Source organism: Bacillus sp. MT94, from assembly GCF_058792475.1.
Genome location: NZ_JBXAEZ010000003.1, coordinates 120,421 through 351,106, shown reverse-complemented (window position 1 = coordinate 351,106; position 230,686 = coordinate 120,421). Strand labels below are relative to the sequence as shown.

General features: G+C 35.9%; 231 protein-coding genes, 1 tRNA gene, 6 pseudogenes, 1 riboswitch and 3 other annotated features (1 of these 242 cut by a window edge). Of the genes and pseudogenes, 153 read left to right on the top strand and 85 right to left on the bottom strand.

Annotation, left to right across the window (positions count from 1 at the left end; all coding sequences use genetic code 11):
- The 4 genes from AC1Q51_RS13530 to hemY all read left to right on the top strand — a co-directional run.
- Window positions 1–133: the final stretch of a transglycosylase domain-containing protein gene (locus tag AC1Q51_RS13530; protein ID WP_000756302.1), read on the top strand. It extends 1,985 nt beyond the left edge of the window; only the last 133 of its 2,118 coding nucleotides appear in the window; its start codon lies beyond the left edge, outside the window; it ends in the stop codon at window positions 131–133.
- A gap of 177 nt (window positions 134–310) precedes the next feature.
- A complete protein-coding gene (gene hemE / locus AC1Q51_RS13525; RefSeq protein WP_144476334.1) occupies window positions 311–1,357 on the top strand; it encodes a uroporphyrinogen decarboxylase in 1,047 nt (348 codons plus the stop codon).
- Window positions 1,358–1,371: 14 nt separating this feature from the next.
- Window positions 1,372–2,307 (top strand): ferrochelatase, encoded by a 936-nt coding sequence (hemH, locus tag AC1Q51_RS13520; protein WP_000726775.1) that lies wholly within the window; start codon window positions 1,372–1,374, stop codon window positions 2,305–2,307.
- Window positions 2,308–2,326: 19 nt separating this feature from the next.
- On the top strand, window positions 2,327–3,748 hold the full coding sequence (gene hemY, locus AC1Q51_RS13515) for a protoporphyrinogen oxidase (protein WP_492331554.1): 1,422 nt from the start codon (window positions 2,327–2,329) through the stop codon (window positions 3,746–3,748).
- A gap of 56 nt (window positions 3,749–3,804) precedes the next feature.
- Here hemY and AC1Q51_RS13510 read toward each other — a convergent pair whose 3' ends face one another.
- Window positions 3,805–5,157 carry a DUF4026 domain-containing protein gene (locus AC1Q51_RS13510; protein WP_097796474.1) on the bottom strand — a complete coding sequence of 451 codons (1,353 nt, stop codon included), beginning with the start codon at window positions 5,155–5,157 and terminating at the stop codon, window positions 3,805–3,807.
- A gap of 241 nt (window positions 5,158–5,398) precedes the next feature.
- Between AC1Q51_RS13510 and AC1Q51_RS13505 the strand changes: the two genes are divergently transcribed.
- Window positions 5,399–7,765, top strand: a complete 2,367-nt coding sequence (locus AC1Q51_RS13505; protein ID WP_492331553.1) for a DUF6359 domain-containing protein — start codon at window positions 5,399–5,401, stop codon at window positions 7,763–7,765.
- 131 nt (window positions 7,766–7,896) lie between these two features.
- Window positions 7,897–8,196 carry a hypothetical protein gene (locus AC1Q51_RS13500; RefSeq protein WP_065482496.1) on the top strand — a complete coding sequence of 100 codons (300 nt, stop codon included), beginning with the start codon at window positions 7,897–7,899 and terminating at the stop codon, window positions 8,194–8,196.
- An 85-nt stretch (window positions 8,197–8,281) separates the two neighbouring features.
- Here the strand turns inward: AC1Q51_RS13500 and AC1Q51_RS13495 are convergent, their stop codons facing one another.
- On the bottom strand, window positions 8,282–9,136 hold the full coding sequence (locus tag AC1Q51_RS13495) for a hypothetical protein (protein WP_000984164.1): 855 nt from the start codon (window positions 9,134–9,136) through the stop codon (window positions 8,282–8,284).
- 229 nt (window positions 9,137–9,365) lie between these two features.
- On the opposite strand from AC1Q51_RS13495, the gene AC1Q51_RS13490 reads away from it, so the two are divergent.
- The 6 genes from AC1Q51_RS13490 (at window position 9,366) to AC1Q51_RS13465 (ending at window position 15,910) form a co-directional block, all read left to right on the top strand.
- Window positions 9,366–9,767, top strand: a complete 402-nt coding sequence (locus AC1Q51_RS13490) for a BlaI/MecI/CopY family transcriptional regulator (protein WP_492331552.1) — start codon at window positions 9,366–9,368, stop codon at window positions 9,765–9,767.
- A gap of 2 nt (window positions 9,768–9,769) precedes the next feature.
- The gene (locus AC1Q51_RS13485; protein ID WP_492331551.1) at window positions 9,770–11,707 is read left to right on the top strand and encodes a M56 family metallopeptidase; all 1,938 of its coding nucleotides are present in this window, start codon (window positions 9,770–9,772) and stop codon (window positions 11,705–11,707) included.
- A gap of 271 nt (window positions 11,708–11,978) precedes the next feature.
- The gene (locus AC1Q51_RS13480) at window positions 11,979–12,551 is read left to right on the top strand and encodes a TetR/AcrR family transcriptional regulator (protein WP_000963381.1); all 573 of its coding nucleotides are present in this window, start codon (window positions 11,979–11,981) and stop codon (window positions 12,549–12,551) included.
- A 217-nt stretch (window positions 12,552–12,768) separates the two neighbouring features.
- Window positions 12,769–15,246, top strand: coding sequence for a YhgE/Pip family protein (locus tag AC1Q51_RS13475; RefSeq protein ID WP_492331550.1), 2,478 nt, complete (start codon window positions 12,769–12,771; stop codon window positions 15,244–15,246).
- A 142-nt stretch (window positions 15,247–15,388) separates the two neighbouring features.
- Entirely contained in the window at window positions 15,389–15,601 is a 213-nt protein-coding gene (locus tag AC1Q51_RS13470) for a hypothetical protein (protein ID WP_014481972.1), read from the top strand.
- A 3-nt stretch (window positions 15,602–15,604) separates the two neighbouring features.
- Window positions 15,605–15,910 (top strand): DUF2087 domain-containing protein, encoded by a 306-nt coding sequence (locus tag AC1Q51_RS13465; RefSeq protein ID WP_492331549.1) that lies wholly within the window; start codon window positions 15,605–15,607, stop codon window positions 15,908–15,910.
- A 26-nt stretch (window positions 15,911–15,936) separates the two neighbouring features.
- Here the strand turns inward: AC1Q51_RS13465 and AC1Q51_RS13460 are convergent, their stop codons facing one another.
- Window positions 15,937–16,290, bottom strand: a complete 354-nt coding sequence (locus AC1Q51_RS13460) for a PH domain-containing protein (protein WP_001068217.1) — start codon at window positions 16,288–16,290, stop codon at window positions 15,937–15,939.
- Window positions 16,291–16,423: 133 nt separating this feature from the next.
- Here AC1Q51_RS13460 and AC1Q51_RS13455 point away from each other — a divergent pair, with 133 nt between their 5' ends.
- The gene (locus AC1Q51_RS13455; RefSeq protein ID WP_065228438.1) at window positions 16,424–16,933 is read left to right on the top strand and encodes a GNAT family N-acetyltransferase; all 510 of its coding nucleotides are present in this window, start codon (window positions 16,424–16,426) and stop codon (window positions 16,931–16,933) included.
- A 194-nt stretch (window positions 16,934–17,127) separates the two neighbouring features.
- On the top strand, window positions 17,128–18,141 hold the full coding sequence (locus tag AC1Q51_RS13450) for a LacI family DNA-binding transcriptional regulator (protein ID WP_000103711.1): 1,014 nt from the start codon (window positions 17,128–17,130) through the stop codon (window positions 18,139–18,141).
- A gap of 38 nt (window positions 18,142–18,179) precedes the next feature.
- Here the strand turns inward: AC1Q51_RS13450 and yhfH are convergent, their stop codons facing one another.
- The gene (yhfH, locus tag AC1Q51_RS13445) at window positions 18,180–18,308 is read right to left on the bottom strand and encodes a protein YhfH (protein WP_000567010.1); all 129 of its coding nucleotides are present in this window, start codon (window positions 18,306–18,308) and stop codon (window positions 18,180–18,182) included.
- A 203-nt stretch (window positions 18,309–18,511) separates the two neighbouring features.
- Here yhfH and AC1Q51_RS13440 point away from each other — a divergent pair, with 203 nt between their 5' ends.
- The 9 genes from AC1Q51_RS13440 to AC1Q51_RS13400 all read left to right on the top strand — a co-directional run bounded on the left by AC1Q51_RS13440 (window position 18,512) and on the right by AC1Q51_RS13400 (window position 26,895).
- On the top strand, window positions 18,512–19,246 hold the full coding sequence (locus AC1Q51_RS13440; RefSeq protein ID WP_098014900.1) for an MBL fold metallo-hydrolase: 735 nt from the start codon (window positions 18,512–18,514) through the stop codon (window positions 19,244–19,246).
- A 9-nt stretch (window positions 19,247–19,255) separates the two neighbouring features.
- The gene (gene lplA / locus AC1Q51_RS13435) at window positions 19,256–20,245 is read left to right on the top strand and encodes a lipoate--protein ligase (protein ID WP_016513154.1); all 990 of its coding nucleotides are present in this window, start codon (window positions 19,256–19,258) and stop codon (window positions 20,243–20,245) included.
- Between the two features lie 139 nt (window positions 20,246–20,384).
- Complete coding sequence (locus tag AC1Q51_RS13430; protein WP_000832165.1) at window positions 20,385–20,813, top strand: hypothetical protein; 429 nt, start codon at window positions 20,385–20,387, stop codon at window positions 20,811–20,813.
- 161 nt (window positions 20,814–20,974) lie between these two features.
- On the top strand, window positions 20,975–22,507 hold the full coding sequence (locus AC1Q51_RS13425; RefSeq protein WP_053565058.1) for a fatty acid--CoA ligase family protein: 1,533 nt from the start codon (window positions 20,975–20,977) through the stop codon (window positions 22,505–22,507).
- 165 nt (window positions 22,508–22,672) lie between these two features.
- On the top strand, window positions 22,673–22,849 hold the full coding sequence (locus AC1Q51_RS13420; RefSeq protein WP_001986183.1) for a hypothetical protein: 177 nt from the start codon (window positions 22,673–22,675) through the stop codon (window positions 22,847–22,849).
- Window positions 22,850–23,023: 174 nt separating this feature from the next.
- Window positions 23,024–24,079 carry a sulfate ABC transporter substrate-binding protein gene (locus tag AC1Q51_RS13415; RefSeq protein WP_492331548.1) on the top strand — a complete coding sequence of 352 codons (1,056 nt, stop codon included), beginning with the start codon at window positions 23,024–23,026 and terminating at the stop codon, window positions 24,077–24,079.
- A 32-nt stretch (window positions 24,080–24,111) separates the two neighbouring features.
- The gene (gene cysT / locus AC1Q51_RS13410) at window positions 24,112–24,939 is read left to right on the top strand and encodes a sulfate ABC transporter permease subunit CysT (RefSeq protein WP_001227879.1); all 828 of its coding nucleotides are present in this window, start codon (window positions 24,112–24,114) and stop codon (window positions 24,937–24,939) included.
- Window positions 24,940–24,950: 11 nt separating this feature from the next.
- Window positions 24,951–25,808 (top strand): sulfate ABC transporter permease subunit CysW, encoded by an 858-nt coding sequence (gene cysW / locus AC1Q51_RS13405; protein WP_097925339.1) that lies wholly within the window; start codon window positions 24,951–24,953, stop codon window positions 25,806–25,808.
- Between the two features lie 13 nt (window positions 25,809–25,821).
- Window positions 25,822–26,895, top strand: a complete 1,074-nt coding sequence (locus AC1Q51_RS13400; protein ID WP_016513149.1) for a sulfate/molybdate ABC transporter ATP-binding protein — start codon at window positions 25,822–25,824, stop codon at window positions 26,893–26,895.
- Between the two features lie 41 nt (window positions 26,896–26,936).
- Here AC1Q51_RS13400 and cytK2 read toward each other — a convergent pair whose 3' ends face one another.
- Complete coding sequence (gene cytK2 / locus AC1Q51_RS13395) at window positions 26,937–27,947, bottom strand: beta-channel forming cytolysin CytK2 (RefSeq protein ID WP_016513148.1); 1,011 nt, start codon at window positions 27,945–27,947, stop codon at window positions 26,937–26,939.
- Between the two features lie 80 nt (window positions 27,948–28,027).
- Window positions 28,028–28,204, bottom strand: coding sequence for a TetR family transcriptional regulator (locus AC1Q51_RS13390; protein ID WP_071714124.1), 177 nt, complete (start codon window positions 28,202–28,204; stop codon window positions 28,028–28,030).
- A 34-nt stretch (window positions 28,205–28,238) separates the two neighbouring features.
- On the opposite strand from AC1Q51_RS13390, the gene AC1Q51_RS13385 reads away from it, so the two are divergent.
- Window positions 28,239–29,345 (top strand): metallophosphoesterase, encoded by a 1,107-nt coding sequence (locus AC1Q51_RS13385; RefSeq protein WP_000793741.1) that lies wholly within the window; start codon window positions 28,239–28,241, stop codon window positions 29,343–29,345.
- 72 nt (window positions 29,346–29,417) lie between these two features.
- Here the strand turns inward: AC1Q51_RS13385 and AC1Q51_RS13380 are convergent, their stop codons facing one another.
- Window positions 29,418–30,308 (bottom strand): CPBP family intramembrane glutamic endopeptidase, encoded by an 891-nt coding sequence (locus tag AC1Q51_RS13380; protein WP_000378922.1) that lies wholly within the window; start codon window positions 30,306–30,308, stop codon window positions 29,418–29,420.
- A gap of 275 nt (window positions 30,309–30,583) precedes the next feature.
- On the opposite strand from AC1Q51_RS13380, the gene AC1Q51_RS13375 reads away from it, so the two are divergent.
- The gene (locus AC1Q51_RS13375) at window positions 30,584–31,561 is read left to right on the top strand and encodes an HD domain-containing protein (protein WP_000587038.1); all 978 of its coding nucleotides are present in this window, start codon (window positions 30,584–30,586) and stop codon (window positions 31,559–31,561) included.
- Window positions 31,562–31,604: 43 nt separating this feature from the next.
- Here AC1Q51_RS13375 and AC1Q51_RS13370 read toward each other — a convergent pair whose 3' ends face one another.
- Both AC1Q51_RS13370 and AC1Q51_RS13365 read right to left on the bottom strand, forming a co-directional pair.
- Window positions 31,605–32,729, bottom strand: coding sequence for an anti-sigma factor (locus AC1Q51_RS13370; protein ID WP_000501938.1), 1,125 nt, complete (start codon window positions 32,727–32,729; stop codon window positions 31,605–31,607).
- Between the two features lie 5 nt (window positions 32,730–32,734).
- Window positions 32,735–33,220: an RNA polymerase sigma factor gene (locus AC1Q51_RS13365; RefSeq protein ID WP_000824004.1), complete on the bottom strand. Its 486-nt coding sequence runs from the start codon at window positions 33,218–33,220 to the stop codon at window positions 32,735–32,737.
- Window positions 33,221–33,357: 137 nt separating this feature from the next.
- Between AC1Q51_RS13365 and AC1Q51_RS13360 the strand changes: the two genes are divergently transcribed.
- The 3 genes from AC1Q51_RS13360 to AC1Q51_RS13350 all read left to right on the top strand — a co-directional run bounded on the left by AC1Q51_RS13360 (window position 33,358) and on the right by AC1Q51_RS13350 (window position 35,108).
- On the top strand, window positions 33,358–34,260 hold the full coding sequence (locus AC1Q51_RS13360; protein WP_000446842.1) for an AraC family transcriptional regulator: 903 nt from the start codon (window positions 33,358–33,360) through the stop codon (window positions 34,258–34,260).
- 60 nt (window positions 34,261–34,320) lie between these two features.
- Complete coding sequence (locus AC1Q51_RS13355) at window positions 34,321–34,686, top strand: VOC family protein (RefSeq protein WP_000473644.1); 366 nt, start codon at window positions 34,321–34,323, stop codon at window positions 34,684–34,686.
- A 269-nt stretch (window positions 34,687–34,955) separates the two neighbouring features.
- Window positions 34,956–35,108, top strand: coding sequence for a hypothetical protein (locus AC1Q51_RS13350; protein ID WP_000394943.1), 153 nt, complete (start codon window positions 34,956–34,958; stop codon window positions 35,106–35,108).
- A gap of 242 nt (window positions 35,109–35,350) precedes the next feature.
- Here the strand turns inward: AC1Q51_RS13350 and AC1Q51_RS13345 are convergent, their stop codons facing one another.
- Both AC1Q51_RS13345 and AC1Q51_RS13340 read right to left on the bottom strand, forming a co-directional pair.
- On the bottom strand, window positions 35,351–37,093 hold the full coding sequence (locus tag AC1Q51_RS13345) for a sensor histidine kinase (protein WP_061660112.1): 1,743 nt from the start codon (window positions 37,091–37,093) through the stop codon (window positions 35,351–35,353).
- A 9-nt stretch (window positions 37,094–37,102) separates the two neighbouring features.
- A complete protein-coding gene (locus AC1Q51_RS13340; RefSeq protein ID WP_000285439.1) occupies window positions 37,103–37,807 on the bottom strand; it encodes a response regulator transcription factor in 705 nt (234 codons plus the stop codon).
- Window positions 37,808–37,947: 140 nt separating this feature from the next.
- On the opposite strand from AC1Q51_RS13340, the gene AC1Q51_RS13335 reads away from it, so the two are divergent.
- The 11 genes and pseudogenes from AC1Q51_RS13335 (at window position 37,948) to aceA (ending at window position 48,073) form a co-directional block, all read left to right on the top strand.
- The gene (locus AC1Q51_RS13335) at window positions 37,948–38,796 is read left to right on the top strand and encodes a CPBP family intramembrane glutamic endopeptidase (protein WP_001067979.1); all 849 of its coding nucleotides are present in this window, start codon (window positions 37,948–37,950) and stop codon (window positions 38,794–38,796) included.
- Between the two features lies 1 nt (window position 38,797).
- Window positions 38,798–39,154 carry a hypothetical protein gene (locus AC1Q51_RS13330; protein ID WP_000754329.1) on the top strand — a complete coding sequence of 119 codons (357 nt, stop codon included), beginning with the start codon at window positions 38,798–38,800 and terminating at the stop codon, window positions 39,152–39,154.
- A gap of 31 nt (window positions 39,155–39,185) precedes the next feature.
- Window positions 39,186–39,485, top strand: coding sequence for a DUF2101 family protein (locus AC1Q51_RS13325; protein WP_001006050.1), 300 nt, complete (start codon window positions 39,186–39,188; stop codon window positions 39,483–39,485).
- 228 nt (window positions 39,486–39,713) lie between these two features.
- Window positions 39,714–40,982: a M48 family metallopeptidase gene (locus AC1Q51_RS13320; RefSeq protein ID WP_141493338.1), complete on the top strand. Its 1,269-nt coding sequence runs from the start codon at window positions 39,714–39,716 to the stop codon at window positions 40,980–40,982.
- A gap of 134 nt (window positions 40,983–41,116) precedes the next feature.
- Window positions 41,117–41,896: pseudogene (locus tag AC1Q51_RS13315) on the top strand (MCP four helix bundle domain-containing protein); the annotation flags it as partial.
- On the top strand, window positions 41,891–42,844 hold the full coding sequence (locus AC1Q51_RS13310; protein ID WP_411326792.1) for a methyl-accepting chemotaxis protein: 954 nt from the start codon (window positions 41,891–41,893) through the stop codon (window positions 42,842–42,844). The pseudogene AC1Q51_RS13315 and the gene AC1Q51_RS13310, both read left to right, overlap by 6 nt.
- A 62-nt stretch (window positions 42,845–42,906) precedes the next feature.
- Window positions 42,907–43,189, top strand: a pseudogene (locus tag AC1Q51_RS13305) (EamA family transporter); the annotation flags it as partial.
- A 280-nt stretch (window positions 43,190–43,469) separates the two neighbouring features.
- Entirely contained in the window at window positions 43,470–44,126 is a 657-nt protein-coding gene (locus AC1Q51_RS13300) for an S-layer homology domain-containing protein (protein WP_141544084.1), read from the top strand.
- Window positions 44,127–44,328: 202 nt separating this feature from the next.
- Entirely contained in the window at window positions 44,329–44,961 is a 633-nt protein-coding gene (locus AC1Q51_RS13295; RefSeq protein ID WP_098842153.1) for an S-layer homology domain-containing protein, read from the top strand.
- Window positions 44,962–45,182: 221 nt separating this feature from the next.
- Window positions 45,183–46,772, top strand: a complete 1,590-nt coding sequence (gene aceB / locus AC1Q51_RS13290) for a malate synthase A (protein ID WP_000107345.1) — start codon at window positions 45,183–45,185, stop codon at window positions 46,770–46,772.
- Window positions 46,773–46,795: 23 nt separating this feature from the next.
- Complete coding sequence (gene aceA, locus AC1Q51_RS13285; RefSeq protein WP_000787346.1) at window positions 46,796–48,073, top strand: isocitrate lyase; 1,278 nt, start codon at window positions 46,796–46,798, stop codon at window positions 48,071–48,073.
- A gap of 109 nt (window positions 48,074–48,182) precedes the next feature.
- Here the strand turns inward: aceA and AC1Q51_RS13280 are convergent, their stop codons facing one another.
- Window positions 48,183–48,974: a phosphotransferase gene (locus AC1Q51_RS13280; protein WP_000073785.1), complete on the bottom strand. Its 792-nt coding sequence runs from the start codon at window positions 48,972–48,974 to the stop codon at window positions 48,183–48,185.
- Between the two features lie 19 nt (window positions 48,975–48,993).
- Window positions 48,994–49,488: a DUF6584 family protein gene (locus AC1Q51_RS13275; RefSeq protein ID WP_000182389.1), complete on the bottom strand. Its 495-nt coding sequence runs from the start codon at window positions 49,486–49,488 to the stop codon at window positions 48,994–48,996.
- A gap of 282 nt (window positions 49,489–49,770) precedes the next feature.
- On the opposite strand from AC1Q51_RS13275, the gene cspA reads away from it, so the two are divergent.
- A complete protein-coding gene (gene cspA, locus AC1Q51_RS13270) occupies window positions 49,771–49,974 on the top strand; it encodes an RNA chaperone/antiterminator CspA (protein WP_000301522.1) in 204 nt (67 codons plus the stop codon).
- Window positions 49,975–50,222: 248 nt separating this feature from the next.
- Here the strand turns inward: cspA and AC1Q51_RS13265 are convergent, their stop codons facing one another.
- Both AC1Q51_RS13265 and AC1Q51_RS13260 read right to left on the bottom strand, forming a co-directional pair.
- A complete protein-coding gene (locus tag AC1Q51_RS13265) occupies window positions 50,223–50,375 on the bottom strand; it encodes a hypothetical protein (RefSeq protein WP_050427353.1) in 153 nt (50 codons plus the stop codon).
- A gap of 348 nt (window positions 50,376–50,723) precedes the next feature.
- Window positions 50,724–50,909, bottom strand: coding sequence for a hypothetical protein (locus AC1Q51_RS13260; protein ID WP_000391373.1), 186 nt, complete (start codon window positions 50,907–50,909; stop codon window positions 50,724–50,726).
- 282 nt (window positions 50,910–51,191) lie between these two features.
- Between AC1Q51_RS13260 and AC1Q51_RS13255 the strand changes: the two genes are divergently transcribed.
- The gene (locus AC1Q51_RS13255; protein WP_071714131.1) at window positions 51,192–51,773 is read left to right on the top strand and encodes a competence protein ComK; all 582 of its coding nucleotides are present in this window, start codon (window positions 51,192–51,194) and stop codon (window positions 51,771–51,773) included.
- A 71-nt stretch (window positions 51,774–51,844) separates the two neighbouring features.
- On the opposite strand, the gene AC1Q51_RS13250 is transcribed toward AC1Q51_RS13255, so the two are convergent.
- Window positions 51,845–52,144, bottom strand: a complete 300-nt coding sequence (locus tag AC1Q51_RS13250) for a hypothetical protein (protein WP_080476084.1) — start codon at window positions 52,142–52,144, stop codon at window positions 51,845–51,847.
- A gap of 352 nt (window positions 52,145–52,496) precedes the next feature.
- Between AC1Q51_RS13250 and AC1Q51_RS13245 the strand changes: the two genes are divergently transcribed.
- The 5 genes from AC1Q51_RS13245 (at window position 52,497) to AC1Q51_RS13225 (ending at window position 61,366) form a co-directional block, all read left to right on the top strand.
- The gene (locus tag AC1Q51_RS13245) at window positions 52,497–53,090 is read left to right on the top strand and encodes a TVP38/TMEM64 family protein (RefSeq protein WP_071714132.1); all 594 of its coding nucleotides are present in this window, start codon (window positions 52,497–52,499) and stop codon (window positions 53,088–53,090) included.
- Window positions 53,091–53,146: 56 nt separating this feature from the next.
- Window positions 53,147–53,710 carry a signal peptidase I gene (gene lepB, locus AC1Q51_RS13240; RefSeq protein ID WP_000751897.1) on the top strand — a complete coding sequence of 188 codons (564 nt, stop codon included), beginning with the start codon at window positions 53,147–53,149 and terminating at the stop codon, window positions 53,708–53,710.
- Window positions 53,711–53,826: 116 nt separating this feature from the next.
- Window positions 53,827–57,342, top strand: coding sequence for a helicase-exonuclease AddAB subunit AddB (gene addB, locus AC1Q51_RS13235; RefSeq protein ID WP_090975797.1), 3,516 nt, complete (start codon window positions 53,827–53,829; stop codon window positions 57,340–57,342).
- A complete protein-coding gene (addA, locus tag AC1Q51_RS13230; protein WP_090975799.1) occupies window positions 57,339–61,064 on the top strand; it encodes a helicase-exonuclease AddAB subunit AddA in 3,726 nt (1,241 codons plus the stop codon). The genes addB and addA overlap by 4 nt, the downstream gene beginning before the upstream one ends.
- Window positions 61,065–61,087: 23 nt before the next feature.
- Window positions 61,088–61,366 carry an RNA polymerase alpha subunit C-terminal domain-containing protein gene (locus tag AC1Q51_RS13225; protein WP_090975801.1) on the top strand — a complete coding sequence of 93 codons (279 nt, stop codon included), beginning with the start codon at window positions 61,088–61,090 and terminating at the stop codon, window positions 61,364–61,366.
- Window positions 61,367–61,502: 136 nt separating this feature from the next.
- Here the strand turns inward: AC1Q51_RS13225 and gerPF are convergent, their stop codons facing one another.
- The 7 genes from gerPF to AC1Q51_RS13190 all read right to left on the bottom strand — a co-directional run bounded on the left by gerPF (window position 61,503) and on the right by AC1Q51_RS13190 (window position 63,764).
- Window positions 61,503–61,718, bottom strand: coding sequence for a spore germination protein GerPF (gerPF, locus tag AC1Q51_RS13220; protein ID WP_001141566.1), 216 nt, complete (start codon window positions 61,716–61,718; stop codon window positions 61,503–61,505).
- A 42-nt stretch (window positions 61,719–61,760) separates the two neighbouring features.
- Entirely contained in the window at window positions 61,761–62,147 is a 387-nt protein-coding gene (locus AC1Q51_RS13215) for a spore germination protein GerPE (RefSeq protein ID WP_090975802.1), read from the bottom strand.
- Window positions 62,148–62,162: 15 nt separating this feature from the next.
- A complete protein-coding gene (gene gerPD, locus AC1Q51_RS13210; RefSeq protein ID WP_001052807.1) occupies window positions 62,163–62,357 on the bottom strand; it encodes a spore germination protein GerPD in 195 nt (64 codons plus the stop codon).
- Between the two features lie 6 nt (window positions 62,358–62,363).
- On the bottom strand, window positions 62,364–62,978 hold the full coding sequence (gerPC, locus tag AC1Q51_RS13205) for a spore germination protein GerPC (protein ID WP_001070763.1): 615 nt from the start codon (window positions 62,976–62,978) through the stop codon (window positions 62,364–62,366).
- A 67-nt stretch (window positions 62,979–63,045) separates the two neighbouring features.
- The gene (gene gerPB / locus AC1Q51_RS13200; RefSeq protein WP_001012508.1) at window positions 63,046–63,252 is read right to left on the bottom strand and encodes a spore germination protein GerPB; all 207 of its coding nucleotides are present in this window, start codon (window positions 63,250–63,252) and stop codon (window positions 63,046–63,048) included.
- 14 nt (window positions 63,253–63,266) lie between these two features.
- On the bottom strand, window positions 63,267–63,488 hold the full coding sequence (gene gerPA / locus AC1Q51_RS13195) for a spore germination protein GerPA (protein WP_001111187.1): 222 nt from the start codon (window positions 63,486–63,488) through the stop codon (window positions 63,267–63,269).
- Between the two features lie 96 nt (window positions 63,489–63,584).
- Window positions 63,585–63,764 carry an aspartyl-phosphate phosphatase Spo0E family protein gene (locus tag AC1Q51_RS13190; RefSeq protein ID WP_000462857.1) on the bottom strand — a complete coding sequence of 60 codons (180 nt, stop codon included), beginning with the start codon at window positions 63,762–63,764 and terminating at the stop codon, window positions 63,585–63,587.
- 246 nt (window positions 63,765–64,010) lie between these two features.
- Here AC1Q51_RS13190 and AC1Q51_RS13185 point away from each other — a divergent pair, with 246 nt between their 5' ends.
- A complete protein-coding gene (locus AC1Q51_RS13185; protein WP_064532885.1) occupies window positions 64,011–64,910 on the top strand; it encodes a fumarylacetoacetate hydrolase family protein in 900 nt (299 codons plus the stop codon).
- A 34-nt stretch (window positions 64,911–64,944) separates the two neighbouring features.
- On the opposite strand, the gene AC1Q51_RS13180 is transcribed toward AC1Q51_RS13185, so the two are convergent.
- Both AC1Q51_RS13180 and rocD read right to left on the bottom strand, forming a co-directional pair.
- A complete protein-coding gene (locus tag AC1Q51_RS13180) occupies window positions 64,945–65,226 on the bottom strand; it encodes a hypothetical protein (RefSeq protein WP_000926859.1) in 282 nt (93 codons plus the stop codon).
- A 110-nt stretch (window positions 65,227–65,336) separates the two neighbouring features.
- A complete protein-coding gene (rocD, locus tag AC1Q51_RS13175; protein WP_000616660.1) occupies window positions 65,337–66,527 on the bottom strand; it encodes an ornithine aminotransferase in 1,191 nt (396 codons plus the stop codon).
- Between the two features lie 150 nt (window positions 66,528–66,677).
- On the opposite strand from rocD, the gene AC1Q51_RS13170 reads away from it, so the two are divergent.
- The gene (locus tag AC1Q51_RS13170; RefSeq protein ID WP_000233490.1) at window positions 66,678–67,043 is read left to right on the top strand and encodes a YisL family protein; all 366 of its coding nucleotides are present in this window, start codon (window positions 66,678–66,680) and stop codon (window positions 67,041–67,043) included.
- 61 nt (window positions 67,044–67,104) lie between these two features.
- Here AC1Q51_RS13170 and AC1Q51_RS13165 read toward each other — a convergent pair whose 3' ends face one another.
- Complete coding sequence (locus AC1Q51_RS13165; protein ID WP_000616066.1) at window positions 67,105–67,659, bottom strand: DUF2777 domain-containing protein; 555 nt, start codon at window positions 67,657–67,659, stop codon at window positions 67,105–67,107.
- A 238-nt stretch (window positions 67,660–67,897) separates the two neighbouring features.
- On the opposite strand from AC1Q51_RS13165, the gene asnB reads away from it, so the two are divergent.
- From asnB to katB, 3 genes are all read left to right on the top strand, one after another.
- Entirely contained in the window at window positions 67,898–69,745 is a 1,848-nt protein-coding gene (gene asnB, locus AC1Q51_RS13160; protein WP_000333991.1) for an asparagine synthase (glutamine-hydrolyzing), read from the top strand.
- A gap of 186 nt (window positions 69,746–69,931) precedes the next feature.
- Window positions 69,932–70,891 (top strand): ferrochelatase, encoded by a 960-nt coding sequence (gene hemH, locus AC1Q51_RS13155; RefSeq protein ID WP_492331547.1) that lies wholly within the window; start codon window positions 69,932–69,934, stop codon window positions 70,889–70,891.
- A 59-nt stretch (window positions 70,892–70,950) separates the two neighbouring features.
- Window positions 70,951–72,417: a catalase KatB gene (gene katB, locus AC1Q51_RS13150; protein WP_098329498.1), complete on the top strand. Its 1,467-nt coding sequence runs from the start codon at window positions 70,951–70,953 to the stop codon at window positions 72,415–72,417.
- A gap of 264 nt (window positions 72,418–72,681) precedes the next feature.
- On the opposite strand, the gene AC1Q51_RS13145 is transcribed toward katB, so the two are convergent.
- Window positions 72,682–73,914, bottom strand: coding sequence for an ammonium transporter (locus AC1Q51_RS13145; RefSeq protein WP_327641972.1), 1,233 nt, complete (start codon window positions 73,912–73,914; stop codon window positions 72,682–72,684).
- Between the two features lie 213 nt (window positions 73,915–74,127).
- Here AC1Q51_RS13145 and AC1Q51_RS13140 point away from each other — a divergent pair, with 213 nt between their 5' ends.
- Window positions 74,128–75,429 carry an alpha-amylase family glycosyl hydrolase gene (locus AC1Q51_RS13140; RefSeq protein WP_492331546.1) on the top strand — a complete coding sequence of 434 codons (1,302 nt, stop codon included), beginning with the start codon at window positions 74,128–74,130 and terminating at the stop codon, window positions 75,427–75,429.
- A gap of 226 nt (window positions 75,430–75,655) precedes the next feature.
- Window positions 75,656–76,552, top strand: coding sequence for a helix-turn-helix domain-containing protein (locus tag AC1Q51_RS13135; protein WP_000397875.1), 897 nt, complete (start codon window positions 75,656–75,658; stop codon window positions 76,550–76,552).
- 767 nt (window positions 76,553–77,319) lie between these two features.
- On the opposite strand, the gene AC1Q51_RS13130 is transcribed toward AC1Q51_RS13135, so the two are convergent.
- On the bottom strand, window positions 77,320–77,811 hold the full coding sequence (locus tag AC1Q51_RS13130) for a YajQ family cyclic di-GMP-binding protein (protein WP_001040146.1): 492 nt from the start codon (window positions 77,809–77,811) through the stop codon (window positions 77,320–77,322).
- A gap of 230 nt (window positions 77,812–78,041) precedes the next feature.
- Between AC1Q51_RS13130 and AC1Q51_RS13125 the strand changes: the two genes are divergently transcribed.
- From AC1Q51_RS13125 to AC1Q51_RS13115, 3 genes and pseudogenes are all read left to right on the top strand, one after another.
- Window positions 78,042–78,896 (top strand): CvfB family protein, encoded by an 855-nt coding sequence (locus AC1Q51_RS13125; protein ID WP_000281259.1) that lies wholly within the window; start codon window positions 78,042–78,044, stop codon window positions 78,894–78,896.
- 285 nt (window positions 78,897–79,181) lie between these two features.
- Window positions 79,182–85,853: pseudogene (locus tag AC1Q51_RS13120) on the top strand (DNRLRE domain-containing protein).
- A 383-nt stretch (window positions 85,854–86,236) separates the two neighbouring features.
- Complete coding sequence (locus AC1Q51_RS13115) at window positions 86,237–86,500, top strand: hypothetical protein (RefSeq protein WP_141548262.1); 264 nt, start codon at window positions 86,237–86,239, stop codon at window positions 86,498–86,500.
- Between the two features lie 39 nt (window positions 86,501–86,539).
- On the opposite strand, the gene prsA is transcribed toward AC1Q51_RS13115, so the two are convergent.
- On the bottom strand, window positions 86,540–87,397 hold the full coding sequence (gene prsA, locus AC1Q51_RS13110; protein ID WP_001214215.1) for a peptidylprolyl isomerase PrsA: 858 nt from the start codon (window positions 87,395–87,397) through the stop codon (window positions 86,540–86,542).
- Window positions 87,398–87,526: 129 nt separating this feature from the next.
- Window positions 87,527–87,658 carry a DUF3941 domain-containing protein gene (locus tag AC1Q51_RS13105; protein WP_001120851.1) on the bottom strand — a complete coding sequence of 44 codons (132 nt, stop codon included), beginning with the start codon at window positions 87,656–87,658 and terminating at the stop codon, window positions 87,527–87,529.
- A gap of 100 nt (window positions 87,659–87,758) precedes the next feature.
- On the opposite strand from AC1Q51_RS13105, the gene AC1Q51_RS13100 reads away from it, so the two are divergent.
- Entirely contained in the window at window positions 87,759–88,616 is an 858-nt protein-coding gene (locus AC1Q51_RS13100; protein ID WP_000364432.1) for a YitT family protein, read from the top strand.
- A gap of 25 nt (window positions 88,617–88,641) precedes the next feature.
- On the opposite strand, the gene AC1Q51_RS13095 is transcribed toward AC1Q51_RS13100, so the two are convergent.
- From AC1Q51_RS13095 to AC1Q51_RS13085, 3 genes are all read right to left on the bottom strand, one after another.
- Window positions 88,642–88,839: a DUF3813 domain-containing protein gene (locus AC1Q51_RS13095; protein ID WP_000527407.1), complete on the bottom strand. Its 198-nt coding sequence runs from the start codon at window positions 88,837–88,839 to the stop codon at window positions 88,642–88,644.
- Window positions 88,840–88,980: a hypothetical protein gene (locus AC1Q51_RS13090; protein ID WP_000516816.1), complete on the bottom strand. Its 141-nt coding sequence runs from the start codon at window positions 88,978–88,980 to the stop codon at window positions 88,840–88,842.
- A 105-nt stretch (window positions 88,981–89,085) separates the two neighbouring features.
- A complete protein-coding gene (locus tag AC1Q51_RS13085) occupies window positions 89,086–89,895 on the bottom strand; it encodes a Cof-type HAD-IIB family hydrolase (protein WP_001041232.1) in 810 nt (269 codons plus the stop codon).
- Window positions 89,896–90,386: 491 nt separating this feature from the next.
- Between AC1Q51_RS13085 and AC1Q51_RS13080 the strand changes: the two genes are divergently transcribed.
- Window positions 90,387–90,566, top strand: a complete 180-nt coding sequence (locus AC1Q51_RS13080; RefSeq protein ID WP_016082481.1) for a YjzC family protein — start codon at window positions 90,387–90,389, stop codon at window positions 90,564–90,566.
- Window positions 90,567–90,777: 211 nt separating this feature from the next.
- On the top strand, window positions 90,778–93,378 hold the full coding sequence (clpB, locus tag AC1Q51_RS13075; protein ID WP_492331545.1) for an ATP-dependent chaperone ClpB: 2,601 nt from the start codon (window positions 90,778–90,780) through the stop codon (window positions 93,376–93,378).
- Between the two features lie 38 nt (window positions 93,379–93,416).
- Here the strand turns inward: clpB and AC1Q51_RS13070 are convergent, their stop codons facing one another.
- Window positions 93,417–93,599, bottom strand: coding sequence for a YjzD family protein (locus tag AC1Q51_RS13070; protein WP_001211116.1), 183 nt, complete (start codon window positions 93,597–93,599; stop codon window positions 93,417–93,419).
- A gap of 156 nt (window positions 93,600–93,755) precedes the next feature.
- On the opposite strand from AC1Q51_RS13070, the gene AC1Q51_RS13065 reads away from it, so the two are divergent.
- The 7 genes from AC1Q51_RS13065 to AC1Q51_RS13035 all read left to right on the top strand — a co-directional run bounded on the left by AC1Q51_RS13065 (window position 93,756) and on the right by AC1Q51_RS13035 (window position 100,002).
- On the top strand, window positions 93,756–94,490 hold the full coding sequence (locus AC1Q51_RS13065) for a lipase family protein (protein ID WP_000028690.1): 735 nt from the start codon (window positions 93,756–93,758) through the stop codon (window positions 94,488–94,490).
- 29 nt (window positions 94,491–94,519) lie between these two features.
- Window positions 94,520–95,392, top strand: a complete 873-nt coding sequence (locus tag AC1Q51_RS13060) for an NAD-dependent epimerase/dehydratase family protein (RefSeq protein WP_000487723.1) — start codon at window positions 94,520–94,522, stop codon at window positions 95,390–95,392.
- 54 nt (window positions 95,393–95,446) lie between these two features.
- Entirely contained in the window at window positions 95,447–95,623 is a 177-nt protein-coding gene (locus tag AC1Q51_RS13055; RefSeq protein ID WP_001986215.1) for a ComZ family protein, read from the top strand.
- A 390-nt stretch (window positions 95,624–96,013) separates the two neighbouring features.
- Window positions 96,014–96,946: a beta-ketoacyl-ACP synthase III gene (gene fabH, locus AC1Q51_RS13050; RefSeq protein ID WP_001100533.1), complete on the top strand. Its 933-nt coding sequence runs from the start codon at window positions 96,014–96,016 to the stop codon at window positions 96,944–96,946.
- A 31-nt stretch (window positions 96,947–96,977) separates the two neighbouring features.
- Window positions 96,978–98,216 (top strand): beta-ketoacyl-ACP synthase II, encoded by a 1,239-nt coding sequence (fabF, locus tag AC1Q51_RS13045; protein WP_000412656.1) that lies wholly within the window; start codon window positions 96,978–96,980, stop codon window positions 98,214–98,216.
- Window positions 98,217–98,322: 106 nt separating this feature from the next.
- Window positions 98,323–99,111 (top strand): DUF2268 domain-containing putative Zn-dependent protease, encoded by a 789-nt coding sequence (locus AC1Q51_RS13040; protein WP_053565023.1) that lies wholly within the window; start codon window positions 98,323–98,325, stop codon window positions 99,109–99,111.
- A 144-nt stretch (window positions 99,112–99,255) separates the two neighbouring features.
- Entirely contained in the window at window positions 99,256–100,002 is a 747-nt protein-coding gene (locus AC1Q51_RS13035; protein WP_000966129.1) for a YjbA family protein, read from the top strand.
- Window positions 100,003–100,158: 156 nt separating this feature from the next.
- Here the strand turns inward: AC1Q51_RS13035 and trpS are convergent, their stop codons facing one another.
- Both trpS and AC1Q51_RS13025 read right to left on the bottom strand, forming a co-directional pair.
- Window positions 100,159–101,148 carry a tryptophan--tRNA ligase gene (trpS, locus tag AC1Q51_RS13030; RefSeq protein WP_492331544.1) on the bottom strand — a complete coding sequence of 330 codons (990 nt, stop codon included), beginning with the start codon at window positions 101,146–101,148 and terminating at the stop codon, window positions 100,159–100,161.
- A 75-nt stretch (window positions 101,149–101,223) separates the two neighbouring features.
- Window positions 101,224–101,440: a binding site (T-box leader), on the bottom strand.
- A 105-nt stretch (window positions 101,441–101,545) separates the two neighbouring features.
- Window positions 101,546–101,926 carry a DUF3899 domain-containing protein gene (locus tag AC1Q51_RS13025; protein WP_001044985.1) on the bottom strand — a complete coding sequence of 127 codons (381 nt, stop codon included), beginning with the start codon at window positions 101,924–101,926 and terminating at the stop codon, window positions 101,546–101,548.
- Between the two features lie 319 nt (window positions 101,927–102,245).
- Here AC1Q51_RS13025 and AC1Q51_RS13020 point away from each other — a divergent pair, with 319 nt between their 5' ends.
- The 5 genes from AC1Q51_RS13020 (at window position 102,246) to AC1Q51_RS13000 (ending at window position 107,937) form a co-directional block, all read left to right on the top strand.
- The gene (locus tag AC1Q51_RS13020; RefSeq protein ID WP_053565022.1) at window positions 102,246–103,877 is read left to right on the top strand and encodes a peptide ABC transporter substrate-binding protein; all 1,632 of its coding nucleotides are present in this window, start codon (window positions 102,246–102,248) and stop codon (window positions 103,875–103,877) included.
- 127 nt (window positions 103,878–104,004) lie between these two features.
- Window positions 104,005–104,934 (top strand): oligopeptide ABC transporter permease, encoded by a 930-nt coding sequence (gene opp3b, locus AC1Q51_RS13015; RefSeq protein WP_000534165.1) that lies wholly within the window; start codon window positions 104,005–104,007, stop codon window positions 104,932–104,934.
- Window positions 104,931–105,947, top strand: coding sequence for an oligopeptide ABC transporter permease (gene opp3C / locus AC1Q51_RS13010; RefSeq protein ID WP_000974098.1), 1,017 nt, complete (start codon window positions 104,931–104,933; stop codon window positions 105,945–105,947). The genes opp3b and opp3C overlap by 4 nt, the downstream gene beginning before the upstream one ends.
- A gap of 18 nt (window positions 105,948–105,965) precedes the next feature.
- On the top strand, window positions 105,966–107,009 hold the full coding sequence (locus AC1Q51_RS13005; protein ID WP_000854346.1) for an ABC transporter ATP-binding protein: 1,044 nt from the start codon (window positions 105,966–105,968) through the stop codon (window positions 107,007–107,009).
- A complete protein-coding gene (locus AC1Q51_RS13000; RefSeq protein WP_016082471.1) occupies window positions 107,002–107,937 on the top strand; it encodes an ABC transporter ATP-binding protein in 936 nt (311 codons plus the stop codon). Before AC1Q51_RS13005 ends, AC1Q51_RS13000 begins: the two co-directional genes overlap by 8 nt.
- 118 nt (window positions 107,938–108,055) lie before the next feature.
- Here AC1Q51_RS13000 and AC1Q51_RS12995 read toward each other — a convergent pair whose 3' ends face one another.
- Complete coding sequence (locus tag AC1Q51_RS12995) at window positions 108,056–109,501, bottom strand: MATE family efflux transporter (protein WP_053565021.1); 1,446 nt, start codon at window positions 109,499–109,501, stop codon at window positions 108,056–108,058.
- 352 nt (window positions 109,502–109,853) lie between these two features.
- On the opposite strand from AC1Q51_RS12995, the gene AC1Q51_RS12990 reads away from it, so the two are divergent.
- Window positions 109,854–111,500, top strand: coding sequence for a peptide ABC transporter substrate-binding protein (locus AC1Q51_RS12990; protein ID WP_071731611.1), 1,647 nt, complete (start codon window positions 109,854–109,856; stop codon window positions 111,498–111,500).
- A gap of 27 nt (window positions 111,501–111,527) precedes the next feature.
- On the opposite strand, the gene AC1Q51_RS12985 is transcribed toward AC1Q51_RS12990, so the two are convergent.
- Window positions 111,528–111,731, bottom strand: a complete 204-nt coding sequence (locus tag AC1Q51_RS12985; RefSeq protein ID WP_000559971.1) for a hypothetical protein — start codon at window positions 111,729–111,731, stop codon at window positions 111,528–111,530.
- A 593-nt stretch (window positions 111,732–112,324) separates the two neighbouring features.
- Here AC1Q51_RS12985 and spx point away from each other — a divergent pair.
- Window positions 112,325–112,720: a transcriptional regulator Spx gene (gene spx / locus AC1Q51_RS12980; protein ID WP_000258267.1), complete on the top strand. Its 396-nt coding sequence runs from the start codon at window positions 112,325–112,327 to the stop codon at window positions 112,718–112,720.
- Between the two features lie 49 nt (window positions 112,721–112,769).
- Here the strand turns inward: spx and AC1Q51_RS12975 are convergent, their stop codons facing one another.
- Complete coding sequence (locus tag AC1Q51_RS12975) at window positions 112,770–113,444, bottom strand: TerC family protein (RefSeq protein ID WP_053565018.1); 675 nt, start codon at window positions 113,442–113,444, stop codon at window positions 112,770–112,772.
- Window positions 113,445–113,789: 345 nt separating this feature from the next.
- On the opposite strand from AC1Q51_RS12975, the gene mecA reads away from it, so the two are divergent.
- The 4 genes from mecA to pepF all read left to right on the top strand — a co-directional run bounded on the left by mecA (window position 113,790) and on the right by pepF (window position 119,292).
- Window positions 113,790–114,473: an adaptor protein MecA gene (mecA, locus tag AC1Q51_RS12970; RefSeq protein ID WP_000350715.1), complete on the top strand. Its 684-nt coding sequence runs from the start codon at window positions 113,790–113,792 to the stop codon at window positions 114,471–114,473.
- Between the two features lie 72 nt (window positions 114,474–114,545).
- A complete protein-coding gene (locus AC1Q51_RS12965; protein WP_000799191.1) occupies window positions 114,546–116,090 on the top strand; it encodes a cardiolipin synthase in 1,545 nt (514 codons plus the stop codon).
- Window positions 116,091–116,170: 80 nt separating this feature from the next.
- The gene (locus AC1Q51_RS12960) at window positions 116,171–117,415 is read left to right on the top strand and encodes a competence protein CoiA (RefSeq protein WP_090975813.1); all 1,245 of its coding nucleotides are present in this window, start codon (window positions 116,171–116,173) and stop codon (window positions 117,413–117,415) included.
- A 50-nt stretch (window positions 117,416–117,465) separates the two neighbouring features.
- Complete coding sequence (gene pepF / locus AC1Q51_RS12955; protein ID WP_089170608.1) at window positions 117,466–119,292, top strand: oligoendopeptidase F; 1,827 nt, start codon at window positions 117,466–117,468, stop codon at window positions 119,290–119,292.
- Window positions 119,293–119,421: 129 nt separating this feature from the next.
- On the opposite strand, the gene AC1Q51_RS12950 is transcribed toward pepF, so the two are convergent.
- The 4 genes from AC1Q51_RS12950 to AC1Q51_RS12935 all read right to left on the bottom strand — a co-directional run bounded on the left by AC1Q51_RS12950 (window position 119,422) and on the right by AC1Q51_RS12935 (window position 121,862).
- Entirely contained in the window at window positions 119,422–119,595 is a 174-nt protein-coding gene (locus AC1Q51_RS12950; protein WP_081366397.1) for a hypothetical protein, read from the bottom strand.
- 229 nt (window positions 119,596–119,824) lie between these two features.
- Window positions 119,825–120,718: a ClpXP adapter SpxH family protein gene (locus AC1Q51_RS12945; protein WP_053565015.1), complete on the bottom strand. Its 894-nt coding sequence runs from the start codon at window positions 120,716–120,718 to the stop codon at window positions 119,825–119,827.
- Window positions 120,718–121,116 (bottom strand): globin domain-containing protein, encoded by a 399-nt coding sequence (locus AC1Q51_RS12940; RefSeq protein WP_000043386.1) that lies wholly within the window; start codon window positions 121,114–121,116, stop codon window positions 120,718–120,720. Before AC1Q51_RS12940 ends, AC1Q51_RS12945 begins: the two co-directional genes overlap by 1 nt.
- 167 nt (window positions 121,117–121,283) lie before the next feature.
- Complete coding sequence (locus AC1Q51_RS12935) at window positions 121,284–121,862, bottom strand: CYTH domain-containing protein (protein ID WP_065228463.1); 579 nt, start codon at window positions 121,860–121,862, stop codon at window positions 121,284–121,286.
- A gap of 144 nt (window positions 121,863–122,006) precedes the next feature.
- Between AC1Q51_RS12935 and AC1Q51_RS12930 the strand changes: the two genes are divergently transcribed.
- From AC1Q51_RS12930 to AC1Q51_RS12915, 4 genes are read left to right on the top strand one after another with little or no spacing between them, the layout of a single operon-like run.
- Entirely contained in the window at window positions 122,007–122,378 is a 372-nt protein-coding gene (locus tag AC1Q51_RS12930; RefSeq protein WP_001180005.1) for a UPF0738 family protein, read from the top strand.
- A 30-nt stretch (window positions 122,379–122,408) separates the two neighbouring features.
- Window positions 122,409–123,047, top strand: coding sequence for a GTP diphosphokinase (yjbM, locus tag AC1Q51_RS12925; protein WP_001081482.1), 639 nt, complete (start codon window positions 122,409–122,411; stop codon window positions 123,045–123,047).
- An 18-nt stretch (window positions 123,048–123,065) separates the two neighbouring features.
- Window positions 123,066–123,863: an NAD kinase gene (locus tag AC1Q51_RS12920; protein WP_000673192.1), complete on the top strand. Its 798-nt coding sequence runs from the start codon at window positions 123,066–123,068 to the stop codon at window positions 123,861–123,863.
- Between the two features lie 14 nt (window positions 123,864–123,877).
- Complete coding sequence (locus AC1Q51_RS12915; protein WP_001079097.1) at window positions 123,878–124,771, top strand: RluA family pseudouridine synthase; 894 nt, start codon at window positions 123,878–123,880, stop codon at window positions 124,769–124,771.
- A 48-nt stretch (window positions 124,772–124,819) separates the two neighbouring features.
- Here the strand turns inward: AC1Q51_RS12915 and AC1Q51_RS12910 are convergent, their stop codons facing one another.
- The 7 genes from AC1Q51_RS12910 to AC1Q51_RS12880 all read right to left on the bottom strand — a co-directional run bounded on the left by AC1Q51_RS12910 (window position 124,820) and on the right by AC1Q51_RS12880 (window position 132,178).
- The gene (locus tag AC1Q51_RS12910; RefSeq protein WP_090975815.1) at window positions 124,820–126,208 is read right to left on the bottom strand and encodes a peptidase G2 autoproteolytic cleavage domain-containing protein; all 1,389 of its coding nucleotides are present in this window, start codon (window positions 126,206–126,208) and stop codon (window positions 124,820–124,822) included.
- Between the two features lie 123 nt (window positions 126,209–126,331).
- The gene (gene prpE / locus AC1Q51_RS12905; protein ID WP_000872702.1) at window positions 126,332–127,072 is read right to left on the bottom strand and encodes a bis(5'-nucleosyl)-tetraphosphatase PrpE; all 741 of its coding nucleotides are present in this window, start codon (window positions 127,070–127,072) and stop codon (window positions 126,332–126,334) included.
- 76 nt (window positions 127,073–127,148) lie between these two features.
- Window positions 127,149–128,309, bottom strand: coding sequence for an FtsW/RodA/SpoVE family cell cycle protein (locus AC1Q51_RS12900; protein ID WP_000654698.1), 1,161 nt, complete (start codon window positions 128,307–128,309; stop codon window positions 127,149–127,151).
- A 118-nt stretch (window positions 128,310–128,427) separates the two neighbouring features.
- Entirely contained in the window at window positions 128,428–129,354 is a 927-nt protein-coding gene (locus AC1Q51_RS12895) for a glycosyltransferase family 2 protein (protein ID WP_065228475.1), read from the bottom strand.
- Between the two features lie 13 nt (window positions 129,355–129,367).
- Complete coding sequence (locus tag AC1Q51_RS12890; RefSeq protein WP_065228468.1) at window positions 129,368–130,120, bottom strand: class I SAM-dependent methyltransferase; 753 nt, start codon at window positions 130,118–130,120, stop codon at window positions 129,368–129,370.
- A 184-nt stretch (window positions 130,121–130,304) separates the two neighbouring features.
- A complete protein-coding gene (locus AC1Q51_RS12885) occupies window positions 130,305–131,150 on the bottom strand; it encodes a TylF/MycF family methyltransferase (protein ID WP_000444386.1) in 846 nt (281 codons plus the stop codon).
- A 122-nt stretch (window positions 131,151–131,272) separates the two neighbouring features.
- Window positions 131,273–132,178 carry a BclA C-terminal domain-containing protein gene (locus tag AC1Q51_RS12880; RefSeq protein WP_458895032.1) on the bottom strand — a complete coding sequence of 302 codons (906 nt, stop codon included), beginning with the start codon at window positions 132,176–132,178 and terminating at the stop codon, window positions 131,273–131,275.
- A 165-nt stretch (window positions 132,179–132,343) separates the two neighbouring features.
- Here AC1Q51_RS12880 and AC1Q51_RS12875 point away from each other — a divergent pair, with 165 nt between their 5' ends.
- The 10 genes from AC1Q51_RS12875 (at window position 132,344) to AC1Q51_RS12830 (ending at window position 140,473) form a co-directional block, all read left to right on the top strand.
- The gene (locus tag AC1Q51_RS12875; protein ID WP_090975820.1) at window positions 132,344–133,441 is read left to right on the top strand and encodes a glycosyltransferase; all 1,098 of its coding nucleotides are present in this window, start codon (window positions 132,344–132,346) and stop codon (window positions 133,439–133,441) included.
- Between the two features lie 211 nt (window positions 133,442–133,652).
- Window positions 133,653–134,342: a class I SAM-dependent methyltransferase gene (locus tag AC1Q51_RS12870; protein WP_001078430.1), complete on the top strand. Its 690-nt coding sequence runs from the start codon at window positions 133,653–133,655 to the stop codon at window positions 134,340–134,342.
- The gene (locus tag AC1Q51_RS12865) at window positions 134,339–135,025 is read left to right on the top strand and encodes a glycosyltransferase family protein (RefSeq protein ID WP_001271186.1); all 687 of its coding nucleotides are present in this window, start codon (window positions 134,339–134,341) and stop codon (window positions 135,023–135,025) included. The genes AC1Q51_RS12870 and AC1Q51_RS12865 overlap by 4 nt, the downstream gene beginning before the upstream one ends.
- Before the next feature lie 14 nt (window positions 135,026–135,039).
- Complete coding sequence (locus tag AC1Q51_RS12860; RefSeq protein ID WP_492331543.1) at window positions 135,040–135,720, top strand: glycosyltransferase family protein; 681 nt, start codon at window positions 135,040–135,042, stop codon at window positions 135,718–135,720.
- 14 nt (window positions 135,721–135,734) lie between these two features.
- Window positions 135,735–136,472: a sugar phosphate nucleotidyltransferase gene (locus tag AC1Q51_RS12855; protein ID WP_492331542.1), complete on the top strand. Its 738-nt coding sequence runs from the start codon at window positions 135,735–135,737 to the stop codon at window positions 136,470–136,472.
- An 8-nt stretch (window positions 136,473–136,480) separates the two neighbouring features.
- Window positions 136,481–137,026 (top strand): dTDP-4-dehydrorhamnose 3,5-epimerase, encoded by a 546-nt coding sequence (rfbC, locus tag AC1Q51_RS12850; protein WP_000864165.1) that lies wholly within the window; start codon window positions 136,481–136,483, stop codon window positions 137,024–137,026.
- A gap of 15 nt (window positions 137,027–137,041) precedes the next feature.
- Window positions 137,042–138,013, top strand: coding sequence for a dTDP-glucose 4,6-dehydratase (rfbB, locus tag AC1Q51_RS12845; protein ID WP_001024177.1), 972 nt, complete (start codon window positions 137,042–137,044; stop codon window positions 138,011–138,013).
- A gap of 12 nt (window positions 138,014–138,025) precedes the next feature.
- Entirely contained in the window at window positions 138,026–138,880 is an 855-nt protein-coding gene (rfbD, locus tag AC1Q51_RS12840) for a dTDP-4-dehydrorhamnose reductase (protein WP_098235198.1), read from the top strand.
- A gap of 108 nt (window positions 138,881–138,988) precedes the next feature.
- Window positions 138,989–139,759 carry an enoyl-ACP reductase FabI gene (fabI, locus tag AC1Q51_RS12835; protein WP_000421885.1) on the top strand — a complete coding sequence of 257 codons (771 nt, stop codon included), beginning with the start codon at window positions 138,989–138,991 and terminating at the stop codon, window positions 139,757–139,759.
- A gap of 141 nt (window positions 139,760–139,900) precedes the next feature.
- A complete protein-coding gene (locus tag AC1Q51_RS12830; protein WP_492331584.1) occupies window positions 139,901–140,473 on the top strand; it encodes a spore coat CotO family protein in 573 nt (190 codons plus the stop codon).
- 48 nt (window positions 140,474–140,521) lie between these two features.
- Here the strand turns inward: AC1Q51_RS12830 and exsY are convergent, their stop codons facing one another.
- Window positions 140,522–140,986, bottom strand: a complete 465-nt coding sequence (gene exsY / locus AC1Q51_RS12825) for an exosporium assembly protein ExsY (RefSeq protein ID WP_001277740.1) — start codon at window positions 140,984–140,986, stop codon at window positions 140,522–140,524.
- Between the two features lie 125 nt (window positions 140,987–141,111).
- Here exsY and AC1Q51_RS12820 point away from each other — a divergent pair, with 125 nt between their 5' ends.
- Window positions 141,112–141,471 (top strand): DUF1360 domain-containing protein, encoded by a 360-nt coding sequence (locus tag AC1Q51_RS12820; protein ID WP_000899660.1) that lies wholly within the window; start codon window positions 141,112–141,114, stop codon window positions 141,469–141,471.
- Window positions 141,472–141,572: 101 nt separating this feature from the next.
- Window positions 141,573–141,758 carry a hypothetical protein gene (locus AC1Q51_RS12815; RefSeq protein ID WP_023521433.1) on the top strand — a complete coding sequence of 62 codons (186 nt, stop codon included), beginning with the start codon at window positions 141,573–141,575 and terminating at the stop codon, window positions 141,756–141,758.
- A gap of 73 nt (window positions 141,759–141,831) precedes the next feature.
- Here AC1Q51_RS12815 and exsF read toward each other — a convergent pair whose 3' ends face one another.
- From exsF to AC1Q51_RS12785, 6 genes are all read right to left on the bottom strand, one after another.
- Entirely contained in the window at window positions 141,832–142,335 is a 504-nt protein-coding gene (gene exsF / locus AC1Q51_RS12810; RefSeq protein WP_000492939.1) for an exosporium protein ExsF, read from the bottom strand.
- Window positions 142,336–142,502: 167 nt separating this feature from the next.
- Window positions 142,503–142,970 carry a spore coat protein CotY gene (gene cotY / locus AC1Q51_RS12805; RefSeq protein ID WP_001277719.1) on the bottom strand — a complete coding sequence of 156 codons (468 nt, stop codon included), beginning with the start codon at window positions 142,968–142,970 and terminating at the stop codon, window positions 142,503–142,505.
- Window positions 142,971–143,112: 142 nt separating this feature from the next.
- Window positions 143,113–145,179, bottom strand: coding sequence for an ATP-dependent helicase (locus tag AC1Q51_RS12800; protein ID WP_000191194.1), 2,067 nt, complete (start codon window positions 145,177–145,179; stop codon window positions 143,113–143,115).
- A gap of 99 nt (window positions 145,180–145,278) precedes the next feature.
- The gene (locus AC1Q51_RS12795; protein WP_000543305.1) at window positions 145,279–145,701 is read right to left on the bottom strand and encodes a GNAT family N-acetyltransferase; all 423 of its coding nucleotides are present in this window, start codon (window positions 145,699–145,701) and stop codon (window positions 145,279–145,281) included.
- Window position 145,702: 1 nt separating this feature from the next.
- A complete protein-coding gene (locus tag AC1Q51_RS12790) occupies window positions 145,703–146,221 on the bottom strand; it encodes a YjcG family protein (protein WP_000765871.1) in 519 nt (172 codons plus the stop codon).
- A gap of 93 nt (window positions 146,222–146,314) precedes the next feature.
- Complete coding sequence (locus AC1Q51_RS12785) at window positions 146,315–147,046, bottom strand: alpha/beta hydrolase (protein WP_000084015.1); 732 nt, start codon at window positions 147,044–147,046, stop codon at window positions 146,315–146,317.
- Between the two features lie 204 nt (window positions 147,047–147,250).
- Here AC1Q51_RS12785 and AC1Q51_RS12780 point away from each other — a divergent pair, with 204 nt between their 5' ends.
- Both AC1Q51_RS12780 and AC1Q51_RS12775 read left to right on the top strand, forming a co-directional pair.
- Window positions 147,251–148,162, top strand: a complete 912-nt coding sequence (locus AC1Q51_RS12780; RefSeq protein WP_016082441.1) for a DMT family transporter — start codon at window positions 147,251–147,253, stop codon at window positions 148,160–148,162.
- 75 nt (window positions 148,163–148,237) lie between these two features.
- A pseudogene (locus tag AC1Q51_RS12775) lies at window positions 148,238–148,632 on the top strand (PH domain-containing protein).
- A 24-nt stretch (window positions 148,633–148,656) separates the two neighbouring features.
- On the opposite strand, the gene AC1Q51_RS12770 reads toward AC1Q51_RS12775, so the two are convergent.
- Window positions 148,657–149,055: an Ig-like domain-containing protein gene (locus AC1Q51_RS12770; protein WP_075718265.1), complete on the bottom strand. Its 399-nt coding sequence runs from the start codon at window positions 149,053–149,055 to the stop codon at window positions 148,657–148,659.
- 156 nt (window positions 149,056–149,211) lie between these two features.
- Window positions 149,212–150,690, bottom strand: a complete 1,479-nt coding sequence (putP, locus tag AC1Q51_RS12765; RefSeq protein WP_053564997.1) for a sodium/proline symporter PutP — start codon at window positions 150,688–150,690, stop codon at window positions 149,212–149,214.
- A 456-nt stretch (window positions 150,691–151,146) separates the two neighbouring features.
- Window positions 151,147–151,384 (top strand) — a binding site (T-box leader).
- Between the two features lie 42 nt (window positions 151,385–151,426).
- Window positions 151,427–151,671, top strand: a binding site (T-box leader).
- A 52-nt stretch (window positions 151,672–151,723) separates the two neighbouring features.
- Here putP and trpE point away from each other — a divergent pair.
- From trpE to AC1Q51_RS12715, 10 genes are all read left to right on the top strand, one after another.
- Window positions 151,724–153,142, top strand: a complete 1,419-nt coding sequence (gene trpE / locus AC1Q51_RS12760) for an anthranilate synthase component I (protein WP_141549191.1) — start codon at window positions 151,724–151,726, stop codon at window positions 153,140–153,142.
- Window positions 153,139–153,726, top strand: a complete 588-nt coding sequence (locus AC1Q51_RS12755; RefSeq protein WP_098235203.1) for an aminodeoxychorismate/anthranilate synthase component II — start codon at window positions 153,139–153,141, stop codon at window positions 153,724–153,726. Before trpE ends, AC1Q51_RS12755 begins: the two co-directional genes overlap by 4 nt.
- Window positions 153,723–154,748 carry an anthranilate phosphoribosyltransferase gene (trpD, locus tag AC1Q51_RS12750; protein ID WP_151527529.1) on the top strand — a complete coding sequence of 342 codons (1,026 nt, stop codon included), beginning with the start codon at window positions 153,723–153,725 and terminating at the stop codon, window positions 154,746–154,748. Before AC1Q51_RS12755 ends, trpD begins: the two co-directional genes overlap by 4 nt.
- A gap of 1 nt (window position 154,749) precedes the next feature.
- Entirely contained in the window at window positions 154,750–155,511 is a 762-nt protein-coding gene (gene trpC, locus AC1Q51_RS12745; RefSeq protein ID WP_151527528.1) for an indole-3-glycerol phosphate synthase TrpC, read from the top strand.
- A complete protein-coding gene (locus AC1Q51_RS12740; protein ID WP_000865141.1) occupies window positions 155,508–156,122 on the top strand; it encodes a phosphoribosylanthranilate isomerase in 615 nt (204 codons plus the stop codon). The genes trpC and AC1Q51_RS12740 overlap by 4 nt, the downstream gene beginning before the upstream one ends.
- Window positions 156,119–157,312, top strand: a complete 1,194-nt coding sequence (gene trpB, locus AC1Q51_RS12735; protein ID WP_001105035.1) for a tryptophan synthase subunit beta — start codon at window positions 156,119–156,121, stop codon at window positions 157,310–157,312. Before AC1Q51_RS12740 ends, trpB begins: the two co-directional genes overlap by 4 nt.
- A 3-nt stretch (window positions 157,313–157,315) precedes the next feature.
- Window positions 157,316–158,092, top strand: a complete 777-nt coding sequence (trpA, locus tag AC1Q51_RS12730; protein WP_098235207.1) for a tryptophan synthase subunit alpha — start codon at window positions 157,316–157,318, stop codon at window positions 158,090–158,092.
- Between the two features lie 73 nt (window positions 158,093–158,165).
- Window positions 158,166–158,525 carry a DUF4029 domain-containing protein gene (locus AC1Q51_RS12725; RefSeq protein ID WP_000946150.1) on the top strand — a complete coding sequence of 120 codons (360 nt, stop codon included), beginning with the start codon at window positions 158,166–158,168 and terminating at the stop codon, window positions 158,523–158,525.
- Between the two features lie 114 nt (window positions 158,526–158,639).
- A complete protein-coding gene (locus tag AC1Q51_RS12720) occupies window positions 158,640–160,139 on the top strand; it encodes an L-lactate permease (protein ID WP_327642780.1) in 1,500 nt (499 codons plus the stop codon).
- 90 nt (window positions 160,140–160,229) lie between these two features.
- On the top strand, window positions 160,230–160,913 hold the full coding sequence (locus AC1Q51_RS12715) for a DUF2278 family protein (RefSeq protein ID WP_098329502.1): 684 nt from the start codon (window positions 160,230–160,232) through the stop codon (window positions 160,911–160,913).
- 14 nt (window positions 160,914–160,927) lie between these two features.
- Here the strand turns inward: AC1Q51_RS12715 and AC1Q51_RS12710 are convergent, their stop codons facing one another.
- Window positions 160,928–161,761: a hypothetical protein gene (locus AC1Q51_RS12710; protein ID WP_098329503.1), complete on the bottom strand. Its 834-nt coding sequence runs from the start codon at window positions 161,759–161,761 to the stop codon at window positions 160,928–160,930.
- Between the two features lie 196 nt (window positions 161,762–161,957).
- Here AC1Q51_RS12710 and AC1Q51_RS12705 point away from each other — a divergent pair, with 196 nt between their 5' ends.
- A complete protein-coding gene (locus AC1Q51_RS12705) occupies window positions 161,958–162,743 on the top strand; it encodes a zinc ribbon domain-containing protein (RefSeq protein ID WP_098329504.1) in 786 nt (261 codons plus the stop codon).
- Window positions 162,744–162,762: 19 nt separating this feature from the next.
- Window positions 162,763–163,998, top strand: coding sequence for a TcaA 3rd/4th domain-containing protein (locus AC1Q51_RS12700; RefSeq protein ID WP_098284178.1), 1,236 nt, complete (start codon window positions 162,763–162,765; stop codon window positions 163,996–163,998).
- Between the two features lie 45 nt (window positions 163,999–164,043).
- Here AC1Q51_RS12700 and AC1Q51_RS12695 read toward each other — a convergent pair whose 3' ends face one another.
- The gene (locus AC1Q51_RS12695; protein ID WP_098256697.1) at window positions 164,044–164,466 is read right to left on the bottom strand and encodes a hypothetical protein; all 423 of its coding nucleotides are present in this window, start codon (window positions 164,464–164,466) and stop codon (window positions 164,044–164,046) included.
- A 199-nt stretch (window positions 164,467–164,665) separates the two neighbouring features.
- On the opposite strand from AC1Q51_RS12695, the gene AC1Q51_RS12690 reads away from it, so the two are divergent.
- The 3 genes from AC1Q51_RS12690 to AC1Q51_RS12680 all read left to right on the top strand — a co-directional run bounded on the left by AC1Q51_RS12690 (window position 164,666) and on the right by AC1Q51_RS12680 (window position 167,296).
- Window positions 164,666–166,000 (top strand): CoA-disulfide reductase, encoded by a 1,335-nt coding sequence (locus AC1Q51_RS12690; RefSeq protein WP_001110229.1) that lies wholly within the window; start codon window positions 164,666–164,668, stop codon window positions 165,998–166,000.
- Window positions 166,001–166,100: 100 nt separating this feature from the next.
- Window positions 166,101–166,589, top strand: a complete 489-nt coding sequence (locus AC1Q51_RS12685) for a GNAT family N-acetyltransferase (protein WP_075718285.1) — start codon at window positions 166,101–166,103, stop codon at window positions 166,587–166,589.
- Between the two features lie 296 nt (window positions 166,590–166,885).
- Window positions 166,886–167,296, top strand: coding sequence for a DUF3908 family protein (locus tag AC1Q51_RS12680; RefSeq protein ID WP_000996806.1), 411 nt, complete (start codon window positions 166,886–166,888; stop codon window positions 167,294–167,296).
- A 29-nt stretch (window positions 167,297–167,325) separates the two neighbouring features.
- On the opposite strand, the gene AC1Q51_RS12675 is transcribed toward AC1Q51_RS12680, so the two are convergent.
- The 6 genes from AC1Q51_RS12675 to odhA all read right to left on the bottom strand — a co-directional run bounded on the left by AC1Q51_RS12675 (window position 167,326) and on the right by odhA (window position 177,814).
- Window positions 167,326–167,916: a class I SAM-dependent methyltransferase gene (locus AC1Q51_RS12675; protein WP_063546875.1), complete on the bottom strand. Its 591-nt coding sequence runs from the start codon at window positions 167,914–167,916 to the stop codon at window positions 167,326–167,328.
- 92 nt (window positions 167,917–168,008) lie between these two features.
- The gene (locus AC1Q51_RS12670; protein WP_090975843.1) at window positions 168,009–169,550 is read right to left on the bottom strand and encodes a SagB family peptide dehydrogenase; all 1,542 of its coding nucleotides are present in this window, start codon (window positions 169,548–169,550) and stop codon (window positions 168,009–168,011) included.
- A gap of 15 nt (window positions 169,551–169,565) precedes the next feature.
- Window positions 169,566–171,515 carry a TOMM precursor leader peptide-binding protein gene (locus AC1Q51_RS12665; RefSeq protein WP_492331541.1) on the bottom strand — a complete coding sequence of 650 codons (1,950 nt, stop codon included), beginning with the start codon at window positions 171,513–171,515 and terminating at the stop codon, window positions 169,566–169,568.
- Window positions 171,512–173,431, bottom strand: a complete 1,920-nt coding sequence (locus AC1Q51_RS12660; protein ID WP_089170637.1) for a putative thiazole-containing bacteriocin maturation protein — start codon at window positions 173,429–173,431, stop codon at window positions 171,512–171,514. Before AC1Q51_RS12660 ends, AC1Q51_RS12665 begins: the two co-directional genes overlap by 4 nt.
- Window positions 173,432–173,554: 123 nt before the next feature.
- Window positions 173,555–174,814 carry a 2-oxoglutarate dehydrogenase complex dihydrolipoyllysine-residue succinyltransferase gene (odhB, locus tag AC1Q51_RS12655; protein WP_000569893.1) on the bottom strand — a complete coding sequence of 420 codons (1,260 nt, stop codon included), beginning with the start codon at window positions 174,812–174,814 and terminating at the stop codon, window positions 173,555–173,557.
- Window positions 174,815–174,946: 132 nt separating this feature from the next.
- Window positions 174,947–177,814 carry a 2-oxoglutarate dehydrogenase E1 component gene (odhA, locus tag AC1Q51_RS12650; RefSeq protein WP_090975847.1) on the bottom strand — a complete coding sequence of 956 codons (2,868 nt, stop codon included), beginning with the start codon at window positions 177,812–177,814 and terminating at the stop codon, window positions 174,947–174,949.
- A gap of 823 nt (window positions 177,815–178,637) precedes the next feature.
- On the opposite strand from odhA, the gene AC1Q51_RS12645 reads away from it, so the two are divergent.
- From AC1Q51_RS12645 to AC1Q51_RS12595, 11 genes and pseudogenes are all read left to right on the top strand, one after another.
- The gene (locus AC1Q51_RS12645) at window positions 178,638–178,847 is read left to right on the top strand and encodes a helix-turn-helix transcriptional regulator (RefSeq protein ID WP_000428506.1); all 210 of its coding nucleotides are present in this window, start codon (window positions 178,638–178,640) and stop codon (window positions 178,845–178,847) included.
- 2 nt (window positions 178,848–178,849) lie between these two features.
- Window positions 178,850–179,227, top strand: coding sequence for a hypothetical protein (locus AC1Q51_RS12640; protein WP_001109901.1), 378 nt, complete (start codon window positions 178,850–178,852; stop codon window positions 179,225–179,227).
- A 28-nt stretch (window positions 179,228–179,255) separates the two neighbouring features.
- Window positions 179,256–179,438: a DUF3976 domain-containing protein gene (locus tag AC1Q51_RS12635; RefSeq protein WP_001178303.1), complete on the top strand. Its 183-nt coding sequence runs from the start codon at window positions 179,256–179,258 to the stop codon at window positions 179,436–179,438.
- Between the two features lie 130 nt (window positions 179,439–179,568).
- Window positions 179,569–179,932, top strand: a pseudogene (locus AC1Q51_RS12630) (hypothetical protein).
- Window positions 179,933–179,948: 16 nt separating this feature from the next.
- Window positions 179,949–180,197: pseudogene (locus AC1Q51_RS12625) on the top strand (hypothetical protein).
- 87 nt (window positions 180,198–180,284) lie between these two features.
- Window positions 180,285–180,431: a WXG100 family type VII secretion target gene (locus tag AC1Q51_RS12620; protein WP_080546092.1), complete on the top strand. Its 147-nt coding sequence runs from the start codon at window positions 180,285–180,287 to the stop codon at window positions 180,429–180,431.
- Window positions 180,432–180,502: 71 nt separating this feature from the next.
- Window positions 180,503–180,748 (top strand): hypothetical protein, encoded by a 246-nt coding sequence (locus AC1Q51_RS12615; protein WP_423114384.1) that lies wholly within the window; start codon window positions 180,503–180,505, stop codon window positions 180,746–180,748.
- A 139-nt stretch (window positions 180,749–180,887) separates the two neighbouring features.
- A complete protein-coding gene (locus tag AC1Q51_RS12610; protein ID WP_000502309.1) occupies window positions 180,888–181,775 on the top strand; it encodes a WXG100 family type VII secretion target in 888 nt (295 codons plus the stop codon).
- 4 nt (window positions 181,776–181,779) lie between these two features.
- Window positions 181,780–181,968 carry a hypothetical protein gene (locus AC1Q51_RS12605; protein ID WP_000589990.1) on the top strand — a complete coding sequence of 63 codons (189 nt, stop codon included), beginning with the start codon at window positions 181,780–181,782 and terminating at the stop codon, window positions 181,966–181,968.
- A gap of 2 nt (window positions 181,969–181,970) precedes the next feature.
- Window positions 181,971–182,219 (top strand): DUF4176 domain-containing protein, encoded by a 249-nt coding sequence (locus tag AC1Q51_RS12600; RefSeq protein WP_097997098.1) that lies wholly within the window; start codon window positions 181,971–181,973, stop codon window positions 182,217–182,219.
- 50 nt (window positions 182,220–182,269) lie between these two features.
- Window positions 182,270–182,458, top strand: coding sequence for a hypothetical protein (locus tag AC1Q51_RS12595; RefSeq protein ID WP_000516409.1), 189 nt, complete (start codon window positions 182,270–182,272; stop codon window positions 182,456–182,458).
- A gap of 496 nt (window positions 182,459–182,954) precedes the next feature.
- On the opposite strand, the gene AC1Q51_RS12590 is transcribed toward AC1Q51_RS12595, so the two are convergent.
- The 4 genes from AC1Q51_RS12590 to AC1Q51_RS12575 form a co-directional block, all read right to left on the bottom strand.
- Window positions 182,955–183,027, bottom strand: a tRNA-Val gene (locus tag AC1Q51_RS12590).
- A gap of 272 nt (window positions 183,028–183,299) precedes the next feature.
- Window positions 183,300–183,764 (bottom strand): hypothetical protein, encoded by a 465-nt coding sequence (locus tag AC1Q51_RS12585; protein WP_090975860.1) that lies wholly within the window; start codon window positions 183,762–183,764, stop codon window positions 183,300–183,302.
- 608 nt (window positions 183,765–184,372) lie between these two features.
- Window positions 184,373–184,594 carry a hypothetical protein gene (locus AC1Q51_RS12580; protein ID WP_098836228.1) on the bottom strand — a complete coding sequence of 74 codons (222 nt, stop codon included), beginning with the start codon at window positions 184,592–184,594 and terminating at the stop codon, window positions 184,373–184,375.
- Window positions 184,595–184,761: 167 nt separating this feature from the next.
- Window positions 184,762–185,517: a class I SAM-dependent methyltransferase gene (locus AC1Q51_RS12575; protein WP_492331540.1), complete on the bottom strand. Its 756-nt coding sequence runs from the start codon at window positions 185,515–185,517 to the stop codon at window positions 184,762–184,764.
- Window positions 185,518–186,038: 521 nt separating this feature from the next.
- Here AC1Q51_RS12575 and AC1Q51_RS12570 point away from each other — a divergent pair.
- The 6 genes from AC1Q51_RS12570 to calY all read left to right on the top strand — a co-directional run bounded on the left by AC1Q51_RS12570 (window position 186,039) and on the right by calY (window position 191,074).
- On the top strand, window positions 186,039–186,266 hold the full coding sequence (locus AC1Q51_RS12570) for a hypothetical protein (protein WP_000251856.1): 228 nt from the start codon (window positions 186,039–186,041) through the stop codon (window positions 186,264–186,266).
- A 152-nt stretch (window positions 186,267–186,418) separates the two neighbouring features.
- Window positions 186,419–187,705, top strand: coding sequence for a D-alanyl-D-alanine carboxypeptidase family protein (locus AC1Q51_RS12565; protein ID WP_016513126.1), 1,287 nt, complete (start codon window positions 186,419–186,421; stop codon window positions 187,703–187,705).
- A 190-nt stretch (window positions 187,706–187,895) separates the two neighbouring features.
- The gene (gene sipW / locus AC1Q51_RS12560) at window positions 187,896–188,465 is read left to right on the top strand and encodes a signal peptidase I SipW (RefSeq protein ID WP_000767802.1); all 570 of its coding nucleotides are present in this window, start codon (window positions 187,896–187,898) and stop codon (window positions 188,463–188,465) included.
- Window positions 188,466–188,529: 64 nt separating this feature from the next.
- Entirely contained in the window at window positions 188,530–189,117 is a 588-nt protein-coding gene (locus AC1Q51_RS12555; RefSeq protein WP_000172852.1) for a CalY family protein, read from the top strand.
- A 134-nt stretch (window positions 189,118–189,251) separates the two neighbouring features.
- Entirely contained in the window at window positions 189,252–190,094 is an 843-nt protein-coding gene (locus AC1Q51_RS12550) for a DUF4047 domain-containing protein (RefSeq protein ID WP_492331539.1), read from the top strand.
- Between the two features lie 386 nt (window positions 190,095–190,480).
- Entirely contained in the window at window positions 190,481–191,074 is a 594-nt protein-coding gene (gene calY, locus AC1Q51_RS12545; RefSeq protein ID WP_000053715.1) for a biofilm matrix protein CalY, read from the top strand.
- Window positions 191,075–191,146: 72 nt separating this feature from the next.
- On the opposite strand, the gene AC1Q51_RS12540 is transcribed toward calY, so the two are convergent.
- Entirely contained in the window at window positions 191,147–191,470 is a 324-nt protein-coding gene (locus tag AC1Q51_RS12540) for a helix-turn-helix domain-containing protein (protein WP_000578885.1), read from the bottom strand.
- Between the two features lie 79 nt (window positions 191,471–191,549).
- A complete protein-coding gene (locus tag AC1Q51_RS12535; protein WP_000276219.1) occupies window positions 191,550–191,684 on the bottom strand; it encodes an anti-repressor SinI family protein in 135 nt (44 codons plus the stop codon).
- 342 nt (window positions 191,685–192,026) lie between these two features.
- Between AC1Q51_RS12535 and inhA1 the strand changes: the two genes are divergently transcribed.
- From inhA1 to AC1Q51_RS12480, 11 genes are all read left to right on the top strand, one after another.
- On the top strand, window positions 192,027–194,414 hold the full coding sequence (inhA1, locus tag AC1Q51_RS12530) for a M6 family metalloprotease immune inhibitor InhA1 (RefSeq protein ID WP_061660516.1): 2,388 nt from the start codon (window positions 192,027–192,029) through the stop codon (window positions 194,412–194,414).
- A gap of 171 nt (window positions 194,415–194,585) precedes the next feature.
- Window positions 194,586–195,953: an aldehyde dehydrogenase gene (locus AC1Q51_RS12525; RefSeq protein WP_090975866.1), complete on the top strand. Its 1,368-nt coding sequence runs from the start codon at window positions 194,586–194,588 to the stop codon at window positions 195,951–195,953.
- A 239-nt stretch (window positions 195,954–196,192) separates the two neighbouring features.
- Entirely contained in the window at window positions 196,193–197,176 is a 984-nt protein-coding gene (potA, locus tag AC1Q51_RS12520; protein ID WP_000720333.1) for a spermidine/putrescine ABC transporter ATP-binding protein PotA, read from the top strand.
- Complete coding sequence (potB, locus tag AC1Q51_RS12515; RefSeq protein ID WP_000715500.1) at window positions 197,173–198,021, top strand: spermidine/putrescine ABC transporter permease PotB; 849 nt, start codon at window positions 197,173–197,175, stop codon at window positions 198,019–198,021. Before potA ends, potB begins: the two co-directional genes overlap by 4 nt.
- 6 nt (window positions 198,022–198,027) lie before the next feature.
- Complete coding sequence (potC, locus tag AC1Q51_RS12510) at window positions 198,028–198,828, top strand: spermidine/putrescine ABC transporter permease PotC (protein ID WP_000714190.1); 801 nt, start codon at window positions 198,028–198,030, stop codon at window positions 198,826–198,828.
- Between the two features lie 38 nt (window positions 198,829–198,866).
- Complete coding sequence (potD, locus tag AC1Q51_RS12505; RefSeq protein WP_000772490.1) at window positions 198,867–199,916, top strand: spermidine/putrescine ABC transporter substrate-binding protein PotD; 1,050 nt, start codon at window positions 198,867–198,869, stop codon at window positions 199,914–199,916.
- 59 nt (window positions 199,917–199,975) lie between these two features.
- The gene (locus AC1Q51_RS12500; RefSeq protein ID WP_053564950.1) at window positions 199,976–200,623 is read left to right on the top strand and encodes a phosphatase PAP2 family protein; all 648 of its coding nucleotides are present in this window, start codon (window positions 199,976–199,978) and stop codon (window positions 200,621–200,623) included.
- A gap of 111 nt (window positions 200,624–200,734) precedes the next feature.
- Window positions 200,735–202,927: an MMPL family transporter gene (locus tag AC1Q51_RS12495; RefSeq protein WP_097925277.1), complete on the top strand. Its 2,193-nt coding sequence runs from the start codon at window positions 200,735–200,737 to the stop codon at window positions 202,925–202,927.
- Between the two features lie 102 nt (window positions 202,928–203,029).
- Window positions 203,030–203,446, top strand: a complete 417-nt coding sequence (locus AC1Q51_RS12490) for a YodN-related protein (protein ID WP_098235223.1) — start codon at window positions 203,030–203,032, stop codon at window positions 203,444–203,446.
- A 100-nt stretch (window positions 203,447–203,546) separates the two neighbouring features.
- Window positions 203,547–204,470, top strand: a complete 924-nt coding sequence (locus tag AC1Q51_RS12485) for an RluA family pseudouridine synthase (protein WP_000448347.1) — start codon at window positions 203,547–203,549, stop codon at window positions 204,468–204,470.
- A 91-nt stretch (window positions 204,471–204,561) separates the two neighbouring features.
- On the top strand, window positions 204,562–205,167 hold the full coding sequence (locus AC1Q51_RS12480; protein ID WP_097822211.1) for a DUF1648 domain-containing protein: 606 nt from the start codon (window positions 204,562–204,564) through the stop codon (window positions 205,165–205,167).
- Between the two features lie 40 nt (window positions 205,168–205,207).
- Here the strand turns inward: AC1Q51_RS12480 and AC1Q51_RS12475 are convergent, their stop codons facing one another.
- The 4 genes from AC1Q51_RS12475 to AC1Q51_RS12460 form a co-directional block, all read right to left on the bottom strand.
- Entirely contained in the window at window positions 205,208–206,020 is an 813-nt protein-coding gene (locus tag AC1Q51_RS12475) for a CAP domain-containing protein (RefSeq protein ID WP_492331538.1), read from the bottom strand.
- A gap of 465 nt (window positions 206,021–206,485) precedes the next feature.
- The gene (locus tag AC1Q51_RS12470) at window positions 206,486–207,814 is read right to left on the bottom strand and encodes a (Fe-S)-binding protein (protein WP_492331537.1); all 1,329 of its coding nucleotides are present in this window, start codon (window positions 207,812–207,814) and stop codon (window positions 206,486–206,488) included.
- Window positions 207,811–209,223: a glycolate oxidase subunit GlcD gene (glcD, locus tag AC1Q51_RS12465; RefSeq protein ID WP_000890756.1), complete on the bottom strand. Its 1,413-nt coding sequence runs from the start codon at window positions 209,221–209,223 to the stop codon at window positions 207,811–207,813. The genes AC1Q51_RS12470 and glcD overlap by 4 nt, the downstream gene beginning before the upstream one ends.
- Before the next feature lie 117 nt (window positions 209,224–209,340).
- Window positions 209,341–210,456, bottom strand: coding sequence for a PucR family transcriptional regulator (locus tag AC1Q51_RS12460; RefSeq protein WP_069355262.1), 1,116 nt, complete (start codon window positions 210,454–210,456; stop codon window positions 209,341–209,343).
- A gap of 136 nt (window positions 210,457–210,592) precedes the next feature.
- Here AC1Q51_RS12460 and AC1Q51_RS12455 point away from each other — a divergent pair, with 136 nt between their 5' ends.
- From AC1Q51_RS12455 to AC1Q51_RS12415, 9 genes are all read left to right on the top strand, one after another.
- The gene (locus AC1Q51_RS12455; RefSeq protein ID WP_492331536.1) at window positions 210,593–211,567 is read left to right on the top strand and encodes a YncE family protein; all 975 of its coding nucleotides are present in this window, start codon (window positions 210,593–210,595) and stop codon (window positions 211,565–211,567) included.
- Window positions 211,560–212,231, top strand: coding sequence for a response regulator transcription factor (locus AC1Q51_RS12450; protein WP_001046397.1), 672 nt, complete (start codon window positions 211,560–211,562; stop codon window positions 212,229–212,231). Before AC1Q51_RS12455 ends, AC1Q51_RS12450 begins: the two co-directional genes overlap by 8 nt.
- A 3-nt stretch (window positions 212,232–212,234) precedes the next feature.
- Window positions 212,235–213,635, top strand: a complete 1,401-nt coding sequence (locus AC1Q51_RS12445) for a sensor histidine kinase (RefSeq protein ID WP_053564942.1) — start codon at window positions 212,235–212,237, stop codon at window positions 213,633–213,635.
- Between the two features lie 382 nt (window positions 213,636–214,017).
- On the top strand, window positions 214,018–214,707 hold the full coding sequence (locus AC1Q51_RS12440; protein WP_254904515.1) for a FadR/GntR family transcriptional regulator: 690 nt from the start codon (window positions 214,018–214,020) through the stop codon (window positions 214,705–214,707).
- A 168-nt stretch (window positions 214,708–214,875) separates the two neighbouring features.
- Complete coding sequence (locus AC1Q51_RS12435; protein ID WP_492331535.1) at window positions 214,876–215,595, top strand: (Fe-S)-binding protein; 720 nt, start codon at window positions 214,876–214,878, stop codon at window positions 215,593–215,595.
- 16 nt (window positions 215,596–215,611) lie between these two features.
- Window positions 215,612–217,033 carry a LutB/LldF family L-lactate oxidation iron-sulfur protein gene (locus AC1Q51_RS12430; protein ID WP_000061930.1) on the top strand — a complete coding sequence of 474 codons (1,422 nt, stop codon included), beginning with the start codon at window positions 215,612–215,614 and terminating at the stop codon, window positions 217,031–217,033.
- A complete protein-coding gene (locus tag AC1Q51_RS12425) occupies window positions 217,033–217,743 on the top strand; it encodes a LutC/YkgG family protein (RefSeq protein ID WP_016513120.1) in 711 nt (236 codons plus the stop codon). Before AC1Q51_RS12430 ends, AC1Q51_RS12425 begins: the two co-directional genes overlap by 1 nt.
- 112 nt (window positions 217,744–217,855) lie before the next feature.
- Window positions 217,856–218,578, top strand: a complete 723-nt coding sequence (locus AC1Q51_RS12420; RefSeq protein WP_090975878.1) for a prepilin peptidase — start codon at window positions 217,856–217,858, stop codon at window positions 218,576–218,578.
- 14 nt (window positions 218,579–218,592) lie between these two features.
- Complete coding sequence (locus tag AC1Q51_RS12415) at window positions 218,593–218,904, top strand: cyclic-phosphate processing receiver domain-containing protein (RefSeq protein ID WP_001103762.1); 312 nt, start codon at window positions 218,593–218,595, stop codon at window positions 218,902–218,904.
- A gap of 27 nt (window positions 218,905–218,931) precedes the next feature.
- Here AC1Q51_RS12415 and AC1Q51_RS12410 read toward each other — a convergent pair whose 3' ends face one another.
- The 7 genes from AC1Q51_RS12410 to phaQ form a co-directional block, all read right to left on the bottom strand.
- Complete coding sequence (locus AC1Q51_RS12410) at window positions 218,932–219,783, bottom strand: formate/nitrite transporter family protein (protein ID WP_000893034.1); 852 nt, start codon at window positions 219,781–219,783, stop codon at window positions 218,932–218,934.
- Window positions 219,784–219,985: 202 nt separating this feature from the next.
- Entirely contained in the window at window positions 219,986–220,780 is a 795-nt protein-coding gene (locus tag AC1Q51_RS12405) for a TerC family protein (RefSeq protein ID WP_000383326.1), read from the bottom strand.
- A 90-nt stretch (window positions 220,781–220,870) separates the two neighbouring features.
- Window positions 220,871–221,036, bottom strand: a riboswitch (yybP-ykoY riboswitch).
- Between the two features lie 38 nt (window positions 221,037–221,074).
- Complete coding sequence (locus AC1Q51_RS12400) at window positions 221,075–222,394, bottom strand: TrkH family potassium uptake protein (protein WP_000822356.1); 1,320 nt, start codon at window positions 222,392–222,394, stop codon at window positions 221,075–221,077.
- Window positions 222,395–222,508: 114 nt separating this feature from the next.
- On the bottom strand, window positions 222,509–222,694 hold the full coding sequence (locus tag AC1Q51_RS12395; protein WP_000241212.1) for an alpha/beta-type small acid-soluble spore protein: 186 nt from the start codon (window positions 222,692–222,694) through the stop codon (window positions 222,509–222,511).
- Between the two features lie 148 nt (window positions 222,695–222,842).
- Window positions 222,843–223,286 carry a MaoC family dehydratase gene (locus AC1Q51_RS12390; protein WP_001067916.1) on the bottom strand — a complete coding sequence of 148 codons (444 nt, stop codon included), beginning with the start codon at window positions 223,284–223,286 and terminating at the stop codon, window positions 222,843–222,845.
- Window positions 223,287–223,387: 101 nt separating this feature from the next.
- Window positions 223,388–223,912, bottom strand: a complete 525-nt coding sequence (gene phaP / locus AC1Q51_RS12385) for a polyhydroxyalkanoic acid inclusion protein PhaP (protein ID WP_000448592.1) — start codon at window positions 223,910–223,912, stop codon at window positions 223,388–223,390.
- Window positions 223,913–223,954: 42 nt separating this feature from the next.
- Window positions 223,955–224,407: a poly-beta-hydroxybutyrate-responsive repressor gene (gene phaQ, locus AC1Q51_RS12380; RefSeq protein WP_000939954.1), complete on the bottom strand. Its 453-nt coding sequence runs from the start codon at window positions 224,405–224,407 to the stop codon at window positions 223,955–223,957.
- A 198-nt stretch (window positions 224,408–224,605) separates the two neighbouring features.
- Between phaQ and phaR the strand changes: the two genes are divergently transcribed.
- The 5 genes from phaR (at window position 224,606) to AC1Q51_RS12355 (ending at window position 229,812) form a co-directional block, all read left to right on the top strand.
- Window positions 224,606–225,088: a polyhydroxyalkanoic acid synthase subunit PhaR gene (gene phaR, locus AC1Q51_RS12375; RefSeq protein ID WP_000566941.1), complete on the top strand. Its 483-nt coding sequence runs from the start codon at window positions 224,606–224,608 to the stop codon at window positions 225,086–225,088.
- A gap of 150 nt (window positions 225,089–225,238) precedes the next feature.
- On the top strand, window positions 225,239–225,982 hold the full coding sequence (locus tag AC1Q51_RS12370; protein WP_000250407.1) for an acetoacetyl-CoA reductase: 744 nt from the start codon (window positions 225,239–225,241) through the stop codon (window positions 225,980–225,982).
- Between the two features lie 83 nt (window positions 225,983–226,065).
- Complete coding sequence (gene phaC / locus AC1Q51_RS12365; protein ID WP_000206336.1) at window positions 226,066–227,151, top strand: class III poly(R)-hydroxyalkanoic acid synthase subunit PhaC; 1,086 nt, start codon at window positions 226,066–226,068, stop codon at window positions 227,149–227,151.
- Between the two features lie 94 nt (window positions 227,152–227,245).
- Window positions 227,246–228,439: an NAD(P)/FAD-dependent oxidoreductase gene (locus tag AC1Q51_RS12360; protein ID WP_000772526.1), complete on the top strand. Its 1,194-nt coding sequence runs from the start codon at window positions 227,246–227,248 to the stop codon at window positions 228,437–228,439.
- Window positions 228,440–228,462: 23 nt separating this feature from the next.
- Entirely contained in the window at window positions 228,463–229,812 is a 1,350-nt protein-coding gene (locus tag AC1Q51_RS12355) for a TrkH family potassium uptake protein (RefSeq protein ID WP_001204706.1), read from the top strand.
- Window positions 229,813–229,850: 38 nt separating this feature from the next.
- Here the strand turns inward: AC1Q51_RS12355 and AC1Q51_RS12350 are convergent, their stop codons facing one another.
- Complete coding sequence (locus AC1Q51_RS12350) at window positions 229,851–230,186, bottom strand: DUF3905 domain-containing protein (protein ID WP_000726028.1); 336 nt, start codon at window positions 230,184–230,186, stop codon at window positions 229,851–229,853.
- Between the two features lie 148 nt (window positions 230,187–230,334).
- Here AC1Q51_RS12350 and ykzP point away from each other — a divergent pair, with 148 nt between their 5' ends.
- A complete protein-coding gene (ykzP, locus tag AC1Q51_RS12345) occupies window positions 230,335–230,487 on the top strand; it encodes a protein YkzP (RefSeq protein ID WP_000240799.1) in 153 nt (50 codons plus the stop codon).
- Window positions 230,488–230,686 lie beyond the last annotated feature (199 nt).

Genomic DNA, 230,686 nt, shown 5'->3' with positions numbered 1-230,686 from the left:
TAGCACTGTAAACGGTGCTGGAGAATATGAGGAAAAGTTCGTTAACATATTTTCAAAACCGAGCTTTTACGTTGTACCATATAATACACAAACGAATCGCGAAGGAGAAAAGTCGAAAGTAGCTAAACCATAGTTTTTCTCTGTGTTATAATAAGAATGTTGTGAAAATAGTAAGCGTTTTTAAGAGTGTTTGTGTCAATTTAATGAACAACGTACATAATATTATGCATTTTGTTTTTACAAGCTGTATAGTAAAAAAAGATAAATATCGAACGTATTCGAAGCATTGGTAAGGAAGGGAGCAAGGGTCTTGGTAAGAACTATAAATGAGACATTTTTAAAAGCATGTAGGGGGGAACGTACCGATTATGTACCAGCATGGTATATGCGTCAAGCAGGTCGTTCACAGCCGGAATATAGAAAGATTAAAGAAAAGTATTCTTTATTTGAAATTACACACAATCCAGAGTTATGTGCTTACGTTACAAAATTGCCGGTTGATCAATATAACGTAGACGCAGCAATTCTTTATAAAGATATTATGTCACCACTACCTGCAATTGGTGTGGATGTAGAAATTAAATCAGGTATTGGCCCAGTTATTGATAATCCAATCCGTTCTTTACAAGACGTAGAAAAACTAGGGGAAATCAATCCAGAAGATGACGTACCGTACATACTAGATACAATTCGTTTATTAACGACAGAAATGTTAGACGTACCGTTAATCGGTTTTTCAGGAGCTCCATTTACATTAGCGAGCTATATGATTGAAGGCGGTCCATCTCGTAACTACCATAATACGAAAGCGTTCATGTATGCAGAGCCAAAAGCTTGGTTCGCTTTAATGGATAAACTAGCAGATATGGTTATTACATATTTAAAGGCGCAAATTAATGCAGGAGCAAAAGCAGTTCAAATTTTTGATTCTTGGGTTGGAACAGTAAATGTAGCAGATTATCGCGTATTTATTAAACCAGCAATGGAGCGTATTTTTGCAGAAGTTCGTAAGATGGGTGTACCGATGATTATGCACGGCGTAGGAGCTGCACACTTAGTGAATGAGTGGCACGACTTACCGCTTGATGTAGTCGGCTTAGACTGGCGCTTACCGATTGAAGAAGCACGTGCACGTGGCGTTCATAAGGCGGTACAAGGTAATATGGACCCTTCATTCTTACTTGCGCCATGGTCTGTTATTGAAGAACATGTAAAAGGTATTTTAGATCAAGGGATGGAACAGCCGGGTTATATCTTTAACTTAGGTCACGGTGTATTCCCAGAAGTAAATCCAGATACATTAAAATGTTTAACTACATTTATTCATGAATACTCTAAAGGGCAGTTAGCGAAGTAAAGGAGAATTGCTGTATGAAAAAGAAAATTGGTTTGCTTGTAATGGCATACGGAACGCCATATAAAGAAGAAGATATTGAACGTTACTATACACATATTCGTAGAGGAAGAAAGCCAAGTCCTGAAATGCTGGAAGATTTAACAGAGCGTTACCGTGCAATTGGTGGTATTTCTCCTTTAGCTACTATTACATTAGAGCAAGCTAAGAAGTTAGAGAAGCGTTTAAATGAAGTACAAGATGAAGTAGAGTACCATATGTATCTTGGCTTAAAACATATTGAACCGTTTATTGAAGATGCGGTGAAAGATATGCATAACGACGGAATACAAGATGCAATCGCACTTGTTCTTGCACCTCACTATTCTACTTTTAGCGTGAAATCATACGTTGGACGAGCACAAGAAGAAGCTGAGAAACTTGGAAACTTAACAATTCACGGTATTGATAGCTGGTATAAAGAGCCGAAATTCATCCAGTACTGGGTCGATGCAGTGAAAGGTATATATAACGGCATGTCAGACGCAGAGCGTGAAAAAGCAGTACTAATCGTATCTGCACACAGCCTACCAGAGAAAATTATTGCAATGGGCGATCCATATCCAGATCAATTAAATGAAACAGCTGATTACATCGCGCGTGGCGCTGAAGTAGCAAACTATGCGGTAGGCTGGCAAAGTGCAGGAAACACACCAGATCCTTGGATTGGTCCAGATGTACAAGATTTAACGAGAGAACTAAATGAAAAGCACGGTTATACTTCATTCGTATATGCACCAGTTGGATTTGTTGCGGAACATTTAGAAGTTTTATATGACAACGACTTTGAGTGTAAAGTTGTAACGGATGAAATTGGCGCGAAATATTATCGTCCAGAAATGCCAAATGCATCGGACGCATTTATTGATTGCTTAACAGATGTTGTATTAAAGAAAAAAGAATCTGTACTGTAAGAAGAAAGGGGGAGCCTGCTTGAGGAAAAAAGTTGTGATCGTCGGCGGAGGCATCACTGGATTAACAACAATGTATAATTTACAAAAAAATATTCATGAAAAAAACTTGCCGATTGATACATTACTTATAGAAGCATCGGGTAAACTTGGCGGAAAAATTCAAACCGTTCGAAAAGATGGATTTACAATTGAACGCGGACCGGATTCTTTCTTAGCACGAAAAGAAAGTGCAGCTAGATTAGTGAAAGAATTAGGTCTTGGCGATGAACTTGTAAATAATCAAGCTGGTCAATCATTTATCCTTGTAAACAATCGGTTACATAAAATGCCGAGCGGATCAATGATGGGAATTCCAACGCAAATTACGCCGTTTCTATTTTCCGGGCTGTTCTCCCCAATTGGTAAATTAAGAGCTGGTTTTGATCTATTAATGCCGAGGTCAAAGCCAGTATCTGACCAATCACTCGGACAATTTTTCAGACATCGCCTCGGAAACGAAGTGGTTGAAAACTTAATAGAACCGTTACTATCAGGTATTTATGCAGGGGATATTGATGAAATGAGCTTAATGTCAACATTCCCGCAAATGTATCAAATTGAGCAGAAACATCGCAGTATTTCACTCGGTATGCGTACGCTCGCTCCGAAAGAAGAGAAAGCTGAACCGAAAAAAGGAATCTTCCAAACAGTGAAAACAGGTTTAGAATCTATCGTAGAATCTCTCGAAGCAAAGATGCATGAAGGTACGATAATAAAGGGAACTCGCATTGAAAAAGTTGCAAAACAGGGTGATGGTTATACGATTACTCTTAGTAACGGAAAAGAAATAGAAGCGGACGCCATCGTAGTGGCAACTTCGCATAAAGTATTGCCGTCCATGTTTGCTCAGTACAAGCAGTTTCGTTTCTTCCGTAACATTCCAGCCACATCCGTTGCCAATGTCGCACTTGCTTTCCCAAAGTCCGCAATCCAGCGCGATATTAATGGTACAGGATTTGTCGTATCACGAAATAGTGATTACACGATTACAGCATGTACGTGGACGCATAAAAAATGGCCACATACAACGCCAGAAGGAAAGACACTCCTTCGTTGCTATGTCGGGCGTGCTGGTGATGAAGCGGTTGTAGAACAAACTGAAGAAGAACTCGTTCAGCTCGTACTAGAAGATTTACGAAAGACGATGGATATTACAGAGGATCCAGAGTTTACAATCGTAAGTCGCTGGAAAGAAGCGATGCCTCAATATACAGTAGGCCATAACGAGCGAATGAAACAGCTCACAACATTTATGGAGAAAGAGTTGCCAGGTATATACTTGGCAGGTAGCTCCTATGCTGGCGCTGGACTTCCAGACTGTATTAATCAAGGTGAGGAAGTTGCAAAGCGTGTATTATCTCATTTGGAGAAAGTAATAGATGCTGAATTAATCGCACAATAAATTATAAGAAACGCCTTCAATCATATTGAAGGCGTTTCGTTTATTATATAAAATACTTATTCGCCAATAAACATATATAAGTTATTTGGCTTTATAACAGCATCTCCTGCATAAATAACCCACTCTGTTAAGTTATCAAAATCTAAATGATAACTATTTCCTTCACTCATATCTTCTATGAAATATGGTTCATTAATGAGTATTCCTTGAATGAAATCTTCCGTAATGTTTTGCATTTCAAACCACATATGTTCACTTTTTCCTTCTTCGTAGGAGACACCAAACTTAGCAAGGAAACGAAAATCTTCATTTGATTGTTCAATGTGAAAAATGTTGCTGAAATACCCAAAAGTATTTTTCGCATTGTAAGCCATACGATCGGTTTCACTATTTGTTTTATAGAACATGAGCCCTGTAGCTTCCTCGTGTTCTTTGAAAAAACTTTCAATATATTCTTCTGAAGTATTAAATTTGAATAAGAGAACGGATGGAGATTGATGGTATTCATCTCGGGCATCCATTCCGCCTAAGAATGTATTTTGTGCATCTATTGGTTGTAGTTTCACTTCCTCATCTTCAATTGAAGATAATTGGTCCATACTCGTTTTATGCCCTATATAAGATAATCCTTTTTCCCACGGAACAGCGACTGTATGTATAGAACCTTGCTGACTATGCGCGATAACGATAGGCTCATTCATAGGGACTTGTCCATTCTCAACGGCATTATTAGCAAATGTTTGAAAGAGATCGCTAATGCCGTAGTAGGAAGAAATGCGATTTGGAATAATTAACTCTATTTCAGTTACGCCTGCTCTTAAAAGACCATGTGTATGAAACCAATATTGCGTAGGCTCACCGTCTTTATCGTCTTCATAAACGGAATGAATAACGTATAAGTCAGGAATGTCAGGTAATAATTCATTTTCAACGTGATATTCAATATAGCTTCTAGATATCACTTTCATTGCTGCACTTGAATCGATTACAAATAACAAATCTGGGGAGAGATTCCATAAGAACTGTAACTGCTGGAAAAAGCAGTCCAGTACATCGCCTACAAATAGCGTACGAGTGAAAATTTCAGTGCCGAAAGCTGCATCTTCAAAATTACGATCTACGATTGTAGCATCTTGTCTATTGTACATTTTATATCCTTCTGGATCGTTCGGTTCATCAATATGCAGTTCATACGGTATGACTGTTTCACCCATATGTAATTCAACAATAAGGCTTGTCTCATCACTATAAACAATTTTTAAATCATCAACTTTAGTAGCGATCGTTTCTAGTCGCTGTTTTAACTGCTCAATTGTAATTCTAGTTGGTATAACGGCAATCATATCTGAAAAATGACGTTCTAATGTTCCATTCATAGCTGCGCGGTATGTTTCTGTTTGCACTTCCATCCAATCACTCCTATTCAAATGAATCCATTTTACATGCCAATTAAATGTCGATATTTTCTGTTTTCTCTCTCTAACATTATAGAGTGTATTTGTAGAAGGTGTAAAATTATTATTTTGTATTATAGTTTGAAAGCTTGTAAATTAAATAAATCTTTTGTAAAATTTGTCGAAATATAGTTCTATATAACGAATCATTTGTTATGATAGAAATGCTGAGAAAATATGAAATAGAGAGAGGAAAATGGCTGTGAAGAAATTGTTAAGTGTCTTTTTATCATTCTTGCTATTGCTTTCATTTACTGGAACTTTAGCGCAAGCAGAAGAAACTGCTTCTATGTCAGTAGAAAAAGCAATTCAAGTATTTAAGCAGCAAGGGAAAACGAAGGGGATAGTAGAAGGATATATTGTTGGATATACGCAAAGTTCTTCTAAATATACGAAGGATCCAGCTAAGTTTGATGATACAAACGTAGCAATTGCAGATTCGCCAAACGAAACGAATCCAGACAAAATCATGCCCGTTCAGTTACCGAAAGGTGATGTGAGAACGGCAGTGAATGTAAAAGATCACCCTGAAAATATCGGGAAGAAAGTTAGTTTGACTGGGACCCTTGAATTATATTTTAGTAACCCAGGTCTAAAATCAGTAACAGCTTATAAGTTTCAAGGTGAAGGACAAAACCGTGTTAGCGATGTAGTAGCTTCACCGAACGGTGGAGAAGTTGCTAAAGGAACAGCGGTAACATTAACGACGAATACAGAAGGCGCAACAATCTACTATACGTTAGATGGCTCTAATCCTACTAATAAAAGTGTTCGTTATAATGGACAAATTATAGTGAATGAAAATAGTGTAGTGAAAGCAATCGCAGAAAAAGAAGGACTTACTCCTTCAGCAATTTCGACATTTTCATTTATTATCGTAAATAATGAACAGGTTCGTATTCATGACATTCAAGGGAAATCACATATATCTCCTTACAACGGGAAGAAAGTAAACAATGTGGAAGGCGTTGTCACAGCGCTTGATAAAAACGGCTTTTATATAGAAGATAATCAGCCAGATAATGATCCAGCTACTTCAGAAGGTATGTACGTATATAAAAAAGATGCGAATGTAGCAGTAGGAGATCTTATTCAAGTTGATGGAGTAGTAGAAGAATATGTTGGACCAGGATATGCAGAGCGATTTGAAACAGACTTAACGACGACTGAAATTAAAGCGAGCCGCGTTGCTGTAATCGCAAAAGATCAATCTTTGCCAGCACCGATTGTACTTGGGGAAAACGGTGTGAAAATCCCGGACCAGATTATTGATAATGATGCATTTGGTTTATTTGATCCAAATGAAGATGCAATCGACTTCTATGAAAGTATAGAAGGTATGCGTGTTACGATGCCAACACCAAAAATTATTACACCTCAGAAAAACGGAAATTTATATGTAACAGTAAAAAATGGTGGAGATAAAATAGTAACACAATATGGCACACCTCTATTAGATGAAAATCAATTAAACCCAGAGCGCCTTTCTGTAAAAGTACCTCGCGATTATGTAGCAAAAGTAGGAGATACTTTCACTGGAGATATAACAGGGGTAGTAGGATATGATTACGGTTCTTTCCGTATTTCGCCAATAACAGAACTGCCAGCTGTAGTGGATGGCGGATTTAAGCAAGTAGGCGCAAATATTCAGCCTCGTCTTGATAAGTTAACGGTTGCTACATATAACATTGAAAACTTCTCGGCGAATAAAAAAGAAACAACAGATGAAAAAGTAAAAGCGTTAGCGTATTCTATTAAATACAATTTAAAAATGCCAGATATTATCGGTGTAGAGGAAATGCAAGATAATAACGGATCAATTAATGACGGTACAACAGATGCGTCATTAAGCGCAAAACGTATCATTGATGCAGTTCTAGAAATTCGTGGACCGAAGTATGAGTATGTAGAAATCGCTCCAAACAATAATCAAGATGGAGGAGCACCAGGAGCGAATATTCGCGTCGGCTTCTTCTATAATCCATCACGCGTGAAATTAGCGACGGTACCGAAGTTACTTGATAAGAATGTTGTTCGTATTGGAGACGAAAATCCATTGTTTGAAAGTACACGTAAACCGCTAGCGGCAGAATTTACGTTCCAAGGACAAAACATTGTTGTCGTTGCAAATCACTTAAACTCAAAACTAGGAGATGCAACGCCATTTGGAAAAGTGCAGCCGCTCGTATTAAAGAGTGAAGACAAACGAATTCAGTTAGCACAAGAAGTAAATTATTTCGTGCAAGGAATTCAGAAAAAGAATACGAATGCACCAGTTGTTGTGTTAGGTGATATGAACGATTTCGAATTCTCTAAACCACTAAAAACACTAGAGGGAACAATCTTAAAAGATATGTTAAACACAGTGCCGAAAGAGAATCGTTACACGTACATTCACGAAGGAAATGCACAAGTGTTAGATCATATTTTAGTAACAAACAATATCGCACCACACACAATTGTAGACCCAGTACACTTAAACTCAAACATTATGAAAGAACACGGACGTGTAAGTGACCACGACCCAGTACTTGCTCAAATTGATTTGAAGAAGGCTTCTTAAAGTGGGGAACGCTTAGGTGACTAAGCGTTCTTTTTTTGCATTGTTATAGAATAGTATAAAGAGATGATTCCTTTTTTTGTAATCTAATGATAAAATTGATTGAATATTTAGTTTTTTAAAGGGGGACATCAATGCAGTTACAAATAAATGGAAAGTTAATGAATCAGCTTGCAATTTTTTTTAGTACGATCGTCATGCTTCAGTTTGTAGCTGATGTAACAGGACTTACAAGCAATCTAGATATTACGTATAACTTAATTAATATAACAGCTTCTTATATAACATTTAGTTTGGCGGTTATTTTCACTTTAATAGGTGCAAGAAGAGAATTAAGTAAATATGCAATTATTTTATTATGTTCAGTGGTAGGTATTAAAGCAATTTATTTTGCGGTGTTCGTTATCTTATGGGGATTGGCAGGTACACCGTAAAGGGGAGGATGATTATATGTAATGATAATAAGAGCGTAATTCTCTATGTTAACTTAGGGAATTACGCTCTTATTCGTTCAATGATTTAGTCTGAAATTACTTGAAACGCCTTTCTACACCGCTCTCTTTTTTGCAACCTTCTTCTATATTTTTTTCTATCACGTTTTACTCCTTGTATATACATGATTAAGCTAACGAGGAGGAAGAAAGTGCATTGCATCGTTAAAATATACGGAGACATGCCATGCAACGGTTGTTTTGGGTCATATAAATGAAAAGGCGCTCCGCCTATTGTAGGGAATATCGTATTTAGCAGGACGTATGGAATGGAGGCAACTGCAAATGGGAAAAGAATCGCCATATAGTCCTTTTGTGACCACGCAGATGCTGCAAGTCCTAAAAGGGCCATTAAACCTGCAAATAAAAAATTAATTCCGATATATACAGCAATGTAAGTGAGGGGAGATTCGTAATATAAGTTTGCAAACATCCCATTATCATTTATAATGCCTGAACCAGCAGTCGGTTCTCCGTCTGGAATGGTTAATTTGCAAAATAATAACGATAAGATGAATGGAAATGTATAAAGAAATCCGCCACAAAAGAATGTAACGATATATTTCGTTACTGAATAAGGGAACAAAGAAATCCCTTTACTTACAAACGGTTTAAAACCATCTGATTTATCCGAATTGTAACTTGTACTAAAGGGGAAACTAGCAATAACGGGCATTAATAATAAATAAACATCCATTTCATTGTCGCGAAATCCAATCCATTTAACAGCTGTTGTTACAAAGGCATCCGTTCCATCCCCAATGTAACGAATTACATAATAATAATGGTAAATAAAAATAAGAGCTAGTCCACTAAACATAATAATTAAAGAAACACGATTACAAAAAGCTTGCTTTATATTTAAACGAAGCGCACGCATCATGACTGAAAAAGCCTCCACTATTTTGATAAACTTGTCTATTTTCTATATTACTATTAATTGTAAAGATTTTCTTGTTTTTTTATTTGATTATTTGAAAAAGAGGAATTTTGTTGTTGTGAAGTAAGGTTTAGCTGAAAGGGATTTTTCTAAAATATGGTTGACAATTGAGTATTACATTTGTAATCTTAATTATAGATTACAAATGTAATACTCAGGAGTGAAACATACGATGACAAATCAATTACCTAAAATATCTGAAGCGGAATTAGAAATTATGAAAGTACTTTGGTCGAGTTCTCCACAAACAGCGAATGAAATTATAGAAGAACTGGAAGATGCAATGGACTGGAAACCGAAAACAATCCGCACATTAATTAATCGATTAGTACAAAAGGAAGCCGTTTCTTACCATCAAGATAAAGGGCGTATGTACGCTTATTATCCGTTAGTAACACAAGATAATTATTTACAAGTGGAAACGAAATCTTTACTAAAGCGTTTTTGCGGTGCAGCGTTTAAACCGTTACTTATTAATTTTTTAAAAGAGGAAAAATTGTCTTCAGAAGATATTAATGAACTGAAACGCATTTTAGATGAGAAGACAGAGGAGAATAAGAGGAAGGATCGATAAAAATGATAAACACGCTTATAAATGTATACCTTCCTCATTTTTTTGATTGGCTTATAGAAACGTCACTTATGGCCAGCATATTAGTTGGATTTATTTTATGTATAAAAGTTCTATTTAGAAATAAATTACCCCCCCGATGGCAATATATGCTGTGGATCGTATTAATGATAAGACTCCTTTTACCGTGGTCGCCAGATAGCTCTTATAGCATTTACTCATTACTTTCTTATAGTTCTAGCGTATCGGAAGTTATTCCAAAAAATATGCCGTCTACTGAGAATATAGTGAACATAGAAAGCGACCGTAAAGTGGAATTGGAATCAAATCCTAAAATGGTGACAAAAACTAGCGAACCGGAAGTAGAAGTCAGTTCGGAAAAACAGACTACATTTTCTTTATACAAACTTGCTTTGTATGTGTGGCTAGCTGGGGTAATCATATTAGCAGCCATCACGTTTCTTACAAATAGACGGTTATATTCGTACATAAAGAAACAACCGGATATTACGGATGAACAGGTCATTACAGTGTTTGATCGCTGTAAGCAGTCTATGAAAGTGAAGAAGGCAGTTTCCTTACGTTTAGCAGGAAAAATTGCAAGTCCAACTGTGTTTAGTTTCTTCCGCCCAAAAGTATTACTATCAAAAAAACATATGAAAATATTAAATGAGCAACAATTACAATATGTTTTTTACCATGAGTTAGCTCATATTAAGAGAAATGATGTAGCTGTAAATTGGATTATGTACAGTTTAATCCTATTAAATTGGTTCAATCCGATTCTTTGGTACGCCTATTTTTGTATGCGAGAAGATCAAGAATTAGCCTGTGATGCATATGCACTTACTTTTATTGATAAAGAGGAGCAAATTGCATACGGTCATACAATTATTACCCTCTTAGAACACTATTCCTATCAAGTACCAAGCCTAGCAAATTTAAGTAGAAATAAACGAACACTAAAAAGGAGAATCATTATGATTAAAAAATTCCAAAAGAAATCGTATCGTCTTTCTTTACTTGGAGTGATTGCTATAGCAGCTATAGCGGGCGGATTTTTATTAAATGCAAGGATAACTGAGGGAGATGAAAGACAGAAAGAAAAAGTTGTAGAAAAAAAGCAATCTAAAGCGGCATTTGAAAAAGCTATAGAAACAGTATTAGGTACACCGGAGAATGCAAGTAGAGAATGGGGGATGTCAATAAAGTCATATAAAAGGGATACAGATTTTTTGTATTTGGCAGAAAAGAATTTTACAAAAGAAGAATTTGAGCAGTATGTTCAATTATTTAAAGAAGCTAAAGAAATTCATAAAAAAGCAATGGTTAATAAAAAAGTACCTGAGAATTATGATAGAGATACAAAGGAATTTAAACGTGAACGTTTGAATAAAGCTGATCAAGAAAGATTAGCTAGTATTGAGAAGAAATTAGTTCCACTTTCGGAAAGGGTGGAGAAGTCTTTAACATATACTATAGAAGAAGCGAAAGAACATGTACCGTATCAAATTAAGCAGCCGACTTATATACCTGAAGGTTATGAATTAAAGAGAGAATGGGCTGACTCATATTTTGGAAGAGATGTAGAATTAGTTGTTAAATCAGAATATACAAATGGAGAATATGGTTTTACAATTTACCAATCAAGGATTTATGCAGGTGGTAATAAGGATCCACTTCACTACATGATGCCTGGAGAAGAGAGTCTAGAAAGTTATAATTTAGACGGGAAAGGAATGGTCTATAATAAATCTTCTCATGGAGAGGGTAAGTTAAAAGGGCTCAAAATGTTTGTACCAGAACAAGGAAAGAATAGTGAGTATCAGATTGTCATAGTGAATGATATTTTTACAAGAGATACAAAGATATACGAAGAAATAATCGATGATGAGCTAACTAAGAAAGAAATGGAGAAAATATTACTTTCTATGTCAAAATAATAGACAGTGTTCTTAAACCTTTGGTTTTAAGAACACTGTCTATTTTATTAAATTTCTAGTGGGATCTAGCCAGCAATTATTATGAATATATTCTAGCTTTCCATACAAGTATACTTTTTGATACACTATGGACAGTATGATATAACTTGACTGAAATCTTTTATACTGGAAATAATAAAAAGAGAACTTGTATAGAATGTAAGCGTGTGGTAATATCAAAGATGTACTGATTGACTATATTATCCAATCGGTCATTTTTGGAGGTGATGATGTGGCAATAGATCGAAAACGTTCTATTATTGAGGCTGCAACAAAGTCTTTTTCAGCGTTCGGTTATAAAGCAACAACGATGGATCAAGTAGCGAAGTTAGCGAATGTAGGAAAAGGAACGATTTATACTTTTTTCAAAAATAAAGAAGAGCTATTTGGTGAAATTATTTCTAATTTAATTACAGAAATGAAGCAAGTTGCAGAAAGTGCAATTCGTTCAGATGTTTCATTTTTTGAAAATGTACATAGAGCATTATATAGCATCTTGGAATTTAGAAAAGAACATCAGCTCATGATTAAATTAATTCAAGAAGAGCGCGATATGGGAACGAAAGAAGTACAAGAAGTTATGCAACAAGTTGATGTGGAAATCGTTTCTGTTATTCAATCGTATTTAAAGATTGCGATTGAAAAAGGTGAAATTAGCAAATGTGATCCAGAAATTACAGCATTTATTATGCTTCGTCTATATGTATCGCTTATTTTTGATTGGGAAAAAAATCATGAACCGCTAGAAAAAGAAAAAATTGCAGAGTTATTTGAACTTTATTTATTAAAAGGATTGTCAAACTAAGATAATCCTTTTAATTTTATAAAAAATGACCGAATGAACAATGTGGTCATATATTTAAGTTAAGGGGGGGATATAGAAAAATTATAATCATAATGAGAAAAAGTTGCATAGTAATAAATTCGGGGATAAGGCATATGTATGAACAAGTATAGCCTTTTTGTTTGGGTAAAAATGACTATATGAACATTTTGGTCATTTTATAAAAGGGGGAGAAATTATGAAAGGGAATCAGTTACTTCGGAAAGAGTTCACGGAAATTATAAAAAGTAAAAAAATATTAATTCCAATTATTGCGGTCTTATTCGTACCGATTTTATATGCAGGGATGTTTTTGTGGGCCTTTTGGGATCCGTATAAACAGTTAGATGACTTACCAGTTGCAGTAGTCAATTTAGATAAAGGCGCAGTATTTGATGGGAAACCAATTGAGGTCGGAAAAGGGCTCGTTGATAATTTAAAAGATAATAAAAATTTTAAATGGGAGTTCGTAAGTGAAAAAGAAGCAAAGAAAGGAATGGAAGGTAGAAAGTATTACATGTTAGTGCGCATTCCAGATGACTTCTCCAGTAATGCTACAACGTTACTAAAAGACAATCCAAAGCCATTAAAATTAGAGTACATTCCAAACGAAAGTTTAAACTTCTTATCTTCACAAATTGGCGGAACAGCCATTGAAAAAATTAAAGGTGAAGTAGCAAGTACGTTAACGAAAACATATGCAGAGAAAATGTTTGATTCCATTCAAGACGTCTCAAAAGGATTAGCAGATGGGGCGGAAGGGGCAAATAAACTACACGACGGATCAAGTGAATTGCATGATGGTTCAAGTAAAGTGACGGATGGCTTTCATACACTGCAAGGGAAGTCTGGGGAGATGAAGGATGGAGTTCAGAAATTAGCAGATGGATCTAATAAATTAGTAGATGGATCAGGCAAAGTAACAAATGGTTTAAATACGTTAAATAGCAAAACAGGTGAAATGCAGACGGGTATAGGGAAATTGCAAGATGGATCTCAGAAAGTAACAGCGGGTTTGAATACGTTAGTAAATAAATCAGGTGAATTAAAAACAGGAACGAATGAATTAGCAGCTGGTATGGAACAGCTTGTTGGAGGACAAAGTCAATTAGAGGGGGTTTCTCAAAAAATTGAAAAGGGTTTGCAAGAATTAGATAGTAAAGTGAAAAGTTCCGCTGCAGGTTTAGAAGAAATGCAGGCGAAAGTTCCTACAATATTAAATAAAGTAAATGAGAAAATAGACGGAGCTGAAAAAAACGTAAATCAGTTAAATGGATTCACTCAATCAACAGCAGGAGATGCCAAAAATGCAGCGCAAGATGTAGCTAATTTACAAAAGCAAATTGAGAGTTTACCAAAAGAATATCAAGAGCAGTTACAACCGTATATAACAAATGCGGCAAAAAGTACAGCGACAGTTCAACAAAAAGTTGCTGTAGTATCGGGTGGAACAAAGAAACTAAACGAAGAAGTAAATCAACTAAAAGGTGAAATAAATCAAAAGGCAAGTGAAATGCAAAACAAACTACCGAATTCAGGTGGGATTAATACTTTAACGGATGGTATTACGAAATTAATGAATGCGCAAAACCAATTTGTAAGTAAGTTTCACGGATTTGGTGAAGGATTAAATAATGCCAAAGTAGGTGTAAATAAATTAAATAAGGGGTCAGATCAATTAATTGATGGAGTAACTCAATTAGCGGACGGTTCAAGCAAAGTAACAGGTGGTTTAGGTACATTATCCGCAGGAGCAAATCAAATGTCAGGAGGAATAACACAATTAGTAGACGGTTCAAGCCAAGTAACAACTGGCTTAGGTACTCTAAATGGTGGTCTAAACCAAATGTCAACTGGCTCAACCCAGCTAATTGACGGCGTAAATAAACTAGCAGACGGCTCAGGAAAAGTAACAGATGGTCTCGTAAAAGTAAATGACGGCTCAGGTGAACTTGCAGAGAAACTTGGGGAAGGAGCAGAGAAAACTGGTGAAGTAAAAGGAACGGATAAAACGTATGATATGTTTGCAAGTCCTGTAAAAGTGAAGACGGAAAAAATAGCGGAAGTTCCTAACTACGGAACCGGATTTACGCCGTATTTCTTATCACTCGGTTTATTTGTTGGGGCATTATTATTATCTATCGTATACCCATTACGCGATACAGTTGGCGTTCCGAAATCAGGATTTAGTTGGTTTATTAGTAAGTTCGGCGTGTTACTATCAGTCGGTATTATTCAAGCGATAGTAGCAGATGTTATATTACTGTTCGGATTGGGTGTAGAAGTACAAAGCATTCCATACTTCATACTCTTTAGTATCATTACAAGTTTAGCGTTTATCGCATTAATTCAATGTTTAGTAACAGCTTTTGGTGATGCAGGTCGTTTTATCGCCATCATTACATTAATTATGCAGCTTACAACAAGTGCTGGAACATTCCCACTAGAGTTGATTCCGAAGTTTTTACAACCATTCAATGCTTGGTTACCGATGACATACTCTGTATCAGGATTGAAAGCAGTCGTATCGAGTGGAGACTTTAACTTCATGTGGCAAAACATAGGAATGCTCATGATCTTTATCGTTGTATTATCACTTGGAACAATCGCCTCCTTAACTTTGATGCACAAACGACAATTTAAAAATGTTGCTGAAAATCAATCGGTTGAAGCGTAAAAAAAGCACCTTTTTGGTGCTTTTTTATTTTAATAGAGGGCATTTTTTCCTTAGTTCATCTATAAATCTTTCTAAAAGCTATAGAAACGAAAGAAAAGGAATTACAACAATTTACAGAGAAACATAGGGTAGAGGAGTTGATATGATGAGAGGCAATCTTACTTATTATTTTATCGTAAATCCGCTAATCATCTTTCTTGTTTATGCCCTTTCACCTATATTGTTTGATAAAGAAGTATATACAAGTATGAAAGATGCATTTGGAATACTTACGTTCTACTATGTGTTAATGGGTGGATATTACTTTATTGATATTTTAAGTGAAAAGATAAAGAAAAAAAGTGATGGAGGATAAAAAATGACTGAAAGTGAAATGAAATTCCGCGATACGACCATTCGTAACTTTTTCGATAAAGAGGATCGTTTAAAATCGATTCCAGGTCAAAAGAAGAAAAAACTAGTATTGTTAGAGCATTTAGTTAGCAAGTTAGATGCTGGAAATCAATATACAGAAAAAGAAATTAATACATTTATAAAACAATATCATGATGATTTTTGTACAATTAGACGTGAATTTATTGTACAGGGGTTTATGGATAGAGAGGATAATATGTACCGTATAAACGGGAGAGAAGTTTGGACGAAGTGGGAGGAGTTAAAATAATGAATCAGCGAGGGGATCCCCGCTGATTATAAGCCTGTGCTAGTCTTGCTGTTTCTTTGTAGCAAGTCTATGAACGCTTCAACATTCGAACTTGTAATGTATCCAAGCGTTATATATTCATCTTCATAGTAAAATATTATTTTTTTGTCAAAGATTCTTCTCTTCGTTTCTATGGATAGAATTTTTTCATAATCAAATTCGGCAATGAATGTGTTTTTATATTGGCTAAAAAAGAGAAGTCTTTTATTAGTAGCAAGTAACATGCCAGGATATGGGACTTTATGCGTAATCATATAGCCAGTAAGTGAACATTTTAAAGTAGATAAAATCTTTTCTTCTTTATGTAATAGTTGTTTTGCAGCTGTTAATATTGGATTCATTGCATACATTCCTTTTATTTTGATGTATGAATATTGTATCAAGAGTAAAAAGATTCTCAATATGCAATATTGCATATTGGACGTTTTATAGTTTTAATATTATTTTTTAAAAGAAAAAGTACGAGGTGATTCAATGATACGATTAGCAAAAGAGGCTGATGCAGAAGCAATAATGAACATTAGAAAAGAAATTATATTATCGGAAAATACTACAAAGTTTTTCATAGTATCTCCAAAGAAATTACCGAATGATATTGATGCAGAAAGAGAAAAGATACGGAAAAGTAATGAGAGAGGTAATCTTTATATTGTGTATGAAGTAGATTATAAGGTGGTAGGCTTTTTACTTTTCAACCGATATGAACTAGAACGGTTACAACACGCAGGCACAATGGGAATGGGGATTAAAGAGGCGTATTGTAATCAAGGCATCGGTACGAAATTAATTGAATTTCTTATTAGTTGGACTAAAGGGCAGAAAGGTTTAGAGAAAATTTGCTTAGGTGTAGTTTCTGTTAATGATCGGGCAATTAAAGTGTACAAACGTATGGGTTTTGTAGAAGAAGGAAGACAACGAAAGCAAATTAAATATGAAGATGGATCATATGGAGATGATGTATTGATGGGCTTTTATATTGAATAAAGAATATATGGTATTAAGAAAAGGAATGTACATAACGTAAATTTCTAAAAGCAGTATATTGCCCCTGCATTAACAGACTTTTACCTATGTATAATATTAATATAGTAAAATCATAACAACCGATATTGCAGTTTCCAATAATATACTATATAATCAATTTAAGAAAACGTTTTCATGCAAAGGGGGAGAATTTCGTGTCGACTATAGAGGACGTGGCGAAATTAGCAGGGTTATCAAGGACAACGGTTTCTAGGGTGATTAATAATCATCCATATGTTTCAGATGAGAAGAAAAAAAGGGTTCAATTAGCAATGAAGCATTTAGGCTTCGTTCCTAATTCTGCGGCGAGAAGGCTTCGTAAACAAAAAACGGAAACAATTGCGGTGCTAGTTCCAAGGATTACAAATCCTTTCTTCAGTAGATTTATTGAAGCAATCGAGATTGCTGCTTCTGAACATAAATATAAACTGATTATTTGTCAAACAAGATATTTACCGGAAAAAGAGATGGAGTATTTACAATTATTATCTACGAAACAAGTAGATGGGATTATTCTATGTTCACTAGAAAATCCGTGGGAAGATGTAGAACCATACTTACAGCACGGTCCAATCGTGTTGTGTAATGAATATATTGAGGAAGCAAATATTCCAACAGTGAAGTTTGATCATGCGCAAGGAGCATACATAGCTGCGAAGCATGTGTTAGATCAAGGATATCGTAATCTTATTTTTTGCCGTGGTAACGAAACCAAATTAGTTAGCCAGCAGCGAAAAATGGGCTTTTTACGTGCAATAACTGAGAAGAGCCGCCAAGTAGAAGCGATTGACTTTCTTGAAAACGCTTTCTCTTGGGAAGATGGAAAACGAATATTCCATGAAGTATTAAAGGACAAAAAAAATCCTACCGCGATTTTGGCAGGAGGCGATGAGGTAGCAGCTGGAATTATCTCAGAGGCGAAGCACCATAACTGGAGCATTCCAGAGGATCTCGCTGTTATCGGTTTTGATAATCAAATATTATCGCAGATTACAGAACCAGGTATTACGACAATTGAACAGCCAATTGATGAAATGGCCCGAAAAGTTGTCGATCTGATGATGGATAAAATCCATACGAAAAATTATCGAAAAAAAGAATTGTATGAGTTTGAACTGGAGCTCTTGGTGAAAGGTTCAACGATGAAGGATAAGATGTTATTAGCCTAGTAGACTATGTCTGCTAGGTTTTTTATGTTCACAAACTACTATTCTTCGTGAACGCAATCGTCACATTTGTTATGGTATGCTTCGTGTTGCTCATCAATTTCTTTCCCACAGTGCGCACAAGTTTTCGTCGGTAAATTTCTGAAAAACTCCATTGGTTGATCGATCATGTCAATCCCTCCATTTCCATTTCTTACTATCATTGTATTAGTACAAAAAATAAAAGTCAACAACTGTTTTATAACAAAATTGAAAATTAATGAAAAAGTTTAGGAAATGGATTATAGTTAACAATGTAGGATGTAAGTAAAAAACTTTCTCAAGTACGGAGAAAAACTGCATTCCTACTCGGTTTTAGAAAGGATGGATACATATGAAAATGACTGTTGTCGGCTTTTGGGGCGGCTTTCCAGAAGCGGGAGAAGCAACGTCGGGGTATTTGTTTGAACACGATGGTTTTCGTTTACTTGTAGACTGTGGTAGTGGTGTACTAGCACAGATTCAAAAATATATAACACCATCTGATATAGATGCAGTTGTACTGTCACACTATCATCACGATCATGTTGCGGACATTGGGGTATTGCAATATGCGAGATTAATTACGAGTGCGACAACAAGGCAACTACCGGAATTACCAATATACGGTCATATGTTTGACGAGAATGGATTCCATTCTTTAACACATGAACCACATACGAAAGGAATCGCGTACAATCCAGAAGAAACACTTCAAGTTGGACCGTTCTCGATTTCGTTCTTAAAAACTGTTCATCCTGTTACATGCTTTGCGATGCGTATTACAGCTGGAGATGATGCTGTAGTATACAGCGCTGATTCAAGTTATATTCCTGAATTCATTCCATTCACAAAAGATGCTGATCTTTTCATTTGTGAGTGTAATATGTATGCACATCAAGAGGCTGCAAAAGCAGGGCATATGAATAGTACAGAAGTAGCAAGTATTGCAAAAGATGCGAATGTAAAAGAACTTTTATTAACGCACTTACCGCATACAGGCAACCCATCTGATTTAGTAACAGAAGCAAAACAAATTTTCAGTGGCCATATTACGCTAGCGCATAGTGGCTACGTATGGAACTCATGAGGTGATACGATGTTATTTATTGATAATAAAGGAATTACAGATCCTAGAATAAACTTAGCGATCGAAGAATATTGTGTGAAGAATTTAGATATTAACGAAACATATTTACTGTTCTACATTAATGAGCCTTCGATTATCATTGGTAAAAATCAAAACACAGTAGAAGAAATTAATGCAGATTACGTAAAAGAAAAAGGTATTCATGTCGTTCGTCGTCTATCAGGCGGAGGCGCAGTATATCATGATTTAGGAAACTTAAACTTCAGTTTTATTACGAAAGATGATGGAGACAGTTTCAGCAACTTCAAAAAATTCACAGAGCCTGTAACGAAAGCGCTTAGTAAATTAGGTGTAAAGGCAGAACTAAGTGGTCGTAACGACATTTTAGCTGAAGGTAGAAAAATTTCAGGTAACGCGCAGTTCTCAACGAAAGGTCGTATGTTCAGCCACGGTACGTTACTATTTGACTCTGAAATCGATCACGTCGTATCAGCGTTAAAAGTAAAAATGGATAAGATTCAATCAAAAGGTATTAAATCAATCCGTAGCCGCGTTGCGAACATTACAGAGTTCCTAAACGAAGAAATGACGACAGAAGAGTTTAGACAACTTCTTCTAGAAACAATTTTCGAAGGAGAAACAAAAATCCCAACGTACGAATTAACAGAAAATGATTGGAAAGAGATCCATAAACTTTCTGAAGAACGTTACCAAAATTGGGATTGGAACTATGGAAAATCACCGAAGTTCAACTTACAACATTCACACCGCTTCCCAGTTGGACAAGTTGATGTTCGTCTTGAAGTGAAAAAAGGAACAGTAACAGAATGTAAAATTTACGGCGACTTCTTCGGTTCACTAGATGTTCATGATATTGAAGAGCGTCTAACAGGCGTTCAGTTCGATAAAGATGCATTCACTGCAGCTTTAGAAGGCGTAGATATCGCACGCTACTTCGGTAACATTACAACAGAAGATTTCTTACATTTATTCTTCTAAAAATGAGGGAGGCTGCCATAAAGGCAGCCTCTTTCTTTTTGTAGTTTTGTCGATATAATTCCATTTACCACAAAATGTATACTTACAGGACATCTGCCTCTTATAAAGGAATATATATATGAAAAGGAGGCGGATCGATATGAAAAGGGTCATACACATTGTAATATTGCTCGGATTCGTCATTGGGATTGCAGCGTGTAACAGTGAAACTTCCTCAAGTCGTACCCTTTTATCTATCGGAAAGCCAGCGCGGGATAATGTTATATATTTTACGCATACAGATAACAAACGAAAGATACAGGATATACAGGACAGGTTTCAAAATAAGGAATGGAAAAGAAATGAAACATTCAGCACTGTTAATAAAACGCCAGATGTCGTCTTATCAATAGATGAAAACAATAAAGGGTTACCGACGTTATATGTTACCGTGTATTTTCATGAAAATGGAGCGGACGTTTTGAATTTGTATGGAGAGTATACGAACTTAAATAAAGAGGAACTTGAAAAGCTTAAAGAAAAGATGAGTGCATATTATCCTAAAATGATTTTTGGTCTAGTGTTATAAATTACTTGCAAATAAAATCCCCTTATTTTTCCAAAGTAAACTAAGAGAAGGTGATCTGTCTATATGCAGTTAATAGAATATCACTTGCTACTTTAATTTTCTTTTAATATAATTAATTTAGAATTTTTAAATATTCTAAATTTTATAAAGGTGGGGTTTTTGTGAATCTCGTTCAATCTTTGGCTGAAACGGCAAAAAAGAAGGGGGATAAACCGGCTTATATATTTATGGATCAGTCGGTCTCATATGACCAATTAAACAAAATGGTCACAAGGTTTTCTAGCAATTTAGCAGAAATGGGCATTGGAAAAGGGGACAATGTCGCATTAGTTGTTGGGAACTCACCACATTTTTTGGTCGGTTTATACGGAACAATGAAAGCTGGAGCAACTGTTATTCCAGTTAATCCAATTTATACAGCAGACGAAATGCATTACATTTTACAAAATGGAGATGTAAAAACAATCATCGTACTCGACGTCCTTCTACCTGTTATACAATCTCTTACAACAAGACTTCCTTCATTAGAAAACATCATCATATGCGAAACCTCATCAGATTTTAACCATACAGAAACCGAAAAAATGAAAACGTTTACTAGTTTTGTGGGGGCTGGAGACTTACAATACGAAGGCCCTGAACTAGATGAAGAAGATGTAGCGGTTATCCTATACACTTCAGGTACAACTGGAAAACCGAAAGGCGCTATGCTCACACATAAAAATTTATATAGTAATGCGAATGATGTAGCGTCTTATTTACAATTTACTGCTGACGATCGCGTCGTTGCGGCACTGCCAATGTTCCATGTATTCTGTTTAACAGTTGCGGTAAATGCACCGATTGTGAACGGGGCAACGATTTTAATGTTACCGAAATTTAGTCCGAAAGAAGTATTCCGTATTTGTCGCACGTACGAACCAACGATTTTTGCTGGCGTACCGACGATGTACAATTATTTATATTTATTTGAAGAAGCAAGCGCAGAAGATGTGAAGACGCTTCGTCTTTGTATTTCCGGTGGTGCATCGATGCCTGTTGCTCTTCTGCAAAACTTTGAAAAACGTTTTAACGTTATTGTTTCAGAAGGATACGGTTTATCAGAGGCATCACCAGTTACTTGTTTCAACCCGCTAGATCGTCCTCGTAAACCAGGATCAATTGGCACAAATATTTGGCATGTAGAAAATAAAATTGTAAATGAACTTGGGGAAGAAGTACCTGTCGGCGCAGTCGGCGAATTAATCGTTCGCGGACCTAACGTTATGAAAGGATACTATAATGCACCAGAAGATACAGCTGCGACATTGAAAGACGGCTGGCTATATACAGGTGACTTGGCGAAAATGGATGAAGAAGGTTACTTCTATATCGTGGATCGTAAAAAAGATATCGTCTTAGTTGGCGGTTATAACGTATACCCTCGTGAAGTAGAAGAAGTATTATATACGCACGAATCAGTAGCGGAAGTTGTTGTAATCGGTGTTCCTGATGAAAACTTAGGAGAAGCAGTGCGAGCTTACGTCGTTCTGAAACAAACGAACGTAACAGAAGAAGAACTAATGCATTACTGTACGTTACATTTAGCGAAATATAAAGTGCCGAAAAGCATTGAGTTTTTAATAGAATTACCGAAGAATACGACTGGTAAGTTGTTAAGAAGAGCATTGAGAGAGAAAGCGATGCAAGTGTAAAAATGAGGCAACCATCTTTGAAGGTGGTTGCCTCATTTTTTGTGCATTGATTAAGCTGTGGTGCCATATATTTAAAGCTTCATATGACCAACAAGGAGGAGATATACATAGAACAGAAGGGATTACGCTTACGGCGAGTGCAATATCTTATTTGTGAAATTATGGATGAACTCTGAAAATGATAAGAACGGTAATTTTAATCAAAATGGAGTAATGAACCGTGAATCAATGGCTACGGTGTTAGTAAATGCATATAAATTAGAATGGAATGAAAATAGTAAGTTACCAAAAGAATTTGCTGATCTGAAAAATCACTGGGCTCGAAGTATGCCAATATTTTAGTTTAGTAAGAAAATTCAAATTCCAAGTTGACACATATGAATTACAGAATTAAAATGAAAAGAAATCGAATACAATACATTAGAAGCTAATCAGATAAACTGAAGGCGCACAATGTTCACATTTGTGAATATATTGTGTGCCTTTTTCTATTGTATAAAATAAGGGGGCTTAACGATGAAAAAGTGGGGTAAGACAGCGTTTATGAAAAGTACAGGTGTTTTATTATCAGCAGTTGTACTTTTATCAGGGTGTGGTTCGGCAACATCCACTAGTAATTCTGAAGGAAGTGGAGATAAAAAAACAGTTGAGCTTTTAAATGTTTCTTATGATCCAACGAGGGAGTTATATCAAGATTTCAATAAAGATTTTGCGAAGTATTGGAAAGAGAAGCATGGGCAAACAGTAAATGTAAAACAATCACACGGGGGATCTGGAAGTCAAGCACGCTCTGTTATTGATGGCTTAGAAGCAGACGTTGTTACACTAGCACTTGCTTATGATATTGATGCGATTAGTAAGAAAAAACAACTAGCAGAAGATTGGCAGAAGCGACTTGCGAATAATTCCACTCCATACACGTCAACAATTGTATTTCTTGTTCGAAAAGGAAACCCGAAAGGAATTAAAGACTGGGATGATTTAACGAAAAAAGGTGTGTCTGTCATTACACCAAATCCAAAAACATCAGGCGGAGCACGTTGGAACTACTTAGCGGCGTGGGGATACGCATTGAAAAAATATAATAATAGTGAAGATAAGGCGAAAGAGTTTGTTAGCCAAATTTATAAAAACGTAGAAGTATTAGATTCAGGAGCGCGCGGAGCAACGACAACATTTGTTGAAAAAGGAATTGGTGACGTATTAATCGCATGGGAAAATGAAGCGTTATTATCTCAAAAAGAGCTTGGAAAAGATAAATTTGAAATTGTAACCCCTTCTATTAGTGTACTTGCAGAACCACCAGTAGCGGTTGTAGATAAAGTCGTTGATAAAAAAGGAACGAAAAAAGTAGCAGAAGGGTATCTTGAATATTTGTACTCAGAAAAAGGACAGGAAATTGCGGCGAAAAACTTTTATCGTCCGCGCAATAAAAAAGTAGTAGAAAAATACGCATCCCAATTTCCGAAAGTTCAATTATTTACAGTAGATGAACTATTTGGTGGCTGGAAAAAAGCACAAGAAAAACACTTTAATGACGGCGGCGTATTCGATAAAATTTATCAAAAATAATGCACTGCTAAAGGGGGATGAGGTGAAAGAGGATGAGGAAGAAGCGTGTTTTACCAGGGTTTGGATTATCGCTTGGATTTACAATGTTGTACATGAGTTTATTCGTACTTATACCACTTTCTATCGTATTTATTCAAACTTCACAGTTAGGTTGGAAGAAGTTCGCTGGGGTTATAACGAACGAGCGTGTGTTGCATTCCTATCAAGTTAGTTTTACAACTTCATTTGCAGCTGCTATTGTAAATGCCATTTTCGGTTTATTAATAGCTTGGGTGCTCGTACGCTACAAATTTCCAGGGAAACGACTATTAGACGGACTCATTGATTTACCGTTTGCACTTCCGACAGCTGTAGCTGGTATTACACTTACAACGCTTTATGCGGAAAATGGATGGATTGGAAAAATATTTAGTCTGTTTCACATAAAAGTAGCTTTTACACCACTCGGAATTATCGTTGCGCTTACTTTTATCGGTTTACCATTTGTCGTTCGAATGGTGCAACCAGTGCTGCAAAATATTGATAAAGAAGTAGAAGAGGCAGCTTCGAGTTTAGGTGCATCCCGCTTGCAAATATTTGTGAAAATCATTTTACCAGAGATCTTTCCCGCTCTTCTTGCAGGTTTTTCACTCGCATTTGCAAGAGCATTAGGAGAATACGGATCTGTCGTTTTCATCGCAGGTAATATGCCGATGAAAACAGAAATTGCACCACTGATGATTATGACGAAACTAGAACAATATGATTATGCGGGGGCAACAGCTGTAGCGACCGTGATGCTTATTATTTCTCTCCTTTTCCTTCTTCTTATTAATATGATTCAAAGCTGGAGTAGAAGGCATGAACTAAAAAGTGAATAGGAGGAGAGAAAATGGAACCAACATTATTAGAAAAGAAAATAGTAAAAAGCGTATCAGCTAAAAAAGAATCTAAGCTCGTACCAGGCGTATTAATTACGATTACAGTTTTATTTTTATCTCTCTTTCTATTACTGCCACTCATAACTATTTTTCTAAAAGCCTTTGAAAGAGGGATGGATGTATACATTGCCGCTATTACAGATCAAGAAGCATTTTCAGCAATTAGATTAACGCTTCTCGTTGCGTTAATCGTTGTGCCGCTTAATACGATATTTGGGATAGCGGCCGCATGGCTTATTACAAAGTTTCAGTTTAAAGGAAAACAAGTATTACTCTCTCTTATTGAACTGCCGTTTGCTGTGTCACCAGTTATCGCAGGATTAGTATTCGTTTTACTTTTCACACCGAGGGGTGCTCTTGGCGAATGGTTACTTGAACATGGAGTGAAACTCATTTTCTCTGTACCAGGCATTATTATCGCAACAATCTTTGTAACCTTCCCGTTCGTTGCACGTGAATTAATTCCCATTATGCAGGTGCAAGGGAAAAGTGAAGAAGAGGCAGCTTTATCACTTGGCGCAAGTGGCTGGAAAATGTTTTGGCGCGTTACGCTTCCAAATATAAAATGGGGTCTTTTATACGGCATGATTCTATGTAATGCCCGTGCTATCGGTGAGTTTGGAGCCGTTTCTGTCGTATCAGGTCACGTGCGTGGTATTACGAATACGATGCCGCTTCATATTGAAATTTTGTACAATGAATATCAATTTTCAGCAGCATTTGCAGTAGCGACGTTAATGTCATTAATTGCAGTGTTTACACTCGTTATAAAAAACGGGATTGAATGGCGAATGGAAAAACGACAATAAGAGGGGGATTACGGTGAGTATTCAAATTCAAGGTGTATCAAAGCAATATGGTACATTTCAAGCACTAACAGACATTCATTTGGATATTCCAAAAGGTGAACTTGTTGCCTTATTAGGCCCGTCAGGTTCTGGGAAAACGACGTTATTACGCATTATTGCAGGATTAGAAGAAGCGGATGGGGGTTCTATTTCATTTGATGGGGAAGATTTAACAGACATTCACGTAAAAAACAGGCAAGTCGGTTTCGTCTTTCAGCACTATGCGCTCTTTAAGCATATGAATGTATTTGAGAATGTCGCTTTCGGTTTAAAAGTAAGAAAGAAAAGCTTAAGACCGTCAGCAGAAGCGATAGAAGAAAAGGTAACAGAATTATTAAAGCTCGTAAAAATGGATGGCTTTGCTAAACGTTATCCAGCGCAATTATCTGGTGGACAACGTCAACGTATTGCACTAGCCCGGGCACTTGCAGTCGAACCGAAAATTTTATTACTTGATGAACCGTTCGGTGCACTCGATGCAAAGGTGAGAAAAGAATTACGAAGATGGCTCCGAAAATTACATGACGAATTTCAAATTACGAGCGTATTCGTAACGCATGATCAAGAAGAAGCGTTAGACGTTGCAGACCGCATCGTTGTAATGAATGAAGGCTGCATTGAACAAATGGGAACACCGGAAGAAGTATATGAAAACCCAGCAAGTCCGTTTGTATATGACTTTTTAGGAAATGTAAATTTATTTCACGGCCGCGTTCATAAAGGAAAGCTAAATGTAGGATCGGTCGAACTAGAAGCACCAGAGCATAAGCACGTTTCCAACGTAGACGGAATAGCCTACGTAAGACCGCATGACTTATCAATCTCTCGTACGAAACAAAGCGTAGATGCAATCCCGGCAAAAGTATCTTATTCTCACGCAGTCGGACCTGTCGTATATGTAGAATTAAAACGAGACGAAACAGATGAATATTTAGAAGCAGAAATTACGAAAGAACAGTTCAAACAGCTGAACATTCAAGCGGGTGATTTCGTATACGTACAGCCGAAAGAAGTGAAAGTGTTTATTCCGGAGGATTTTGTAATTTAAATAAAAACCGAACCGTCATCTAAGTGGCGGTTCGGTTTTCTTTATTTTTTCTCTACCAATTTTTTATTCTTCCAATCTAGTGTAAACGATTTGTTAAATGTTTTTTGATCAACGTCTTTTACGTTGTTTCCAACCCAGTTTGCAGTTCCGAATGTGAAGCCTGGACGAAGTTGGTAGTCGTCGGTGTGTTTTGTATAAGCGACTTGTAAGTTAGATTGATCTGTATTTTTTTCAGAGATAACAACAGCAATCATACCAGGAGAGAAACCGCTATTTGTTAGTGCTGGAAGTTGATCCATCGGTATTAAATTACCTTTTGCATCAGATTCATATAAGTATGTGCGAGAGTACATGAACAGTTGGTTTCCATATAAAGAATGATAGGAGTCACGTGTGTAAATACCCCAGTTTTGATTGTTATATCCGTTAAAGAATACGTTCCACTTTACGTTTTTGTTTGTTTGGTCAATTAAATTTGTTTTATAACTAGTTTGTTTATAGCTTACAGAGTCAGACCAAGTGACTTGACCAGTTGCACCAGCTTCACCGCTAGGGCCATTAGGCGTTACAGAAGCTTTAACAGAGCCACCAAGTTGATAAGATACGCTAGATGTTACAGTCGTTTCTTCTACAGCATTTGTAGGTGCTACGTTAAAGAAACGAGCGCTGTTATCTTGAAGGTTAAATGCAACATCATATTGTGAAGGATAACGTAATGTTGCACTAGCGCCAGGGATTGGGTAGTTATCAATAGGTGCATCACTTATAGTAGGATTTGCTTTTAGAAAACTACCAGTTGTATTAATAACGGCAATCTGTTTATCAGCGCTTGGGTCATCGATAAAAGTTACCTTTAAAGACATTGTCATATTATCAGCTTGATCATTATTAAATGTATTATAGCTCGTATGTGTTTTTGCATTTTGCCCGATATCTGTTACAACTTGTGACGTCGTTTGAGCGTAAGCAGCAGGTGTTGAAAGAGTTACAGCGCTACTAGCAAAAACAGCGGATAATGCTAAACATTTTAAATATGTTTTAGAACGTTTCATACAATCACTTCCTTTTATTTTTGTCGATATATGTCGTATTACATTTATATCGTAACATGAAAATAAAACGGAATTGATGGTTATGCATAATTGCATAGATGAGTTTTGAAGGATAAAGATAATAGAATTTTATCCAACACGTAAGACTCAAAAATGTCCATTACAGCCGTTCTTAAAAATTTTAAGACAATATGTTTATCAATGTTCTTATTCTGAAGATTGAAGCGCTTAATATTTACGTTATAAGTGCATAACAAGTTATAATAAAAGAAATCAATAAGGAGGCTGGCTGTGAAGAATCTTCGTTATCTCAATATATTTACCATATTAATTATATACACACTACTTATGTTTTACATCGGCTGGAACGGATGGGTTTGGCTTCATGCGGTATTTGGCTGGGAATCTTGGGGATATTATGCTTTCATAGTCGCATTTATTTCATATGCGTACATTCTCGTGCAAGTGTTTAAGTCTCTGCCATTTCTGCGAACGATAGGTTCGATTTGGTTTGCGGTTATACAATATGCGCTTATGTTGTTGCCATTAGCTGATATTATGGTCTTTCTTTTACAGTTTTCAGTAGAGAAAGAAGCGGCAATTATTTGGATAGGGACGGCTGTGATAGCTGCATTTATCTTTATCTTTGCGTATGGAGTATTTAATGCGTATAGTCCAGTAGTAAGAAAATACGAAGTGCACATACCGAAAAAGGTAGAGGGGCGTAAAAGTTTACGTATTGCGATGGCTTCTGATATGCATTTCGGTAAACTGTCTGGCGTTTCGCATTTGAAAAGACTTGTTCGTCATGTAAATGAAATGGAACCTGATATTATTTTACTGCCAGGTGATATTATCGATGATCATCCAGGAGTATTCATTCAAAAAAACATGGGTCATATTATGAAACAAATGAAAGCTCCATTAGGCGTATATGGTGTTTTAGGAAACCATGAATACTACGGCAGAGCGGTTCCAGAGTTTTTACAAGAGATGGATAAGATTGATATTCGTATTCTTTTAGATGAAGTGCTTACAATTGAAGATGACTTTTATCTCGTTGGAAGAAGAGATAAAACAGAGCGAGATCGCCAAAGCTTTGAAAAACTTATGAGTACAGTGGATAAATCCATGCCAGTTATCGCAATGGATCATCAGCCATTTGAGTTGAAACAGGCAGCGGATGCTGGTGTAGACTTATTATTATCCGGTCATACGCACCGCGGACAAATGGCGCCCAATCATATTGTAACGAGAAGAATGTACGAGCTAGACTGGGGATACGCACAAAAAGGCGCGTTCCACGCAATTGTTTCTTCTGGATTTGGATTTTGGGGACCACCGCTTAGACTTGGTAGTAGGTCGGAGATTGTGCAGGTAGAAGTTACGTTTGAATAAGGTTAAATAAAAGGGATTATACATATTAATCATGTATAATCCCTTTTATTTTTTATTTCTCAATCGCGCTCTTTACTTAAATATAATCTCAATTAGTTGTTGTGGATGTGCATTAATTAATCCATGAACAATAATAATTACCCATACCTTACGATAACGCGCCCACAAATATCCAAGGAATAGACCTACGATACCAAGGTTCACAATGACCGTAGCTGTATCAATATCCCAATGACCAGAGCCATGTAATGCGATATGCCAGCTTGCCCATAACAATGATGTAAGAAGAATAGCCGGCCAAGTACCTAGTAATAATTCCAAACGTGTTTGCAACCAAACTCTATAAAAAATCTCTTCAAGTACACTATTTATAAGAAACCCTACAAGTAAAATGGAGATTAAAATCGTCGGTTCCATTTTCATTGAAACAAATGGTGTAGAGAATATAGAAAAGAAGTTGAAGTAACCCCAGATTATAATGACAATAAGTGGTGTAAACCGATACCATCTATTATCCCCTGTTAATTTTACTGACTTTGGTCGTTCTTTTTCGGGGTTATTTTTATAAAAAAAAAGCAGCATTAATGGAGTGAATAATAATAAAATAATTTTAAATATCATAAACCACAATTGTAATGCCATTCCTTCAAAGTTCGTGGTGAGAAGACAAATCGTGAAGAGGGAGCCACTTAAGAAGAAGATAGCAGTTTGAATTATGATGCGCCTTGGTTCAAATTGTTGAAGGGGATTATAGTTTTTATGATGAAATGGTAGGAAACGGACAAGGAGTATACCGACAATAACAGGGAGCCACTTGTACCAAAAGGGCATCGTGCCCTTATGATCTCCACTGTAACGAATGTTCGTTTCTCCAATCCATATAAGCCAAAAAGATGAAAGCAAAATAATAAGCATAATGATACCGCCAATTAACTTCCCCGCTTTTGGAAAATAACTGTCCATAGTTATCCGACCTTTCATATTATAATTGTAAGTCAGTTTCTAATTGACTTCATTCGCTGCTTTTTTCTTTAGTAAATATGTATTTATAAATCTATTAAAACAAAAAAAGAGGGGTCGTGGAAATATTTTCTTTTTTTGATTAAATTTGATAAGAACAAGAGGACCTGTTTTTTATAAAAACAGAACGTTTATATTCAAATTACAGAATAGTATATTTACGCTTCTTCAAAAAAGAGATAATATAAAAAGACTTTGCTTGAAAAGGGGGATTGTAAGTGATCATATCAGATGTACTATACGGAGAATTTGAAGTGGATGCAGTGCTAGAAGAATTAATTTTAAGTAAGCCTATGCAAAGACTAAAGGGAATTCATCAAGCAGGCGCAAGTTACTTAATGAACGAGAAATGGAATGTAACTCGTTTTGAGCATTCAGTGGGTGTTATGTTATTGGTGAAAAAACTAGGTGGTTCAGTAGAAGAACAGATTGCTGGTTTACTACATGACGTATCACATACTGCTTTTTCCCACGTGATTGATTACGTTTTTGATAATGAAGATGAAAGTTATCATGAAGAGATATTTAGTTCTGTTGTGAAAAACTCAGAAATTCCAGCGATCCTTGTGAGGCATGGTTATAACTATGAAGATATTTTATTAGATGATTCGAAGTGGACGTTACTGGAAAGGTCAGCGCCCGAATTATGCGCAGATCGAGTGGATTATACGTTACGAGATATGTATACATATGGGTATATTTCTTTAGAAGAAGTTCATAGTTTTTTAGAGGATGTCATCGAAGTAGAGGGGAAAATGGTTCTTCAAAATATTGAAATAGCGGAATGGTTTACAGAAACGTATTACAAAGAAGTAATCGATTTCTTTATGGAACCAATGAATATTTACGGAAATGATATGTTAGCGAAAACGTTAAAGGTAGCTCTTCATAAAAGAATTATTCATGCAGATGATTTTCTTCTTGAAGATGAGGAGCTTATTTCGAAATTGCAGCAATGTAATGACCCCGAAGTAGAAGCTTTATTAAGCAAAATTCATCCAAATATAAAAGGAAAAGAAGATAGAAACGATTATGATTTACATCAGAAAAATAAAATGCGTCTTATTGATCCGCCGTTACTTCGTGAAGGGAAAATTGTTCAGTCATCTGTTGTATCAGAAAAAATAAGACAGATGAGTGATATCGCTTATGAAAAAGCGGTGAGAGGGATGTATGTGAAAGTGATTTCGAATTAAAAAAGAAGTAGCGCATCGTTTTTAGAGCGCTACTTCTTTTTTATTAATTATCAAACCAATTCCAAATCTCAATATCTCCAAGAGTCGCATAACGTACGTGCGGGGAGTTTTGTAATTTTAATAACTCTTTCGACGGGCCAGTAATAACAATTCCGTATACTTTTACACCGTTATCCTTTACATATTGATAACGTTTATCTAAGTTTAATTCTTTCTCAGAAAGCGCTGCTATTTTGCTTACCGTTTTTTTATGGATAGAAAGGACGCGCATCATTTCGGTTACTTTGTCTTCTTGCGTTTTCTGCCCGTCAGTTTCATTATCGAGGAATCTTACATGTTCTGGAAACCCTATAGCTTCTCCGCCATGTAGGATATAGTCATCTACATTTTTTCTTTCTTGTCCTGTATCTAAAGCGTACCATAAAGGAGTTGGAGGGAGTTCTTGTGCCTCGAATATGCTATATAAAAGCGGTTCTAATTCTTTTAAAGTGTAAGATTTATCAAAAGAAATTGCTACTTCTGCAACGGTTCCATCATGTACTTTTGCAAGTGTATCCCATACTTTTTTTGATGAATCCTTTAAATAATCACCCTGCTCTGTTTTTGGATGAACAAAGAAGAGTTTTGGTTGATAGAACGGATTCATCCAAGTTCGCTTCGTAACATCTACAGATGATAAGAAGCTTTTTGTTTCTATTGTACCGAGGGGCATTTCTTTTTTACCGACGGTTCGTACTAAATCAAATTGGCTATTCGTACGGAAAAAAGCTTCTACACTTGTTCCGCCCCCCATAACACGGCTATTTGGGATCGTTGCTTCAAGTGCAAGCGAAGGAACCTCTCTAATTTCTTCTAGCCTTTTATCATTATTAGCTTGAAAATAAAAGGCTGATAATACCCCGCCGATTATATAGATAACGATGCAAATTGATAATATAAAACCAAATGTTTGTAAACGATGTTTCCACTTAATCCTCCAAAAAGGAACTTTAAGATCTTTTGGAGGTAACTTTTTCTTAATTGGTTCTGTTTTTGTTAACAGCTCATCTAAGTAAGCTTCACACTCTTCACATGACTCAATATGACTTTCTAACAGTTCTTGTTCATCATGCGTGAGCGTTCCATTTTCATACTTCTTCCATAGTTTTTTAAATTCTGTACACCCCATCCGTATCACTCCTTTATGCTTTTCATTTCTTTTCGTCCCCTGTGTAATTCAATTTTCACTTTCGCTAATGAGAGACCAGTCATTTCTGCTATTTCCTTATAGGAGAATCCATAGTAATCTCGTAGTAGCAGGGCATTTCGTCTTTCGAGCGGAAGAGAAGATAAACTGTCTAACCAACTAGCAATCTCATGTTTTACGAAATATGCATGTTCTGTACTTGGCACGTTTGGTAAATGGAATTCTGCAACTTCTGTTGTTTTATATTTCTTTTCTTTACGATACCAATCGATAAAGGCATTGTAGGCAATTGTAAATAACCACGGCCTAATTTCTTCTCCTTTATAATAGTCAATATGGACGAGCATTCGGTAAAATGTTTCTTGCATGAGATCTTCCGCATAGTGGGAATCTCCGGTTAGGGAGAGAAGATAGCGAAATAAATCTTGCATATGCTCTGAGTAAATTTCTTCTAATGATTGTTTGCGTTTCACTACATTTCCCTCCCTTCATATATAACAACGAAATACATATAAAAAAGTTACAATTTTTTATGGAATTATAGTAAAAAACGTCAAGAATTGGATTGCGTTCTCTTTTATCATAATACATATAAGGCGGGTGAACAGAGATGGAAAGCTATGAAACACAAATTCAAAGGTCAATTGATTATATTGAGGAAGATGTAATGGAAAAACAGACGCTGCGTAATTTAGCACGTATTGCAGGTTTTTCTGAGTCGCATTTTCATCGTGTATTTCAGGCATTAGTAGGTGATACAGTAATGGAGTATGTTCGAAAGCGGAGATTAGCCCGGGCAGCTTATCAACTTTCTCATACGGATGAAAAAGTTATTGATATCGCGTTTGAACATGGCTTTCAATCTCACGAAACGTTCACGAGAGCCTTTAAAAAATTATTTCAAATGACACCGAGTGAATATCGAAAACAAGAAATCGAAACACCGATGTATTACAGAGTGAATGTAAAGCAAAGAAAATTAAATCCGTATTTAGGGGGCATACAAATGGAATATCGTATTGTAAATAAACCAGAATTTTTAGTGGCGGGTTATGAATTGAAGACGACAAGTAAAGAAGGGAAAAACCATCAAGACATTCCAGTATTTTGGCAAGAATATTTACAAAAAGATCTTGGAACGACGATTCCGAATCGTAAAGATACGAGTCAATGGGTAGAGCTTGGATTATGTACTGATTTTAATTTAGAAACAGGAGACTTCACTTACATTATCGGAATGGAAGTTACAGACTTTGAAAATGTACCAAATGAAATTGCGAAGCGTACTTTCCCGGCAGCAACATATGCAGTATTTACAACGCCGAAAGTTCCTCATGAAGAAATGGTATCGTCTATTCACCAAACTTGGAATGCAGTATTCTCAGAATGGTTCCCGCATTCAGGATATGAACATTGCGGTGTTACGGAGTTTGAACTGTACGATGAGCGTTGCCACGAAGATAAGAGTGAGTTTGCACAAGTAGAGCTTTGGATACCGGTGAAGAAAAAATAATAGGGTAAGAGCGAATCGTTGGGAGATGGTTCGCTTTTTCATAAAGGGGGAAATGGGAAAATGTTCAAAAAACTAGAATGTGTATCTATACATACGAAAGATATAGAAAGATCAGTTTCTTTCTATAAAGAAATGGGAATGAAGCAAAACTGGATGATAGAAAGAGAACTAGAAGAAGGGGTTATTTGGACGTTAATAGGATTGAAGTTTCCAGATGAGAAAAGTTCAGAGTTAGTAATAAGCAATCATCCGGATATTAATTTTACGGAAGTCGAAGTATTAGTAGAAGATGTACAACAAACGTATGAAAGTTTAAAAGATAATAAAGATGTAAAATGGATTCGCGAACCATTTCCAACAGAATCAGGACATGTTGCAGTAATGGAAGCACCTGATGAGAATGTGTTTGTGTTAGTAGGGAAATAGCTGAAATATGGAGTGACCTTTCATAGTGAGTTATGAAGGGTTATTTTTATCCCGCTATTTGCCGGGCAGCGCGATTGGTGAGGGCTAATAATCAGTGGGGGATGAACAAAACCTCCACTGATTAAAGTTTCACTTTATAAGTGGATTGTTAAATTTGTATTGTTTTATCTGTAATACATATGAAAATGGTAAAATAAAATAGCAATTAAATATTGCGGGTGGAAGGTTATGCCCTTTCTTCATTTTGTGAAGAAAGGAGGTGTAATCGTATGGAATTTCTTTTGCAAATTTTGTTGGAAATTACAAAAACTATAGCTAGAGAAGGTATAGTTTTTGGATTTAAGAAATTAACGGCAAAAAAGCGCAAAAAGAAGACCACCCGTCTGCCTGCGAAGCGTGGGAAGTCTTCTAAGCGCAAATAAGCTTTAGTTGCAACCTTCCACCTTGCGGTAATTAGTTGCAGTGACGGGGTGTTGGAAGCACCTCGTCTACTTCATTTTATGCAAAACTTAGTTAGTTTATACTTCTATTTATAGTATAACAGTTTAGAAATGTATTTGTTAATAGTTTTATTTTTACTTTGTCTCGAAAAAACGATTCACATAATTTCAATTACCGCAAAATTCTCCCAGAAAAGAAAAAAAGACGCCACATAGCATCTTTCCTACGAACGAAACGGAAATACAAGAATAATCGTCGTTCCATTTCCGAGTGCACTATCAACGGAAATTGTCCCGTTATGAGCATGAACGAGCTGTTTTGTAATGGCTAGGCCAAGTCCAGTTCCGATGTTGCTTTCTTCTGTGTTTGTTCCGCGGTAATATCGTTCAAATAGAAGTTCTTTCGTTTTTTCATCCATTCCTTTTCCGTCATCTGAAATGGAGAGTGTAAAGGAATTAGCGTTTTGTGATAGTTTTACGATGACAGTAGTTGTTTCGTTATTATGTTTTACCGCGTTTACGAGTAAGTTTTCGATAATACGCTGAAACCATTTTTCTTCAATGAAATATTGAATTTTATTTGAGCTCGGTACGAATTCAATATTTTGATTTTGGAGTGTTGGATTGTTAATAAATTGCAATAATACTTTTTGAACGAACTGATTGATTTCAACGTTTACGTGTTGGGCAGGAAGGCTGTTATTTTTTAATTGATACGTTAAGCTTAAATCATCAATTAATGTCGTCATATATTGAGATTTCTCTTTCATAACACTACCAAATTGCTGAATATCACGATCAGTCCAGTTATATTGATTCGATTCGAGTAATAATGCGTAGCCATATATAGAGCTAAGTGGTGTTTTTAAATCATGCGTTAGACCGGTAATCCATTCTTCTCGTGTTTGCTGGAGTACTTGCCTCATCGCATCATTTTTTTTGAGTGTAATAGAAAGGTGTTCTAGTGAACTTGTTACATCTCTAAACAAACGGAATGACCATTTTTCTTTACCAGATCGCCGGAACCTGACAGGTTTTCCTTTTTTACTAATAGGTTCTTCATACTTTCCACCAGCGATATTTTTTAGCCAGCGCATCGCATGTAATAACGGTTTCCCGAATTTATTACCGTACCAAATAGAAAGAATGACTAAATAAACAAACACGATAAGAAGGATTAATCCGCATCCGATGAGAAACTTCTTAGTAAATACATCTTCAATTTCGTCATCTGGATAGTAGTGATCATTTTTCGCAGTCACAACGAGAAGGTTGCCACTATTTGCATCGTAAAAGCTAGACGTGTTTTCTTTATGATTCCACGGTTCTTTTTCATTAAGGGCGATTTGTATGGCTGAAAATGTTTTTTTCTTTCCAGCTGGATAGGCAAAAACCTCTTCGCCATTTTGATTAAATATTTGAAGTGCTGCTTTTTCTTTAGACAGTAACTGTTTTTCTTGATCTGTTAATGTGAACGAATCCATCGTTAAAGAGGAGTGATCCTTTTGAATTGCTGTCAGTAACGCATTGCTTTTTAACATACCACCATAAATAACAAGTACTTTCTTTTCTTCTAATTCAATTTCCCAATATGTAAATTTATAATTACTTTCGATATGATGTTGTATATATGCGACTAAAGATGTCTTCGTATAAGCATTCGGAACATCATTTGGTGTATTAAAGTGGTAGAGGATTTTTCCGTTTTCATCTACAACTTGGAGCCAATCATTTTTCTCCTTTATTAAATCTTGCACTTCAGATTGTAACGAAATATGCCCATCTTCTGAAGAGATGTATCTTGAAATTGTAAAACTATCAGAATCTGGAATATTAGGTTCGTATAAAGTACTAGTAAGAAGAAAAATTAAATAAGTAAAAGCAGCAACTACAGCGATAAGTAATGTAACTAAAACAAAAACGTGTTGCATGATAAATTGAATAATAAGTCGTTTATTAAAATTCATATCGTCACCCTACTTTGTAACGAACTTATAACCAAGCCCGCGAACGGTTTTTATATATTCTGGTTTACTTGGATCGTGTTCAATTTTTTCACGTAGTTTTCGAATGTGGACCATAACAGTGTTGTCATCGCCATTATAGGCAGGTGCTCCCCAAACTTTTTCGTATATTTCCTCTTTCGAAAATACGTAATTTGGATTCTCGCAAAAGAAGAGTAGTAGTTGAAAGAGTTGAGCGGAACATTCGACAATGTGACCATCCACTGTCAGTTCTGCAGAGTGCTGATCAATTTCAAATCTGCCAAATGAAATCGAGTGTGATTTTTGTTCGTGTGGTACGGTTTGTTTCATATGTCTCCGAAGCTGTGCTTTCATACGTGCTACTACTTCTAATGGATTAAAGGGCTTCGTAATATAATCATCCGCACCGTATGAAAATCCGGATATTTTATCTAAATCAGATGCTTTTGCTGATAGGAAGAAAATTGGACAATCTGTTTGTTGGCGAATGATTGGACAAATATCAAAACCGGATTGTCCAGGAAGCATTACATCTAAAATAATTAAATCGTAATTGTTTTGCTTAGTTAGAGATAAAGCTATTTCAGCTGATGTTGCAGTTGTAATATGAGAAAAACCTTCTTTTTCAAGAATGGTAGTTAGTAATTGTAAAATTGCTGTTTCATCATCAACAAGTAAAATATTTGCTCGGTACATAAAAATCCCTCCTAATTTTCTCGAATATCATATCATCATTTTGTAACTTATGGAATTTTTAAGGAAATTTTAAGGTTTTCTTTCGCAAAAAATTAAGAATCAAATGATATGATAAAAGTAACATAGGGGAGGAGATGAGTGTGAATCCGTTTCAAGTGATGCGAGCTAGATATTTTTTAATTGTATTTGCACTATTAATTTTAATAGCGAGAAGTAGTGGCGATTTGCTAACAAGTATATTTCATATACAAAATTCTTCTTTTATAAATATCCTTATATTCTATATCCTTCCGATCATATGGATTTTTTATGAGTATAGAAAGCATCGCATTTCATTTTCATTGTTTGTTAATAAAAATGAAACATTTAACTTGGTGCAAGTTTTATACATTACGGTTATGTTGTGCATGTTTAGTTACGGGTATCTTATTTTGTATATGTATAGTTTTGCATGGATTACACCGGACTTTATTATGAATGCATTGCATGAACCGATTATAGATAGTACTGGGGGATATGTATATCAAGTCATTAGGGTCGTATTCATCGCACCAATTATCGGGGAGTTTGTTTTTCGCGGATTTTTACTTCAACGTTTTGCAACAAAATGGGGAACGAGCATAGCGACCATCGTTGTAGCAATATTGTTTGCGTTGTTACATGTTGATTTCCTCGGTGCAGCCATATTCAGCATCGTATTATCAATCGTATATATTCGTACGAAAAGTTTACTCATGCCAATTGCAATACATATGTTAAACAATGCATTTGTAATGGGTGCGTCTTTTTTAATAAGTAGAGAAAAAATTATGAGTTTTGCCGATTTCTCAAATTACACGACATTCTTTCCTGGACTTATTATTTTTATAACAGGATTAAATTTAGTACTTATCTTTTTATTTGTTAATCGTAAATATTGGAGTAAAGAAGTGCCAGTTATATATGCAGAGCAGGAAAAGAGCTTTTCAGATGTAGTGGGGAGTAAATGAGATGAAGAAGACGGTTGAAAAAATATTAAAAGATATTATAGATGCTACGTCTATTACAGATATGTGTGATAAAAGCGTTTGTCATTGGCTTCAACCTGTAGTAGATACGATTGTGTTTCCAGAGTATTACTTATTTTCTAGTACTCATTTAAAAGAAAATATTATTTCTCTTCTTATTGTGTTCGGGGTTTTACTAATATTTGGTCTAATTGTAGAAGAAATGATGAAGTGCATCTTCAGAAAGAATGAAGAGAAGTATATGTGGATTCATAAAGTATTCGAGAAAGTAATGGTGGCTTTCCTTTTGTTTTATGGTATAAAAACAATCATTTACTTTATAGCTTTGAAACATCATTAATTCGAAATTTGAAAGGGATGTATAAAATTATATGAATGAAACGATATCATCAAATAAGTTTTTTTATTTGATTTTACTTAGTCTAGTGTTAATAACGACAGTGAATGTTATTTTGCGCTGGGAGGAAGCTTATTTTTTCATGTATTTAGCGCTCCATTTGTTGGGGATTTTATGTATAAGTGGTGGAGTGGTTACTGAAAAAAAGAATGAAGAAAGCGTTAACTATATGTGTGTGATCGGTCTTGTTTTACTTTTAGCTGTACAAGGTATTATGAAATATAGTTCTTTCTCTTTACAAGATTTTAGTTTATTAATAGATGTACTTCCTTAAAGAGGCTTTTTATTTTATCTAAAAAGCAAGTAGGGTACGTGTTGGTTTGTAAGTGTACGGATTGTGAACCGAAGAAAGTGTTTAAAGATAGGTAAAACTCTTCTTATGTAGAAGAGTTTTTTTATGTAAATAAAAAGATCCAGAGCAATTCACATAATAAGCTTGTTCTAATTTAGCGTGTACGAACTTACAATAATAATAGACAGGCAGCATAGAGGAGGGAATAGCGTGAGGAAGGTTATTGGTTGGTCGCTTTTTTTGTACGTTGGATTTGCGTTACTTATATATTGGTATTTATTTGGATGGAATCATGAACTTATTCCGGACATGTATAAGGGAACGAGTGCAGATCCAGAAACGTTTATGAGTGCTAGAGAGCTTACGCTAAGCCAAGATTATTCGCGCGTGAAAAATTTACTATACTTTTTAGCGACGCCTCTTGAATGGATTATTTTATTATTTGTACTTGTGCTAGGTATTTCAAGAAAGTTTGAGAAATGGTCGAAGGAAACGACTAAAATAAGTGTCTTGCAAGTTGCGATTTATTTCTTTTATTTATCATTACTGACAACAGTGCTTGCCTTACCGATGCAATGGATTGGCCGGAAAGTGTCCGTTGATTACGGCATTTCAACGCAAAGTACACAAAGCTGGATTAAAGATCATGTTATCGGTTTTTGGGAAAGTTATGCGACTATGTTAATCGTAGTTACCGTTCTATTATGGCTTATCCGTAAATTTCCGAAGAGATGGTGGCTAGCAGGGTGGGCGCTCTCTGTTCCATTTACAATCTTTTTAACATTCATACAGCCTGTCGTTATTGATCCACTGTATAATGACTTCTCGACGCTGAAAAATAAAAATTTAGAAACGAAAATTTTAGCGATAGCAGACAAAGCGGACATTCCTGCTAAACACGTATATGAAGTAAATATGTCAGAAAAAACGAATGCATTAAATGCTTACGTAACAGGAATTGGCCCTAACGCCCGTATTGTAATGTGGGATACAACGCTTAAGCAGTTAAAAGATAAAGAGATTTTATTTATCATGGCTCATGAAATGGGACATTATGTTATGAAGCATATATATTTTGGAGTTGCAAGTTATGTATTGCTATCGTTTATAGGTATGTTTTTAATTAGTCGTATTATAAATATGTGTATTCGCAAATGGGGAGATACATTGCAAATTTCAAAAGTAGCATGTTTCTCCATTTTACCTTTATTTTTCTTAATTTCTTCTGTACTCTCTTTTGCAGCACAACCAGCAACAAACTATGTTTCACGTATAGAAGAAAGAGCGGCAGATCAATATGCTTTAAATATGACGAAGGACGGAAAATCTGGTGTGAAAACTTTTCAATATTTATCAAAAACAAGTTTAAGCCAAGTAAATCCGCCTGCGTTAGTGAAATTTTTCTTATACACGCACCCACCAATTTTTGAAAGAATTCATGCGTTTGAACAATATGAGAAACAAAGAAAAAAGGAGTAGCTATTATGCTACTTTTTTTTATAGAGATATAAGTTTCATATTGGGAATATTTATCATTGCTTTTTATTGCGATTTTGTAAATAATAAGCTATAAAATTCTAAAAATCTATATATAAAGGAATAAAGGTGAAAAAATGTATTTTTTACAAAATTTAAAAGTGAAATATAAATTATTAGCGCTTATTTCATTAGCAGTTTTAGGTATGGTAATTATAAGCAGTGTAGCAATTAGTTCTATTAATAAGATTAAGCATGATACAGAGGTTGTAGTAGATGATTATCAATATTCTGCAATTTTATTAGAAGGAATGCTTCGCACACAAAATTCACTAGAATATAATTTATTAGAATTAATTACGGTATCACAAAATGAAGTGGCAAATAAAGAGGGAATAATTGATAATATTGAAAAGGATCTTAAAAAATATGATTCTTTATTAAAAGAATATGATGATGGTTTTAATTTAAGTAAGCAAGAGGATGAACTGTTTCAGAAGATGAAGAAATCTTTGCCAAGTTATAAAGATACATATAAAAAATTATTTGAAAAGGCAAAGGCAACAAACGAGCCACAAATGGTAAATGAATTTCAGAAGGAATTAAAACCGAAGGGAATAGAGTTAGCTGGTTATGCAGTGGATCTAGAATCGTATGTTTCAAATTTAGCTGACCAAGTATTTAAAGATTCTCAAAAAATGATTGATCGTTCCGTTATTACCTTTATCATTCTTGTAGTAGTTACTACAATCGTTATATGTATAGTAAGTTATATTATTAGCAAGCTCATAGTTGCTCCTTTACAAACGGTTAGTCGTATGATGGAAAGAGCGAAAGAAGGAGATTTAACCGTACATGGTGATTATACTGCTAAGGATGAATTAGGTGTATTAGTAAGTAATTTTAACGAGATGATTGCAGGGCTAAGAACAAATATGGAAGAAGTAGAGAATAATATTCAGCTTTTATTCCAACATGCAGACGGAGTAGTATCTGCATCAGAAGTATCTAGTAGTGCAGCGAAGAAAATCACTATGGATATTGAAGAAGTTGCAAATGGTGCAGAGAGTCAAATGCAAGCAATGGAACAAACTGCGGGTGCGATGGAAGAGTTGACGCAAGGAATGCAGAGTATAGTCAATACATCATCCTCTGTAAATGAATTATCTGCTCAATCAGCATTAGATGCAGAGAGTGGTAACAAATTAATGAAACAAATGATTCAACAGATGGATACAATCCAAAATTCGGTACATAGCGGTGTGAAACAAGTAGAGACTATGAAAGAACAATCAGAAGAAATTGTTAAAATCATTGATGTTATGCAAGGTATTACCTCTCAGATTAACTTATTAGCATTAAACGCCGCAATTGAGGCTGCACGTGCTGGTGAAAGTGGTAGAGGATTTGCAATTGTGGCAGATGAAGTGCGGAAATTAGCAGAACAATCTAGTGATTCTGCAAAACAAATTGAGAATCTTATTACTCAAGTTATGGGAACAACGAACCATACGGTACATATGATGGGGAAAGTAGATAATGAGGTACAGGCAGGTACACAAGTAGTAATGCATACAGAAAAAGTATTTGGAACAATTACAGAAAAAGTACAGCAGGTATCTGAGCAAATTCAAACGGTATCTATGTCTACAGATGAAATTGCAGCGAGTAGTGAGGAAATCTCGGCTTCTGCAGAAGACATGGCTCAAATTTCCCAAAGATCATCTGACCGAACTGATAGGGTAAAAGAGTCTATTCAACAGCAAGAAAAATCTGTTCAAGAGATTTCGGTTTCAATTGAACATATGCATAACGCGGCAGGAAAATTAAAACAAATAGTTGCCCAATTTACTCTTCAAAAGTAGTAGCATATTTGAGTGTTAATAAATATAAAAAAAAGCATCCTCTTTTAATAAAAAAGGATGCTTTTTTATTATTACTATTCGTAGATTTCGGGCATTTTCAAGGCGATGATCACAGCTACAGGACTTATACATACTAGATTTATATATTACTTGTTTTTTGACAGTTTAAGAGATTTATCGACGAGAATTATTTCTGTATTAGTGTCTGCTGTTGTCAAACTATTAGACCGGATTTAGATGCAAGTAATAGGGATTGTCCTTATATTTGTAGGGATGGCACTAACTTTTCGCAAGGGAAGAGAAGGCGAGTTATCATTGAAGGGGAATGCTACCTCTGAAATATAAATCATGAATATAGTAATCGCCATTAGGTATCTCCTTTTCGCGCCAATAAAGGGAAGTTGTAAAGTGAAAAGGAGTTTATAAAGAGATTGTAGAATGTTTTAGTACATAACACCTTAGAGGTGACAACTTCCTTTTTGAAAAAGAAAGAAGGAGGCATAAAGCAGAAAGGTAGTGGAAATATTTCTTCTAGAAGATTTGCATTTTATCTTACATTCACCAAAAAGAGTACTCCTGAAACAATGAAATTCATTTTATTTGAATGAAATAGGGAGAGAGGATAATGAAGAAAAAAATATTGGGTGTAATGATGATTGCGACAATGGCAGGAGGTATATTTGCAGGGACGAATGTGACGCCTGTAAAAGCGGAAGAGTATCCACAAATGATTGTGTTTGAAGATGTTCCATACGGATTTTGGGCATATGATGCTATTATGGATTTAGCATATCATAAAATTATATTAGGGTATGGAAACGGGAAGTATGGTGTTGGTGATCTTATAACACGTGAACAAGTAGCTGGGACTATTTACAGAACACTTGAGATAAAAGAAGAAGGGCCAGTAGCGAATCCGTATAAAGATGTTTCTGATAGTACAACAACTTTTAAAAAGGAAATTTTGGCGTTAACAAAACGTGGTGTTTTTACAGGGGATGGGCAAGGGAGCTTTAGACCAAAAGCACCAGTATCTAGAGCGGAAATGGCTGTCATTTTAAAACGAGCATTTACTTTTGAAACGAAACAAAAACATACATTTAAAGATATTCCAAAAGGCCACTGGGCAGAAGATGCAATTAGTGCGCTACAATCTAATAATGTTGTAAGAGGAACTGGGAATGGCATGTATGAATTAAATCGCCCTGTACCTAGAGAACAATATGCTCAGTTTATTAATAATGCGATTATTAATTATCATTTGAAAGAGGATTGGAGATAGAGTGAAATATGAAAGCACAAATAGAAATATTTGTGCTTTTTTGTTTGTTTAAAAAAGAATTATTATTCGTTTTTTTGTATTTTTAATGTTATACATAAGCTTTATAATCAACCCCATAAAAAAGACATGATGTGTAATATGATTCACAAAAACGTCACGAAATGTGTCGGAAAAAATATATACATATTGGGGAGGAAATGCAATGAGCAAAAAAATATTAAAAACAGCTACAGCATTAACAATTATGGGTGGGGTGTTATTCTCAGCAGAGAGTAACAATGTAAAAGCGGAAAGTGCACCGTTGCAAAAAACAAATACAATTGTATTTAAAGATGTACCAAAAGGACATTGGGCATATGAGGCGATTCATAATTTAGCGGAACAAGAAATTATTTTGGGATATGGCGATGGGATATTCGGTTTTGGGGATAATGTAACACGTAAGCAAGTTGCAGCTTTAGTTTACCGTGTGTTTGATATGGAAGAACAATATGAAAATTCAACAAGCTTTATCGAGGATATATTGGATTTAACGGAAATGGGAATTTTCCAGGGAGACGAGAATGGAAACTTTATGCCGAAGGCGACGTTAACGCGTGCGGAAATGGCACAAGTTCTTACGAATGCTTTTGACTTACAGGCAAAGGGATCTCATAACTTTAATGATGTTTCAGCAAATTCATGGGCAACGAATGCAATTAGTGCAGTACAAACAAATGGTATTACAATGGGAATCGGAGAAGGTAAATTCGGTCCGTCTATGAAGGTAACGAGAGAACAATACGCACAGTTTTTACATAGAGCAATATTGCATGATATGGAACAAGGGCAGTAATAAAGTTTAACTAGTCAAAGTGAAATTTAAAAATAATACAAAAAGGTCGTTGTTGTATAACAGCGGCCTTTTTTTGTATGAAATAAAGCGCGAAAGAATGACGTTTTGAAAAAAAAATGAAGTGAATTTTCAAAAAAAACTTCCTTTTCTGAAGATTTGTTATATAATATAAAACATAAAATCAAATCTGTTATAAAACAGTTTAAGAAGGGGATGCTAATATGTCGACGCAAACTTCACGGGTTACACTCGTTGGAGAAATGTTACCAGCGTACAACGAAATATTGACACCTGAGGTGCTTAGTTTTTTGAAGGAACTACATGAGAATTTTAATGAGCGCCGAATAGAACTTTTACAAAAACGTGTAGAAAAACAAAAGAGAATTGATGCAGGGGAGTTTCCGAAGTTTCTAGAAGAAACAAAACACATACGTGAAGCAGATTGGACAATTGCCAAGCTGCCAAAAGACTTAGAGGATCGCCGCGTAGAGATTACTGGACCGGTAGATAGAAAGATGGTCATTAACGCTTTAAATTCAGGAGCGCATCTTTTTATGGCGGATTTTGAAGATTCGAATTCACCAACTTGGGAAAATGCAGTTGAAGGTCAAATCAACTTACGAGATGCAGTAAAGGGAACGATTTCACATGAAAATGATAAAGGGAAAGAATATAGATTAAATGAGAAAACAGCTGTACTGATTGTACGTCCAAGAGGATGGCATTTAGAGGAAAAGCATATGCAAGTTGATGGGAAAAATATGTCGGGTAGCTTAGTAGATTTCGGCTTGTACTTTTTCCATAATGCGAAAGCTCTTTTAGCAAAAGGGAGCGGTCCATACTTTTACTTACCGAAAATGGAAAGTTATTTAGAAGCGAGATTATGGAATGATGTATTCGTATTTGCTCAAAAATATATCGGCATTCCAAATGGAACGATTAAAGCAACTGTGTTACTGGAAACGATTCACGCTTCGTTTGAAATGGATGAAATTTTGTATGAGCTAAAAGATCATTCTGCTGGCTTAAACTGCGGAAGATGGGATTATATTTTTAGCTTTTTAAAGAGTTTCCGTAATCATAATAAATTCTTACTACCAGATAGAGCACAAGTCACGATGACGGCACCATTTATGCGTTCCTATTCTTTGAAAGTAATTCAAACATGTCACCGCCGTAATGCACCAGCAATTGGAGGAATGGCGGCACAAATTCCGATTAAAAATAATCCAGAAGCAAATGAAGCAGCTTTTGAAAAAGTGCGTGCTGATAAGGAGCGCGAAGCTTTAGACGGTCATGACGGGACCTGGGTTGCCCACCCTGGACTTGTACCGGTTGCAATGGAAGTATTTAATCACATTATGAAAACACCGAATCAAATTTTTAGAAAACGTGAAGAAATATGTGTAACAGAAAACGATTTACTAGAGGTACCGGTGGGAACGATTACAGAAGAGGGCCTTCGCATGAATATTAGTGTAGGTATTCAATATATTGCATCTTGGTTAAGCGGACGGGGAGCAGCACCCATTTATAACTTAATGGAAGATGCGGCAACTGCTGAAATTTCAAGAGCACAAGTATGGCAATGGATTCGTCATGAAGGTGGAAAACTAAATGATGGTCGTAATATTACGCTTGAATTAATGGAAGAGCTAAAAGAAGAAGAATTAGCAAAAATAGAAAGAGAGATTGGTAAGGAAGCCTTTAAGAAAGGGAGATTCCAAGAGGCGACAACTTTGTTTACAAATCTCGTTCGAAATGATGAATTCGTACCATTTTTAACATTACCGGGTTATGAAATTTTATAAAAAATGAAAAGGGGATGGAACAAATGAAAAACGAAAGAATCGAGAAGTTACAAGAAAGCTGGGAATTAGATGAGCGTTGGAAAGGGATCACACGTCCATATTCGGCAGAAGATGTAATTCGCCTGCGCGGGTCAATTGATATTGAACATACGTTAGCGCGTCGCGGTGCTGAGAAGCTTTGGACATCGCTTCATACAGAAGACTATATTAACGCACTTGGCGCATTAACAGGAAACCAAGCGATGCAACAAGTAAAAGCTGGGTTAAAAGCGATTTACTTAAGTGGTTGGCAAGTAGCAGCTGATGCAAACCTTTCTGGACATATGTATCCAGATCAAAGTTTATATCCAGCGAACAGCGTACCTGCTGTAGTGAAACGAATTAATCAAACGCTTCAACGTGCGGATCAAATTCAGCATATGGAAGGAAGCGATGATACAGACTATTTCGTACCGATTGTAGCAGATGCAGAAGCTGGATTTGGCGGACAATTAAACGTATTTGAACTGATGAAAGGTATGATTGAAGCAGGTGCATCAGGTGTGCATTTTGAAGATCAATTATCTTCAGAGAAAAAATGTGGCCATTTAGGCGGAAAAGTACTACTACCAACGCAAACAGCAGTACGCAATTTAATTTCTGCACGTCTTGCAGCAGATGTAATGGGAGTGCCGACAATTATCGTTGCAAGAACAGATGCGGATGCAGCTGATTTAATTACGAGCGATATCGATCCTGTTGATAAAGCATTTATTACAGGAGAAAGAACACCAGAAGGATTTTACCGTACAAATGCAGGTCTTGATCAAGCAATTGCGCGCGGTTTAGCGTATGCACCGTATGCAGACCTCGTTTGGTGTGAAACGTCGGAACCAAATTTAGAAGATGCAAAACGATTTGCGGACGCAATTCATAAGGAGCATCCAGGAAAGCTACTTGCATATAACTGTTCACCTTCATTCAACTGGAAACAAAAACTAGATGAAAAAACAATTGCAAGCTTCCAAAAGGAAATCGCATCTTACGGTTACAAGTTCCAATTTGTAACACTTGCTGGATTCCATTCATTAAATTACGGTATGTTTGAACTAGCACGTGGCTATAAAGAGCGCGGCATGGCAGCATACTCTGAACTACAACAAGCAGAATTCGCAGCTGAAAAACATGGCTACTCTGCAACACGTCATCAACGCGAAGTAGGAACAGGTTACTTTGATGAAGTTGCACAAGTGATTACAGGCGGAACTTCATCAACGACAGCGTTAAAAGGATCTACGGAAGAAGCACAGTTTACGAAATAAAAGGAAGGGGCACCTTTTTGAAGGGTGCCCCTTGTTATTTTCTAAACGATTCGAAAAGAGAGATTGAGTTGTCGGAAAAAAACGATACTTCCTTTTCTTTATTACTAAATCAACTCCACTCAGCCCTATGATCACGAATAAACTTCATATCTTTCTCATAATGCTCTAGATGTCCTTCATCAATCATTCTTTGGAAATTCAAGTCGCCTTCTTGCGCTTTTCGTTTCATATATGTACATAACCCTTCTAATCGAAGCAACACCATTCCTAAGTAATCTTCATCCATATTTTTATCATAGGACTGAACGAACAAATTCATTCTCTCTTTAATGCGATCTGCATGTTGCGATGAGTCATAATGAACGGCTTCACCGGATTCTGTATAATACACTCTACTTAAAGGCACACAAGTATAGAGTGTATAAGCGATATCCCATAGTCTTGGACCAGGAGCAGCAACATCGAAATCAATAATCCCTACTGGCTTCTCATTATTAAAAATAATGTTATATATGGCAAAATCATTGTGACATAAAACCTCAATGTTATTTGGAGTGTGATCCATCGGTTTCCAATCATTTAATAATGGAAAATCACTTACAGCATCATGGTAAAGGCGAAGCATCTTTGCGATTTCTTTTAATACATCATTAGATCGCATATATTCTTTTAAAGGATAATTGCCAGCTTCTCCTTCAATAAAGGATAAAATCTCTCTATCTTTTTCATCTACACCTAAAAACTTTGGAGCATAATGAAATCCTTTGTTTTCTAAATGTTGCAATAGCTTATGAATCTTTTCACTGCCCGGCTTTAACTCTCGCCGAACAGTATTTTCAGAACGATATACGTTTGAGACGTTTCCCCCTGTTAGCCTTTCTTCTTTAGCGTAGTTTGACATGTGAAAATTCCCCCTGTGATTAAAAAATCCAATTCCAAATAGTAAATAGACCAATAATGGCAGAAAAGAGAAGGCAAGCAAGGAATGCTAGACAGCCAAAAGGAACTAGCTTATCTTGCCATGTTTCTTTATACTCATAAATTAACTCCTCTGCTACTTTCTTCTGCACTGAAGATAAAGGTTGATCTTTATACAAACCTTTTATATGGTTAGAATCGCCTTTAAACTTTAAAGCACGTGCAATATGATGAGGATTATTTCCCATTGATTTTTCAAATAATAAACATGATTCATGCATAATATCTGTTTTATGCTCCTCTAGATACCAGTAACGTCCAGCCATTTCTGGATATTGTAATGTATAATAAATATCTCCGAGTTTTTTTCGAAGATGTAATTCATTTGGGTATGTAAAGATGAGGCCATGCAATCTATCTCTTGCTTTTCCAAGATTATTATTTTCAATATCCTCTTCAATTCTTTTTAATGTTTTTCTAGGAATTTTATTGGTCATAAACTCCTCCTTATTTGGAATAGAGATAATTATATTTTATAAGAAATACTAAAAATTAGAAATTCTATTTTCGAAAAAGATTGTACATTTTATTTTAATGTGCTATGATGATGTCAGTTGAATAGTTAAATTAAGCAATCCATATGTTATCAAGTGCTGAAAACGAACGAGAAAAAGTATGTGAGAACTAGTTTATGTTTCGTATTTGATAATGTGTGGATTCTTTTTTTAGACAGGAAGACTAAAAAAATTAAATTTGTATTTTCTTAGGAGGAAATAATCATGGCAGTAACAGGACAAGTAAAATGGTTTAACAACGAAAAAGGCTTCGGTTTCATCGAAGTTCCAGGCGAAAACGACGTATTCGTACATTTCTCTGCAATCGAAACTGAAGGTTTCAAATCTCTAGAAGAAGGCCAAAAAGTTAGCTTCGAAATCGAAGAAGGTAACCGTGGACCTCAAGCTAAAAACGTAATCAAACTATAATTTTATAGTTGATGATGGAAAAAAGGATGGCTAATGCCATCCTTTTTTTGTTGTGGGGAAAGTTTTTTCAGAGCCTGTTTTTATATCTAAATCTCTTTTTCTATGTTACAACGGGTGAAAAATTATCTGGAATGCGTATTAGTTTCTGTAGAAGAATTAGTTCAGCAAGAGCATTTACTGCGTATGATAGTAAATAACTATAAATTTGTATTCTCTGTTGAAATGGGGAAATCTTTTCCAGATGGACCTTAAGTAACATCTTTTTTGTTAGTGTTGTTGTTGGAATTTTGTACGTTTTGAGATGATGTTTCTAACAGTTGTTCTTGTTCCTTACTAGGGGTATTCAGAGCATCTGAGGGGATGCTATTAACCTGCTGGCTTAATAGATTTTTTTTATCCATAGTATACAGCTCCTTTTTGGAATTCGATAAAAAGCAATGTAATTATAAATAGCCACTTATATATATTGTGTTTTTGAATGACATTATATACAAAACTTATATTATAAAGTTAACTAATTAACGAATTGTTAGTGATGGATAAAGGTGTACAAATTTGAAGTGTTTAATAAAAATTAAAAGCGAGTAACAAGTACAAATACTATTTCTCATGTTTTAGATAAGGATCATATACAAATCAAAAAAGATGTAGAGAACCTTGGAAGAAAATATAGTTGTTTTTTAGGGTGAAGAAGAATAAATAAAATGATACTACAAATGTAAAAAGGCATTCCATAAAGGAAGGCCTTTTTATTGTTCTTGCCCTGATTTTTTCTTCTCACGTTTTTTACATTCTGGACATTTTGATTTACGAAACGGTTTAGCAAAGAATAGCAGAATGAAAAATAAACCGAATATAATGCTAGCTGAGTTTTTCACGATAATGACGCTGCTATTTTTCATTTGAATCGATGGTTGGATTTCTTTTTCTTCCATAGTGGCCCTCCATATATTGGATTTATATTTTAATTATAGCAAAGTTAGTTGTTGTAATGATGTGAAATGAGGAAGTGATTTCAAATATTTATAGTAGTATAAATGTTTTTTGTGTACATTATTATCTTTTTATTATTATATAGTTAATTTTAAATTTAAAGAATGGTTGATAAATAATAAATCTATGTAAAATAGTGGAATATGCAATCCGTTTTCTTTTCATAGGTGCTAAAATTATATATGCAGCTGCTAATATAAATGGAAAAAAGGAGATAATAGAGCATGGAAAGTAAAGTGGAACGCTATGTCGAAAATTATGTTGTAACGAAAAATACGATGGCCTTACTTCCTGTTATTCTAAGTGAAAAGAAAATTGTTACTCGAGTCGTTGAAATGAATGATTCTTTTTTCGTATTTCAAAAACCTCTAGATATTATAGAAAGAAGTTGCCGCAAGCATGGCTCGAGTTTCTTAGGCAGAAAAGAAGGAACGAAAGAGTTAACTCATATTACACATAAAGCACCAATTGCGATTAGTCCTACAGATCAACTTTATTTTTTCCCTACCTATTCTTACTCTAGAAAAGAGTGCGCTTGGTTGTCTCATTTTTATATTGAAAGTAATAAAGAATTAAAAGATGGAAATCTTATTATTAGATTTATAAATGGCTTTGCTGTGAAATTAGAAATATCAAAAACTAGTTTTGAAAATCAACAAAATCGTACAGCGAAATTACGTACTGAATATGAAGATCGTAGGAAAAAACAAGGGAATCCGTGTTTTAAAGAAATTGATAAAAGTGAAGAATCAACATTAAGACCAGCTTATGAGAAAGTGTATGTTGTTAGAGAAGAAGAAGTGTAATATAGAAAAAGCTGCCTCTAGAATGTTGCCTTAAGTGGCATTCTAGGACAGCTTTTTTTGCTATTTAAATATTAATAAGTTTCTTCCTTACGGGCAGCATCCATCATAATGAAGATAGCTGATAAAATATGCAAAATCATTCCTACAAACGGAATCCATGCAAGGCAAGAAGTTACAATTCCTAGCACATTACCGTTAGCACTCATATTAACTTTTTTAGCCAATACTAAAGTAACGATATGTAATACTAGCATGAAAAGAAGTGGTAACCAAAGTAAAGAAACAACAATAGTTCCTCCGAGTACAGGTATTCCCAGTAAAGCCTCTAAGGCACCAGTAACCCATTTTAATAATTTTACTGTGTCTTTCAAAGTATTTCCTCCTAAAAACATAAAATAAATATATTGCGATATTTAGTATAACGGATTTACGTTGTTATTTTAATAAAAAATGTAAAAAATACTATTTTTTTATATTTAAATAAATTATTTGTAATATACTATTTTTGAAGAGATATAAGGATATTGTTGGATAGGGTGTTATTAATATGTAATATATTGTCAAATATTGATAGATTATCATAGCTAAATAATGAAGGAATTCTTATGAAAGATATGGAAACTTTAATAAATACATCTCCATATGTCGTATCTACCATTTCCTCTTTCATATAAGCAATGATACAGTAGGGATAGTATTTAGAGTAAAGGGGTAAAGTGTAGAATGGATTTTCAGACAATCAAAGAGTATTTTTCACCAGAAAATATGGATCATATTGTTGAGAGTTATAAAGCGTTCGGACCACTTCTTGGTATTGGTTTACCGATGATAGAGGCGTTGATTCCAGCATTACCGCTTATTGTATTTGTACTGGCGAATGCTGTTGCATTTGGCTTTTGGCTCGGTTTTCTTTATTCATGGATTGGATCAGTAATGGGTGCATTACTTGTCTTTTTCATCATCCGCCATTTTGGCCGCAGCCGTTTCTTTTCGTTTGTAAATAAGCATGAGAGAGTACGAAAAGCAATGGGGTGGATTGAAAGGAAAGGATTCGCACCGATTTTTGTTATATTTTGTTTTCCGTTTACACCGTCAGCGCTAATAAATGTTGTCGCTGGTTTATCCCGAATTAGTGTAAAACAGTTTGGACTAGCGTTAGCATTCGGAAAACTTGTGATGATTTTTATTTTAACGTATATCGGTCATGATTTAATGTCATTTATTCATAATCCGGTGAAATCAGTCATTGTAGCGATTGGTATTTTTATTCTATGGTATGTCGGTAAGAAAATTGAAGTAAAATTAGAACTACATTAAGAATAGTCTTCTTTGTAAAGGAAAGCTTCAGTATTAAAGGATAAGGGGAGAAGCAGATGAAGAAAACTTTGAAAAAAGAAGGCATAGAGTGGATACGAACAATTTTAATTGGTGTATTATTAGCTGTATTTTTTCGAACGTTTTTCTTTTCAACGTATGTTGTAGAGGGGAAGTCAATGATGCCGACATTGCAAGATGGCAATATGCTCGTTGTAAATAAGGTGAGTTATCAAGTTGGGGACTTGAACAGATTTGACGTTGTGGTGTTTCATGCGAATAAAAAAGAGGACTATGTAAAGCGAATTATCGGTTTACCTGGAGATCATATTGAATATAAGCATGATAAGTTATATATAAATGGACAATTTATTGATGAGCCGTATCTAGAGAAGTATAAGAAAGAGATAAATGGAAGGCAACTAACAGGCGACTTTACATTAGAAGAGTTAACGAAAGAAAAGCTGGTGCCACCCGGGTTTATTTTTGTAGTAGGTGATAACCGGCTCGGGAGCTGGGATAGTAGACACTTTGGCTTTGTAAAAGCTGATACAGTCGTCGGTAAAGTTGATTTGCGATATTGGCCAATTCAAGAGGTGCAAACGAATTTTTCAAAAGGTTGATATAATGAAGTAGAAGTATAGAAAAGACAAACAACTCAGTTTGTCTTTTTTCGTGTACTATAATACAATTATAGTAGCAAACTAACGTTCGTTATGTAAGTGAAAGGTGGGGTTACATGTCACTTCGATTTGTGATTGGTAGAGCGGGAAGTGGAAAAAGTACACTTTGTTTACGCGAAGTGCAAGAAGAGTTAAAACAGCGCCCGAGAGGGAAAACAATATTATATCTTGTGCCAGAACAGATGACATTCCAGACGCAGCAGGCGTTAATTGGAAGTGAGGATGTAAGAGGTTCTATTCGGGCACAAGTTTTTAGTTTTTCACGATTAGCGTGGAAGGTGCTGCAAGAAGTTGGCGGAGCGAGTCGTCTTCATATTGATGAAGCTGGTGTACATATGTTACTCCGTAAAATTGTAGAGTCTCGTAAAGATGGATTATCGGTGTTCCAAAAAGCAGCGGAGCAAAACGGTTTCTTTGAACATCTTGGCAGTATGATCGCGGAGTTTAAACGTTACAATGTAACGCCATCTAACGTATATGAAATGTGGCAACAATTAGATGCGCATAGTAGCAGTGCCGAACAAAAGTTACTAGCGAATAAAGTGTATGATTTACAGTTACTATACGATGATTTTGAACGTGCTTTAATTGGAAAATACTTAGATTCAGAAGACTACCTGCAATTGCTAGTGGAAAAGCTTCCGCAGTCTGAATATGTAAATGGTGCGGAAATTTATATAGATGGATTTCATTCATTCTCCCCGCAAGAGTTAGAGATTGTAAGACAGCTTATGATTTGCGGAGCGAAAGTTACGATCACGTTAACGATAGATGAAAAAACGTTAGCACAGCCAGTAAATGAACTCGATTTATTTTATGAAACGACGTTAACGTATGAAAAAATAAAACAAGTAGCGCGTGAAGAGAAAATAGAAATTGAAAAAACAATTCCACTTATGGAACAGCCGCGTTTTCATTCTCCAGCATTAGCGCATTTAGAAGCTCATTATGAAGCGCGTCCGAATGAAAAATTTAACGGTGAAGCGAGTGTAACGATTAGTACAGCTGCGAATTTACGAGCGGAGGTAGAAGGTGTTGCTCGTGAAATTCGTAAACTTGTTGCGGACGAAAAATATCGTTACCGAGATATTGCAGTGCTTCTTCGTAATGGGGAAAGTTATTACGATGTGATGCGAACGTTATTTACAGATTACAATATCCCGCACTTCATCGATGAAAAGCGCCCGATGTCACACCACCCATTGGTAGAATGTATTCGTTCTGCACTCGAGATTATTAGTGGGAATTGGCGTTATGATGCGGTGTTCCGTTGCGTGAAAACAGAGCTTTTATATCCATTAGACGTAAGAAAAGAAGCGATGCGTGAAGAAATGGATGAATTTGAAAATTACTGTTTAGCGTACGGTGTACAAGGAAAGAGATGGACTGCTGAAGATCCATGGATGTATCGCCGTTATCGTTCTCTTGATGATACGAACGGGATGATTACAGACAGTGAACGTGAAATGGAAGAGAAAATAAATAGGCTACGTGACGTTGTAAGAACACCTGTTATTCGCATGCAAAAAAGGTTAAAGCGTGCAGGAACAGTTATGCAAATGTGTGAAGCAGTTTACTTGTTTTTAGAAGAACTGGATGTTCCGAAGAAACTAGAAGAATTACGTATACGTGCAGAAGAAAGTGGAGATTTCTTATTTGCGACAGATCATGAACAAGTATGGGAAGAAGTAATGAGCCTTCTTGATACATTTGTAGAGATTCTTGGGGAAGAGAAAATGTCTCTTTCTATGTTTACTGACGTTATGTCGACAGGTCTTGAGGCACTTCAATTTGCTAACATTCCGCCGTCATTAGACCAAGTGTTAATTGCTAATATTGATCACTCCAGGTTATCTGATGTGAGAGCAACGTTTATTATAGGTGTAAATGAGGGTGTCATTCCAGCAGCACCTATGGATGAAGGTATGCTTTCTGATGAGGAAAGAGAAGTTCTTGGTGCAGCAGGGATTGAATTAGCGCCAACGACGAGACAAACTTTGTTAGAAGAACAGTTCGTTATGTATCAAATGGTAACGAGAGCATCTGAGAAGTTATACATTTCATGCCCGCTTGCAGATGAAGAAGGAAAGACGTTACTTGCGTCTAGCTTTATTAAGAAAATAAAAAGAATGTTCCCTAATGTGAAAGATTCGTTTATTACGAATGATGTAAACGACTTATCACGCTCAGAACAAATTTCATATGTAGCAACGCCAGAAGTGACGTTATCTTACGTTATGCAGCAACTACAAACGTGGAAACGATACGGATTTGAAGGGAATTTAGATTTTTGGTGGGATGTATATAATTTCTACGTAACGTCAGATGAATGGAAACAAAAAAGTAGTCGCGTGCTATCAAGTTTATTTTACCGAAATCGTGCGCAGAAACTAAGTACAGCAGTAAGTAGAGATTTATACGGAGATACAATTAAAGGAAGCGTCTCTCGTATGGAACTATTTAATCGTTGTGCATACGCTCATTTCGCGCAGCATGGTTTGTCGCTTAGAGAGCGTGATATTTTCAAACTTGATGCGCCAGATATCGGCGAATTATTCCATGCGGCATTAAAGAAAATTGCGGACAAGTTATTGCGTGAAAACCGCACTTGGGCGGATTTATCAATAAAAGAATGTGAACATCTTTCTGTTTTAGTAATAGAAGAAATTGCACCGTTATTACAACGACAAATTTTATTAAGTTCAAATCGTCATTTCTATTTAAAACAAAAACTACAACAAATTATTTTCCGCACGTCAATCATTCTTCGTGAACATGCGAAGTCGAGCGGATTCGTACCAGTTGATTTAGAGGTGCCGTTCGGTATGGGTGGTACAGGGTCACTTCCGCCAATGGAATTCTCATTACCAAATGGTGTAAAGATGGAAGTAGTCGGTCGTATTGACCGTGTTGATAAGGCAGAAGATGAAAACGGGACGTTCTTACGTATTATTGATTATAAATCAAGTTCAAAAGCGTTAGATTTAACGGAAGTGTATTACGGATTAGCACTTCAAATGTTAACGTATTTAGATGTTGTTACTTCGAATGCACAGACGTGGATGAAAAAAGGCCACGCAGCATCACCAGCTGGTGTATTGTATTTCCATATTCATAACCCAATCGTTGAGATGAAAGGTGACGCATCTGAAGCTGAAATTGAAAAAGAAATTTTAAAGAAATTTAAAATGAAAGGACTCGTATTAGGAGATGCTGACGTTGTTCGTTTAATGGATAACAAACTTTCAACAGGAAGCTCAGATATTATTTCTGCTGGCCTGAAAAAAGACGGTAGCTTTAGTGCGCGTTCAAGTATTGCAAGTGAGCAAGAGTTTAACGTACTGCAAAAATATGTACACCATACGTTTGAAAATATTGGAAAAGATATTACAGAAGGTGTTATCGATATTGCTCCTTATAAAATGGGAAATAAAGCAGCATGTACGTTCTGTAACTTCAAATCTGTTTGTCAATTTGATGAGTCACTTGAAGATAATCAGTTCCGATCGTTAAAAGATATGAAAGATAGCGAAGCGATGGAGAAAATAAGAGAGGAGGTTGGCGGAGAATGATAGAAAATTGGCCTAAAAAACCAGAAGGTAGTCAATGGACAGATGACCAGTGGAAAGCTGTTGTAGCGAACGGACGTGATATTTTAGTTGCGGCTGCAGCTGGATCAGGTAAAACAGCAGTATTAGTTGAACGTATTATTAAAAAGATTATTAATGAAGAGAACCCAGTCGATGTCGACCGCCTGCTCGTTGTAACATTTACGAATGCAGCAGCGCAAGAGATGAAAAACCGAATCGGGGAAGCGTTAGAAAAGGTATTAATTGATGAACCAGGCTCTCAACACGTAAGAAAGCAGCTGAGCCTATTAAATAAAGCTTCCATTTCAACAATTCACTCATTCTGTTTACAAGTAATTAGAGGATATTACTACATGCTTGATGTTGATCCTCGTTTCCGTATTGCGAATCAAACAGAAAATGAATTGTTAAAAGAAGAAGTGCTAGATGACATATTAGAAGAAGAGTATGGCATCGAAGATAATACGATATTCTTTGAACTCGTTGATCGTTATACGAGTGACCGTAGTGATGATGACTTACAACGTATGATTTTAGCGCTTCATACAGAATCAAGAGCGCATCCAAATCCGGAAAAATGGCTTGATAAATTAGTAGAAGCATATGACGTAGAAGGAAAGACAATTGAGGATTTAGTATATGCTTCTTATTTATTAGAAGATGTGAAATTCCAGCTTGAAACAGCGGAACAGCATATTCGTAAGGCAACTGAACTCGCAATGCTTCCTGACGGTCCAGCGCCTCGCATTGAAACCCTGCAAGCAGATGTAGCTTTACTTGGAACGCTATCATCAGCTGCTCGTGAGTCGTGGACAAGATTGTATGAAGCGATGCAAAACGTATCGTGGCAAACGTTAAAGCGTATTAAGAAAAGTGATTACAATGAAGATGTTGTAAAACAAGTAGACTCTCTTCGTAATAAAGCGAAAGATGAAGTGAAGAAATTACAGGAAGAGTTATTTAGCCGCAAACCGGAAAGTTTCTTACGAGATTTTCAAGATATGCACCCAGTATTAGAAAAGCTTGTTCAACTTGTAAAAGTATTTACAGAGCGTTTCCAAGCGATGAAGCGAGATAAAGGAATGGTCGATTTTACAGATTTAGAGCATTTCTGTTTACAAATTTTAAGTGAACAAAGTGAAAATGGTGAAATGAATCCGTCAGCAGTGGCGCTCCAATATCGTAATAAATTTGCTGAAGTATTAGTCGATGAATATCAAGACACGAACTTTGTACAGGAATCCATTATTAAATTCGTAACGAAAGATTCTGAGAGTGAAGGAAACTTGTTCATGGTTGGTGACGTAAAGCAGTCGATTTATCGTTTCCGACTAGCCGAGCCAGGACTATTCCTAGGAAAATATAAACGCTTCACACAAGAAGGATTGGGCGGCGGAATGAAGATTGACTTAGCGAAAAACTTCCGTAGTCGTCATGAAGTACTAGCAGGTACGAACTTTATTTTTAAACAAATTATGGGCGAAGAAGTTGGGGAAATTGACTACGATGCTGACGCTGAACTAAAGCTAGGTGCTACCTATCCAGAAGGTGAAGATGTAGCAGCAGAATTACTATGTATTCAGCAAACGGAAGAAGAAGTAATGGATGGAGAAGAAGGTGCAGAAGTCGAAAAAGCACAGCTAGAAGCTCGTCTTATGGCGCAGCGTATTAAAGCGATGGTTGATTCAGGTTATGAAGTGTATGATCGTAAAACGGATAGTATGCGCCCTGTACAATACCGTGATTTCGTTATTTTACTCCGCTCGATGCCGTGGGCGCCGCAAATTATGGAAGAGTTAAAATTGCAAGGAATTCCAGTATATGCTGACCTTGCGACTGGTTATTTTGAAGCGACAGAAGTAAATATTATGATGAACGTATTCCGCGTTATTGATAATCCGATGCAAGATATTCCGCTTGCAGCTGTACTTCGTTCACCGATTGTGGGACTAAATGATGAAGACCTTGCGACGCTTCGTGCTCATGGGAAGAAAGGGTCATTTTATGAAGTAATGAGCTCGTTCTTAAAAGGAGCACCGCTTGAAGAAGAGCAAGAACTTCATGATAAATTAGAGTGGTTTTATAATTTACTTCAAGGATGGCGTGAATTTGCCCGTCAACAATCCCTTTCTGATTTAATTTGGAAAGTGTACGGTGAGACAGGTTATTACGACTTCGTTGGCGGTTTACCAGCAGGAAAGCAAAGGCAGGCAAACTTGCGCGTGCTATATGACCGTGCAAGACAATATGAAGCAACATCATTTAGAGGGTTATTCCGCTTCTTGCGTTTTATTGAACGTATTTTAGAACGCGGTGATGATATGGGTACGGCAAGAGCTCTTGGTGAACAAGAAGACGTCGTTCGCATTATGACGATTCATAAAAGTAAAGGGCTAGAGTTCCCGGTCGTATTTGTAGCTGGACTCGGTCGTCGTTTTAATACACAAGACTTAATGAAGCGTTTCTTACTGCATAAAGATTTCGGTTTCGGTTCACAATTTATCGATCCGCGTAAACGAATTAAATATACGACATTATCACAGCTTGCGATTAAGCGTAAAATGAAAATGGAATTAATTGCAGAAGAAATGCGCGTATTATACGTAGCGTTAACGCGTGCGAAAGAGAAGCTAATTTTAATCGGAACAGTTAAGGATGCAACTAAGGAAATGGAAAAATGGCTTGATGCGAGGGAACATAATGAATGGTTATTACCAGATCACATACGTGCCGGAGCGTCTTGTTATTTAGACTGGATTGCACCTTCATTATATAGACATCGTGATAGTGAAATGCTTCTTGAATTAGGACAAGGAAGCATTCCGGATGAAATTTACGGGTATGACACTAGCTGGAAAGTAGAAGTTGTGGACGGTAACACGCTACTTGCACCAGAGCCAGTTCAAGAAGAGAAACAAGAATTGTTAGAAGCGCTTCGTGAGAAAAAGGCTGTTCCCCTGCAAAGTAAACGGAAAGAAGAAGTGTACGACAGATTAATGTGGAAGTACGGATATGAGGATGCGACATCTCATCGTGCGAAGCAATCTGTTACAGAAATAAAGAGAAATTATCAATCTGAAGAAGGTAGCGATAACGCCTTTATTAAAAAACTACGTGCACCAATTAAAACACGTCCGCGCTTTATGGAGAAAAAAGGGTTAACGTACGCAGAGCGTGGAACAGCAGTCCATGCCGTTATGCAGCATGTAGATTTGAAGAAACCGATTACGGCCGAAACGCTACAAGAACAAATCGCAGGAATGGTAAATAAGGAATTATTAACATTCGAGCAGGCGGAAGAAATAGCAATTGAAAAAGTAATTTCATTCTTTGACAGTGACTTAGGTAAAAGGGTATTAGCGGCGAAAAGTGTTGAGCGTGAAGTACCATTTACGATGATGCTTGCAGCAGAAGAAGCATATCAAGATTGGCAAGGGAAGAGTGAAGAAACGATTCTTGTCCAAGGGGTTATCGACTGCATGATTGAAGAGGAAGATGGCATTACGTTAATCGACTTCAAAACAGATACGATTGAAGGGAAATTCCCAGGCGGATTCCAACAAGCAAAACCAATTTTAGAAGATCGATATAAAGTGCAACTTTCGTTATATGCAAAAGCACTCGAGAAAAGCTTACAACATCCTGTCAAAGAGAAATGTTTATATTTCTTTGATGGGAATCACGTTGTAAATATTGAAGGATAGACAACAGAAGGGGGCTATAAAAAATGACAACGTTAAAAACTTGTGAACAGGGACACGAGTACTATAAAAGTAGCGATTGTCCAACTTGCCCAACCTGTGAGAAAGAGAGAAAACCAAAAGAAGGTTTTCTCTCTCTTCTTTCAGCGCCAGCAAGAAGGGCATTAGAACACCATGGAATTCAAACTGTAGAAGAACTCTCAAAATATAGTGACAAAGAAATTTTAAAACTGCATGGTATGGGACCTGCGTCTTTGCCGAAGCTTAGACAAGCTTTGGAGGAGAGCGGATTATCATTTAAATAAAATGAAATAGTGCCTCTTCACTACTTACTTGTTTATACCACTATTTGTGAACAGTAAAGCTCTTGCTGATTAAAATTTCATTTTAATAATTTGAATTAGATAAAAGAAAAAAGTAGGAGAATATCTCCTACTTTTTTTACGCTGTTCCAATCTGATCTTGATCCGCCACATCAGAATCAAACGTATTTGTTGCACTAACACCGTTAAAAGTATTCACGACAAATCCAACATTAGAAGCTCCGGATCCATTATAAGCTTTCGTGTTTTCTTTCGGAGATACGTTATAAAAATCTCCTAAGTTGAAAGAGCCGTTACTGTTTTGAACCACGAGATTTCCTACAACCGAAGGCATACCATCCACCTACTTTACTAAGCTTTTTAATTACTATATGAATTATTGTGCGGAAGGTTCATCTGTAATATATTGGCGAATTTGCATAATACGAGAGTTATTAAAAACATAATCAACATTTCCAATTTGAAAGCAACCAGAATTTAAAAGTGTCCGTAATTCAACGTTATTAACTTCAATAAAAGGGCATTCATTTACAATATTTAAATTTACATCTGTCGTTCGTTTTGGAATTGTAATGTGTTCATCTGTAAAGATTTCAAAAGCATCAAAACGACCTTCTCCCCTTATATAACAAGGAATTTCACGGTGGACGGCAAGAGCTCTACTTTTTAATTCCATTTGGTTTGCATCTCCAACTTGCAATACGGCAGTAATTCCTAAAGAAATAATAGAAACATTTTGGACAATGGACACATGATGCAACATAATTTCTCAGTCTCCTTAACCTGGAGTAGGAGGGACATCTGTTACTAATGGTACAAATGGACCCTCTGTAACTGTTTCAAATGGTGTATCGAGAATAGAAGATAGAATGAGGAGATTTGCATCTCCAATTAAAAAGAGTGCGGACGACGATACACCGTTCATTTTAATCTGTCCGACTTTTAACTCACGGTTTACAACGTTAAGGTTCATACATACTTACTCCTTTCGGAAATTTCCCGGTATGTGCTGAATAAAGGAGAGAAAGGCTTTGTCAATATCTTGTTTCATTGCCTGAATAATGATATCTCGTAAATAATCTGGATCTGTTGAAATACCTTCATATGATTGCGCTTGTGATAAATAATAAGGGAGTCGATGCTCCATCTGTTTTTTTATGTCATCTACCATCATTTGTCGATACATTTCATCAAGCGGTGTTCTCTCTTCTTGTTCAAAATGGAGAATACGATTATATGCTTCTTCATCTAAGTATCGATGCATTTCTTGGAGGATACCTTGATAAAAGTCTGGGTTTGTTTCGGTTTCAGGGTTTACCTTCAATGTTTCTGTATCCACTTGAAAATCTTCAATTTGTTGTCCTTTTGCTGAAAATGGGTTTAAACCAATATTTAAAGTACCATTTAAATTTTCGACTTTTAATTGATCGAATTTGTATTCCACTTTTCCTACAGAAGAGGAGGGGCGATTTTTTAATTCGTTAAGCTCTTCTTGGAGTTGGCGCACTTGTTCTTCTAAATTTAGGATGGCTGCTTGTTGTGTTTGAAGAGCTTGTTGAAGTTGGTGTAAGTAAGTATATATATCTTGATTCATTTGTGAAACCTCCTTTTCAATAGGGAGGGTAAAAATATTCCTGCTATATATTTATGACAAGGATGTCTTAAGAAGAACTAGTTGATGGTTTGATAGAAATAATTTGTCCTTTTGCCTGTAATGGGCGAAGCGGCTCCGTAAATCCGCCCGTATTTGAAAATTTAGATAGGGCTTTAATACTTCCGGCAGTACCAATTTGGAACACAGAAGAGGTTGTAATACTATCAATTTTAATACTGTTGATGATGATACTTTGGTTTACATAAAAATTCAATGCAATTGCCTCCTTTAAGTTGAGCCAATTATCGCTTGATCGATTACATCTGAATCGTTGACAGTCGTTGCACTTTGATAATTGTAGACAGAAACATTATCTCCAACGTTGAAAGAGCCGGCCCCGGCGAAAGCACGTGAGTAACTAATAGGCCTAATCGCAAATACATCTCCAATATGAAAAATACCACTTGATCCAATATTGACGATACGAATATGTCCGACCATAGCTGGCATACAAAACACCCTTCGTTTTTAAAATTTTCTTTTCTACTATTGTATGGGCGTTTCCAATAAAATGTGTGTTTTTTTGAAATAAAAGAAACACACGCGTTATTGCGTGTGTGTGTTGAACGTTTGAGTAGGGTGTAAATCCGTATGTACATGACAAATTACATTTAAGAGCCTGTCCAGTTCTTGGCTACAATCCACTGTTCTTTGAGAAGTCATTCCATAGCGTTCAGCAAAATAGATCATTTTTTCACGTTTTTTTTCAATAGCTTGCTCAAACATTGAAATCGGCTCCATCTCTAAATGAAATTTTTAGTATATATGTAGTACATATTATACAAAAACTCCATAAAAAAGAAATACCTTCGCTAAAAAAAGTAAAATTTCTACATTTTATGCTAAATAATGAATAAGTAACGAATAAGTGCGAGAAGAATATTGTAAAAATTAGCGTGCATGAGAAGGTTTTTTTCTTGCGGATGCGAATACAATTAAAAGGTATGAGTTTTAGGATGGAGAGTGGAAATATTGCGTTTTGTAACGGCGAAGAAAGAAGAAAAGGTATTTGTAGGTATTGTGGATGAAGAAGAAGAAAAGGTATTACACTTAAGAGAAGCGCAAAGACAAAAAGGGGAAAAGGTTACAATCCCTATTACAATGTTAGAGTGTATTGAAAGAGGGACTGAATGCTTTGAGAAAGTATGTGAAATTGTAAATTGGGCAAAAGAGAACGGGGAAGCGGCGTATTATCCGTTAACAGAGGTGAAAATATTAGCGCCGATTCCAAGGCCAAGAAAGAATATTTTGTGCGTTGGAAAAAACTATCGTGAGCATGCGGTAGAAATGGGCGGAGTAGAGTCTATTCCAGAAAATATAATGATCTTTACGAAAGCACCAACAACAGTTATTGGCATAAATGAGCAAATTAATGGTCACCCTCACGCAACGGACGAACTAGATTACGAAGGAGAACTAGCTATCATTATTGGTAAGCGAGGGAAGCAAATTAAAAAAGAAAAAGCGCTTGAGCATGTTTTTGGTTATACGATTATAAATGATGTAACAGCTCGAGACATTCAAAGAAAACATAAACAGTTTTTCCTTGGGAAAAGCTTCGATACATTTTGTCCGATGGGACCGTATTTAATTCATAAATCGGTGGTTGAAACGCCGAATGCATTACACATTGAAACGGTAGTAAATGGAGAAGTAAGGCAAACTTCCAACACAAATAAAATGATTTTTTCAATAGAAGAAATTATTTCAACGATAAGCAAAGGAATGACTTTAGAACCAGGCGATATTATCGCAACAGGAACGCCGGCTGGTGTCGGAAAAGGTTTTACACCACCGAGGTTTTTACATGCTGGTGATGAAGTGGTCATTACAGTGGAAAGAATTGGTACTTTGCGAAATGTAGTGAAATGAGAAAAGAGCTATCTTGTATAAAGATAGCTCTTTTCTATGGTCTCGGATTATAGAGATAATCTATAACGGCAAAAGTGTAAAGACCAATTAATGCAAGTGTACAAATGCCAAATAATATAACCGCAAGTGCGCTTTTTTCTCGTCCAAATCCAATAATAGTAAGAATAACAGCAGTCCAAAATGATGCTTTCAGTAGTGTGAGTGTAGTAGGAGTTGAGTAATGAAGCCATGTTGTGGAAAGTAGGAAACTAAAGAATGTAACTAAAATAAACGCTGTAGCTAAATAGTTAATATGTTTACCATATCTTAGTAGCATATCGCACCTCCTTTATGAATTTAAAATACAGAAAATTACAATTTTATCTTAATATAATTGAATATAAAAAGAAAGAGGTTGTCCCAACATGTTGGACAACCTCTCTATTATTACGATAATACAGCTTTAATTTTTTGGAATGCCCACTCTAAATCTTCTTCAGAGATTACTAGAGGTGGTGCGATACGAATTACGTTTTCGTGTGTTTCTTTACATAGTAGACCAGCTGCTTTTAGTTGTTCACAGTAAGGACGAGCTGGCTCGTTTAATTCGATACCGATGAATAAACCTTTACCGCGAACTTCAGTAATCATTGGGTTATCAATTTCTTTTAATTGCCCAACTAATTTTTCTCCTAATTGAAGAGAACGCTCTGTTAATTTTTCTTCTTCTAAAACTTCAAGAGCTGCGATAGAAACAGCACATGCAAGTGGGTTACCGCCGAATGTAGAACCATGAGAACCTGGCTCAAATACACCTAAAATGTCGCGGTTTGCTGCAACACAAGAGATCGGGAACACACCGCCACCAAGGGCTTTACCAAGTATGTACATGTCAGGAGTTACATCGTCCCAGTCACAAGCGAATACTTTACCAGTACGGCCTAAGCCTGTTTGGATTTCATCTGCTACGAATAAAACGTTTTCTTTTTTACATACTTCAAGAGCTTCTTTTAAGTAACCAGCTGGTGGGATGTTAATTCCTGCTTCACCTTGAATTGGCTCTAAAATGAATGCTGCTGTGTTTGGTGTAATTGCGGCTTTTAATGCTTCTAAATCACCGTAAGGAATTACAACGATGCCAGGAAGCATTGGACCAAATCCACGCTTGTACTCTTCATTTGAAGACATAGAAACAGAACCCATTGTACGTCCGTGGAAGTTATCTTCACAAACGATGATTTCAGCACGGTTTGCTTCTACTTTCTTCACATCATAAGCCCAGCGACGAACTGTTTTAATTGCAGTTTCAACAGCTTCAGCACCTGTATTCATTGGAAGTACCATTTCTTTATTAGTTAGTTTCGCAACTTTTTCGTACCAAGGACCTAATTGATCGCTATGGAAAGCACGAGAAGTTAACGTAACACGATTAGCTTGGTCAATTAAAGCGTTAATAATTTTCGGGTGACGATGACCTTGGTTTACTGCAGAATATGCACTTAATAAGTCCATATAGCGGTTTCCTTCAGGATCTTCTACCCAAACACCTTCTGCTTTAGAAATAACGATTGGAAGTGGGTGATAGTTATTTGCTCCATATGTGTCTGTAAGTTCGATAATATCCTTAGTTTGAATCATGATTGTTCCCCCTTTTGTTATTACAAGAAGTTTGTAAATACTCTAAATATTATAGCATTTAAATGTAAAAAAGCGAAACATTTCCTGAAAATAAATGAACATGTTATCATATAGAGTGAAAAAGTGTGAAAAGAGGAGGTAAGGGATACGATGGTACATATGCATATTACAGCATGGGCGTTAGGTTTAATTTTATTCTTCGTTGCGTATTCACTTTATTCAGCAGGAAGAAAAGGTAAAGGTGTACATATGGGGCTTCGTCTTATGTACATTATCATTATTGTGACAGGTTTCATGTTGTACATGGGGATTATGAAGACTGCAACAAGTAACATGCACATGTGGTATGGTTTAAAAATGATAGCTGGTATTTTAGTTATCGGTGGAATGGAAATGGTTCTTGTGAAAATGAGCAAGAACAAAGCAACAGGGGCAGTTTGGGGGCTATTTATTGTTGCATTAGTAGCAGTATTTTACCTTGGACTGAAATTACCGATTGGTTGGCAAGTATTCTAATAAAGAAAATAAAACCACCTTATAATCTCAAAGACTTGGGAGCTAAGGTGGTTTTTACTTTTTATGTCGCATCGATATGTAACTCTTCTCCATTTACTTTCGTAAAACGGAACATGTTTTTATTGGATGTAGTGTGACGGACGAAATGATGCTGTAGTGTACAGATCATCTCTTCGTTATCAAACAAAAGAATATTTACTCCTTCGCGTGACTCCTCTTTCGGTAAGAAAGATAAATAATTATGACAATACATGCAATCATATAAAGAGTAGTGAAGTGATTGCAATGATTCGGTTAATAATGTGAACACAGAGTCAGGTAATTCCTCGAGCCATTCATTATAGCTAAGAAGTAATTTTTTTCGAATACGTATCATTTCCCCGTTTTGCAGGTGGTGCTGTTCGTTGGCGATTTGTAATATATCTTGTTCATAGAAACGAGCTGGTAGCCAGTTGTTGTTATATAAAATCTCAAAACCATCTTCGGCAATATCTTCTAATAAAAATGCTTCATCATTTTCATCATCAAAGAATACCCATTCATTGTTTATATATTCTACATTACCGACTGTATGAGCGCGGGGCTGGTTATATAAAATATGGTTACGTTGTATCATACATGATTTCTCCTTTATAAAAAGTAGTTATTCCTGTTATAGACAGTTCGTGCATTCTTTATAACTAGACACATCTAGACATAGGTGGGCATACAATAAAACACGTTTTACTGAGTGAGAATGCTATTCCATATGTGGATAGTAGGTTATCGTCAAGTTTTCCATTTTTTGATCCGCACTCTTAGGGTGGGGATTACTGCACGTTCAAGAAAAGAAATAAGATGGAAGGATGATTTATATGTGCGGGATTACAGGATGGGTGGATTATAAACGCTCATTAGAAGGAGAAAGAGATGTCGTTACGAAGATGGCTGAGACGTTAGCCAAACGTGGGCCGGATGATAATAAAGTTTGGATTAAAGGCAATGTCGCATTTGGGCATAAACGTTTAATCGTTGTGGACCCTGAGGGCGGGAAACAACCGATGACTTGTTTAAAAGATGAAACGAATTACGCCATTTGCTATAACGGTGAACTTTATAACACAGAAGACATTCGAAAGGAATTATTAAGAAGAGGATATACGTTCAAAGGTCATTCTGATACAGAAGTATTATTAGCTTCTTATATTGAATGGAAAGAAGAATGTGTCGATCATTTAAACGGTATATATGCGTTTGCTGTATGGGATGAACAGAAAGAACAAGTATTTATTGCGCGAGATCGACTAGGTGTAAAACCGCTATTTTATAAATATGATAGTGGGCGATTACTATTTGGTTCAGAGTTAAAAGCGATACTGGCTCATCCAGATGTGAAGGCGGAAGTAACGTTAGAAGGGTTATCCGAAATATTCGGCCTCGGACCGTCAAGAACGCCTGGCCATGGTATTTATGCTGGTATAAAAGAATTACGTCCAGGTCATGCGATGACATTTTCAAAGAACGGTTTATGTATATGGAGATATTGGAATGTAGAAAGTAAAAAACATGAAGACTCTTTTGAAGAAACCGTAGAGAAAACGCGCTTTTTATTACAAGATGCCATTACAAGACAGCTTGTTTCTGATGTACCACTATGTACTTTTTTATCAGGTGGTGTAGATTCGAGCGCTATTACAGCTATCGCAGCGAAAGAATACGAGAGATCAGGAAAAGGGCAATTACACACGTATTCTATTGATTACGAAGATAATGACAAATACTTTAAAGCGAATGCGTTCCAGCCAAATTCAGATGCTCCGTTTATTAATTTAATGACTGAGACATTTCAAACAACCCATCATCGCTGCGTCATTTCGAATGAAAAATTAGCAGAGTATTTAACTGAAGCAGTACTCGTTCGTGATTTGCCTGGTATGGCAGATATCGATTCGTCATTATTATGGTTTTGTCGTGAAATTAAACAAGATTTTGTCGTCGGTTTATCTGGGGAATGTGCAGATGAAATATTTGGTGGATATCCGTGGTTTTATAGAGAAGATGATTTACAATCGAGTGCCTTTCCGTGGATGCGCTCTACAGAAGCACGTGAACAACTGCTAAAGAAAGAATGGAGAAATAAATTAAATTTACAACAATATGTACAAAGGCGCTATGAAGAGTCGATTCAAGAAGTTCCTATTTTAGAGGGAGAAAGTCCGCTAGAAGCAAAAAGACGCCAATTATTTTATTTAAATATGGTATGGTTTATGACAACATTATTAGACAGAAAAGACCGCATGAGTATGGGGGCAAGTTTAGAAGTACGTGTTCCATTTGCAGATCATCGTCTTGTCGAATATGCGTGGAATATTCCTTGGGAAATGAAAATGTATAAAAACCGCGAAAAAGGTCTATTACGTAAAGCGTTAGAAGATGTACTTCCACATGACATCTTATATAGAAAGAAGAGTCCTTATCCGAAAACGCACAATCCACACTATACAAAAGCAGTAACAGTATGGCTTCAAAATCTATTAACGGATAAAGGTTCAATTTTACACGAATTGTTTGATAAAGAGCAGTTGAACGGATTAATTCAGTCTGGTGGCAGTGCATTTCAAACACCATGGTTTGGTCAATTGATGACTGGGCCACAGCTTTTAGCTCATTTAGCACAAATTCACGTTTGGTTTAAAGAATATGGGGTAAATATTAAGGAATAAGGGAAAAGCGGCTTACAATTATGTAAGTCGCTTTTTATTAAAGAAATTGTCATATAAAATTCAAAATCACCTTATAAATAATACTTAATTAGAATTATTATTTTGATGTACTTATTATTGCTTGTTATAATTGGAAACAAACGTTCTGAAAAGGATTCTCATTTATAAAATTGAGGTGTTATATAGATGACAAAGAAAAAAATAGGTTTACTCGTAATGGCGTATGGAACACCAGAATCATTAGACGATGTAGAGGCATATTATACACATATCCGTCACGGGCGTAAGCCGTCAGAAGAAGCGCTTGAAGATTTAATTAAGCGCTATAAAGCGATTGGTGGAATTTCGCCGCTTGCAAAAATTACGAAAGAGCAGGCGCATAAATTAACAGATTCAATGAATAACATATTTACAGAGTATGAATTTACTAGTTACTTAGGTTTAAAACATACTGCGCCATTTATAGAAGATGCTGTAGAGGAAATGAAGCGAGATGGAATTGAGCAGGCGATTAGTATCGTATTAGCACCGCACTATTCTACATTTAGCATTAAAGCGTATAATGATCGTGCTATTCGTCTTTCGAAAGAAATCGGTGGTCCTGTTATTGAACCAATTGAACAATGGCATGATGAACCGAAATTTATTTCGTATTGGGCAGACCAAATAAAAGAAACGTTTACAGAAATTGATGATAAAGAGAAAGCAGTCGTAATTTTCTCAGCGCATAGTTTGCCAGAAAAGATTATTGCAGCAGGAGACCCATATGTAGAACAACTAAAGCATACGGCAGATTTAATTGCAGAAGCTGCAAATATTCAAAACTATACAATCGGTTGGCAAAGTGCTGGGAATACTCCTGATCCATGGATTGGTCCAGATGTGCAAGATTTAACGAAAGATTTATATGCAGAGCATGGGTACGAATCTTTCGTATATTGCCCAGTTGGTTTTGTAGCGGAGCATTTAGAAGTTTTATATGACAACGATTATGAATGTAAAGTTGTAACTGATGAATTAAATGCCAAATATTTTAGACCAAGTATGCCGAATACACAATCTGCATTTATCGACTGTTTGGCTGAAATTGTTTCAAAAAAAGTGAAGGAAATAGTTGACAAAGGTTTAGTTTTGAATAATAATTAGTTTATAATAATTTTAAATAAATAATAATTACTATGAAAGAAAGAGGAGGATCCCCCTAGATGAATCCAAATAATCGCTTAACAACAAACCAAGGTGCTCCAGTTGGAGATAACCAAAATTCTCGTACAGCTGGTCGTCGTGGACCAGTATTATTAGAAGACTATCATTTAGTAGAAAAACTTGCGCACTTTGATCGTGAACGTATTCCGGAGCGTGTTGTGCATGCACGTGGTGCAGGTGCTCACGGTGTATTCGTAACGAAAAATAGTATGAAGCAATATACGAAAGCGGCATTTTTACAAAATGAAGGAACTGAAACGCCTGTATTTGTTCGTTTTTCAACGGTTATTCATGGTCAAGGTTCTCCTGAAACAGCACGTGACCCACGTGGGTTCGCTGTTAAACTTTATACAGAAGAAGGAAACTACGATATCGTAGGTAATCATTTACCGGTTTTCTTCATTCGTGATGCAATTAAATTCCCTGATATGGTACATTCTTTAAAACCAGCACCTGATACGAATATTCAAACGCCAGATCGTTACTGGGATTTCATGACGTTAACTCCAGAATCTACACACATGATGACATGGGTATTTTCTGATTACGGTACACCAGCAAGTTATCGTGAAATGGAAGGTTTCGGCGTCCATTCATTTAAATGGATTAATGAAGAAGGTAAAATTGTTTATATTAAATACCACTGGAAACCACAGCAAGGTGTACGTAACTTAAATGCGAAAGAAGTGCAAGAAGTACAAGGGAAAGACTTCAATCATGCAACTCGTGACTTGTTCGACGCAATCGAAAAAGGAAATCACCCGAAATGGGATTTACACGTACAAGTTATGCAATTAGATGAAATGGACTCTTTAGACTTTGATCCATTAGATCCAACGAAAGTATGGCCAGAAGATCGCTTCCCATTAATGGAAGTAGGGACGATGACGTTAAATCGTAATCCGAAAAATTTCTTTGCAGAAGTAGAACAAGTAGCGTTCTCTCCAAGTGCAACTGTAAATGGTATTGAGCCATCGGAAGATAAATTATTACAAGGTCGTTTATTCTCTTACCCAGATACACAGCGTTATCGTCTTGGTGCAAATTACTTACAAATTCCTGTAAACTGCCCATACGCAGCTGTTCATAATCAACAACGTGATGGTGCGATGCAAGTAAATCAAAACCCATCTACAATCAACTACGAACCGAGCCGTCATGCAGAGAATCCGGTTGAAGACAAAGCTTACCGCGATTCAACTATGAAAGTAGAAGGCTATGTATCTCGTGAAAAAATCGAGAAACCAAATGACTTCAAACAAGCAGGTGAGCGTTACCGTTCATTCTCTAAAGAAGAGCAAGATAACTTAATTGCAAACTTAACAAATGATCTAAAAGACGTAAATGAACGCACAAAATTATTAGCTGTTTGTAACTTCTTCCGTGCAGATCAAGAATACGGTATGCGTTTAGCGCAGGCATTAAATGTTGATATTACGCAATATGTAGGAAATGCTCCGAAATAAATAGGAAAAGACGACCGGGTTTCGGTCGTCTTTTTTCTATAACGTTATGTGGGGTATTTTGCTTGTAAATTATGTCGGAATTTGTTTGTAAATCGATATGTTGTGTCGAAACGTTGATATATTGAAAGAAACAATCGATATATTTGAAAAATCGTTGATATATCCAAAAAACCGTTAATATATTTCCAGTTATACTAGGTGGGGTATTTTGCCCAGTGCGCAAAAAAGAGATGCAATCTATTACTAATAGATTGCATCTCTTTTTTAGTTTGCTCGCTCTGCATGTTCATAAGCTTTCTCACCATGCATCGAAATATCAAGTCCCATGTGTTCCTCGTGCTCATCTACTCGAACGGGGAGGAAAAAGCTAATAACTTTAATAATGGTGTACGTCATTATGATTGTAAAGGCATAGGTTGCCCCGATTGCTACAAGTTGTTTAAACAGTAAAGCGGCGTTTCCGTAAAACAATCCGTTCGCACCATCCCCGTTTACGGCAGTAGTTGCAAATAGTCCTGTTGCAATACCGCCCCAAGTTCCTCCGATGCCGTGGCATCCAAAGGCATCAAGTGTATCGTCATAACCGAATTTTGTTTTTAAGAAGAAAACGGCGCCAAAGCATAATATACCACCAATTGCTCCGATAAGAAGAGCGGAGAAAGGTGTAACGAACCCGCAAGCTGGTGTAATAGCGACTAGACCAGAAACAACTCCGCAAGCAGCTCCCATCGCAGTCGGTTTTGATTGGAAGAACCATTCAGAAAGCATCCAAGTTAGAGCGGAGGCAGCAGCGGCTATATTTGTATTAATAAATGCAGTTAAAGCTACGTCGTTTAAGGATAATGCGCTGCCGACGTTAAAACCGAACCAGCCAAACCATAATAAGCCTGCGCCTAACATTGTAAATGGCAAATGGTGAGGAGAAGAACCATTTATGTTTTTTCGTTTTCCAAGGAAAATAGCTAATACAAGACCAGCAACTCCGGAAGTGATGTGAACGACGTTTCCGCCAGCGAAGTCTAGTGCCCCAAGTTCCCTTAGCCACCCGCCGACGCCCCATACCCAATGAGCGACAGGATTGTAAACGATCGTTGTCCATAGAAGGATAAAAATAAGAAAGGCAGAAAATCGCATTCTTTCAGCGAATGCACCTGAAATTAAAGCTGGAGTTAAAATGGCGAACATGAGTTGAAACATCATGAATAAATTGTGAGGAATAGTAGATGAGTAGTCTGGATTTGGTGCGTAGGTAACTCCGTTTAGACCGAACCAATCAAGTGTACCGATAATCCCGTGCCAATCTGGTCCGAATGATAAAGAATAGCCGATAACAATCCATTGAATCGAAACGATAGCCATTGCGCTATAACTATGCATCGTTGTACTGAGTACATTTTTGCTGCGAACCATACCTCCATAAAAAAGTGCCAATCCTGGTGTCATTAACATGACCATTACTGTCGTTACAAACATAAAAACCGTATCTCCCATATTCATGAGCTCTCCTCCTATAATGTTAGAAAAAATAACATAGTTTTGTTATGTTTCATATCATATTCGAAATTAAACTAAAAATCAACTAAAAATTCAGAAAATTATATAAATGATGTTAGGAAATCTAACATGTATTATTTTGTGAGGGTTGAAATCGACATATGCGTTTCATTCGGAAAATTGGTATAATATTCTTACAATTAAAAAACTTGGGGGATGCGTGTGGGAAAAATACGGACTAGGAAACTATTCATTTGTTTTTGCTTAGCTGTTGTTTTGTTTGTACCAATACATACTTTTGCAGACGAAAAAAGAGAGTGGCGAGACGAAGTTATCTATTCCATTATGATTGATCGCTTCAATAATGGAGAACCGAAAAATGACAAACAGTTAGAAGTTGGTAATTTAGAAGGGTATCAAGGCGGGGATATAAGAGGAATTATAAAAAGGTTGGATTACATAAAAGAAATGGGTTTTACTACCGTTATGCTTTCGCCACTTTTTGAAAGTGGAAAGTACGATGGATTAGACGTGCGAAATTTTAAAAAGGTAAATGAACATTTCGGGACAGAAAATGATGTGAAAGAACTTGTAAAAGAAGCTCAGGCAAAAGGAATGAAAGTTGTATTTCAATTTCCGCTTGGAGAAAACGAACAACAGGTAATTGACGCAATGAAATGGTGGATAAAAGAAGTTGATTTAGACGGAAGCTATGTTATACATAGTGAAAAAAATCCGCGTTCCTTTTGGGATAACGCGCAAAAAGACATGCAAGTGATAAAGAAAGATTTTCGTATTATGACAAAGGAGGATAGCGAATACAACGAAAAAATAGTAGAATCGTTTTCCAAAGCGGATGTATCGGTGAAATCGTTATACGATGTGAGTAAAAAAGAAGGGGAATTTGTTACGTTTTTAGATGATCAAGAAACAAAAAGATATGCGCGTATTGCAAAAGAAAATATGTATTATCCGCCATCACGTTTAAAACTGGCGCTTACATATTTGTTAACATCACCTGGGATTCCGAATTTTTATTACGGAACTGAAATTGCATTAGATGGAGGAAGTGTACCCGATAATAGACGATTAATGGATTTTAAGTCAGACGAAAAATTTATGCAGCACATAACAAAACTAGGTGAACTTAGGCAGGCGAGACCGTCTTTACGACGCGGTACGTTTGAGCTTCTGTATGATAAGAGCGGGATGAGCATACTAAAACGAAAATATAAAGATGAAGTAACTTTAGTAGCAATTAATAATACGAAAGAAACACAAAAAGTCTCCTTACCTGCAAGTGCAATTGGTGAAAAACAAGAGTTAAGAGGATTGTTGCAGGATGAAATTATAAGAGAGGAAAACGGAAAATTTTATCTCGTTTTAAAGCGTGAAGAATCAAACGTGTATAAAGTTAACAGAGAAACAGGTGTGAATTGGTTATTTATCTCCTTAATCGTTGGTGTGAATGTATTATTTATTGCGTTTTTAATTGCAGTTAAAAGGAAGCGTAGATGAGATGAGAAGTTACGCACTCTATGTTCATGTCTTCTTATTGGATTTGTAAGTTTGTTCGGTGGGGCCAGGTTAGGGAGAAAGTCTTCTTCCTAGCCTGTTTTTGTGTCAATACGGATAGAGAAAGACCTTTGAAACAAACAATAATTGCAACTATATTAATTTTACATTACATTAAAAGTTAGAGAATACTCTTATACTAATATAGTACTAAATAGTAGGTGGGAAAATGGAATTTTACGATTTGGGTATTACCATTAAAGAGCTTAGAATTAAAAAAAATATATCACAATCCGAATTATGTCATGGAATATGTTCGCAAAGTCAAATTAGCAAAATAGAAAAAGGTATGATTTATCCATCTAGTATATTGTTATATCAATTATCAGAAAGACTTGGTATTGACCCAAATAATATATTTGCATTAACTCAAAACAAAAAGTTAAAATATGTAGAAAATGTAAAATGTGTAATAAAAGATTGCTTAAAGCAAAAACAATATAAAGAACTTTATGAAATCGTGAAAAAAGAGAAAGATGAAAAAAATTTCCAGGCAAAAGAAGATAAACAATTTCTCCTATGGCATGAAGCAATTGCTGTATTTGAGGTGAACAGATCCATAAAAACTGCTTTAAAGCTTTTAAATAATGCATTAAAACTAACTTTAACCAATGTTGATTTTTTATCAGAAAGAGAAATAGATATTATGCAGACAATGTCTATATTTTATGCGGAAAATAAAGAATATGATAAAAGTATTACTATATTAGGAAGATGTTTAACTAATTTTAATAAGTTAGATTTTCCGAGAGATAAAGCGATTAAATTAAAAATCATTTTTAATTTAGCGAAATGTTTAGGTATGACCTATCAATATGAAGAAGCGGTAAAATACATTGATAAGGGCATCAAATTAGCTATTAATCTAAATACTCTATACTTATTAGGTGAACTTTACTATTTAAAAGGATGGAATTTATTAAGATTTAAACAACAGAATGAAGAAGATATTGCAAATAACATGAAAAAAGCATTATTTATATTTGAACTAACAGAAAAAGAAAATCTGATAAAAATGGTTAAAGAAAAATATTTTGAAAACCAAACTGAAAAAAGCCACTCATAATACATTTGGAAATCACTTGAAATATAATAAAACCTACAGGGGAAATCCCTGTAGGTTTTACACTTATAAACTTGCTTCTAAAATATTAGTGTTTAATATAAATTTTTGAATAAGAGTTTACTTAGTGTACTTTTTATTTTGAAGTCTGCATCTTTATTAACAATTTATGCTTCTTTTTAATTACAACCAAATATTGTTAAAATTGAGATGATTCAAGTCGGAGGAAGGCACTTTGAGGTGTCTTTTTTTATGACCTTTATCATTAACTATTTAATGTTTTTTTAAATGATTACATGACATATTTTTTTTGTACCAAGCTTTGTTGATACAGTTAGACTTATCCGTTAGTGTATTCGTATTATTAGAACATCCTACAGTATTTAGGGAGAATGTGGCCAATAAAAACCATAATATTAATTTCTTCAAATAACCACTTCTAACTCTTTTTTAATTAACATTTTTTAAAATACTTATTAATTTTACATTACATTAAAGGTTGGAAAATATTCTTATACTCATAAATTGTTACGTTTTGGCGAGGAGAGGAATTATGAGTTATAGCAATTTTTAAGATGACTTTGGCCTAGGATGTAATTACTAAGAAAAGTAATTCAAATCGAAGGGAAAACGTCTTAAGGTGTCTTTTCCTTATTTTCAATTTACTTAGCGATTTTTACCGCACATACCCTTTTTTCTATGGTTTGTTCTTGTAATATTGTCTCTACAAGACAAAAAGAAAACTCCTCTAATTAAGAGGAGTTTTCTTTTTAGCGGTAGTTAATGAACTGTACGTCGATTGGTAAATCAGCGCTACGAACAGCTGCGATTACGGCTTGTAAGTCATCACGGCTTTTCGCTGTAACACGTACTTGATCGTCTTGTACTTGTGTTTTTACTTTTAATTTCATTTCTTTAATGATGTTGTTAATTTTTTTAGCGTTATCTTTATCGATACCTTGTTGAAGTGTTGCACGTTGGCGAACAGTGTTGCCAGTTGCAGCTTCAACTTTTCCGTAATCTAAGTTCTTAATTGGAACGTTACGTTTTACAAGTTTAGAAATTAAAACGTCTTTTACTTGGTCTAATTTGAACTCGTCGTCAGAAGTTAAAACTAGTACTTCTTTTTCTAATTTAATATCACTTTTACTTCCTTTAAAGTCATATCGGTTTTGGATTTCTTTTAATGCGATATTAATTGCGTTTGTTACTTCAGGTAATTCTACTTTCGAAACGATGTCAAAAGAACTATCTTTTGCCATAGTTAGCACCTCCAAATAAATTTCTAATCTTGTTATGTACTGTACATACTAAAGTATAGCTGAAAACGAGTCTAGACTTAAGTGTTTTCGTACTTATATTCATGGAACCTCATTTTATTATAGTGAATTTTGGGCAGTTGGACAAATACAGGAAAAATCATGTTATAATTAACTTTTGTTTGGAATGATAAAAAAGATAATTTTATATATATAGAAGGGAATTAAAAAATATGTATTTGCAAATAGGATCGATTGAACAGGTAACTGTTTTACGCGAAACGGAAATCGGATATATGGTTGGGAATGAAGAAGAAGAAATTTTCCTACATAAAAACGAAGTAGCTGGAGAAATTGAAGAAGGCGATACGATTGATGTATTCTTATACCTTGATCACCAAAATCGTATTTCAGCAACAATGAAGGAACCGATTATTACAACTTATGATTGGAACTGGGTAAAGGTTGTAGAAGTCATTCCTAGTTTAGGTGTGTTTGTTGATATTGGTGTGTCAAAAGATATACTAATTCCAGCTGATGAGTTCCCGATTTATATGCCAGTATGGCCAGAAGTAGGCGACGAATTATATTGTACGTTAAAATTAACGAATCGTGATCGTTTAATTGCTCTTCCGGCAAGAGACAGTGATATGCAAGAAATTATCGTAGATGCAACGCCATCTATGCGTAATAAAAACGTAAATGGACGTGTATATCGTTCGCTTCAAGTTGGTTCATTCATACTAACTGATGAGCATTTCCGTGCTTTCTTACACCATACAGAAAGAAAAGAACAAGTTCGCATCGGTGAGCGTGTAACGGGCCGTATTATTGACGTGAAAGATGATGGTACAATTAACATTTCACTTCTTCCTCGTAAAGAAGAAGGAATGGAAGACGATGCGGCAGTAATTTATGCATATATGGAAGAACGAGGCGGAGCAATGCCGTTTTGGGATAAGAGCCATCCGGAAGATATTAAAGAACGCTTTAACATGAGTAAAGCTGCATTTAAGCGCGCACTTGGTAAATTGATGAAAGAAGAAAAAGTTTACCAAGAAGAAGGTTGGACTTACTTTAAGAAATAAAGTAAATGAAAAAAGAACTATTCTTTCTCTGAATTTTTAAGAGAAGAGATAGTTCTTTTTTATTATAAAGTAGATAAAAAGTAAATAAAGTGTAATAAAACGTTTAATCTACAAATATTTTACTGTATTTATAAGGAAAAAGGAATATAAAATGGTAAATCGCCGGAAAATATACATTTTTAGAAAAAATGTCACAATATTGTCGTTTTTATGTTGAAGCCCCTCGGAAAATTCTTTAAATTGTTAATTGTAAGAATAAAACCGATGCGAATTAGGGGTGAATGTATGGAAAAGAAGCAAGTTAAGAAAAAGTGGTATAGGTACTTCATACAGCTTATGGTAGTTGCATTAATTGTTACTTCTATACCGATGAATGGACCGCCGTTTACACCGTCGCCAAATTCAGAACCAAGTCCACAAGTAGAACAGAAAGACGAGAAGGAATTACCAGCTCCACATCCAGATCAGATAAAACAAAAAAATGCCAATGCAAAAGCTAAGCCGACTGAAGTTGTAGAAGAACGGACGGAGACAGAAAAGGTTTTTGATAATCAAGATGGTACGTTTACTAAAAAAATATATACTGAACCAATTCATGCAGAAAAGAATGGGAAATTAGAAGAGGTTTCTACTAATTTAGTAGAATCACCAGATAAAAAAATCGTAACAGAAAATACAGCATTAAAGCCGAAGTTTGAGAAAGTAGTAAAGGATGGAAAGTATGTTCAATTCGAAGTGGATGGACATACGATTCAGTATGAATTGACAGGCGCACGTGGTGAAAAGGGTGAATTAAAACCGACAGCTGTTACAGCGTCGCATGAAGAGAATACAGTATGGTATAAAGGGATTTTTCCAAGTATTGATTTAAAAAGTACAACATTTAATGAAAATGTAAAGGAAGACTTTGTACTCCATCAATATACAGGGCATCACATTTTTTCATTCGAATTACAGACAGATTTACAGCCGAGTTTAAAAGAAGATGGTTCTATTATTTTTCAAAATGAAAAAAAGGAGAATGTATTTGTACTACCAAAGCCTTATATGGCTGACTCAAATATTAATCAAGAATCCGGAGAAGCTGTTACATCTCAAGATGTGAAATATGAGATAACTCCTGCTGGGGGGAAGAAATACAATTTAACAGTTACTGCAGATCCAAAATGGTTAGAATCAGCCGAACGTAAGTATCCTGTTTTTATAGATCCTTCGGTTACGGTAAGGGGATTTGAAAATGCGTATGCATCAAGTGCAGATCCTAATATTAATTATTCAGGCGGTAGTTTATGGGATGAAGGACAAAAGGCATATACGTTAAAAGTCGGTTATTTTAATGCAGGAACAGGCACAAATGATGCTTTTATTAAATCTGATATTTCTAATTTAAAAGGTGCAACAATTCAAAGTGCAACATTTCATACGTATGCTATATGGCATTATTACGGAGATAGCCCAAATGGTGTATGGCTTGATGAAGTAACGGGAAATTGGAATGTTTCTAATATTAATTGGAGTAATAAGCCAGGATCAAATAATATTGCTCAAGCAAATGTAGGTCGCGGGAAGTGGGCGCAATTTAATGTAACAAATACAGTAAAAGCGTGGGTAGATGGAACGAGACCGAATTACGGCTTCAAATTACATGCTAACGGAAATGGACAGACGCATTGGAAGAAGTTTGTCGCAGCTCAAAATGGTTCGAATGCGCTATATTTAGCGGTTAATTATTCATATGAAAAATTGAATAAACCGAGGGTACAAGCGTATTCGAATGGAACTGGAAGTGAAGCAGGGCATTTCAATATACAATGGGACGCAGTTCAAGGTGCAAAAGGATATAAAGTTGCCATTTTTAATGGATATGACTATGAATATATTCCTGTCGGAAATGTAACAAGTTGGAGTACGAAAGATAAGAAAATCTTCCCTACACAAGATGAAATAAATGCAGGGAAATTTGAGTTTCATAAAGATGGAAAGGGGACGGATTTTTCCGTAAGCCCTGGCCCAATGTACAAAAATGCTTATTTGGCAGGTAGCCCATATGGGGATTATAGTTCAGCTCGTGGGTACTGAATTCGAATCGTAGCGGAATATCCATACGGTGATAGTCCGTTGTCTGATGAAACAGTTTCCTATGTTCCGCTAGAACAAGTAAAGAGGCCAGCTGGATCAGCTTATACAAATGGGCCAGGTAGTAATACAGGATATGTATCAGTAAAGTGGGATCCTGTTCCAGAGGCAAGTGGTTATAAAGTATGGATTTATAACGGGAAAGACTATGAAGCATTTGATGTTGGTAATACAACAACATGGACAACGCAAGGACAAAATATTTGGCCGACAGAAGCGGAAATTTCTAGTGGGAAATATCAACTTCATCATGACCAAAAAGGAAATGAGCTTTCGCTAGATCCATCTCCAGTCTACCGCAATTCTGGTGGTATATATGGTGGTTCCAAAAACTATTGGTTCCGAGTAACAGCGTATAGTAAAGCGGGTCATGCAGAAAGTGAAATTTCACAAGAGTTTACACCAACTTTTTCGAATGACGTTTCTTGGCTTGGCACGAAAGATTATTGGGCAGCAGTGAATGTAATTGGTGGAAAGGTTACTGCTATTAATGGGAATTTTGTTATGGATGAGACGGATTTTAATCTGTCTGGAAAAGGCCCGAATGTATCTATTGATCGAACGTATAATAGTCAAGATACCGGAACTGGTTTATTCGGGAAAGGCTGGCATAGTTTATTAGAAGAAGTGATGAAAGAAGAATCTTCTGGAAATATTTTATATACAACGAGAGACAAATCCACATTACTATTTACTAAAACAGGTGATAATCAATATCAAGCACCTAATGGTGTTCATTTAGAAGTAAAGAAAATAGCTGATGGATTTGAATTAAAAGATAAAGATCAATCCGTTATAACATTTTCAAAGCAAGGAAAAGTACAACAAGAGAAAGATAGCTTTGGAAATGTTGTGAAGTATGAATATGATACAAATCAAAGGCCGATTAAGATTACAGATGCATCAGGACGTACTATTACTATTACGTATACAGGGAAATTTGTTTCTCAATTTATAGGGCCAGAAAATAGCACTGTAACGTTCGAATACGAAAATGATCAGTTAGTAGGATCTACGACACCAGAAGGAAAGAAGTATCGTTATGGCTATGAGAATGGAAAACTACGTTATACGTTTGATCCGAAACATACGGAAACAAAACCATATAAAACGACATATACGTATGAAAATAATAAATTAGTAAAGGTAACAGACCCGCTAGGAAAGGAATCTGTATTATCTTATAACGATGCAGCTAAAGAGGTAACGTTGAAGGATGCTAAAGCTCGTAAAACGGTGCATAGCTATAATCAAGCTGGTAATCCAGCAAAAATAGTTGTAGATGCAGAGCATTTAAAGTTAACGACAACATATGAATATAAAGCGAATCACTTGGAGAAAACGACAACGTCTAAAAATCAAGTGGAAACAGTCACATATGATAACAATGGTAATGTGACTTCTGTAACAGATCCAACAGGGACTGAAAAGTTTGAATATAATAAAAATAATGATGTTATTAAAGCGACAGATGTAGAAGATCGGAAAACTACTATAGCGTATCAACAAGCAAATGCAGCTGTTTCAGAAACAAATCATGCCTCCGAAACAGCTGAAGTAAAACAGTATGATAAATTTGGGAATGTCATTCAAACGAGTAAAAATATTGGTGTAGGAGGAAACCTTCTAAAAAATCCAAGCTTTGAAATGGACACATTACAAAATTGGACAATGGTGAATAAAGATAGTAAGGGCTCTATGACAAAGGATGCGGAAGGAGCACCGGGAGGGCTTGGTGGCTCAGGTTCATTGAAGTTAACTGCGCAAATAACTGGTGCTAGTTCTTGGGGATATACAGCAATAGCACAGGAAGTAGAAGTAGAACCTAGTACGAACTATACATTAACGGGTATGGTGAAAACTACACTGAAAAATGCAGATGCCTATTTTAATGTCATGTTCTTAGATGAAAATGGAAATCCGACTGGTGGAACGGATTGGTCCGACAATCGCTCAAATAATTTAAAATCAGAAAATGGATGGTCGAATCGTCAATTGACGTTTAAAACGACAGATAAGGCAAGTAAAGCAAAAATACATTTAGTCATTGAACATGAAAGAGAATCTGTAAGTGGAGCAGCTTGGTTTGATAAGTTGCAGCTTGAAAAAGGAGATGTATCATCTAGTTTTAATCCAATTGTAAATAGTAGTTTTGAAGAGTATTCGGAAACTGGATCTGTTCCGAATTGGACTAGAAATTGTCCAGAAAATTGTAATCGAAAAGATATAGCAACAGAAGGATTTCATGGTGGTTCTTCTATTGTATTAGAAAACTTACAATATAATCAGAAGGACATTAGTTACCAAAGTCTTATTGTACTAAATCAAAAACAAGCACAAAACTTAACTTTAACTGCTATGTCAAAATCCGAGAAAGTAGAGAATAGTGCAGGAGAAAAATTATCGAAAGATTATGCAGTACGAGCAGATGTAACGTATCAAGATGGTAGTACTGCCAATTTTACAGCTATGTTTCCGAATGGAACGAATGATTGGAATCGTAGTGCGGTATTCATTCCAGCGACAAAGCCGATTAAACATATCGATACTTATTTGTTATTTAGAAATGAAAACAAAGAAAAAGTATGGTTTGATGATATTCGGTTATTAGAAGGGAATGTGCTTGTCAAAAATGAATATGACAACGATGGAAATGTAACAGCTTCGTATGATGAAGAAGGAAATAAAATAGCCTTTTCTTATGATGGAGTCGGAAATAAAAAGTCAGAAACCGATGAGAGAGGGAATACAAAATCTTTCGATTACAATAAAGATAATCAACTTAAAAAAGTGACATTAAAAAATGGAACTTCTGTTGGTTATAATTATGATCATAATGGCAATACAACTGAAAAATCTATAATGTTTGGTGGGAAAACACAAACACACAAATATGAGTATGATGTAGATAATAAAATTACAACGTATATCGATGCGTTAAATCGTCGCATTGAATATGATGCAAATGCAAATAAGACAAAAACGAAAATGCCAAATGGCTCACTGATTGAATGGAGTTATGATACAGCGGATCGCATTATGGGTGAAAAGCGAAATGGAAAAGATGCCTTTACATTCGAACGCGATGTTAATGGACAAGAAACGAAAGTGAAAGATCATGTAAATGGGGTTGAAAAAAGCAAAACATATGATACAGCAGATCGGATCACGAGTGTAACGGATAGCCGAGGTGGGAAAATTGATTGGGCATATCATGATAAAGCAAATAGCAAAACCGAAAAGTTAAAAGAACAGTCAATTACACACGGTGGGTATAACAGTAAAATAAAATATGAATATAATGCTTTAGATCAAAACACATCTGTTTGGGATGAAATGTGGGCACATTATAATTTCCATTATGATGAGAACGGCCACGTACGTACGTATATCGCACCGAATGATGCTAGTGCAACGTATAATTATGACCAAACAGGGAAACTATCGGATTTAGCTATTGCAACACCAAAGCAAATGCTACTATTAGAGAAATATGAGTATGACAAAACAGGAAACCGTACGAAGATTAAACATGAAAGTCTTGATGGGAAAATAACGGAAACAAATTATGTTTATGATCCAATTAATCAATTATTAAAAGAATCTACACCAAATGGAACAGTTAGAGACTACATGTATGATGGATTTGGCAATCGTACGAGTGTGAAAGTAACAGAGAATGGAAAAGAAACGAAATCAGTAATCGCAACATTTAACGAAGGAAATCAACTTCTAAAATTCGGAAACGAATCGTTAACGTATGACGCAAATGGTAACCGTACATCTGATGGGAAATACACATACACATGGAACGAAGCAGACCAACTTGTTGCTGTAACGAAAAAAGGGGAAGGCAAACCGTTCGCAATATATAAATACGACAACGAAAACCGTCGTATTGAAAAAAACGTAAACGGACAAGTAACCCGTTACTTCTACGATGGTGACAGCATTAACCCGCTATACGAAACAGACGGGAACGGAAAAGTCCTCCGTCAATACGTTTACAACAAAGACGGCGTCCGCCTAGCAATGAAAATCCAAGATCAATCGGTATACTACCACTACAACCCGCGCGGTGACGTAATAGCAATGACCGACAAAGATGGACAAATAGTCGCAAGCTATGAATATGATGCATGGGGTAACGTCTTAAAGAGCGAAGCAAAAGGAATCGCAGCAGACAACCCATTCGGATATGCGGGATACATGTATGATAAAGAGATTGGTATGTATTACTTGATCGCGAGATACTATAACCCAGACCATGGTGTGTTCTTATCGGTGGATCCAGATCCGGGTGATAGTGATGATCCAGTGACGCAGAATGGGTATACGTATGGTGATAATAATCCGGTGATGATGGTGGATCCGGATGGGCATTGGGCATATCGCTTTTGGGGTACGACGCCGATGCCGTATCATAATAATCGGACAGCATATGCACATGTTAAGGGAGTTAAGTCTGGGTTGATTGCGGTAAGAGATAGTTATGCAGGATTTGTTGGGTTTGGAAATGTAATGAATAAGTTGCTAACTTTTGGTGTGGGGGCAAATTATGGATGGAAAACATCTAAAAATAACTCGAAAAAGAAAATTGCAAACTTATCTCCTGGACAGCGTGTTGCAAAACAGCAAATCATAAAAAATACAGTGAAATCAGCGGTTAAAGGAGCATTTTTTGTTGGCAGTAAAGCTGTTGGGGGAATAGGGCTGATCCCGGACTTGGTAGTTTATGTAGATGGATATTATAAAGGATATAAAAAAGGGTATACGGAGTATAGACCGAAAAAAACTAATTCTAAGAAAAGAAGGAGATAGATTAGTAAAATGGAGACGACACATATAATAATTGGTATATATAATGTTGTTTTTATTATAGTTGCATCGGTGTTTATGTTAAAAAGGAAAAACTATCGAGCTGTAATAGTGTTAGTAGTATGTCTCATATATACAATTCTGGTAAGTTTTACTTCATATATGTCGTTCTTTGGTTACACAATTAACACGTTAATTGTAATTTTTCTGGGTATTATTTTCTTCTTAGCTAGTATTTTTGAAAAAGAAAAATAAAGTAAAGTTGATTCAGTGTATCTCAAAATTTAAACAGTTAGTTTGATTTTGGGATACACTTTTTATTTAAAATTACTTATTCTTCTATGACGGTAATAGAAGCAATCCATGAGGAAAAGGGAGTTATGATAATGCAAGATAATGTACTAGAAAAATTAATAAAACGACTTTCCGTATTATCCACTGAAAAAGAACGTGAAATATTAGCGGTGGATTTAAATGATATATATGAGAGTAGTAAAAGTTTTGAAAAATTGCTTGAAAATATTATGAACTCACAACAGTCTAAAGAAGACTTAATAGATGCGTTAATTGAAGTGGAGATAGAATTAGATCACATCAATTGGCATTATAAAAGCTTGAAGAAACAGTTAAAAATATTGATGAAAGATTAAAAAGCACAACCTTATGTAAAAAGATAAGGTTGTGCTTTTTTAATTTCCTTGCGGTGAAACAAGAGTAAACGTATCTTTCAAATCACTATCATTTATTTTAATATTTGCCTTTTTTAATTCCTCTTGTAACAATTTTTTGCTGAATACAGGATCAGCAGTACGTTCTTCCTCTAAGTTTTTGCGAATAGAGTTTTTTACCTCATCGTAAGGTTTTAAATCTTTTTTATCAGTTAATTTAATAACGTGATAACCGTTTGATGATTTTACGGGATTGCTAATTTGTCCAACATTTAGTTTGTAGGCAGCCCTTTCGAATTCAGGAGCCATTGTACCTGAATTGAAGTATCCAAGGTCTCCGCCTTTATCTTTTGATAGTAGATCTTGTGATTCTTGTTTTGCTAATTCTTCAAATGAAGCACCAGCATCTAGTTTACTCTTTATTTCTTTCGCTTCATTTTCGTCACTTACTAAAATGTGACTCGCTTTAATTTCTGGCTTATAGTGGTCTTTTACGTCTTTCTCTGTAATGCTTTTCTTAATCGCTTCATTCATAGCAAGTTTGAACTTAATTTGATTTTTGAAATCCTCTTCATCTTTTAAACCATTATTTTCTAATACTTTTTTGAATTGATCTCCATATTGTTTTTTTACTTTTTCTACTTCTTTATTTACCTCTTCATCAGATACTTTATATTTTTTTGTGATGACGTCTTGTGCCATCATTTCGTATAGCATGTCTTTTCCGTAACGATCTTTCAATTGTTTTTCGAAGTTATCCTTTGTAATGGTCGAGTCTGTTGCTGTAGCGACTGTAGCTGAGCCGTTTTTTTGTCCGCAAGCAGATAACATCAATATACTTATTAGTGCAGTAATAATGAAAATATGTTTCCCTCTCATGCCAACACCTCATCCGAATATGTTATCGCTATTGTAGAATATAGAAGTGAACATGAAGTGAATTTTTAATGTTTTTTTCCTTTAAAATGTAAAAAAGTACATCAACATAATTGTTGATGTACGATGGAATCAAAGGTGATCGGTCTTTTTAGAGTATGCACGTTTACCTTGCTGAATATTTTTTTGCTCTTGCTCATTTTTTTGTGTGCGTTTTGCGTTATTATCGCGTGCTTTTTTGTCGTTATCACTCGTATGTGGCATATGTATCAACTCCATTTCTAAACGTTGTACGTTTATCATTTCCTTTTTCGTAAAGACTATGTATAGCGGTGCATTTATGAAGGGTAAAGGTGGATTCGAAATGGATTTGAAGTTGAATTATACTGAACTTATAAAGAAGTTAATCGTTGTAATCATCGCAGGTTTATTAAACGCGATTGGGATGAATTTATTTTTAACGCCAGCAAAAGTGTATGCGAGCGGCTTTGCTGGATTGTCTCAATTATTATCACAAATATTAGGTGATTTTTTATCGATTCACATATCTACGGGAGTATTGTTTAGCTTATTTAATATTCCTGTCGTTATTTTAGCGTGGAAAAAGGTTGGAAAGGCCTTCACCTTTTTTAGTTTTCTTTGTGTTATATTTATGACTCTGTTTCTAGAAATCATCCCTGTTAGAGCGGTTTCGAATGATATCATATTAAATGCGATTTTTGGCGGGATTATTTCGGCAATTGGAGTAGGGATTGCTTTAAAGTGGGGTGCTTCTACAGGTGGATTAGATATTATCGCCATGATTTTATCAAAAATAAAAGATAAGCCTGTCGGTACATACTTTTTCTTTTTTAATGCAATTATCATTATCGCTGCTGGCTATGTATATGGATGGGAAAAAGCGTTGTATACGCTAGTGACTTTATATGTATCAACGAGAATTATTGATGCAATTCATACTCGTCATGTAAAGATTACAGCATTAATTGTTACGAAGAATGGGGCAGACGTAAGAAAGGCGATTCACTCGCGATTAGTAAGAGGGATTACAACGATACCAGCAACAGGTGCTTATACGAATGAAAATAAAGAAATGTTAATGATGGTTATTACCCGTTACGAGTTATACGAATTAGAGAGGATTATTAGACAAGTGGACCCAGGTGCATTTACAAATATATTGCAAACAGTTGGGGTGTTCGGATTGTTTCGGAAAGATTAAAGAGGACCAAAGTTGGTCCTCTTTTTTAATGTAAATTCGTAATGTTTTGCAATTGCTCTTGCATTTCACGGAGCTGAACTTTTTCAGCAGTTGAAGAGTTTGCGTAAGCGGATTGCAAAGCATTTTTTGCTCTATACACGAGATCTTGTTGCTCAGTACCGCTTGAACAAGATACGGCATTTTCAACAGCATCTCTAGCTTGTTGGAATAGTAAGTTCCCCATTTAAACCCCTCCAAAAGAAGAGTTACTTCTTGCTTTTTCTGCCTCAGCTAATGTACCTCTGTACGGGAATCTTGCATCATGCTTCATAACAGCATCGGCTCCTTGTTGGATAAAACGTTTTGATTTGTTCTTTTTACCCATTCGAAAAACCCCCTTTATTTAGCTGAAAACAATCGACGCAATGTCTCATGCGTCTACTTATAGTATGGACATTTGGCAGGAAACTATAAGTAGGGAATTTTTAGATTACAACCCAAGAACCTCTTCTAAATATAAAGCAATACCATCTTCTTCGTTCGTTAACGTCGTATGGTTTGCGAGTGATTTTAATTCAGGGATGGCATTTCCCATTGCGATGCCATGACCAGCAAATTCAATCATTTCAAAATCATTATCTTCATCACCGAAAGCGATAATGCGCTCTTGTGGAATGTTGTAATGACTAGAAATTTTTTGTAATCCAACTGCTTTATTTAATCCGCTTTTCACAATTTCAATAATCGGCCAAGGTGCGCCCCATTTTCTATGGTCGATTACTTCCGCATGCATATCCGTTAAATGTTGACGAATTGCAGTAGAATGCTCGTCATGTGCGTCAATTAATAAGCAAGTTGGATGATCGTTTAAAATATTTAATAAGTCTCCGGTAAAAATCTTAGGAGAGCCGAATTCGAAAATATGTTTTTTATCTTCATCAATTTCACGAACATACACATCGTCCATTACTTCCGCGTATATATTTTTTACGCCAAAATCAAAGCAAGCTCGGACAATTTCTTGCGCTGTTGCTAGCTCAAGAGGAGAGTGATGTGTTCCCCAGTTTGAATCAAGAGGATGATGTACGTAAGCGCCGTTAAAGTTTACGATAGGTGTGTTAAGATCAAGTTCTTTATAGTAATCGTAACTAGCACGGAATGGACGTCCGGTTGAAATAACAACAATATGTCCCTGTTCCTTTGCTTTTGCAATTGTATGTTTCGTTCGAGTGGAAATTATTTTGTTGTCTGTTAATAAAGTGCCGTCTAAGTCTAATGCGATTAAATGTTGTTTGTTCATAATTTCACCTCTTATAATAATTTTTTTGTATCTATCTGTATTTCCGTTTTTAATATGCAGAAATAAGAGGTTAGGCTCGGTGAAATCACCATAGATGGAAATTTCACTATATATCCATCTTACGTCTCAAAGTGCTGTGGTGTCTACTATTTATCGTTGGAAATTAAGAAAAGTCAACATCTTTTTAGAAAGTTCAAACAATGTTTCTTTCATTATGTATAAATTGTGAAAAGGGTTACAATGCCCGTGTGATGAGACTTATAATGAACATGTAATCTTCTCGTATATGTTTGACTCTCCTTTGAAACTAGCCTAGAGTAGGTTGGTTTCTTTTTTTTCTACAAGTAGGAAAGAAATCCCTGCTTACGCTTGTGTCATTCATATATATGTACAAGAACGAGATGTAGTACTGTTTCCTAAACATGACAGAAAAGCTTTCTTTTAAAATGGATATACTAATGAGGCAAAGACGTCATGGAAGGAGAATGAAAATGGGACAAAATCGCAGGTTTCGTTCTGGACAAAAAGCGCCAAATGATGGGGTTTATGTAGAAATTGGTGAAACGGGAAGTATGGTGAAAAATCCGCAAATGGTACAATTAACTGCCGGTGAAAAGTTTCCAGATAATACGAATCATAACCGTCAGTGGACATATAAAAGAAAACCGTAACAGAAGCCGCAATCTTTATTGCGGCTTTTTTGTCATGACACATTATAATTTCATTTACCGTACTATTTTGAGCAGCGTAATGAATGTTCCTGTTTTCTTTTTCCAATAATAAGTTTGAAAATACATAGGCAAAATTATTGTATAAAAAAGTCAGTTGGCGTATAATCAAATCAAAGGTCAAAGAAAGTCAAACTTTTGGAGGGCTGTAAAGATGGACTTAAATCAAATGACAACAAAAACACAAGAGGCGATTATGAGTGCCCAATCTTTAGCGGTATCTCATCATCACCAAGAGGTGGATACTGTTCATCTATTACTTGCGTTATTAGAAGAGCAAGATGGATTAGCGGTACGTATATTTCAAAAAATGAATGTTGATATAGAAGCGTTAAAGCAAGGCGCTGAAAGCTTAATTAAAAAGAAACCTTCTGTAACAGGGAGCGGTGCAGAGGTTGGAAAATTGTATGTAACGAGCGCTCTGCAACAATTGCTTGTAAGAGCAGGGAAAGAAGCAGAAAAACTGCAGGATGATTACATTTCAGTCGAACATGTATTGCTTGCTTTTTCCGAAGAAAAAGGCGATATAAATCAATTATTTGCAAGATTGCATATTACGAAAGATAACTTATTACAGTCTTTAATGACAGTTCGGGGGAATCAAAGAGTGACTAGTCAAAATCCAGAAGCAACTTATGAAGCGTTAGAAAAATATGGCCGTGATTTAGTGGCAGAAGTGAGAGCCGGGAAAATTGATCCTGTTATCGGCCGAGATAGTGAAATTCGACGCGTTATCCGCATTCTTTCACGTAAAACGAAAAACAATCCTGTTTTAATTGGTGAGCCAGGTGTTGGTAAAACAGCAATCGTTGAAGGATTAGCACAGCGTATTGTGAAAAAGGATGTACCTGAAGGATTGAAAGATAGAACGATTTTTGCGTTAGATATGAGTGCGCTCGTAGCAGGTGCGAAATTCCGTGGTGAGTTCGAAGAGCGTCTGCAAGCTGTATTAAATGAAATTAAAAAGAGTGAAGGACGCATTTTATTATTCATTGATGAACTTCATACAATCGTTGGAGCTGGTAAAACAGAAGGTGCGATGGATGCAGGAAATATGTTAAAACCGATGCTTGCTCGTGGTGAACTGCATTGTATCGGGGCGACAACATTAGATGAATATCGTAAATATATTGAAAAAGATCCAGCACTAGAAAGACGTTTCCAACAAGTATTAGCAGAAGAACCAACTGTTGAAGATACAATCTCAATTTTACGTGGATTAAAAGAACGCTTTGAAATTTATCACGGTGTAAATATTCATGACCGTGCGATTGTAGCAGCGTCAGTTTTATCAGATCGATATATTTCAGATCGCTTCTTACCTGATAAAGCAATTGACCTTGTTGACGAAGCATGTGCAACAATTCGTACAGAAATTGATTCTATGCCGACAGAATTAGATGAAGTAACGCGCCGCATTATGCAGCTGGAAATTGAAGAAGCGGCTCTTGGAAAAGAAACGGATCGTGGTAGCCAAGAGCGTCTAAAAACATTGCAACGTGAATTATCGGATTTAAAAGAAGTTGCAAGTGGTATGAGAGCGAAATGGGAGAAAGAAAAAGAAGAAATTCACAAAGTTCGTGACTTACGTGAACATTTAGAACGTCTGCGCCGTGAATTAGAAGAAGCAGAAGGTAATTACGATTTAAATAAAGCAGCCGAACTTCGTCACGGGAAAATTCCTGCAATCGAAAAAGAATTAAAAGAAGCGGAAGAAATGGGCGCGCATAATAAAGAAGAAAATCGTTTATTACGTGAGGAAGTAAGTGAAGAAGAAATTGCAGATATTGTTTCACGCTGGACTGGTATTCCTGTTGCTAAACTTGTTGAAGGCGAACGTGAGAAATTACTACGCTTAGAGCAAATCTTATCAGAGCGTGTCATCGGACAAGAGGAAGCAGTAAGCCTAGTATCAGACGCGGTTCTTCGTGCACGCGCTGGTATTAAAGACCCGAATCGTCCAATTGGTTCCTTCATTTTCTTAGGCCCTACGGGTGTTGGTAAAACAGAACTTGCAAAAACGTTAGCGCAGTCTTTATTCGATAGTGAAGAGCAAATGATTCGTATTGACATGTCTGAGTATATGGAGAAACACGCTGTGTCACGCTTAATTGGTGCGCCTCCTGGATATGTAGGATATGAAGAGGGCGGTCAATTAACAGAAGCGGTAAGACGTAAACCATATTCAGTTATTTTGTTAGACGAAATCGAAAAAGCACATCCAGAAGTATTCAACATTTTATTACAAATGTTAGATGATGGACGCATTACAGATTCACAAGGAAGAACAGTAGACTTTAAAAACACAGTTATTATTATGACTTCAAATATTGGATCTGCTCATTTACTAGAGGGATTAGAAGAAGATGGTTCGATTAAAGAGGAATCAAGAGACCTTGTAATGGGGCAATTAAGAGGACATTTCCGCCCTGAATTTTTAAACCGTGTTGATGAAATTATTTTATTCAAACCTCTTACAACGAATGAAATTAAAGGCATTGTTGATAAAATTGTAAAAGAACTACAAGGCCGTCTAGCTGACCGTCACATTACAGTAGAATTAACAGATGCAGCAAAAGAATTTGTTGTAGAAGCTGGTTTCGACCCAATGTACGGAGCTCGTCCATTAAAACGATACGTACAACGTCAAGTGGAAACGAAATTAGCAAGAGAATTAATTGCAGGAACAATTACAGACAATAGTCACGTAGTTGTTGATGTAGAAAATAACGAATTAGTCGTTCATGTGAAATGAAAATAAAAAAGAGTTCGGATAAAATCCGGACTCTTTTTTTAGTGTTGTTCTACTGGCTCGTTTGGAATTGCAGCTGAAATTGCTAGTACTAACACAGCAAGAACAACTGAGAAAATAGACGCTTGGTTAAAGTCGTATGTACCGCCAGTCATAGAGCCGATTACATAGCTCATCATATGTACAAGTAAGAACGACCAAATTAATGCCCAAATGAAACGCATATTTTACACCTCTATTCGTTCAATCTGTCCTTATTGTAACACAATTGAAAAAAGAATATAGAAAAATATTTGTAGATTTTTCAACGCAAATTTGCATTCCGTTCATACATTATAAAAGAGTACTTTTATATGTTTAGAAAATAAGGCGGGGGAAAAATGAGTATTACGGAACGTTTTTTTTACTTAGAAAAAGAACCATGTGTCATTTATTTACCGGAGAAGCCAAATGGATTTTCTGTTATGCTCCTCGGTGATTATAACTACTTTATTGAGAATGGTACAAGTTTATGGACACAACATGCGGGTAAATCTTATTTCTTACATGGTCTTATTGAGCAAGGCTACACGGTCTTTTCCTCTAATTTATACGGAAGACATTGGGGGAACGATCAATCTGTTCGTCTGGCAAAACGTTTATATGATGTTGTTTTGAGAAAAGAGACGTTAAATGCGAAGATGCACATTATGGCAGATGGTATGGGAGCGCTTGTGGCACTTGAAATGATGAACAAATATCCTGAATGTATTCGTTCTGTTGTTATGTTAAATCCGTGTTTAGATTTACCAGAATATGTGGGTTTTGAGAAAGAGCATAAGTTTTTTTACAAGAGACTCGTGAAGGAATTAAGTTTGGCGTATGATTCCAAAGAAGAAGAATTAGATTTAAAAATAAATAAGAAATCATTTACGCTTCTTCCATCTTGTGTACCTGTTAAAATTTTCGTATCAACACAAGAAAAAAGAGGAAGAAAACAGCAGTTGCGGAGATATGAGAAAATGAGGCAATTAAATCAATGTGATACTTCTGTCTTATTCCATCTGCAAGATGTGAAATATAAAATGGTTAGGCAAACGACCGATTTCTTTAAAAAATATGAAGAAGAATTGTGAAGCTCCCATATACATAAATGAGGAGCTATTTGTTTCAAAGGGAAAGGGTTGGTGGTATGGAACGCGTGCTGATAATAGGTGCACTTACGTTTGTAGGTTATCACCTTGTGAATAAAATGATCGCAGAAGAAGTAGAAGTGTATGGTCTTGATTTTGATGAATTCGATAGTATGACCAAAATTAATGAAGAGAAGTTATTGTTAATTGGGCGAAATGCGTTATTTACGTATTATTCGATAAGAGATGAAGATGGATGGAGATCGGTAGAGGAAGAGAGATTCGATACTGTCTACTTTTGCTTATATGAGCCAAATCAGCAATGTGGATTTCGGAATGAAAGAGTCATATTACAATATTTAAAGCGAATTATAAGAATGTGTGAAGAACAAAAGGTGAAGTTAAATTTAATTTCTTCTATTGAAGTAAGTAGTACAGGTGAATCCGAAAATAAGCGCCTATTTTTGAAAGTAGAAGAAGGATTGAAAAAAGGGAATTTAAAATATAGTGTATTTCGAGTTCCTACATTATATGGACCGTGGCAACCATCCTTTATGATGTATCATCAGCTCATTTTATCAGAATTAGACGAGAAAGAGTGCCGTTGTACGAGTGAGGAAAAAGGAAGTGATTTGCTTTACATTGAAGATGTATGTGAATACTTATGGGAAAATGGAACGAACGGGGCGCATCTTGGTATATACAATTTACTTAGTGGTAAACAGTCATTATGGGAAAAAGGTATGAATCTTTTACGCGCGGATGATAAAGTAAATAAAAATAATAATGAAATAAGAGATGAGGCTATTGAAGTCATTTCGATAAAAAGAAATACTCCGTTAGAATACGGTTTAAATAAGCAACTGGCACACATGAAAAAATATAAAGAGTTATACGAAGAGTAGCACGCGTGTTACACTATTGTATGTGAAAGTTTTAATGGAGAGGAAGAGTATAATATGAACGAAAAAAGCATGCAGTTTTTACAAATCGCAATGAAGCATTTACCGGAAGCGAAGGCAATTTTAGATGATAACGGAATTGCACTTGATATGGAGAAGGCACAGCCGGTGTTAGAGTTGTTAATGAAAGTTATGAACGAAGCTTATGAGCTTGGGAAAGCAGATAAAGAATAAAAAGCATCTTTTTAAGATGGAAGAGAGGCCCGAACCGTGGATAGAAGCGGTCAGGGCCTTTTTTATTCTCGCCTGGGGGAAAACCAGAGATATGAATAGGATAAAGGAAAAGTAGTGAAGAGAACTCTCTAGTTTAGAAGAAAAGCAGATCAAGAATAAAATCCTTCTTTTTTGATGGAGGGGAGGCTCGAATCGTGAGTAGAAGCGGTTCGGGCCTTTTTATTTGGAATGAAACACGAAAAGGTATGATTCTGTTTCTTTTAATGAAAAATAAAGTGGATAATGCGTTAGCTTTCTGTTTTATGCGAAATATATTCTAGACAAAAATACATTTATGTTTTAAAATTAGTACCAAGTCATAATAATTGATATAAAACGGAGGGCTGCGATGTGAACGTGGGCATTTTAGGGATCGGAAGATATGTGCCAGAAAAAGTAGTCACAAATCACGATTTAGAGAAAATAATGGATACATCCGATGAATGGATTCGTACGAGAACGGGAATTGCAGAAAGACGCATTGCCGATGATACAATAGATACTTCATATATGGCCGTAGAGGCTGCGAAAAAAGCACTTGAAGATGCAGGGGTTAGCGGAGAAGATATCGATCTTATTTTAGTGGCGACAGTAACACCAGATCGTGCGTTTCCAGCAGTAGCTTGTGTCATTCAAGAAGCGATTGGAGCGAAACATGCAGCTGCAATGGATGTAGGTGCAGCATGCGCTGGTTTTATGTACGGAATGATTACAGCGCAGCAATTTATTCAAACGGGGACTTATAAAAACGTATTAGTAGTTGGTAGTGATAAGCTATCTAAAATTGTAGACTGGAATGATCGAAATACAGCGGTATTATTTGGAGACGGAGCCGGTGCTATCGTAATGGGAGCAGTTTCAGAAGGAAGAGGCGTTCTATCTTTCGAATTAGGAGCAGACGGAAGCGGCGGTAAGCATCTATATCAAGACGAGTATGTTATGATGAATGGCAGAGAAGTCTTTAAATTTGCCGTTCGTCAACTTGGTGAATCTTGTCTTCGCGTGCTGGATAAGGCTGGTCTTACAAAAGAGGATGTAGATTTCTTAGTACCGCATCAAGCGAATATTCGTATTATGGAATCTGCAAGAGAGAGATTAAATTTACCACAAGAAAAAATGAGTATGACAATTGAAAAGTTTGGTAATACATCAGCTTCTTCAATTCCGATTGCAATGGTAGAGGAATTGCAAAATGGACGTATTCAAGATGGTGATTTAATTATACTTGTTGGTTTTGGCGGCGGATTAACATGGGGAGCAGTCGCTCTTCGTTGGGGTAAATAAGGACTGAGAGAAAAAAAGGAGTGTATTTTGTATGGAAAAAAAGAGGGTCGTAATTACAGGACTAGGAGCTGTTACACCGGTCGGAACAGATGTTGAAACAGCATGGGAAAACATTAAAAAGGGTGTATCTGGAATCGGGCGACTTACAAGAATTGATCCAGAACTATTTCCAGCAAAAGTAGCAGCGGAAATTAACGACTTTGAAGTCGAGAAATATATTGATAAAAAAGAAGCGCGCCGTATGGACCGCTTTACACAATATGCAGTAGCAGCAGCGAAAATGGCAGTTGCAGATGCAAAGCTTGAAATTACAGAAGAAAATGGACCTCGAATTGGTGTATGGATTGGATCTGGTATTGGTGGTATGGAAACATACGAAGAACAATTTAAGATTTTTACTGAGAAAGGCCCGCGCCGCGTGAGTCCATTCTTCGTACCGATGATGATTCCAGATATGGCAGCAGGCCAAGTATCAATTGCAACAGGAGCAAAAGGAATTAACACTTGTTCTGTAACGGCTTGTGCATCTGGTGCAAACTCAATTGGTGATGCATTTAAAGCAATTCAGCGTGGTGATGCTGATGCAATGATTACAGGTGGAGCAGAAGCGCCGCTAACAAGTATGGCATTCGCAGGATTTAGCTCAGCGAAAGCATTAACATTTAATGAAGACCCAGCAACGGCTTGCCGTCCGTTTGATAAAAACCGTAGCGGTTTCGTAATGGGTGAAGGTTCAGGTATTTTAATTCTTGAAGAATTAGAGCACGCATTAGCTCGTGGTGCTCACATTTACGCGGAAATCGCTGGTTACGGTGCAACTGGTGATGCATTCCATATTACAATGCCTGCTCCTGGTGGTGAAGGCGGAGTGCGTGCAATGCGTCAAGCTTTAGCTGATGCAGGCCTACAGCCAGAAGATATTGATTACATTAATGCGCATGGTACAAGTACGGATGCGAATGAAAAATATGAAACGATGGCAATTAAAGAAACTTTCGGTGAGCATGCGTATAAAGTAGCAATTAGCTCAACGAAATCAATGACAGGTCACTTATTAGGAGCAGCTGGTGCTGTTGAAGCGATTTTCTCTATTAAATCAATTACAGACGGAGTAATTCCTCCAACAATTAACTATGAGACACCAGATCCAGAATGTGACTTAGATTACGTACCGAATCAAGCGAGACACCAAGAAGTAAATGCAGTATTAAGTAACTCATTAGGATTCGGTGGTCATAACGCAGTGTTAGTATTTAAATCGTATAAATAATAGATAAAATAAGGAGTTTTTCCGCATTATATTGCGAAAAAACTCCTTATTTATTTTTACGTCTTTTTCTCCTGTAGCATATACATAAGAAAAAGGAGGGATAAAGATGGGGATTGTTGAAACAGCTGAATGGCTACATTTATATTATGGACGGCCAGAGAAACTTTGTGAGAAATTTACGAAGTATATTCCGTTGCCAAAAGAAAGGTTGTATCGCTTTTTAATTTCAAAAGGGATGTATCGCCCGATCATGCGCGGGGAAAAGGAAATTAAAGAATTAGAGGAAAAGGAAATTTGGAAAGAGTTGAGCCTGGAGTATGATAAATTGAAAAATTGGTTGAAAGGTCCGGATGTCCCTGTCTTTATTTTATTATCAGATTCCTATAATCGAACTGTGCAAGAAGAGTATAACGGTAGGGCTGGATTATCTATGCGTCATGTTATTTTCTTATTCGTATGTGGACGGAATTCGGTAGAAGAATTAAAAGTGTTATTGGCGCATGAATACCATCACATATGCAGGTTACATCAAATTGAGACGAAAGAAACAGAATATACATTACTTGATACAATGATTATGGAAGGGCTAGCTGAGCAAGCAGTGACGGAAAGATATTCAGAAAAAAACAATGCACCGTGGACGGCGTATCTTTCAAAAGAAGAGGCTATTTATTATTGGAAAAATGTTGTACATGAAAGAATAAGTATAAAACGAGGAACAAGGGAACATGACATCTTATTAAATGGCTTTCACTCTTATCCGAAGATGCTTGGCTATGCGCTTGGATTTCATATTGTCAAAGATTGTGTAACTTTGGAAGGAGAAGATACACTTTCTTTATTATCTATAGATGCAAAAGAAATATTGAATAAAGCAAATACATTTCATATATAAAAAAACAGGGGCTCTATTTCCTGTTTTTTTTAGTATTAATAGAAGAAAAAATAATAATTAGAATATATTTCCTCAAGTGGAATAAAGTTAAGCAAAAATGAACATAATGATTGGTACAAACAGTAGTGAAGTGAGGGGTAGTGAATGTTATATCTACATGATGTATGGGTAAATTGGTTTGAAGGTGAAGAGAATGGGTATAACGTTTGTCATTTTTACGAATGGCGGAAAGATGATACGATTGAGCTATTAGATCAAGTGCCATTATTAAAAGTAGATGCCACATTATATCATTACATCGAGAACGAATTGTTAGAGCTTCCGCAAAAAATGCTGGAAGACGTACATCATAAGGCTTATATTCGTAAAAATCATGAACGTTTGCAGCAAGAGTATTGCTTTGTTGTTACAGATGGAAAAGGAATTATTGCGATTGACACAATTGGTTACAATGTACCAATTCGCAAAAGCAGACTTATACCACGCCAAGAGCAGATGGTATATGAGATGGTAGAAAACGTACAAGCAGAAAAGTATGAGTTCCAAGTAGAAGAAACAGAAAAAGAACATCACATTTTATCACCATCGCCTTTCATTATGAATGGCTTGACTCGTAAAGAAAGACAGCTAAAACAATTATTATTTATGGCGTTAGATCAATTACATACAACGAAAAATACAGCAGAGATTCGCTATTGGTACACAGAGTGGGATCCATCAGCATATGGAACGGTTCAACATATGGAGTTCGAGGATATTTGGGCTAGACTGTATGATGAAGCGAAAGCTGGCTGGTCTGAGAAACATGAACAATTATGCGAGCGTCTCGTAAAAGGACAGCCATTTTTTGAAAAGTTATGGGAAATGGAAAATGAGCAAAAGGTAAATTAAAAAACCGCCAATTGGCGGTTTTTTAATTTTGTAGTAATCTAGTTCCGGCGGCAAGAATGTTCGGTGGCTTCGCGCCTTCCTGCGAGGCAAAAAGCGCCTCTACGTCAGGAGCTTCATCCCCCTCACATTCTAAACTAGCCGCCTCCGCTTTATATGTTACCTACGTTTTCTGCTTAGTCCCATTGCGTTTTCTACTTTGCGTAGTTGTTTGAATGCAACGCGGTTTGCTTTTTCTGCACCTTTGTCTAGAATTTCGTCTAGTTCTGGTGAGTTGATTAGTTCGTTATATTTGTCTTGGATTGGACGAATTGCTTCTACGACTACTTGCCCTAGGTCGCCTTTGAAGTCGCCGTATCCTTTTCCTTCGTACATTGCTTCAATTTCTTCAACTGTTTTTCCAGAGAATGAAGAGTAGATTGTTAATAAGTTAGAGATACCAGGTTTGTTTTCTTTATCAAATTTCACAATACCTTCAGAGTCAGTAACAGCACTCTTAATTTTCTTTTCAATTGTTTTTGGCTCATCAAGCATACTAATCATTGATTTTGGATTCGGATCAGATTTGCTCATTTTTTTCGTAGGTTCTGTTAATGACATAACGCGAGCTCCTACTTTTGGAATACGAATTTCAGGCATTGTAAAGATTTCACGGTAACGTTTGTTGAAACGCTCTGCTAGGTCACGTGTTAATTCGATATGTTGCTTTTGATCATCACCAACCGGCACGATTTCAGTATTGTAAAGTAAAATATCAGCAGCCATTAATGGTGGATACGTAAGTAATCCAGCTGGAACTGAATCTCTACCAGAAGCTTTATCTTTATATTGCGTCATACGCTCTAATTCTCCAACGTAAGCAACAGATTGCATGATCCAACCTAGTTGAGCATGTGCTGGTACTTCTGATTGTACAAATAAAGTAGCTTTTTCAGGGTCAATGCCACATGCCACATAAAGTGCAGCAAGACTGCGGATGTTTTTACGAAGCCCGACGGGATCTTGAGGTACTGTAATCGCATGTTGGTTTACAATACAGAAATAACAGTCGTGTTCATTTTGAAGCTCTGTAAACTGCTTCATGGCTCCTAAATAGTTTCCAAGTGTAATCGTTCCACTTGGCTGAATACCAGAAAAGATAACTGACATAAGTAATTCCTCCTAAAATTGAATGCGTGATGGGGGAAGAGAAGGCAAACAAAAAAGCCCATTCATCCCAAAAACTATAGGGACGAATGGACCGCGGTACCACCCTAATTATTTCACTACTGTGAAATCTCTCTAATCCATAATAACGTTTGGATATAACGCCAAAGCCTACTACTTTCGGTTCGGTTTGGTGCTCAAAAGCCCATTCCATACTGTACAATTACTTGTTCACACCGACCACAAGCTCTCTGAAATTGCCTCAATATGTACTCTTCTTTATCATCGCATACATATAAATTTATTTATTGTTACTTGAGCTCTTTTAATATGAAAGAACTAAAGTTTTATAACAAAATGTTTTGCTGATTATTATATCATATGGGATAGTGTTTGCAAACTACATCAAAATAGTAAAGCTAATAAGGGTCGAGAACAACCCAAGAACGATACCTGTAATACAAATTGGATATGTCCATTTGAATGAATATGTTTTATAAATACGTTCTTTCTTATCTGTAGGTTCCTCGACTTCTTCAATTAAAGAGTCAATCTTTTTATTCGTACCAAATACTCTTTGGAATGCGTAAATGGTTACATTGAAAAAACCATTTTGAAATATGTATAAAAAACCGCCGATAAGAATAAAAAACAGTGCAATATAAAACAAGATGTTGACAAAATTCAACAAAAATTGCGATGAAATGAGGAATGCGCCAATACTAGAAGCGATTATCGCTATGAAAATTAGTATACAAGTATGAAAAAAAACTTTATTCAAAATGTTCCCCTCCCTCAAAATATTACTAGAATTATTATACTATAAAAGCTATAATATGTACTAGAATTAATTTTTTGAAAATTATACGCAATTAAAGGTCTGATTTCAAGATGATGGTATCAATGTTAACGTATCCCTTTACAAAAAAATAAAAATATAAACATTTTATTAAAAATTTTAACAAAAAAACAAAAAACTATATTCACAATTGTTATATTATATGTATAATGAAAATTGTAGAAACTTGGAGATTATTCTTTCAATTCTACTTTTTAACAAGTGAGGGTACAGGAAGTGCAAGTAGGGGAGGCAACACAACATGAAGAAAAAGATACCGTTATTAGTTGCATCGACGTTGACAGTCAGTATGCTAGGGGCTTGTAGTTACCAAAAAGAGGACAATAAAGCAGGCGCAAAAGAAAAATCCTCAAACAAACAAGTGTTAAATTTAACCGAAACAGCTGAAATTCCAACTATGGATACGACGTTATCAACAGATGCAACATCTTCTAACATCATGAATAATACAATGGAGGGATTATATCGTCTGGGGAAAGATGATAAACTTGTTCCAGGTGTCGCAAAATCTTATGAGAAATCAGAGGATGGCAAAAAGTATGTATTTAAATTACGTGAAGATGCGAAATGGTCTAATGGTGAACCTGTAACAGCGAAAGACTTCGTTTATTCTTGGAGAAGAGCTGTAGATTCAAATACGGGTGCCAAGTTTGCTTACATACTATTTGATGTTAAAAATGCGGAGAAAGTTAACAAAAAAGAATTACCAATTGAAGAACTTGGTGTAAAGGCAATTGATGATCATACACTTGAAGTGGAATTAGATAACCCTGTTCCTTATTTTGTAAGTTTAACAGTCTATCCAACATTGTATCCTTTGAATGAGAAGTTTGTAACAGAACAAGGAGCAAAATTTGGATTAGAATCCAATACGACACTTTATAATGGTCCATTTGTATTAAATGAATGGAAGCATGAACAAAGCTTCCAACTTAAGAAAAATCCAACGTATTGGGAAAATAAAGAAGTAAAACTTGAAGAAATAAACTTCAATATTGTTAAGGATCGTTCAACTGCTATAAATTTATATGAAACGAAAGCAATTGATCGTGTAGTGTTAACATCAGAGTTTGTAGATAAATACAAATCAGATGCTGATTTCAAAACGATTAAGAGGCCATCTACACAATTTATTCGCTTAAATGAAAAGAATAAATTTTTAGCAAATAAAAATATCCGAAAAGCAATTGCAATGTCCTTTGAACGTGAAAATATCGGAAAAGTTATCTTAAACGATGGTTCAGAGGGGATATATGGTTTTGTTCCGAAAGGCTTAGCAAAAGGTCCGAATGGAAAAGACTTCCGTGAAGAGAACGGAAAGCTTATAAAAGAGGATATTAAAGAAGCTCAAAAATATTGGGAAGCTGGTAAAAAAGAACTTGGTGTAGAGAAAGTAGAGTTAGAGCTATTAAACTTTGATACTGATGATGCTAAAAAAATCGGAGAGTATTTAAAAGGCCAATTTGAAAAGAACTTACCAGGTCTAACAGTTCCGACAAAAATGCAGCCATTTGCACAAAAATTAAAACTTGAAGCAAGTGGAGATTATGCGATGTCGTATGCAGGATGGAGTCCAGATTATATGGATCCAATGTCATTCCTTGAAATGTATACAACAGGTAATGCGCAAAACAAAGTAAATTACGCAAATTCAGCGTATGATGATTTAATTAAAAAAGCAAAAACAGAAGTTGATGTACAAGCTCGCTGGGATGCACTATTAAAAGCGGAAAAACAACTGCTTGAAGATGCTGCGATTGCTCCAGTATATCAACCTGGAAAAGCATATTTACAACGTGGCTCAATTACTGGCCTATTAGAACATAAATATGGCGGAGAATTTAGCTATAAGTGGGTTGAACTCAAAAATTAAAAATGGTTTCCATCATGAATAAGGGTATATGCCTATGATGGGCATATGCTCTTATTTTAAAAAAATAAAAGTAAGAATATTTTAAACTATCTTATTGCTTTTGAGAAAAACGGGGAGGTGCTTGACTATGGGACGTTATGTATTAAAACGTTTCGTGTACATGGCTTTGACATTATTTTTAATTACTACGCTGACTTTCTTTTTGATGAAATTACTTCCGGGTTCTCCGCTTAAAAATCAGGAGAAGCTATCACCGGCACAAAAAGAAATCATTCTTGAAAAATATGGTTTAAATGATCCAGTACCAGTTCAATATGCACGTTACTTAGGTAACTTAGCAAAAGGTGATTTAGGGGTATCATTCCAATATGATAACCGTCCAGTAACAGATATGATTGTGGATCGCATTGGACCATCAGCACAGCTTGGTTTACAAGCGATTATATTAGGAACATTTATCGGTTTAATTTTAGGAATCGTTGCGGCACTTCGTAACAATACATGGGTCGATTATGGAGCGACAATTATTTCCGTACTCGGGATGTCGGTACCATCATTCGTATTCGCCGCTTTACTACAATATTTCGTAGGGGTAAAACTTGGTTGGTTCCCAGTAGCGTTCTGGAAAGGACCAGAGTTTACAGTAATGCCTACAATTGCTTTATCGATGGCAGTTATTGCAACAATCGCACGTTTCGCTCGTGCCGAGTTAATTGAAGTTATGCAAGCCGATTACATTTTAACAGCAAAGGCGAAAGGGATTAGCCAAGGCGTTATCATTATCAAACACGCACTTCGTAACGCGTTAATTCCAGTAGTAACAATTTTAGGACCAATGGTTGCAGGTTTAATCACAGGTACATTAGTTATTGAGCAAATTTATGCTGTACCAGGACTAGGGGAACAGTTCGTTAAATCTATTACAGTGAATGACTATACAGTTATTATGGGAACTACAATTTTCTATAGTGCAATCTTCATTTTAGTTATTTTCATTGTTGATATTTTATACGGAATTATTGATCCTCGAATTCGTTTAGCGGGAGGGAAAAAGTGATGAAAGATGTACAAAAATTATCTCCAGATTTATTTCAACAAGCCAATCAAAATAATGTGGATAATGAAGTCATTGCCCGTCCAAGCTTAACGTTTTGGCAAGATGTAAGAAGACGTTTGTTCCAACATAAAGGCGCGATGTTTGGTTTCGTATTATTAAGCCTTATTATATTACTAGCAATTTTTGGACCGATGGTAAGTAAACACTCGTATAAAGAGCAAGATTTAGGTCGTGCGAAAATGCCACCGAAAATTCCTGTTATTGAAAATGTTCATTGGTTACCATTTGACGGTACAGATCAATATGGTGTTGACCAATATGAAAAACGTGATATTAAAGAGTATTTCTGGTTTGGTACAGATGATCTTGGTCGTGATTTATGGACAAGAACATGGGAAGGTACACGAGTATCATTATATATCGCTCTTTTAGCAGCAGCAATTGACTTAGTAATTGGGGTTGCATACGGAGGTATTTCAGCGTTTTATGGCGGCAGAGTAGATAATATTATGCAACGTATTATGGAGATTATTAACGGTATTCCATACTTAATCATCGTTATCTTAATGGTAATCATCATGGGATCTGGTATATGGTCAATTACACTCGCAATGGCAATTACAGGTTGGATAGGGATGTCGCGTATCGTTCGTGGACAAATCCTGAAATTAAAAAACCAAGAATATGTGTTAGCATCTCGTACATTAGGTGCAACAAATACACAATTAATTGTAAAACACTTAATCCCGAACGTAATGGGACCAATTATCGTAATGACAATGTTTACAATTCCAACGGCGGTGTTTGGTGAGGCGTTCTTAAGCTTCATCGGTTTAGGTATTCAGCCACCATTCGCGTCACTTGGTTCTCTTGTAAATGACGGTTATAAATCTATTCAAACGTATCCGCATATGATGTTCATCCCTGCGGTTGTCATCAGTATATTAATTTTAGCGTTTAACTTAATGGCAGACGGATTACGCGATGCGTTAGATCCAAAAATGCGTAAGTAAAAGAGGGGAGAGGCAAAGATGAAAACATTGTTAGAGGTAAAAGATTTACAAGTCTCCTTTGATACACATGCAGGTGAAGTACAAGCTGTACGCGGCGTTACTTTTGATTTGAAAAAAGGAGAGACATTGGCGATTGTAGGAGAATCTGGTTCAGGGAAATCAGTTACTTCTAAAGCGTTAATGGGATTAATTCCGAATCCTCCTGGACGCATTAAAAATGGTGAGATCGTATTTGAAGGTCGTGACTTAACGAAATTAACAGAAAAAGAAATGCAGCAAGTACGTGGTAAAGATATCGCGATGATTTTCCAGGATCCAATGACATCATTAAACCCAACGATGACAATTGGAAATCAAATTATGGAAGGCCTTATTAAACACCAAGGGATGAGTAAAGCAGACGCACGTAAAGTTGCTTTAGAATTAATCGACCTTGTAGGTATTCCAAATCCAGAAGCTCGTTTAAAACAATATCCTCACCAATTCTCAGGTGGTATGAGACAGCGTGTAGTTATTGCGATGGCGTTAGCTTGTAACCCGAAATTATTAATTGCCGATGAGCCGACAACAGCGCTAGACGTTACGATTCAGGCACAAATTTTAGAACTTATGAAAGACATTCAGCAAAAAACAGAAGCGGCAATTATTTTCATTACGCATGACTTAGGTGTAGTAGCAAACGTTGCTGACCGAGTGGCAGTTATGTATGCTGGTAAAGTTGTTGAAATTGGAACTGTAGATGAAATTTTCTATAATCCGAAACATCCATATACTTGGGGCTTAATCGCATCTATGCCAAGCTTAGATGGCTCAGAGGAAGAGTTATATGCAATTCCTGGAACGCCTCCGGATTTATTAAAGCCGCCAAAGGGTGATGCTTTTGCACCACGTAACCCACAGGCACTAAAAATTGATTTTGAAATGGACCCACCTTTATTTAAAGTAAGTGATACACACTATGCGGCAACTTGGTTACTTCACGAGCAAGCTCCAGAGGTAAAACCGCCGGCAGTCGTTGAAAAACGTATTCTTCAAATGAAAGCAGGTGAACAACATGACTAAACAACGTGAGAAATTAATTGAAGTAAAAAATGTAAAGCAGCACTTCGACGTGAGTGGTGGTGTTGTCAAAGCGGTTAATGATATTTCATTTGATATTTACCGCGGAGAAACATTTGGTCTTGTAGGAGAATCAGGTTGTGGTAAATCAACTACTGGAAGAACGATTATTCGTTTATATGATGCAACTGCTGGTGAAGTATTGTTCGATGGTGAAAACGTACATGGTAAGAAATCACGCGCAGAATTGAAGAAATTCAACCGTAAAATGCAAATGATTTTCCAAGATCCATACGCATCATTAAATCCTCGTATGACAGTAGGGGATATTATCGCAGAAGGTATTGATATTCACGGATTAGCGAAAAGTAAAAAAGAGCGCATGGACCGTGTTCATGAACTATTAAACACAGTTGGTTTAAATAAAGAGCACGCGAACCGTTTCCCGCACGAATTCTCAGGTGGACAACGTCAGCGTATCGGTATCGCTCGAGCGCTTGCTGTAGAACCAGAATTTATCATTGCGGATGAGCCGATCTCAGCACTTGACGTATCGATTCAGGCGCAAGTTGTAAACTTACTGAAAAAGCTACAAAAAGAAAAAGGTCTAACATACTTATTCATTGCCCATGATTTATCAATGGTAAAATACATTAGTGACCGCATCGGTGTAATGTACCGTGGTCAAATCGTTGAGCTAACAACAAGTGAAGAGTTATATGCGAATCCAGTTCATCCATATACGAAATCACTATTATCAGCAATTCCGCTACCAGATCCAGATTATGAGCGCAATCGTAAACGTATCGTATACGATCCATCGCAGCATGATTACGGTAGCGAAGTGCCAACAATGCGTGAAATTCGCCCAGGACATTTCGTACTATGTTCTGAAGCAGAGTATAAGAAATATAAAGAGATTTATCAATAATAAAAAAAGCCATTCTTCCATTAAGGAAGGATGGCTTTTTTCTATACTATATAAATGAGTTGTCGGTAAGTCGATATAAATTGCATTTATTAATAAATACATCATGATCAAACAAGTACTACTGTGCCTGAACAGAACCAATCTCGTCTTGCTCTTCTGGTTTCACAAGTGCGTAACGTTCCCACGCCCTGCTTTTCCAGCGGAAGAACATAATAATGGCACGCGTCCATTCGTCGATGGCGATCGCTAGCCAAATACCAACGAGCCCCATATCTAAATGAAAGGCGAAAAAGTAACCTAGTGGTAAACTCATTAACACCATAGAGAATGCACCGATTAAAACAGGATATTTTGCATCACCAGCTGCACGAAGCGAATTAATGATGACGATATTCATCGTACGTCCCGTTTCAAGTAGTACACTTAGTAAAAGAACACTTGCGCCTAACCCGATAATGTGCGGATTATCTGTAAACAGTCCCATTAATTGTGTACGGAATGTAATAACGAGAGCGACCATACATAGAGTTACACCAATCGCCCATTTTACACTTTTCCATAAGCGTTCGTATGCTTCATCCTTTTCGCCACCACCAACAAGGCGGCCAATAATAATGGCTGTTCCCATACCAATCGCAATTGCAAATAAATAAGTGAACATGGAAATGTTAGTAGCGTATTGTCTAGCAGCTAATGATTCCGTTCCTAAGTACGTTGCGTAATAAAGGAAGACGATTTGACAAGCTTGATACATCACTTGTTCAAATGCAGATGGAATACCGATTTTTAAAATTTTCCCAATGTATTCTTTGGATAAAGTGAAGTAATATTGTAATTTCACGCGATATTCCATAACGCGGTATAGTAACCAGAAGAAAACAATAAGTGCGATCAATCGACTGATAGCGGAAGAAATTGCAGCCCCTTGTACACCGAGCTCAGGGAAACCAAATTTCCCGAAAATGAGTACGTAGTTTCCAGCGATATGAATAATATTCATTCCGAGTGAAATAAACATCGCTTGCTTTGTGAAACCGTGTACACGGATAATTGCGGCTAATGAGTTAATAATAGCTTGTAGGAAGATGGCTCCTCCGACGATAGATAAGTAGTTTTGCGCATACGTTAGTACATCGCCTTGTAAGTTCATTGCGAGCATCATATGTTTCGAAAATAAAAGAAAACCAGCGCTTATAACGAGCCCAACTATTAAATTTAATGTGACGGCTAATGCTGATATTTTAGATGCTTCCATAAAGCGTTTGGAACCGAGGTATTGAGATACGACGATAGCTGCGCCGTTCCCGATGACTTCTAATACCAAAATAGCGATATGGAGGTATTGATTCGCTGCACCAACCCCAGATACAGCATCGTCTGATAATGCACTTAACATGAAAGTATCAGCGATCCCCATCAACATAAAAAGAAAAACTTCTAGAAAAATAGGCCATGTTAATAAGAATAAACTTAATTTCTCTGTCGGCCCATTTTTTTCCTGAATTGCTGTCATGTCCGTCCCCTCTTTACCGATATCTATTTTTAGCAAAATGTATCGTAACATACTTTCTTATCCTTTGCACTCATTTTAGCCTACATATTTTTAATATGAAGGGACTGCTATTTTATGTTAAAAAGGTTGGGATAATTATACATAAAGTATTATAAAATATAAAATTTATTTTTCTCTGATAATTTAGAAAAATATAAAAATAATTATTTTTGGTACTTTAGTAAAGATAATCAGCAATATAAAACGTTTACAAAGATATATTTTTTTACATAAAATTTTAATGAAATAGAAATATAAATATACAAAAAATATATTTGTGTGTATAATATGAATTATTAGAACATATATATATTTCTTTCTGTTTGAAAATGAAAGGGCTAACATTTTTTTGGAGGGTGGAAGTATGAAAAAAAAGATACCAGTTTTTGTAGCATCAACAGTAGCGATGAGCATGATGTTAGGGGCATGTAGCTATCAAAAAGATGAACCGCAAGCAAACGCAAAAGGGGATAGCGGGAAAAGCGGTGCGAAGCAAGTTATTAATCTAACAGAAGTGTCTGAAATTCCGACAATGGATACAACACTTGCCTCGGATGCTGCTTCTTCAAAAGTTATGAATAATACAATGGAAGGGCTGTATCGACTTGGAAAAGGCGATAAGTTAGTTCCAGGTGTGGCAAAATCTCATACAAAATCAGAAGATGGTAAAAAATATACGTTTAAATTGCGGGAAGACGCTAAATGGTCGAATGGTGACCCTGTAACAGCAAAAGATTTTGTCTATGCATGGCAAAGAGCTGTTAATCCTGATACGGCAGCAAAATCAGGATATATTATGTTAGATGTAAAAAATGCAGAAAAAATTAATAAAAGAGAGCTATCACCGGATCAATTAGGTGTTAAAGCAATAGATGATTATACATTAGAAGTTGAATTGGATAATCCAGTTCCATACTTTCTCGATTTAACTGTGTATCCACTATTTTTCCCATTAAATGAGAAATATATGAAAGAACAGGGAGAAAAATTTGGTTTGGAAGCAAATACAACTCTGTATAACGGTCCATTTGTATTAAATGAATGGAAACATGAACAAAGTTTCAAATTAAAGAAAAATCCAAATTATTGGGATCAAAAAGAAGTGAAGTTAGAAGAAGTTAACTTTAATGTTGTAAAAGATACAGGAGCAGCTGTTAATTTGTATAATACGAATGCGATTGACAGAGTTGGTTTATCAGCGGAGTTAGTTGATAAATATAAAGGACAAAAAGACTTTAAAACAATTAATGATCCAACTGTATTCTTCTTGCGTTTTAACCAAAAAAATCCATCATTAGCTAACAAAAATATTCGTAAGGCTATTTCTAGTGCATACGATCGAGATGGTATTGGAGAGGTTATTTTAAACAACGGTTCTAAGGGAGCTTATGGTTTAGTACCATCTGATTTTGTTAAGGGACCAGATAAGCAAGATTTCAGAAAAGAAAATGGAAAGCTTTCGAAAGTCGATGTGAAGGAAGCTAAAAAATTCTGGGAAGCAGGCAAGAAAGAATTAGGTAAGGATAAAATAGAACTAGAATTTTTAAACTTTGATAATGAAGAATCTAAGAAAATTGGTGAGTATGTAAAGGGAGAATTAGAAAAGAACTTACCAGGTCTAACAGTAACAATTAAGATGCAACCATTTGCGCAAAAATTAAAACTTGAAGATAGTGGACAGTTTGATATTTCATTTACTGGATGGGGACCTGATTTTCCTGATGCAATCACATTCCTTGATATGTTTATAACAGATGGTTCACAAAATAAAATGGCTTATTCTAATGCTCAGTATGATGACATTATTAAAAAGGCAAAGCAAGAAGGCTCAGATGTAAAAGGACGTTGGAATGAACTGTTAAAAGCAGAGAAAATTTTATTTGAGGATGCAGCAATTGCGCCAGTATTCCAACGCGGCAGATCTATATTAGAAAGAGAAACGATTAAAGATGTGTATATCCACAAATATGGCGGTGAATTAAGCTTTAAGTGGGCATCCGTAGGAAAATAAAAAAAGCAGGCTAACCACCTGCTTTTTTTAATACGTGCGTTTTTTATAAATGCCTTTTCCGCCAACTTGGTTCCAGCCAGATTGTACATCCAAACTTTTGTTAACAAACTTCATTTTTTCTTTTCCACCAAAGAGCTTTTCGCCGATGCTATTTGTAATGACACCAATCAATGCTGTTATTCCGATGATGAGGGCAGCAACCGTAATAAAATCAATAAAAAAAGCAATCATTTGAAAACTCCCCCTTTGCTTGTCTGTATGTTTATTGTATGAGATAAAAAATGAAAAAGAAAGAAATGTCAGAAAAATATTTAATTTACTTTAGAAATCGTGTAGACAGGAGGGAGAATGTTTGTTAAAATGAGAACAAACGTTCCCTTTTATTCTCATTTATATAGTCTTACATTTCTTAATTGATTTATCAGGAAAAAGTAAGAAAACGTTCTCTTTTTCATAGGGAAGATTATAGATAAATAACTATATATTATATGAAAAATCTATGAGAAGTGAGTAGTAAAAGGATTGAAAGTTATTGTTCAAGTACAGCTAAATTGAGCGTAATCATGTTACATAGCAGTGGAATACACGGAAGAGTTTTCTCAACTAGCAGGAAATTTACTGTATATTTCTTGCAAAATCTATTGTATAATGATTATAGAAGTTACTTATTAAAAGTAATTGTTGTTTATTATAAGTTGTTGCTTACATGAAATGCGATTTTTGTACTTTTCAATAAGACAAGTTATCGCGAAAAATTGCTGAAGTTAGAAATTAAAACTGTATTTAGTACAGAATTTGTACTCTTTAAGGAGAGTGAGCTTTGTATGGTAACATTATATAGTTCTCCAAGCTGTACGTCTTGTAGAAAGGCGAAATTATGGCTAGAGGAAAATCATATTCCCTATACAGAACGTAATATCTTCTCAGATCCATTAACGATTGAGGAAATTAAAGAGATTTTACGTATGACAGAAAGCGGAACGGATGAGATTATTTCTACTCGTTCGAAAGTTTTCCAAGAATTGAATGTAAACTTAGAGTCTTTACCACTTCAAGATTTATATAAGATGATTCGTGACTATCCAGGGATTTTACGTCGTCCAATTATGATTGACGAGAAACGCCTTCAAGTTGGTTACAACGAAGACGAAATTCGTCGTTTCTTACCACGTACAGTAAGAACGTTCCAATTACGTGAAGCACAACGTCTTGTAAATTAATTATAATAATATGAAAACCTTCTACCTATTATATAGTAGAAGGTTTTTTTTAATGTTTCACATTGCGTAATCGAACTTGTTTTACGATAAAGCCGATGCATAAAATAGTGAAAATGAACAAATAAGGAATGCTTGCGGTGAAACTTGGGTTGTTATGAAAAAAGATTGCAAGTCTGTCTTCATGTGTAACCATTTTCCCTGCAGTATAGGCAAGAATTGCTGCACCGCAATAAATGAGGAATGGAAATCGTTCCATAAGTATTAAAATAAGTTTACTGCCCCAAATAATAATAGGGATAGAAATGAGTAAGCCGATTATGACGAGTAAAAATCTCCCGTGAGCTGCACCTGCAATGGCAATAACATTATCAAACCCCATAACGAGATCCGCGAAAACAATTGTCCGCACAGCTTGAAATAAAGTTGTTTTTCCTTGAATGGCAGAAAGGTCATTGCTATCATCAGTTAATAAATTGATTGCAATTAATGTAAGTAAAACCCCGCCAATCAATTGTAGAAATGGAATGTCGAGTAAATAGACAGCTAGTATAGTAAGGACAATTCTTAGTACGATTGCTAAAAGAGTACCGATCAAAATAGCTTTATTTCGTTTCGATTCAGGTAAATTTCGGCTAGCTAGTGCGATGACGATTGCATTGTCACCACCTAATACAACATCGATACCGACAATCATTAGTACGGATGTTAAAAACTCTAAGTCCATTCGTCTGCCTCCATTTATGATGTTTTAATAAGCGAACTGTATGTATGTGATGAAGAAAGTTGTTGTTAAATAATCTCTTCTAATAGAAGTTTCACCTTATTACAGTGTACGGGGGAATGTGGAAATGTATGTCCAAATTTTTTGTAAGTAAGAAATCGTTATAATAATATATTTATGTAGTTGATCGAGTAAAGATAGGCATATAACTATTTTTGTAAAATAAATCGATTTTATTTCCATTCTGGAGAATCTTATCATAAAATGAGAGTACAAGAATCTATTGATTTGTCATATGAGTGGGGAATCCCTTCATAACAATTCTAAGCAGGAAGGGAGAGTTGTATTTTGGATATTGAAAGAATTAATGATCATACGATGAAATTTTTTATTACGTACATTGATATAGAGGATAGAGGATTTAATCGTGAAGAAATTTGGTATGATCGCGAACGAAGTGAAGAGCTCTTTTGGGAGATGATGGACGAAGCTCGTGATCATGACGATTTCTTTATTGATGGGCCGTTATGGATCCAAGTGCAAGCAGTCGATAAAGGGATTGAAGTACTTGTCACGAAAGCAGAGCTTTCAAAGGATGGGCAAAAGCTGGAACTACCGATAGGGGTAGACAAAATTATAGATATTCCTCTAGATGAAGGCATTGAATCATTATTCCAACAAGAGTTAGTCGAAGAGGTAGAAGAACAAACAGGAACAAACTTTAATGAAGATGGGACGTTTGGCTTTTTGATTAAATTTAATGATTTTGAAGATGTCATTTCATTAAGTCATCGTCTTATCTTTGAAGATATAAAAGATGAGCTGTATTCATTTGAGGACCGCTATTATGTATATGTGGAATTCGATGAAGTGCTACATGATGAAGAAGAAATCGATCGTATTTTAAGTATTGTTTTAGAATATGGGGAAGAATCAACTTTAACAATTCATCGTGTAAGTGAGTATGGAAAACAAATTGTGAAAGAGCATGCGCTTGAAACGATTCGCAATAATTTTCCTGCTAAAACGTAGGCCGATTTCTGTAGTATGAAATCGGCTTTTTATATGAAGAATAGGAAAGCTTTCTTAGTTAGGAGGTAAGAGATGAAAAATACGTTAAAGCTGATTTTCTTTATCTTGCTATTGTTCGCATTATTTGTTTCGTTACGTATGTTTATTGATGTAGCATTTTATTCAGATGTGATTGGGATAAAAGATGTTTCGATTTTAGGTATTATTAGTATTTTATTTACAGTATCTGCGTTTTTAATTGGTTGCGTTATTTTCTTAGAAAATCGCCACCCATCTAAAACACTTACATGGTTAATTGTGTTAGGGATTTTTCCTGTGTTTGGCTTCTTTGCTTATTTATTATTTGGACAAAATTTTCGGAGAAAAAGAATGTTTCAAAAGAAGGCGTTACTTGATGAACAGGCGTTTTTACAATATAAAGGGCATGAAGATTACGAAGAACGAATTTTACGCAATCATAAGCATCAAGAACTGTTATTTCGTTTAGCGGATCGATTAGGTGCTTTAAATATTTCATTTCAAACTGAAACGAGGACATTAACAAATGGAGATGAAACGTTTCAGGCCATTTTAAATGGGTTAAAACGAGCGAAACATCACATTCATATGGAATATTACATTGTGCGTGATGATAAATTAGGAACAGAAATTAAAGATATTTTAATACAAAAATCAAAAGAGGGCGTTGTTGTTCGCTTTTTATATGATGCGGTTGGAAGTTTTAAGTTATCGAAATCGTATATTGAAGAATTAAACGATGCAGGTGTAGAAATGATTCCGTTCTTTCCTGTGCGCTTTCCGATTTTAAACGATAAGATTAATTATCGAAATCATAGGAAAATTGTTGTGATTGATGGGAACGAAGGGTTTGTGGGCGGATTAAATATTGGTGATGAGTATTTAGGAAAAAGTAAATATTTTGGCTTTTGGCGAGACACTCATTTGTATTTACGTGGTGAAGCGGTTCAAAGTTTACAGCTTATTTTCCTTCAAGATTGGTTTTATATGACTGGAGAGGCTGTGCTAGCTCCTGAATATTTACAAGCAAAAGCAGTTGAGGGTGATCATTGGGGAGGAGTGCAGCTAGTTGCAGGCGGCCCCGATAATAAGTGGGAAACGATTAAGCATTTATATTTCGCAATGATCGCTTCTGCTCGGAAATCTATTTGGATTGCAACGCCGTATTTTATTCCGGATGATGATATTTTATCCGCATTAAAGGTTGCTGCACTTGCTGGTATTGATGTCCGTTTGTTGATGCCGAGTAAACCTGATAAGCGCACTGTCTTTTACGCATCGAGATCGTACTTCCCAGAGCTTTTAGACGCAGGAGTAAAGATATATGAATACGAAAAAGGTTTTCTTCATAGTAAAATTGTCATCGTTGATTCTGATTTAGCTTCAATTGGGACAGCTAATATGGATATGAGAAGTTTTCATTTGAATTTTGAAGTAAATGCCTTTTTATATGATACAGATAGCATTAAAAGACTTGTTCAAGACTTTAAAGACGATTTAGAAGAATCCAGTGAAATTCACGTCGATCGTTTTCATAAAAGGCGTCTGCATAGACGAATTGTTGAATCAACGTACCGGTTATTATCGCCATTATTATAAAAAGAGATGTCCGAAATTGGGACATCTCTTTTTTAAAAGGAATTTGTAATAAATTGTAGAATATAAGGAGCTGAAAGGGTGTGATTCCGATATTTATAGCTAAAAGAGAAAACGGAGAAAAAATTCATTTACTCTATAATTGTAATGAAGAGCTTTTGCGCCGTATGCGCCAACAGGAACGATTCTTTTGTGTAGCTTGTGGAAAGGAAGTGCAAATGAAATTAGGGAAACAAAAAAGTTGGCATTTTGCTCATAAAAAAGTGGATTCATGTCTTGCCTTTTATGAAGCGGAATCAACGTATCATATGCACGGTAAAGAATTGTTATATAGATGGTTCAAACGTCAAAACTTTCAGGTGGATATTGAGTACTACCTTCCGGAAATTAAGCAACGACCAGATATTTTTGTAGAGAGGGCGGGCAGAAAAATTGCAATTGAATACCAATGTGCAAACCTTGCTATAGAGCAGCTGTACAAAAGAACCTATTCATATTGGCGAGCTGGTATACAGGTCATTTGGATCGTTGGTGGAAATCAATTGAAAAAGCAATCGGCATATTGGATGAAATTCTCCTCACTTATGGCTTTCTCCTTACAATCTTATCCTCAACCATTTCTTATTTTCTTCTGTTCGAAAGAAAAATCATTTATGAAATGTGCATTTATCACTTCATTTTCTACAAGCGTCTCTTTCTCACATATTATATATTTACCAATTGAAACGACTACTTTTGAAATGCTTTTTTCTCCTATTCCTTTCAAAAAGGAAATATTAGAACGAGAATGGAAGAAGCGAAAGGATTATTTTCGGCAAAACGCTCTGCCTATTTGGAATTATAACTATAAGTCATTATTACGCCTCTTATATCAATTTAAATGTACCCCAGCGAGCTTTCCTTCTGAAATTGGTGTTCCACTCCCTTCTGGATTTGCTTTTCAAACAAACCCATTTATATGGCAAGCTTTTCTATATATGAAGTGTATAGGGGGGCTTGCAGTAGGAGAGTGTATTTCTCTTCAATATGTGTGTAGTTATGTAAAAAGGTATACGAAAAGGCGGATACTTCCGTACTTTTCACAGCACACATGGAAAGTGGCAGTTACTGAATATATGACATTTTTATGCTATATAGGTGTATTGCATAAAGCGGGAAGTTATACGTACCGAAAAATAAGGGATGTAGTGATGTTAAAAACAGAGGAGGAAATTATGAAACATGATGAGATTTGCTTAATACATGCGCTATCTTTATTTGAGGCAAATTTTAACATGAGAGGAGGAAAAGGGGATATAATAAAGAATGATTGTGAAGGAATTACATAAGAAAAAACGAATTGTACTTAAGTAGAGATATTTAAAGGAGGGCTTAAAGAATGTCTGAACAAAACAAAGCGAAAGCATTACCAGATCGCAACGAGATTGAAGAAGCAAGTACGTGGCGATTAGAAGATATTTTCCAAACAGATGCAGAATGGGAAAAAGAATTCCAGGCTATTAAAGAGCTATTACCGAAGTTAACTGAATTTAAAGGGAAACTTGGTGACTCTGCGGACAATTTACTTGAGGCATTGCAATATGAAGATGAAATTTCAATGCGATTAGGTAAGCTATATACATATGCTCATATGCGTTACGATCAAGATACAACAAACTCTGTATATCAAGCATTAAATGATCGCGCAACAAATTTATATTCACAAGTATCTAGTAGCACAGCGTATATTGTGCCTGAAATTTTATCGATTTCAGAAGATACAATGCAAACATTCTTGAAGGAAAATAGAGATTTAAGTGTATATGAACATGCATTAGAAGAAATTACACGTCAACGCCCGCACGTATTATCAGAAGCTGAGGAGGCTTTATTAGCGGAAGCATCTGAAGTAATGAGTTCATCAAGCAATACATTCGGTATGTTGAATAACGCGGATTTAAAATTCCCATCTATTAAAGGTGAAGACGGAGAAGAAATAGAAATTACACATGGCCGTTACATTCAGTTTTTAGAAAGTGATGATCCTCGTGTTCGCGAAGATGCATTTAAAGCTGTATATGAAACGTATGGGAAATTTAAAAATACATTCGCAAGTACGTTAAGTGGAGCAGTAAAACGTAATAATTTCAATGCGCGTGTTCGTAAATATGATTCTGCTCGCCAAGCTGCACTGAGCAATAATAATATTCCGGAAGCAGTATACGATCAACTCGTTGAAACGGTAAATGACAACTTACATTTATTACACCGTTACATCGATATTCGTAAGCGTGCATTAGGACTTGATGAGCTTCATATGTATGATTTATATACACCACTTGTACCAGAAGTGAAAATGAATGTGAAATACGAAGAAGCACAAGACCTTTTATTAAAATCTTTAAACGTACTTGGTGATGAATATGTTGATATTTTGAAAGAGGCATATGAAAATCGCTGGGTAGATGTGTATGAGAATAAAGGAAAACGAAGCGGGGCATACTCATCTGGTGCATATGGAACAAATCCGTATATTTTAATGAACTGGCATGATAATGTAAATAACTTATTTACACTTGCTCATGAGTTTGGTCATTCGGTGCATAGTTACTATACAAGAAAAACACAACCGCACGTATATGGTGATTATTCCATCTTTGTAGCAGAAGTGGCATCTACTTGTAATGAAGCGCTTCTAAATGATTATTTATTAAAAACGACAGAAGATAAGAAAGAGCGTCTATATTTATTAAATCATTATTTAGAAGGGTTCCGTGGTACTGTATTCCGTCAAACGATGTTTGCAGAGTTTGAACATATTATTCATAAGAAAGTACAAGAAGGACATGCTGTTACGCCAGATATGCTAACGGAAATCTACTATGATTTAAATAAGAAATATTTCGGTGACGCTTTAGTAATCGACGAAGAGATTGGTTTAGAATGGTCTCGTATTCCACACTTCTACTACAACTATTACGTATATCAATACGCAACAGGATTTAGTGCAGCGACTGCTCTATCTAAACAGATTTTAGAAGAAGGACAACCAGCAGTAGAACGTTATATTAACGAGTTCTTAAAAGCAGGAAGCTCTGATTATCCAATTGAAGTGCTGAAAAAAGCAGGAGTAGATATGGCATCTCCTGAACCAGTAAAAGAGGCACTACAAGTATTTGAAGAGAAATTAAATGAATTAGAAGCATTATTATTTGAAGAAAAGTAATGAAAAAAGACGAGGGATTGTATCCTCGTCTTTTTTTGAATAGATTAAATGTCGATATATGTCGAAAAACAAGGTGAATTTCTTTGTTTTTTCTAACTGAAAGGATAGTTTTACGGCTGATTTTTGAAATTAAAACCCTTTGAATCGTTTTTTATGATTGAAATAAGAGAGAGTGATAACAATGATTACGAATAAAAGAGGTAAGGCAATAATTTTAGGAAAAGCTTGTAATAGAGAGAGGATGTACAAGAAAAAAGAAACGATGACAGCTAGAAAGAGAAGAGCAATATAAGATTTTTTCATAAATAAACCCCCTAAATGACCTTTTTTATAGCTTATTCAAAAATGAAAACGTTTAGAATGTGACAAAAGTGTGAAATTCGACAAAAGGGGTTGTCATCTGACGTCGAATCTTGTAATATAATAAGCGTGAACGAATTCACATACAAACATATACCCCTTTGTTTGAACGTGAAAATTTCTCCCATCCCCTTTAATATTTTTATAAGCCGTAAAGAAGAAGACCTGGTGTTTACACCAGGTCTTTTTCTTTTGCTATCCATTTCCAATAACGTTCGCATTTTACTTCTATCATTTGTACTTTTCGTTTCAGTTGTAATTTTTTAAGTTCGCGCTCAATTTCTTGTTGCGGACAGTCATAAATAAATGCTACTTCTTTTGAAGATATAAATTGTGTTGCTTCTAGTAGCACTTCTAAAGGTGGTAATGGTTCTGGCTCAATTTCACATTTTACAAGTTCTTTCAATAATTGTACGTATACATCGTAGGAATAATTTCCAGCGATTTTAATACCTTCTTCATCTGAGTTCGCATGAAAAAAGACGAGGGAGGGTATTTCTGTAATATGCATTTCATTCGTGAATTTCAAGTCACATTGGAAAGCTTTTTTTGCACTAGCAGAATGTAGATCTTTTTTAAATTCTTCTACATCAATATTGCTATCTTTCGCACATGCAAGTAATAGTTCGCAGTCAGGGCTTGATACATTTTCAAGGAAAATGTATTCTTGGAGTTTTCGCAAAAACTTCGAACCTGCTTTTCGGCCTTGCAACTCCGCTGCCTTAATTGCCATCGAAACTAAATATGGTGTTGACGATGCTTCTTGCATATGTACCTTTCCATCGCATGAAAAACCTTGTAAACTTGTTGTCTTTTCCCACACAAATCGAATATTAGCAGGTTTATTCCATTTGTGTGAGGAAGCGTTCGTTCCATCCACTTTTCCTGTTACGATATGACGAATAGAGAAGTATTTCCCGTATTCAAGCCATAGTTTAATAATAAAAGGCTCAATTTCCCAGCAATCTTTACAAAGTGGATCAATAAATAAATATGCTTCTACAGACTTATGCTCACATGCGGAAGGAGATGGCATATTTATATGCTTTGCTTCCTGCTTATCCATTACACTTCACCTGTTTCGTTTGGAGTATTAACCATATGCTGAGCGGTTAATGCTAAACGTTCAAAGACAAACTCTCTTATATGACCATGCACTCCAGTATCATCCATTGCTTGCTCCATACATGATAGCCAAGCCTCTGCTCGTTTTGGAGTAATCTCAAACGGAAGATGGCGTGCTCTTAACATAGGATGACCATGTTCTTCAGTGTACAAATTAGGACCACCTAAATATTGTGTTAAAAATTGCTTCTGCTTCCTAGCGGTTTCTGTTAAATCTTCCGGGAAGATGGGAGATAAGTCAGGGTGTTTACTGACATAGGAATAAAATGTATCTACTAATATTGCAATGCATTGTTCACCGCCAATTGCTTCAAATGGTGTCATCGGTTGCTTGCTCATCCTTTATAAACTCCTTTTTCCATGAAATGTATATCTATTGTAGCAATGGAATGTTCGAGAGGGCAAATAAACAGCCTCCTCAAAGATTCTTTGCCTATTCTACGGATGTAAATTTTTTAGTGAGGTATATCCACTAGCGAAACATATTCACTAGTGGAATTTTCACTTTAGCGTGCTTTGTTTTGTTTGGCAAGGAAAAAGCGTTTTACTTTGTTATTTGTATGACGAACAGGTATGTTATGTTGCGTTAATAAATGAATAAATGCAGCTTTTCCTGTTTCTTCATCTTGCACTTCAAATTCAATTTCATAATCATCGTGATTGTAATAGAAACTATGATCAAAGACAAGCGTTCCGCCTTTAAATAATGTTTCTGCTCTTTCTGTTGTTAAACTACCCATATATGTTAAAGCAGAAACAGGAATTTGTAATTTGTGTAATTGATCTACTACTGCTCCTTGAATGATTGTGTTTGTTTCCATCATCATTTTTGCTTCGTCTTCTGTTACGATTTGATGTGTTTCTAATAAACCGATTTCTGCAGGTTGTTTCAACGTTAACGTATAAGTTTCTCCTTTATGACGAATACGAAGTGCAGAGCCAGCTTCTTTTAACGAGAAGTCAGGTGTTTCAAAGTAGTGATTCACTTGTTTCGTAAATGCTTCAATAGAAAACGATTTGCATAATGTATCGAATTCTTCTTTTGTAACGATATTTTTGAATTCAATTTCAATTTCTTGTGTCATTGTATAATCTCCTTTTGAAAAATAATTCTTTACACATTATCGCTTTTTCATAAATTTGGTTCAATGTTTTATTTGTTTGCGTCCATGTTATGATACAATAATACTGTTAAGTAAGACAGGAAGTTGAGATGGAGGAGTTAGAGCATGCAAAATAAAATCCAAGTTAAGAGCGTAGAAAAGAGAGAGAATGCTCTTATTTTTTGTGCGGAAAATAGTGAAATAGAGGTAAAGGAGTTAAGTGCACGTAATCACGTACTTGTAGACTCAGACAATTTATCATTTTTATATATCTTAGAAAATGAATCATCTTTTATTTATGTAAGTATTCCGCACACATGCTGGGAAGCAATGCATGAAGCGATGAATAACGATGTGGTTATGTTCGTTAGCGTGAATGACATTGAAATGGAATTAGAAGGATTAAAAGAAGAAGTAGAATATTTAGTTGAAAATATTGAAGGTAATGCAAATTACGGAGAAGAATTAGTAACTGCTGTAGAAAAAGTATTTCTATAAGCAAATGGATTGATTTTGGTGGTGGTTGAAATGAATCGAAATTGGGAAGAATTTTTAGCACCTTACCACCAAGCGGTGGCAGAGCTGAAAGTGAAACTAAAAGGAATGCGTACTCAATTTGCAATGTTAACAGAGCATTCTCCAATTGAGTTTGTAACAGGAAGGGTAAAGTCGGTTGCAAGTATTATTGATAAAGCGGAGAAGAGAAATGTACCGCTAGACCGATTGAGAGAAGATATGCAGGATATTGCTGGGCTTAGAATGATGTGTCAATTTGTTGATGAGATTAAGCCTGTTGTAGAATATCTTCGAAAACGAAATGACTTTGAAATCGTGGAAGAACGTGATTATGTCACGCAAAAGAAAGATAGCGGTTATCGTTCTTATCATGTTGTCATTAGTTATCCTGTTCAAACGATTCAGGGTGAACAAAAAGTATTGGTAGAAATCCAAATACGCACGCTAGCAATGAACTTTTGGGCAACAATTGAGCATTCTTTAAATTATAAATATAGTGGACGTTTTCCTGAAGATATTAAAATACGCTTGCAACGTGCAGCTGAAGCGGCGTTTTTATTAGATGAAGAAATGTCTTCTATTCGTCTTGAGATTCAAGAAGCGCAAAAGGCTTTTTCAAGAAAGCAAGAAACGAAAGATTCCGAATCATAAACTAAAGGGTGTTGGGCGATGAAATTTACAATTATGTCAAAGGGAGATCAATCATCAGATACACTGGCAAGCACGATGAAAGAGTACTTGCTAGATTTTGGATTTATAATGGATGAAAAGGAACCCGATATTGTAATTTCTGTTGGGGGAGATGGAACGCTTTTGTATGCGTTTCATCGTTATTATAATCGATTGGATGAAACAGCATTTGTTGGTGTACATACAGGACATTTAGGTTTCTATGCAGATTGGTTACCGACAGAAGTAGAGAAATTAGTAATTGCGATTGCAAAAACACCATTCCAAGTGGTGGAATATCCGCTTTTAGAAGTTATTATTCGCTATGTGAATGGAAGTAAAGAGTCACAGTATTTAGCGATGAATGAGGCGACTGTAAAAAGTGCAGAAGGTACATTAGTAACAGAAGTAGAAATACGCGGAGAATATTTTGAAACATTCCGCGGGGACGGTCTTTGTATTTCTACTCCTTCAGGAAGTACTGCGTATAATAAAGCGCTTGGCGGAGCAATTATTCACCCATCTATTGAAGCAATTCAAATTGCAGAAATGGCGTCCATTAACAATCGTGTGTTTCGTACTGTAGGATCGCCACTCGTATTGCCGAAGCATCATACATGTGTGTTAAAGCCGGCTACAGGAATGAACTTACAAATTACAGTGGATCATTTAACAATGGTCCATCAAGATGTGAAATCAATCCAGTATCGCGTCGCAAACGAGAAAGTACGATTTGTTCGTTTCCGCCCGTTCCCGTTCTGGAAGCGAGTTCGTGACTCGTTTGTTGCAGATAAATAGAAAGGGTTATATATTTGAACAGATTTACATTGAAATGGGATATAGAGCTGGCTGAAGAGGGAACTTTAGTTAGGGAATTTTTGAAAACGAAAGGTATTTCTAAAGCCGCTTTAACGGATATAAAGTTTCACGGCGGGGCAATTGAAGTAAATAGTCAACATGCGAGTGTTCGTCATCAGTTGCGCGCTGGTGAAGAATTAAGTGTCTTTTTTCCAGTCGAGGAAAGAAGTGAAGGGATGATGGCAGAAGATATCCCTTTATGCATTGTATATGAAGATGATGCGGTTCTTATCATTGATAAAGAGGCGAACATGTCAACGATTCCGTCTAGAGAACATCCGACAGGGAGTGTTGCCAATGCGATTTTATCTCATTATGATAAGCAGCATCTTGCAAGTACAGTGCACATTGTAACACGGTTAGATCGTGATACTTCAGGGCTTATGCTTATTGCAAAAAATCGTTTCGTGCATCATCTTTTATCGAAGCAGCATCAACAAAAAGCTGTGAAACGAACGTATGAAGCAATTGTTCACGGAAAGATTGTAGAACGAGAAGGAATGATTGATGCACCAATTGGTCGAAAATCTGATAGCATTATTGAGCGAACGGTTTGTGAAGATGGACAAAGGGCAGTTACTCATTTTAAAGTAATTGATAGTACATATGATAAGACACATGTAGGGCTTGAGCTTGAGACAGGAAGAACGCATCAAATTCGTGTGCATATGGCTCATATAGGACATCCATTACTTGGTGATAGCTTATATGGAGGGAGAAGGGATGAAATGAAACGGCAAGCACTTCATAGTAAATCTTTGACGTTTTATCATCCTATTTTAGAGAAAGAGATGTCTTTCACTATAAAGCTTCCAAGCGATATGCAAGAAGTGTTGCGGCATACTTAAAAAGGGAACAAAATTCTTATATTATAAAGAATTTTGTTCCCTTTTTTCTTAGCGGAATAATATTAAAATTTGGTTTTCACCCGTACGCTTTATAACGAAAAATCCACTTTCGGCTTTTGTAGCAATGCCATTGTCATTTGGACGACAATATCCATGTGCTTCGCAAGTGCCGTCATCACGTACTAACATTTGTCCAATTAATCCGACAGGAAGCCACTCGGCGCGATCTTTTCTTGCTACATATTTGCAAGCTGGATCCCATTCTGTATTTAAAAGAGGTTGTATTTCTTCTGTTTCCGTCCATACATATTGGCGTTTTCCAAAGTTATCTGTTTTATAGCGTTTTTGCCAACTTAAAGCCCCGCTATTTCCTATAAGTGCAGGGGTTGCACTAGATATTCCTAAAATGAAAGAATCGTGTGAAGTAGCTATCCGAATTTTTTCTTCGCTACTAAATGCAACGAAATAACCGACATCAATAGGTTTATGACCTTCTGTTTCAAACATTTGTGCAAAATCCGTTCCGCTTGCATTGTAAGACGCGCCCTCAATGTACATTTCTCCATTATGGGCGAGCCATTTAGCCCCGATATTATGGTCGGTGTCGTTTACACCATTTGCAATAAACCAAGAATAAGCTTCTTCTGCAGTGCCGAAGCGCCCCATAATATGGCTACCTGCAAAATGAGCTGTTGATGTATGATGACCTTCCGCATGAGAAGAGGATCCGTTAGCGATAGTTGCGGTTCCTTCTGCGTGTGCTGCTTCGCCTAAAGCAATCGTCTGTTTACCCTCCGCATGAGAATAAGCACCGCTTGCTGTCGTTTCACTTCCCTCACTATGCGAACTATGTCCGGTTGCTTTTGAGTTTGATCCTTCTGCATGAGAGAAAGAACCTTTTGCGTGTGTTAATAAGCCTTCCGCATGTGCTGCCATGCCCTCCGCATGAGAGTGAAGCCCCTCCGCATATGCATATCGGCCGCCCCTTTTAACTTTTGTATTTTCAGGTGTAGGTGTCTCAATTATGAGTGGTTTTTCAGTTTGTATATCATTCGATGAAGCCAATGCCTCTTTTATTTTTTTTACTTTGTTTATAATAGCAGCTGGAATTTCTGGTTCCACTTTTTTATTTATTGCTACAGAAATATTTTCTTCGGCCTTTTCTTCTGTTTGGTTAGAATGTAGTACCTGTTCATCTTGATTTGAGAGCTGTTTATTTTTTTGTTTCATCTTTATTTTTTTACGATCGATTATGCGGCTCATCACAGCATTTTCTAAAGAGACATATGTTGGTTTTACTTTGCTTTTTTTTGATGACTCTTGTTCTTCCAGTTCTTCTATCGCTGCAGCCCGAATACTACACCAGTTGTTAATTCCGTACATGGGCAGATATAAAGGGGGAAATTTTCTTTTTTGTTTAGAAGATTTTTTCTTCATTCTGTCACCTCCTGCGACATTATATGTAGGGTAATTAAAAAAAGATGCACTTTATTGCATCTTTTTTTAATTACTTTACCTAGTTTTATATGAAATCTGCCTAAATAATGCTAAGTAAGGTAGTTATGAAATTGGACGGAATTTCTCAGCGACAAAAGGTAACGAAGAAGGGACAGAGATAGTCTCCATTTCAGGATAACGTAATCCGGTTAATTTGCCACCAAATACAGCACCAGTATCAATATTGACTGTCTGATTGACGAATCGAGGTTCTGCTACTGGTGTATGTCCATATACAATCCAAGCTTGCCCCTTGTACTCTTGCGCCCAATCGCGACGGACAGGTGAGCCATCGGCATGCTTTTCTCCTGTAATATCGCCATATAATACAAAGGTTTGTACTTTTTTATCTCGTCTTCCTATGTAATCTTGCCGAATCCCAGCGTGACATACGATTACTCTTTTTTCATCTAGTATGTGGTAGAGCGGTGATTGTTCATAAAGAGTGATAAACTTTTCTTTTATAATGTTTTGCTTATGAGAAGGAAGTGCCTCATATTCAGCAACAGTTGTTTCAAGTCCGTGAGCGACTGTTACATTACGCCCAAGGAAAAATCGATATAGTTTATTACAGTGATTTCCAGGAGCGTAATAAGCTTCTTTTCTATGTATGACAAGTTCCCATACAATTTCAATCATACGTAATGAATGAGGACCACGGTCTGTAATATCGCCAACGAATGCAAGTTTACGTTGGTCAGGGTGAACCGGTAGACCGCTACTCCAGTTATATCCTAGCTTCTCTGTTAAATTTTGAAACTCTTGGAAGCATCCATGAATATCTCCTATAATGTCATATTTCATATTTAAACCTCCATCGTATTTTTCATTAGTATATCTAAAAAAGGATAGAGATAAAAATATAGCGTTTTTGTGTTGTTCATTTAAACATAAAGATTTTCGTTCTTGAGCGAACATTTAAAATGAATCCAATCGCAATCATGTATGTAAGCAGTGAACTTCCTCCGTAACTCATAAGAGGTAATGTTATCCCTGTAATGGGAAGTAATCCGATTGTCATCCCGATATTTTGGAATACTTGGAAAGTAAACATTCCGATTGTACCAGCGCAAATGTAACTACCGAAGGGGTCATTACTTTCTAAAGCAATATGAATCATTCGAAAAATGAGTAAGAAAAAAAGAGAAATAATGACACTTGCGCCTAGAAATCCAAATTGTTCAGCGACATTAGTGAAAATAAAATCTGTATGTGGTTCTGGAAAATATACTTGTCCATTTTCCCACCCTTTTCCTTGCATTTCTCCGGATCCAGTCGCTAAGAATGCTTGTCTTAATTGATAGCCTTGTGCATCATATTTGTAAGGTGCTAACCATCCGTAGAAGCGATTTAATTGATATTCTTTTAAAATGTGTGCTTTAAAGAAATCTGTGTGAGTAAAAAAAATATATATTAATGTAGATCCAGCAACGAAAGTACCTGAAACTAATCCGAAAATAAAACGCCATCGTATGCCAGAAACTAGTATCATTGCTGCAAGCATCGCTGAAATGACCATTGTGTTTCCTAAATCTGGTTCTTTTGCAATAAGTAGTAGTGGTGGCAAGCTTGTCGCAAATATTTTTCCAAGTAATAAAAAATCATCACGCATTGTTCGGGGAAAATATTTCTCATTATGATTTGCTATAATTCTTCCAATGACGATAATTAAAAACAATTTCATAATTTCAGAAGGCTGAAAATTCCCGATGCCTGGGAGCCTGTACCAAGCGGTAGCGCCTTTAATTGTAACGGCACCTGGTACTTGAAGTTCTAGTCCAATAAGTAGTACCATTGCAAAGCTATACAAATACCAAGCAATTTTTTGATAACGATCGAAATCGATAATCATAATAACACCAATGGCTATAAATCCAATGAAATACCATTGGATTTGCTTTAGTACAAAATTGACGTTTTGTAAAAATGGCGGTAAAGAGGCTTGCGCACTTGCAATAGCACAACAACTAACAATCCCAATGGCAAATAAAATAAATAGTAATACGTAGTCTATTTGATATTGAGAATTTGGATCTTTCAATGTAGGTATTCCTTTCTAATGCTCTTTATAGTAATGGATTTTATAGTATGAGAAAGAATGTATGAACTATACGAATGATTCGCATATAGCCCATACACTTTTAATTTTGCAGAGTAATTTAATTGTTTAACTCTTTAATAATTATATCCAAACAATGGGAAAGACGTACATGTGCGTCAGGAAAAATATCTAGTTGATGAAGATAGTATTTTAAGGAACTTTTACACCATTGGTAAGCACTAAGTAGAGCTGCTCTATAGTCCGTAGTATTTTGTAAAAAGCCATATTCTTTTGCTGTTATAACGAGGTGTGTGAAATCTTCACAACCTTGAAGGAGCTTATTGTGTATTTGTTGTCCAGCATGGTAGCGAAATTGACTTAAAGGCTCAGAAATGTATATTGCATTTCCTTTAGAAAGTAAAGAAATCCATGAGGCCATATCAACACTACAAGAATATTGTCGCTCTTTAAGAGTACCAAAAGGATCAGTGAGCAATTCTTTTCGGAACAAAGTAGTTGTAGGCTCACCGATAATATTGTGCCCGCCCTTTAACATCCAATTACCTAAAAATATCCCGTTTAATGGAGTGTCTTCACTATATAACCTTTGTGTTGGATGGGAATCACCTATTAGATTTCCATGATCATCAATACGTACTCGATAAGAAGTAACAAGAGCAAGATTTTTATTGGGATCTTGCTCAAAATAGGTCATCATTTTTTGTATTTTATGCTTATAAAACACGTCATCGTCCATTAAAAAATTTATATACTCACCATTTGATTTTTCTATGAGCATAAGGTCATTGTGAAATTGTCCTAGAGTAGGGATATTTCGAATGTATGTTATATTTTTATAATTTGGTAAGTATTGTTCGCGTATTAAAGTTGCTGTTTCATCATTTGTACTATCATCTCCGATAATGATTTCAATATTTGAATAAGTTTGTGCCAATGCACTTTCTAGAGCAATTTTAAAATAATGAGGCCGATTATAAGTGGGAATAAGGATGGAAACGAGAGGTAGATTTTTTTCATTCATCATACATAACTTCCTTTCAGAAGTTTTTTTTTGTAAGAACAATATCTTGGTAACTTGTATATTCATGTCTGCCGCACCATAAACCGTAATGCGGCTTATTGATTATTTCTAGGCCGTACTTATTCAATAGATTGCAAATATCTGTCTCAGGATAAGCAACTGCAAAATTTGGAATATCTTTATTCACAACGTAGCAATTTTCAATTCGATGATAAAAACCTAATGTACTTTGTCCTGCATTTAAATAATAGGACGATTCAGGATTTATTAGAAAGAATGTAATGAAACATCTCCCGTCTTTTTTTAATACACGTACAATTTCAGATACGTAATGTTCTAATTCTTTTGGGAGAAGATGTGTAAATACAGAAGTTAAAAAGATAAAATCGAATGTCCCATCTTCATAGGGAAAACGATATTGAGAGGCATCTTCTGTTCCTTCTGGATTATAGAATTGATTGTATATGTCAACATGTTCAAAGTGAAAATTATTACGCATAGTTGAAATGTTATTTTGACACCAAATAATTCCATCTTTAAACAAATCAAATCCATAATACGCTCCATCATCATTTAAGTAATTCAATAATGGTACAGCCATTCGGCCGACGCCGCAGCCTACATCTAATACTTTTTCATTTGATTTTAAAGCGCCAATTTGAATAAAATGCTTTAGGAACTCTTTTCCAACTTTTTTGAAGTCGCCACCTACATACTGGACGAGTTCAGGAGGGGGGAGTAAAGTCATTTCTTTGTTAAGTTCGCTCATGAGTATACCCCTTTCTTGTATGAGAAGATGCAGTAAATCTATTAATAAAATTTTCAATTTGTAGTGAGAGAACACAGGAAAACCATTGTTATATGTAAGGAGATTCCGAAAAAGAATACTTAATTGGATTAGAAGTGAGAGAAGGATGAGTAGAAATGGAATCTCCTATAGATTAAATCTTTTTTTATTCTTTTCTCCAATAAACGCCAAATACATCAATTTTAGTAATAGGGGCTTTTAAATTCCGTTGATTTCTAAAGTCTGTCACAGCCTCAGCGCATGGCGGTAGCCCGTAGTCATCGATAATTATATAGCCACCTTTAGAAACTTTATCATATAAGTTCACGAGACCATCCATTGTAGATTCGTACATATCACCATCAAGCCGTGCAATTGCTATTTTTTCAATTGGTGCTGTTGGTAAAGTATCTTTAAACCAGCCTTTTAAAAATTTCACTTGATCATTTAGTAAATCATATTTTTTGAAATTCTCTTGTACTTGTTCTAAAGAGACGCGTAAGTAATCGAATGTGTGTAAATAATCACCGTAATCTTTTGGATATTGTTCTAGATTCGGTGCTGGCAAACCTTCAAATGAATCTGCGACCCACACATTACGATTCGTAATGTTGTTTGCTTGTAAAAAACCATTCATAAAAATGCATGATCCTCCGCGCCATACACCTGTTTCAATAAAATCTCCTTCTATATTTTCACGAACAACGGTTTCCATTGCCTCTTGTAATTGGTTCATACGTTCTCGACCAATCATGCTATGTGCTGCTCTTGGCCAATCCATTCCATCATGACGTTCACTTTTTGAAACATTTGGTTTTACAATTTTTAAGTTATGGTTTTCAGCATATTGCTTAATGAATAAAGGGAGGGGGACTGTAACTGGTTCGAATTCTAGTTCTTTCGAAATATGTAGAGATGCGGGTAAGTATGCCTCATATTCCAACCATATTTCAAATAAAATTGTCTTCTTTAGCAATTCGAGATAAAGCTGAACCGCAGATTTACTTTCCATATTTGTGCCTCCTGCAAAATGTCATACAACAATATGATTATGTAGATAGCGAATGTTTCATGATTGAATTTAAAATTGAAAAAGCAGTAAAACTGATAACAGTTTTACTGCTAAGTAAAAAATTAAGCAACTTTTTCAATAATAATAGATGCATTTGTACCAAGAGCTAATGATAGCCCAAGTCCTGTAACGATTACTTCAACTAATGATGGAGTTGTCGTAATTTGCGTAATTGCTTGAACAACGATAGGTGCTCCAACTGAGATTAAAGTAGCCCCAGTACCTGGTACAGATACCCCATTTACTTGGATTGTAAGCCCCCCTAATACACTTATTGCCGCAGTATATACGATAACAGTGATTTTATAGAATCCAGTTTCAGCAATAACGAAAGTATCAGCATCTAATTGAGAAATTGCTGTACCAAACTGAGATCCAACAGTATTAAATGGTACTGGAGCATTAAGTCCAAGATCTAAAGAAATTCCAGCGGAGTTAAATGCATACAATCCTGCTGGAAGTCCTAGTCCGGATGGGCCAGTCGGTCCAGTCGGTCCAGTAGCCCCAGTAGGCCCCGTAGGTCCAGTAGCTCCAGTGTCACCAGTAGGCCCCGTAGGTCCAGTAGCCCCAGTGTCACCAGTAGGCCCCGTAGGTCCAGTAGCCCCAGTGTCACCAGTAGGCCCCGTAGGTCCAGTCGTCCCAGTGTCACCAGTAGGCCCCGTAGGTCCAGTAGCCCCAGTGTCACCAGTAGGCCCCGTAGGTCCAGTAGTCCCAGTGACACCAGTAGGTCCAGTAGGTCCAGTAGGCCCCGTAGGTCCAGTAGGCCCCGTAGGTCCAGTAGGTCCAGTAGGCCCGGTAGGTACAGTAGGCCCCGTAGGTCCAGTCGGTCCAGTCGGCCCGGTTGGCCCAGTCGGAAGGGTAAACGGTGGTATCGGTGGTAATGTAGGTCCTACAAGATTAGGGTCAAATGCACTAGCTGATAAAGATTCATCGGGATTTAATCCATTTGAATAATTATTATTTGACATAAATTCACCTCCATAAAGCGTTCATTATATAGTAGATGCAAAACCGAAAGAAAATGACACGGACATTTGAATTATTGAAAAGAAATCTTAAACTACTTGAACAATTTAAAAAAATGGAAAGTTTAGTATATGTATAACATATGATTGATTTGGAAGAGGGTGATTATGTTGAACAAGCAAGGAATTACAATTAGTTTATGTATGATTGTTCGAGATGAGGAGGAGACAATAGCCCGTTGTTTAGAAACAGTTGAAAAAATTGTGGATGAAATTATAGTAGTTGATACAGGTTCCGTCGATCGAACGAAAGAAATCGTAGAGAAATACACTTCTAACATATATGATTTCCAGTGGATTGATGATTTTGCAGCAGCAAGAAATTTTTCTTTTTCAAAAGCGACGCAAGAGTATATATTGTGGCTAGATGCAGATGACGTATTATTAGAAGATGCTCAAGAAGCATTGAAACTTTTAAAAAGAGAATTAGATCCTAAAATTGATGCTGTTTCGATGCCTTATCACCTTGCAATGGATTCTAACGGGAAACCTTTATATTGTACAAAAAGAAATCGACTTGTAAAGCGTGAAAAACAATTTCAATGGTTTGGAAAGGTTCATGAGTATTTGGCTATTTCTGGTGAGGTTTTTAGTAGTAATGTTGCTATTACACATAAAAAAGAAAAAAAAGTAACAGATCGTAATTTGAAAATTTTTCAAAATACTGTAGCTGCAGGTGAAGAATTGAGTCCGAGAGATTTATTTTATTACGCAAATGAATCTACGGATAACCAAAAATATGATGATGCAGTTCTTCTATATGAAACATTTCTTAATCAAGACGAAGGATGGTATGAAGAAAAAATTTATGCATGTGGTAAGCTAGGAGATTGCTATGCGAAGCTCGGAATGTGGGAGAAGGCAATCGAATCTTGTGTGAAGTCGTTTCGGTATGACGTCCCTAGAGGAGAGAATTGTACAAGAATAGGATATATATATATGGAACAAGAAAAATATAATGAAGCGATATTTTGGTTTAAACTTGCAACGGAAGTACCAATGGCAACGGAAAGCCCTTTCCATAGTCCAGCTAGCTACACATGGCTACCCTATTTACAAATGTGTATTTGTTATAGCAGGTTAGGGGAGCAGGATAAAGCGTATTATTACAATGAATTAGCAGCTTCTTATGTTCCGAATAATGCTGCAATTGAATATAACCGTAAATATTTTCGGGGAGTTTTTGATAAACCATATAAAGTGTAATAGGTTTCGTTTTTTAGAAATGATTTATCGCTATTCTAACTCTAATAGATTGGTTATATATTAGAGTATCAGTAACGTAACCAATATAAATAAAAGATTTTATACTGCTATTTGCGGGCTAATAATCATTGGGGGATGAAAAAAATCTGCACTTTATAGAATTCATATGAGATTTATATTTCTAATTCAATTTGCATAAGGAGTGTGTGAAATGAATCGCGAAAAAAGTTCTTTATATGAAGAAAAATCCGAGCATTATTATAATGCAGCGAATCCGAATTTATTAAAGCATATAAAAAAGGAATGGAAAGAAGTTCTTGATATTGGTTGCTCGAGCGGTGCATTGGGAGCGGCTATTAAAGAAAATGGTACACGTGTATCAGGAATTGAGGCATTTCCAGAGGCGGCAGAAAAAGCGAAAGAAAGACTAGATCATGTTATTTTAGGGGATATAGAAAAAATAGATCTTCCTTATGAGGAGGGGCAATTTGATTGCGTCATATTTGGGGATGTATTAGAGCATTTATTTGATCCGTGGGCTGTAATAGAAAAAGTAAAGCCATATATAAAGCAAAATGGTGTGATTTTAGCAAGTATACCAAACGTTGCTCATATTTCAGTATTAGCTCCCTTACTTGCTGGAAATTGGACGTATACAGAATATGGTTTATTAGATAAAACACATATTCGTTTCTTTACATTCAATGAAATGCTAAGAATGTTTTTAAAAGCAGGATATTCAATTAGTAAAGTAGATCGTGTATATGTTGATCATAAAATGTATGAACCACTTATTGAGGAGTTATATGGAATTTGTAAAAAATATCGTCTTGGAAGTGGCTTCATGGCTGAGACAGTTGTATTTCAGTATATTATTGAAGCTGAAAAATCACAATTATGAGTGCTGCAGACAAAACAATATTATTTGTTACATGTATAAATGATCGGAAATTGTATGCAAACTGCGTGCGACATATATTGCAATTGTTAGTACCGCCAGGATATATTGTCCAATTTATGCCGATTCGAAATGCGAAAAGTATGACGAGTGGATACAATCAAGCCATTTCGCATCCTGCGAAGTATAAAGTTTATTTACATCAAGATGTTTTTATTATAAATAGGGCTTTTTTATACGGATTACTTCAATTATTTGAGGAACATGAACACCTTGGGATGATTGGGATGGTTGGAGCGCAATATGTTCCTCCGACTGGTGTATGGAACGAAGGGCGTGGAATTGTAGGGAAGGTCATTGGTTATATGAATGATTTGTTTTATATGGCAAGTTTAGAACAACCGTATCATGAATCAAAAACATTTATTCCTGTAGAATGTATTGACGGTTTATTAATGGCGACACAATATGATGTTCCGTGGCGAGAAGACGTATTTGACGGATTTGATTTTTATGATGTATCTCAATCGTTTGAATTTAAAAAAGCAGGATATACAGTCGGTGTGCCTGTACAGCGCGATGCTTGGTGTATCCATTATCATTTTGATGTGAATATGACGAACTATGAAAAGTATCGAAAAATATTTGTGGAACACTATATGTCAGATGTAAATAAGGAAGAATAAAAGGGGGGACAAAAATGAAAGATCATACAATATTAGTCGTTGTTTGTGTAAATAATGAGGAGCTTTTCAAACAATGTGAGAGCCAAATAAGAAACATTTTTGTTCCCCCTGGTTATGTCGTGCAAATTTTTCCGATACGAGATGCGCAAAGTATGGCAAGTGCATACAACCGAGCCCTTTCATATCCAGCGAAATACAAAGTGTATATACATCAAGATACATATCTTATTAATCAAGACATGTTTTCTACACTTATATCTCTTTTTAAAGAAAATGAAAAGCTTGGTTTAATAGGAGTCGCTGGGGCTCAGTTTTTACCGAATAACGGGATATGGTGGGAAGGAAAAAATTTAGTAGGGAAAGTGATTGAATATAGAAGACAGAATTATCAATTATTAAATTTAGATCAGGTTTTTTATGGTAATCAACCATTTTTGTCAGTTCAGGCAATTGATGGTTTATTTATGGCAACGCAGTATGATATTCCGTGGCGAGAAGATTTGTTTCAAGGGTTTCACTTTTATGATATATCACAGTCTTTAGAGTTTCAAAGGGCTGGTTATTTAATCGGTATCCCAAATCAAGCAAATTTATGTTGTATTCATTACAACGGGGATGAGTTTGATGCGGATACATATGAGAAGTACCGGAAAGTGTTTGTAGAACATTACAAAGATATATTATCTCCATCATAAAGGAGAGATGCAAAGTGAAAGGAATTATTTTAGCAGGTGGTACTGGATCGAGATTATATCCAATAACGAAAGTAACGAATAAACATTTACTTCCTGTTGGTCGGTATCCGATGATTTATCATGCGGTATATAAGCTAAAACAATGCGATATTACAGATATTATGATTATTACAGGTAAAGAGCATATGGGGGATGTTGTTAGCTTTTTAGGGAGTGGTCATGAATTTGGAGTGTCCTTTACGTATCGTGTGCAAGATAAAGCGGGCGGGATCGCACAGGCGTTAGGGCTTTGTGAAGATTTCGTCGGGAATGATCGTATGGTAGTTATATTAGGGGATAATATTTTTTCAGATGATATTCTTCCGTATGTTGAAGAGTTTGCAAATCAAAAAGAAGGTGCGAAAGTGCTATTACAATCTGTAGAAGATCCCGAAAGATTTGGCGTAGCACATATTCAAAATGGAAAAATAGTTGAAATTGAAGAAAAGCCGAAAGAGCCGAAAAGTTCTTATGCGGTTACGGGAATTTATTTGTATGATTCGAAAGTCTTTTCTTATATTAAAGAATTAAAACCTTCTGCACGGGGAGAACTTGAAATTACAGATATAAATAATTGGTATTTAAAACGAGGGGTACTTACTTATAATGAAATGAGCGGCTGGTGGACTGATGCGGGAACTCATGCTTCGCTTCAAAAGGCGAATACGTTAGCGCGGGATATTAACTTTGGGAAACAGTTTAACGGAGAATAGGTGAGAATATGAAAGTTATAGAAACAAATTTTACCGATGCAAAATTGTTAGAACCGAGGTTATTTGGAGACGAGCGTGGTTTTTTTTCAGAGAGTTATAATAAGCAGGTGCTAGAAACATTAGGGATTACGTATTCATTTGTACAGGATAACGTATCTTATTCGGCTAAGGCTGGAACGATTCGAGGACTACACTTTCAAAAAAAACCGAAAGCACAAACGAAACTCATTCAAGTTATGCAAGGGGCAATTTATGATGTTATCGTTGATTTACGAAAAAAATCACCAACATTTAAACAATGGAAAGGGTATATTTTAAGTGCAGATAACCATCGGCAATTACTAGTGCCAAGAGGGTTTGCACATGGATTTTGCACGCTTGTCCCGCATACTATCGTTATGTATAAAGTAGATGAATATTATAGCGCAGAGCATGACTCTGGATTACTTTGGGAAGATAAAGATTTAGCAATTCCTTGGCCAGTAACCGATCCTATATTGTCCGATAAGGATCAGATATTACCATTATTAGAGGAATATGAAGATAGTTTTTAAGTAGGAGCGTTGTTTATGAATATATTAGTAACAGGTGGGGCTGGATTTATTGGAAGTAATTTCGTTCATTACATGCTACAAAGTTATGAAACATATAAAATTATTAATTACGATGCATTAACATATAGCGGGAATTTAAATAATGTAAAATCTCTTCAGAATCACCCGAATTACTTTTTTGTAAAGGGAGAAATTCAAAATGGAGAGCTATTAGAACACGTTATAAAAGAGCGGGACGTACAAGTGATTGTAAATTTTGCAGCTGAATCACATGTGGACCGTAGTATTGAAAATCCGATTCCTTTTTATGATACAAATGTAATTGGGACGGTCACTTTATTAGAACTAGTTAAAAAATATTCGCATATAAAATTTGTGCAAGTATCAACGGATGAAGTGTATGGCTCTTTAGGAAAAACAGGGAAGTTCACAGAGAAAACGCCGTTAGCTCCAAATAGTCCATATTCTTCAAGTAAGGCGAGCGCGGACATGATAGCTCTATCTTACTATAAAACATATCAATTACCGGTTATAGTAACGCGTTGTTCTAACAATTATGGACCGTACCAGTATCCTGAAAAATTAATTCCATTAATGGTTACGAATGCACTAGAAGGAAAAAAACTACCGTTATATGGTGATGGTTTAAATGTAAGAGATTGGTTACATGTAACGGATCATTGCAGTGCGATTGACGTTGTTTTGCATAAGGGACGTGTAGGAGAAGTATATAATATAGGTGGAAATAATGAAAAAACAAATGTAGAAGTTGTGGAACAAATTATTACTCTTTTAGGAAAAACAAAAAAAGACATTGAATATGTTACAGATCGTTTAGGGCACGATCGTCGTTATGCGATTGATGCAGAGAAAATGAAGAATGAATTTGATTGGGAACCGAAATATACGTTTGAACAAGGATTACAAGAGACGGTGAAATGGTATGAAAAGAATAAGGAATGGTGGAAACCACTAAAAGACCAGTAAGGGGCATGTTACATGAAAGAGAGGGTTATCATAACAGGAGCAAACGGTCAATTAGGAAAGCAACTATTTGAAGAGTTAAACTCTGAAGAATATGATATATATCCATTTGATAAAAAGTTATTAGATGTGACAAATATATCCCGAATACAACAAGTGGTACAAGAAATAAAACCACATATAATTATTCATTGTGCTGCCTATACGAAAGTAGATCATGCGGAGAAAGAACAGGATCTTGCATATAGAATAAATGCAATCGGAGCTAGAAATGTAGCGGTTGCTTCACAATTAGTAGGGGCGAAGCTAGTTTATATTAGTACTGATTATGTATTTCAAGGCGCTAGACCAGATGGATACGACGAATTTCATAGTCCAGCGCCGATAAATATATATGGAGCCTCTAAGTATGCGGGGGAGCAGTTCGTCAAAGAGTTACATAATAAATATTTTATCGTTCGCACATCGTGGCTATATGGTAAATATGGAAATAATTTCGTGAAAACGATGATGCGATTAGGAAAAGAAAGAGATGAAATATCTGTTGTAGCGGATCAAGTTGGCTCGCCTACGTATGTGGCGGATTTAAATATGGTTATTAATAAGCTCATTCATACTTCTTTATACGGTACATACCACGTATCAAACAGAGGCTCATGCTCTTGGTTTGAATTTGCACAAAAGATATTTTCGTATGCAAATATGAAAGTGCATGTATTACCTGTTTCAACGGAAGAATTCGGGGCTGCAGCTGCGAGGCCCAAATATTCTATTTTTCAACACAACATGCTACGATTAAATGGTTTTTCACAAATGCCTTCTTGGGAAGAAGGATTAGAGCGGTTTTTTATAGAAACCAAAAGTCATTAACAAATTTCTGTTAATGACTTTTTTGTTTGCCTTTAAGCGGTTTTATGGTACTATAATTATAGTATCAGGTACTAATAACAAGTATAAGTATTTCTGGGAGGATATATCATGGAACTATTACAAGGGAAAACATTTGTTGTTATGGGCGTTGCGAACCAAAGAAGTATTGCATGGGGAATTGCTCGCTCTTTGCATAATGCAGGTGCAAAATTAATATTCACATATGCAGGAGAACGTTTAGAAAGAAACGTTCGTGAATTAGCGGACACATTAGAAGGACAAGAATCACTTGTATTACCTTGTGATGTAACGAATGATGAGGAACTTACAGCTTGCTTTGAAACAATTAAACAAGAAGTAGGTACTATTCACGGTGTAGCACATTGTATTGCTTTTGCAAATCGCGATGACTTAAAAGGTGAATTTGTAGATACTTCTCGCGATGGATTTTTACTTGCACAAAATATTAGTGCATTCTCTTTAACAGCTGTAGCAAGAGAAGCGAAGAAAGTAATGACAGAAGGCGGAAATATTTTAACGTTAACATACCTTGGCGGCGAGCGCGTTGTGAAAAATTATAACGTTATGGGTGTTGCGAAAGCTTCATTAGAAGCGAGCGTGAAATATTTAGCGAACGATTTAGGTCAACATGGTATTCGTGTCAACGCTATTTCTGCAGGACCAATTCGTACGTTGTCTGCAAAAGGTGTAGGCGATTTCAACTCAATCTTAAGAGAAATTGAGGAGCGCGCACCACTTCGTCGTACAACAACTCCAGAAGAAGTTGGCGATACAGCAGTATTCCTATTCAGTGATTTAGCACGTGGAGTAACAGGAGAAAACATTCACGTTGATTCAGGGTATCATATCCTAGGATAAATAGAATATTAATTTTTAAAGGACAATCTCTAAATGCTGAGATTGTCCTTTTTATTTGTTCTGAGAAAGAACGATTTTTAACGAAAGTTCTTGCCACGTGATGAATATAACTATAATAGTACACGATTTATTCAGCTACGTATGGAAGTGGGAGGGACGAGTGTGAAGAATAAAAATAAAAGTTCAACAGTTGGAAAACCGTTGTTATATATTGCGCAAGTAAGTTTAGAACTTGCTGCACCGAAAATAAAAAGGATTATCCTGACAAACTTTGAAAATGAAGATCAAAAAGAGCAAAGTAATAGACATGAAAATATTGTAAGCGGTGCTGTGGAAGAGGTAACAGAACAAGAACAACAAGAAGAGCAGCAAGGGGAAGAAAAAATAGAAGAAGAAAAAGAAGAACACGCAGAACAAGAAGAGCAAGAAGAGCAAGAACAACAAGAAGAGCAAGAACAACAAGAACCAGTAAGAACTGTCCCGTATAATAAATCATTTAAGGATATGAATAATGATGAAAAAATTCATTTTTTATTAAACCGCCCTCATTATATTCCGAAAGTAAGGTGCAGAATAAAAACAACTACAGTTTCTTATGTTGGATCGATCATATCGTATCGTAATGGCATTGTATCTATTATGCCGCAAAATAGTATGAGAGATATTAGGTTGTCTATAGATGATATCCAATCGATTAGTATGGCTGGCTTTTAAATATGTAAAGGTGGTAGAAAGCTTCTACCACCCCAATAGTTTTTTAGTTTACTTAACGATAGAAACGTCGCGTAAGCATTGAATCGCACAGAAACAGCTTAAATCAACAGTAATACAAGTAGTTGTAGATATTAATCTTGCATTTGGTACAGCTAAAAACGTACAAATTGGATCGTCACCAGGTGGTACCGGAGAACTGTCACCTAAAACTACAGTTAATACACGTAGTACAGCACAGCTATCGTCATCTACACTTTCCACACGGAAAATTGGAGATCGGCAGCTAGTAAGGCTTGCAGATGGTGCGAATGCTTCAAAAGGTTCTCCAGTTTTTGTGTATAAAATAAAAGGGCGTGTATTAGCTACTGATGCAGTATTGTGTGCACCTAAGAATGGGATTTCACAACCAGATCCACATGTTGTTGTAGAACAATCTTGTAATTCATTGATGAATTTTACAACGTCAACTACACAATGAGAAGAGCCATGGTGTTTATTTTCGTTACAACTCATTAATGTCACTCCTTATCTTCTTGTTTGTATTTACATTAATAAGATATTGGAGTCGAGGAGATTTGGTCACAATCTCAAGACCTTTTTTTTTAAATAGGCGAAAGAGGATAAGGGAAGGTGGAATTATGCTGTTTACAAGCTGGCTTTTATTTTTTATTTTTGCGTTAGCTGCTTTTAGGCTCACTCGTTTAATTGTATATGATAAAATAACAGCCTTTTTGCGAAGACCATTTATTGATGAATTAGAGATTACGGAGCCGGATGGAAGTGTATCAACATTTACAAAAGTAAAAGGTAAAGGATTAAGAAAGTGGATTGGTGAATTGTTAAGCTGTTATTGGTGTACAGGTGTATGGGTTAGTGCTTTTTTATTAGTTTTATATAATTGGATTCCTATCATTGCGGAGCCGTTACTTGCATTATTAGCCATTGCAGGTGCAGCAGCAATCATTGAAACGGTTACAGGATATTTTATGGGAGAATAATATTTTTTCATAATAAGAGAAAAAGCGGAGTTTAAAAGAATGAGGGAACGGAAATAAAGAGTTGTTCATATAGTAAATAGACAGAATTGACAGTAGAGGAGATGTTTGCTGTGAGCAATAATCCAAGGCAAAATTCATATGACCTGCAGCAGTGGTATCATATACAGCAACAACACCAAGCACAACAACAGGCATATCAAGAACAATTACAACAACAAGGATTTGTGAAGAAAAAGGGATGCAATTGTGGGAAAAAGAAGAACGCAATAAAACAATATGAAGAATGAAACACTCATGCTACTGTGAGTGTTTTTTATTATATAAAAAGCGGTATTTCTGTATTAGAAATACCGCTTTTTACTAACTAATTTGTGCAACTGTTAATGCTGCTGCGCGGATGTCTACAGTTCCAATTAACTGAACTGGCACAATTTGAATTAAGTCACCAGGATTTAAGTTAATAAGAATAACACCACTGGATACATCTACTTCACCAGTACCAATAACGTTAGAACGAACTGCTGTACCTGATCCAGGAATAATGTTAGCTGGCGTATTTAATGATAAGAAGAAACGACCAGCTTCTGGTGCAACAGGTGAGTTATCAAGACTAATTGTTAATGTATAACTGATTTGATAAATACCAGCTCGTAGAATTCGAATGCCATCTCCGACACTTACTGTATCGTTGATTACAGGAACAGTAATATTTGGATTTGGACTTACGCTAGGTAATAATAGTGGTGTAAATAGTGAAGCAAACTGAGGTGCAGAAGCATTGAAAGCAAAACCAAAGGCAGGTAGTGTACTAGCTGGCTTCGCCTCACAATCGATTTTAGTAAATTCGCAATCAGAAGAGAACATGTTTTTCACTCCTTTATCTGTTTCTACTTTCAGTTAATGAAAAGGACAGGTTCTATGTTCTAGACAAGTTCCCAATTTTAAGAAATTTACATAAGAATACTCTTTAAGCATGGATTGGGTGGCAGAATTATCTGCCACCCAATCCATGCTTAACTCATTATTTAGTTTTAAATAGAAACATCGCGTAAGCATTGAATAGCGCAGAAGCAACTTAAATCAACAGTAATGCAAGTGGAGGTTGATATTAGTCTTGCATTTGGTACAGCTAAAAACGTACAGATTGGGTCGTCACCAGGTGGTACAGCGGTACCATCACCTAAAACTACAGTTAGTACACGCAATACAGCACAGTCATCATCATCTATACTTTCTACGCGGAAAATAGGAGATCGGCAACTAGTAAGGCTTGAAGATGGTGCGAATGCTTCAAAAGGTTCTCCAGTTTTTGTGTATAAAATAAAAGGACGTGTATTAGCTACTGATGCATTGTTATGTGCACCTAAAAATGGAACTTCGCAACCAGATCCACATGTTGTCGTTGCACATTCTTGTAGTTCATGTATAAAACGAACAACATTCGATACACAGTTGAAATCACACTCATGTTGATGATCTTCATTACAATTGCAGCTCATTATGTTCACTCCTTCTCGTGAGTTCTGACATACACTATTACAATATGAGTGGGATATGGTTGATATTACGTTAATTCTTATGATAAAAACAAGGAATTTATATAGGAGGGATGTACATAACGCATTATAAAAAAAGACATCCTTATTTAGTGGATGTCTTTTCAGGTAAATCTTTTCGCACAGTATATAAAAAACGAGATATATCTAATTTCTTTCCTCTGAAAAATTGCGGAGAAGAAATGTAAAGTTCTTCTTTCGCACGTGTAATGGCGACATAAAGTAATCGGCGTTCTTCTTCTAATGCTTCAGAAGTTTCCGTAACACGATCATTTGCATCTTTTAAAGAAGAAGTATGCGGCAGGATCCCATCACTCGCTCCAAGTAAAAAGACACATGGAAATTCAAGGCCTTTTGCGTTATGAATTGACATAAGTGAAACGGCATCTTTTTGCGGCATTGTTTTTAATGCTTCCATTTCTTTTTGACCTTGAATCGCTTCGTCAATAAATTGTAAATAAGCTGGAATATCGGTGAAACGAGTTGCAGACTCCATTAATTCTTCCAACATTTCTTCTTGTATGTCTTTATGCATCGTAAAGGAAGAACGATCGTTACTTTGTAAGTACTCTAAATATTTTCCTTTACCATGAATGATTTCTTTTAATGCTTTTTTCGGTTCTAATTCTTTAATAAACTTAATAAAATCGATGCGCTCATTTACCTTTTTCACTTGAAAAGGTTTTAAGCTTGGATTTAATAGTAAGAAATGAAGAAGAGAAGGGAAGCGCCCCTCACCATATTTCCATTGTTCACGTTCAATAAATGAAATACAATCATCACGTCCGATATACATCGTCGGCAATATGTTTGAAAGTGATTCTAGTCGAAACGGCTCAATCACGAGTCTTAAATGATCTAATACAGGCTTAATTAAAGAATGTTCATAAAATGATTGGCTCGCCCCGTGTTTAATAAACGGGATTTTATGAATGGTAAGCTGATCAAGTAACGAACGGCTTACAGAATGTGTGCGATACAGTAAACAAAAATCTTTATAGTTTCGTTCACCGCTATCCACTTTTTCTTGAATGAGCTGTAAAATTTGATTTGCTTCATCAAGAGTCGTAGCAGGTCTTGCATAAAAAGGTTGTACACCTTCCTCACGAACGGAGTATAGCTCTTTATCAAAACGTTCTTGATTTAATTTTATAACTTCATTTCCAAGCCCGACGATAAAGGGATTGGATCGATAATTCGTATTTAGTGCAATAATTGTTGTGTTATCAAATTCTTTTGGAAAAGATAAAATAATTTGGTGACTTGCCCCTCGCCAGCCATAGATAGCTTGATCATCATCACCTGCGATGAACAAATTATTTCTTGGTGTGGCTAACAATTTTACAATTTCATATTGTGCATACGATGTATCTTGAAACTCATCTACTTCAATGTAGTGAAAACGTTGTTGTAATTGAGTTAGTAAAGGAGCATTATTTTCTAACATATAATATGTTTCCAATAAGATGTCATCGAAATCAATATAATTGTATCGTTGTTTTACTTCTTCAAAACGTTCATATACTTCTTTAAATTCTTGTTCCACTGGTGTTTTCGCTTTTACATCTTTCGGACGATTTAATTTGTTTTTCTCAAGTGAAATCATCGCGAGTATCGTTTCCGCATCATAATCGTCTTTTAAACGCAATTCTTTTAAGATTTTCTTTATCATAATTTGTTTATGTTTTTCATTTGCTAAAATTTGCTGATTATACCCTTGACTACGAAGCAATTTTAAGAAAACAGAGTGGAATGTACCAGCAACAACATAGCTACTTGCTGCATGATTCATACCTGGTAACTTCGCAACACGACTTCGGATTTCTTCAGCTGCTTTTTGTGTAAATGTAAGTAATAAAATATTTCGTGGATGAACTTGTTTTACATTTACTAAATAACCAACGCGAGTTGTTAAAACAGATGTTTTCCCGCTTCCAGCACCAGCTAGTGTGAGAACAGGACCTTCTGTTGTGCGCACGGCTTCTAATTGTTTTTCATTTAAAAAAACATTTTGTTGTTCGAGAGCGCGGAAATAAGCCGCATCTACATCTTCTTCCATAATTAAATGGGTAGATGTTTTCGGAATATGATATGTCGCACGCGGAATATCGGCGTGTGTTAACGATTTTTGTGAAAATTTTTCTTGTGTCATATGTTCACCTTCAAAACTATAGCATCAACATTTAACTTTAGCGGAAGAAAAAGAAAATAGCAATGTAAAAAACAGGAGGGGTCACCTCCTGCTTTCAAATTACAATTCTTTTATCATTACGACGTGCGGGATATTTGCTTCCATAAATACATCAGAACTCGTTACATAGCCAAGTTTTTTATAGAAATCTTCAGCATGTGTTTGAGCATGAAGTTTCAATTTTGGTAGCGAATTTTCTTTTGCATACGCTTCAAGCGCATCCATAACAATTTTTCCGATACCTTTTTTACGATGGGAACCTAGCACGCAAATGCGTTCCATTTTCCCTATACCATCAAGGGTGCGAAAACGTCCAGCACCAACTGGAACATCATTGTCATATATAACAACGTGTGTTGAAGTTTCTTCAAACTCATCGTACTCTTCTTCAGCAGAGACACGTTGTTCATTTACAAACACTTGTTTACGTACAGAGAATGCATCTCTTAGTTGTTCGTCCGTTTGTACAATCTGTGCGTGCAAATTAGTTGTTCCCCTTTCCAAGGTGGAATGTTTCGTGTACAGTCCATGTTCCATTTTCTAATTGATATAGAAGATGGAAACGATCAATTGGTTGTTCATAATAGAAATCTTTCATACGTAATCGACCCAATACATCAGCATGCTCTGCATCTGATAAGCCTTGTCCGATTGTTAAGTGAGGTACGAAAGCATATTCGCGTTCTTGTGTGAATAACCCGCCATGCATTTCTTCATTTAAGAAAGTAAGTTCAGGTGTTTTTTCTACTTTAAAATAAAGGACGTTATTAACAGGTGCGAATGAACCAACTTTCCCAACATGAAGGGTGAAAGGATTCGTTTTACCTGCGATTGTATGTAGCTCGTTTACAATCGATTCTAATTGTTCATCTTGCGTCTCAAAGGGTGTTTTCAATGTAATATGTGGCGGAACTAATGCGTAGTGCGGGTCATAACGCTTACGCAATCCGTTCGCTTTATCTTGAATCATTTTAGATGGAAAAATTACAATGCCTAATTTCATGTTCCAATTCCTCCCTTTGTAAGTCTAGTTAGATTTTGAGATAAATAAATCTCTTTATCTATTATATCAAATTATTCTGAATACTGCTCTCTATTATTTCATTGATAGAATATGAGAGAAGGCTTTCGGTAAATCAGTTTGCCAATATTTCCAAGTATGATTACCTTCAAACTCCTCGTAATGCGTAATGAAATTTCTATCTGTGAGAAGTGTATTTAACTCACGGTTTGGTTCTACGAAATCAGATACTTGTCCATCAGTACGCTTTACAGCCGTTTCTTCTGTACCAATGACGTGATACAGTTCTAATGCTTGTGGATCTTTGAAGTCTTTTGCTAAGTTCATCACTGTCTCATCCACAAATGGTGATTGCATAACGACTTTACCGAATGTATGCGGATACATAAGTGCAGTCATAAAGGAAACTGTTCCGCCAAGAGAATCACCAATTAAAACACGACCTTTTCCCATTTGGTACGTTGGATAATTTTCATCAATATATGGTGCAAGTTCATGAGCAAGGAAACGAATATATGCAGCATTTTTCACTTCACTTGGGAAATATTTTTCTTTACGATCCTGTACATTTTTATATGGAATACCGACAATAATTGTACGGTCAATTTCTTCAGTTTCACGAAGGCGCTCAATTACACGGTGCGCTTTACCAAGCTGAAAATAATCTCTACCATCTTGTGCAATTACAACTGTATGTTTGTGCAGTGGTGTGTAATTTACTGGCAAATAAACGAGAAGCGTAACGTCTTCTTGAAGTGATGCGCTATAAAATGAAATTTCTTCAATTCTCCCTATTGTTTGACTCATGTAGATCCCCCTAAATAAAAATTTACTGTAACGATTGTAAGAGCGACGCTTGTAGTGAAAAAGGAAATAAATATTCACTAATTGGTGCCTTAATTTCTATTTTACCATAATGGTACGAAGAATCTAAAAAATTAGTATTTAAGTTACGAAAGAAAACGGATATAATGAAGTGGGATTTTTGACAGGTGAGAGGGGAGACAGGATTTGAAACAAGAAAAATCAATCGCACTACCATTGGCTATTTCTATAATTGCTATTTCCTTTGCAGCAGTTTTTGTAAAGATGTCCTCAGCACCATCTTCAATATTAAGTATGTACCGCTTATGGATTATCGTACTTATTATGCTGCCTATCGTATGGAAAAAAAGAGAGGAATTTAATAGGATTCAAATGAAAGATTGGGGCTTTTTAATTGGATCTGGTTTCTTTTTAGCACTTCATTTTCTTTTATGGTTTGAATCTTTAAAGCATACAACAGTTGCTAGTTCAACAATTATTTTGGCACTTCAACCGATCGTATCTTTAGTTGGAGGTTTTTTTCTGTTCAAAGAAAGAACAACATATTCAGCCATTGCAACGATGGGAATCGCTATTCTAGGCGTAATGTGCATTGGTTGGGGAGATTTAGGTTTAAGTAAGCAAGCAATTTATGGAGACATATTATCCTTTCTAAGTGTAATAGCAGTTGTCGGTTATTTATTTATCGGGCAAACGACAGTAAAGAAAGTATCACACTGGATTTATAGCTTTACAGTCTTTGCATTCGCAGGTCTTTTTATGGGGATTTATAATGTCATATTGCAAGTCCCCTTTACAGGTTATACGAAGTGGGATTGGACCGTTTTTCTTTTACTTGCGGTTGTGCCGACAGTGTCACATGTAATTAATAACTGGCTATTAAATTATGTAAATGCAACGACAATTTCAATGAGTATTTTAGGAGAACCTGTTGGAGCATCTATACTTGCGTTCTTCTTACTTGGAGAAAAATTAAATGCAATGCAAATTATCGGTAGCATGCTCGTATTGTTTGGTGTATCTGTTTTCTTACTGCAGCAACAAAAGCGAACATCAAAAAATGTCGTAAACGAGCCGGTGTACACACAGGAATTATAGTGTTAGGGGAGAAAAGAGAAGTTGTGATACTTCTCTTTTTTTTTTTAGAAATACGGGCGTAGAAGGGGGAGGGAAATGGAGTTTCCATCAAAAAAAGATACATGGTTATATCCAATTTTTTTATTGTTTTGGGTGCTTGTTTTGCACCAATTTTTGTAGGGAGAGAATATTTTCTTTTGCTTTTTACAATTCCATTAGCAATGTTGTTTAGCTGGAGTTGTTTTTTGGCAAAATATATTGCCCGGGAAGAAATAATTACGATTAGATCGGGTCACGTTACAAAACGTATTTTTATACGAGATATAAAACAAATTTCAAATACGAAAAATCCAATAGCAGCCCATGCATTATCATTTGACCGACTTGAAATTGTTTACGATACATATAAAGCAGAAATTATTTCTCCAAGAAATAAAGAACAATTTATTAATCTTGTAAAAAGTAAAAACTCAAATATTGAAATCAAGTAAAAGAGTGGCTACAAAGCCACTCTTTTACTTTGGATTTGTCATATAAGGTTGTACATGAATGACACATAGGTCACGGAATTTGCCTTCAGCAGTTGTGACAATTACGACTGCTCTACCTGCGCTTTTTCCAGTAATTGTCACGGTGTCGCCTTTTGGATATATGGTGATGATATCAGAATTCATATTTGACCAAATAAGCTCTTTATGCGTTGCTTGTATTGGCAAAATGGAAGCTGATAACACAATGTTTTGTCCCGTTTTTATTTTTAATTTATGTTTTTCCATATGAACACCGATGACTGAAATAACAGAAGGAGCAATTGAAATTTTAGGCGGGTTAGGTTGCATGTTTAAACAAGACGCAGAAGTATTTGTGATAGGTGAAAATTTTCGTGTTTGTTGTTGCTGGAAAGCTGCTAACATGTTGGAGTCCCCTTTCTGTATAAGTGCTGATACTCATACTATAAAGGAGTAGTGTTATGTTAAATTTAACGAAACATAAAGAATTTGTTAAATTTGATAAGAAGATTGTCGAACTGTAAAAAATCTCTGCTGTTACGATAACAGCAGAGATTTTTTTTATAAATTATGACGATGTTGTTTTTCGAAATCCTCAAATTGCTCTTCAACTTCTTTTGAAGGTTGTGTTAGTAAACTAACAATTACGATGGCTAGTAAACTAATAGCGAAACCTGGAATCATTTCATATAAGAAATCTTTTAAGAATTTGAATTGAGTCCATATAATAACAGTAGCGGCACCAGAAATCATACCAGCAAGCGCGCCCCATTTCGTCATACGTTTCCAATATAAGCTTAATAAAATAGCAGGTCCAAATGAAGAACCAAAACCAGCCCAAGCGTACCCAACAAGAGCTAAAATCGTATCATTTTGTTTAAACGCTAAAGCGCACCCAACTAAGGCAATAACAAGCACAGCCATACGACCGACAAATACAAGTTCTTTATCAGATGCAGAACGTTTGAAGAATGTACGATATAAGTCTTCCGTTACGGCACTAGAAGTAACGAGTAACTGAGATGAGATTGTACTCATGATCGCTGCTAAAATAGCGGCTAATAAAAATCCAGTAATAAGTGGGTGGAATAAAATTTTTCCAAGTTCAAGGAAAATTGTTTCTGGGTTAGATAATGTTAACTCTTGTTGTGAATAGTAAGCAATACCAATAAGACCAGTAAACATAGCTCCAACAACAGAGAAAATCATCCAGCTCATACCAATTCTTCGTGCACTTTTAAGTTCTTTTACAGAAGAAATTGCCATAAAGCGTACGATAATATGAGGTTGTCCGACATAACCAAGGCCCCATGCGAATAGAGAAATCATTCCTAAAGTAGAGGCACCTTTAAAAATATCTAGACGTGTTGGATCTACAGATCGAATTGTATCAAATGCAGGTCCAAGTCCGTTCGAATTCATAATTGTTACGATAGGAACAAGAATAAGAGCGACTACCATAATGATTCCTTGTACGAAGTCTGTCCAACTTACTGCTAAGAAACCACCAAATAATGTGTAAGCGACAACAACGCCTGCAACAATGAATAATCCAACATGATAGTTCATGCCAAATGAATTTTCAAATAATACAGCGCCTGAAACTAATCCTGAAGCTACATAAAAAGTAAAGAAAATCATAATAACAAGTCCGGATACTAAGCGTAGCATATGAGATTTGTCGTGGAAACGGTGTTCCAAAAATTCTGGAATAGTAATAGAGTTGCTTGCAATTTCTGAGTAGGTACGTAAGCGAGGAGCGACATAAAGCCAGTTTGCATATGCGCCTAGTGTTAGGCCGATCGCAATCCAACTACTACTTAATCCAACGCTAAACATTGCACCGGGTAATCCCATTAAAAGCCAACCACTCATATCGGATGCTCCAGCACTTAATGCTGTTACTGCGGGGCCTAGTGTACGCCCGCCAAGCATATAATCTGTTAAGTTGGACGTTCGTTTGTAGGCGAAATAGCCGATTACTAACATCCCGAGCATGTAAATAGAGATAGAAGTTAAAGTTAACATCTGCGTACTCATGTAGTTCCCCTTTCTTTTGTCAGGTCTTTTGATGGGTTATGCATATTTTTATCCCGCATTAACGGGCAGCAAAACTCCCACCTTAAAATTGGCTGGGCAAGGAAGTTAGGTGGGAGATCAACTGTCCGTTAATGCCCGATTGGTTCAACTAATAATCAGTGGGGATGAACACCCTCTACTGATTAAAGTTTCACTTTATAATCTATCATGATTATTCTGAAAAATCCATATAGAAATACGAATTTTCAGAAATGTAAGCGTTTTTTTGATGTTATTTTACTTTTTTAATATATAATATTCATACAAAAAACCTTATTTTTAATAGAGTATTTATTATATTTACATAAAAAGAGGTTGTTTTGTCAATATAATATTGAAAGGAAAGAAAAATAAAATTTTTAAAAAAGTATTGACTTGTGAAAAAAGTCAGGTCTATAATGAGTGCAACTTAAAAAAATGCAAGCGTTGATGAAGAAGAGTACACATGATGAACATGTCAGAGAGCTGATGGTTGGTGCGAATCAGTATGGAATTGATGTGGAATGGGCTTCGGAGCTTCCAAACCGAAACGAAAGAAGTAGGCTTTGGCGACATGATCTCATCGATACAAGAGACACGTATTGTTTTTGATACGGTAAAGTGCGTTACATTTGTAACGAATTAAGGTGGCACCACGGGAGTACCCGTCCTTTCTATAGGATGAGTACTCCCTTTTTGTGTATAAAAAATTAAATAAATGAAATCGTTTAAGTAAGAAGAGTACGTATATTGGAGACGTTACAGAGAGCCGGGAATAGGTGGGAGCCCGGTACGGTGCCATATACGGAATGGGCTTACGAGAGGTATGCTGAACAATTATTTTTAGTAGGCAACCCGGGTTCCGCCGTTACAAGGATAAGGTATAAAATTTGTACCTGAACAAAGCGGGATGCTTTTGCATCCAACACGAGGTGGTACCGCGGTATATTTATCGTCCTCTACATATTTTCGATATGTAGGGGACTTTTTTATTTTTCAGAGTGAGGTGAAGGACATGATGACGAAAGAAGAATTTATAAAACAAAAAAGAGAGAGAAAGACATTTTTAGTAATTACTGAAGAAGAAGGAGATAGCATTACGCCAATTTCTTTATATAGACGTATGAAAGGAAAGAAGAAATTTTTATTAGAAAGTTCACAGCTTCATCAAGATAAAGGGCGTTATTCTTACTTAGGATGTAATCCTTATGGAGAAGTAAAAAGCGTTGGTACGGAAGTAGAACGAACGATTTTCGGCCGGGCAGAAAAGTTACAAGGTAACGTACTACAAGTGTTAGAAGAAATAATCGCACCATCACAAGTAGACAGCCCATTTCCATTTTGCGGAGGAGCAGTTGGTTATATTGGATATGATGTCATTCGGCAGTATGAAAACATTGGAGCGGATTTACACGACCCATTAAATATTCCGGAAGTACACCTCTTACTATATCGTGAGTTTATCGTTTACGATCATTTACGCCAAAGATTGTCGTTTGTATATGTATGCAGGGAAGATGATTCAGCAGATTATGAGGAAGTATACGAAAGGCTACGAGTATACAAAGAGGAAGTGCTACAAGGAGAAGAAACTGAAGTAAATGCAATACAATCCACATTATCATTCACTTCTTCTATAACGGAAAAAGAGTTTTGTGAGATGGTAGAAATGGCGAAAGAACATATAAGAGCCGGAGACATATTCCAAGTCGTACTGTCACAGCGTTTACAAAGTGAATGTATTGGTGATCCATTCGCGTTATACCGAAAACTTCGAATTGCAAATCCATCACCATATATGTTCTATATCGATTTTCAAGATTATGTTGTACTCGGTTCTTCACCGGAAAGTTTGCTATCAGTAAGGGAGGATAAAGTAATGACGAATCCAATTGCTGGTACAAGACCGAGAGGGAAAACGAAGAGGGAAGATGAGGAAATCGCAAAAGAACTGTTAGACAATGAGAAAGAGCGAGCAGAGCATATGATGCTTGTAGATCTTGGGCGAAACGATATTGGTAGAGTGAGCGAAATCGGCTCGGTTACGATAGATAAATATATGAAAGTAGAAAAATACTCTCACGTTATGCACATTGTATCTGAAGTTTACGGAACATTGCGAAAACAAATGAGTGGATTTGATGCATTAGCGTATTGTCTACCAGCAGGAACAGTGTCGGGAGCTCCGAAAATTAGAGCGATGGAAATTATAAATGAGCTAGAGAATGAAAAAAGAAATGTATACGCGGGTGCAGTTGGATACGTTAGTTTTTCAGGGAATCTTGATATGGCGCTCGCTATTCGAACGATGGTCGTAAAGGGTGAAAAAGCATACGTTCAGGCAGGAGCGGGAATTGTTTATGATTCAGACCCAGTAGCTGAATATGAAGAAACGTTAAATAAAGCGAGAGCACTATTGGAGGTAATGAAATGATTGTACTAATTGATAATTATGATTCATTTACTTATAACTTGTATCAACTGTTAGGTGAATACGAAGAAGATATTGTAGTCGTAAGAAATGATCAAATAACGATAGAACAGCTAGAAGAGATGAATCCAAGAGGAATTGTACTTTCACCAGGACCAGGAAAACCAGAGGATGCTGGCATTTGTATCGATGTCATCCGCCATTTTTATAAGAACGTTCCCATATTAGGGATTTGTCTAGGCCACCAAGCGATCATAGCTGCATTTGGAGGAGACATTGTTAGAGCAGAACGTATTAAACACGGAAAAACATCGCGTGTGAAACATAACGGAACGTCAATCTTTTCATACGCTACACAGCCGCTAACGGCGATGCGCTATCATTCCCTTGTTGCAGAGCACACGAGCTTGCCAAAGTGTTTTGACATACTAGCGACAGCGATGGACGATGGAGAAATTATGGCAGTTCGTCACAATTATTATCCGCTCTTCGGATTACAGTTTCATCCGGAATCAATCGCAACAGAAGAAGGCGGAAAGTTAATACTTGCCTTTTTAACAGAAGTAAAAGAGGAGGAAAGAGTATGAATAACTATCTTCGTAAATTAGTGGAGGGTCAACATTTAACAGAAGAGGAAATGTATAAAGCAGGACTACTTTTATTAAGTGAAAACATATTAGAAAGTGAAATTGCAGCTTTCTTAGTCTTACTGAAAGTGAAAGGTGAAACTGCAGAAGAAATATACGGCCTTGTTCGAGCTCTTCGCGAAAAGGCATTGCCGTTTTCGAACCATATACAAGGAGCAATGGACAATTGCGGGACGGGTGGTGACGGTGCTCAAACGTTTAATATTAGCACAACTTCAGCATTCGTACTGGCAGGAGCAGGTGTAAAGGTTGCAAAACATGGTAATCGTGCTGTTTCTAGTAAAACAGGAAGTGCGGACTTATTAGAAGAATTAGGTGTAAATATTAGCAGTACGCCAAGCGAAATTGATTATTTACTAGAGCATGTGGGCATTGCATTTTTATTTGCACCAGCGATGCATCCAGCACTAAGGCGCATTATGAAAATAAGAAAAGAGTTAAACGTGCCGACGATCTTTAATTTAATTGGCCCTTTAACAAATCCAGTGAATTTAGAAACACAATTTGTCGGTATTTATAAACGAGATATGTTATTACCAGTTGCGCAAGTATTACAAAAGTTAGGCCGGAAACAAGCACTTGTCGTAAATGGAAGTGGTTTTTTAGATGAAGCATCATTACAAGGGGAAAATCACGTAGTCCTTTTAAAAGATAATGAAATAGTGGAAATGAGTATTGATCCAGAAAAGTATGGTTTTTCAAGAGTGAAAAATGAAGAAATTAGAGGGGGGAATTCAAAAGAAAATGCAAAGATTACAGTCGGCGTATTGAGCGGAGAAAAGAGTGTTTATCGCGATACCGTTTTATTAAATGCAGGTCTAGCTCTTTTCGCAAATGGAAAAACGGAAACGATTGAAGAAGGAATTAAACTCGCGGCACATAGCATTGACTCTGGAAAAGCATTAGCCAAATTAAACTTATTAATTGTAGCAAGCAACGAAAAATTAGAAAGGGTGAACTAAAGTGGGGACGATTTTAGATGAAATTTTAGAACAGAAGAAAAAGGAAGTTGCGGAGTTATATGAAATATATACACCAGTAAAAACAAAAAGAAAGACACATTCACTTGTAGAAGCGTTACAGCAGTTTACTGTCATTGCAGAAGTAAAGCGAGCATCACCATCAAAAGGAGATATCAATTTACACGTTGACGTACGAAAACAAGTGGGAACATATGAGAAATGTGGTGCAGGAGCAGTATCTGTTTTAACAGATGGTCAATTTTTTAAAGGATCGTTTCACGATTTACAAACAGCAAGAGAAGAAAGTAACATTCCGCTTTTATGTAAAGATTTCATAATCGATAAGATTCAAATCGATAGAGCGTATGAAGCGGGAGCAGATATTATTTTACTAATCGTAGCAGCGTTAACGAAAGAGAAGTTAAAAGAGCTGTATAGCCACGTGTTAGAAAAAGGATTAGAAGCGATTGTTGAAGTTCATGATGAACAGGAATTAGAAACTGCGATTGTATTAAATCCGCACGTTATTGGCATTAATAATCGTAATTTAAAAACGTTCGAAGTAGATTTAAGCCAAACTGAAAAGCTTGGAAAAAGATTGAATGAGGAGAAACTACTTTGGATTAGTGAAAGTGGCATTCATTCAAAAGAAGATATTATTCGTGTTAAAAGAGCTGGAGCCGAAGGTGTATTAGTTGGAGAGGCGCTTATGACATCATCTTCTATTAGTAGTTTTTTTGAAGATTGTAAGGTGAATATATGAAAGTGAAAATTTGCGGCATCACTGATGTGGAAACAGCGAAAAGTGCGTGCGAATATGGCGCAGATGCACTCGGATTTGTTTTTGCAGAAAGTAAGCGGGAAATCACTCCAAAGAGAGCGGAAGAAATCATTCAGGAGCTTCCAGCCAACGTGTTAAAAATCGGTGTTTTCGTAAATGAATCAGTAGAAGTGATCCAGAAAATTGCAGATGAGTGCGGGTTAACACATGTACAACTACATGGGGATGAAGACAATTATCAAATTAGAAGATTGAATATTCCGTCTATAAAGTCACTAGGAGTAACTTCAGAGAGTGATATGAAAAACGCCCAAGGGTATGAAGCGGATTATATATTATTTGATAGCCCGAAAGAAAAGTTTCATGGAGGAAATGGAAAGACATTTTCATGGGAACTACTTAGAGATATGCCAAAAGAATTGCGAAAGAAAATGATATTAGCTGGTGGATTAAACGCTCTTAATATAGAAGAAGCAATTCGAACTGTTCGGCCGTATATGGTCGATGTGAGCAGCGGAGTAGAGACAGAAGGAAAGAAAGATGTAGAGAAAATAAAACAATTTATTATAAAAGCGAAGGAGTGTTCCAAATGAACTACGCATATCCAGATGAAAAAGGACATTACGGTATATACGGAGGACGATACGTTCCAGAAACGTTAATGCAATCTGTACTAGAACTAGAAGAAGCATATAAAGAAGCGATGCAAGATGAAGCATTTCAAAAGGAATTAAATCATTATTTAAAAACGTACGTCGGAAGAGAAACACCGCTATATTATGCTGAAAATATGACGAAGTATTGCGGTGGGGCAAAGATTTATTTAAAACGTGAAGATTTGAATCATACAGGAGCTCATAAAATTAACAATACAATCGGTCAGGCACTACTTGCAGTGCGAATGGGCAAGAAAAAAGTTGTCGCTGAAACAGGAGCTGGACAACACGGAGTTGCAACAGCTACTGTATGTGCTCTTCTCGGATTAGAATGCGTCATTTTTATGGGAGAAGAAGATGTAAGACGTCAAAAATTAAATGTGTTCCGAATGGAATTACTCGGAGCGAAAGTAGAAAGTGTAGCGGCAGGTAGCGGTACATTAAAAGATGCGGTAAACGAGGCGCTTCGTTACTGGGTTTCACATGTGCATGATACGCACTACATTATGGGATCTGTTCTCGGACCACATCCATTCCCGCAAATTGTCCGTGATTTCCAAAGTGTAATTGGAAATGAAACGAAAAAACAATATGAGGCGTTAGAAGGAAAGTTACCAGAAGCAGTCGTTGCTTGTATTGGCGGTGGTAGTAATGCGATGGGGATGTTTTATCCGTTCGTACACGATGAAGAAGTTGCTCTTTACGGCGTAGAAGCAGCTGGAAAAGGCGTTCATACAGAAAAGCATGCAGCAACTTTAACGAAAGGAAGCGTTGGCGTTCTCCACGGATCAATGATGTATCTTCTGCAAAACGAAGAAGGACAAATTCAAGAAGCACACTCTATTTCAGCAGGACTTGATTATCCAGGTGTTGGTCCAGAACATAGCTTGCTAAAAGATATTGGCCGCGTTTCTTATCATTCGATAACAGACGAAGAAGCATTAGAAGCATTTCAATTATTAACGAAAAAAGAAGGCATTATCCCGGCGTTAGAAAGCTCGCATGCTGTCGCATACGCATTAAAATTAGCTCCGAAAATGAAGGAAGATGAAGGACTTGTTATTTGTTTATCTGGCCGTGGTGATAAAGATGTAGAGAGTATAAAACGTTATATGGAAGAGGTGTAAAAAATGGGAGTAGAAAAAATTAAAGCAGCGTTTGAAAATGGTAAGAAAGCATTTATTCCGTACGTAATGGGCGGAGATGGTGGCTTTGAAAAATTAAAAGAAAGAATTCGTTTTTTAGATGAAGCAGGAGCGAGCATCGTTGAAATCGGCATTCCGTTTTCGGATCCAGTCGCAGACGGTCCAACGATTCAAAGAGCAGGGAAACGAGCGCTAGATAGCGGTGTAACAGTAAAAGGTATTTTTCAAGCATTAATAGAGGTAAGGAAAGAAGTGCAAATTCCGTTTGTACTCATGACATATTTAAATCCAGTACTCGCATTCGGAAAAGAACGATTTGTAGAGAAGTGCTTAGAGGCCGGTGTGGATGGTATTATCGTTCCAGACTTACCGTATGAAGAACAAAATATTATTGCGCCGTTACTTCGAGAGGCAAACATTGCGCTTATTCCACTCGTTACCGTAACGAGCCCTATTGAAAGAATTGGAAAAATCACGAGTGAATCAGAAGGGTTCGTTTATGCTGTTACAGTAGCGGGCGTAACGGGAGTACGTCAAAACTTTAAAGAGGAGATTCATAGTTACTTAGAAAAAGTAAAATTACACGTCAACTTACCAGTAGTCGCTGGATTTGGCATTTCAACAAAAGAACATGTAGAAGAAATGGTTACAATATGTGACGGTGTTGTCGTTGGAAGTAAAGTGATTGAGTTATTAGAAAATGAAAAACGAGAAGAAATATGTGAATTAATACAGGCAACAAAACAAAAAGAAGAGGCGTAGTCTCTTCTTTTTGTTTTGCGTAATAAATGTTAAAATATACAGAAAATACATATAATCTAGAGGGTGAGAAGGCATGCTAAGACGTAAACTACTATATCTTCTTTTAACTGTACCGCTATACGCTTGGCTCATTAGCATGACGAAAATAGAGTTGATGGCTCTATTTTTAGGATATGTATTTATCTTTTCCAACTTAAATCGCATTCAAGAACAGTCTATTTTAGAAATATGTCTATTTTCGATTAGTATAGAATTATTTAGTATCGTTTCGATTGTATTATTAAACGAATTATTTCTACGGATTCATTCATTTACATTAATGAAATTTTGGAATATTGCATTGCAAGCAATATGTACTTACATTGTGTTTGTTGTGTTGAAAAAAATAATCGGACAGCAGACAGTTTTTCAGGATAATAGAAAATGGGAGTGAATGAAAAGGGGCCGTTTGGCTCCTTTTTTAAATCTGTCTTAAAAACAATTGAAAATTACAACATCTGTTATATAATAGTTAAAAATTGTATTTTAAACGAAATGAGATGATAACATGGCCATATTGTTGGCACTTATCCCAATTATGATGATTTTCATTTGTTTATTTTTATTTAAACAAACGTCATTAAGGTCTTCGTTAATTTCTTATGCTGTGTCTGTTGGAATCGTTTTACTCTCGCCAATGTTTCAATTAGGGATAAGTGAAACTGTGCACGCAACGATTAAAGGATGGTTAATTTGTTTTATTGTCGGGTACGTTTTATTTTTCGGTATTTTTTTATTTCACCTCATGAACAAAATGGGGTACATCGACCAAGTAGCGCGTTTTTTAGAAGAAGTGACGCAAGATCGTTTATTACAAATGCTTCTTATGTGCTTTGGTATTTGCCCACTAATTGAATCGGTAAGTGGATTCGGAATTGGCTTCATGGTTGCAGCACCTATTTTTCTTTCACTAGGATATAAACCATTTCAAGCTGTACTGCTCTCATTTATCGGCTTACTAGCTAGTTCATGGGGCGCAATGGCAACTGGTACGATTATCGGTTCGCAGCTAATAAATATGCCTCTTACAACACTTGGTACAAATACAGCGCTATTAAGTATTCCGATGTTTGCTTACTTTGTTATTCTTTCTTTACACGTTGTTGGCGGCTGGCAAGCGGTTATAGAAAAGTGGAAAGAAGGCGTAGGATTCTTTCTATTATTTTCTCTCGGAATCTATCTTTCTAATGCGTACGTAAGTGTTGAACTAGCCGGGATATTAAGTTCTATCGTAACGATTACATTTGGCTTTCTTATCATTAAATTAAAAGGAAAAAGTGGGCAAAATCTTATAACAGAACATGCGGCTGCAACGGAGAGAGAAGTATCCATTATAAAAATTATTAGCCCTTATATATTTCTAACAGTTTGTATTTTACTTTCTCGCCTCGTTCCAGCATTACATGATTTGTTCAGATCATATGCGGTTCTTGATTTGAAATCATACTCTTACAAACTAGAGTTACTATATTCACCAGGATTTTGGCTCGGTATGACTTGCTTATTTACTATTATTTTCTTCCGCATCCCGTCTAATATTATTAAACAATCACTCTCGCAAACGATCAAACAATGGATTCCTTTTGCTATTACTACGACAATGTTTATCGCCATTTCAGAACTAATGGGTGCATCAGGCATGCATTCATTACTCGCAAAGACAGCTGGTGATACATTTGGAACCTTTTTCGTTTTCGTTGCTCCGTTTATTGGCGCTATTGGTGGATTTTTAACAGGTAGTAACGCAGGATCAAATGCAATGTTTATAAAACTACAAATGCAAACCGCACAAAACGTAGCACTCCCGTGGCAATACGTCACAACACTGCAAAACACCGCATCATCAGTAGCGACAATCGCTTGCCCGTCACGGATTACACTAGGTGCTTACTTATGTAATATTCCTTACCGTGAAAATGAACTGTTAAAGAAGACGACGTTAATGATCTTTGGTGCGGTTTTGCTTGTAATGGTAGAAGTTATTGTTTGGTATATGTTGAGAAATTAAAAATCCTCCTAACATAGGAGGATTTTTTTTATGAGTGGATAATGATTTAAATATGAATAGCTTCTACTAGATGAATAGGAGATGAAATGTATGCCCCTAAAAAACTACGGTGTGTTAAAAGGTACAGTTATACAATCAAAGATTGGAAAAGGGAAGACACCTCATTATCAAGTTCATTTACAGGGCGAGACTGGAGTAGATTATCGTATTGCTATTAACGTAAAGTCGCAAAGTTATCCGTCAGAAGTTTTATATTTTGCGAATAACAATATTAGGTCAGAGGCGATTCATATTTTACCGACATTACCATTTGGTTTTACGGAAGTAAAAAATAATGAACCGAAAGTAGCTTTAGATTATGTAAGAGGAAATCTATTTGACTCAAAACAAATGATTCCTTTGCCTCCCGAAAAAGCAGGAGCAGATAATGATTTAAACGAAAAAATAGAACGTTATATAAAGCGAGCGATGGAAGAAAAAGCAATTATTTACGCGTTTGGCGAAAGATGGGGACCAGAAGAAAACACATCAGATTCTTATTTTCATTTCAAACCAGGAAACGGTATACATGATATTCACATGAATCAAGGGAATGTAGAAAAATGGCAAGGTGATGATGGCATCTGGCAAGATGGAGGAATACTTATTCACTTTGAAAAGGAAGAAGAATGGATTGGTATCTTTCTTGCATTCCAATCACAGTCATGGTGTACCGATGAAGAGGGGCATGCTCGTGTGCCTGTTGAGCATTGTGATTATAAGGGGAATAATTAATAAGAAGAGGGCGTTCAAAAAGAACGCCCTCTTCTTATTTTATAAAACGAAAAACTAACGAGTGTAGAAAGACAAGAGAACAGCAGTGCCACACTAGAAAATGCAATGAGATACATATTATATTTCATAACCTGTCCAATTATCTGATTACTGTCGTATTGAAACAGTCCTGCTATTATGTTGAATAAAAATAACACGATAAACATGACGACAACACCGTCTATTGATCCTTTAATGTCTGGTTTACTTAAAGCGATATGTGCGGAAATGCAAATGGCGATAAATAAAAATAACCAAAAGGAAGGATTCAATAAATTGCCGATTGTAAATAAGCTTTTCAATAATACAAACGTCGACAAGAGCATGTTTTGAATCATTTCTACATTAATAGAAGTAGAAGCAATCGTTTTTTCGAGAGTTGTATTAAATAAAAAATATGATTCTGGTACGAAATAGCGCATTAAAAGGATTAATGCAGTAATACCAGAAATAATAGGCCCAATGCCGATAAAGAAATTCCCAATTCGTTGATACACACTTTTTTGATTGTATTGATGTTGTATATAACCTAAAGCCCCTTGACTTGTATCTGTTGGGAAGAACTGAGTCGCCACAATTTTATGACGGAACAGTACGCACATAATGGCATGTCCAAGTTCGTGAATCGGAACACCGACCCAAGCCGTTAATAGGAATCCTTTTCTTCCAAAAGCTCTCGACCAATACATGCGTGTGAGAGATTCTAAATAGCCTAATAGAAATCCAATTACAATGATAACGCCAATTAAAGATAATAATTGGATTACGCTTGTAAGGAGTATTTGAAAAATTGAGTTTACCAATTCCATTGCCAGTCATCCAATCTGTTAAAAATATTATTTATTCTGTTTCATAATAGCATTTTTTTTCAAGATTACTAGCACATATATTTTCTTTCGGAAGAAGGATTTCAGAATCTTTTTCTTGTAGTCATGTTTTATGTACAAATTCATATATTGAATTTGTAACACCCTATACGGTATATCCTTAAGGAGGGATAAGAGAATGAAATGTCCGTCATGTCATACAGAAAATGCAGCGGAGGCAAAATTTTGCGGGAATTGTGGACATTCGTTAACGGAAGAAGTAGTGGCAAGTAGTGGCCAAGAAGAAGGGCCGGAACAAGCACGTGCGGCACAAGCAAAGGAAGCTCGGCAAAATGAAACGGTAGAGCAAGCGAAGCGGTTTGCGAGCGGCTATTTTCAATTTTTTAAACATGCATTACAAGCACCGACAGCGATTATGCAAAGCGGCGCTATTGAAGTACGAAATGGAATTGTAAGTCTTGTTCTTATTTGTTTTTTAGGAGCATGTATTTTTTATAGAATGATGAGTGCAGCATCAGCAGTTACGAGAACATTTGCACCAGATATATCTACTCCCACGTTTTTTGGAGAATCTATAACGGTCTTTTTCTTTTTATTAATTTTAACTTTATTTGTCGGATTTATTATTTTTGTAAGTGGTAAGATGATGAAATCATCTTTTTCGTTTCTTGAAGTATTTGGTATATGGGGAACGATAGCGACGCCGGCTATTGTCATATTAGTTCTTTCTTTTCTTTTTAGTTTTTTATTAATCTTTTTCTTACCGATATTATTATCGGTAGTTGCAACTTATATAGGGATTAGTATAACTGTAGCCGTATTAAAACTAGACAATGGTGGATTAGATCTCGTTTACACACTTATTATTGCAAATGTTTTAATTGGAATTGCAACGTTCATTGTACTTTGGTCTTACATTAGCACGATAATTCAAGCCTTAACACAGGGAATAACTGGCTTCTAATGAAAAGGTGGTTGACTGAATGAATGTATGTACAAAGTGCGGAGTTCAGTTTGAAGATGGTGTGCAATTTTGTCAAAACTGCGGGATGAAGAGGGGAAGTCCTGTAGTAAAGAAGAACATGAGCAGTGGTACAAAAGTTGGTATTACACTGTTAGCACTATTTGTTATAGCGATTATTGGATTGTATTTGTACGGATCATCGTATTATACGCAGGTGGCACAAGTAGACCGGATGATTACGATTTTACAAGAGCGGGACGGAGAGAAATTAGCTGAGATCGTTACGGCAGATGATCCATCAGTTATGATAACGAGAGAGAGTTTAACGCCTCTATTTTCATATATAAAAGAAAATCCATCTTACGTAAATGAATTAAAAGAATATTTGAGACAAGGTGAAAAACAACGGGACGGAATAGAAAGAGCTGATTTTTCATTAACGAAAGACGGAAAGTATTTCTTTATATTTGATCGGTATAAATTGAAAGCGAAGACGTACTATACAACTTTGCTTACAAATGAAAAAGACGTATCGTTAAAAATGAACGGAAAAGAAATTGATAAGACAGATGACAAAAAGTTTGAGAAGCAATATGGGCCATTTCTTCCGGGAAATCAAGTGTTTCAATCAGAATATAAAAATGACTATGTAAAACTATCTCGTGAGGAAAAGGTTGTACTTATGAAACAAAGTCAAAATAACGTAACGATAGATTTAACGTTGCAAGGTCAATATATTACAGTTCAAACGAACGCGCCTGGTGCAACATTGTACGTAAATCAAAAACCAGTTACAGCGCTTGCAGGAGAAGAAATTACATGGGGGCCTGTAGCGACTGATGGAAGTGCGAAGATTTATTTAGAACGAAATGGAGAAAATGGACGAGAAACGACAAAAGTAGAGACGGTAACAGCACTTTCGTCTTATAATCTTCCATTCCAAACGAAAAGTGCAGAAAAAACAGTTGTTTATAATGTTACTCCAACGCCCGCGACTGGATATGTATATAATGGTTTCATCTTTCCAGATAGTGATATTCGAAAATTAACGAGCGCAGATTTAACCTATTTATCGAAAGAACAGTTGAAAATTGCTAGAAATGAAATATATGCAAGGCATGGACATATTTTTCAAACGAAAGATATGCAAGCGTATTTTGCAAAACAGTCTTGGTATAGAGAAAATCCTTATTTTACAGGAAAGTTAACAGATATCGAAACTTATAATATTGAACTAATTAAATCAAGAGAATAGAGCGCGGGAAAAAGGTACAGTGTATATTACTGTACCTTTTTATGATTATTTAGCTGGACCAGGATCCCTAGAGAAAAAGATATGAAAGAGAAATGTGACTTTACTTGCTCCCCCTGATGTACTGGCTTGCACATCAGATAAAGAACTAGACGTTAAGGCAGCTTCAGAATGAGGAGGAACGATTATTTTAAGCGCATCGTCTGATTCTGATGATATAGTAACCGTTATAGTATCATCAGAAACATTTACAATTTTAACAGTACCTACGGGGAAGATGGACTTACCAGCGTGTGATGCAGAAGCGAAGCGAGTGGCTTTCCAAATAGTTTGAGAGAAAGTGTCATTGTCTGATAACCAAGCGCGAGCACTGTATAATGTTGCATTAACAGTAAATTCTTGTTCAAGCGGGAGGGCGGCTTTCGGTTCTTTCGGTTCCTCTGGAAACTGAGCGAGAAGACCAGCGCACATGTATATTTCACCTACTTTCAATACTAACTGTTATAGCATATTAAACATGTTGTTTATAAGACACGACAGTTACCTATTCATACATAAGTTTGTGCACCAAATTTGAAGATGAAATTCTCTTTCTTTACAATGGAAGTAGGTGTTATTTCTATAAAATATGGAAAACGTAAAGAGTATGTAAAAAAGAAGGAGTGGTAAAGTGAACTATGTCATTATTGGCGGAGATGCAGCTGGTATGAGTGCAGCTATGCAAATTGTTAGAAACGATGAAAATGCAAATGTTGTAACTTTAGAAAAAGGTGAAATTTATTCATACGCTCAGTGTGGATTACCGTATGTCATTAGTGGTGCTATCGCTTCAACTGAAAAGTTAATCGCGCGCAACGTAAAGACGTTTCGTGAGAAATATGGAATTGATGCGAAAGTGCGTCATGAAGTAACGAAAGTAGATACGGAAAAGAAAATGGTGTACGCAGAGCATACGAAGACGAAGGATGTCTTTGAATTTCCATATGATCGATTATTAATTGCGACTGGAGTGCGTCCTGTTATGCCAGAATGGGAAGGACGGGAATTACAAGGCGTTCATCTTTTAAAAACAATTCCTGATGCTGAGCGCATATTAAAAACGCTAGAAACGAATAAAGTTGAAGATGTAACGATTATTGGCGGTGGTGCCATTGGACTTGAGATGGCAGAAACATTCGTCGAACTTGGTAAGAAAGTAAGAATGATTGAGCGAAATGATCATATCGGTACGATTTATGATGCAGATATGGCAGAGTACATACATAAAGAAGCAGATAAGCATCATATTGAAATTTTAACGAATGAAAATGTAAAAGCATTTAAAGGAAATGAACGAGTAGAAGCAATCGAAACGGATAAAGGTACGTATAAAGCAGATCTTGTTTTAGTGTCGGTTGGAGTGAAGCCAAATACTGATTTTCTTGAAGGGACAAATATACGTAAGAATCATAAAGGAGCAATCGAAGTAAATGCATATATGCAAACAAATGTGCAAGACGTATATGCAGCCGGTGATTGCGCAACACATTACCACGTTATAAAGGAAATTCATGATCATATCCCGCTCGGAACGACTGCCAATAAGCAAGGGCGACTTGCTGGACTGAATATGCTTGATAAACGAAGAGCTTTTAAAGGTACGTTAGGCACAGGCATTATTAAATTTATGGATTTGACACTCGCAAGAACAGGGTTAAATGAAAAAGAAGCAAAAGGGCTACACATTCCGTATAAAACGGTCAAAGTAGATTCTACAAATATGGCGGGCTATTATCCAAATGCAAAACCACTTTACTTGAAATTACTATATCGCTCCGATACGAAACAATTATTGGGCGGGCAAGTAATTGGAGAAGAAGGCGTAGATAAACGTATTGATGTGATCGCGATGGCACTTTTCAATAAAATGAGCATTCATGATTTAGAAGATGTCGATTTAAGTTATGCACCACCATATAACAGCGTTTGGGATCCAATTCAGCAAGCGGCAAGGAGAGCAGAATAGCACTTTTTAAAGTGCTATTTTTTTGTTAAAGGGGAATTATCATTTTTGTCGAATGAAGAGGATTGGGAAATAGTTACATATGAGGAAGGGGAGTTTTTTTATGATTGTAGCACTTCAAAAAGTTCAAGAATCAGAAAAAGAAATATTACGTAATTTGTACGCTTTATATCTTCATGACCTTTCTAAGTTCACTATGAATATAACTATCGGAGCGAACGGATTTTTTGAATACGAAGATTTGCATATATTTTGGAAAAATGACGGAATCACGCCGTATTTTATAAAAGTTGATCATAGTATTGTAGGATTCTTATTACTACTGGAACGTCCGTTTTTGAAGAAGGAAAATGATTTTGGTATTAATGATATTTTCATATTGAATCAATATAAAGGAAAAGGAATAGGTAAACAAGCTGTTGAGAATTTACTAGAAGAGAAAAGAGGACAATATTTCGTTATCGAACTTGTAAAAAATGTACCAGCAGTGTCGTTTTGGAAGAAAGTATATAAAAAACTGAACATTGAATTTGATGAGAGAGAGCAGTTAATTGATGATGAAGAATGTCTCGTTCAAACGTTTAAAATTTAATGAAATTGGTTTTCCTTTTATATTACTTTGAAATTTAACTTTATCCCGCTATTTGCGGACAGTAAGACCCCCACCTCAAAATCCAGCGAAAGCAAAGAAGTTAGGTGGGGGATCAACTGCCCGTAAAAGCCCGATTGGTTCAACTAATAATCAGTGGGGATGAAGACCCCTATTGATTAAAGTTTCGCTTTATTTTGAATATACCGTTCCCCCTTGAAAACATATTACTAATCGCTTATATTTTCATATAGTATTTATTTTTTTAACGAAGCAATGAACGAACCAGGGGGCGCAGTATGGCAATTAATATGAAAACAATCGAAGAATGGATTGTTGAATCAAATACAAGACATGAAGAAGACTTTGGACACGTTGTGGAAGAAATGAAAGAAGTATGTGTCGGACTTGATAACGCGACATTAATTTATACGAAAAATGTATTTTGTTTCGGTAAAAAAGTAGAAGTATTTTTCTTCTTCCAAGACCATGTCGTGATCGGACAAGAAAAAGACGAATATATTGAGATTGAAAAATTAAAGTATGATGCCATTACAAATAGTAATTTAAAAACAAATGACAAAAATACAACGTTAGAATTAAAGTTTGCTAACGGACAATCTATTAATTTAGATAGTTTAAATGATAACTACGGTACGAAAAATTGGTTATTTGCTAGACAAATTAAGAGTATTTTTAAGTTAATCTAGTAAAAAGCAGACCTCAAAGGGTCTGCTTTTTACTTAATTCCTATTACACAAAGGCAACCTCTTTCTTCATAGCATTTCACACTTGTAAATCCTGTTTTATAAAATAGGTTTATTAATTCTTCATTCGTTTTCCATTTCTCCATATGATATTGAATTTTGAAAGTTTCAGCTACTAATAAAAAAGATCCATTCGGTTGTAAGACGCGAAATATTTCTTTTATATCTTGTTCCACATCGGGCCAAAAGTAGTGTGTTTGAAAAGCGGTTATGAGATCGAAGAAGTTTGTATTGTAAGGAATAGAGGAGACACTTGCCTGATGAATGATTACTTTTCCTTTTTTTACGTCCTGTATATTGGCTTTCTTTGAGTTTTCAACAGCTTGATCTGAATAATCAATTCCATATATTTTCCCAAATGGAATTCGTTTTGAAAGAGTATGTATTGTTTTGCCGCCGCCACAACCAATATCTAAAGTAATTGCATCTTTACGTATATGTATTTTTTGTAATCCCCAATTTGTTAGTCTCATATGTGCAGCGTTCATAATACAAAGCATGGAAGAACCAATTGTCCCGCGAGGGTTTTTTGCTTGCTGAATTAATCGTTGTAAAATGTTCAAGTTACATTCTCCTTTTATGTAAGAATATATACTCATTTCGCTTTTTATAAATTAAGTCCTTTAAAAAAAGCACGCCGTCTACCGGCGTGCTTCTAATTATGCAAAGCCCCTTTTAACCAATTCCGCGCCCGATATGCCCCAACTGGAACTTGAATAAGAGACGTTTCATTCCCAGCATCAATTCCGTACAATTGATCACATGAATTTGTATCAAAACTTAGTAAAGGATGCCCGCCCATCCCCATAGCAGTTGCAGCAAAAACGAGTTTATGAACGAGGATACCAGCTTCCATTTGGTGAATACGGTATCCTCTATAGCCTAATGCATTTGTATAGTAATCTTTCTTTCCGACTACATGTAAGCAAAGTGGTACTTGAAAAAGGTTTACGTTATCCATCGTCATACTAGATTGAAGGAGATAACGAAGGTCCCCATACCGAATTGGTTGTATGGAATGTGTTTTCCTGTTATAAGTGTAAGCACCGTTTTCTATATCTTTTACGTTATAGAAACATCCATATAATGAGACGCGTGCATTTTCATTTACATACTTACCATCAAGGTCGCTGTAATAGGGGAAGGAGAGGCTCGCTTCTTGTAGTAAAGTAGCGAGCTCAGCTGCATCCCATTTCGTTAAAATAAAGTCCGCATCAGGAGAATATCGTTTTTTACAAAGTTGTAGGAAATCATACGATAACCGTTCTACTTTCGGTAGCTGTACAGCGTACGTATTATGTTGATAGTGCTCTTCATGATGTAGTGTTTGGAAGTGTTCTGTCGATTCAATCATAGAAGCTTCATTTATTTTTGTTATCATCGGATGTTCATTTACATGTTTTGAGCGAACGAAATGTTCATGTGCGAGTGGCGGAATTTGTTGCAACAACTCATGAGAAGTAACTGTTTTATTTTCACGGTAATCATTGTGAAACCAATTAGTTTCTGGCTCTGTACTTAAAGGAATAACGGCATACACACTTTCTTCACCTTCTGACAATCCGAGTAAATGGTTCAGTGCACGGTCTAGAAATTGAAAGTATACGCCGTTCGTATAACCGAACTGTTTTGCACATTCTAGTAATTGTCCAATGAGAACCCCGCTATCTAATCCTTGAAGGCGATATGAAAAGTTATTGTATTTAAAGAAGTTTTTCCAAAACATAGTGGATACGAATGCGGCACCGAAACAATCATGTATATTACAGCGATTACCGAGTGCGTCTGCTAAATAAGAATCGAAATTTCCTTCGCGAAGTAAAATAAGTCGGTGATGCGCGGCGTCATAATGGTAAATGCCGTCTGGATAATCGTCAATCTTTAAATAGATATACAATTCATTCGGATATAAAGCACCGCCTGAAGGAATGGATCTGCGTAATACATTTCTCTCGCTATTTAGCTGACATAATTGTGTTACACCAAATGAATACCAAAGGTAGTGACCAATCTCATTTAGAGTAGGTGTAGTAGAAGAGTTCGATAAAGATAACGGGATTTCTAAGGAGAGCGGGATGGTAGGTACATTTCGATATAATTTATAAGGAAGCGGTGCGTCTTTCCAGTCCACCTCATGATTCGGCATAATTTCATCAATAGAGAAATGGAGATGATGTAAAAAAGTATCTAGCTGCATGAAATCCCTCCTTTACTATGGAAACGGGTGCGGATTTGGATTTAATTGTTCATTTGTTAACGGTTCAGTGCTATATCCAAGTGTCATCGGTACGGTATAGACTCTATCTAATCCTGTAACACGAGTAAGGTGATGGCCGAATGTCATCGGTAACATGCCTGGAATAATGACTTTTACACAGTGTAGTCCGTTCTTTTCTATAAGGGGAACGGTTTGATCTACAACGATTATTTCAAGATTAGATTGATGCAAACGATTTAAAAGTTGGTGGAGATCGGAAGTTAAATCCATATCAAATGATTGTGATACATTCATTTCTTGGAACGTTTGCACCGGTGCATCTTCTCGTAAAAGGAAGTGAAGACGTTCTTCCGTTTCTTTCAATCCATACAGCATACTATGGTCTTCCATTTTATTAACGAAATAAGGATCTTGTAAGCATTTTTCATAGTATTCTCTTTTGTGCTCGAGCTCATCGTCTGTTATAAGTAACATGCCTGCTATTTCTTGAATGGCACTTTTTAAAGCTCGAATAGGATCTAAATGAGCGCCTCCCGCACAAACAACGTTCATTCCATTTTTACGTGTATTTTTTGCAATTACCCATAAGCTCGGGATGCCGTGTTCCATCGTCGCATTAAAAGCGTGTAATTCATATCCGGTAATCGTACGTAACCGCTGAATCATTAATTGTAATTCTGTATCATTTGCTGAACTCAGATCAAGGCGGGGAAGAGGTAATTCGGCATACCAAGTGAGTAAGAAGGCATCACGCTCTACAATTTCTAAAATGCCGTGAAAAATCGCTTCTTCTAAACTACCGCCAATTGCACATCCATTTGATGTTTCATACACGAAAGCATCTCGATGACCGAGGCTATAATAAGCAATTGATTCAGGAACTAAAAGCGGTCTGTTTTGTGATAAAGAATATCCCCATACCCAGTTTTGCTCATAATCAGGATCAAACGGCTTAAATGGAAAATTATCACGATTGTAATGTTCATTTGTATGTACACCGAGTGTGAGGGGATTTAGTGCATGTTCCTCTAAATCATGAAAACTACCATGCACATTTGTCTTTTTCCCGCGAGGCGACATACCGCAATATCGTTCTAAACCTTCTAAAATAGCAGTTGCTTCACTCACTGCAAATGAATGAGTTCGGCCTGCAACACCTTCATTTCCAAACATTAATGGCATGTTTATAATGACGTCAGCAAATGGCAATAAAGAATGCTGCATTTTGCCGTTCAACATACCGATCCGATAATCTAAATAGTCTTTCGTTAAAAATGTGTTTAATTCATGAATGGAACGGCAGCGATACGTTTCGGTGCTTACTTTTAAACTCGGTTGTAAAGAAACTTCCGCCGCATCCGCAGTATCATCAGGTAAATTGCTACATACAGGACAGAGAGGATCTGGAAGAAAAGAATGCCGCGTACATTGTAATGTTTGTAAGTTTAGTAAAATAAGTTCATTTTCTAAAGAAGAATGGTTATGAGTTAATATTTTTTCTATTTCTGCGCAAATAAGATGGCACATTTGTAACATTCCATTTTGGGTGGCACGTACATCACGCCTCGTTCCATTTTCGGCTTTAAAGGCATATTTCCGCTGTAGTTCCCACATTTCTTTTTGATCAAAGCCAGCGATAAAACGGCGTCCATCAGAACAATGGGAACATCCGGGCGTAAGAGGATGAATGTAAGGACCGATAATACCTTCTCCAAATGAAGTGAAACCACGAAGCCACGGAATATGATTTGAGCGAAAAATAAGTTCGGCATCATGATGAATAGTAGAAGGAGATCCGTCATGTAATACGAGAGCGAGATGAATATTTTCAGGGAGTTCTTCTGTAAGGGTATGTTGACGAATGATGGAATATTGTTCGCATAATTGATCATGTACATAGTCTGCAAGTAGGCCATCTCCTATAAGCAATATATTTTGAATCATAAACCGTCCTCCTTTGCAATTAATACTCCGTACACACCGTCTAAGTTTTCTTTCAAAAATGGTTCAATCGCTAAATCAAATACGAATGGATAAAAATTATGTTCTTCTAAATGTTGTAAGGCGAGTTGCAAAGATTGTACGCTTGGAATTTCTTCTTCCGCTTGTATTTCCACCCTAAAAGAATCAGTGTCATATAAAATAATAGATGAGTCATACAAAATATTAGCTCTGTAAGGAATTTCTTCATTTTGAACGTGAAAGAGTGATAGTTGTAGTGCGTTTCGTAACGCTAACGTCATATTAATATTAGATGCACCGTACCATCTATCATTTATACCAACCCAAACGGCTGGAAAACTGAGAATCTCTTCACTCATTGCGATTTTAGGTGTTTCATGAATTGTAGAGAGAGCTTCGTAATAAAATCTACAATGTTTATCGTGAATATCAGTTAAATCAATCGTTGTAAGTTCTTCTAGCATATGTGACTGCCGCTCATACAATTTATTGTTTAAATGTTGCTGTAGTGCCCGGTAAAATCCTTCTGTCATCGTTTCTCCAGCACCGATACCGATATCGTTATGTTCAGGAATAAGGCGGTGAATGATTTCTGCTACATATGTTTCAATTCCTGTTAAACCGGCTTCTCGGCGTGCTTCATTATGAGTCAATCCACTGCAAGTCATAAGAGGCAGAAGGTGAGCTGGGCCATCTGATAGTGGAGTGGCTACTTGAATATAGCACTGTGATAACGGTAATTGATATGAATCTTGTTCATCCCATACATGGAATATACCGGCTTCTTTAGAAGTTAATGAGTCAAAAAATCGGAATACATCAGTTGAAGTATGTTGGTTCGACCGATGCTCAAGTTTTTCAGAAAGATTTTCTATCGTATCAATTGTAAAACTTTCATCAGTTGCAAGAGGATGTTTTATAAAAGAATGCCACGTTCCTTCAAGTGTTTCATAGTTTAATAAAAAGAATTGTGCTTCTTTTTCCCGATGTGAATCATCTGCGACATGCTTAAATAATTCAAAAACGATTACATTTGTTAACATTGCAGATGTAATTGGTGAGAAGGAATCAGATGAATTTTCATTTTGTAAATTCGTTTCATGTAGTCGATGCCATGCGGATTCCCAGCATTCATCACGATTTTCCGTTACGACAGGCCCAGCTATACCGAGTGTAGATAAACAAATAGCTGGTATGAAATTCTTTTTCGTTTCTCTACAAATAGTGTGAACTGTTTGTAAACCATCAATGTCTCCATTTTGGGAAACATATAAAATCCAATCAAAAGGTTCGAACACTTCATGCAAGGGACGGTCAATTGTAGTATCGATTTCTTGAAGGAGTACACTGTTATCAACTTCATATGCACGTTCTATTAGCTCATGTATTCTGTCATAGTTTGTTTCATCCCGATCTGTAACGAGGTAATGAAATGTAGGTAAACCAGATTCTAATAAAGAAGAAACTAAAGAAGTAAGCATATCCCCAGAACCAAGTACAAGTACATTTGCCCCGCGGTACGTTTCGAATTTTAAAGCACCTGAATGAGAATCAGCTTCTAAAAATTCAATTTGTGAAGCATATCTGTCGAGTAATGTACTGTTTAATTCATGAGGTGCATCTTGATTTGCATCACGAACGAAACCATTTTCATATAAAACCTCTCCAATTTCAAATACACGATTTTGATAGGGGAGAGGGAGTCCATCAGTTATTTCTGCTAAAGAATAATTACCGTTAAACATGGGCATTAATTTTTCAATCCAGTCATAAATTCCATCACCGTCCATGCGAAATGAACTGGCGTTATTTCGAAAATAGACACCCCCGTTTGAATCGGGGAGGAAGAAAGTGTCCTTATTTACTTTAAGTTTTGCATGAATTGGAAGGTTATTCATTTTAATCCTCCTTACGTTTAGGCATACATTATTACTTTATGTCATGAAATTTGTCCCGTATGAACACAATAAAAAAAGGCTGTAGAATGATTCATTCTACAGCCTTTAATAGATTTTAATCTATCAACCTTCTAATAATAATGACTTTGGATCTTCAAGCATATCTTTAACAGCAACAAGGAAGCTAACTGCTTCTTTACCATCAACAATACGGTGATCGTAAGATAAAGCAATGTACATCATTGGGCGGTTTTCCATACGCTCGTTATCAATTGCAACTGGGCGTACTTGGATTTTATGCATTCCTAAAATACCAACTTGAGGGCTATTTAGGATTGGTGTTGACATTAGAGAACCGAATACACCACCGTTTGTAATTGTAAATGTACCACCTTGTAGTTCTTTTAATGAAAGTTTGTTATCGCGTGCTTTCATACCTAAATTACGAATTTCGCTTTCGATTTCAGCGAAGTTTAATTGGTTAGCATCACGTACAACTGGAACAACTAATCCATCTGGAGCTGCTACTGCAATACCGATATCATAGAATTTTTTGATGATAAGCTCGTCACCTTGAATTTCAGCATTTAATAATGGGAATTGTTTTAATGCTGCAACAACTGCTTTTGTGAAGAATGACATGAAGCCAAGACGTACATCATGTTTTTTCTCGAAAGCATCTTTGCGTTCTTTACGTAATTCCATGATCGCGCTCATATCAACTTCGTTAAATGTTGTTAACATTGCAGATGTTTGTTGAACTTCTACAAGACGTTTTGCAATTGTTTGACGGCGGCGGGACATTTTCACGCGCTCAACTGGTTTTTCGAATTCAGTTTTTGCAACTGGAGCAGGAGCTGGGCTCTTTGGAGCAGCTGGTGCTTCTTTTGGTGCTGCAGCATGAGCTTGTACATCATGTGGTCTCACGCGTCCAAGTGGATCTGTGCTACGTACGTCGTTTAAGTCGATTCCTAATTCACGAGCCATTTTTCTAGCAGCTGGTGATGCGATAGGACGGTTCGTATTTGGTAAGCCTTGTAGACCCGTAGTTTGTTCAGCATTTGGAGCTGCAGCTTTCGGTGCTTCAGCTGTTTCTTGTTTTGGTTGCTCAGCAGCTGGAGCAGGTGTACTTACTGCAACTGGTGCTCCATTAGCATCTAAAATTGCGATAGTTGCGCCAACTTCAACTGTATCCCCAGGTTCGCCTAGTAACTTCGATACAATACCTGAATCTTCTGCAATGATTTCTACATTGACTTTATCAGTTTCAAGCTCAACAACGCTGCCACCTTTCTCAACTTTGTCGCCTACGTTGATAAGCCATTGTGAAATAGTTCCTTCGGTAATAGATTCTGCAAGCTCAGGTACTTTAATTTCGATCATTTTAAATGTCCTCCCCTTATTTGCCTAACGGTGTGTTTTTTCTTCTTTTGTCTTCGGTAATCTCCATTTGTTAGCCGGGCCTTGGGCAGAATATCTGCCCAAGATCAAGCTAGAAACCTTCATTGTTACTTTTTAGTTGCTGTAAACTTCAATTTCTTGTTTATCTTGACGGAAGTTATACTTCACATCTAAAGCATGTGCAACAATTAGTTCTTGCTCAGCTTTGTGAGCGAATGGATCGCCTCCAGATGGACTAGAGCGATCAGGACGTCCAATGTAACCTGTTTTCACTTTATCTCCAGCAAGTTCGAACAGAATTGGAGCCATGTAATGCCATGCGCCCATATTACGAGGTTCTTCTTGAACCCAAATGATTTCTTCTAAGTTTTTAAAGCGTTTAATAATAGATTGAACTTTCTCAGCAGGGAATGGGTACAATTGCTCAATACGAACGACATGAACTTCGTCTAAGTTGTACTCATGTTTACCAGACTCGATTTCTGCTGCTAAGTCAATCGCCATTTTACCTGTACTTAAAACAAGACGTTTTACTTTATTTGGTTTCATACCAAGGTTTTCTTGTTCTAAAGCAGGTTGGAATCGTCCTTCGCTTAACTGACTAGCAGTTGAAAGCGTAAGTGGGTGACGTAATAAACTCTTCGGCGTCATCAGTACTAATGGTCGAACAGCTTCTGTTCCTAAGATAGATGCTTGACGACGCAGGATATGGAAGTATTGTGCCGCGCTCGTTAAGTTTGCAACTGTCCAGTTATTCTCAGCAGCTAACTGTAAGAAACGCTCTGGACGTGCACTAGAGTGCTCTGGTCCTTGACCTTCATAACCGTGTGGTAATAGAAGAACTAAACCAGATTTTTGACCCCATTTTGCTCTTCCAGCTGAAACATATTGATCAAATAATGCTTGCGCAGTATTTGAGAAGTCACCATATTGCGCTTCCCACATAACAAGAGTTTCTGGAGCGAATACGTTATAACCATATTCGTAACCAACAACAGCAGCCTCTGATAACGGACTGTTATGAACAGAGAACGAAGCATTAATGTTTGGTAAACGGTGTAATGGTGAATATGTTTCGTTTGTATCAGTATCGTGTAATACGATATGACGGTGTGCGAATGTACCACGCTGTGAATCTTGACCAGTTAAACGAATTGGCGTACCTTCTTGTAAAATAGAAGCGAATGCTAACGACTCAGCAAGTGCCCATTCAATTTTACCGTTCTCTTCAAGAGCATCTTTACGGCGCTCAAGAATTTTCTTCACTTTTGGATATACGTTAAATCCTTCTGGCCAAGATAGTAGACCTTCATTAATTGCACGAAGTGAGTCAATCTCAACACCAGTATCGATTGGTTGAATACCTTTTGCAACAACATCTGGCACTTTAACGTGAATTGTTGCATCACCCGTATCAGCTGGTGGTACTTGTGCATAGTCGGATTTTAATTGCTCTTGTATAAACTGCGTAATTGTTTCAACTTCATCTGCATTTAGAACATCAGCAGCTTGTAATTGATCTGCATAAATTGCTCTTACAGTTGGGTGATTTTTAATTTTTTTGTACACTTGTGGTTGCGTAACTGCTGGGTCATCCATTTCGTTATGACCGTAGCGGCGGTAACCGATTAAATCGATTAAGAAGTCTTTTTTGAACAACATGCGATATTGAATCGCAAGGTTAGCAGCAGCAAGACAAGCTTCCGGATCATCAGCGTTCACGTGAACAATAGGAATATCGAAACCTTTTGCAAGGTCACTTGAATATTTCGTAGAACGAGAATCATAACTATCAGTCGTAAAACCAACTGCATTGTTTGCGATAACATGAATCGTTCCGCCTGTTTGATACGCGTTCAATCTGCTTAAGTTGAGTGTCTCAGATACAATACCTTGACCAGGGAATGCAGCATCACCATGAACTAAAATTACGAATGATTTTGAAGTATCTTGATCTGGAAGACCAGATTTTTTACGATTCTCTTGAGCAGCACGTGCGAAACCTTCTACTACAGGATTCACGAACTCAAGATGACTCGGGTTATTTGCTAATGTCACGCGAGTGCTAACTTCTTCGTTACTAACGACTTGTTCTCTACCTAGGTGGTATTTTACGTCGCCAGTCCAGCCAGAATTGGCTACTGCGCCTTCTATTTTTGCATGTTTGAACTCAGCAAACATGTGACTATATGGTTTTTCTAATACGTGAGCAAGTACGCTTAGACGACCGCGGTGAGCCATACCAATCATGACATCCTCTACGCCGTTCTTAGCACCTTCTAGAACAATTTCATCTAAAACAGGTACAAGCATATCAACGCCCTCGATAGAGAAACGTTTTTGCCCAACGAATGTTTTATGCAAGAATTGCTCGAAACCTTCAACAGCTGTTAAACGTTTTAAAAGAGCAGTTCGTTTTTTATTTGATAGTGGTTGACGCAATGAATTTGATTCCACCATTTGATGCAACCACGCGCGTTCTTCACTATCTTGTATATGAGAAAATTCATAAGCTAAAGATTTTGTATAAACGTCTTTTAATCTATGAATCACATCAAGTGCAGTGTGAATACCTTCTGGTGCATCTTGCCATACTGTTTTCGCTGGAATCGCTTTCAAGTCAGCATCGCTCAGTTCACTCATTGCTTTCTCAAGAAGTGATTGTCCATTTGCAGCATCTTCCATCGGGTTAATGTGAGCCAACGTGTGCCCGAAAGAACGAATTTGCTCAACAAGTTGAACGACTTTAAGAATTTTTTCAATGTTACCTGTGTTTTGAGGAGAAAAATGTGTTGCTGTGTTGTCCCCTGTTACGACATCATCTTGAAACGAAGGAGCTCCAAAAATTTCAAAAAGCTCTTGTAATTCCGGATCAACAGAACCTGCTCCAGTTACGTAAAGATCATACTGCTCAATAACATAACCAAGGTTCGGACCGTGGAACTTGGCCCAAGGGTTTGTCGTTGTATTCTTCCTCGTCATTTGTTTAAACCTCCCAATGCATATAATCCTTTTCCATACAAAGGTGCATTTTGCTCTTTTTCAATAAGTAATGAATCAATAATCAATGTAAATGTTTTCTTTACTCTTATGTTATTACAATAATTTACATAATACCAAACACTATTACTTATCTGTTTTGTAAAAAAACATTCACAATAACTTATCACCCAAGTTAATCTTTCACTTTATAAAGTAATTTTACAGAAAAATGGGGTGGATATATTTGGTATGCCTATACTAATAGCTATAATTGTTGCATTTAAATATAGGTATAATAGTTAGAATGTTTTGATGAAATTTAGTTTGAATTATGTATATTGAAATAATAAGCGCTTTCATAGATATTATACAACAATATAACGGAATATAGTATAAAAAATAAAAAATTATGAATTTATCGTAAACTTTATTTCGATAGTGTTAAATATCGAAAGGAAAATGAAGGATTTCTACAAAAAAAGTTGCTAAACATAAAAAATGGTTCATAACCCGTTAGTTTCTATAAATATGCCAAAAAACACCGTAAAACCAATAACACATTTCATCTAATAAAGAAGAGAATGAAATATTTTAAAAGGATAAAACAAATATGAAGATATTAAATTTTAAAAAAGGTGAGGAGGAAATATAGTAACGATTACATACAGTGTTCCATGTTTTATTACAAAATAGACGTGCTCAAATCGAACAAGTTTCTTCTATATAAATAGAGTGAAAAATGATTGGAATAAATGTAAAGGAACCTTGACGTAAAGTTTACTTTACATATATACTCGATATATGGAAGGAGGGAGAAATTTCCTTGGAAAATAAAATGGTCGAATACCGAAAAAAATTTGGACTATCTCAAGAAAAGTTGGCTGAGAAACTTGGAGTTTCCAGACAAACCATCATTTCAATTGAAAAGGGGAAATACGATCCATCACTTCCGCTAGCATTTGAAATAGCGAAAACATTTCAGACAACGATAGAACATGTATTTATTTATGAAGGAAAAGAAGAGGGGGAATAGGGATGAATTATTCACAAAAGTACTTTGTAATTATGGGGATTATTTTTCTATTTATGAGTGGATTTATGATATTAACAGGTATAATGACGCATTCTGCACCGCCAGCTATAACGTATCCATTGCTTGGGATGATGATTATGAGTTTCTGTCTAAGCTACTTGCACCCGCAATTTAAAGAAAAAGACGAGCGAATGAAACTTATTCGTTATAAAGGAATGTTTGTAACCTTTTTTGCATTAACAGCATATTATCTTCTTTTCTCTATCGGCTTAAACTTAAAAATACTTACACTATCTGCTACTGAATTATTGAATATACTTATGGCACTTACGATGAGTACCGTTTTTATCTCATTTGTTGTTTTGGCAAAAAGATATTAAGATGGAAGAGAGAGAGGAAGATTAACATATGCAAATGATGTATGCTTTTGGCATTGGGCTTGTATTATTTTTAGCAGTATTCTTATTTATTCGTAAAGACGTTCAAGGCGGGACGTTAACGAAAAGAGGCTTTTATAAAATGATCGGCTGTTTAGTTGTTATGTTTATTGCGATTATTGTAATGATTGTTTTAATAAGTCGGTCACTATAGAATGTAAAAACGGAACCTTACTGCGGTAAGGTTTTTTTATTGTTAAACCTAAAAATTACCACTAAATCCATTTACTATAAATAACTTATATTATATAATCCAATGAAATGATAGATAAGGAGTGTAGTATATGAATAAAAAAACTATCTTCTATTTATTAACTTGTCTACTACTTGTAGCTAGTACTGCTTATTATAATATGTAACAAACGAGAACAAGTGCCACCTATATTAGTATGGGACGAACAAGAATACTATGTTACGAATGAACCTGCCAAAGTAGAAGAAGTTGGGCAAAAACTTGGCGAAGTAACAAAGAAAATTAAAACAAGTAAAAAACCTACTAAAAATAAAGAATCTAATACATTACAAGAGAAAACAGAAGTATTCACAATGATTGAGGAAGAAAAAAGTGATTACCCGCCTTTAATCATAAAGGAAGCTTATAGTGATAAATATAGGGTAGTGAGGCCGATGTTGAAGCAAGTATTATGATGAAAAGGAGATTCATATGCAGACAGTAATTTCGTATCCGTGGGTGTTAAGAAAAATATTTGTCTTTTTCCTCCTATCGGTGCTGTTTACATTTTGATGAATAGAGGAGCGATACAAAAGAGAGATTTTATATTTATTATTTGCTGCTATGAATATATCACTTTGGTTATTGCTTATGATTTTTGATTGGAGTATGTGGATGGTAGTAGGGCATTATTTGTTTGGAGCAGTTGTTATTGTTTTTTCGAATATGAATAAGAGCTAAGCCAGCAACCTTAAAGTTGCTGGTTTTTATTTTGCTATTTATAATGAAGAAACATATAAATCAATATGTAAAGAAGGAATGGTATAGATAAAAGTAACGCCTGAACGGTTAGAACAGACTGCAAAGACAGTAAATAACATCAGGCACTTCTTAGAATACTTACATAATGACTTATACAATCAAATTAAGAATATCGCTATACAATGGAATGGAGCGAGTAGAGAACAATTTTAACAGAGATTTAACGAAGTAAAACCAAAAATGTTTAATGTTTTAATAGAAGTTAAAAACTACAATGTTTATTAATGAAATCTAGTGGTAGACTTTCATTAATAAACATTGTAGTAAAACAGTTTGAAGATAGATTGAAATATTTGCCCGAAGGTTCACATCAGACTGTCGTGATAGATGTGAGAGGACCAGATGGAACGAGAGAAACATTGAAGCAAATAAGAGAAGAAATAAATCAAAGAACATTTGGACAGGCAGAAATTATCATTAAAAAGATACAAAAAAGTAGGTTATATTACAGAGTTAGCACAAATGCATAAGTTATAATTTCAAGTGCCATAAGGATAACCCTGAGGAGAAAAAAGACTTCTGATTTTTAAGATTATATAAAATATTCATAGTTGCAAAAACTCTATTGTGGTAAAATATTCTATATAAATATTTAAAAGGGGAATGGCTATGGGGGATATAAAAGTTACTCCTGAACAGTTGCGAAAAGTGGCAGGGACTATTAGATCAACTATCACGAATGCAACTGCAACACAGGAGCGACTAAAACGAGATATTGATATGATTTCTAGTAATTGGTTGGGCTCAACCTATATGAAATTTAATACGGATTTCCGTGATTCATCCTTTAAGATGGCACAATTTATAATCATATTGGAGCCACTTGAGAAGTTTCTTCTTGATTCTGCTAATAAATTTGAACAAGTAGATAACATGGATGTTGCTATTGCGTTGGCTTCCAGTATTTTAACTGGGAAACCTTTTAAAGGGGATTACGAAACTTTAACAGGTGATTTTAAATTAGCAGAAGGAAATCGAGTGGGAATGAAAGCAGAAGGTTCATTGATAAAAGGTGAATATGAGATTTCGAAAGGAACAAAGCTTACTTTTAAAGGGGGAAATGGCTCCTTAGAGACCAGTGTTCCAATGGATGAAAAGACATTTATTAGTGATGTTGCAGGAGGGGGGTTAGTAGGGTTTAAAGTTGGTGCTTCTCTTTTTGAGGACTCAATAGAAAAAGAAATAAATAGCGGTTTTGCAGAAAAAGCAACAGTTACACAAAAGTTTGCAGATGCATCTGCTGTTGTTGGAATAGATGAGTATACTTTTCAGTTAGGAGCGGAAGTTACAGCACAGAAATATGAAGTTTTATTTGAAAAAATTGATATTCCAGACTTTATCCCATTTTTTAAGGATCATGATTTAACAGTTCGTTTAGAATATGGGTTTGGTACTGGAGGGGCTAAAATACACCTCGGTCAAGAGATGGGTGCATACTTTGGTAAAGCTCATGGCGGAGGTTTTTTTGCTAAATTTGAGAAGAATACAAAGGAGTAGTATGATGATAAAAATTGCGAGAATCGTAATGATGATAGCAATTGTAATTGTAATCATTGCAGGGCTAATAGCTCCATTTTCATTAAAAGAAAAGATGGTACATACATTCGGCATGCTTGTTTATGGTGCAATCGGGTTAGGTGGACTTACTTTAATAGACTACATCATTAAAAAGAAAAGAAAAGGAGAATAACTATGAAACTTTTACCAATCGGAACAGTAGTTAAGCTAGAAGATATAGAACAAATTTTAATGATTATTGGAAGAATGGTTGTATCAGCAGATAAACGTGATTTTGATTACGTAGGTGTTCCTTACCCAGTTGGCTATCTTGGGGATGAAAAAGTATTATGTTTTAATCACGATAAGATTGTAGAGGAAATGCATAGAGGGTATATGACTGAGAGTGAATTGATTCTACGTGAGAAATTAGTAGAATTATAGGTTAGTTGGAAAATACATATAGATTTTAAAAATACGATAGGGGAAACAAAATGGGAAAGATAATGAGAGCTATTGTAATCATTGGCATACTTGTTCCTCCAGTGCTGCTGTGGAGTGCACCTGATATTCCGCTAAATGATAAGTTGCTATTTACAAGCATACAACTAACTGTTGGATTCATCACAGTAGTAGCGTTAGAGATTATATTTAGAAATCGAAAAAAGAAGAGGGCAAAATAGATATAAATTGTATAGAATGGCAGATAAGAATATTGGTGGCTAATCTTCTCAATAAAAGAAATTAACAGAAGCAGGGAGAAATCCTTGCTTTATTTTTGTATAGAAGTACTAATTAGGGTATCATTAAATTAGGATGTTCGAGTCGGCTCGGCAGGTATTATCTATTAAACGTATCGTTGTTTACCTCCTCAGTTAATTCGTCTAGATTAAAACTAAGAGTTTCAGAGATTTTTCCAGCTCGTATGCTAACTACAATTGTACGAGGGGGACAGATTAGCGAACTCTTTTTCCTCCTTGAAATCCTTCATAGCAAACTTAAGTAGCATTTTCTTTTCATTCCTTTCTCCGTTTTATGGAAACCAAAAGAGGACTACCCCTGAGTCAGCTGGTTTGCTGATTAGAAGTAGTCCTCTTTTAACTTGTGGTGTCTGATGGAGACCTCCACAGTTTTAGCTTTTGAGAATACTCTCTCAAGCCTTGATACTATTAGGTTTTATGACCCCGGAGAGGCTCGAACTCACGACCTCCACCCTGTCAAGGTGGCGCTCTCCCTGCTGAGCTACGGGATCCCAACTATAAATGTTACCATCAGCAATGTGTTTTCATTTCATTCGTGTAATTGGAGGATTTGTATAATTTATTGAATATTGTAACATTTGATGTATTCCTATAATAGCAACAAACTTTAATAGTGTAAAGATGTAATTTTCTGAATGTTATCATTCCAATTTGTATATAAAAAATAAGCCCCGAAGAGCTTATTTCAATAATAATAATATCACTGCAATTATCAATGATATCATCAAAAATACAAGTATAAATAATGGAGCTCGTTCATGAGCTATCTTCCTGTAAGTGTCATTGAAGCTGTATAAATTGTATCTACAGAACCGTCAGCATTTGTAATTTTAACTTTGTAACGATATTCCCCGTTTTCTGGAAGTTGTCCACCCCAACCAGTTGTATTGTAAAATTCTTCGTTTGTTCCAGCTGGTAATTCGGAGCCGAAATTGAAGTCAGTTTCATAGTAACCCCAGCCACTTGCCCATTTCTTTTCAATAGTTACACGATAGCGCACATCTTCAGCTCTATCATTTGTGATTTTTGCAATCATATTTTGGCCGTAGCTGTACTCTGTAGCGTGTAATTGAATTGTGAAACCATTCAACGTTTCGCTAGGACCACAAATATAACGACAGAACTCGCTTGCTCCGTCAGCATTTGCCTTCGGTGTATCAATGTTCATAGCTGTTAAACCGCCTAAAGTTAAAGCTCCTGTTAATAATACTTTACCAAATGCTTTCACTTAAAATTCCCCCTAAGTATATTTTCAATTCGTTCGATAGATATCACATTAAGTAGTTTTATAACATTAATCTAATCGAACACTTTTTTCCTCGAGTGCATTCGCTATGAATCTTTCATCTTGTAGTAATCTAATCTCTACATAAAATTTCATAGTTTTGATTCCATATATGTATCATGATTTACATAGAACAAATCTGTTAATACGTTTTGGTTAATTGCTTATCCCACTACTTTTTATTACCTTTTATTGGTAAAACATTGGTTTTATTATATACCATTATTATCTATTTACAAGAGAAAATAATCCTGTATGCAAAAATGCATAATAAAAACCACTACTTGTATTCTGAATTACAGAATACAAGTAGTGTTGGGTTTCAATTAATATTTAATTGGAACCTAATGCTAATTTTTTATGTTTAACAGTATACATATATCACTGTTTTTTTTAGTCATAATTGATAAAATTTGTTCAGGGGACGCTCTTCCTGTTGAGCTATGGGATCTTTAAAAGGGAAAGTATAAGCGATTATGAGAGTAATGTATGAAGGGATAATGATGAGAAGCGAATTTAGTAGAAAGTAGTCTTTGGATGTAGAGGTTATATTATTTCCGATACCAATCGAAAGGACCTTCATCACTCAAATCAACAAGAAAAGGTAACAAGAAGTGTAAAGGTAAGCTTATAAGTTCTGGCATAGCGTTCACTGTTTTCTTTGATAGATATTGCCTCCCAAAACAATACGGACAATCTTTTTCAAATGCCAAGAGTATCGACCATACGTCTTTTACTTTCCATTTCGTTTTACAATACGTACAACGCGCCATTGAGTTCCTCCTCAGTTTAAGGTGTTTTCTAATATATTCTACTTTATTGTACGAAAGTCATTTGAATTTGATGTGGTAAAATGCAAAACAAGCCTAACCTCGTTCTACATTCAGGAAGGGGCTAGGCTTGTTTTAATTCCGTTCAAAGTCTCTTTGTATCAGGCTGTTTATACATTGCCTAGATAGCTTCGTGTTAAATTCGGGAGAATAATTTTTCCGTTTTTACTGTATTTTTCGAATAGCTCTGATAGGAGAAAAATAAAATTTTTATACTGTTCGTCATTTTCTTTCGGAGCATAAGATGCTGATAAATTCCTTCCCAAAAACCCTTCATAATCAAAAAGTAAATCATTTTGATATTCTTTAAAATCATACTTTCCATCTTTAAAAAAGTTGTTAAATACTTCTGGAGTTTCATCTATTCCACCGCTAAAGCCTTTAAAGTTTGGACAGGTTTTCTGGCAAATTTCTGCATTCTCTTTAATAAGTGGACTAGTTAAACCTCTACTATTCCAAACAAGTGCAACATTTGCTTTTTGTTTTAAAATTCGTTGGCATTCGATTTTGAAAGCCTCTTTATCAAACCAATGAAATGCTTGGACAACAGTTACTAAATCTACACTATTTTCTTTTAAAGTGGTATTTTCAGCAGTTGCTTTTATGGATTGAAAACGAGAATATAGTTTTAACGATTGCTCAGCCATCTTTCTCATATCATCATTTGGCTCAACTCCAATAACATGTAAACCACTTTCAAGCAGCTGGTGGCTAAATATCCCCGTACCTGAACCAATATCAGCCACAATCCGATTTCCTTTCAGTTGGTTAGCTGAAAGCAAGTAATCAATATATTCATTAGGATAACTAGGGCGATATTTTGCATATATATCGGCCCTGTCAGTAAAATTTTCTGTTGTTTTCACAGTACTACCTTCTTTCTTACGATATTATGTACAGAAATAGAAATTAAATATGAATTCCGGCATCAGTCTCTAAGTCTACAACTTAAGAGTCCAGCTAAATAGAAAGCCTCAGTTTCTTTATTCAAATATCCTTTATCCGTTTAGTATACTATTTTAGATAATATCTTCCAAAAGACTAGAATGGCTTACTCAATTATGTTTTAAAGTGTATATTTTTATGGATTTATTTAATAATTTATGAGCGATTGTATGTCGTATTACGTTTACGTAGGTAAGAGATTTTCATTTTTGCTATTTAAATTGGCCAATATATCCTTTTTACAATTTACTGAAAATCATGTATAACAGAGATACATGATTATTTTATCTCGCTATTTGCGGGCAGTAAGATCCCTTACCTCGAAATTTAGCAAAAGTAAAGAAGTTAGGTTGGGGTCGGGATGGCCGTAAAAGTCCGATTGGTGAGGGTTGATGAAAGTTTCACTTTATAAATATTCAGAAGTAGAGGGAGAAAAGTTGTAATGGTAAGAAAAACGTTCAAGATGCGCGTGTCTAAAAATAGAACGATTTCGATTAATGGCTCGATTCTTGATGTGGATGTTACACATGATGAATTTTTACAAGAGTTTGTTGAGTGGGTTGATTCTAAAGGTTGGTCGTTTATGGGGATAACCGATGAGATTACGCCCGAGGAAGCTAGTCAAAAGTTAATAGATTCGTTGATAGATGAGAAGGATAAGAAAGAGTAATTCCTTCTTATTTTTATTGTATATTTATGTTCTTTATCGTAAAAATATGATATAGTAAAAAATAGTGAAAATTCTTCCAGTTTAATACAAATTACATATGATTGGTAGATTTCTTATTTTGTTAGAGGAGTAAATGGAAAAGGGAGAGTCATATGGTAAATTTTAAGAAAATTTTGGTTTTTATTACAGTTATTTGTTTGTTTTTGTTGACACCTATGACATTGCGTGCTGAGACGAATATTGGAGTAAATCCAGAACAAGTTGCACCACCACCTGCAGAAGGACCGAATGTTTTTAGTCAGTTTGCAACGACAATTGATGCGAAAACAGGAGATGTTATGTATGACAAAAACGCATATCACCGAGCATATCCTGCTAGTACGACGAAGGTGTTAACAGCGATTTTACTCATGGAGCATACAAAGCCAGAGGATCAATTTACATTTTCACAATTAGCATTAGATCAAGAGAAGAGTAATTATCAAATTGAGTTTCAACCTGGAGAGACAATTAATAGAAATACTGCGCTTATGATTTTAATGGTGCTGAGTGCGAATGATGTGTCGTATGCGATTGCGGAGCGGATTGGCGGGAGTGTTGAGAATTTCGCTAATATGATGAATGAGAAAGCGAAGCAATTAGGGGCGAAAGATAGCCACTTTGTAACACCGAATGGACTGCATGATCCGAACCATTATACGACGCCGTATGATATGGCTATGATTACGAAGGGTGTGCAAAAGTATCCTGAAATTTTACAAGCGATGAATACGAAAAGAACGACAGTTACGACGTCTAGGCAGACGGTGTCTATTTTTAATAAATCTAATTTTTTTGAAAATCCATATAGCATTGGCGGTAAGACAGGGTTTACGAATGAAGCGCGTAATACGCTTGTTTTATTAAATGAGAAAGATGGAAACCGTATTATAAGCGTAGTAATGGCTTCTCAAAGACCTGAAATTTATGAAGATTTGAAGCAGATGGCGGAATATTCTTTCGGTCAATTTACGAAGCAAATGGTGCTGGATAAACATAATTGGCATCAAAAAACAACATATTTAAATAAAGATGTTAATTCTGAGTTGGAACAAAGTGCGGAGCTTATGCTTAAGAAAGATGAAGGAAAAAATGTGAAAACTATTTTCCGGGCGGCTTCATTAGATAAAGAATCTTTATATCATAAAGGAATACATCGTGGTGAGGTAGTTGGTGCAGTTGATATTACGAAAAATAATCAAACAATTGCGACGGTAAATGTTCTTTCAACAGAAGATGTCACTTTTGCGATGCCTAAAAAAGATACAACTATGCCTGAAGTAAAAGACTCAAATGTTAAAGTAATAAGTGTTGGGATAGGTGCGATTGTATTATTTGGAGCAATTTTATATGTAGTGTTGCGCCGAAATACAAAAGGAATGAAATCAGAAGGTAAATAAATTACTAATAAAAAGATTGTGTGAAATTTTGGCACAGTCTTTTTTTTATACTTTAAATAACTAATAATTGTAAATTTTCTTATTGCAATAACTTAAAGTTCGTTATATCATTTACTTGTGTTCTTGTTAAAGAACATAATAGATATTGCATACTTCAAATAATATAAAACAACGGAGAGGGAGAGAGACGATGAAATTAATTTGGAAGGTAATTAGCAACGCGATCTCATTTGTTTTATTTGCATTGATGGTTTTTTTAGCTTTTGTAGTTATTTCTTCAAAAGCGAGCGGTGGTGATCCGACAGTGATGGGATATCAATTTAAGAGCGTTCTTTCAGGATCAATGGAGCCGACGTTTTTAACAGGATCAATCATTGCAATAGAACCAAACAAAGATGGTTCTAAATATCAAAAAGGTGATGTTATTACCTTTAAAGAGAAAGATCAAAAAATTATCACTCACCGTATTATCGGTGTGAAAGATACAAATGGAAAAGTAATGTATGAAACAAAAGGGGATAACAACAACGGACCAGATTTAGAGCCAGTACTTGCAGAAAATGTAGTTGGAAAGTATGCAGATATTACAGTTCCGTACGTTGGTTATTTACTGAATTATGCGAATTCAAAAGCGGGAGCAGCATTACTTCTTATTATTCCAGGAGTCTTTTTACTTGGATATTCCGCGATTTCTATTTTTGGGGCTATTCGTAGCATTGACGGAGAAAAGAAAGATAAAAAAGTAGAACAATCCGTCTAGTTCGTTTGGTTATACTTTCCGTTTAGGAAGTTAACAAATATATATATATTAAGGGGATATGGACATGACTTTAAAGAAAAAATTAGGAATGGGTATTACATCAGCAGTACTAGGAGCAGCGTTAGTTGGTGGAGGAACATTTGCATTTTTCAGTGATAAAGAAGTGTCAAACAATACATTTGCGGCTGGGACACTGGATTTAGCATTAAATCCATCAACAGTTGTTAACGTATCGAATTTAAAACCTGGGGATACAATTGAAAAAGAATTTAAACTAGAAAATAAAGGCTCTTTAGATATTAAAAAGGTTTTACTGAAAACAGATTATAATGTAGAAGATGTAAAGAAAGATAATAAAGATGATTTTGGTAAACATATTAAAGTAACATTCTTAAAAAATGTAGATAAGCATGAGACAATTGTGAAACAAACCACTTTAGATAAATTAAAAGGTGACACACTTACAGCTGTAGATAATGATTTATCGGCTTGGTTCTGGGATGAAAAAGGTATTTCAGCAGGTAAATCTGATAAATTCAAAGTGAAATTTGAGTTCGTTGATAATGGAAAAGATCAAAATCAATTCCAAGGCGATAAGTTACAATTAAATTGGACGTTTGATGCACAACAAACAGCAGGTGAAGAAAGATAATAACAAAAAGGGCTATCACATGGATAGCCCTTTTTCTATTTTTCTAGTATTTGTCTATCAATTTTAATAGTTCTTTACTATAATATAGATAATGTTCTGTATAAAGAACGTAATGTTCGATGGGAGAGATTAAGATGCTGAAAAGACCGCGTAATTTTAAAAAGATGCTTATATTGCCGTGTATGTGTTCTATTACGTTTTATTTAGGATCTCAAATTATGACGCATACAGAAGCGGCGTTCATTCATGAAACGAAAGTAGAAGCGACGTTTTCTACAGCAATTATATTTCCGAAAACAGTTAATACGTTAAAAGAGCAATCTGAGAAACATAAACAGTTTATTGAGCGTGAGTATGGAACGATGAAGGGAAAATCGAAAGCAACTTCTATTGAAGAAATAAAACAGGCGATTTCTGTATGGCAACAAGGGCGTGAGAAAATTGTTGCTGAGAAGGAAGCCCTGCAAAATGTATATACTGAAATAGAAGCTCCTTACAATCAAATACAAGAAGAATTAAAGGTAAATAAAGATGAGTCGATGCAGCAAGTGTCCATATATGTAAATGAAGGCTTCCGCAGTATCAAAGAGAAGCGTGACTATATTGAGAAAGAAATTAGCTTGAAAGCTATTGATGAGCAAATTCAGGCTCTTCAGCAACAATTAAACATTGCAATTGAAGCGGAAGGACAAAAGAAAGCCGAAGAACAAAAGAAAGTAGAAGAACAAAAGAAAGTAGAAGAACAGAAGAAAGTAGAAGAACAAAAGAAAGTAGAAGAACAGAAGAAAGTAGAAGAACAGAAGAAAGTAGAAGAACAAAAGAAAGCCGAAGAACAGAAGAAAGTAGAAGAACAGAAGAAAGTAGAAGAACAAAAGAAAGCCGAAGAACAGAAGAAAGTAGAAGAACAGAAAAAAGTAGAAGAGCAAAAGAAAGCGGAAGAACAGAAAAAGCTAGAAGAGCAGAAGAAAGCGGAGTAACTGCTTTAGTGAAACAGTCAGAAAACAAGAATGTGGTGTAAGAGAGAGTGAACGAATAAGTAAGACTAGTAATATTTATACGAGTGTGAGGGAACGTTAGCCCTCACTTCTTTATTTTTCTTTTTTCTTATAGTATTAAATGATTTGAGTGTGAAAAAATAAATAAATTATCATTCTCTTTTCTGAAAAGTCTAAATAATATTGAGAAATAAAAATAACTGAAAATATTAATAAATATGTGTTGTGTTTATATAGGTTTGTTCGTTATAATGAACATGAGGTTTTTAAAAAAGAACACATATTAGCTAAGCTAATATAGTTTTCTTTACATCTCTTATTGAAAAATAAGTGATAAAAATATAAAAAAAAGCTAGGGGGAATTGATTGTGAGTCTGAAAAAGAAATTAGGTATGGGAGTTGCATCAGCAGCATTGGGGTTAGCTTTAATTGGTGGAGGAACATTTGCATTCTTTAGCGATAAAGAAGTATCAAACAATACATTTGCAGCTGGGACGTTAGACCTTACATTAAACCCTAAGACGCTTGTAGATATTAAAGATTTAAAACCAGGGGATTCTGTTAAGAAAGAGTTCTTATTACAAAACAGCGGTTCGTTAACTATTAAAGACGTTAAATTAGCAACAAAGTATACTGTTAAAGATGCAAAAGGTGATAATGCTGGTGAAGACTTTGGTAAGCACGTTAAAGTAAAATTCCTTTGGAACTGGGATAAACAAAGTGAGCCTGTATACGAAACAACTTTAGCAGACTTACAAAATGTGGATCCAGATCTTTTAGCTAAAGACATCTTTGCTCCTGAGTGGGGAGAAAAGGGTGGATTAGCAGCTGGTACAGAGGATTATCTATGGGTGCAATTTGAATTTGTAGATGACGGAAAAGACCAAAATATCTTCCAAGGTGATACATTGAATTTAGAATGGACATTCAATGCTAACCAAGAAGCTGGGGAAGAAAAATAATAAAAAAGCGGGTATTCCCGCTTTTTTTTATAAAGAAAAAGAAGTGCTGGTTGTAAGCACTTCTTTCTATTATTATTTTTGATTTTGCTTCCACTTTGTAAATTCAAGAAATTCACGAAATTGTTCTTTGGAGACACCAGAGTTCATTGCATCTTTAACGAGTTGTGTCCATTCGGAGTCTAGGTTAGTTTCCTTTGTTGTTTCATCATGAAGTAAAGTATCAACTGGAATTTGTAGAACTGCTGCGATTTTTTCAAGAAACTGAATGGAAGGGTTTTTTTGTAAATTTCGTTCTATAGAACTAATGTAAGATTTAGCAACGCCAGCTTTTTCGGCAAGTTCAGTTAATGAAATACCTTTTTGTAAACGAAGGCGTTTTATACGTTCTCCAATCATATTTGCGCACCTTTCTATCAATATGTAGTTGTCTTATGATGTCATTATTATAACATAAACTTCGTTAAAAAGAACAAACCTATTGAGCCTGACTGGATGGCTTCATACGTTGGAAAAATTGCTCAATGTCTTGCATGGCGATACCGGCATCTAGAGCTTCAAGTATTAAATCAATCCATTCTTGATCCAGTGCGTCTGTCTTATCTTTGTACAAATGTAATTCCTCCCTAATTATCGGTCATAATTGCTGCTACAGAATACATGATAATGCAATCGGATTTTGTGTTTTATATAGTGAATTATCAAATATTTTGTAGATGAAACAAAGATAAAATCCCCATTAAACTCCCTCTATGGAAATTATAAATTGTTCGATAAAAACTTTCAATATTTTCAGAAAACATTGTTGAATTGTGATATATTCGTATGCTAACTATGAAATTTTTACAAATATATTAAAAACATTACATAATATGACTAAATATTGAAAAAATATTGAATTTTTAATAAAATTCAATTTGTAATACATATTATTTATTAGGGGAGGAAATATGGGATGAACAAGAAACCGTTCAAAGTTTTGTCATCAATCGCTTTAACAGCTGTATTAGGCCTTTCATTCGGAGCTGGCACTCAATCTGCATATGCTGAAACACCTGTGAATAAGACAGCTACGAGCCCAGTCGATGATCATTTAATTCCAGAAGAACGTTTAGCAGATGCACTGAAAAAACGTGGGGTAATTGATTCTTCAGCTTCAGAGAAAGAAACAAAGAAAGCTGTTGAAAAGTATGTAGAGAACAAAAAGGGTGAAAATCCTGGGAAAGAAGCAACAAATGGGGATCAACTTACGAAAGAAGCATCTGACTTTTTAAAGAAAGTGAAAGATGCGAAAGCAGACACGAAAGAAAAACTAAATCAGCCAGCAACAGGGACACCTGCAGCGACAGGCCCAGTTAAGGGTGGTCTAAATGGTAAAGTACCAACTTCTCCAGCAAAGGGAAAAGAATATAACGGTGAAGTTCGTAAAGATAAAGTACTCGTTTTACTTGTAGAGTACGCTGACTTTAAACATAACAATATTGATAAAGAACCTGGTTATATGTATACTGACGATTTTAACAAAGAACATTATGAAAAAATGTTATTTGGTAATGAGCCATTCGCATTAGAGGATGGTAGCAAAATCGAAACGTTTAAACAATATTACGAAGAGCAATCTGGCGGTAGTTATACAGTAGACGGAACAGTTACAAAATGGTTAACAGTTCCTGGTAAAGCTGCTGATTACGGTGCAGATGCTGCTACAGGTCATGATAATAAAGGACCAAAAGGACCACGTGATCTAGTAAAAGATGCATTAAAGGCAGCTGTAGATAGCGGTCTTGATTTATCACAGTTTGATCAGTTCGATCAATACGATGTAAATGGTGATGGAAATCAAAATCAACCTGACGGTTTAATCGATCATTTAATGATTATTCATGCGGGTGTTGGACAAGAAGCTGGCGGTGGTAAATTAGGTGATGATGCAATTTGGTCACATCGCTGGACAGTTGGACCAAAACCATTCGCAATTGAAGGTACACAAGCGAAAGTTCCATATTGGGGCGGAAAGATGGCAGCATTCGACTACACAATTGAACCAGAAGATGGCGCAGTTGGTGTATTCGCGCATGAATATGGTCATGATTTAGGTCTTCCAGATGAGTATGATACAGACTATACGGGTCATGGTGAGCCAATTCAAGCTTGGTCTGTTATGAGTGGCGGCAGCTGGGCGGGTAAAATCGCTGGAACAACACCGACGAGTTTCTCACCACAAAATAAAGAGTTTTTCCAAAAAACAATCGGTGGTAACTGGGCAAATATCGTAGAAGTAGATTACGAGAAATTAAATAAAGGTATCGGTCTAGCAACATATTTAGATCAAAGTGTTACGAAATCTAACCGTCCAGGTATGATTCGTGTTAACTTACCAGATAAAGATGTAAAAACAATTGCACCAGCATTTGGTAAACAGTATTACTACAGTACAAAAGGTGACAATCTTCATACAACGTTAGAAACACCACTGTTCGATTTAACGAATGCAACGAATGCGAAATTTGATTTCAAATCGTTATATGAAATCGAAGCAGAGTATGATTTCCTTGAAGTACATGCTGTAACAGAAGATGGTCAAAAAACGTTAATTGAAAGACTTGGCGAGAAAGCAAATAATGGAAATGCAGATTCGACAAATGGAAAATGGATTGACAAATCATATGATTTAAGTCAATTCAAAGGTAAAAAAGTAAAATTAACGTTTGAGTACATTACGGATGGTGGTTTAGCATTAAATGGTTTCCTACTTGATAATGCTTCATTAACAGTGGATGGTAAAGTAGTATTCTCTGATGATGCAGAAGGTACACCACAATTAAAATTAGATGGTTTCGTTGTATCTAGCGGAACAGAGAAGAAAAAACATAATTACTACGTAGAGTGGAGAAACCATACTGGATCAGATAGCGCATTGAAATTTGCTCGCGGTCCAGAATATAACTCAGGTATGGTTGTATGGTATGCAGACTCAGCTTACGCAGATAACTGGGTTGGTTTACATCCAGGACATGGTTTCCTTGGTGTAGTTGATTCTCATCCAGAAGCAATTGTAGGGACTTTAAATGGTAAACCGACAATTGAAAGTAGTACACGATTCCAAATCGCTGATGCTGCATTCTCATTCGATAAAACGCCAGCTTGGAAAGTTGTATCTCCAACGCGTGGAACGTATACGTATGATGGCTTAGCGGGTGTACCGAAATTTGATGATTCGAAAACGTATATTAATCAACAGATTCCAGATGCAGGACGTATTTTACCGAAGCTTGGTCTGAAGTTTGAAGTAGTAGGACAAGCTGATGATAATTCTGCAGGTGCTGTTCGTTTATATCGTTAATACTGTGAAACTACCGAGAGATTTTCTTTCGGTAGTTTTTTTGTGAGCAATGAATTTTATATAGCTGAAAAAGTCATATATAATGTAACTTTAAGAATAGAAATTTGTTATATATGAAGTCTATATAAATAATGAAAGAATTGGATAAAAATAGTGGGAGAAGGTGAGTGAATGAGTATTACCTCTATTGTAAGTAGGCAAAAGGAATATTTTTTAAAAGGGCATACGAGAAGCATCGAAATGAGAAAGAATAATTTGAAGAAGCTTTATGAAGGCATTCAGCGTTTTGAAGAAGAAATATTTCAGGCATTGAAATTAGATTTAAATAAGTCAGTTCACGAGTCGTTTACAACGGAAGTTGGATATGTATTAAAAGAAATTTCCTTTCAATTGAAACATATGTCATCGTGGAGTAAACCGAAGCGAGTTCGAACAGCACTCACTCATTTTGGATCAAAAGGAAAAGTAGTGCCAGAGCCGTATGGTGTGACGCTTATTATTGCACCGTGGAACTATCCTTTTCAATTAGCAATTGCACCACTTGTAGGAGCACTTGCAGCTGGAAATACAATCGTTTTAAAGCCGTCAGAGTTAACGCCAAGCGTTTCAAAAGTGCTTAAGAGAATGTTAGGTGAATTATTCCCAGAAGAGCTTGTAGCGGTAGTAGAAGGTGGCGTTGAAGAGAGTACATCTTTGCTGAGGGAACCAATTGATTATATTTTCTTTACTGGTAGTGTTGGCGTTGGAAAAGTTGTAATGGAAGCAGCAGCGAAACAGTTGACGCCGCTTACGTTAGAACTTGGCGGGAAAAGTCCTTGTATTGTACATAAAGATGCAAAGATAGAGATGACAGCAAGAAGAATTGTTTGGGGTAAGTTTTTAAATGCAGGGCAGACATGTGTAGCGCCTGATTATATGTACGTGCATTCTTCCGTGAAAGAACAGCTAGTTGAGGCACTGCGACATGAAATCACAGAGCAGTATAGTAAAGAACCTTTGCAAAATGAAAATTACGTGCGTATTGTAAGTGAGCGTCATTTTGAACGATTATGTGGATTTTTACAAGATGGTCAAGTCGTAATTGGTGGAAACTATAAGAAAGATACATTACATATTGAACCGACAGTGCTAGCGGATGTTACATGGCAAGATGCTGTTATGGAAGATGAAATTTTTGGTCCGATTTTACCAATCATAGAGTACGACAATATAGAAGATGTAATTGGCACAATCCAGCAACATCCGAAGCCGTTAGCGTTATATGTATTTTCGGAAGATAAAGAAGTACAAAAGAAAGTGACGAGTAATATTTCATATGGTGGAGGCTGTATTAATGATGTTGTCTACCATCTTGCCACGCCATATTTACCTTTTGGGGGTGTTGGAAGTAGTGGATTAGGGGGTTATCATGGGAAAGAAAGTTTTCGGACTTTTTCACATTATAAAAGCATTTTAGCCCAATCTACAGCATTCGACATGAAAATTCGTTACTCTTCTACAAAAAGTGCTTTAAAATTCATACGAAAGTTGTTAAAATGATGATGGTGTTTATCAGTAGGCGTAGCCGTATGATAATAGCCCCTTCGCGATGGAAGGGGTTTTTCTGTTCGACGTTATGTATCATGCGAAAATGAATCAAACATACTACATAAAGAATAGAAACGAACGCTTGCTAAATAACCATTTTTGTTTGGATCGAAACAAAAAATAGTCTATAGAACATAAATATTTATTCATGAATATAAAAATTTAAAATTTAAGGTAGATAGGACGGGAAAATGAAAAAGATTATTAAAGTTGAAGCAGTTGAAAAACATTTTGGAAATCAAGTGATTATCCCACCTCTTTCTTTAGATATTAAAGAGGGAGAGTTTTTAACAATTTTAGGGCCGAGTGGCTGCGGGAAAACGACTTTACTTCGTATGATCGCAGGATTTGAAACTCCAACTAAAGGGAATCTTTTATTAGATGATGAAAGAATTAACGATTTGCCGCCATATAAGCGTCATATGAACCTAGTGTTCCAACATTACGCACTATTCCCGCATATGACAGTAGAGAAGAATATTTGTTTTGGTATGAAAATGCAGAAAGTATCAGCAGCAGAGCAGAAAGAGCGTGCTGAAGAGGCAATGCGTTTAACGCAGTTACTTGAGTTCCGTAATCGTAAACCTGCTAAGCTTTCTGGTGGACAACAGCAGCGTGTTGCAATTGCAAGAGCGATTGTAAATAATCCGCGTGTATTACTATTAGATGAGCCACTTGGAGCGCTTGACTTTAAGTTACGAAAAGACTTGCAACGTGAATTGAAAAACTTACAACGTAATTTAGGAATTACGTTTATATACGTAACGCACGATCAAGAAGAAGCAATGAGCATGAGCGATCGTATCGTCGTTATGAATAAAGGCCATATCGAACAAATTGGAACGCCGAAAGAAATTTATAATAAGCCGAAAACATTGTTCGTTGCGACATTCATCGGTGAAAATAATATTGTGAAAAATGGGGAAGGCTATGTAGCAATTCGCCCTGAAAATGTGAAAGTACGTTCGGTTGAAGAACCAATTTTAAAAGAATACCATCTTGGACATATTGAAGATATTGAGTTTGTCGGAAATATGGAGAAGCTTTATGTACGTGATGAGAAAACATCAGAATTACTAATGGCATATCAAACTGCTGAAGAGGCAGCGCAGTGGAGCATTGGAGATAATGTATATGTAGGCTGGGAGCAAGAGGACGAGGTGACCTTAAATTGAAAAAAGGGAAATTACTCGCACTACCTACAGTCGCGTGGCTGTTAATTTTCTTCCTAATCCCGCTCGTATTCGTATTAGGATTCGCCTTCATGCAGCGCGGAGCTTACGGGACAGTAGAAATGCAATTTACGCTGGAGAATATATCCCGTGTGTTTGATCCATTGTACTTAGGAACGTTATGGGAAACTGTTAAGATTGCAGTTATTACTACAGTAATATGTTTATTAATTGGTTATCCATTTGCGTATACAATTACAATTGTTGACCGCAAATATCGTTCTATTCTTTTATTATTGGCAACGATCCCGTTTTGGATTAACTTTCTTGTTCGTTCATACGCATGGATTGTTATTTTACGTTCACAAGGTCTTGTGAATACGTTGTTATTAAAACTCGGCATTATTAGTGAACCGTTAAATTTATTATATAATACGCCTTCTGTAATACTCGGAATGGTCTATTCTTTATTACCATTTATGATTTTACCAGTGTATGCAGCAATTGAGCAGCTGGATAAGCGTAAGCTAGAAGCGGCTTATGATTTAGGAGCAACACCAATAAAGGCATTTTGGAATATAACAGTGCCGATGACAATGTCAGGAATTGCGACTGGTTCTATTTTAGTATTCGTTTCTTCTATCGGAATGTTTGTTGTATCAGACGTGATGGGCGGATCGAAAGTAGCATTAATCGGAAACGTTATTCAAAACCAATTCTTAGGTGCACGTGACTGGCCGTTTGGATCTGCGTTATCGATTATCGTTGTTCTATTCTCTGTTCTGTTAATTTACTTATATTATCGTGCAACGAAAGTATATAAATATAATGAGAACGGAGGGGAATAGGCAAAGATGAAGAAGTTTTTAGTTTCTTATTCTTGGTTAATTTTGTTATTCTTGTATTTTCCAATGATGGTTTTAATGGTCTATTCTTTCAACGACTCTCGCATTAATGCGGAGTGGGAAGGTTTTACATTCCATTGGTATACAGATTTATTTCAAAAACAAGATGTTATTGATGCATTTGTAAATAGTATTACGATTGCAGTTATAACAACGATTGTGACAACGGTACTTGGTGTATTCTTTGCGATTGCTTTACATCGTTATAAATATCGTTTCGAAGGGGCTATTAATGGCCTTGTATATTTACCAATTTTAATTCCTGATATTTTAATGGGATTATCTTTACTAATTCTTTTCAGTCAGCTAGGGATGGAACTTGGACAAACAACGATTATTATTGCACATATTACATTTAGTATTTCGTTTGTTGTTGTTATTTTAGCTGCGCGTCTTTCAAGTATGGGACGTGACTTAGAAGAAGCTGCAAATGATTTAGGAGCAACGCCTTGGCAAACGTTTCGTTTTGTAACGTTCCCAGCAATTGCACCGGGAGTTATTTCAGCAGCATTATTAACATTCACATTATCAATTGATGATTTTGTAATTAGTTTCTTCGTATCAGGACCAGGATCAACAACATTGCCATTATACATTTACAGTATGGTTAAGCGCGGAGTATCACCAGAAATTAATGCTCTTTCTACAATTTTAATTGTTGCTATCGTAGGATTAATGGTTCTATCTGAAATCTTCCGTAACAAAGGTGCAGATGGTGAAGAAAACTCTGGAGGACACCTTCCTTTATAATACGAACGATATAGAAAGTACGAGGGGGTAATAAACCGATGAAATTAATGAAAAGAATAGCTGGCGCAGCAATTAGCTTTAGCCTTGTTGCTGGTGTGCTTGCTGGTTGTGGTGAAAAGAAAGAAGAATTAAATATTTATAGCTGGGCTGACAATTTTGATGAGCAAGTGCTAAGAGATTTTGAAAAGAAGTATAATGTGAAAATTAACTATGATAAGTACGCAAGTAACGAAGAAATGCTTGCGAAATTACAAGCTGGTGGCGCAAAGTATGATTTAATTCAACCATCTGATTACATGGTTAAAACAATGGCAAAAATGGATTTATTAGCGCCGTTAGATAAAAAGAATATCCCAAATATCGAAAACATGGTTTCTAATTTCAAAACACCTGCGTTTGATCCAGAGAATAAATATTCTTTAGTGTACACTTGGGGTGTAACAGGGATTGCATACAATAAAAAGTATGTGAAAGAAGCACCTACAAGCTGGGCTGACTTATGGAATGAGAAATATAAAGGACATGTAACGTTATTAAACGATTCTCGTGAAGTATTAGGAGTGGGTCTTAAGAAGCACGGGTTCTCAAACAGTACGAAAGAAGATGCAGAGTTAAAGACAGCAGCAGATGATTTAAAGAAGCTGCTTCCAAACTTATTAGCATTTGATACAGATAACATTAAACAAAAATTCATTACAGAAGATGCTTGGATCGGAACAGTTTGGTCTGGAGATGCAGCATTTATCGCAAAAGATAATAAAGATGTAGAATACGTTGTACCAAAAGAAGGCGGCACAATTTGGGCTGATACGTTAGCAATTCCAAAAGGTGCAAAACATAAAGAGCTTGCTGAGAAGTTTATGAACTACTTACTTGATGAAAAAGTAAGTGTGAAAAACTACGAGTCAATTGGTTACAGTAATCCAAATGAAAAAGCTCATCCTCTTCATAGTAAAGAATACCGTGATAATCACATGATTTTCTTAACGAAAGAAGAGTTAGATCGTACAGAATGGCTTGTTGATGTAGACGATAAGTTAAAAGACTATGATCGTTACTGGACAGAGCTAAAAACAAAAGGTAAATAAGTAAGAAAATGCGGTTTCTAAAGTAGAAATCGCATTTTTTCATAGTAGGAGGAAATCGTTTGAAGAAGAAGTTACATCAGTATGAGGTAATATGTATCGGTTTATTATTTGCTGTATTTAGTATTGTTGCTTGGCGCGTACATGCAGGTGGCGTTACAGTAATGGATACATATGTCCGCGGATTAGTAAAAGGGCTACAAACGGAAAGTTCCCTTACATTTTTCTCGTACTTTACAAAATTGGGGTCAGCAATTGGGATAGCTGCTACGCTCGTTATAAGTTTGCTTGTTTTTTGGAAGAAGCGTTATTATGCTGCGATGATTGTGTATCCAATGGGAATTTTAATAACACATCTTGTGAATAAAGGGATAAAAGAGATTGTAAAGAGAGAACGTCCGTCATTAAATGAAGCGTTAGATGCACTTGGATATAGTTTTCCTAGTGGACATGCAATGCTATCGATTATGACATTTGGATTTCTTGCTTATATCATTGCTGCTAATTTGAAAAGCATAGCTGGGAAATGTGTCATAACGATTTTGATGGGTATAGTAATCCTATCGATTGGATTAAGTAGAGTCATTTTAAATGTACATTACCCAACTGATATTTTAGCTGGTTACTGCGTAGGTGGTATTTTGTTAGTTATCGCTATTTACTATCATCGTTTACTTACTGAGAGATTGGGGCTTAATAAAGAGAGATAGAAAAAACGCCTGGAAAAACTATCATTATAGTGTTCCTAGGCGTTTTTTGTTTGTATAAAGATATGATACAGTATAAGTGACAATTGAATTATTTAAAGTAGGTGAAAATGTGTGAAGACAAATGTTCATAAAGTTGATAAGTGGGGGAAGTTAGGAGCTTTTTTGTATCAATTTCGTTATACAGTAATTGTAGCGTTACTGTTGCTTGCAATCGCACTTGGGATTTTTGCTCCAAAGCTACCGGGAGTATTAGGTGGTGACGGTTTCCAAACGGAAGGAGACTATCAAAAAACAAAAGAAATTTTAGATAAAGATTTTAAGAAGTCTCAAGATACGCTTCTGCTCGTTTTTGAGAAAAATCAAGATGCTTCGCATGAGGAATTTAAAAAGCGAATAGATGAAATTGTAAAGAATGTTCAAGAGAAAGAGAACTATGAATCTTTCCATCACCCAATCCAAAATAAAGAAATGCTACAAGATGACATCGGTTATGCGACAATTTTATTTTCCGGGAAAACAAATAAAGAAAGAATGGAAAAGACATTACAATTTGCTAATGAGATTGAGAAAGAAAGTAATGTAGCATTAAAAGTAACACCTACAGGATTTCCGAAAATTAATCAAGAGATTAATGAAAGAACGCAAAATGATTTAAAAGTAGCAGAAATGATTGGATTACCAATTGCGTTTCTTGTATTACTATTTTCGTTTGGTAGCCTTTTGGCATCAATTTTACCGATTTTGAATGGAGCGCTTAGTGTTATTAGCACGATGGGTATATTGTATTTCATCGGTGTGGATAAAGAACTATCTATTTTCGTGTTAAACGTTGCACCGATGATTGGACTTGCACTATCTATTGATTTTGCGCTATTATTTGTGAACCGTTTTCGAGAGGAAGTTGCTAAACGAACGGTAAAAGAAGCGATAGCAATTACATATCAGACGGCAGGACGTGCAATTGTATTTTCAGGATTATGCGTATTTGTTGGGTTATCCGGTTTGTTTTTCTTTAAGATAGATTATATTCAATCTGTCGCAATTAGCGGAATGATTGTTGTGATTATGAGCATTTTATTCTCACTCACACTTCTTCCAGCGTTATTATCGTTAATCGGTAAAAAAATATTAAAAAAGAATCAAGTAGCACATACGCCGGCAAAAGCATGGCGTAAATTTGCACAATTTGTGATGAAACATCCAATTGCAATGATTGTTGTTGTTACAACATTTATTGTTATTTGCTTATTACCGTTACGTACAGCTAATTTGCAGTTCCCTAGTGTTGAAGCTTTACCTGAAAAGAGTGATACAAGGATTGCATATGAAAAGTATGAAGAAGCATTTAATAAAACTGTCAAAACACACGCTGATGTTACGTTAGTTGTAGAGACGAAAAAAGATATGAAAGAAAAAGAAAGTCTACAAAAGATAGAAGAAGTCGTTCAAAAGTTAAAAGATGATAAAAAAGTACATGAAGTAAGAAGTTTATACGACGGGTTAACTGGAATGAAAGCAGATCAAGTTGCTGGAATATTGCAGTCGCCAGAAGCAGCAAAACTAACTCCTGTATTTGAAGCATACACAAAAGGGAATAAGACGACGATAGAAGTTTTTTTGAAAACAAAACCACGTACAGAGACTGCAAAACAGTGGGTGCGTGACTTTAAAAAGAACTATAAAGAAACGAATGTTACGTATTATCTAGGCGGAATGACGACGTTTCAACAAGAATTAGAAGATGAAATTAAAGATAAAGTTGTAATTGGTATGTCTGTTATATTTGGATCGACCTTTGTTATATTATTATTTGCATTCCGATCTATACTCATTCCAATTAAGGCAATTATTATGAATATACTTAGTTTGAGTGCAACCATTGGAATTGTTGTTTGGTTATTTGAAGGTGGTCATTTCGGTTTAGAAGCGAGTCCGGTTCTGTTTGTCTTACCAATCTTCATTTTTGGCCTCGTATTTGGGCTTAGTATGGATTATGAAGTATTTCTTATTTCACGTATTCACGAGCTCTATGAAGAAACAGGAGATAACGATCAAGCAACGTTAGAAGGGCTCGTTTCAACAAGTAGAATCATTACATCAGCTGCATTAATTATGATTGTTGTAACGGGTGCATTCGCATTTACTGATATTTTACCAGTAAAGCAGATGGGGCTTGGCGTGGCATTAGCAATATTTCTTGATGCAACAATTATTCGTCTTATGCTCGTTCCAAGCTTAATGAAGTTATTTGGAGACTGGAATTGGTGGTTACCATTTCGAAAAAAACGAGAAAAATCATCGTAAAAAAATGCTCATCATATTGATGAGCATTTTTTTATGAATAGCAAGACCTACATTTTGCAAATAGTATGTGATAAGAACATTACATACAAGTAGGTGAAGGCAATGTTTCGTTATTTTAAGTTTAAGTTAAATGATACAGTACAGTTTGCAGAAAACGATGGGCATATGTATCGCATTGTCGGTTATCGGTTAGAAAAGGGATTTTATCCAAAAGATGAATGGACTCATATCATTTATGAACTACTTAGAGAATTTGACGGGTATACGATGGATGCAGAGGAGGAAGAACTTGTAAAGGTCGTTCAAGTAGAGGATGAGTATTACAAAATAAAAGAAGTATCAGGTTATCGTTATCCAGTAAAAATGAAACAAAAACAACAAGTGATGAAAATAGAAAGGATGGACGATTTATTAGATGCTTACAATGACTATAAAAGGTTGGCGGATTTCTTTAAAGATTTATCGTATGAACAAAAAGCTGAAGAAGTATTGTTAGAAATGAAAAGACTTAGAGCTTGAGGGGCAGTCTATTATAAGACTGTCCTCTATTTTTGACGGTGCACCAAAGTGTGTTTTCCGTTACAATGAGAGAATCAATAGAAATAAGGTGATAAACAGTATGGAAACAAAGAAAAAGGGCGAATGGTGTGAAATTACCGTTCCAGCTAAATGGAATGGTATAAGTATTGAATCGGTATTAAAAGTAGAATGGGAAATACCGAAAAAGCTATTACATCAGCTTCGTATGGAAAAAGGTGTTACGGTTAACGGAGAACAAAGAAGATGGAATGAGCTTTTAAAAGAGAACGATAAGTTACAAGTTCATATGTTTGCGGAGGAAGAGTACGGTGTGGATCCAGAATATGGTGAATTGCATGTAGTATACGAAGATGATCACGTACTCATCGTAAATAAACCAGAGAAAATGGACACACATCCTGCTGAAAAAGGTGGAACCGGGACGCTTGCAAATCTTGTTGCTTTTCATTTTCAAATGCAAGGTTTAGAGGCGAAGGTGCGTCATATTCATCGTTTAGATAAAGATACGACAGGTGGTGTCGTATTTGCTAAGCATAGAATTGCTGGTGCAATTATGGATCGTTTATTAATGGAACGAAAAATTAAAAGGACGTACGCAGCGCTCGTTGAAGGGAAAGTAAAGAAGAAACAAGGAACGATTGATGCTGCTATTGGAAGGGATCGCCATCATGCTACAAGGCGTCGTATTTCTCCAAAAGGTGACCAAGCTATCACATATTATAAAGTAGAAAAGTATTTTAAGAAGCAAAACACGACTTTCGTAACGTTACAATTAGAAACGGGTAGAACGCATCAAATTCGTGTTCATATGAGCCATAATGGTAATCCACTAGTTGGGGATGTATTATATGGTGGACAAACAAAATATATGTCCAGTCAAGCATTGCATGCGATGAAGATAAATTTCTTGCATCCAATTACGAAAGAAGCGATTGAAGTTGATGTGCCGTTTCCTACAAAGTTAGATAATAAAATAAGAGAATTTCAAAAAGAAAATGCGTAAAGTATAAGGTTTAATTTGAAAAAAGTAGATTTTTGCAGGGATTTCTCTAAAAGGAGCGAAGCCGTTAAGAGAAAAGAGAGGTGAGAATCACTTGATCAAATATAAGTATGTACTTGGAATATTTTTCGCTTGTCTTTTAGTTACTCTATGTCTCTATCCCTATTTACCAACTCGTATGGCAGTACATTGGAATGTAAATGGTGAGCCAAACGAGTTTATGAGTAAACAAGTTGTTGTAGCATTTATTCCTTGTTTTATTATTTTTTCATATGGATTTTTGTATATTATTTCACATAATATATTTAAGTTTAATGAAAGAGAGCATGGTATTATAGACGGATTTATAAAGAAAATTACGTTATTTATGTTGTTTATTCATATGCTTATCCTCTTTATTAATTTTGAGGATTTGATATCCTTTCAAACAGGATTAACGATTGGGATTAGTATGTTTCTTTTTATGCTGAGTAAAGAATTTAAGAAAATAAAAGGCAAAGAAAAAGACCCAATTAAATTACAAAAAATTCGTTTAGTAAGTAGACAGATTTTTCAAGTGATGGCATGTGGCATATTGTTTTCATTGTTTTTGAACTTAGAGTGGGGATTTTATGTATTGCTTAGTGTAATAAGCTGTGGATCTATGCTATTTATGTTATATATTTTCTATTCATACATAATAGAAAGTTATGAAACTTAAAAAAGAGTCTTCTCATTATGAGAAGACTCTTTTAATCTATTTACTTTGTAATAAATTGTTGTGTCCAGTAGTTGCCGCTTTCTACATAACCAACACCGATGTGAGTGAAGCCGTTATTTAAGATGTTTGCACGGTGTCCAGCGCTGTTCATCCAAGCTTGTACCACTTCTTCAGGTGTACGTTGGCCTTGAGCGATGTTTTCACCTGCAGATGTATAAGAAATACCAAATTTCTTCATCATGTCAAACGGAGACCCGTATGTAGGGCTGTTATGATCAAAGTAGTTGTTTTTTTGCATGTCTTCAGACTTAATACGTGCTACTTTGCTTAATTCAGTATCGATTTTTAGTGCTGGTAAGCCTTGTTTTGCACGCTCAGCGTTTGTTAATTCAACAACACGTTGTTCGAACTCGCTTAAAGATTTTGCTTCTTCAGCAGGCTTTTGCTCAGCAGGTTTTTGCGTATTGTTGTTTTCAGCAGGCTTTTGAGCTTCTGGTTTTTGAACTTCTTCAGCAGGCTTTTGCTCGGCAGGTTTTTGCTCAGCAGGCTTTTGAGTTTCTGGCTTAGCTGTTGGTTGCTCAGTTACAACATTTTCAGTAGGTTGTTGACCAGGAATGAAGCAGTTTGGTTGGAAGTTTCCTTGTTGCCATTGTGCTAATGATTCAACTCCCATAGATTGTAAGAATGCTTGTAGTTCTTGTTGGCTCATTTGCTTCATCATCATTTTTGAATGCTGAATATTTTGAACCTTTATGTTAGATGGTTGTACTGTTGCAGCTTGTGCATCTAGAGAAGATACTCCTAAAGTAAGAGCTGTTGCAGCAGCTACAGATAATAAAACACGCTTTTTCATGATGTGTGTCCCCCTATATAAAGTTTTAATTTGTTTTCACACGATTTGTTTTTGACAGCCTGTCTGACTGACAAATTCATCGTAGCATACAATTTGCGAGAAAAAAGATGGAAAAAAATTCATAGACTTTAAAATTACCTAATTTATCCTAAGAGAAGAAGGGAACAAAAATAAGAGAAATATAGAGTATAAAAGGAATTTATAGTGTTTTTATACTTGGTTTTAAGAGGGGGTTTTTGGATAAAGTTACCTAAATAGAAAATGAAGAATCCTATTGTATCAATGGTTTGAGCAATTTTTTGAGGAATATAATGGATTGATTTTTACAAAACTGTAATGTTTCTGTTGTTCTTTTTTATAATAAAGTAACATATTTTTAATGTTGTAGCAGACAAAAAAGCGGCTATCTCTTTACATAGACGAAGGAGATAGCCGTTTTCCTATTATTACGTATGTTACGAGTTATTACGAGTTAGTTTCAATTGCTTCTAATAATAAATCCACAATGTGAATTCCTCTCATTTTATGAGAAAGCCCTTCTCGCTCAATGCCCAATTTCATTTGTAATAAACAACCTGGATTTGCAGTAACAATGGTCGCTGCTTCTGTTTCATGCACACAGTCCATTTTGTAATCTAGAAATTCCATTGATAACTCTGAATGAACAATATTGTAAATACCAGCAGAGCCACAGCAGCGATCGGCATCTTTCATTTCTCGATATGTTGCACCTTGGATAGCCTCTAGTAACATACGAGGTTCAGAAGATGTGCGCATAACATTGCGTAAATGACAAGAGTCTTGATACGTAATAACCTGCGGTGTGAGTCGTAAGTCAGTTCGCTTATGGAAGTCTAGTTCTACTAGTATAGCAGTAATATCTTTAATTTTAGAAACAAACTGCTTAGCACGTTCAGCCCAATCCGGATCATCCTTTAAAAGATAATCATAGTCTACAAGATAAGCCCCGCAACCTCCTGCATTCGTAATAATATAGTCGATGTTTAAATCTTCGAATGCTTTTATATTTCGCTTTGCTAATTCTTTTGCGCCACTCTTTTCACCAGCATGTCCATGCAATGCACCGCAGCAACTTTGTGTTTTCGGAATAACGATATCACAACCAGCTAATTGAAGAAGTTTCATCGTTGCGTTATTTGTTTCTAAAAACATCGTATCCATTAAGCAGCCTGTGAAGAATGCAACTTGTTTTTTCTTTGTACTTTCTGCAGGTAAAAATGAAGGACGATCTTTCATGGCTTTCATTTTAGGGACTTTTGGTAAAACGAGATCCATCGTTGCAAGTGTTTCAGGGAATAACTTCATAATACCTGTTTTATGTGTTAGCGTTTGTAAACCAGAACGTTGATAAAATCCGATTAGTCCGGTTAATGTTCGCATTCGATTTTGATGGGGGAATAATCCTTCAAAAACGACTTTTCGAACAGCTTTCACTGGCATTGAGAATTTTTTATTTTGATTAATAATATCTCGAGCCTCTTCTAATAAATGTCCATAATTTACACCAGATGGACAAACAGGCTCACAAGCACGGCAACCAAGACAAACGTTTAATGTATTTTCAACATCTTCATCTGGTTCGATTAAACCATCAACGACTGCTTTCATTAATGCGATACGTCCGCGCGGTGAATGTGACTCTTTATATCCGGATTGAATGTAGGTAGGACAAGTAGGTAAACAAAAACCGCATCGCATACAGTTAAGTAGCTCATCTTCACTTAATCGTTCTTTAAATTCTTTTTGAATATTTTCTTTATTTAATGTGGTCATCGCTCAACCACCACTCTTTTTCGAGTGTCTTTCGCGAACATTTTTCCAGGGTTCATAATGTTGTTTGGATCGAAAGCTTGCTTTATTCCTTGCATAGCTGCAATACCTTCTTTACCTAATTTCATTTCTAAATATGGAGCTTTCATTGCACCAACACCATGTTCACCAGTAATTGTGCCACCAAGTTCAATTGCTTTCGCAAATATTTCAGCAAAAGCTTGTTCAGCTCGGTGCATTTCTTCTGCATTACGAGCATCTGTCATACAAGTTGGATGTAAGTTACCATCACCAGCGTGTCCAAACGTACAAATAGGAATATTATATTTTTTTGCAATGGCATTAATAGCTTCAACCATTGGAGCGATTTGTGAACGTGGTACAGTCGCATCTTCTAATATTGTAGTAGGTTTTAATCGTGCGAGCGCTGATAGAGCACTACGGCGAGCAGTACGAAGCGCATCTGCTTCTGTTTCATCTTTTGCAATGCGAACATCAACTGCATTCATAGAGCGGCAAACGTTAGCCATGTTTTCAATATCTCGATTGACTACTTCGGGCGGGCCGTCTTGTTCGATTAATAAAATTGCTTTTACGTCAGTTGGTAAACCGATTTGTGCAAACTCTTCTACAACTTCAATTGTCGGTTGGTCTAAAAACTCAAGTGTTGCTGGAATAATTTTATTTGCAATAATAGAAGAAACAGCACGTGCAGCTTCATTAATATCTTCATATAATGCAAGCATTGTTTTCTTTGTTTCAGGCATAGGAACAAGTTTTAATATAGCTTCTGTTACCACGCCAAGTGTTCCTTCAGAACCGATAAATAAACGAGTTAAATCGTAACCAGCTACATCTTTTGCTAATTTACCACCAGTGCGAATAATATCGCCATTTGGTAAGACAAGTTCAAGCCCCATTACATAATCACGTGTTACGCCATATTTCAAACCGCGTAATCCACCTGAGTTTTCATTAATATTGCCGCCGATTGTAGAAATTTTCATCGAGCTTGGATCTGGTGGATAAAATAAACCTTTTTCTTCTACCGCTTTAATAATATCAAGTGTAATGACACCAGCTTGTACAGTAATTGTTAAGTTTTCTTCATCAATTTCTAAAATATTGTTCATATGGCGGAAAATAAGGACGATACCGCCTTCAAGTGGACATGTTCCTGCGCAAAGATTTGTTCCAGACCCGCGCACATACACAGGAATTTTGTGAGTGTTACATACTTTTAACACTTCAGCTACTTCATTTGTATTACGAGGAGCAATGACTGCATCAGGCATTGCTTGGAAGTTTGGAGTGGCATCATAACTATAAGTTAAACGCCCCATATTGGATGTATCTACATTATCTTCGCCAACAATAGATACGAATGAATGAATAATTTGTTTTTCTAACATTGGAAATCCCCCTCAAACTGTTAACGTGTTTAGTTATAATAAACAACGTGGTAACAGTGCTTTCATTATAATGATAAAAAAGTCGAGGGATTCTTTCTATGTATAATCATCTAAAGATTAATCTGTTTTATCGTTCTTTTTTGTATGATCATCTAATAGGAGGAGTGCGAAGTATAAAACGTTTAAGTCTTTGAATTGTTTTGGATCAAGTCCTGTATGTTCTTCAATCTTTTTTAGCCTGTAATGTAATGTGTTAATGTGTATATGTAATTGTTTAGCCGTCTGTTTATAAGATTGGTTATAATCGATAAATAAGCGCAAAGTATGCATAAGCTCAGGAAATGATAATAAGTTTTCGATGGTACGCTCTAGAAATTGTTCACGCGTTTCGGCAGAAATATCTTGTAAACACATTTCTAAACGTAAATCTTCATTAAATACAATTTTTTTCGTTTCCAATGATACAGAAAGAGCGCGTAATGCTTGTTCGTAACATATGTTCATATTGTTTGAGGTAACTGTTTGTCCAATCCCGATATATAAAGGAATAGAAAATAAAGTTTCGCAGTCTTGTTTTAACCGTTTTAAAAATTGATAAGTTTGCTCTTTGGAGCTCGTTGCTGTAAATAAAATAAAACGATCATTTCCCCAACGAACAAATAGATGCTCTTTTGTTAAAATATTACGTATGTGTTGCCATATTTTACGCTGGAGCATCGTGTCATTTTTGCCAATAGAAAACAAAATAAGTTGTTTTTTCTTATATAAATCAATGCCAAGTGTTTTGGCGCGATCAAGAAAACTCGGGGACCACTCTGTATTTTGAAGCCAATCAAAGACGAAAGCTTCATAAGAACGGTGCTCAAGTTCTAGTTGCTCTAAAAAGTAGTTTTCATGAATTAATAATTCGGTCATCTTACGCAATATTTCGCCGTAGCGTGAAATATTTTCAGGTTCTCCTGTAATTCCAATGACACCAATTACTTCATCATGAAATAATAAAGGAAGATTCATCCCAGCCTTTACACCTTGCAATCGCCTTTCATCTTCTTTTGTAATGATGACGGTTTTCTTTTGTTTGGCGCAGCGGAGTGCACCTTCATGAAATTGACCAATTCTTTCTGTATCTGTACTTGCGATAATAACGCCTTCTATATTAATGATAATAATATTTTCTGTAATTAGTCTGCGTACTTCTCGTACAATTTTACTCGCTAAATCAGGAAATAGCATAATTGACACACCTCAAATTCTATTTGTTGTACATTATATATGTAAATTGAGTAAGAAAGGAAAATTTCACACTTTCCACACATTTATTTGTTATTTTACAATTATAACGAAATCATCCGAAGATGGAGGGAATCTTTTGAGGAAGTATGTTTTTCTTCTCTGTTTTTTATTTCTATTAGTAGGGTGTCAAGGAAGTTCGTATACACCAATTGCTAAAGATAAAAATGTTATTATAACAACGAATATAAAAGAAGGCAGTATTAGTTTTATTGATAAAAAAGATAAAAAGTTAATCACGACATGGGAACTAAATGAGCCAATGGCCGGAATCACACTGCTTCCAAATGGTGAGGAAATACTTGTATACGGTAAGCAATTAGAATATATGTATGTATATTCACTAACGGAAGGAAGGCAAGTGGAAAAATATAAAACTGGAAAAGGCATTGTAAATGTGGTCGTATCAGCAGATGAAAAACAATTATTTGCTGCTGATCAAAATGCTCAAAAGGTAAGGTTCTTTACGATAAATGGGAAAGAGACAGGAAATGTTTCAACAGGAAAAGGGCCTATAACGATGGTAGAGTATCAGAATCGGTTATCTGTACTAAACTTTTATGATACGAAACTAACGACAATTGATACGAAGAAAAAAGAAGTTATTCAATCCTTTATGATTCCGCCAGCATCAACAGGAGCGACGATTAGTCCTGATGGGAAAGAAATATGGATTGGCGGACATGGTGATGGAAATCAAGTAAATGAGAAAGTGTTAGTGTATTCTTTACAGAGTGGAGAAATGGTGCGTTCTTTACACGCTCCATTTATGCCTGTGAATATAACGAAGGATAGTAAGTACGTATATGCACTCAGTCATGGATCGAATACACTTAGAAAGTTTGATATTAGCACATATAAAGAAATAGCTTCTGTAGAAGTAGGGTCGAATCCATTTGCATTTTTGGAGAGCGGAGCAGAAGGATATTTAGCCAGTTATGATAGTGATGAAGTGTGCGTTATGGATATGAAGAATTTGAAAATAAAACAAACAATTAAAGTCGGAAAAGGACCGTTTCAACTCATAGAGAGGGAAGGGAAGGACAATGAATAAATATAGAGTACTAGTTGTAGATGATGAAAGTGATATGAGGCAGCTTGTTGGAATGTATTTGGATAACTTTGGATATGAGTGGGGAGAAGCTGAGAATGGAAAAGAGGCTCTTAAAAAACTAGAAACGGATCATTATGATTTCGTTGTATTAGATATTATGATGCCAGAAATGGATGGACTTTCAGTTTGTAAAGAAATTAGAAAAACGTCAGATGTACCGATTATATTTTTAACCGCAAAAGGTGAAGAGTGGAATAGGGTGAACGGTTTACGTATGGGAGCAGATGATTATATTGTAAAACCGTTTAGTCCTGGTGAATTGGTTGCCCGTATGGAAGCTGTGTTAAGAAGATATACAAAACAAGAACAGCAAGAAGAGATTCAATTTGGACCAATTCTTATCAATGAAAAAAGTAGAAGAATCGAGGCGGATGGTGAGTCGATTTCTCTTACTGTAAAAGAGTTTGATTTACTATATTTTCTTTGCCAGCATACAGGACAAGTATTTAGCCGGGAGCAATTACTTGAAAAGGTATGGGGATATGATTATGCCGGAAGTACAAGAACAGTAGATACGCACGTGAAAACGATGCGCTTGAAGCTTGGAGAAAGTGGAAACTACATTCAAACTGTTTGGGGTGTAGGCTATAAATTCGAGGTGTAACGTATGTTTACAATGGTACAAAAACTTTGGCTTACAGTAGTATGTGCAGTATGTGTAACAGTGTCCTTTCTTTATTTCGTATCTTTATACTCGTATGAAAAACTATACGTTGATAATTTAAAAGGTTCATTAGTAATGGAAGGAAAAAATCTTGCTGCTCAATATGATAAGCACGAAGGAATATCAACTTTTGAAGAGAAAGTAAGATCGTTTGATCAAATATCTAGTTCAGACGTTATTTTCGTGTCTAATCCGCGTGATTTAAGTGCATGTTTACCTTTTGATGTGCATCATCATTCCCTTATAAGTGAAGGAGATAGGCAAACGCTATTAGATGGGAAAACTGTGACAAAAATAGGATATGAAGAACATTTTGACCGTAATATTATGGGGGTTGTCATCCCTGTATTGGAAAATAAAAAATTAGTCGGAATTGTCTATTCGTATATTCCTTTAAAAAGTATAAAAGATTTAATCTATGATATGGGTCTTATTTTAGCACCGTTAGCAATTGCTATGATTTTAATTACTATATGGGTTGGAAGAAAAATTATAATTGCAATTACGAAGCCACTTTCGCAAATGGAACGGGTTGCAAATCATTTGGCTACGGGAGATTTCTCGGAGCGGATTACAGTTTCTTCAGAGGATGAGATTGGACGACTAGGAAAAGCATTTAATAAAATGGCCAATTCATTAGAAACAGAAGATGTAAAGCGTAAGGAATTTTTAGCAAATGTTTCGCATGAACTTAGAACACCACTTAGTTATATAAAAGGGTATAGCGAGGCTATTTTAGATGGCGTTGCCAAGGGACCGCAGCAGGAAAAAGTAACGCAGCTAATTCATAAAGAAGCAGGTCGTATGCAGCGTCTCGTTCATGACTTGTTAGACTTAGCACAATTAGAAGGTGAGCACTTTCCGTTAAAGAAGCAACCTATCGTTTTTTCACAGCTGATTGAAGACGTATTAGATACGTATGAGATTAAGTTTATAGAAAAGGAACTTCATATTTCAACCAATTTAAATCCAGAGATCATTGTCATGATTGATGAGGATCGTATGCAACAAGTGCTTCATAATGTGTTAGATAATGCGATACGGTATACAAATCAAAACGGAAATATCGTTATAACTTTAGAGCAAATCGATGATTACTGTGAATTGAAAATAAAAGATACAGGAATTGGCATTGATATAGAGCATTTGGAGAATCTTGGGGAACGCTTTTACCGAGTTGATAAAGCGAGAAGTCGTCAACACGGTGGAACAGGTTTAGGCCTTGCTATTGTGAAACAAATTGTTCATATACATGGTGGACAGTGGAAAATTGAAAGTGAAAAAGATAAGGGAACAACGGTTATTATTAAACTGAATGTACAGGATGAGGGGGGCATGTTCTAATTTTTAGGACATGTTCTTTATATTGAAGAAAATATTTATCCCGCTATTTGCCGGACAGTAAGACCCTCACCTCAAAATTCAACGGAAGCAAAGAAGTTAGGTGGAGGCCCTGCTGTCCGTAAAAGCCCGATTGGTGAGGGCTAATAATCAGTGGGGGATGAACAAAACCCCTACTGATTAAAGTTTCACTTTATACGTAAAAATATAAATTAATATGTAATAAATATCGAAAATTTGACTATTTTATGAACAAAACATTTGTACTTCTTATCAATTCGGTCTAAAATAGTTATGATGCAAAGTTCTTATAAATCGTTTCAATTGTTGTTTGGAAGATACTGAGGTGATTTAACTGGAGTACAAATCTATTAAACCGAAAAAAATTTACGAAGAAGTATCTGAAGCTATTTTAACAATGATTAAAAATGGTACGTTAAAACCTGGTGACAAACTACTCCCTGTGCATCAATTAGCTGAGCAGTTTCAAGTTGGTAGATCTGCTGTTCGTGAAGCGCTAAGTGCGCTAAGAGCGATGGGCTTAATTGAGATGAAACAAGGAGAAGGTACATATGTGAAGAACTTCGATTCTTCTTCATTAACGAAATCATTAAACAATAGATTATTAATGAAGAAAGAAGATATTTTGAATTTATTAGAAGTACGAAAGGTGCTTGAAGTGGGGGCAGTTCGAGTAGCGGCGGCAAAACGTACGGAAGATAATTTACAAAATATGAAACATTGGTTAGATGAAATGGCAAAGAGCATTGGAGATGAAAAGGCTGGCGAAAAAGCCGATTTTCAATTCCATATGGGAATTGCAGAGTCTTCGCATAATAACATTTTGCTTGAACTCATGAATCATGTTTCAGAGATGATTGCTGAAACGATTGGTGAATCAAGACGCATTATTTTATATGGTGAACAAACGACATCAGAACGACTTATAGAAGAGCATCAAGTTATATATGATGCGGTGTTAAAACAAGATGTAGAATTAGCGCAGCAAGCAATGCTAGATCATTTAACAAATGTAGAACATATTGTCACAGGTAAAAACGATATAAATTCGTAATTTAATCTTTTAAAAATTTAATTTTCTGATAAAATAGAGAAAGATTAAGTAAGCGTTTTCTTTAGAAGAGGGAGAGGATAGGCTATGGTTGAGCCTATTTCTTCTCTACTCAGTCATCTGATGACCATATGTTTGTTGGCGAAGTTGTAAAAAGGGGGAGTAATAGTTATGAAAGTTACTTTATTTGTTACTTGTTTAGTCGATATGTTCGAAACAAATGTCGGCAAAGCAACAGTTGAAGTGTTGGAGCGTTTAGGTTGTGAAATTGAATTTCCAGAAGCACAAGTTTGTTGTGGCCAGCCTGCTTATAATAGTGGCCATGTAGAAGCAGCAAAAGAAGCGATGAAACATATGATTGAAACTTTCGAAGATGCAGAATATATCGTTACGCCATCTGGTTCGTGTGCGACAATGTTTCATGAGTATCCGCATGTTTTCAAAGATGATCCAAAGTGGGCTAAACGTGCACAAAAAGTTGCTGATAAAACCTATGAATTTACACAGTTTATTGTAGATGTTTTAAAAGTTACAGATGTTGGTGCAAGTTTACCAGGGATAGCTACTATTCATAAATCATGTCATATGACACGTATGCTCGGAATAAAAGAAGCACCAGGAATTTTATTATCAAATGTAAAAGGATTAATTGTGAGAGATTTACCAAACGTGCAAAATTGTTGCGGGTTTGGGGGAACGTTTTCAGTTAAGATGACTCCAATTTCTGAGCAAATGGTAGACGAAAAAGTAGATAGTGTAATGGAAACAGGTGCAGATTATTTAATCGGTGCAGATTGTGGGTGTTTGTTAAACATTGGCGGACGTATTGAGCGTTTAGGAAAAGAAGTAAAAGTAATGCATATTGCTGAGGTACTGAATAGTCGCTCATGAAGGGGGAACATAAGCTATGTCTATGAAAATCAGTGAGAAAAAATTTAATGATCGCGTTGGTGATGGAATTCAAGATTCGTTTATGCGCGGAGCAGTTTCTTCTGCACAAACGCGTTTATATACGAATCGCTTAAAAGCCGCAGATGAATTAGGAAACTGGGAAGAGTGGCGAGAACTAGGTGAACAAATCCGTCAACATACGTTAGAAAATCTTGATTATTATTTAATGCAGTTAAGTGAAAATGTATCAAAAAGAGGCGGACACGTGTACTTTGCGAAGACGAAAGAGGAAGCAGCAAAGTATATTCAAGACGTTGCCAAAAAGAAACAAGCGAAAAAAGTAGTAAAATCAAAGTCGATGGTAACAGAAGAAATCAGTATGAATCATGCGCTTGAAGAGATTGGCTGTGAAGTGTTAGAGAGTGACTTAGGAGAGTATATCTTGCAAGTAGATAACGATCCACCTTCACATATTATTGCACCTGCACTTCATAAAAATAGAACGCAAATTCGCGATGTATTTAAAGAAAAGCTAGGCTATGAAAATTCTGATGACCCGTATGAAATGACAAAGTTTGTTCGTAAACAACTTCGTGAGAAATTTATGGATGCAGAAATTGGTGTAACTGGTTGTAATTTTGCTGTTGCAAATACTGGCTCTCTTTGTCTAGTAACGAATGAAGGTAATGCAGATCTTGTTATGTCAATTCCGAAAACACAAATTGCGGTAATGGGTATGGAACGTATGGTTCCGACAATGGAAGAATTAGATGTTTTAGTTGGTTTACTATGTCGTAGTGCAGTAGGTCAAAAATTAACAAGTTATGTAACGGTAGCAGGACCAATTCAAGAAGAGGAAGTTGATGGACCTGAAGAATTCCATTTAGTTGTTGTTGATAATGGTCGCTCTCAAATTCTGGGATCTGAATTCCGTTCAGTATTACAATGTATTCGTTGCGCTGCTTGTGTTAATGTATGTCCTGTATATCGTCACGTTGGTGGACATTCATATGGATCGATTTACTCAGGACCAATCGGTGCGGTATTAACACCGCTTCTAGGTGGATATGATGATTACAAAGAGCTTCCTTATGCATCTAGTTTATGCGGAGCATGTACAGAAGCTTGTCCAGTAAAAATTCCATTGCATGATTTATTATTAAAACATCGTCAAGTTATTGTTGAGCAAGAAGGTCGTGCACCACTTGCAGAAAAACTAGCGATGAAAATGTTTAGTATGGGTGCTTCTTCAGCTGCTTTATATAAAATGGGGTCAAAAATGGCACCAGCGGCAATGAGTCCATTTACATCTGGTAATCGTGTATCAAAAGGTGTTGGACCACTTAAAAACTGGACGGATATTCGGGAATTCCCAGCTCCAAGTAAAGAGCGATTCCGTGATTGGTATAAAGATCATAAGAAAGGCGGGGATAAATAATGACAGGATTAATTCAAAACCGTGATGCCTTTCTAGATAACATTGCAAAAGAACTTGGGCGCGCGCGTAAAACAGAAGATGTAGAGCGACCAGTATGGAAAAGTAATGTGAATATAGAAACGTTAAAAGATTGTTCACAAGAAGAATTACTAGAAGTGTTTAAAAAGCAATGTACAAACATTCATACAACTGTAGTAGAAACGACAAATGACCGATTAGGTGAAGACCTTCAAAAAGTAATCATGGAAAACGGCGGTGGACCTATTTTATTATCAGCAGATGATCGTTTTGATGCATATGGTTTAACATCTTTATTTAAAGAAGAACTTCCAAAGCGAGACGTTGAAGTAAACGTATGGGATCCAGAGAGAAAAGACGAAAATATGCGTTTAGCTGAAAAAGCGAATATTGGTATTGCATTTAGTGATTATACATTAGCTGAATCTGGTACAATTGTTGTACAAAGTCATAAAGGGCAAGGACGTTCTTTACACTTTTTACCGACTGTATATTTTGCTATTATTCCACGTGAAACACTTGTGCCTCGTATTACACAAGCAGTTCAGGATATGAACTTACGCGTAGAAAATGGGGAGACAGCGGCATCTTGTATTAACTTTATTACAGGGCCAAGTAACTCGGCTGACATTGAGATGAATCTTGTTGTCGGAGTACATGGACCATTAAAAGCAGTATATTTCATCGTATAAAAGAGGGGAAAGCAGGCCAGAAAATGGCCTGCTTTTTAGTAGAATAAAGGATAATATGAAGTAGAAGTTCTCTCCTTTTTTTGCTATGTTTTTTGGGAAAGGAGAGGAAGGGATGTTCACTTATTTATATGCACTGTTAGCAGGGATGGTGTTTGGTTCTTTTTTTATGCTAGTTGCGATGAGGGTTCCATTAGGTGCGTCTATTATTACCCCGCGTTCACATTGTTATTATTGCAAATATGTGCTAAGGCCAAAAGAACTAATCCCCATCATTTCATTTTATATACAAAGAGGCTGTTGTACGAATTGTAAGAGGAAAATTCCAATTATGTATGTAGCATTTGAATGTATAACAGGAAGTATATTTCTTCTTACCGTGTATATGATTGGAATAGAACGAGAGCTTATTATCATTTTATCCCTTTTTTCGCTACTTCTTATTATTTCAGTTACAGATTACTTATATATGTTAATTCCTGATTGTATTTTAATTTCGTTTGCCATTTTACTCATTCTTGAAAGTGTTTTTGTACAATTAGTTACTTGGACAGATAGTATAGTTGGTAGTGGTGTTATATTCATTTTGTTATATTGCATGCAAAAGATATATCCAGAAGGGCTTGGCGGAGGTGATATAAAACTACTTTCGTTACTTGGGTTTATAGTAGGAGTGAAAGGCGTTTTTATCATTTTATTTTTAGCATCTTGTTTCAGTCTTTGTTTCTTTGGGGTGGGTATCGTATTAAAACGTATAGAAGTACGAAAACCAATTCCATTTGGTCCTTTTATTAGTCTTGGGGCAATATGTTATGTATTGGCCGCATATTCAAATTAGAGAGGGAATAGAAAATGAACGTATATATGGATGATCAAAGAAGTTGCCCGTTCGGGTATGTGCCCGCAACTACAGTAGAATGTGCTTTGCAAATGGTTCGGGATTATGATGTGAATATTCTTTCCCTTGATTTTAATATGGGGTGGGGAGCAAAAAATGGACTGGATTTTGTAGAAGCTTTTTGTACAGAGGGGTTATATGTAAATGAAATTCACCTTCATACGAATGATGTCATCGGTATGCACAAGATGAAACAGAGAATGGATAAGGGAAAGGAAGAAGGAGAAATTAATCCTCACCTTGTTGTTAAATACGTGGGAAGCTAAAAACTCCAAAGTAAAACTTTGGAGTTTTTAATGTTTCATATGTGCTTGTAAAGGAATAATCTCTTCTTGTTGAGCTGCTGCGATTTCAGTTTCTTCCTGTTGAACTTCAGGTGTTTTTTTTGTTAAGTAGTGGTATACCATACCGACAAATACTGATCCGCCAATAATGTTACCGATTGTAACAGGAATTAAGTTATGAATAGCACCTGAAAAAGAAATTGTCTCAGGATGTGGTGAAACTAAAGATAAAGCAAAGAGTGACAAGTTTGCAATACTATGTTCGTAACCAGATAAGAAGAATGTGAAAACAAGTAGCATCATGACCATTATTTTTGCCGTGTCGCCTTTAACCTGAGATGGTAAGAAGCAAGCAAGACATACGAGCCAGTTACATAAAATGGCTTTAAAGAATAACTGCATTGTAGGTGTGTTCATCTTTCCTTCAACGACTTTATTCATTAGGTGACCGTGATCAATTGCTTCAAAAATTCCAGTTGCGTAAAATAGTAAGGCAAAGAATAACGCGCCGGCTAAGTTACCTGCATAACAAGCAACCCAGTTACGAAGTGTATCAGAAATCGTTGTTTCTTTTCTTAAAGTTGCTACAGTAAAGTACATTGTGTTTCCAGTAAACAATTCAGCACCGCCATATATAATAAGTACGAGAGCAATCCCGAAAAACATAGAAGCAGCTAAATAAGTTGCTGGTGAATCTGCAATGTGAAAAAAGTTACCTAATTTAAAACATAGTACAATAATAAAACCGATATAAATACCCGCAAGTGCAGCACGAATAAAATATTGCATTGGGTTTGTATCTAGCATTTTCTTTTTGCTTTTAGCCAGTTTGACAACATAATCTAGTCCTTGTTCTAGCATGAGTAATACGCTCCTTTAGTAAATCTTCTATAAATACTCCTTATATGAATAAAGTACATGGAATTGTTCTCACTTTCAATAAGTTTGTGCAATGTTTCACAAAAAGGACATACATACGTTAAGAAAACGTTTACAAAAGGTAGTATAATGGAATTTTTTCTGGACATTGAGAGGAAGAAAGGAAAAAGAAAAAGCGCTGTAATTACAGCGCTTTTTCGTCTAAATTCTTTTCTACTTTTACTTCTACTTCTTTTGAGAAGAACCAACCACCAACTGCGATTCCGACTAATACAATCCAGAATGTAAGCTTCCACGGAGTGGATTCTGGGAATGAATGTGGAATTACATTTAATGCAGGGTGTGCTAATGTATAAACTGCTAGCTTCACACCAACCCAACCTACAATTAAGAATGCTGCAGTTTCAAGTCCTGGTTTACGTTTTAAGATTTGCACGAATGCAGTTGCTGCAAATCGCATAATGATTAATCCGATAAGTCCACCTACAAAGATAACAACGAATTGCCCAGTATCTAGACTACCAATTGTACCTAATCCTGTTTTTGGTAAAGTCATTGCTAGTGCAACCGCAGCTAAAATTGAATCAACTGCGAAGGCGATATCAGCAACTTCAACTTTAAATACAGTCCACCAGAAGTTCTCTTGTTTTTTCTTTGCTTCTTTTTCTTCTGTTTCTTCATCTGTATTCTTTTTAACATATGTTTTAAATAAGTGATTACCAGCGATAAACATAAGGTAGATGGCACCGATTGCTTGCACTTGCCATACATCGACTAAGAACGAAATCATAAATAACGATCCAAATCGGAAAACAAATGCCCCCGCTAATCCGTAAAATAGTGCTTTCTTTCGTTTTTCTTCTGGTAAATGTTTTACCATAATTGCAAGAACAAGAGCGTTATCAGCCGCTAAAATCCCTTCAAGTGCAATTAGGATGAGTAATACCCAACCATACTCCAATAATAATGATACATCCATGTACATTCTCCTCTCATCTCTATAAGTTCTAAATAAGTGAAGAATTTCCCCACTATTTAGTTTCCCCATACTCCTGCCTATTAACTTTGGAAGAATTTGGAAATGAATACAAAAAAGACCTCTGCCGTTAATAGGCAAAGGTCTTGCTAGACATATGTAATAAAAATGCCAACAAAGCCGGAAGAACTAAGTTCTACGTAATGACGACTTTGTTTCCAAGAAATATTCTTGGACGCTACTCCCCTTTGGAGATATGTTATTGTATTCTCATTATATGGATAATTGATACGGTTGTCAACCTGTTAAAATATCTTCATTAGGATATTTTATTTTCCGGTTCTTTTTACGAGCAAATGAAAAAGCCAATGTTAAAGGCCCCATTTTCCCAAAAAACATCATAAAGATAATAATAGCTTTTCCGATTATAGTTAAGTGGGGTGTTAAGTTCATACTGAGGCCAACAGTCCCGAATGCTGAAAATACTTCGAAAGCACTCATCAATAGAGGAACTCGCTCAGTAATACTCAAAATTAAAATAGCAAAAAAGATAAATGAAATGGAAATAATAGTAATGGTTAATGATTTGACAATGAGAGTATCTTTAATGGATTTTTTAAATACGACAATATCCTCTTGTTCTTGTAAAAATTTAAATACGCCAAAAAATATGATTAAAAATGTTGTTAACTTAATCCCACCACCCGTTGAAGCACTACCAGCACCAATAAACATAAGGAGCATCATTAATAGGAGGGAAGGTTTTGACAATGTAGAAATATCAACAGTATTAAACCCGGCAGTTCGTGTTGAAATTGCTTGAAAATAAGAGGCCATTCCTTCTTCAAATGGGGTAAAACCTCTCATAGAAAGGGAGTTATGGAACTCGAATATAAAAATAAAAAGGGTAGCAATAATGTTGACGATTAGAGTAGAAGTGAGCATAAGTTTTGAATGTAGTGTAAGGTTTTTAAAGTTTTTCTTTCTTTTTATGTCTACAATTACTGTAAAACCAATTCCACCTAAAATGATGAGAGAGGAAATGACGAAATTGACAAGAATGCTATGAGAATGGGACATTAAATTATCGCTCCACACAGAAAAACCAGCATTGTTAAAGGCTGAGATTGAATGGAAAAAACTATAATAGATCCCTTTGGCAACCCCATATTTGGGTACCCATTCAAAAGAAAGAATTAAAGTAGCGATACATTCGACTGTAAAAGAGAATAAAAATAATGCTTTGGCAAGACGGATAACGCCGCCGATATTCGTTTGATTTAATGCTTGTTGTAATAAAATACGGTTTTGAAGACCGATTTTTCTTCCGAGCATAATAGCAATTAAGACCGCAAAGCTCATAATGCCAAGCCCGCCAACTTGTATAAGCGTTAAAATGACACATTGTCCAAATAAAGTAAACACTTTTCCAGTATCCACAACACCAAGCCCAGTAACAGTACAAGCGGAAACGGTTGTAAATAAGGCATCGAGCCATGAAATGGACGTTGTCGTAGCAATTGGCAGTTTTAATAAGCATGTGCCGACAACTGATAATACAATAAAAGATAAAGTAAGAACGCGGGGAGGGCTCATGCTAATATTAATCCGTTTCATGTCACATATTGCTCCTTTCGTTTTGCTTTGATTAGTATGTGAAAAAGCACTATTATGTATGTTGAAAATAGAAAGAGGCAGATAATATCTGCCTCTAAGCCATATGTTATATAATTATCCACGTAATTGTTGTTGAGCTAAAGCAACAAGACGTTTTGTTACTTCACCGCCAACTGAACCGTTAGAACGAGATGCTGTATTAGAACCTAAGCTTACACCAAATTCTTGTGCAATTTCATATTTAAATTGTTCAAGCGCTTGTTCTGCACCTGGAACTAATAATTTGTTTGTTTTTACCATGTTGATACACATCCTTATGAGTAGTCCAGTTCAGCTAAGTTCTTATCTAAACTGGTAACGTTATTTTATGTGGAAATGACATACTCATACGCGGAAGTAATCGGTGCGATTAGAAGTTCTTGGATAGAAAAAAAGAGTAGCAACTTTGCTACTCTTTTTTTAGTATTGTCGCTGTTCCTTCCACGACAATATCATCTGATTGATTATATATGTTTGTTTGCAACGTAATGATTTTTTTATCGTCACGCTTCTTAATAACCTCTGCCACAACGCGAAGTGTATCACCGATTTTGACAGGGGCACGGAATGAAACATTTTGGGATAAATAAATCGTATTTTTGCCTGGGAGTTTCGTTCCAAGGATGGTAGAAATAAAACTCGAAACGAGCATACCGTGAGCAATACGTTCTTTAAACATTGTCGTTTTTGCAAAAGAATCTAAAATGTGAATAGGATTCACATCTCCAGTCAATTTTGCAAAATTGATAACATCTTCATCTGTAATTGTTTTTGTAAGGGATGCTTGATCACCGACTTGAATCTCATCATAACGAAGCTCCGGAACAGTTTGTGCTTCTTGAAATGGATTCATTTTGTCCTCCTTCTTTTCCATATCGAAAAATGTTAGCCATCTTGATGTAGTAGGAGGAAGAAAGAGTTTTGTTTGTGCTGCAGTTAGCTCCCACATTTTTCTTACTTGATGGAAGTAAATAGATTTTTTGAGTTTTCCTCGAACTTTTTTGCGAGTTCCAACTGTTTTGACTTGAACTCTTCCAAAAAACCCTCTAACTGTTTTTGAGCCTCTTCACGTTGTAATTGTTGTTGCTCAATAAATTGTTTTGTTGTTTCTTCAAATTGACCGCTTGTTTGTGTAAGAATTGACAAAGATGTTTTTGTAGGAGAAACAGTAAGCTGCTGCATATGAGCAGAAAGTTCTTTCCACTTGTCTTGCCACTCGTTAATTTGATCATTTAAGGAGTTACCAGTTAATTGTTTCACGTAATCTGTATATTGGTTATTGAACTGAGCAGTGATTTGTTGTAGTTCTTTTTCTAGTTCATCTACTCCTGATGTTAATTTATGCAAAGCGTCTTGTTGTTGTTTTAATGTTTCTAAAGTAAGTTGCTCTAATTGTTTCCCAGCTGAAGAAAAAAGGGAAAGTGATTGAGACCAGTTTTTCCAAAATGCATCGACTAATTCGTATGGTTTAGTTTCCATTGTTTGACCCCCAAATGTTTTTTTACATATTGTGAACGCAGATTACTCTGCTGTACCACCAGGTGAAGATGAAGAATCCTTTTCATCCTTTTCTGGAGAAGTAGAAAATGGAAAGAATGCATTGGTGTATAACGTGAAAAACGTCCGCAACATATTTTGATAATGTTCAAAAGAAGTCGCACATGTTGTTAAATATTGCTCTCCATATTCAGTTAAAGAATAAATTCTTTTTGCCGGCCCTCCATCGCTTGTATCCCAAGTAGAAGAAATAAGGTTTTCTTTTTCTAATTTGCGTAGTGTTCTATAAACATTACCTTGGTCAACAGAAGAAAAGCCGATATCCATTAGCATTTGAATAAGTTTGTAACCATGAAGACTCCAGTCTTTTAGACAGAGAAGTAAGAAGGGAACTAAGAAGTTTTTTGGCATGGAGTTTGGTTGTTTCGCTTGGTTGTTCTCCAAACTTTCGCGTTGTTCTGGTTCATTTTGTAGCATGATTGTGCATCACCTCATGAATCAGTTAGATGGAATTTTTTGCTTATAAGTGCAATTTACACCTATCTGTTTTTAAAGTCAACACATTTGTTAGAAAATAGAAAAAAATAAAATATAGACTTGAAGTTTTATTCAGAATATTAGAAAATAGTGAATAGGTTGAATTGTTTCAAAAAAGAAAAAGGGAGTGTAGGTAAAGTGATTGATCAAAAATTCGATCCACTACAAGCATGGAAAAATGCTTATGAACAAACCGAAACATTTTGGGGAAAAGCGCTCAATGAAACAATTAAAACAGAAGAATATTCTGCTTGGATGGGCAGCGTTCTAGATTTGAATTTGTTTTATCAAAAAGCATTAAATGATACGACAAAAAACTATTTAGAACAAGTAAATGTGCCGACGAAAGAGGATATCGCAAGAGTGGCTACGCTTGTTATTAACTTAGAAAATAAAGTAGATAACATTGAGGAGTTTCTAGAGGAGAAAGTAGATTCTTTAGGACAAGCTCCTACATTAAAGCGTGATGTGACAAAAGTGAAACAAGATATTCGTACGCTTGAAACAAAAGTAGATCAAATTTTAGAATTGCTAGAAAAGCAAAATGCAGTACTAGCTAAACTACAAGTACCTGTAAAAGAAGAGATAAAGCCTGCGAATAAGCCGGAAAATAAAAAATGATAAAAGCGCTTGTTTATAACAGGCAAAAGAGAGAGGGAGAATCTCTTTTCACATGTAAACGGCGAAACATAATTATATAGGGACTCTACAGTATGAGTACCAAAATGATTCATAACAATCGTTCACAAATTCATTTAAGGGGGAAAAGAAATGGTTCAATTAAATGGAAAAGTAGCAATCGTAACAGGTGGAGCAAAAGGGATTGGAAAAGCAATTACAGTAGCGTTAGCACAAGAGGGCGCTAAAGTTGTTATTAACTATAATAGCAGTAAAGAAGCAGCTGAAAACTTAGTAAATGAACTAGGAAAAGACGGACATGACGTTTATGCAGTGCAAGCGGATGTTTCTAAAGTAGAAGATGCAAACCGACTTGTAGAAGAAGCTGTGAATCATTTTGGTAAAGTTGATATTCTTGTTAATAATGCTGGTATTACAAGAGATCGTACATTCAAAAAGTTAAATCGTGAAGATTGGGAGCGCGTAATTGACGTGAATTTAAGTAGCGTATTTAATACGACAAGCGCGGTTCTTCCATACATAACGGAAGCGGAAGAAGGAAGAATTATTAGCATTTCTTCTATTATTGGTCAAGCAGGTGGATTTGGCCAAACAAACTACTCAGCAGCAAAAGCGGGTATGTTAGGATTTACAAAATCATTAGCGTTAGAACTTGCAAAAACAAATGTCACTGTAAATGCAATTTGCCCAGGATTTATTGATACTGAAATGGTAGCAGAAGTGCCAGAAGAAGTACGTCAAAAAATCGTTGCAAAAATCCCGAAAAAACGTTTTGGTCAAGCTGATGAAATTGCAAAAGGTGTAGTATACCTATGCCGTGACGGTGCGTATATCACAGGTCAGCAATTAAACATTAACGGCGGATTATATATGTAATGAAGTAAGAAAAAAGTGCATATCCATAGCAGGAATGCACTTCTTTTTTTAAGAAGGAAATCGACCAAAAAGGAGATAAAAAAATGACTACATTCGCAACAGAATGGGAAAAGCAATTAGAGCTATACCCAGAAGAGTACCGAAAAGCATACCGCCGAGTGAAAAGGGCGAGTGAAATTTTATTACGTGAACCAGAGCCGCAAGTAGGATTAACGCCGAAAGAGGTTATTTGGACGAAGAATAAGACGAAGCTTTATCGCTACATTCCAAAACAAGAAAAAACACAAAGAGTTCCAATTCTGTTAATATATGCTCTTATCAATAAACCATATATTATGGATTTAACTCCTGGAAATAGTTTAGTGGAATATCTAGTGGATCGTGGTTTTGATGTGTATATGCTTGATTGGGGCACATTTGGTTTAGAAGATAGTCATTTGAAATTTGATGATTTCGTGTTTGATTATATTGCAAAAGCAGTAAAAAAAGTAATGCGAACTGCAAAATCGGACGAGATTTCTTTACTTGGTTATTGCATGGGTGGAACGCTAACTTCTATTTATGCAGCACTTCATCCGCACATGCCAATTCGTAATTTAATTTTCATGACAAGTCCTTTTGATTTCTCTGAAACAGGATTGTATGGTCCTTTGTTAGATGAGAAATACTTCAATTTAGATAAAGCGGTTGATACATTTGGAAATATTCCGCCAGAAATGATTGATTTCGGAAACAAAATGTTAAAACCAATTACGAACTTTGTCGGTCCATATGTTGCTTTAGTAGATCGTTCAGAGAATGAGCGCTTCGTCGAAAGCTGGAGATTGGTTCAAAAGTGGGTTGGTGATGGTATTCCGTTCCCAGGTGAATCATACAGACAGTGGATTCGTGATTTTTATCAAAATAATAAACTGGTTAAGGGTGAACTCGTTATTCGCGGACAAAAGGTAGACCTTGCAAATATTAAGGCGAATGTCTTAAATATTTCCGGGAAACGTGATCATATTGCTTTGCCATGTCAAGTAGAAGCATTACTAGACCATATTTCTAGCACAGATAAACAATATGTATGTTTACCGACAGGGCATATGTCTATCGTTTACGGTGGAACAGCTGTAAAACAAACATATCCGACGATTGGAAATTGGCTTGAAGAGCGTTCTAATTAAAAATAAAAAATCCAACTAGCCTATGTTAGTTGGATTTTTTTATGGAAAATAACAAAACATAGAAAGGAGAAACTTATATTTTAGGAGTATAATTATGAAACTTATGAATGGTAAGTTGTTTTGGAATACAGGAGTTTCTGTACCTTGTTATCCACTGTTAGAAAATGATATGATATGTGATGTGCTCGTAGTCGGAAGCGGCGAAGCTGGTGCTCATATAGCGCATTCGTTAGCGAAAATTGGCATGAGTGTTACGCTTATTGAAAAAAGAGCAATTGGGTGTGGTAGCACAGCTGCTAATACAGGTTTACTACAATTCCTTCATGATAAATCGTTAACCTCCCTTATCCATACATTTGGTAAAGAAAAAGGGGTACGAGCATATAAGCTTTGTTATGAAGCGCTAAGAACAATGGAAGAGGTTATACCGACTCTTGATATTGATCCCCATTTTATTCCGCGAAATAGTTTATATTATGCAAGTAAAAGTGAGGATGTCTCATTTTTACAAGAGGAATATAATACGTTACAGAATTATGGATTTCCAGTTGAATATTTTACAGAAGCTGATATTAAGAAACGTTATTCTTTTGCAAAACAAGCAGCGTTATATACGCAAGGTGATGCTGAGGTGAATCCGTATTTATTAGCGCATAGTTTTTTGCATAAAGCAAACCAAATAGGAGCTAATATATATGAACATACAGAGGCAATACATATAAAAAAACGCCAAAATGATTTAATTTGTTACACGAAAACAGGAAATCAAATTGTAGCAAAGAATATTATTATGGCGACAGGTTATGAAGCGCTTTTTGGAAAGAAAGAAAAAAATACAACAGTAGAAACTTCTTATGCAATTGTAACAAATGAAATAGATCAGTTTGAAGGCTGGCATGAGCGATCGTTAATTTGGGAAACGGAACGGCCTTACTTATATTTTCGAACGTATCGAAACCGCATTATTGTAGGCGGATTAGATGAAGCGATGCAAATTCAAACAATCGGTGATACGAAATTATTGCATAAGCGTGATATCCTTATTAATATTGTAAAAGAGATGTTCCCGCAGTATAAAAATATACAGGCAGACTACTATTGGGCAGCCGCATTTGGTGGTACTCATGATGGTCTCCCCATTTTAAAAGAAGACGAAAAGATACATAATTTGTTTTACGCATTGCCGTATGGAGGTAATGGAACTGTATATGGAATGGTCTTTGCCAAATTATTTGAACAGTTATTTACAAATAAAGAAAGGGAAGATTTTTCTTTATTTAATCGATAGAAAAAAGGTAGCGAAGTGATGGAATGAGAGATATAAAAAAGTTTTTACAAAAATTACGTCCAGTACAACTCATTGTTTTATTTTATTTATTAGCAGTAGTTGTATCGGTAATCTTGCTTAGTTTACCGTTTGTTACGAAACCTGGTGTGAAATGGACATTTATAGATGCCCTTTTTACATCGGTTAGTGCGGTAAGTGTTACGGGGCTGTCTGTTATTACGATTTCAGATACGTTTACTACAGCAGGAATTATTGTTTTAGCCCTTATTTTACAATTAGGCGGCTTAGGAATTATGGCGCTTGGTACATTTGTTTGGATCATTACGGGGAAAAAGATTGGTTTGCAAAGAAGAAGATTAATTATGGCAGACCATAATCAAGGAAATTTATCGGGTCTTGTAGAATTGATGCGTTCTATTTTAATTGTAATTATTTCGATAGAACTTATTGGAGCAATCCTATTAGGTACAAGATTTTTACTTTACTTTCCGACTTGGCAAGAAGCTTATTTTCACGGTTTCTTTGCAGCAGTTAGTGCGACTACGAACGGTGGATTTGATTTAACAGGACAATCGTTAATTCCGTATAAAAAAGATTATATTGTTCAAATGATTCATATGTTACTAATTATTTTAGGGGCGATTGGTTTCCCTGTGCTAATGGAAGTGAAGCAATTCCTTAGTAAAAGAGGACAACAATTATTTCGTTTTTCATTATTTACAAAATTGACGACAACAACATTTTTTGCACTCGTTGTTGTTGGTACAATTATGATTTTTTTACTGGAGAGAAATCACTTTTTAGTAGGAAAGTCATGGCATGAAACGGTATTTTATACATTATTCCAATCTGTGACGACGCGAAGTGGTGGACTTGCTACGATGGATATACGTGAATTGTCACAACCGACGCTTTTATTTATGAGTATATTAATGTTTATAGGGGCATCTCCAAGTTCGGTTGGGGGCGGAATACGTACAACTACATTTGCTGTTAGTATATTGTCACTATACACCTTTGCAAGGGGCGGTAGAACAGTTAGAGTCTTCAAACGTCAGCTACATGAAGAGGATGTACTAAAAGCATCTGTCGTTATGACGATGGGGATTTTGTTATGTGCTACTGCGCTATTCATTTTATCTATTACGGAAAATGTACCGCTTATGAGCTTAATTGTTGAAGTTTGTTCTGCTTTCGGAACGACGGGACTATCAACAGGTGTTACGCCTGATTTAACAACTGTTGGGAAACTTGTACTCATTGTGCTTATGTTTATCGGACGCGTTGGTATTTTAACATTTATTTTAGCTAGTGGTGGAAGGGAACAACCACCTCGCTATAAATACCCGAAAGAGCGGATTATTATTGGATAGTATGAAACCATTCTACCTACGTTAGGTAGAATGGTTTTTTAGTCGTTAATACCAAATTGTGGATGCATAAAAGCTTCATTTTTATTATCCACTTCGTTTTTTAGTAACTCTTGATTTTCTTCTGAAATCCACCCAATATCATTTGTCGGATGGATCCACTCATCGCCAGCCATAATGGCAGGATCTACTTCATCACTCCAATTGTTAAGCGGACTGTTCTCGGAATTATATTTACTGTCTCCAATTACAACATTATATTGATTCACAAAAGGTTGTTGCATCGTTTTTCCTGTTCCTTTAAAAGATGGAAAATTCATTTGATGCGGGAGCGTTTCGTCTAAAATTGGTGATTGAATCTTTTCTTTTTTCTTCAAAATTATCGCTCCTTTTTATAATGATTTCTTCATATGTAGTATTTCCATCTAACGCCCCTTATGTACTTGTTAACACTTGCCAGTAATAATTATTTTAAGTTGTTTCAAACTAGAGTAGAAAGTGATTTCTTGAGAGCAGGTGAATGTATTGGTAAAAAGAAAAGTGAAACAAAATGCGGCAATCAATAATAATAAAACTCCGAAAGAAAGCTTACCAGATGCAGAATTTGCATTAGAGTATGAAGGAGAAAATAGCGCAAAGTATGCTAATCGTAATTCAAAAAAAGGGAAACAAAAATGAGGCGTTTTTTACAAACGCCTCATTTTTTTGTGGGATTATAAAGGTTTTTTTAATTATTTGTAAATTTAGTGTTTTCTATTAGCAGAAAAATGCGAAAAAACATAGAAGTAGCAACGTATTACACAAAAACAAACAACAAACAAAAGATTAATGTTGGTTTAATACTGCTTTTACACTAGTTGTTTATATTTGAGTTGTA

Bases quoted from the DNA above. Each gene is read 5' to 3' on its own strand.
- phaC (WP_000206336.1), top strand. From the start codon at position 226,066: ATGACTACATTCGCAACAGAATGGGAAAAGCAATTAGAGCTATACCCA.
- AC1Q51_RS13465 (WP_492331549.1), top strand. From the start codon at position 15,605: ATGACTGAAAGTGAAATGAAATTCCGCGATACGACCATTCGTAACTTT.
- lplA (WP_016513154.1), top strand. From the start codon at position 19,256: ATGTTATTTATTGATAATAAAGGAATTACAGATCCTAGAATAAACTTA.
- fabI (WP_000421885.1), top strand. From the start codon at position 138,989: ATGGAACTATTACAAGGGAAAACATTTGTTGTTATGGGCGTTGCGAAC.
- AC1Q51_RS12595 (WP_000516409.1), top strand. From the start codon at position 182,270: ATGGGAAAGATAATGAGAGCTATTGTAATCATTGGCATACTTGTTCCT.
- cysT (WP_001227879.1), top strand. From the start codon at position 24,112: ATGAGGAAGAAGCGTGTTTTACCAGGGTTTGGATTATCGCTTGGATTT.
- AC1Q51_RS13135 (WP_000397875.1), top strand. From the start codon at position 75,656: ATGGAATTTTACGATTTGGGTATTACCATTAAAGAGCTTAGAATTAAA.
- AC1Q51_RS12540 (WP_000578885.1), bottom strand. From the start codon at position 191,470: ATGATTGGAGAACGTATAAAACGCCTTCGTTTACAAAAAGGTATTTCA.
- AC1Q51_RS12580 (WP_098836228.1), bottom strand. From the start codon at position 184,594: ATGGCGCGTTGTACGTATTGTAAAACGAAATGGAAAGTAAAAGACGTA.
- AC1Q51_RS13070 (WP_001211116.1), bottom strand. From the start codon at position 93,599: ATGCGTTTCATTTGGGCATTAATTTGGTCGTTCTTACTTGTACATATG.
- AC1Q51_RS13430 (WP_000832165.1), top strand. From the start codon at position 20,385: ATGAAAAGGGTCATACACATTGTAATATTGCTCGGATTCGTCATTGGG.
- AC1Q51_RS12370 (WP_000250407.1), top strand. From the start codon at position 225,239: ATGGTTCAATTAAATGGAAAAGTAGCAATCGTAACAGGTGGAGCAAAA.
- potA (WP_000720333.1), top strand. From the start codon at position 196,193: ATGAAAAAGATTATTAAAGTTGAAGCAGTTGAAAAACATTTTGGAAAT.
- AC1Q51_RS13020 (WP_053565022.1), top strand. From the start codon at position 102,246: ATGAAGAAAAAGATACCGTTATTAGTTGCATCGACGTTGACAGTCAGT.
- AC1Q51_RS12470 (WP_492331537.1), bottom strand. From the start codon at position 207,814: ATGACCACATTAAATAAAGAAAATATTCAAAAAGAATTTAAAGAACGA.
- gerPC (WP_001070763.1), bottom strand. From the start codon at position 62,978: ATGAATCAAGATATATATACTTACTTACACCAACTTCAACAAGCTCTT.
- sipW (WP_000767802.1), top strand. From the start codon at position 187,896: ATGAAATTAATTTGGAAGGTAATTAGCAACGCGATCTCATTTGTTTTA.
- AC1Q51_RS13145 (WP_327641972.1), bottom strand. From the start codon at position 73,914: ATGAATATGGGAGATACGGTTTTTATGTTTGTAACGACAGTAATGGTC.
- AC1Q51_RS13280 (WP_000073785.1), bottom strand. From the start codon at position 48,974: ATGTCAAACTACGCTAAAGAAGAAAGGCTAACAGGGGGAAACGTCTCA.
- AC1Q51_RS12600 (WP_097997098.1), top strand. From the start codon at position 181,971: ATGAAACTTTTACCAATCGGAACAGTAGTTAAGCTAGAAGATATAGAA.
- AC1Q51_RS12390 (WP_001067916.1), bottom strand. From the start codon at position 223,286: ATGAATCCATTTCAAGAAGCACAAACTGTTCCGGAGCTTCGTTATGAT.
- AC1Q51_RS12490 (WP_098235223.1), top strand. From the start codon at position 203,030: ATGTTTCGTTATTTTAAGTTTAAGTTAAATGATACAGTACAGTTTGCA.
- AC1Q51_RS12445 (WP_053564942.1), top strand. From the start codon at position 212,235: ATGTTTACAATGGTACAAAAACTTTGGCTTACAGTAGTATGTGCAGTA.
- AC1Q51_RS12880 (WP_458895032.1), bottom strand. From the start codon at position 132,178: ATGTCAAATAATAATTATTCAAATGGATTAAATCCCGATGAATCTTTA.
- AC1Q51_RS13180 (WP_000926859.1), bottom strand. From the start codon at position 65,226: ATGCTACTAAGATATGGTAAACATATTAACTATTTAGCTACAGCGTTT.
- AC1Q51_RS12755 (WP_098235203.1), top strand. From the start codon at position 153,139: ATGATTGTACTAATTGATAATTATGATTCATTTACTTATAACTTGTAT.
- addA (WP_090975799.1), top strand. From the start codon at position 57,339: ATGATAGAAAATTGGCCTAAAAAACCAGAAGGTAGTCAATGGACAGAT.
- AC1Q51_RS12410 (WP_000893034.1), bottom strand. From the start codon at position 219,783: ATGCTAGAACAAGGACTAGATTATGTTGTCAAACTGGCTAAAAGCAAA.
- AC1Q51_RS12685 (WP_075718285.1), top strand. From the start codon at position 166,101: ATGATTGTAGCACTTCAAAAAGTTCAAGAATCAGAAAAAGAAATATTA.
- AC1Q51_RS12565 (WP_016513126.1), top strand. From the start codon at position 186,419: ATGGTAAATTTTAAGAAAATTTTGGTTTTTATTACAGTTATTTGTTTG.
- AC1Q51_RS13255 (WP_071714131.1), top strand. From the start codon at position 51,192: ATGGAAAGTAAAGTGGAACGCTATGTCGAAAATTATGTTGTAACGAAA.
- AC1Q51_RS12695 (WP_098256697.1), bottom strand. From the start codon at position 164,466: ATGTGCGCTGGTCTTCTCGCTCAGTTTCCAGAGGAACCGAAAGAACCG.
- AC1Q51_RS13310 (WP_411326792.1), top strand. From the start codon at position 41,891: ATGATTGCAGGGCTAAGAACAAATATGGAAGAAGTAGAGAATAATATT.
- AC1Q51_RS12965 (WP_000799191.1), top strand. From the start codon at position 114,546: ATGAAAAATACGTTAAAGCTGATTTTCTTTATCTTGCTATTGTTCGCA.
- AC1Q51_RS13190 (WP_000462857.1), bottom strand. From the start codon at position 63,764: ATGTTTGAGCAAGCTATTGAAAAAAAACGTGAAAAAATGATCTATTTT.
- AC1Q51_RS12725 (WP_000946150.1), top strand. From the start codon at position 158,166: ATGCTAAGACGTAAACTACTATATCTTCTTTTAACTGTACCGCTATAC.
- inhA1 (WP_061660516.1), top strand. From the start codon at position 192,027: ATGAACAAGAAACCGTTCAAAGTTTTGTCATCAATCGCTTTAACAGCT.
- cotY (WP_001277719.1), bottom strand. From the start codon at position 142,970: ATGAGCTGCAATTGTAATGAAGATCATCAACATGAGTGTGATTTCAAC.
- AC1Q51_RS12550 (WP_492331539.1), top strand. From the start codon at position 189,252: ATGCTGAAAAGACCGCGTAATTTTAAAAAGATGCTTATATTGCCGTGT.
- AC1Q51_RS12395 (WP_000241212.1), bottom strand. From the start codon at position 222,694: ATGGTAAAAACAAACAAATTATTAGTTCCAGGTGCAGAACAAGCGCTT.
- AC1Q51_RS12920 (WP_000673192.1), top strand. From the start codon at position 123,066: ATGAAATTTACAATTATGTCAAAGGGAGATCAATCATCAGATACACTG.
- AC1Q51_RS12720 (WP_327642780.1), top strand. From the start codon at position 158,640: ATGGCCATATTGTTGGCACTTATCCCAATTATGATGATTTTCATTTGT.
- putP (WP_053564997.1), bottom strand. From the start codon at position 150,690: ATGAGTACGCAGATGTTAACTTTAACTTCTATCTCTATTTACATGCTC.
- potC (WP_000714190.1), top strand. From the start codon at position 198,028: ATGAAGAAGTTTTTAGTTTCTTATTCTTGGTTAATTTTGTTATTCTTG.
- AC1Q51_RS13260 (WP_000391373.1), bottom strand. From the start codon at position 50,909: ATGGAAGAAAAAGAAATCCAACCATCGATTCAAATGAAAAATAGCAGC.
- yjbM (WP_001081482.1), top strand. From the start codon at position 122,409: ATGAATCGAAATTGGGAAGAATTTTTAGCACCTTACCACCAAGCGGTG.
- AC1Q51_RS12820 (WP_000899660.1), top strand. From the start codon at position 141,112: ATGCTGTTTACAAGCTGGCTTTTATTTTTTATTTTTGCGTTAGCTGCT.
- asnB (WP_000333991.1), top strand. From the start codon at position 67,898: ATGTGCGGGATTACAGGATGGGTGGATTATAAACGCTCATTAGAAGGA.
- cspA (WP_000301522.1), top strand. From the start codon at position 49,771: ATGGCAGTAACAGGACAAGTAAAATGGTTTAACAACGAAAAAGGCTTC.
- AC1Q51_RS13130 (WP_001040146.1), bottom strand. From the start codon at position 77,811: ATGGCAAAAGATAGTTCTTTTGACATCGTTTCGAAAGTAGAATTACCT.
- AC1Q51_RS12400 (WP_000822356.1), bottom strand. From the start codon at position 222,394: ATGAAACGGATTAATATTAGCATGAGCCCTCCCCGCGTTCTTACTTTA.
- fabF (WP_000412656.1), top strand. From the start codon at position 96,978: ATGGAAAAAAAGAGGGTCGTAATTACAGGACTAGGAGCTGTTACACCG.
- AC1Q51_RS13080 (WP_016082481.1), top strand. From the start codon at position 90,387: ATGGGACAAAATCGCAGGTTTCGTTCTGGACAAAAAGCGCCAAATGAT.
- AC1Q51_RS13055 (WP_001986215.1), top strand. From the start codon at position 95,447: ATGAACGAAAAAAGCATGCAGTTTTTACAAATCGCAATGAAGCATTTA.
- AC1Q51_RS12705 (WP_098329504.1), top strand. From the start codon at position 161,958: ATGAAATGTCCGTCATGTCATACAGAAAATGCAGCGGAGGCAAAATTT.
- AC1Q51_RS13420 (WP_001986183.1), top strand. From the start codon at position 22,673: ATGAACTCTGAAAATGATAAGAACGGTAATTTTAATCAAAATGGAGTA.
- AC1Q51_RS13345 (WP_061660112.1), bottom strand. From the start codon at position 37,093: ATGAATTTTAATAAACGACTTATTATTCAATTTATCATGCAACACGTT.
- AC1Q51_RS13065 (WP_000028690.1), top strand. From the start codon at position 93,756: ATGAGTATTACGGAACGTTTTTTTTACTTAGAAAAAGAACCATGTGTC.
- AC1Q51_RS13490 (WP_492331552.1), top strand. From the start codon at position 9,366: ATGACAAATCAATTACCTAAAATATCTGAAGCGGAATTAGAAATTATG.
- AC1Q51_RS13470 (WP_014481972.1), top strand. From the start codon at position 15,389: ATGATGAGAGGCAATCTTACTTATTATTTTATCGTAAATCCGCTAATC.
- katB (WP_098329498.1), top strand. From the start codon at position 70,951: ATGAATCCAAATAATCGCTTAACAACAAACCAAGGTGCTCCAGTTGGA.
- AC1Q51_RS13330 (WP_000754329.1), top strand. From the start codon at position 38,798: ATGAAGAAGACGGTTGAAAAAATATTAAAAGATATTATAGATGCTACG.
- trpS (WP_492331544.1), bottom strand. From the start codon at position 101,148: ATGTCAGTTATCTTTTCTGGTATTCAGCCAAGTGGAACGATTACACTT.
- AC1Q51_RS12425 (WP_016513120.1), top strand. From the start codon at position 217,033: ATGACAGGATTAATTCAAAACCGTGATGCCTTTCTAGATAACATTGCA.
- AC1Q51_RS13245 (WP_071714132.1), top strand. From the start codon at position 52,497: ATGGATTTTCAGACAATCAAAGAGTATTTTTCACCAGAAAATATGGAT.
- phaQ (WP_000939954.1), bottom strand. From the start codon at position 224,407: ATGCTACAAAATGAACCAGAACAACGCGAAAGTTTGGAGAACAACCAA.
- AC1Q51_RS12430 (WP_000061930.1), top strand. From the start codon at position 215,612: ATGTCTATGAAAATCAGTGAGAAAAAATTTAATGATCGCGTTGGTGAT.
- aceA (WP_000787346.1), top strand. From the start codon at position 46,796: ATGAAAAACGAAAGAATCGAGAAGTTACAAGAAAGCTGGGAATTAGAT.
- AC1Q51_RS12740 (WP_000865141.1), top strand. From the start codon at position 155,508: ATGAAAGTGAAAATTTGCGGCATCACTGATGTGGAAACAGCGAAAAGT.
- AC1Q51_RS13125 (WP_000281259.1), top strand. From the start codon at position 78,042: ATGTATTTGCAAATAGGATCGATTGAACAGGTAACTGTTTTACGCGAA.
- AC1Q51_RS12360 (WP_000772526.1), top strand. From the start codon at position 227,246: ATGAAACTTATGAATGGTAAGTTGTTTTGGAATACAGGAGTTTCTGTA.
- AC1Q51_RS12420 (WP_090975878.1), top strand. From the start codon at position 217,856: ATGTTCACTTATTTATATGCACTGTTAGCAGGGATGGTGTTTGGTTCT.
- AC1Q51_RS12945 (WP_053565015.1), bottom strand. From the start codon at position 120,718: ATGGATAAGCAGGAAGCAAAGCATATAAATATGCCATCTCCTTCCGCA.
- AC1Q51_RS12885 (WP_000444386.1), bottom strand. From the start codon at position 131,150: ATGGAAAGTAAATCTGCGGTTCAGCTTTATCTCGAATTGCTAAAGAAG.
- trpA (WP_098235207.1), top strand. From the start codon at position 157,316: ATGGGAGTAGAAAAAATTAAAGCAGCGTTTGAAAATGGTAAGAAAGCA.
- AC1Q51_RS13225 (WP_090975801.1), top strand. From the start codon at position 61,088: ATGACAACGTTAAAAACTTGTGAACAGGGACACGAGTACTATAAAAGT.
- AC1Q51_RS12700 (WP_098284178.1), top strand. From the start codon at position 162,763: ATGAATGTATGTACAAAGTGCGGAGTTCAGTTTGAAGATGGTGTGCAA.
- gerPF (WP_001141566.1), bottom strand. From the start codon at position 61,718: ATGCCTTCGGTTGTAGGAAATCTCGTGGTTCAAAACAGTAACGGCTCT.
- AC1Q51_RS12555 (WP_000172852.1), top strand. From the start codon at position 188,530: ATGACTTTAAAGAAAAAATTAGGAATGGGTATTACATCAGCAGTACTA.
- AC1Q51_RS13095 (WP_000527407.1), bottom strand. From the start codon at position 88,839: ATGGGGAACTTACTATTCCAACAAGCTAGAGATGCTGTTGAAAATGCC.
- cytK2 (WP_016513148.1), bottom strand. From the start codon at position 27,947: ATGAAACGTTCTAAAACATATTTAAAATGTTTAGCATTATCCGCTGTT.
- AC1Q51_RS13140 (WP_492331546.1), top strand. From the start codon at position 74,128: ATGCGTGTGGGAAAAATACGGACTAGGAAACTATTCATTTGTTTTTGC.
- AC1Q51_RS13380 (WP_000378922.1), bottom strand. From the start codon at position 30,308: ATGGACAGTTATTTTCCAAAAGCGGGGAAGTTAATTGGCGGTATCATT.
- rfbD (WP_098235198.1), top strand. From the start codon at position 138,026: ATGAAAGAGAGGGTTATCATAACAGGAGCAAACGGTCAATTAGGAAAG.
- glcD (WP_000890756.1), bottom strand. From the start codon at position 209,223: ATGTTAGAAAAACAAATTATTCATTCATTCGTATCTATTGTTGGCGAA.
- AC1Q51_RS12635 (WP_001178303.1), top strand. From the start codon at position 179,256: ATGCAAATGATGTATGCTTTTGGCATTGGGCTTGTATTATTTTTAGCA.
- AC1Q51_RS13115 (WP_141548262.1), top strand. From the start codon at position 86,237: ATGCAAGATAATGTACTAGAAAAATTAATAAAACGACTTTCCGTATTA.
- AC1Q51_RS12785 (WP_000084015.1), bottom strand. From the start codon at position 147,046: ATGAGTCAAACAATAGGGAGAATTGAAGAAATTTCATTTTATAGCGCA.
- AC1Q51_RS12610 (WP_000502309.1), top strand. From the start codon at position 180,888: ATGGGGGATATAAAAGTTACTCCTGAACAGTTGCGAAAAGTGGCAGGG.
- AC1Q51_RS12770 (WP_075718265.1), bottom strand. From the start codon at position 149,055: ATGTTAGCAGCTTTCCAGCAACAACAAACACGAAAATTTTCACCTATC.
- cysW (WP_097925339.1), top strand. From the start codon at position 24,951: ATGGAACCAACATTATTAGAAAAGAAAATAGTAAAAAGCGTATCAGCT.
- AC1Q51_RS13360 (WP_000446842.1), top strand. From the start codon at position 33,358: ATGGAAAGCTATGAAACACAAATTCAAAGGTCAATTGATTATATTGAG.
- AC1Q51_RS13415 (WP_492331548.1), top strand. From the start codon at position 23,024: ATGAAAAAGTGGGGTAAGACAGCGTTTATGAAAAGTACAGGTGTTTTA.
- AC1Q51_RS12615 (WP_423114384.1), top strand. From the start codon at position 180,503: ATGAAATCTAGTGGTAGACTTTCATTAATAAACATTGTAGTAAAACAG.
- AC1Q51_RS13460 (WP_001068217.1), bottom strand. From the start codon at position 16,290: ATGAATCCAATATTAACAGCTGCAAAACAACTATTACATAAAGAAGAA.
- rocD (WP_000616660.1), bottom strand. From the start codon at position 66,527: ATGATTCAAACTAAGGATATTATCGAACTTACAGACACATATGGAGCA.
- trpE (WP_141549191.1), top strand. From the start codon at position 151,724: ATGATGACGAAAGAAGAATTTATAAAACAAAAAAGAGAGAGAAAGACA.
- AC1Q51_RS12640 (WP_001109901.1), top strand. From the start codon at position 178,850: ATGAATTATTCACAAAAGTACTTTGTAATTATGGGGATTATTTTTCTA.
- AC1Q51_RS12940 (WP_000043386.1), bottom strand. From the start codon at position 121,116: ATGAGCAAGCAACCGATGACACCATTTGAAGCAATTGGCGGTGAACAA.
- AC1Q51_RS12415 (WP_001103762.1), top strand. From the start codon at position 218,593: ATGAACGTATATATGGATGATCAAAGAAGTTGCCCGTTCGGGTATGTG.
- trpD (WP_151527529.1), top strand. From the start codon at position 153,723: ATGAATAACTATCTTCGTAAATTAGTGGAGGGTCAACATTTAACAGAA.
- AC1Q51_RS12670 (WP_090975843.1), bottom strand. From the start codon at position 169,550: ATGCAGCTAGATACTTTTTTACATCATCTCCATTTCTCTATTGATGAA.
- clpB (WP_492331545.1), top strand. From the start codon at position 90,778: ATGGACTTAAATCAAATGACAACAAAAACACAAGAGGCGATTATGAGT.
- AC1Q51_RS12405 (WP_000383326.1), bottom strand. From the start codon at position 220,780: ATGGATGTATCATTATTATTGGAGTATGGTTGGGTATTACTCATCCTA.
- AC1Q51_RS13505 (WP_492331553.1), top strand. From the start codon at position 5,399: ATGGCTGTGAAGAAATTGTTAAGTGTCTTTTTATCATTCTTGCTATTG.
- AC1Q51_RS12710 (WP_098329503.1), bottom strand. From the start codon at position 161,761: ATGGAATTGGTAAACTCAATTTTTCAAATACTCCTTACAAGCGTAATC.
- AC1Q51_RS13475 (WP_492331550.1), top strand. From the start codon at position 12,769: ATGAAAGGGAATCAGTTACTTCGGAAAGAGTTCACGGAAATTATAAAA.
- pepF (WP_089170608.1), top strand. From the start codon at position 117,466: ATGTCTGAACAAAACAAAGCGAAAGCATTACCAGATCGCAACGAGATT.
- AC1Q51_RS12950 (WP_081366397.1), bottom strand. From the start codon at position 119,595: ATGAAAAAATCTTATATTGCTCTTCTCTTTCTAGCTGTCATCGTTTCT.
- AC1Q51_RS12355 (WP_001204706.1), top strand. From the start codon at position 228,463: ATGAGAGATATAAAAAAGTTTTTACAAAAATTACGTCCAGTACAACTC.
- hemH (WP_492331547.1), top strand. From the start codon at position 69,932: ATGACAAAGAAAAAAATAGGTTTACTCGTAATGGCGTATGGAACACCA.
- AC1Q51_RS13350 (WP_000394943.1), top strand. From the start codon at position 34,956: ATGGAATTTCTTTTGCAAATTTTGTTGGAAATTACAAAAACTATAGCT.
- odhA (WP_090975847.1), bottom strand. From the start codon at position 177,814: ATGACGAGGAAGAATACAACGACAAACCCTTGGGCCAAGTTCCACGGT.
- AC1Q51_RS13105 (WP_001120851.1), bottom strand. From the start codon at position 87,658: ATGCCACATACGAGTGATAACGACAAAAAAGCACGCGATAATAACGCA.
- odhB (WP_000569893.1), bottom strand. From the start codon at position 174,814: ATGATCGAAATTAAAGTACCTGAGCTTGCAGAATCTATTACCGAAGGA.
- AC1Q51_RS13215 (WP_090975802.1), bottom strand. From the start codon at position 62,147: ATGTTGCATCATGTGTCCATTGTCCAAAATGTTTCTATTATTTCTTTA.
- AC1Q51_RS12875 (WP_090975820.1), top strand. From the start codon at position 132,344: ATGTTGAACAAGCAAGGAATTACAATTAGTTTATGTATGATTGTTCGA.
- AC1Q51_RS12975 (WP_053565018.1), bottom strand. From the start codon at position 113,444: ATGGACTTAGAGTTTTTAACATCCGTACTAATGATTGTCGGTATCGAT.
- opp3b (WP_000534165.1), top strand. From the start codon at position 104,005: ATGGGACGTTATGTATTAAAACGTTTCGTGTACATGGCTTTGACATTA.
- AC1Q51_RS12605 (WP_000589990.1), top strand. From the start codon at position 181,780: ATGATAAAAATTGCGAGAATCGTAATGATGATAGCAATTGTAATTGTA.
- AC1Q51_RS12930 (WP_001180005.1), top strand. From the start codon at position 122,007: ATGCAAAATAAAATCCAAGTTAAGAGCGTAGAAAAGAGAGAGAATGCT.
- AC1Q51_RS13100 (WP_000364432.1), top strand. From the start codon at position 87,759: ATGGATTTGAAGTTGAATTATACTGAACTTATAAAGAAGTTAATCGTT.
- AC1Q51_RS13275 (WP_000182389.1), bottom strand. From the start codon at position 49,488: ATGACCAATAAAATTCCTAGAAAAACATTAAAAAGAATTGAAGAGGAT.
- AC1Q51_RS13495 (WP_000984164.1), bottom strand. From the start codon at position 9,136: ATGATGCGTGCGCTTCGTTTAAATATAAAGCAAGCTTTTTGTAATCGT.
- spx (WP_000258267.1), top strand. From the start codon at position 112,325: ATGGTAACATTATATAGTTCTCCAAGCTGTACGTCTTGTAGAAAGGCG.
- prsA (WP_001214215.1), bottom strand. From the start codon at position 87,397: ATGAGAGGGAAACATATTTTCATTATTACTGCACTAATAAGTATATTG.
- yhfH (WP_000567010.1), bottom strand. From the start codon at position 18,308: ATGATCGATCAACCAATGGAGTTTTTCAGAAATTTACCGACGAAAACT.
- AC1Q51_RS13040 (WP_053565023.1), top strand. From the start codon at position 98,323: ATGGGGATTGTTGAAACAGCTGAATGGCTACATTTATATTATGGACGG.
- AC1Q51_RS13265 (WP_050427353.1), bottom strand. From the start codon at position 50,375: ATGGATAAAAAAAATCTATTAAGCCAGCAGGTTAATAGCATCCCCTCA.
- hemH (WP_000726775.1), top strand. From the start codon at position 1,372: ATGAAAAAGAAAATTGGTTTGCTTGTAATGGCATACGGAACGCCATAT.
- gerPD (WP_001052807.1), bottom strand. From the start codon at position 62,357: ATGAACCTTAACGTTGTAAACCGTGAGTTAAAAGTCGGACAGATTAAA.
- potD (WP_000772490.1), top strand. From the start codon at position 198,867: ATGAAATTAATGAAAAGAATAGCTGGCGCAGCAATTAGCTTTAGCCTT.
- AC1Q51_RS13455 (WP_065228438.1), top strand. From the start codon at position 16,424: ATGATACGATTAGCAAAAGAGGCTGATGCAGAAGCAATAATGAACATT.
- AC1Q51_RS13170 (WP_000233490.1), top strand. From the start codon at position 66,678: ATGGTACATATGCATATTACAGCATGGGCGTTAGGTTTAATTTTATTC.
- AC1Q51_RS12570 (WP_000251856.1), top strand. From the start codon at position 186,039: ATGGTAAGAAAAACGTTCAAGATGCGCGTGTCTAAAAATAGAACGATT.
- AC1Q51_RS13085 (WP_001041232.1), bottom strand. From the start codon at position 89,895: ATGAACAAACAACATTTAATCGCATTAGACTTAGACGGCACTTTATTA.
- AC1Q51_RS12790 (WP_000765871.1), bottom strand. From the start codon at position 146,221: ATGAAATTAGGCATTGTAATTTTTCCATCTAAAATGATTCAAGATAAA.
- AC1Q51_RS12680 (WP_000996806.1), top strand. From the start codon at position 166,886: ATGGCAATTAATATGAAAACAATCGAAGAATGGATTGTTGAATCAAAT.
- rfbC (WP_000864165.1), top strand. From the start codon at position 136,481: ATGAAAGTTATAGAAACAAATTTTACCGATGCAAAATTGTTAGAACCG.
- addB (WP_090975797.1), top strand. From the start codon at position 53,827: ATGTCACTTCGATTTGTGATTGGTAGAGCGGGAAGTGGAAAAAGTACA.
- AC1Q51_RS13485 (WP_492331551.1), top strand. From the start codon at position 9,770: ATGATAAACACGCTTATAAATGTATACCTTCCTCATTTTTTTGATTGG.
- AC1Q51_RS12830 (WP_492331584.1), top strand. From the start codon at position 139,901: ATGGAAGTGGGAGGGACGAGTGTGAAGAATAAAAATAAAAGTTCAACA.
- AC1Q51_RS12990 (WP_071731611.1), top strand. From the start codon at position 109,854: ATGAAAAAAAAGATACCAGTTTTTGTAGCATCAACAGTAGCGATGAGC.
- prpE (WP_000872702.1), bottom strand. From the start codon at position 127,072: ATGAAATATGACATTATAGGAGATATTCATGGATGCTTCCAAGAGTTT.
- AC1Q51_RS12475 (WP_492331538.1), bottom strand. From the start codon at position 206,020: ATGAAAAAGCGTGTTTTATTATCTGTAGCTGCTGCAACAGCTCTTACT.
- AC1Q51_RS12910 (WP_090975815.1), bottom strand. From the start codon at position 126,208: ATGAAGAAAAAATCTTCTAAACAAAAAAGAAAATTTCCCCCTTTATAT.
- AC1Q51_RS13325 (WP_001006050.1), top strand. From the start codon at position 39,186: ATGAATGAAACGATATCATCAAATAAGTTTTTTTATTTGATTTTACTT.
- aceB (WP_000107345.1), top strand. From the start codon at position 45,183: ATGTCGACGCAAACTTCACGGGTTACACTCGTTGGAGAAATGTTACCA.
- lepB (WP_000751897.1), top strand. From the start codon at position 53,147: ATGAAGAAAACTTTGAAAAAAGAAGGCATAGAGTGGATACGAACAATT.
- AC1Q51_RS12450 (WP_001046397.1), top strand. From the start codon at position 211,560: ATGAATAAATATAGAGTACTAGTTGTAGATGATGAAAGTGATATGAGG.
- AC1Q51_RS12985 (WP_000559971.1), bottom strand. From the start codon at position 111,731: ATGATTGCTTTTTTTATTGATTTTATTACGGTTGCTGCCCTCATCATC.
- AC1Q51_RS12995 (WP_053565021.1), bottom strand. From the start codon at position 109,501: ATGTTACGATACATTTTGCTAAAAATAGATATCGGTAAAGAGGGGACG.
- AC1Q51_RS13165 (WP_000616066.1), bottom strand. From the start codon at position 67,659: ATGATACAACGTAACCATATTTTATATAACCAGCCCCGCGCTCATACA.
- exsF (WP_000492939.1), bottom strand. From the start codon at position 142,335: ATGTTCTCTTCTGATTGCGAATTTACTAAAATCGATTGTGAGGCGAAG.
- AC1Q51_RS13500 (WP_065482496.1), top strand. From the start codon at position 7,897: ATGCAGTTACAAATAAATGGAAAGTTAATGAATCAGCTTGCAATTTTT.
- AC1Q51_RS13300 (WP_141544084.1), top strand. From the start codon at position 43,470: ATGAAGAAAAAAATATTGGGTGTAATGATGATTGCGACAATGGCAGGA.
- AC1Q51_RS13000 (WP_016082471.1), top strand. From the start codon at position 107,002: ATGACTAAACAACGTGAGAAATTAATTGAAGTAAAAAATGTAAAGCAG.
- rfbB (WP_001024177.1), top strand. From the start codon at position 137,042: ATGAATATATTAGTAACAGGTGGGGCTGGATTTATTGGAAGTAATTTC.
- AC1Q51_RS13440 (WP_098014900.1), top strand. From the start codon at position 18,512: ATGAAAATGACTGTTGTCGGCTTTTGGGGCGGCTTTCCAGAAGCGGGA.
- AC1Q51_RS12435 (WP_492331535.1), top strand. From the start codon at position 214,876: ATGAAAGTTACTTTATTTGTTACTTGTTTAGTCGATATGTTCGAAACA.
- AC1Q51_RS12865 (WP_001271186.1), top strand. From the start codon at position 134,339: ATGAGTGCTGCAGACAAAACAATATTATTTGTTACATGTATAAATGAT.
- AC1Q51_RS12460 (WP_069355262.1), bottom strand. From the start codon at position 210,456: ATGCTATTTCCTGATTTAGCGAGTAAAATTGTACGAGAAGTACGCAGA.
- phaP (WP_000448592.1), bottom strand. From the start codon at position 223,912: ATGGAAACTAAACCATACGAATTAGTCGATGCATTTTGGAAAAACTGG.
- AC1Q51_RS12815 (WP_023521433.1), top strand. From the start codon at position 141,573: ATGTTTGCTGTGAGCAATAATCCAAGGCAAAATTCATATGACCTGCAG.
- AC1Q51_RS12525 (WP_090975866.1), top strand. From the start codon at position 194,586: ATGAGTATTACCTCTATTGTAAGTAGGCAAAAGGAATATTTTTTAAAA.
- AC1Q51_RS12870 (WP_001078430.1), top strand. From the start codon at position 133,653: ATGAATCGCGAAAAAAGTTCTTTATATGAAGAAAAATCCGAGCATTAT.
- AC1Q51_RS12935 (WP_065228463.1), bottom strand. From the start codon at position 121,862: ATGACACAAGAAATTGAAATTGAATTCAAAAATATCGTTACAAAAGAA.
- AC1Q51_RS12485 (WP_000448347.1), top strand. From the start codon at position 203,547: ATGGAAACAAAGAAAAAGGGCGAATGGTGTGAAATTACCGTTCCAGCT.
- AC1Q51_RS12895 (WP_065228475.1), bottom strand. From the start codon at position 129,354: ATGATGAATGAAAAAAATCTACCTCTCGTTTCCATCCTTATTCCCACT.
- AC1Q51_RS12800 (WP_000191194.1), bottom strand. From the start codon at position 145,179: ATGACACAAGAAAAATTTTCACAAAAATCGTTAACACACGCCGATATT.
- AC1Q51_RS12715 (WP_098329502.1), top strand. From the start codon at position 160,230: ATGCCCCTAAAAAACTACGGTGTGTTAAAAGGTACAGTTATACAATCA.
- gerPA (WP_001111187.1), bottom strand. From the start codon at position 63,488: ATGCCAGCTATGGTCGGACATATTCGTATCGTCAATATTGGATCAAGT.
- AC1Q51_RS12660 (WP_089170637.1), bottom strand. From the start codon at position 173,431: ATGAATAACCTTCCAATTCATGCAAAACTTAAAGTAAATAAGGACACT.
- AC1Q51_RS13005 (WP_000854346.1), top strand. From the start codon at position 105,966: ATGAAAACATTGTTAGAGGTAAAAGATTTACAAGTCTCCTTTGATACA.
- AC1Q51_RS12890 (WP_065228468.1), bottom strand. From the start codon at position 130,120: ATGAGCGAACTTAACAAAGAAATGACTTTACTCCCCCCTCCTGAACTC.
- trpB (WP_001105035.1), top strand. From the start codon at position 156,119: ATGAACTACGCATATCCAGATGAAAAAGGACATTACGGTATATACGGA.
- exsY (WP_001277740.1), bottom strand. From the start codon at position 140,986: ATGAGTTGTAACGAAAATAAACACCATGGCTCTTCTCATTGTGTAGTT.
- AC1Q51_RS13295 (WP_098842153.1), top strand. From the start codon at position 44,329: ATGAGCAAAAAAATATTAAAAACAGCTACAGCATTAACAATTATGGGT.
- AC1Q51_RS13340 (WP_000285439.1), bottom strand. From the start codon at position 37,807: ATGTACCGAGCAAATATTTTACTTGTTGATGATGAAACAGCAATTTTA.
- AC1Q51_RS13355 (WP_000473644.1), top strand. From the start codon at position 34,321: ATGTTCAAAAAACTAGAATGTGTATCTATACATACGAAAGATATAGAA.
- AC1Q51_RS13510 (WP_097796474.1), bottom strand. From the start codon at position 5,157: ATGGAAGTGCAAACAGAAACATACCGCGCAGCTATGAATGGAACATTA.
- AC1Q51_RS13035 (WP_000966129.1), top strand. From the start codon at position 99,256: ATGTTATATCTACATGATGTATGGGTAAATTGGTTTGAAGGTGAAGAG.
- AC1Q51_RS13370 (WP_000501938.1), bottom strand. From the start codon at position 32,729: ATGGGGTGTACAGAATTTAAAAAACTATGGAAGAAGTATGAAAATGGA.
- AC1Q51_RS12665 (WP_492331541.1), bottom strand. From the start codon at position 171,515: ATGATTCAAAATATATTGCTTATAGGAGATGGCCTACTTGCAGACTAT.
- AC1Q51_RS13090 (WP_000516816.1), bottom strand. From the start codon at position 88,980: ATGGGTAAAAAGAACAAATCAAAACGTTTTATCCAACAAGGAGCCGAT.
- AC1Q51_RS12860 (WP_492331543.1), top strand. From the start codon at position 135,040: ATGAAAGATCATACAATATTAGTCGTTGTTTGTGTAAATAATGAGGAG.